We start from the raw sequence: 202197 nt of genomic DNA on the forward strand, positions 1-202197 counted from the left end.
TGTATCTGTTGCTCAAATCCGCTCTGCGGCGGGTGGTCAACTTCGCGGGGGGCTTTAATCTTACCGATCAGTTTGCTGATAAGGCTCATGGGCCGGTTTACCCTCCCACCAGTGGAACCAGTTTGACGAAGCTGACGCGGGTGTGGGGCGTGATCTCCACGATCTGCTCCAGCGTCTCGACCTGCTGATCGTCAACCAGGATAAAGAAACCGTTGCCAGAAAAGGCTTGGATAGCGATGTCGATCTGCTTTTGCGTGTCGATGGGCCGCCTCTTGCCCTTGGTCGCCCGATTGAGCATGGCTTCGGTATCCGATGGCTCAACCAGGGCGTGCCGGTATTCCGAGGCCTTGCGGTTATACAGGGCCACTTCCTGAATGACCCGTTCCGTGATGATGTCCTTCACGGTTACCCGGCTTTTTTCGAAGCTGAGTTGCAGCTCATGGTAGACACTGCCCAGTCCACTCTCGTCCCGGATATTGAGGATGTTTTCGTGCAACATGGTCGTCAGGCTCCACGTTTCTGTGTATGGGTGTTGGTACGCCAACGATGCGGTCGAGTCTGGCTGGGAAAACCGCGCACAGCCGCCGGATTCATCCGAGTGCAGGAGGGGTGTGTGCATCCTTTCGGAAGTGTGTTCCCTGGTGCCCTGAGAGACTAACAAACAATACTTTGATTGAGAAGTTGGCGGGTTTGCGCTGGGTGGGTATTGTGATGGAGTTATCTGGATAGATGAGGTACGGAAGCTGTTACTTCATGGACATCACCCGTTCGGATCGGTGTGGCGGGTGCGGTGATGGAGTGTATGAAAGCAGAGGGTAGATCGACATGAACGGCTGTATCATCGGCATCGACTGCGCCACCGACCCGAAGCGGGTGGGGTTGGCGCGGGGTTGGGCGACCGCCAACGGCCCGGTGGTGGATCGGCTGGGCAAGGTGGCGAAAGGCGAGTCGGTAGCGGATCGGGTGATCGACTGGATGGCCGATGCACCGCGGGTGTTACTGGCGATGGACGCGCCGCTGGGCTGGCCCGCCGCCCTGGGCGATGCCCTGGCTGTGCATCGGGCCGGCGGTTTTCTTCCGGTGGTGCCCAATCGCCTGTTCCGCCGTGACACCGACCGTTTTACCCATCGGCAGTTGGGCAAGCTACCGTTGGACGTGGGAGCGGATCGCATCGCCCGTACCGCCCATGCGGCGTTGTCGCTGCTGCACGAGATCGGTGAACGACAGCCGTGTGCTGTTCCGCTCGCCTGGTCGCCCGGATTCAGCGAGCCTGCAGCGGCCATCGAAGTCTACCCGGCGGCGGTGCTGAAAACCTCGGGGATGCGGTTTCAGGGTTACAAGGGTGCCGCCAATGCGGCGCAGCGGACGGGGATGGTTTCGTGGCTGCAGGAGCAGCTGGTGTTTGAAGTGGATACGGCCATCCTGCAGGAAGATGACGATGTGCTGGATGCGGCAATCTGCGTGCTGGCGGGTTATCATTTCCTGCAGGGTCTGTGCATGCCACCGACGGATGCGGATCTGGCCCGGCGCGAGGGGTGGATCTGGTTTCGGGGCGGTTGACGAGCGGGTATGCATTCCCATGCTCTGCGTGGGAACGTCTACTATCAGTGGAGCTATTCCAGCGAGCGGATTTATGCCCGGTTAGCCGGTATGGTGGTGGAGAAGGTTTGGTGATGTTCGGGTATGCATTCCCACGCGGAGCGTGGGAACGAGGGGGGCGAGGAACGTGGGAACGTCTGTGGAGTTATTTCTAAATTCGTGGGCTGGTGGCGTCTTTGGGCGCCGCTCATCCCCAATAAGGATACGGCTGTGCTGAAAGCGATTTTTCTCGATCTGGATGAAACCCTCTGCGATACCCGCAAGGCCACGGACTTGGCCAAGGCGCGGTTGGCCGAGACGGTGCATGCGCAGTTCGGTGTGGATGGCGTACTGTTTGCCAATCGCTATGAAGACGGTTTCTTTCGCCGCTGGAGCGATGCGCAGCGGGAACGTTATACGCCGATTATCAAACAACAGGGCGAGGATGCCTTTCGCATACAGTTGATCGAGGATCTGCTGGTTGAACTAGGCGCGCAGCGGGTGAACCAATCGGTCGCGCAGGCGCTGCAGCGTCAGTTCGACCGCGACCGCCTGGCGGCCCTGGAGTTCTTTCCGGGCATCGAGGAGTTTCTGGCCGAGGCCCGCCAACTGTTCACCACCGTGGTGATCACCAACGGCCCGGTGTTTTCCCAGATCCCGAAGATCGAGGCGGTCAACCTGGCGGCCCATGTGGACCACATCATCATCGGCGGCCAGGAACCGGAGGAGAAGCCGGCGCGCTCCATCTTCGAAAAGGCCCTCAAGCTGGCTGATTGCGAAGCCCACGAGGCGATCCACGTGGGCGACAGCCTGGCGGCGGATATCGCCGGTGCCCACGGCAGTTGTATCACTTCGGTCTGGGTGCAGCATCAACAGCCGCTGGATGCCGAACTCGGCATCACCCCCCACCATACGGTGCTGCACCCGAGTGAGATCCCGGCCCTGATTCGTCAATTGCACCAGGATTAATTCGGTCGCCACGCCTTAACGTGGTACCTTTCCCGCCTTTCAACCCGCCCCTCAAGCGTACGCAATCGTAACGAAAGACCATTGCTGTCCCAAAAAACCTTGTGCTGGTTTTTATGACTCATTAATTATTAGTGGTATTAAAAACAACAACGAAGCACGAAGATATGAAGTGTAATTTAGCGCGTCCCTTCTCCCTTTGGGAGAAGGACAGGATGAGGGGGTATGATAGTTAATAAGTTACCCTATTCAATCCCCTCACCCCAACGCCCTCTCTGAGGGCGAGGGCGTTTACGGGACAGCCGTGAAGAAGGATAAGAGATGGCCCTGAAGCCGACCATTTACAAATTCAACATCAGCCTGTCGGATATCAACCGCCACTATTACGACACCCTGAACCTGACGGTGGCGCAACACCCGTCGGAGAACCCGGAACGGATGATGGCGCGGGTACTGGCTTATTGCCTGAATGCCCAGGAGTCACTGGCCTTTACCAAGGGGTTGTCGGAACCCGACGTGCCGGATATCTGGTTGCGTACACTGGATGATCAAATCGCGCTATGGATCGATGTCGGCGAACCGGCCGTCGAGCGGATCAAAAAAGCCACGCGGTTGGCGCAAACGGTCAAGGTCTACAGCTTCAATGCCAAATCCGATGTCTGGTGGGAACAGTCCAAAGGCAAATTCGCCCTGCTGCCGGTTTCGGTATTTCGTTTCGACGCCAACGCCATCGACAAGCTGGCCGGACTGGTGCAAAGGACCATGACACTGTCCGTCACCATCACCGGCGATTCCGCCTACGTGGCGACAGATGCCGGGGAGTGCGAAGTGGAGTGGTCGCCGCTGCAGACTGTTTAACCCTGCCGGTTGGCGTCGCACGAAAGGTTTCCAGGCGATTTTTGTAGCAGTAGTTAGCGGAGTGTTCTTGCTCAATGCTTCGTTTAAAGCTATTCTTTATTCGCGATTCACGAATAGCGAATAAAGGATGAATCTAAAGCCGCAAGATGTTTTGGTATTGCTCAAGCTGGTTGCCATGGGGCACCAGGCTTGGGCCTATCATCGCCTGGCCCTGGAGCTAGGCATGAGTCCGTCCGAGGTCCACGCGGCGATAAAGCGGGCATTGGCGGCCAATCTCGCGCTGCAGGAAGGGGATCGTGTTGTTCCGAATACGCGAAACCTGGAGGAGTTTTTGGTGCATGGATTGCGCTATGTGTTTGTTCCGGAACGCGGTCAGATGTGCCGGGGTATGTTGACCGCGCATGCAGCGCCACCGCTGGCCACGCACTTTGTCCCGGATGCGGAACCGCCCCCGGTGTGGCCATCGGTTGACGGTGAAGTAAGGGGGATGCAATTTTCGCCGCTCTATAAGTCGGCCCCTGAGGCCGCCGGCCGTGACCGGCAATTGTATGAGCTATTGGCGCTGGTTGATGCAATACGCGGCGGCAGGGCAAGAGAGCGTGAATGGGCGATCAGGGAGATACGTGAGCGGATGGAACGCTATGAGAAGAGTGCAGAATCCTAACCTAGAAATTATCGAATTGGCAGTTACTCGCTTGGGTGCCTTGGCCGAAGAGATGGTTTTTGTCGGCGGCTGTGCCACCGGTTTGTTGATCACCGATGTAGCGGCGCCACCCATACGCGTCACGCGCGATGTCGATACGATCGTCCAGGTGGCTACTTTGGCCGAATATCTCCAACTGTCGGACAGATTGCGCCAACTTGGTTTCAGGGAAGACACGAGTGAAGGCGCGCCATTGTGCCGCTGGATCACGCAAGGTGTAATTCTGGACGTAATGCCAACCGATGGCTCTATCCTGGGATTCAGTAATCGTTGGTATGCCCAAGCTGTAGAGCATGCGGTGCGCATGGCTTTGCCGTCGGGTAAGTCGATTCGGATGGTGTCGGCACCCTATTTTCTGATTAGCAAGCTGGAAGCCTTCGACGGACGTGGCCAAGGTGATTACCTGATGAGTCATGATATCGAAGATGTTGTTGCCGTATTGGATGGCCGGTCGGAGCTTATAGACGAAGTAGCCGCTGTTGATCCGCTGTTGATCCGCTATTGGTTCAGGTGCTGGCGGAACGATTTGATGGCTTGCTACAGGCGCGTCGTTTTGTTGAATCCATTCCAGGTCACATGCCAAACGACCCGATAAGTCAGGGGCGCGTCCCGTTAGTTGTGAACAGGATAAAATCGCTGGTAAAAATGCCCTCGCTTATTGGTCAGTAAGGCTGAGTTTCCGGCTTAACGCGGCGGATCAATCTGCCGGTTGATCTAGCCGTTGATGCGGAACCAGCCGGCCACGCTGTAGCGGTCGCGGTCGGCGGCCAGCACTTCATGAGGAAACGCTTCGCTGAGAAAGATCACCAAGGCGCTGAAACTGGATGGCACCTTGGTGATCTTATTGCCGTTGTTGAGGATCTACCTATCCAATGTCCCCATCACCGCTTCCGGGTAGCGCGTGCCCCAGGCGATATCATTGGGCAAGGCATTGGATATCTGTTCCAACTCTTCCTGGGTCAGGACGATATCCACCGCCGCCGCATTCTCTTTGAGTCGATCGGGATGGCGGGTGCCGGGTATCGGCACATAGTGTTCGTTCTGGTGAAGAATCCATGCCAGTGCCAGCTGCGCGGGGGTGCAGTGCTTGCCGGCGGCCAGCTCCTTGATGCGTTCCACCAACGTCAGGTTATGGTGAAAGTTCTCTTCCGAGAAGCGCGGGTTGTTCAACCGCCAATCGTCCGGATCCAGATCGGCGCGGCTTTGGATGGCCCCGGTCAGGAAGCCTCGCCCGAGGGGACTGTAAGGAACCAGACCGATGCCCAGCTCCTGGCAGGCGGGCAGGATGGCCGCTTCCAGATGACGGCTCCATAGCGAGTATTCGCTCTGCAAGGCGGCGATGGGGTGAACGCTCACGGCACGTTTCAGGGTGTCGACGCCGGCCTCTGACAGGCCCAGGTAAAGGATCTTGCCGGCCTTGACCAAGTCGCTCATGGCGCCGACGGTCTCTTCGATGGGGACGTTGGGGTCCATCCGGTGTTGGTAGTAGAGATCGATATGCTCGACGCCCAGGCGTTGCAGGCTCGCATCGCAGGCCTGTTTGACATAGTCGGGGTGGCCGTTGACGCCGAGGAAATCACCCTGGTCGTTACGCAGTACTCCGAACTTGGTGGCCAGTACGATCTGCTCCCGTTGTTCCGGGTGTTGTTTGAAGTATTTACCCAATAGCACTTCATTGGTTTTGGGGCCATAAATGTCCGACGTGTCCCAGAATCGCACGCCGAATTCGTAAGCGGTGGAGAGGGTGTCGAGTGAGTCGGCCTCGTTGCGGCTGCCATAGAAATCTGACATGCCCATGCAGCCAAGTCCGACGCCGGAGACGGTCAACCCTTCTGTTCCCAGTTTTCGTTTGTTCATGCGTACTCCTGTCGTTTGCATTGATGGTTTGCGATGTTGTTGATGGGTTGGGAATGGATGGATCGAATTCCCAATCGCTCATGGTGCAAACAGTCTAGGGGCCGGCGAGGGCGGTGGATTAGATGGATACTCTAAAGTTCTTGCCTATTCCTACAATTGTTGGCGTTCGGCGCTGAATTTTCCAGGTTTGCCATGCCATAATCCGTCACAGTCGATCGAAAGGATAATGCGGAATATGACGCAAGAAAATTCATTGGCCGCGCAGCTATTGGCGCTCATGCCGGAGCCAGGCGTATGGGTCACCGATGTGCCTCACATGAGCCTGGTAAGAAGTGATGAGGCGATGACTGAGCGAGCCCCGGTGATGTACGAACCCTGTATCTACATCGTTGTGCAGGGTCGAAAGGTGGCGCATTTGGGGGACGAGAGTTTTGTCTACGACGCCCTCAACTATTTGGTGTTGTCGGTGCCGCTGCCGCTGGATTGCCAGGTGCTGGATGCCAGCCGCGAAACTCCCTACCTGGCGGTTAAGATCGGCATCGATACCCAACTGCTCGATGAGCTCTCCCAGGAGATCGACGCGTTTTCAAGCACGGCCGCTTCGGCGGCGCAGCGGGGGATATTTGTCTCCTCTTTGGGCGAGGATATCAAATCGACATTGGGTCGACTGCTCTCCTATGTGGGCCAACCGTCCAGTGCCCGGGTGTTGGGCAGTCTGGCTATCAAGGAGTTGCTGTTCCATGTGTTACACGGTGCGCAAGGGGATCTGCTGCGGGCGTTTGCCTATCGGGATAGACACAACTTTCAAATCGCTCGGGTGATCAATTACATTCAAAGTAACTATTCAGCGAGTCTGGAGGTGGCGGCGTTGGCGGACAGGGCCAATATGAGCCCCTCTTCGTTTCACAGCTATTTTAAGGCGGTGACCAGTTCGACGCCGATCCAGTACATCAAGGCGATTCGTCTGCACGAAGCGCGGCGGCGGATGCTTTATGACAATCAGTCCGCCAGTGATGCGGCCTATCATGTCGGCTACGCCAGCCCTTCCCAATTCAGCCGGGAATATCGCCGTATGTTTGGTGTGCCACCCAGTGAGGATCGGCCGGTTAGCGAAGCCGAGCGCTGATGTCCGGGTCTCTTTAACGCGGCGGATCAATCTGCCGGTTGATCGAGCCGTTGATGCGGAACCAGCCGGCCACGCTGTAGCGGTCGCGGTCGGCGGTCAGCACTTCATGAGGAAACGCTTCGCTGAGAAAGATCACCATGGTGCCGAAGGCGGGCACCACCTTGGTGATCTCATCGCCGTCGTCCGGGGCGTACAGTACCAGTTCGCCGCCCTGTCCCGGTTCCCAGCCCATGTTCAGATAAGTGACCAGTGTCAGCACCCGATTGGATTCGCCGCGAAAGGCGTCCAGATGTTTTTTGTAGAAGTCACCGGGGTGGTAGAGGGCGAAGTGGCTCTCAAATGAAAACAGGCCGAGGAACAGGCGCCGGTTGAGGTAGCGTTTCAGGCGTGAGGCCCAGTCGAATCAGAGGGCGGCGTTGGGATGTGCGTCGTCCATCCAGAAAATCTTGTCTCGACGGATAAACGGGTTTTGGTCTTGCTCCAGACCGCGACCGATGCGTGCCTGATGAAAGCGCTCCTCCTCCAGCAGGCTCAGGTACTGTACCAAGCTGTTGGAGATGTGGGTCGGCAGTCCCGCAGGGAGAATGATATAGCCCTGGGATTCGATACCAACGGCGATGCGCTCGAACAGGCTGTCGTCCTCGGGTGGAATCTCGGTGGGGAAATCATCGATGTGTTGAATCAAGCGGGCGGCGCTCAAAAGAGGGGATCGGTTCCCGGCGTCTGCTGCCGGGCGGTGTTTAGAGTGGCTTATTCTAGGGCCGAATGCCGCTTTGCGCTAGCAATTTAAAATGCATTAATAACAATGTCTTATGTGTTCGTTGTAGCTGAATGGGAACACGCGTGGGACGGTGTGGCAGGATGGGGATGAATCGGGGGAGGCAGGACCTCCCCGTCAAGCATAGATCAGGAGCAGGAACCACAGCAGAAGCCGGGGCGTTCCGCCTCTTTTTTCTCTTCGGCAGTCTCTACCTGGATATTTACGTTGATTGCAGTAGCTTGCGTCGGTTGGTCGTCACCGGCGCTGGCTTCGGGGGTTGTCTGTTGGCTATCTTCACTCATTTTGTGCTCCATCTTTATCTCTGGTGATAAACTTGGCGGCTAGCATAGGGGCTCGGGGCAGGCGGCTCCTTGTCCTGGCTCAATTTTGCCGTAGCCGGGTAAAGCTATTAACACGCTGGGGGGCGTCCACATGATGGAAAAACAGTTTCAGGCATTCGTTCTGCTTGGTTTGGTTTCAGGTCTGATCTGCAGTTTCGGCGGGCCCTACCTGCCGGATATCAAGTGGCTGGGCGATGCCTGGCCGGGCGTGGTGTTGGGACTGTTTTTGTTCTATGCCGGTCGCTATATCGCCAACCGGGATGCGCGCAAGGCGCTCTCGGCGCTACTGGTGACGGTATCGGTCGGGGTTATCGGCTGGCGTCTGGCGGTCAAGGTGGGTACCGATTCGGGGCTGGATGAACACTACCTGTATGCCGTTTGCGGTGTGGTGGGGGCCGGCTGCGTGGCCCTGGGTCTGCTCTACGCCTGGCGTATTCGTTCCGGCATCCTGCCGTTTGTCCTGATCATCACATCGGCCGGTGCGCTGGGTGGGTTCCTGTTCTATCTACTGGAGCTGGCCAGCGGGATCAGCCAGGTCCGCAGTGATCATTTGTGGACCACCCTGCTGTTCGGTACCTGGCAGACCGTGTTGTTTGCCGGGGCTTCTTACGGTCTGCGCTTTGCAACCGCCAAGTAATCATTTTTAGCTGATTGACGGGACGGCATCGCCCGGATGCCGTCCCGGATCACTTAGCCGTGCATGCCCACCTTATAACGCCCCGGCGCCATGCCGAAGGTTTTACCCAGGCGGTTCCAACTGTTGGTCTGGGCGATCGCCAGGGTCAGGTTGGCGATCTCCTTCTGGCTGAAGTGTTGCTGCATCTGTGCCATGAGTTCGTCCGATATTTCATTGTCGGCGAGCAGGGTCACCTTCTCGGTCCAGGCTAATAGGGCCCGCTCCTTGTCACTGAAAAACGGCGTCTCTTTCCAGACGCAAAGCGCATACAGTCGCTGCTCGGATTCGCCGGCGGCCGCCGCCTCCAGGTGGTGCATCTCGACACAATAGGCGCAGCCGTTGAGCTGGGCCGCCCGCAGTCGCACCAGTTCCAGGAGCCCGGGATCGAATGGCAGGGTTTTTAGGTAGGCTTCCACATCGCCCATGGCGCTATATAGGCCCTGGGGGATATCGGCGGGTCGGATTCGTTCAGTCATTGGGGGTTTTCCTCTGGTGTTGTTGAACTGTGCCCCGATGTTAAATATGCTGCTTAAACGCGTATTGGAAATTTGCGACACCCCTTTCAATGGATCTGCCAACCGGATGACTCTTCCATGCCGTCACACGCCGAACCCGATTCACTGAGGCACTTGGGCTTTCGTATGTATGCCCCCTCACCAACCCTTGCGTCGGTGGTGCAGTGCTATTGGCAGGTGCGGTGTGCGCTGAAGGGCGAGGAAGCCGCGGTCGAGTACCTCTACGCCAAAGGGGGGATGGGCATGGTGTTCAATTTTGCCGATACGCCTCACTTTGACGGTTCCCCGATGTCTGCCCCGGCGCTGTTTGATGGTACCAACAGCGGTGCCAAGCGTTTCTCCGCCACCGGTACGGTGCATATTCTGGGGGTACGGTTTCACCCCGGCGGCGCCTACCCGGTAACCGGTATTCCGTTGCATGAGCTTGCCCATGCGCCGTTGGCGCTGGATGAGCTCGTGTTGGATGTGGGTGGGAATCTGTACGCAACGTTGTGTGACTGTCTCGATACCGAACAGCGTATTGGCCTATTGGAGCAGTGGTTGTGGGGGCGAATCGAAGCGCGCCAGGGGTTGCATGCCACCACCCGGGAGGCGTTGGGGCAATTGCAAGCGCAACAGGGCCGTATCGAAATCGGCACGCTCTGTGATCAGTTGGCTATCGGTCGCCGCCGCTTGGAGCGGCGATTTAAGCGCGAGATCGGGATCAGCCCGAAATATTACGCCCGGCTGTTGCGTGTCGAGCAGGCGCGCCAGTTACTGAAACAGCCCGTTCTGTCAAACCTGGCGGATGTCGGGTACGGCGCCGGCTTTTACGACCAATCCCACTTCAACCATGAATTCAAAACCTTGGTGGGGTTGACGCCCTATGCGTACCGGGAGCGCAAGCGACTGGTGCCCGCGGCGTCGTTTCAGGCGGCTGCGAACTGAGTGCGTAACCACTCCCGCGGGGATTGCCCCAGGTGTGCCCGGAAGCTGCGCGACAGGGCGCTGGCACTGCCGTAACCCACCACGTCCGCGACATACTGCACCGGCTTGCCCTGGCGTAGTAGGGATTGGGCGACAGTGAGTCGCCACTCACTCAGGTAGGCCCCCGGCGTAGTGCCCACCACCTCCCGGAAACGATTGGCGAAACGGGCGCGAGACAGATTGGCGCGCTCGGCCAGCGTCTCCAGTGACCACTCTTTTGCCGGTTCGGCATGCATGGCGTTGATCGCCTTGGCCAGTCGCTCATCGGCCAGTCCGGCCAGCAGGCCCACCTGCAAGCGGTGTTGATCCATCAAGTCCCGCAGTACCAATACAATAATGACCTCCATCATACGGTCCAGGATCGCTTGCTGGCCGCAATGGTGTTCCGCCGCCTCGATAAACAGCAGCGACAGGGCCCGTTCCAGCGCCGGGATATCTGTCAGGCGGATCACCACCACCTCCGGCAGGGCACGGGCCAGCGGGTTGTTCAATCCCATGCCGAATTCGAACGAGGCACACACCGTCTCGACCTGGTCGTCCTGCGGCATCAGGTGATGCGCGGTGGGATTCATGTAGAGAAACAGGGTGGGCTCATCGAACTGGAGGGTGGGGTGGGTATCGGATTGCACCTGCAGACGGCCCCGTTGCAACAGGTGGATATAACCGACGCCGGCCTCCCGGTCGAAGCCGGCGGAGTGACACAGGGGGCCGGTTTGAAATACCCGGGCCTTGAGTGAAAAACACTTCAGCAGGTCTACCAGTCGATCGCTCATAATGATACTCAAAGTATAAAAATTGATATGAATTGATACCTATCGTAGTCGTTTCGCTGTCAATATCAAGCCGTGCCCCAAGGGCGCGGTTTATTTTTTTCATCGACCATAGAGAGGATTCATCATGCCACGCATAGCACCGATCCAACTGGATAAGACCGATTCCACCACCGCTGCCACCCTGCAGGCGGTCCGGGCCAAATTGGGTGTGTTGCCCAATATGTTCACCACTATTGCCCATGCTCCCGCCGCCCTGAACGGTTATCTGCAACTCGCCGAGGCGCTTGGCGCGGGGCGTCTGGATGCCCGGCAGCGGGAGTTGGTGGCGATAGCCGTCGCCCAGGAGAACAGCTGTGAATACTGCCTCAGTGCCCATGCGGCGCTGGGCAAGGGGGCCGGGCTTCAGCCGCATGAGATCCAGCAGGCGCGACAAGGCCAGGCCGAAAAGGGTGCCGATGCGGCCCTGCTTGAGTTAGCGCTTACTGTCGTGCGCCACCAGGGCGGCATCAGTGACGATCATCTGGCGGCGGCGCGAAACGCTGGTTTGGATGAGGGCCAGATCGTCGAGGTGGTGGCCCATGTGGCACTCAACGTACTGACCAATTACCTCAATCGGGTAGCCGGGACGGTGGTCGATTTTCCCCGGGTTGAACTGTCGGCGGCAGCGTGAAGGTTGGGCTCGCCGCTAAATCACAACAGGAGAAGCGCGATGAATACAGGCTATAAATGGATGCTCACGTCAGCCCTTATCTGTGCCGGCTTGATTGCCGCCCCAGTTTCGGCGGCGGATAAGGGACAAAATATCGGTGCCGCCGTGTTTGATGCCAAGGGAAACCTGGTGCAACCGGAAGGTTTTCGCGAATGGGTGTTTATCGGGGCGCCGCTGACACCGAATGGCTTGAATAACGGGGCGGCCGGGTTTCCCGAGTTTCACCACGTCTATGTCAACCCCGATGCCTTTGCGGTGTACCAGCGTACCGGTACTTTTCCCGATGGCACGGTGGTGGCCAAGGAGCTGGTGCTGCTTAAACCGGGCTCACATCAGGACGGCTCTTTGGACGCGCCATCGGGACGCGGCTTCTTTGCCGGCCAGTACAACGGTATGGATGTGATGGTGAAAGACAGCAAACGTTTCAGCCAGACCAATGGCTGGGGCTTCTTTAACTTCGGCCATCATGCCCCGCCCTATAGCAAAACCTCGACAGCGGCGCCGCCCGCCAGTTGTGCGGCCTGCCACCAGGCCAATGCCGAGAAAGATATGATGTTTACCCAGTTCTACCCGATATTGCAGTAACGCGTCGCGGGGGAGGGCGGCCGTTTGGCCGCTCGCCCATCGGCAGCCCGGGTGGTTGGGCTGGTAGGTGGACCGGCAGGTTTAAAGCCAGCCATTCAACCGCACGGTATGGGCCACCAACAGTACCAGTGCACTGTAGATAGCGGTGTTCTGTACAAAGGTCAGGGCCAAGTCGCGATGGATATGTTTTTCCAGCGCCTTGCTGGCCTCTGCCCGCTCTTTTTCCGGCAGCGCTTCCAGCGCCGCCCACTTCTCTTTGCGCAGGCGAACCTGATCCACCGCCTGGGTCATGCAGACTGCCAGGATCGCGATGCCGATCCGCTCGGGCGTCAACAGAAAAAAATGGGCGCCCAGCCACCCCATCAGGGTGTGCATCATGATATTCCACAGCATAATCGTTTCCCGGTAAGCGTTGGGTGGGGCGCAGTCTGCATGCCGACTGCGGGTTCGTCAACGCAGGTACTCGTCGCGGCCGGCAAAGCGGAAGGCTTGCCGGTTCTCATGCAACAGCGCACGGGCGTGGCGTGGCAGGGGGATGTCCATGGTCTGGCCCAACACTTCGGCCGCCTGGATAAACCGCTTGGCGCTCAGTCGCGGTATACCGCCGTCAAAGGCAAAGGCGACGCAGTTGCCGTCCGGTATGCTGAGCGTCACCACCTGCCGGTCAAACACCGTTTGCAGGGACTCATTCAGCGCGTGGTGGGTCAGGCTGCTCTTCAACCAGTAGTTGCAGACCAGTATGCCGCCTGGTTTCAGCGCGCGGCGGCAGGCGGCCAGGAAGTGCTGGCGCGCCTGCAGTTCATTCATCCCTTCACTCATATAGAGGTCGGTCAAGAGTAGGTCGGTCGGCGTTGGGGCGCGGTTCAGGTATTCCCAGGCGTCGGCGCTATGCAGACGCAGTCGTCGGTCGTCGGGCAGGCCAAACCAGGTTTGAGCCAGTTCAATCACCTTGGGGCGCAGCTCCACCGCCTCGATACGGCAACCGGGCTGGTGGGCCAAAAGCGCCTGGGCCACGGCCCCGGCACCGAGCCCCAGCAAGGTGCAGTAGCGGATCTCTTTGGTCAACAACAGACCGAGCATCATCACTTGGGAGTAGCCGTGGCAGAGGCGTGCCGGGTCGCGCAGATCAATGCAGCTTTGCTCCACCTCGTTACCGAAACAGAGCATGCGCCGCTCGGCATCTTCATGCACGGTCAGGCTGCCCCATGCGTCGCGGCATTGGTGAAGTGGTGGTCCGGTCTGGGGCATGGGCAATCACAGTGGTGTGGGGAGCTGGAATAGTAGCAGCAGTTGGTGAGTGTCGAAATGGATCTTGTACCTTACTGCCGGCAATGAGCGCGGAGAGATCAGTTTGAAGGTTCATAAATTATGAACTATAGTTCACTAATTATGAACTATTGATGGGTGGCCTCATGAGTTTGCTCGGAGATGCACTGTTCACCACCACGCAGCAGAGAGTGTTGGGGTTGCTCTATGTACAGCCGGGGAAAAGTTTTTATACCAAAGAGATTTTACGCCTAACCGGAATGGGTGTAGCCACTATCAAGCGAGAGCTGGACCGTATGGTGACAGCCGGTATTCTGACGCTTACGAAACGCGGCAATCAACATCATTACCAGGCCAACCCTGACTGTCCTATTTACAACGAACTGCGCGGTGTGGTGAATAAAACATTCGGTATGGCGGATGTGGTCAAGTCCGTGTTGACGCCATTGGCAGATTCGATAGAGTGGTCATTCATCTTCGGTTCGGTCGCCAGCGGCACGGAGCGAGTTGGAAGCGATATCGATCTGCTGGTCGTCGGCGATGTGGGCTTTGCCGACCTGGCCGGCGCACTGTACTCGTCCCAGGGATCTTTAGGTCGCGAAATCAATCCCAAAATCTACCGCCGTGAGGAATGGATTCAAATGCTAACGGACAAGGATGCTTTTGTAAGAGAGATATTGGCCAAACCAAGGATAGATATCTTGGGAGATGGGCATGGGCTTAGATAATCTGCTGGATATCTCACTGGAAAAGGTTGTCCCGGATGCGGCAGTGGTTCGTCGCCTATTGTCGGCGGCAGCACGCAATCTGTCCGATGCACAGGTTATTGAAATTAGCATAGAGAATCGTTTTGATGCGGCTTATAAGGCAATTATGCAGATCGCCAATGCCGCTTTGCAGGCAAACGGTTACCGTACGCTGACCAGTAAGCCGGGACATCATATGACGATGATTCAGACCCTGAGCCAGACGATGGGAGTGAGTAAGGAGACGGTGATTGTGTTGGACGCGTTAAGAAAACAGCGCAATGTTGCCGACTATTCCGGTGATACGGTGACGGAGAGTGCCCTGGCTGAGTGTCTGGTTCAGGCTGATCTTCTGCAGCAGCGGGCCATAGACTGGATGAAGGTCAATATGCCGGAATGTTTGCGATGACGCGGTATGCGACGATTCACTCGTTAGGCGCTGCGGCTGTTGGGTGGCGCATGGCAACCGCATGAGCATCTGGGAAAAAAGCCTGCTGCTGATTTTGCTGCGCCAGCAGTTGGAGAGCGAGCGCACGACCGATTGGCAAGTCCTGCATCGACGGGATCGCGGCTGGGCGTTGGCGCAGCCCGGGCAACCCCCCTGGCAACTGTTGCGTGGCTGGTTGCAGCAGCAGGGGGTATCGCCAGCTTCAGGTGCCACCCTGTTCATCTATGGCATCGGCGTGGCGGCCTTTATGTTGGGTTTTGCCCTGATGGCGGGGTTGCTGGCCTATCAACCGTTCCAGCGCATCAACCTGCTCTGGTTTCTGCTGATTGCGTTGTTCCTGCCGTTTGTCTGGTGGCTGTTGGCGCTCTTTTTTACCGGCGCCCAGGTACCGTTTCCCCTGCGTACCCTGTACGAGCATCGATTGCCCCAGGGCCGTTTCCTGATTCCACTCAGCGCGTTGTTGAGGCAGACCGTGGTGGCATTGGGGCAGCATCTGTCGCTGCTGTTTGCCGGCGGTATGCTGATCGCCTTCCTGCTCTATCTGCTGCTAACCGATCTCGCCTTCGGCTGGTCGTCCACCCTGGATCTGGGCAACGACCTGATTCACCAGATTACCGCCACGCTGGCCTGGCCCTGGCAAAACCTTTGGCCGGACGCGGTTCCCTCGATGGCGTTGATTGAGCAGACCCACTATTTTCGCGCGGCGCCGTTGGCGGTTGAGCAACCGGTGTTGTACGGCCAGTGGTGGCGTTTTCTGCTGATGTCACTGCTGGTTTATCTGCTGCTGCCCCGGCTGGCGACCGCGGCTTGGGCGCGCTATCGGTTGTCCCGGATGCAGGAGCGGGTACGGCAGAACGATGCCCTGATCAGCGGTCTGTGGCAGCGTCTCACCAGCGAGCTGATCGACCAGGAGGCGGAGCCGGTGGAGCAGCGTGAGCCGTCCGGCCAGGCGGTTGAGCCGGCTACCCACCCGGACCGTTACGCACAGATTATCTGCTGGGGGGTGTGGCCGGATACGTTGCTTGGTGCGTTACGTGAACAGTTACTGCGCGATGGCACCGAGACCCGGTGGATCGCGGTCGATAGTGCCACCACCCAGGATGCGTCGTTGGCCGCGTTGGACGGCTTGCCGGACCAACCCCTGTTGTTGTTGTGTAAAGGTTGGGAACCCCCTACCGGCGAGCTCGCTGATCTCTGCCAGGGGTTGGCGGGGCAACGCAGCCGGCTGTTCCTCTGGCCGGTGCCACTGCCCGGGATGAGTGAGGCGCGACAGCGTAACCTGATCCAGTCCTGGCAATCCTTCATGCGCCAGTTGCCCGATTCTGTGCACTTGACCAGCGGTCATTTACCGCAAGCGGTGATGCATGGCTGAGCATCCGGTGCTGGCGGTGGTGGGACACCCCAACAAGGGCAAGTCGTCGGTGGTGGCGGCGCTCACGCAAAACGATCAGGTGAAGATATCGCCGCTCTCCGGTACCACCCGGGTGGCACAGCGCTTCTCCCTCAAGCTGGATAACCAGGTGGTCTTTGAATTGGTGGATACGCCCGGGTTTCAGCGTGCCGGCAAATGCTTGGGCTGGTTGAACGAGCAATCGGTGGCGGCCGACCAGCGGCCGGCGCGGGTGGCTGAATTCGTTAGCCGCTTTACGGGTTCGGGGCAGTTCGTCGATGAGGTGGAACTGCTCACGCCGATTATCGAGGGCGCCGGCATCATCTATGTGGTGGATGGCTCTCTGCCCTACAGCCCGGAATACGAAACCGAGATGGAGATACTGCGTTGGACCGGGCGGCCGCGCCTGGCGCTGATCAATCCGATCGGCGGCGACCGGTATGTGGAGCAGTGGCAACAGGCACTGAATCAATATTTCAGTCTGGTGCGGCTGTTCGATCCGCTGCACGCCACCTTCGATCAACACCTGCAGCTGCTGCGCACCTTCGGTGAACTGGAACATCACACTAGTCCCTTGTTTGAGCGGGCGATAGAACAGTTGGAGCGCTATCGACAGTTGAAGCTGCAGCAGGCGGCACGGATCCTGGTGGAGAATCTCTATCAACTGCTCAGTTATCAGCAGTCAAGCAGTCGCCTGGAGCAGGCGGCGCGCGATCAGTTGGAGGCGTTGTTGCCGGATGAACTGGCCCGTTTTAACCAGCAACTCAACCGCCTGGAACGGGAAGGCCAGCAGCAGTTGCAGGCGCTGTTCCTCTATCACCAGTTGGAGTCGGATATCCACCGGTTGGAGGTGCACCAGAGCGAATTGATGGACACTACCCAGTGGTCGCTTTGGGGGTTGCAGAAAAACCAGTTGGTACTGGTCAGTGCCGGCGCCGGTGCCGCGATCGGTTTGTTGGCGGATGCCGGATTGGGTGGCGCCTCGCTATTGGCCGGTGCCATTGGCGGCGGTGTGGTGGGCGGTCTCTCCGGCTGGTTCGGATTGGATTGGCTTAAGCAGCGTTTGCCATCCTGGCTGCAGTTCAGTGCCGAAAAGCACCTGCTGGGTCCGGTCAAAGATCCCAACTTCGCCTTTGTGATCCTGGGGCGCGCATTGAGTCACGCGCGGGCGATGCTCGCCCGTAGCCATGCCGACCGTGACCGCCTGGCCATCCGGGAGGATGGGTTAAACCATATGCAGTCGCTGGAGTTAAAGACCCAGGTGCGACTGTTGAAACAGTGCCGGCTACTGGTCAGGCAGGGGCCGCAGGGCCAGGCCGCCGACCAGTTGCGCGACTGGCTCTACCACCAGTTGGCGGGGGGGTGACTCCCTAAGTCTCGCTATCGCTGATGCTCACCCTACGGTCACTCCAACCTACACAGGCTTGGCACGCTGTCGTGTTTGTAGGGGCAGGCCCCTGTGCCTGCCCGGGTTAGGCAACATACCGCCCCAAGGGCAACCACGGGGGGTTGCCCCTAGGGCTATTTTAAATGACCTCAGGCGGCGGCCTTTGAGCTGACGGTGGTCAACCCGGCGTTGACCCAATCCTCCTTGCCTTCCGCATACTCCCTGACATGGGTATAACCCAAGGTGGTCAGTTTGAAGGCCGCCTTGGTTGAGTTCTGGCAAGGGGTATTGGCGCAGTAGACCACGATCAGCGCTTCCTTGTCCGGTAACACCTTGGGTGCCAGCTGTTCGATCTCATCAAAGTTGATATTGATGGCCCCCGGTAGATGCTGGTCCTCAAAATATTGCAGTGGTAACGCCTCAACCAGCGTCATCGGCCGGTTGTTGTCCAGGTTTTCCAGTATCTCTTCACGACTGATTTTCTGAATCATCTTGCTGCTCCTCGTTTTTGAAAAGTGGTTGCAATTACAACCAGTGATTAAAGTGAAGCATAAACAGGTTGTAATTGCAACCAGATAAATCCATACTTGCCTCTATGAGTACACAACCCACTGCATCAACCGTGTTGGCCTGGGCACGTCTTTTCCGGGCTTACAAGGTGCTCCTGGAACAGGCTGAACGGGATCTGAAAAAGGCCGGACTGCCGCCGCTGAGCTGGTATGACGTTTTGCTGGAGGTGCACGATGCCCCGGCGCAAAGGATTCGCCAGTTTGAACTGGGGCAGAAGGTACTGTTGCCCAAGTACAACCTGTCACGTTTGCTGGATCGCCTGCAGAATGAAGCGCTATTGAACCGGGAAGCCTGCGCCGAGGATAAACGCGGTGCGGTGATTACCCTGACGGCGAAGGGACGTCGATTGTTAAAACAGATGTGGTCTTGTTACGGCGCTACCATCCATGATCGGTTTGAGATGCGCCTGGACGCCAAGGAGCGGGACCAACTGGCGCGGGTTTTGCTGAAGCTATTGCCCGAATAGTTGTCGGATATTTGCTGACCAGAGTTTCCGCTCAGGGTCTGAAAATCTCGTGCATTCGGGTGGTGGATTACCAGGTATGAGACGTTTGGGATAATGTGTACGTCACGAAAGCCACAACGATGGGTCCCTTCTCCCCGAGGGAGAAGGATAGGATGAGGGGATTAATATCGGGACGGCATTACGCTTTCTACTTTTTTTAACTTAATCCTCCTCGTTAGGGGTCGGGGCATTGGCCGAATAGCCGATCGCCCCAGCTTTCAGCCGTTGGCGTGCTCACATGGAATGGAGCAGAACCGGTCGTTCGACCGGTCCTGCCTGTCGGGGTGAAAGGGACGGGTTAACGGTGATAGGAGGCCAGTTCGACCGGTTTGTGGCGTTGGATGATTTCGGTCACTTCGCGTTCAATGTCGTCCGGAATCATCACCATCAGTTCGGTGTGTTCGCTGTCGGCAAACATCTTTTCCCGGTCAATACCGCTGGCAATCAGATCGTCCATGGTGTTGCGGATGGTATCCATAGAGGTGAATGCACCGGTAATTGTCGTGGTCATGGTTTTACTCCTTCTCGGGTGAAGGGTTACATCATCGTGTTCCATCAGCAGGTGATGTGCGCCTATTGTCTGAACAGACAAGGGTCATACCAATAAGCCTAGGTCAGGTTGTGCAGAGCGGCAAGATTCGCCCTCTATTACTACCTGTTTTTCCAGGAATAAAATGTTCCTTGTCGGTGGCGGCCGATTTCAGCTTGATTTCATCTGTCCGGCCTATGCTGATCGTCAAGTGGTTTGGGTCGATCGGCCGGCGTTGCCGAATCCCCGGATGATGATTGTTTTGAGCCTGCACAGCGTGCAGGATAGAGGGTGTCATGATGAAGCGTCTGTTATTTATTACCGTGCTGTTGCTGCCGCTGTGGTCGGCGGCGGAGAGCGATCACGAGCGGGCCAAGGCGTTGCGTGAGTCGGGGGAAATCATGCCGCTGGAACAGATATTGGCCAATATCCGCGGTGAGTACCCCGGGCGCCTGCTGGAGGTGAGCCTTGAGCAGGAGGGCAAGGCGCTGATCTATGAGATCGAACTGCTCGATAATGAAGGCAAGGTGTGGGAGCTTGAACTGGACGCGGTGACCGGCAAGTTGATCAAACGCAAGCAGGACGACTGAGATGCGGCTGTTGTTGGTAGAGGATGACGGTGAACTGGTTGCCCGGCTGAAACCGGCTCTGAAACGGGCCGGTTTTGCTGTCGATGTGGCCGATAACGGTATCGACGGCGAATTTATGGGTGATGAAGAGCCCTATGATGCGGTGGTGCTGGATCTGGGCTTGCCGCAGCGGCCCGGTCTGGAGGTGTTGGCCCACTGGCGAGCCCGGGAGAACCCGGTGCCTGTGCTGGTGCTGACCGCGCGCGATGCCTGGCATGAGCGGGTGGATGGGTTCAAGGCGGGGGCTGATGATTATCTGGGCAAGCCCTTCCATGTGGAAGAGCTGGTGGCGCGGCTGCTGGCTCTGGTGAGGCGCAGTGCCGGCCAACCGGCACATGATTTAAAACAGGGTGGACTGCAGTTGGATGAGGCGCATCAACAGGTGATCCTGAGCGACGGCCAGGCGGTGGATCTGACCGGCACCGAGTTTCGTCTGCTGCGATACTTTATGCTCCACCCGGGCCAGATCCTCTCCAAGACGCGGCTGACGGAGCATGTCTATGATCAGGATTTCGATCGCGACAGCAACCTGATCGAAGTGTATATCCGCCGTCTGCGCGAACGCATCGGCAAGCAGTGTATCGAGACCCGCCGGGGCCAGGGTTATCTGTTCAAGGGTGACTTAGGGTGAGGTCGCTCGGTGCTCAGCTACGGCTCGGTCTGGCTTCCGGGCTGGTGCTGTTGTTCGGGCTGATGTGGTGGGGGGGCATCCAGGCGATACACAGCTTGACCGACCATTTTGTTGCCTCCCGTCTGCAACATGATGCCGAGGCTGTGCTGGCGGCGATGCGGCTGGACGGCAGCGGCCGCCCCCTGGTGCGCTGGCGACGCATCGATCACATCTACGACCAGCCGCTTTCCGGCCACTACTATCAGATCAATTTCCCCGACGGTAAAAAGGTCAGCTCCCGCTCACTGTGGGACCAGCAACTGGATATCCCTCAATTTGCCCCGGGTAGCCAGGGGCAGTGGCGTATGCCGGGACCGGCCGGCCAGGAGCTGTTGGTGCGGGTCGCCGGTTACAACAAACAGGGACAGATCTTCTCCATTGCCGTGGCGGAAGATATGACGCCGCTTAACCAACGCCTGGGGCGTTTCGAGTGGCTGTTTGTGGCGTTGTCGTTGGGTATAACGTTGTTACTGTTTGCCGGTCAGCAGTGGATTGTGCGCAGCGCCCTGGGCCGTCTGGAGCGGGTCCGCGAAGACATGGCTCGGCTGGAGCGGGGCGAAGTGACGGCGCTGACCACCGAAGTGCCGGCGGAGGTGGCGCCCTTGGTGGGCGAGTTTAATCATCTGCTGGTGCTATTCCAGCAGCGGCTGGAGCATTCGCGCAACGGTCTGGGCAATCTCTCCCACGCCTTTAAGGGGCCGATCAACTTGTTGCTGCAACAGTTGGAGAGTGACGAAATGGCCGCTTATCCGGCGCTTAAAGCGGAGATGAAGTGGCAGATCGAGCGTATCCAGCAGTTGATGGAGCGGGAGATGAAGCGGGCACGACTGGCCGGTTCCGGCATCTCGGGCGGCCGCTTTAACGCGGCTCAGGAGATGCCGGCACTGGTGGGGGTACTACAGCAGATCTATCAGGACAAGCAGCTCGCCATCGATGTCGACCTGCCGGAGACGGACGTGTTGGCGGTGGATCGGGAGGATATGCTGGAGCTGTTGGGTAACCTGCTGGATAACGCCTGTAAATGGGCGGCCCATCGGGTGCGTTGCGTGATCGATCGCCAGGAGTCCCTGCTCATCGATGTGCAAGACGATGGGCCGGGTGTCTCCCCCGAGGCGTTGGCCCAACTGGCCGAGCGCGGGGTACGGATCGATGAGTCGGTGGATGGGCACGGATTGGGACTGGCCATCGCCAAGGATATGGTGAAACGCTATGGCGGCGATATGGCGTTCATGATTTCGCCTGAACTGGGCGGCCTACAGGTACGGGTCCGTTTGCCGCTTTGATGAAGAACCAGTCGGTGGCCCTCTAACGGTCACCGGTTGAACCGTAAGTGTCAACTGCCCGCTTCGCGTGGGGCACCTTCGCGAAACACCACCCGATAGCCCCGTCGCAACTGCATGTCCCGTCGTTTGATCAGGGTGCGCTCCGCCTCTTCACGCTCGTCGAAATGCTCCTTGGTCACTTGGCCGCGGGTTCCCTGAATGCCGGATTCACGCACCAGGCTCCAGCCGCCCAGCAAGTCTGGCTGCAGGTGCAGATGGTAATAGCGGAGCGGCTGCTCGGGCGAGTGCAGGGTCTGCATGTAGATGCGCATGGTGGCTGTGTATGGCGGTTGTGGGTTGTGTAATGGAATGTGTGGGCTCTTTTGTAGAGCATTTGGCCGAAAAATTACAGTTTTTTCAAGGGCCGCTGTATTTTTCAGCCTGGTTTCAGCTGTCAGGATTAGCTTATTAATCAGGGAAAGGCAGTAGATTAAAGGAGAACGATCATGAAAACCAACACACGCCTTATTACACTCGCCATGGCCATTACCGCCCTGTTGGGGAGCGGCACATTGATGGCCGTAACGCCGGCGCCGATGCCGGGGCCGATTGCTTTTGCTACCTACGATACCAATAGCGACGGCAAAGTGAGTGTCGAAGAGTTTTACGCCGCCCGCAATGCCCGGATTGGTGAACGCGCCAAGCAGGGTAGGATGATGAAGAACCTGGGCAATGCCCCGGCCTTTGAACAGTTCGACGCCGATGGTGACGGTTACCTGAGCGAAAACGAGCTGCTGAAGGGGCAGATGAACCATATGCTGCAGCAGAGGATGTCCCGGCCGATGGGACCGATGGCCGGCGCGGGAAGGGCGGCCCCGGGTCGAGCCAGCTTTGCCGATTTTGACCGCAACGGCGACGGCGTGGTGACGGCCGAGGAGTTCGCCGAGACCCGCGCCGCCCGGCAGGCGGATAAGGCCGCCCAGCGTTATCCGATGCGCAATGCCGGATCAGCGCCCAGCTTTGAGTCCTATGACCGAAATGGCGATGGTCGGTTGACGCCGGATGAGTTCGTGCCGGGTCAGCGTTTCTGACCCTTCGTTGCGGCCCCAGTGGTTGCTCTGATGTCCCTGGGTCTCGGAAATTGGGGTAGGCACGGGGGCCTACCCCTACGGGGCCATGCGGCGATTATTCCAGATCCGGTGTAGGGGCAACCCCCTGTGGTTGCCCGGATGGTTGGTGATCCGATTTGAAGCTCAATCGTCCATGACTGAGAGGTAAGCGAAGATATCGGTCAAGTCCTGGTCGCTGAAATCGTTCAGCAACTCCTCTTCAGGTTCGTCGGGATCGTGGATCCGCCTGTGGGTGCGCAGTTGTTCCACCTGGCGCCACAGGTAGCTGGTGTATTGTCCGGCCAACATCGGCACCGCCTTCTTGTGGTTCCCCCAACCCTCCTTACCGTGGCATGAGTCACACTCTTTGTTGTAGAGTTTGCTGCCGCGTTCAATATCGCCTTCCGCCTTGGGGATCTGCATGGTCATTTTCGATTCCAGCAGACGCGCGTATGCATCAAAGTCCGGGGCATTTTCGTCTATCGGCGAGAGCTGAGTCTTCAACTTGATCTCTGAAAGGTAACGGGCGATGTCGTAGATGTCCGATTCAGGCATCTGGCGATCGTCGATATACTCCACCATGGCCAGGTTCTTGCGCTTGCGGTCACGAAATAAACGCAACTGATTCATGGTGAATTCAATCGGTTGGGCCGCCAGGCGGGGGTACTCGCCATCCTTGCCGCCCTGGCCGAATTCGCCGTGGCAACCGGCACAGAGTTCATTGATCTCTTCGCCGTTGTCAGGATCGTAATCGTAGGGTTGTGCCTGCAGGGGGCTCGCCAGACAGAGTGCCAGTAATGCTGCAAATGAAATCAGGGCTCTTGGATGTAACATGGAAATTCACTTCTCAAAAACGGCCAGGAAACAAATGGGCGTCAATGCCGAATTCGGTTCCGGGTTGCCAAAACGATATCGGATATCCAATCTCCGCCGCACGGATTTGACACACTCCCAGATGCTTGGGTGCGGTTGCCCAAATAGTGCCGTATTGGAACAGAAAACCGGGTAAAGTTATTTTGACTCTAGTCAAATCCGTGCATATTTAACTATTTTAGCGCCCGTATATGATCCTAGATCCTCTCACTAAAGGTAAACCATGGTAACCCGCTTATCCTCTCCCGGCCGTTGGCTGGCCGTTAGAAGCGCGCAGACTCCCCGGGCTCCGGCGCTATCGGGTATCGGGTCCCTCGACTATGCGCAGCTTGCGAAGACGGCGGCCGGCCTGTCCACCCAGCTGGCCGAGCAAGGGGTCGTTCAGGGCCAGGTGGTGGCGGTTCAGTCAGGCCAGGCAGCGGTACTGGCCAGCATGCTTTACGCCGCCCTGTACCGGGGTTTTACCCTGTTACCGCTGGATCCGGGTTTATCGCCCGATCGCCGCGAAAAGCTACTGGCGGCTTGCGGATGCAATCTGCTGGTATCTCACCAGGCGCCGTCAGGGACAGCGCTGAAATGGCTGGCAGTGGATGTACTGTTTCCGTTGCAGGCAAAGGATGGCTTCAAGGCGGTTCAGGTCGCTTCTCCTGTGCCGGCTACTCCGCTACAGGGTGAGGCGGTGCAACTGATCATTGCCACCAGTGGCACTACCGGTGATCCGAAAGGGGTGATGCTCAGTGCCGCCAATCTTGCAGCCAGTGTCGCCGCCTCTGAGCAACGCCTGGGGTTGACCGCGGGAGACAGCTGGCTGGCCTGTCTGCCACTATCCCATATCGGCGGTCTGTCGATTCTGTTGCGCTGTCTGGCCGCCGGCGCCCGGGTGTTGTTGCCGGGCGGTTTCGATGCGGAACGGGTGTGGCGGCAGATCGCAGACGGATCGGTGACCCATCTCTCCCTGGTGCCGGCCATGTTGGATCGACTGTTGGCCCAGTCGGCAGGGCAGCCGCCGCCCGCCACGCTACGGGTGGTGCTGATCGGAGGCGGACCGCTCTCCGGGGCACTGGCCGAACGGGCCCATGCCGCCGGCTGGTCGCTCTGTGTCAGTTACGGCATGAGTGAAACCGCGTCCCAGTTTGCCACCGACTGTTCTCCCCGGGCTGGACTCGAATCGGGGCAGGTGGGGCGGCCGCTGGATGGCTATGAGGTGGCACTGGGTGAGTCAGGTCGTATCCGGGTGCGCGGCCCGGCAGTGATGCGCGGTTATGCCAATACACAGGGCGAGGCAGGCATAGGCCTGGAGCGGGGCTGGTTCGAGACCGGCGATCTGGGCCGTATCGATGAGCAGGGATGTCTGACGGTAATCGGCCGGGCTGATGACCTGTTGGTCAGCGGCGGCAAAACGATTCACCCGGCCGAGGTGGAAGAGCGGCTGCTACGGTGTCCCGGTGTAATCGGGGTTGGTGTCACCGGTCGCCAGGATCCGGTCTGGGGTGACACCCTGGTGGCGCTGTTTGTCGGCGACATCGAGGCCGAGGCGTTGGCCGAATGGTCCCGGCTGCACCTGCCCGGCGCCCTGCGCCCGCGCCAGTTTCTGGCGGTGGGCGAGTTGCCGCTCAACGCCATGGGCAAACTGTCACGTCCGGCATTGCGTGACCTGTTGTCCACTCTGGGGAATTCCTGAAACGCGCTCAGTCCGGTTGCAGGGTGAGGATTAGCACGCCTTCGGTCACGGTGTCGCCGATCTCGAGATGCAGGGCACTCACCACCCCCGAGCAGGGGGCGGGGATATCCAGGTTGGTTTTGTCGGTTTCCAGGGAGATCATCGGTTCATCGCAGCGCAGTCGATCACCTGGATTGACCAGGATATCGCTGACCAGCAGCTCCCCGTCACGGCAGGCCCCGCAACTGTCCCAACACTCCGGTAGGGCCGGCAGGCGGACTTCGATCGCGCCGCTCATGCCGGTTGTTTATGCGATCCCGCGGGTTGACCGTTGAGTCCCCAGTTTTCCAGCGCCGGTTCATGGATCAGAATCATGATGTCGCGGGCATCGATAGCGGCGGCCTGGAACAGGTTATCGGTAATCTGTTGGTAGAGCGCCGCTTTCTGTTCCCGGGAGCGACCGGGAAAGGAGGCGATCTCCACCGTCAACAGGTCTTCCGAGCGCCCCTCCGGGTAGAACAGATATTCGGGGGCAATCTCGATCAGACGTTGGTTACGGCTGGTATCGGGTACGCCCAAAGCGTTCACCGTGGCGGCGTGGATCGCATCCATGATGGCGTGAATTTCGGCGGTCGGGCGGCCGGCCCGTAGGGTAATGGTAACAATGGGCATAAGATTCTCAGTGTTGAGGTTCAATCAGTGATTCGGCATTGGGGAACAGTGCCGGGGCACCGCCGGTATGCCAGAACAGCAGGGTATCGTCCGGTTCGAAGCACCCCTCTTCGATCAGCTGTAACAGGCCGCCCATGGCGCGGCCGGTATAGACCGGGTCGAGCAGTATTCCCTCGGTGCGGGCCAACAGATTGATGGCGTGGCGCTCCCGTTCGCCGACCACACCATAACCGTCGCCGGTAAAGCGCGCTTCCAGTGTGATGTCGTCCGGACTGTAGCGGTGTTCGATGCCGAACAGGGCCGCGGTTTCATTGGTCAGGGTGAGGAGCTGCTCGGCATAGGCGTGGGAGGTCTCCTCCTTGTCTATGCGGATGCCGATCACCTGGCAATTGAGCTCGGCCTGGTGGGCGCCGACGATCAGGCCGGCCTGGGTGCCGCCGGAGCTGGAGGCGAACAGCATGTGGCTGATCTGCTGTTCCCGGTTGCTCAGCTGGGTCTTCAGTTCTGCGGCGGCATGCACGTAGCCCAGGGCGCCGGTGGCGCTGGAGCCGCCATAGGGGACGATATAAGGTTTCTTACCGTCGGCCCGCAGCTGTTCGGCGATGGCCGGAATCTGCTCACCCTTGCGCAACGCACCGCTCCAGTGGATGTGGGCGCCCAGTAGCTGGTCCAGCAGTAGATTGCCCTGTGGCGTGGCGGGCGCCTCGCCCCCTAGTACCAGATGACAGTCGAGACCGTTAGCGGCCGCCGCTGCTGCGGTCTGGCGGCAATGGTTGGACTGGGCGGCGCCGCCGGTGATCAGGGTGTCGCATTCCTGGTCCAGGGCCGCGCCGAGCAGGTACTCTAGTTTGCGTGTTTTATTGCCACCCAGCGCCAGGCCGCTCTGGTCGTCCCGCTTCATCAAAATACGCGGTCCCCCCAGGTACTCGCTGAGCCGTGGCAGGCTCGTCAACGGGGTGGGGAAAAAGCCCAGAGTGGTTCGTGGGTGCTGGTCCAGTAAGGTATGCATGGGTACGCTCTCCGCCGTGGTGACACTATTCCAGTATAAAACCTGTGCCCGGTTCCGTTCCAAGTACGGCATGTCCGGCGCTGATCGGCGGCGGATGGCCGATATCCCGGGCAAACCAGGCGGCGGTGGCCAGGCCGTGGATGGCGGGGGCAGTCAAGGCGTTGGCGGCGGCCGCCAGATCACACAGCGGCCAGAGGCCGGCGCTGCTCTCCAGGGTGCTGGTGATGACGCAATTGAGGCCCTGTCGGTAAGCCGCCTGAATCAGTTTGAGACTGGGCGTCAAACCGCCCAGGCAGGTCGGTTTGATGATCAGCCGATTGACCGGGATCGCCCATTGCGATGGTTGGCCAAGGTACGGCGGCAGGGATTCATCCAGCGCCAGATCGAAATCGGCCAGGGCTTGCAGTGTGCACAGGGTGTCCGGGTCGGGCTGTTGCAACGGCTCCTCCAGGGATTCGATCGGCAGCCGGTTAAGTTGCCGGATCAGTTCGCGGGCCGTGCCGGCCGGCCAGGCCCGGTTAGCGTCCAGGCGCAGGCGAATCCCGTCCGGCAACTGCCGGCAGAGTGCGCTGAGTTGAGCCAGTTCGGTCTCCGGCGGGGCGAGGCCGAGCTTCAGTTTCAGGATCGAAAAACCTGCATTGACGGCGGCCGTAGCCCGCTGGGTGACGCGGCTGTCCAGGCGGCCGATAGCGGCGTTGAGTGGCACCGGCTGCACCGTCGTGGCGCCCAGCAGTTGGTACAGCGCTACTCCGCGTTGCTTTGCCTGCAGGTCGAGCAGGGCTGTCTCCAGGCCGCAGCGGGCGGCCGGACAATCGGTTGCCTCGGGCAGTTTCCGCCAGGATTGATCGGCCGCTTCGCCGATGAGTCGGGCGTGCTGTCGGTCCAGCCAGCGCCGGGTTTGCTCCAGGGTTTCGGTCCCGGCTGACGGCAGGGGGGCGGCATCGCCGTAACCGCAACGGCCGGCACGGTCGGTTAGCCGGATCAACCAGCCTTGGCGTTCGTGCCAGCGGCCGGCGGCGCTCTGCCAGGGCGAAGCAAAGGGGAGCCGATAGGGGATCAGCTCGACGGCGGTGATCGGCATCAGAGCAGCAATCCGAGGCTCAATAGCCCGCCGTACAGCATTTGCAGTTTGGCGGTGTTGGCCAGGATGGCGTTGAAGCCGCGGCCCAACGGTTCCCGGGAGAACCGGTGCAGCAGCCAGAGGGCAAACGGCAGGCACAGCACCACCAGCCAACTCCCGTCGAAACGGTGATTGAAGATGATCGGCAGGGCGAAGGGTAGGATCAGCAGCAAGACGTAGAGCTGGCGTGCCCGCTCCCGGCCCAGGTAGTGGACCAGGGTCAGTTTGGCGGCGCGCTCATCGGTCTCCAGGTCGCGGTAATTATTCACCAACAACACGGCGGCGGCGAGCAGGCCGATGGCGGCGGCACAGAACAGGGTTTCAGGCGAAACGGCGTCGGCCTGCAGGTAATAGCTGCCGCTCACCGCCAACAGACCGAAAAAAATGAAGACAAACAGTTCGCCGCTGGCGCTATAGGCGATGGGCCTGGGCCCACCGGTATAGGCGTAGCCGGCCAGCAGGGAGAGCAGGCCGATCACGACGATCGGCCAGCCGCCGACCCAAGCCAAGTAGATACCGATGATGAAGGCTGCGCTGAAACTGATCAGGGCTGCCCGTTTCACCTGGACGGCGCTGAACCAGCCCTGGGCAGTGGCCCGTTCCGGACCCAGCCGGTCGGGTGTGTCGGCCCCGCGTTCGAAATCGGCGGCGTCGTTATACAGGTTGGTGCCGATCTGGATCAGCATCGCCGCCAGCAGTGCCGTCACGGCCGGCAGCCACTGCAGCCGGTGCAGTTCGGCCCAGGCCAGGGCACTGCCGACCAGCACCGGTACCACCGATATGCCGAGGGTTTTGGGGCGGATGGCCAGCAGCCATTGTTGTATCTGCATGTGGCGATAGACCGGTTCAGGGACGACGCGGGAATTTGTTGAAATCGACCTGACGCTTCTCCACAAAGGCGTCCCGCCCCTCCTGGGCTTCGGGGGTCAGGTAAAACAGCCCGGTGGCGTTACCGGCCAACTCCTGGATACCGGCCAAGCCATCGGTTTCGGCATTGAACGAAGCCTTGAGCATGCGCAACGCGGTGGGGGAGAGTTGCAACATCTCCCGGCACCACTGCACGGTTTCGTTTTCCAGCTCGGCCAGCGGTACCACGGTGTTGACCAGTCCCATCTCCAGCGCCTGTTGGGCATCGTACTGGCGGCACAGGAACCAGATCTCCTTGGCCTTTTTTATCCCCACCGTGCGGGCCAGCAAGCCGGCGCCGAAACCGCCATCGAAGCTGCCTACCCGGGGTCCGGTCTGGCCGAAGCGGGCATTGTCGGCGGCGATGCTCAGGTCGCAGATCAGATGCAGCACGTGGCCGCCCCCGATGGCGTACCCGGCCACCATGGCCACGACCGGTTTGGGCAGGGTGCGGATCTGGCGCTGCAGCTCCAGTACATTGAGATGCTCTACTCCCTGGCTGTCGCGGTAGCCGCCGTCACCGCGGATCGATTGGTCGCCGCCGGAACAGAAGGCACGGTTCCCGGCGCCGGTCAGGATGATGGCGCCGATTTGCGGGTCGAGGTGGGCATGGCGAAACGCCTGGATCAGCTCCATCACGGTTTCCGGACGGAAGGCATTGTGTACCTGCGGCCGGTTGATGGCGATCTTGGCGATCCCTTCGGCCTGGTGATAGAGGATGTCACTGAATTGGATTCCCTCTGGAACCTGCCAGTCGATGCTGCTGCCCATAGCTACTCCGGTGGTCTGGTCACATAAAGCGGGCATTTTAAACAAAAGCGGCCCGGCGGGGGGTAAAAAATGCGCCCGGGGCGCAGTGTGGAGACGGCTCGCGCTGGCCAAATGTCCGGTGTGGCGTGTCTCCGGTCGGTGCTAGCGCATCTCGCTTGCCAGGGCGGCGGCTACCTGGGCGCGATAATGGCGGTGGTGCGCAATACTGAATGCCCGGTCGATGATCACTTCGATCAGCTGTGGTCCGCCCAGTTGCAGTGCCTGGTCCAGGGCGGCAGGGAAGGCGGACTGCCGGGTGACCCGCTGGTAGCCCAAGCCGTACAGTGTCGCACTGTGTCGAAAATCCAGATGGGTGGCGGTGTTCCAGTAGGCGTCGTAGCCGGGCAGGCTGGCCTGTGGCAGGTAGCCGAAGATGCCGCCGCCGTTGTTATTGAGGAGCACGATTACCAGGTCGCGTCCGGCGGCGGCCAGCAATCCGTTCATGTCGTGATAGAAGGCCAGGTCCCCCAATAGCGCCACGGCTGCCGGATAACCCTGGTTGGCCATGCCGATGAAGGTGGAGAGGTTGCCGTCGATGCCGCTGACGCCTCGGTTGGCATGCAGATGCAACCGCTTTTCCAGTCGCCCGCTCCAGCTGTCGAGCTGGCGGATCGGCATGGAGTTGCCGCTGAACAACAGGCTGTTTTCCGGCAGGGCCGTCAGCAGGCTTTGGATCAGGCACCCCTCAAACGGTTGGTCATCCAGGGTGGTCGGTGACATCGCCTGCTGACTGATCTGCTCCCGTGTCTGAAAACGCTCGAGCCAGTCGGCCGGGGCTGGTGCGGGGGCCAGTGCCGCGATGGCGACACAGAGCCGGGTTGGGTCTGCGCTCAGGCGTATTTCGGTGTGGGGTGGATCGACCGGCCACTGCCGGTAGGGGTCGCACAGGATGACCGGGGCGGCGCTCTGCTCCATATAGTGCAACAACGTCTTGGCGACCGGCAGTGCGCCAAAGCGCAGGATCCAGTGCGGTTTCAGTTCAGCTTGGTCGCTGTGGAGAAAGGCGTCGTAGCGGCTGATCACCAACGCCTTATCCGGTGGGGCAAAGCGCAAGTTGCTGAGCGGATCGGCCAGTATCGGGCACTGTAATTGTGTCGCCAGACTGGTGACGGCGGCGGCGAAGGGTTCGCCCAGATCGGTGGCGCCACAGAGTATGATTCCCGGCTTTCCCGACAACTGCGCGCAGGTGGCACGTAATGCCTCGTTTTCAACCGCCGGAGTGGATACCGGGGGAGGCGAAAGCGCTGCGGGTGGCGGCAGCTCGGGTGGATGGGCGGGCACCAGCGGTTCGCGAAACTGCAGGTTGATCTGCACCGGTCCGGGGTGAGGCTGTAGCGCCTCGCGGGCGGCCTGGTTACCCAGTTGCCAGAGCCGTTGCCGGGATGCCGGATCGGGTTCTGCCGGTCCCGGATCGTGAAAGGTGCGTAGGTGACTGCCGAACAGCCGTTGTTGATCGGTGGTCTGGTTGGCGCCCCAGCCGTGCAGTTCTGGCGGGCGGTCGGCGCTGAGCAGGATCAGTGGCAGGTTGCTGTGGCTGGCCTCAATCACAGCCGGATACCAGTGGGCCGGGGCGCTGCCGGAGGTGGCGATCAGGAGCGTCGCGCGGCCGCTGGCCCGGGCCTGGCCGAGGGCAAAGAAGGCGGCGCATCGTTCGTCGACCTGGAGGGTGATGTTGATGGCAGGATGGGCGTCGCAGGCCAATACCAGTGGCGTGGAGCGGGATCCGGGGGAGATGACGGCGTCGGTAATGCCGCTACTGGCCAGTCCGTCGATCAGGGCATAGGCCCACAGCAGATTGCCCACGCCCGACGGCTGCTCAGGCATGCTCCAGCGCCTCCAGCATGGTGCCGAATTTCAGCTCGGTCTCCTGGAACTCGGCGATCGGACAGGATTCGCTGGTCACGCCGGCGCCGGCAAACAGTTCGGCGTTCTCGCCACTCAACAGGGCGCAGCGCAGCAGTACCGCCAGCTCACCGTCGCCTTGCCGGTCGAGCCAGCCGGCTGCGCCGGTGTACCAGCCGCGTGCCGCATTTTGATGATCACTCAACCAGCGTCCGGCGTTGGCGCTGGGGAAGCCGCTGACGGCGGCGGTGGGGTGCAGGGCGTCGGCAATCTTCAGCAGGGTCGCGTCGCCCTGCAGTTCACCGCTGATACCGGTCCACAGGTGCTGCAGTTTACGCAGCCGCTTCAGGGTTGGTTTGGCCGGGGCTGTCAGGTCGCCACAGTGTGCCGCGAGGCTGGCCAGGATACCCTGTACCACCAGGTCGTGTTCGTGACGTGACTTGGGGTCATTCATGAGTTGCCGGCCCAGCCGCCGGTCCTCTTGCCGTTCCGGCGAACGGTGAATGGTGCCGCCGATGGCGTCACAGCTGATGCGGTGGTGTTGGCGGGTGATCAGCCGTTCCGGTGTGGCCGCGGCGAAGGTGCTGCCATCCAGCCGGATCGCGAACAGCAGGCTGCTGGGATAGAGATCATCCAGCGAGGCCATCAGGCGGGATGGGTTCAGTGGATGGTCGGCGCGCACGCTGATACGTCGGAACGGCACCACTTTATCCAGGCTCCCCTGGCGGATCTGCTGGGTGGCTTCACGGACCTGAAGGATCCATTCTTCATAGGAGGGCATGGCGGCGGTCCGGGAGATCCGGTTCGGTCCCGGATTGAGCGGCGGTTCGTGCAGCAGGGCGGCGGTCAATTCTTGCAACAGGTGTCGGCTGCGCAGACGGACGCGTCGCCGTGAGCGGTGATTGAAACTGAAGGTGACGGCACAGCGCTCGGGCGTCTGGTGTAGCAGCAGTTCGGGAAAAAAGATGGCGGCATTCGGCAACCCCGACCAGCTTTGTTGCATCGGATCATCGGGATCGAAGGCGAATCCGGTGAAGGCGGTGGCGTGGAACCCGCTCGCATCCGGGTCCAGGTGGAGCCACCGGGTGCGCTGCTGTTCGAATTGATCGGACAGCCGGTCCAGCCGCTCACTGCCGCAAGTGCTGAGGCGTAGCGCCTCGCCGATACCGAGCAGATATCGCTGGCGGCTCGGCTCTCCCCAGTAAAACCAGCTGCCATCCAGTGGCGGCAATCGCTGCAGCCGCAACTCCGGGGTCACCAGGGTGATACTGGCGAGTCCGTCACTACCAGCCGGCAAGGTTGCCAGGAAGGTATCGAGGCGGTCCAGTATCGTCTCGATCGGGGATGGCCGATTGGGCATGTGGCTTTGCCACCTCTCGTGTGAAAAGACAGGGCTGATCATACTGCATTCTGCCGGGGTCACGCATTTCATCAGGTGATGATTCGGCTGCATATGATAATTATCAAGCCAGGCCTCAGTGTGTAAATCAGCGGGACGTGGGCGTCGGAACGGATCTGTGCAGAGGGTTTTTTATGGGCCTGGATAAGCCGGGTGAATTTGACCGGGAGCGGCGGCATCTGGTATACATGCACGGCTTTTTTCGGTCCCCGGGCGATTTTCAATCGATACCCGGGGTGTTTGATTTCCGGGGGGTAATCGAATATTGCCGGCCGGTGGGTTTTCTAACGACTGAGGTGAGTCAGTCGACACAGCAGGTTTGACCATGAATAAATGGCTAGTATCAGTTTCCGTCCTTTTGGCTATGGCCGTTGGCGTTGCTCAGGCAGCCGGCGATCCGGCAGCCGGTAAGACCAAATCCACCACCTGTCTCGCCTGTCATGGCGCGGATGGTAACAGCGCCAATGCTGTATGGCCGAAGCTGGCCGGACAGCACCCCAGCTATATCAAGAAGCAGCTACAGAATTTTAAGGCGGGCGTACGCAAAAATGACCTGATGTCGCCGATGGCAATGCCCCTCAGTGAGCAGGATATGGATGATCTGGCCGCTTACTTCAGCAGCCAAACCCAGGCCCCCGGCACGACCGCAGCGGATAAAGTGGAACTGGGGTCAAAGATCTATCGGGGCGGCAATGCCGAGACCGATGTGGCGGCTTGCATGGCTTGTCACGGCCCCGCCGGTGCCGGTAACCCGACCGCTAAATTTCCACGCATCGCCGGCCAACATGCCGCCTATGTGGAGAAAATGCTGAAAGACTTCCGTTCCGGCGCGCGCGCCAATGACAATGCCAAGATGATGCGCAATGTGGTGGCCCGCATGACCGACGCGGAGATCGCCGCCGTCGCACAGTATGTGCAGGGTCTGCACTGATCTGTTGAAGGCGTAGCGCCGCTAATCCAGGCTCTTCCCACTTCGGGGCAACCCCCTGCGGTTGCCCCATCCCCAGGGTGGCATCGATGACCGACTGCCGGGTATTTATCCTGGCTCGTGCCGGCTATCTTCATCTCATGGGTGCCGGGGTCGACACTAATCTTTCCTTTAAGGGATAGCTTTCCTGCGTGATGATGTGGACTGTGGCTAAGTCCTGTTGCCTCCCCTCAGCCACTCTCGTTGCCAGGCTATTGAACCCTGGCGCCGTTGGTCGGTCGGAGAGAGACAGCCTGTTGCTGTTTTTTGTTGGAATATTGCTCAATAATTGAATTGATTGGCCGCTCTATCCCCTCAGAGGTACTAATATGAAGAAACATACGCTTGTTTGGCTGCTGTCCCTGTTTGCCTGCCTGTTCCTGGCTTTTGATGTATCCGCTCAAACCACGTTTGAAGAGGAGGTGCATTACTTCTCAATCATCCCTGAGCAGCCCGGTGCAGAAGGGGATAAGGTACAGGTGTTGGAGTTTTTCTGGTATGCCTGCCCCCATTGTTACAAATTGGAGCCACACCTTAAAAAATGGCTGGAAAAGAAGCCGGACAATGTCGAGTTTGTTCGCATCCCGGCCATGTTCAAGCGGGCGGATGTGGTGTTACATGCCAGGACCTTCTATGCCTTGACCTTGATGGGTGTTGAAGATGAGCTGAATGCAGCGCTGTTTGATGAGATACATGTAAAGAAAAACCGCTTGACCAATGCTGCCGATATGGAGGCTTTTCTGGAGAAGAAAGGGGTCGATCTGGAAGCGTATCGAAAAGCCATGAAGTCTTTTGCGGTACAGACCCAGGCGCGCCGTGCCGAGGTATTGGCCAGCCGTTTCGATGTTCGTGGCGTCCCGACCTTTGTGGTGGATGGGAAATTCCGCACAAGTGGTTTGGAAGGCGACCAGCAGATGCAGGCGGTGGACTACCTTATTGACAAGGTGGTCGCTGAAAAACGACAGAAAACGCAGTAAACTGATATTGGTTTACCGGGGAGTTCCAATGGGCAACAGTGGTGATCTGCAGCGTCTAAAGCTTCTCAGCTATAACATACAGGCTGGCATAGACACGCAGCGCTATCGTCAGTATTTGACCCAGAGCTGGAAACAGGTTTTGCCGCACCGGGAACGGTTGGTCAACCTTAACCGCATTGCCACGGTTATCCGCCACTACGACATTGTTGGCCTGCAGGAGGTGGATTCCGGGAGCCTGCGGAGCGGCTTTGTCGATCAAACCGAATACCTGGCTAACCAGGCGGCATTCCCCTTCTGGTATAAACAGGTTAATCGCAGTCTGGGTAAGTTGGCCCAGAATAGCAATGGTCTGCTGTCGCGTATCCGCCCGTCGAAAATCTCCGAATATAAATTGCCCGGCTTGCCGGGAAGAGGCGTGATCGTTTGTAATTTTGGTGGTGATACCGGTCTTACCGTCTGTATCATGCATCTGGCGTTGGGGCGCCGTGCGCGCTTGCGTCAGGTGGCCTTTATTCGTGAGTTGGTCGCCGACCTGCCCCATGTGGTGGTGATGGGCGATCTCAACTTTGGCTGCGACTCACCGGAGATGCGCCTGCTCACCGGAACCAGCCGCCTTACCCAGCCGGCATGCGAGATGAACACTTTCCCCAGCTGGCGACCGATACGGAAGATCGATCACATATTGGTCTCCGATTCACTTCAGGTGGAGAATGCCAAAGTGGTGGAATACCCGCTTTCCGACCACCTACCCATTGGTATTGATGTTATTATTCCTTCAGGAATGCGTCTGGCGGCCTGATCTATGAGCGAACAAGAAACAACAGTAACCCCCCAGGACTGGAAGGTTCGCTATCTGGATTTGGCGCAACAGCAGTCGACGGAAAAGGCCGCGGCCGCCGAGACCGAAAAGCTGCTCTGTCGCATAATTATTCGCCTGACCCTGGCCACCAATGGATTGGATCCGGCGCTCGATCCTCATCTTGCCGCGCTTCGCAATGCGGTACGCAAAGGTGTTCAGGAAGACCTGAAAGATCGCCTGGCGGCCATTTCTGAAGCCCTGATCCGTGCCAATGATGAGCCTGCGGCTGCTGAAGCAGATGAGACCCATCTGCTCCCACGCCTAATCAGTCGCTCCGGTGCGACCGGTCGCAATGCCGGAAAACTGCGCAAGTTGACTGAACAGATGGTGGCGGAGGGTGATGCCGTCACGGATCAGCAGATAGATCGTTTTCTACGCCTGTTGACCCATGTGGAAAGCCAGCAATCCGGCCCCGGCTTTCTCCGGCGCTTCTTTCCCCTGTCCGGTGGTGACGCGGACGTGACTCCGGCTCCGACAGAAAGCCTATCCCCGAATCAACAACTGCTTAAACTGCTCGAAAAGCTGGATTGGCCGGCCCAGCTGAGTCTTGATATCCGTCGCCTGGAGATGGAACTGGCCGCGCAGAGCGATGGGGCCGTTTGGGTTGAAGTGATGTCGTCGCTGCTGTCACTGCTTTCCCGCTCGGTCGGTGAAGTGCATACGGAGATCCAGGATACCCGCGGCTTTCTTAAGGAGTTGACCCAGCGTCTGGTGGAGATCGATCAGCATGTCAGCAGCAGCAAGGAGCTGCGGCAAAAATCGATGGTCGAGGGAAGGGCGCTCGGTATGGCGATGCGCCAGCAGGTCGGCGGAATCCGCTCCAATATGGATGATGCCACCAGCCTCCAGCAACTGCGCAAGGAGATTGCGCACCGTCTGGATGCCATCGAGACACACATGGGCCGCTTCGTCGTCAATGAAGGAGAGCGCCATAAAGAAGCGGCTCAATTAGAAGACCAGTTACGCAAGCGCCTGGAAGAGGTGCAGGGTGAGAGTCGCGAACTGCGCGCCAAGATGATTGAGGCGCACCGCCAGGCTGCTACCGATACGGTGACCGGCTTACCCAACCGACTCGCCTATGAAGACCGGCTGGATCAGGAGTTCGCTCGCTGGAAACGCTTTGGCGAACCGCTGACGTTGCTGGTTTGGGATATTGATGACTTTAAGCGTATCAATGACCGTTATGGTCATCATGCCGGCGATAAGGCGTTACGCATTATCGGGCAGAGTCTGCTGCTGGGTCTGCGCGAAACCGATTTTGTCGCCCGCTTCGGCGGTGAAGAGTTCGTCATGCTGCTTACCGGCACCAACGCTGAAGATGCCAAGAACGTGGCCGAGACCGCCCGCCGGGAGGTGAAAGAGAGCGGTATCCATTCGGTGGGTACTCGGGTCGAGGTTACTATCTCCTGCGGACTGAGTGAGTTTACCCAAGGCGATACGCCGGAAGATGTCTTTGCCCGGGCAGATCGGGCGCTGTATGAAGCCAAACGGGCGGGCAAAGACCGCATTATTGCCCACTGACCCCCCCCTCTTTGTCACCGTCGGTGACGGCCTCTTCAATCCCCCTCAATGGCGGCTGGGCGTAAAAGTAATCCCACGGTTCCCCCGTCTGTTGCAGGGTCTCCATCAAACCGGCGGTCGGTACCGCTTCTCCCGGAAACACCTGGGAGATGGTGATAAATAGCCGCCCCGCTCCCGCCATCTGTCGCCAGTTCAGCTCATGCCAGGCACATCGGTGGCCGCACCGCGGACAGCACACCTCCTGTTCGATATCGGATAAGTGATCTCGCCAGTTGTCGTACGGATGCCGGCAATGATGGCAGCGGGGCGGGCGGCTGTTGCTGCCGCCGATCAATCGTGGTGTCGGGTAGGGTCCCAGTAACTGTACCGTGCAGACGGCATCATCCGCCGTGTCGTCGGATACCAGCGGCAGGTTGGGCGAGCAGCCGAGAAAGGTGAGGCGCTGCAGAAGATGTTCGCCGGCCAGGAAGTGGTTCGGTGCATCCTTCAGTGGTACGCCCGTGAGTCCGGTTTGCGCCAGCCGCGCCAGTAGGGCGGGTAGCGCCGGTAGTGGCATATCGAGGGTGGGATGAAAAATCAAATAGCCGGGATTCATGGTCAATCGGTTGCCTCTGCTCAACGGTTTGTCGCGGGCATAGTAGCGGATATTGCGCCGTAAGTGTCCCGATCGGTTTTGTTATGTGATAACATAACAATTTACTCTTAACCGTCGAAACTTAGCCCATGCGTTTTATCTTAAGAGGGGTGTTGCTGTGGTTGCTCTTTACGGCAACGGTCTCCGCCGAGCCATTGTCGATCTACGTCAGCATTCTGCCGCAGAAGTTTTTTGTTGAACGGCTGGGTGGCGAGCATGTGCATGTGGCGGTGCTGGTCGAGCCGGGCCAGAGCCCGGAGACCTTTGAGCCCTTGCCCAGACAGATGGCGGTACTCTCCCAGTCGGCGCTGTTTTATCGCATCGGCGTACCGTTCGAGGATGCCTGGATCGATACCCTTCAGCGGACCCACCCGGGTATCGCCTTGTTGGACGCCCGGCAGGGCGTGCGCCTGCGTGAAATGGAGCCGGCGGGCGGACACCCGCATGAGTCGGGGCATCGACACGAAGGGGTTGATCCCCATATCTGGCTGGATCCGGCCAACGTGCGGGTCATGATTGGCTATCTTCGGGATCGCTTGATTGCCCTGGATCCTGCCCATGCCGCGGATTACCGGGAGAATCATGCCCGTTTCTATCAGGAACTGGTCGCCCTCGAACAGGAGATCCGGGAACTGTTGCGGCCTCTGCATGGGCGTCCGTTTATGGTATTTCACCCCTCCTGGGGCTATTTTGCCGATGCGTTTGGTTTGCGGCAGTTGGCGATTGAGAGCGAAGGAAAAGAGCCGGGGGCGCGCAACCTGATGCGGCTGATCGATCAGGCGCGTGCGCAGCAGATTAAGGTGATCTTCATTCAGCAGCAGTTTGGTCAGCGCCAGGCCGCTGCGTTGGCCGATGCCATCGGCGGACGACTGGTGGCACTGGATCCGCTGGCTGAGTCCTATATCGAAAACATGCGTACGATTGCCCGGGCAATCGGTGGAGCTTACCCATGAGTGGCGCGCCGGTAGTATCGCTAGAGAATCTTTCATTCTCCTACGGCGGGCCTTGTGTGCTGGACCGTGTCAACCTAAAGGTAGTGGAACGGGAGTTTCTCGGCATTGTCGGGCCCAACGCGGGCGGCAAAAGCACGCTGCTGAAACTGATGTTGGGGCTGCTGGATCCGCTCAGGGGCAAGGTGCGGGTGTTGGGCGAACGCCCCCAGCGCAGCCGTACCCAGATCGGTTATGTGCCCCAGTATCCCCAGTTCAGCCGGGACTTCCCCATTACCGTTGAACAGACGGTGATGATGGGGCGGCTGGGTAAGTCCGGTATTTTTGGCCATTACCGGCGTCGCGACCGGGAAGTGGCCCGGCAGGCGATGCGCGAAACGGAGGTATTGGACCTCGCCGCCCGCCAGCTTTGCACGTTATCGGGCGGTCAGCTACAGCGGGTATTGATGGCTCGGGCACTGGCCTGTGAACCGCAGATTTTGATGCTGGATGAGCCGACTGCCAATATCGATATGCGAATTGAGACGGAGATTTTCGATCTGTTGAAACGATTCAACCGGCGTATGACTATCATCGTGGTTTCCCACGATGTCGGCTTTATCTCCGGTTACGTGAATCGGGTCGCCTGTCTCAATCGCACCCTGATTTGTCATCCCACGGCGGCTATCGACGGCGATACCATTCGTACCTTGTACGACGCCGACGTGAAGAGGGTGGAGCATCGGCATTGATGGAGACGGCAGGCAGATCATGATGGAATTTTTCAGCGCTCTCTGGCAACACCCGTTTCTGCAACAGGCTCTGATTGGCGGTCTGCTGGCGAGTATCGGCTGCGGTATCATCGGCAGCTACGTGGTGGTCAAGCGGATCGGCTTTCTGGCAGGGGGGATCTCCCACAGCGTTCTGGGCGGGATGGGGGTTGCCTTCTTTTTCGGTATGAGCCCGCTCGGCGGGGCATTGCTGGCGGCGGTTGGGGCGGCGTTGCTGCTCGGCTGGGTACGACTCACCTGGCGCGAGCAGGAAGATACCCTGATCGGCGCCCTGTGGGCGGTCGGCATGGCGATCGGTATCCTGTTTATCTCCAAGACGCCCGGTTACAGCGTCAGCCTGATGAGCTATCTTTTTGGTAATATCCTGATGGTGGACTCAGTCGATATCTGGATGATGGCGGGCATCGACCTGGTTATTCTGTTGACCATTTCGTTCTGTTACCAACAATTTCTCGCGGTCTCCTTCGATGAAGAGTTTGCCCGGCTGCGTGGCGTGCCGGTCACCTTTTTCTACCTGCTGCTGCTCTGCATGGTGGCAGTGACAGTGGTGCTGCTGATTCAGGTGGTGGGGCTGATCCTGGTGATTGCGCTGTTGACGCTGCCGGCGGCAATAGCGGCCCATTATGTGCATAGCCTGGGTAAGATGATGCTGTTGGCGACGTTGCTGGGTGCCCTGTTTACGGTGTCGGGGCTGGTGCTTTCTTATACGCCGGACCTGCCGGCCGGTGCGACGATTATCCTGGTGGCCGGGATCAGCTATCTGGTTTCGCTGCTGTTTACCACCGCCCGAAAGCGCCGGGCATTACGCAGACAACTGCAACAGGCGGTGTCATGAAGTCGGATTATTGCCAGGACAGCTGTCAACAGGTACTGCACAAGGCAGAGCGGTTGTGTGAGGGGCGGGGTGTGCGCTTGACCTCGCAACGGCGTCAGGTGCTGGAGATCCTCTGCGCCAGCCACAAACCGATGGGTGCCTACGATATTCTCGACCTGTTGAAGCGCGACGTACCGGCCGCCAAACCGCCGACGGTGTACCGTGCGTTGGAATTTTTGCTGCAACAGGGGTTGGTGCATCGTATCGAGTCCCTTAACGCCTATGTCGGTTGTATCCATCCGGATCATCCCCACGCCAGCCAATTCCTGATCTGTCGTGACTGCGGAGAAGTGCGGGAGTTGGAGAGCCAGACGGTGGACCGTACCTTGGGTAGCGCCATTCGGGAGTGTGGTTTCAAGGCTGACTCCCGGGTGATTGAAGTGACCGGACGTTGCCTGCGTTGTAGCAAGCAGGGGGTAGTATGAAGCGCTTGGTTCTGAAACTGCTTCAGGGATACAGTTACCTGATCAGTCCGCTACTCGGAAACAACTGCCGCTATTTTCCAAGCTGTTCCGCCTATACCCGTGAAGCGGTGGAGATCCACGGCGTGCTACGTGGCTTATGGATGGGTACGCGGCGCATCCTGCGTTGTCATCCGTTTCATGAGGGGGGCTACGATCCGGTACCGGGATCGCCCGAGTCGGAGTGCCGGCATAAGCATTGATGACGATACGGCGCCACAGTGATTGACTGTAGGGGCCGGCCCCTGTGTCTGCCCTTTTTCAACCGTATCACCACCTGCCGGGCAACCACGGGGTTGCCCCTACACCGAACCTGAAAACCACCCCCCCGGGTCCTGTAGGGGTGGGCCCCTGTGCCAGTCCTTTTTCAACCGTATCGCCATTGTCCGGGCAACCACGGGGGGTTGCCCCTACATCCATCCCTGTGCTCCGCGGCATAAGTCCATCCCTGGACAAAAAAAGCCGGCCACAAGGGCCGGCTCGGGGGGGGCCTGAAGCGGGGGATCAGGCGGGTAAATTGATCAGTTTGAGTCCGGTCATATTCTGCATGACGCGAATCACCTGATTGCTGTAGCCGGCTTCGTTGTCATACCAGACATAGAGTACGGCGCGGTTGTCTTCAACGATGGTGGCGGCCGAGTCGACGATGCCGGCCTGGGTGGAGCCGACCAGGTCGCTGGAGACCAGTTCGGTGGAGGTGGTGAAGCCGATCTGTTCACGCAGTGCCGAATTCAGCGACGCCTCCCGCAACAGTCCGTTCAGCTCTTCCACGCTGGTGTTCCGCCCCAGGTTCAGATTCATCAATGCCATGGAGACATTGGGCGTGGGGACGCGAATTGCATTGCCGGTCAGCTTTCCGGATAGTTCCGGCAGGGCCTTGGCCACAGCCTTGGCGGCGCCGGTTGAGGTGATGACCATATTGAGCGGCGCGCTGCGCCCGCGGCGCTCCGCCTTGTGGTAGTTGTCGATCAGGTTTTGGTCGTTGGTGTAGGCGTGGATGGTCTCGAGGTGACCGTTATTGATCCCCAGGGTGTCATTCAGCACCTTGAGTACCGGCACGATGGCGTTAGTGGTGCAGGAGGCGGCGCAGAGGATCTTGTCGTCCGCGCTGATCTCGTTGTGGTTCACGCCGTAAACGATATTTTTGATATCACCCTTGGCCGGGGCGGTGAGCAGCACTTTGGCCGTGCCCTTGGATTTCAGGTGCAGCCCAAGGCCTGCTTCGTCCTTCCAGATGCCTGTGTTATCCACAATCAGGGCATTGTTGATGCCATACTGGGTGTAATCGATGGAGTCTGGGGAGTCGGCGTAGATCACCTGGATGTAGTTGCCGTTGGCGATGATGGCATTGTTTGCTTCATCGATGACGATGGATCCATTAAACGGGCCGTGGACAGAATCCCTACGTAGCAGGCTGGCGCGTTTTTTCAGGTCACCCTCGCGGCCACCGCGAACCACGATAGCCCGCAGGCGCATTTTGTTGCCGGCACCGGTACGCTCGATCAGCAAGCGGGCAAGCAGGCGACCGATACGGCCGAAGCCGTAAAGCACCACATCCTGTGGTCCCGGCAGCGGGCTTTTTTTGCCGGTATTGATTTCAGCCAACTGCTGATCCAGGAATGCCTGCATGCTGAGTTGGTCTGCGACCTCCATATAGGCGTTGCAGAGTTTTCCCAGGTCCAGCCGAGCCGGGGCGAGGTCCATACCGGCGATCGCTTCCAGCATGGCAAAAGAGGTGGCGATATCCAGTTCGATACCGACCATCTGGCGGGCGTAACGGTGAGCTTTGAGAATATCGATAGTGGTGGCGTTCATCAGGCGCCGGCCGTACATCAGGATCACCAGCCCTCTGTCACGATATAGCTGTCCTACCAGTGGAATCATCTTTTCGGCTAGGTTTTGGCGATCCTTCCACTCGTTCAGGTACTGCTCACTTGCGCTCAAGCTCATATCTCAACCCCGTTCTAGCTTGCTGATTTTCAGATGTATGGAACGTTTACTGCCTATTGGACACCCGCGGTGTGCGTGGATCATACCAGAAAACAGCCATTTTGTGCGGTGCACGATAGAAAAAAGTTAAAAAATAATTGGATGATTGTACTAATGTGATTTTTTATCCGAGAAAAGCTTGATGGCGGCTAATTTATTGCTGCAAAAGTGAAAAATTCATCGATTGGGCTATGCTTTTCTAACCTGTGCCGGCTGAATGACTGGAGGGGAGATCGGGTTCAGGTACCGGCTTCTCTCGGGAGTGAAGACTATGGGTATGTTAGATAAGTGGTTTGGAAGCAAGCACGCCTATCCCCCCCTGGAGGCGGGTAGTGATGCGCAGCACTATCTGGATGATATCAGCGATGAACTGAAGGGCCTGGCGCGCCAAGTGCGGGGGCCGCTGGAGGTGATTCCCTCGGACCACGAGGCGTTCGTGTTTATTGGCAAACCGCCTCAACAGTTTGGTATCGCCTGGATACACGACGGTGAAGTGACCAGCTTCCAGAAGCTGGTGGAGGAGTGGCATCTGTCGAATGAACAGCGGAAAGCGTTTATTCATGAACTACAGGATGCCTATGAACATGCCGAGGGGGTGCGCCGTTACAGCGCCAGGATCGGTGGGCGAAAGATTACCGTTACACCCTCACCGCTGCTGGAAAGGGCGGTACATGAAGTGTTTGATCACATGCACTGAGGCGAGATGGATAACAGGCCACGGCCGAAAGCCGGCCGTGGCCGGGTCGTTAATACATATGTTGTCCGCCGTTGATGGAGAGGGTAGAGCCGGTGACGAAGCCGGCCTCATCCGACACCAGGAACAGCACTGCACGGGAGATGTCCTCGGGTTGGCCTAGGCGGCCGACCGGAATGGTACGGATAATCTTTTGCAGCACCTCGGCCGGCACGGCGCGGACCATATCGGTCTCGACGTAGCCCGGCGCAATGGCATTCACGGTAATACCCTTGGTCGCCCCTTCCAGGGCCAGTGCCTTGGTGAATCCGTGGATGCCCGATTTGGCGGCTGCATAGTTGACCTGTCCGTATTGACCGGCCTGGCCGTTTACCGAACCGATATTGACGATGCGTCCGAAATTGCGTTCGCGCATTCCTTCAATGACACATCGGCAGGTATTGAAACAGGAGGCAAGGTTGGTCTGAATGACCTTGTCCCACTGATCGAAAGTCATGCGGTGCATGGTGCCATCGCGGGTAATGCCCGCATTGTTGATCAAAACCTCGATCGGCCCCATGGATGATTCGATGGACTGTATGCCCGCGGCAACCTGGCCATAATCACTGACATCAAATTTGACCGCCTTGATGCCGGTGCGGTCGGTAAATTCGTTTGCCGCCTGATCATTGCCGCCGTAGTTGGCTACAACCTCATAGCCGCTATCCTTGAGTGCGACACAGATTGCCTCGCCAATGCCCCGTGTGCCGCCCGTTACTAGTGCTACTCGCCCCATGATCTACTCCTTCTGATACTTTTGGATTGTCAGATGTCGGTACGTCTGAGACATCGCGTTCCCTGTGGTCGGTGCTGTCATCGGAAGCACTTGCTAAGGAGCTATACACCGCTTCTGTTGCAGCAGAGTTAAGTCGCGTCAATGATAGGTGGGGTTCCGTTGATTGTTGTTTGACGCGGATTCCGCCTTCAGGGCTGATACCATACTACCGAAAAAAAGCGGCTTGTGAATGATAATCAATAAAACAGTGGGTGCTAATGTAGGCGGGGTGGCACAGGGAGTTGCCATTTGCCGTTAAATCACGTGAAATAGACCGTTTAGTCGGTCTATCCCGGATAGATCGCGCGGTTTCATAAGCGGCCGATGGTGAGTGGAAATCGGGTGCTGCTGAATGGTCGGGCCTGCTGGTTTGTCTGGCATGGCCAGATGGATGAGCCGGCGCGGTTGCTATGGATATAGCGGGTTCCAGATCGATGCCACCATCCGGACTACAAATATTAAATGAAATTTCTCGCCTTCTTTCATATCGCCTTAATCGTTATTTTTGCCGCGCTTAACGGCATCATGCTTTATCTATTCATGTTGCAACTTCCCTATGGCCTCGATCCCTTTCTGTACAGCCTAGCCTCATGGGACAAATTGAGTCCGCAGATCGTGTATGTGGCCGCGATCAGTGCGCTGCTGGCGGTGGTGGGTGCGATCCTGGTTCAGCGTCTGCCGGAGTTGTGGAAAAATCGTCTGCTGTACGCGCGGAATCAGTATCCGCATCCGGCCAGTGACGCCTTTTTAACCACCCGTAAACAGCCATTCGAATCGCTTCAATTACAGGCGAAATTCCCGATGGTGAAGGACTCCGGCTTCAGTCGCAAGGTACAGACGGAGGTGTGGCTGGATACCTATCGGCGGCACAGTGAAACACCGGTGGTTTTGAACACGAAACTGCATTGGGACATGTTGCGGGATATCTATCTGCTGAGTATCTATTTCCTCGGCTTCTTCCTGATCGGCTGGCTAATCAATATCGGGGTGCCGTTCCAGATTGTCGGTATCTATCTGTTTCTGTATGGCACCCAAACGCTGTTCCTGCTGTTTGCGGCGCGTCGGGTGGGGTATCGGATGGTGGACAATGTGCTGGCTCTGGAGCTGGGACTGGAAGAGGAGCGCAAACCGCTGGGAAGAAAGCGTAAATAGGCTATGCCGCGTTGTTTAACTGACCACGATCAGGTCCTTTAGCCGCAGCGACCGTTTGCTACTGCGGTAGGCGACCTGGGCCAGGAACAACTCGCCGGCCGCCAGCGCATCGGTCAGTGCGTTATGGGCCGGATAGCGTGGCAGCCCGTAGCGGGTGCGCGCCTTGGCCAGGCGCAGATCGCCGGAGCGGATTGCCTGGTCGCGCAAGCGGAATTGCCTTACCTCCAGTGCCAGGGTATCCACTACCGGGCAGAGAAATGGGTAACCGTAAAGGTTTTGGCAGGCGTGGTTGAGGAATTCGTACTCAATGGCGGCGTGGTGGGCCAACAATGCCTTGCCTTTCAGGGCTTGCAGTATTATCGGCAGTACTGTATCCAGCGGTTGTGCGCTAGCGGCCTCATCATCCAGGATCCCGTGTACCACCGCAGACGCTTCCGGAATGTTCACGGTCGGCCGAATCAATATGTGTGTGGCATCGTTTAACACCAGCCGATCGCCCCGGACGGTAGTAAAGCCGACGCTCAGGATCTGATCCTGGCTCGCCTCCAGTCCGGTGGTTTCAAAATCAATTGCCAGATAATCCACTTGGCGCCAATCGTTGTCCCGGTCCGGAAAGGGCGTGTCATAGTAATCGCGTAGCGGACCGTCCGGCATTTTGCGTGTCCACCAGTTGCGTCGCTCTTCCAGATTGAAGAGGTACTTCCAGATCGACACCGGCTACCTCAGGTAACGCTGGCTGAGGACATTTTGCATGGTGCGAACGACGGAGAAGGCATCCTTTAAGTGGCTACGCTCGAAATGGGACAGGTCATCCGGAGACATATAGTTGTTGGGGGCTTCTCCGGCCTTGATTTGCCGTGCCTGATGGCGGATGCGCAACGAACCTACAAACTCCAGGGCATCGCGAAGATCGTGTGCCCCGCCATGGGAGACTTCCCCGCCGGATGCCACTTCCTTAAGTCGGTCCTGCGTGTTGATGGCATGGCTGCCGGCGGCCAGGGCATAGACCCGGGCCAGATCGACGATAGGTACGATACCGGTGTGTTTCAGGTCAAAGGTGTGATCGTGCTCGCCACCGCTGATCAAGACGAAATTGCGGAAGAAGCCGAGCGGCGGTTTGAAGCTCAAGGCGTTGCCGGCCATGTAGGCGAGAAATATCTGGTTGCCGCGGGTTTTATCCAGCAGGTACTGGCGCAGCTCGCGGAACAGGTTCTTCTCGCCGTGAATACAGCGCAGGTCGAAGAAGACGCAGGTCAGCATCAGCGCCTTGGGTTCGGGTTGGTTGACCCAGTGGTTAAAGTAGCGCTTCCAGGCCGCCAGCGGTTGGCACCACTTGTCGGTGACTGCCATCATCTCACCGGGGCAGTAGACATAGCCGCAGGCATTGAGACCGTCACAAACAAACTGGGCGAGGTTCTTGAAATAGTCGCCGTGTGTTTTCGGATCATAACTGTCATCCAGCAGCAGACAGTTGTCCTGGTCCGATTTCGCGGTCTGTTCGCTGCGTGCCTGGGAGCCGGCTGCCACCCAGGCATAGGGCACCGGTGGTGGACCGAGGCGCGCTTCCGCCAGTTGCAGCAAGCGCACGGTGATGGAATCGACGACCGCTGTGATCACATGTCCGATGCTGTTGGCTGTGGCATCGGCGGCGGACAGATTGAGTAACAGTTGGGGGAGTTTGGCGCTGATGCCGGCCAAACCCTGCACCTCATTCTGTTTGTAGACTGAGCTGACCAGATAGACCGCCGATGTGGTGTGGCGTTGGGCAAAATCGGTGGCGGTCAGCATGCCGGCCACTTCCCCCTGGCGCAGGATCGGGAGGTGATGGATATTGGCCCGGGCCATGTGCAGCATCGCGTCAAAGGCGTAATCGCTGGCCTCCAGGGTTTGTGGCTCCTCGGTCATGATGTGGCTGATCGGCAGGTCGGTGTCCAGGCCCTTAGCCACGACCCGGCGGCGCAGATCGCGATCGGTGACAATGCCTTTCAGAACGCCGTTTTCGGTGATGAGAATGGAGGAGACACGCTCATCCGACATCACGCTGGCGGTTTCCCGTATGCTTGCCGTCGGCGGCATACTGATCGGTGCACGGCTGATCATGTCGCCGATCTGGGTGGTCATTAAGCCGAGTTGGGAGCTGCCATCTTCGCCGGTACTGCTGATGGCATCCCGCAGGCGGTCGCCCCCGGCGGGTTCAAAGAAGTAGGAGAACTGCGGATGTTCCCGGCAGAAATTATCCACGTCCGCGGCCGGCAGCAGGTAGACCAGACTATCTTCCATGGCCGTTCCCTGGAACTCTTCGTGGCCCTCCATATGTGAGGCGCGGTAGCCAAATAGGTCGCCTTCCCCGAGCCGTGCCAATAGCTCATCCTGGGTGCCGTGGATCTCTACCGCGCCGCTACGCACCAGATAGAGGTAGTCATCGATACTACCGGAGTCGGGAATGGTGGCATCGCGTCGGAAATAACGGATCTGCAACTTCTCCGGCATCTGGTCGAGGGCTTGCTCCGGCAATTGGTCGAAGGGGTGGTGGGCGGAGAGGAAGTCCCGTATCTCTATCAGTTCGATTTCCATGTTCTGTCCCGTTTCTTGTCACTGTTTGGTGGAGGTTGTTGTTCTGGAGGTCGGCCCTGCGCTTTCCTATCGGTAATCCGTTCTCCAGGGTAATCGCAGGGGGTTGCTCCTACGCCGAATCTGAAAAAACACCGCCCGGCCTGTAGGGGTGGGCCCCTGTGCCTACCCAAGCTTAAGATGCCCCTGAAACAGAGGGCAACCACAGGGGGTTGCCCCTACATCAATCCCTGGACAAAAAAAGGGCCTGCACGAGGCAGGCCCTATCTTACATCACATTAACTGACTGTGATTAGTGGCCGGTGGCACCACCTGCACCCTTCGGGATACGAATATCCTCGACGATGTGCTGGATATGCTCGGGTGGCTCTGCAGTCACCTTGGATACCAGAACAGCTGAAACGAAGTTCAGGATGGCACCGACAGCACCGAACGCCTCAGGAGAGATGCCCAGGATGTGGTTGGCCGGGATGTTGGCCGCCATCGCGGTACCCGGGATGAAGAACCAGCCCTTGAACCAGAAGATGTAGACCAGGGTGGAGGTAATACCCACCAACATACCAACGACTGCACCGGTGTTGTTCATGCGCTTGTTGAAGATACCCATCATCAACGCCGGGAAGATCGAGGAAGCGGCCAGACCGAAGGCCAACGCCACGGTTTGTGCGGCGAAGCCGGGTGGGTGCAGACCCAGGTAACCGGCTACGGCGATGGCACCAGCCATGGCGATACGCGCCGCCAGCAGCTCACCCTTCTCCGTGATGTCGGGCTTGAAGATGCCCTTCAACAGATCGTGCGAGATGGAGGAGGCGATAGCCAACAGCAGACCGGCCGCGGTAGAGAGTGCCGCTGCCAGACCACCGGCTGCCACCAGGGCAATCACCCAGTTCGGCAGTTTCGCGATCTCGGGGTTGGCCAGTACCATGATGTCGCGGTCAACCTTCAGCTCGTTAGTGTCACCGTTACGGTACTCAACACGGCCGTTCTTGTTTTTATCTTCGAACTTCAACAGACCGGTTTTTTCCCAGTTCTTGAACCACTGGGGACGTGCTTCGTATTCCAGGGCGCCGTCAGCCGCCGCCACAGGGCCGGGTTGTACGGTGTTGGCCAGGTTCAGCATCGCCATGGCAGCCACAGCCGGAGCGGTGGTGTAGAGGATGCTGATGAAGACCAGTGCCCAGCCGGCGGATGAACGGGCATCCTTGACTTTGGGTACGGTGAAGAAGCGGATGATCACGTGGGGCAGACCCGCGGTACCGATCATCAGCGAGAAGGTGTAGAGCACCATATTCAGGGTGCCACCTTTCTGCGCCGTGTATTGCGAGAAGCCGAGATCGACGACTGTCTGGTCCAGCTTGGTCAGCAGCGGCGTACCGTCGCTGACGTTGCCGAACAGACCCAGCTGTGGCAGTGGGTTGCCGGTGAGCTGCAGGGAGATGAAGATGGCCGGGATGGTGTAGGCCATGATCAACACGCAGTACTGGGCGATCTGGGTGTAGGTGATGCCCTTCATGCCACCGAGTACGGCGTAGAAGAACACGATTGCCATACCGATCAGCAGACCGGTAGTGAAGTCCACTTCCAGGAAGCGGGAGAAGGCGACACCGATACCCTTCATCTGACCGATTACGTAGGTGATGGAGGCTACGATCAGACAGATAACCGCCACGATACGGGCGGTCTGTGAGTAGAAGCGATCACCGATGAACTCCGGTACGGTGAACTTGCCAAACTTACGCAGGTAAGGGGCCAGCAGCATGGCCAGCAGTACATAACCACCGGTCCAGCCCATGAGGAACAGGGACGCATCGTAGCCCTTGAAAGCGATCAGGCCGGCCATGGAGATGAAAGAAGCCGCGGACATCCAGTCTGCAGCGGTGGCCATGCCGTTGGCGACCGGGTGTACGCCACGGCCGGCGGCATAGAACTCGCCAGTCGTGCTTGCACGGGCCCATACGGCGATGCCGATATAGAGCGCGAAGGTCAGACCGACGACGATAAAAGTTAATGTTTGCAGTTCCATTAATCGAACCCCTTATTAGTCTTCGTGAACGTCAAACTGACGATCCAACTGGTTCATCTTGTAGGCGTAGAAAAAGATCAACACCAGGAATACGATCATGGAACCCTGTTGTGCAAACCAGAATCCAAGGTCAGTGCCGCCGATCTTGATGCCGGCCAGTGCAGGGCGAAGGATGATGCCGAAACCGTAAGAACATACGGCCCAGATCACCAGACAAATTGAGATGAGTCTGACGTTGGCCTTCCAGTAGGCCATCCCAGACGTATTTTGTGTACTCATTATTTAAGTCCTCCGGATTATTAATAGTGCGCGCTCGTCTCGACCCCATGTTCCGGTCAACTACAGATGCATCATAACCGGAGCCATATCAGTCGAATTCCATCTGAAGTACGGATACGGGAATCCTCCCCAGGCGACCGCGCTTCATTCTGCATGATTTAGGCCAGAAAATACAATTCCTATTTCTATCAAATAGATACTGAATATAGGGGAATTTTAGGTGGGTCGCTGAGCCGATTTTTTGTTACCGCAAGTAGCGATAGGGCGTGGTGTCTGGGGTGTTACCTGTTACCTTATGTAACATCTACGGGTGGGGGTGCGTTAACCCTTCCCAGGGCTGGCAACTGGCTTATAATCCGTTGCCATGAATACCTTTTTTGATAACCTCCTGGCGCTGGCCCTGGAGTCCGCGCCCTGGCTGCTGTTCGGATTGATTGCCGCCGGGCTGATCCGGGCTTGGTTGCCGGTTCATCTGGCCGGCCAGATGCTGGGCGGCCGGGGCCTGAGGCCGGTGATGCGGGCCGCCTTGGTGGGGGCGCCCTTGCCTCTCTGCTCCTGCAGTACCCTGCCGGCGGCCATGTCTCTGCGTCGGGCCGGGGCATCCAAGGCCTCTACCACCGCCTTTCTTATTGCCACGCCGGAAACGGGGGTCGATTCGGTGGCGCTCTCCTGGGTGCTGCTCGGTCCCTTGATGGCCATTATCCGCCCCGTGGCGGCAGTTGTCTCGGCGCTGGTCGCCGGCCTGCTGGTCGGTCGCTTAGAAGACAATAAGAGTGTGCCAACGGTAGCAGCGCCGCTGAACGAGACGCCGGTGGCAGATACCTGCTGCGGTTGCAGTGCGACCTCGACGGCACCGGACAAGGTACTGAATGCCGAGTACGAGGACGGGTTTTGGCAACGTACGCTGGACGGGTTGCGTTATGCCTTTACCGATCTGCTGGATGACCTAGCCCTGTGGTTGTTCCTGGGGCTACTGGCGGCCGCGCTGGTGCTGACGCTGGTACCACCCAATCTGCTGAGTGATTGGGGCAGTGGTTTGTTTGCCATGTTATTGATGTTGGTGATCTCGGTGCCGATGTATGTCTGTGCTACCGCCAGCACGCCGCTGGCTCATGCCATGCTGTTCGCCGGTGTTTCACCCGGTACTGTACTGGTGTTCCTGTTGGCGGGGCCGGCCAGCAATATCGCCAGCCTGGTGATGGTGCGGCGTGAACTGGGGGGGCGGTCTCTGGCGGCTTACCTGTTTGGTGTCGGCGGCGTCAGTATCCTGCTGGGGTTGGTGTTGGATATGGCCGTGGCGGGTTTCTCTATCGACCTGATTGCCGATCTCGCTCAAGTGGGTGAGGGCGGTACCGAGTTACCGGTGGTGTTCTCCATGTTGACGTTGCTGATTTTGCTGGTGATGTCGATTAGGCCGCTACGGCGTTATCTTTCTCGCGGCAAGGTGCGCGATGATGGTAGCTGTTGTGGCTGAGTATCTATTCGGCGGTTATCTGCCTTCCTTTTGTTGATTGAGTGTGATGAGTACTTCTTTATTTGATTCGCAGCAAGCGTACCGGTCGGCATTTGGCCGCGGACTGAGGGAGATGCTGACTGGCTATGATGAGCTGGGAGTGTTTATCCTGGTGCTGGCCAACGCCATGATTGACCCGGAGATATGGGATGAGTTGTCCGTCCCGTTGCGGCAAAAATTCGAACGGTTGGCACGCTTGCACGGCGATTCCCGGCAAGGCGGCTCGTTGGACGATGCCCAGGATGATCGACGGGTATTTTCGCAGCTGATGGAGATGGGGTTCGACGCCATTACGCCGGTGCAGTGGCGCCAGGCAGGGCCTTGGGAGTTGCAGTTCAATTCACTGCGTGCGCTCAGGCCTCCGCGCATGATTGAGCGGCAGGTGGCCGGGCTCTCCGCCCCCTTTAACCCGGATGAGTTTCATTTTGCCAAACCGTTCCTGCGTAAGGAGATATGTTGGCGTGGTGAGTTGCAGGGGCGGGACGTCTCGCTGCTATACAATAAATTTCCCTTCGTTCGGTTGCTAGGGTTGCTGGTGCCAGAGGCGCGTGAAGGGCGGCCGCAGCTTCTGCATCAGGCTGACCACGACTATATTTGGCGGGTGATCGGGGCGCTGCAAGCGGCATTGCCGGGTGTGGGGATCGGCTATAACAGCTTTGGTGCCTGTGCTTCGGTCAATCATCTCCACGGTCATCTGTTTGTGCGCGACGAGCCGCTGCCGATCGCGGCGGATCACTGGTCGCACAACGGCGGCGACGTGGACTACCCGTCAGACTGTCTCCGTTTCGGTTCTGCGCAAGAGTCCTGGTCCTACATTCAGGATCTGCATGGTCGTCAGGTCCCCTATAACCTGATCGCTTTTCCCGACACCCTCTATTGCCTGCCGCGGCGGCCCCAGGGCAGTGGTCAGTTGCCCGGCTGGAGCAGCGGTTACGGGTGGTACGAGATGGCGGGTGGCTGTGTGCCGCAGGATGAGGCTCAGTATCGGCAGCTCACTGCCGAACCGCTGACCGATGCGTTGCAAGCGCTAAAATCTTAGTCTAGCCAGGAGCGAGTGCCAGTTCCGCTTGCGGTGCGGGCTGTGCGCGCTGACGGGTGAGCCGGTTGCTGCGGATCAGGTTGCGAATGGTCAGGGGTTGCGGCCGGCCGGGGTAATAGCCTTGAATAAAATCGACCCCGATCGACTTCAGGCGCTCAGCGGTATCCTGGCACTCGACAAATTCGGCGATGGTTTGCTTACCCATGATTTGACCGATCTGATTCATCGCCTTGACCATGGCGAAATCCTGCGGATCTTTGATCATGTCACGTACAAAAGAGCCGTCGATCTTCAGGTAATCAACCGGCAGCTGTTTTAAGTAGGCGAATGAGGAGAGGCCGCTGCCGAAATCGTCCAGGGCAAAGTGACAGCCCAGTTTTCGCAATGCCGAGATGAATTCACCGGCCCGGTCGATATTGGAGATGGCGGCGGTTTCCGTGATCTCGAAGCAGAGACACTTGGCCGGAAATTGTGCGTCGGCGAGCCGCTCGGTAATCAGTCGGAGCAACGCCGGGTCGCCGATAGAGTGACCGGACAGGTTGACCGATATCATGCCGAATTGGCTGTTAAAGCGGGCATGGTGGTTCATCCAGTCAAAGGTTCGATTGACCACCCAGCGATCCAGTGTCGTGATCAGGCCGAAGCGCTCGGCGGCCGGCAGGAAGGTGGCTGGTGAGATAATCCCGGCATGCTTGTCTTTCAGTCGTAGCAGTACTTCAAAGTGGCGGTTGTTCCCCTGCTCTCCGGCCAGCGAGGTGATGGGTTGGAAGTAGAGGCAGAGGCGCTCTTGTTCCAGCGCTTCGGTCAGTCGGTTGACCCAGCCCATCTCGCTGAATCGCTGTTCCAGTTCCCGATTGCTGGCATCGAAGATGTGGTATCGGTTGCGCCCGGTATCTTTGGCGGTATAGCAGGCGGTATCGGCGGCGCTGAGGGCGGTGGTGCTGTCCGCCGTGGTCGCGTCTATCGGATAGATGCCGATACTGGCACTGACGGTGAAAGCCTTGCTGCCCCAAACAAAGCGGAAATTACGGATCGCCTCCAGAAGCTGGTCCGCTACATGGGTAGAGGGGGCCAGGGTGCAGTTGTGCAGCAGGATGCCGAATTCGTCTCCACCCAGGCGCGCCAGTATATCGCCCTTGCGCAGGCAGAAATTGATCACCGCCGTGAGGTCGCGCAGCATGGCGTCCCCCGCTACATGGCCGCAGGTGTCGTTGATCACCTTGAACTGATCCAGATCGAGATAGAGCAGGGTGTGGCGTTGCTGTTGGTCGCGGCAATGGATGACGGCACTGTCGATCAGCCGTTCAAACTCCTGGCGATTGATCAGATGGGTCAAGGAGTCGTGGGTCGCCTGGTGAAAGATCTGGCGATTTCGGTCGGTGGTCTGACGGATGACCAGATACGCGATGCCGAGGCTGATCAGCAGCAACAGGGCGGTCAGCCAGAACAGGAACCGTTCGGTATTGTTGTAGTTGTCCCGGCTCGTGCCGATGGCGTGCCGGGTCTCCCGTTTCACCTGCTGGATCAGTTGATCGAGCAGGGGTAGCACGATACGTTGTCCGGTGCCGGCACGGCCGGTTAGGGATTCGAGCTGGTCAGCGGCAGGGTCCTCGAGCAGCGCCGCCATGATCGCCTCGGCTTCCGGATGGACCCGGAGGGCGGCTTGGCTGATCTGTTCCAGCCGCTCGTGCTCGGTGTTGCTCAAGGCCTGATTGGCGAAGCGGTCAAGGTCGCCCTGAAACTGCTGGAAATAGCGGATGAAGTCAAGCCGGTGATGGGGCCGGAGCCAGCGGTTGGGTTCATGGATGGCGTTGTAGAGGCTGTCAATATGGTGCTGCAGGGATGCCCGCATGGCGTAAACCAGTTCCAGTTTCTGGCTGCTCTGATCGATCAGGCGGTTGACCTTCTGGTTGGCGGAGCGCAACTGGTAGATGGTGATACTGACTGTGGCCAGGGTGAGCAGCAGGATGGCCAGGAAACCCAAGGTAACGATAAAGCGGCTGTCGTGCAGCGGTATCGGCACGCCTTCATCCCGATCGCGTGCCGGTTCCGGCGGGCGGAGGTGTGTGGTTCTCTCAGGTTCTTTTTGGGTAACGGGATGACTCAACGTCTTCTGCTCAGGGCATGGTTATATTCATTCCCTGAATCTATCTGGCCTGAACAATACCCGGTAACGTCTTCTTTTTCCAACAGAATTTAAAGCATGTTCCGGGCTGGGAAAACTATTTTTCCGGTACCTCAATGCCGTAGGCACGGATACGGGTGTTGAGAGTAGGGCGGGAGATATCCAGTATCTGTGCCGCGCGTTTTTTTTCGTAGCCGGTGAAGCGGAGGATATTTTCGATGTGCTCTTTCTCCATCTCCTGAATGCTTTTGATCAGCAGTGGCAGCCGCGTCTGCGGGGTGTCGCTCTCCAGCTGCAGGGTCTCGGGTAACAGCACATCACTCGGTGACAACAGCACCGCGCGACGCAGGGCGTTCTCCAGCTCGCGAACGTTGCCGGGCCAGGGGTAGGTTTTCAACTGCTCCATAGTCTCTTCCGGGATCAACTCTACGGAGCGGCCCATTTCGCGACGAATCTTCTCCAGGAAATACTGCACCAGAAGGGGGATGTCCTCCTGGCGTTCGCGCAGGGTCGGCAGCTCAATGGTGACTACCTTGAGGCGATAATAGAGATCCTGCCGAAAAGCGCCCTGGCTGACCAGGTTGGCCAAGTCCTTGTTGCTGGCGGTAATCACCCGCACATCACTCTTGATTGTTTCGTTTCCCCCTACCCGTTCGAATTCCCGCTCCTGCAGAAAACGCAGCAGCTTGAGTTGGATGTCGGGAGAGATTTCGGAGATCTCGTCCAGAAACAGGGTGCCGCCATGGGCCAGCTCGAACTTGCCCAGCTTCTGCTTGATGGCTCCGGTGAACGCGCCTTTTTCATGACCGAACAGCTCGCTCTCCAGCACGTTGGGCGCCAGCGAAGAGCAGACCAGCGGGATGAACGGATAATTACGGTACTGGCCGTTAAAGTGGATGGCCCGGGCCACCATCTCCTTTCCGGTGCCGCTTTCGCCATACAGCAGCACCGAGGCGCGGGTGTCGGCTACCGCACCGATGGTTTTGTAGACCGCCTTCATGCCTTTGCTGCGACCGACGATGACGTTGGGCTGAAAGGTACATTCCGAGGTGTCACAGAAGGGGATGCCGCTCTCCACCAGCGCGGCCATCTCACTGATCTTGGCGATCACCTCATCCAACTGGTCCAGGTCCAGTGGCTTGCCCAGGTGATCGATGGCACCGAGGCGGATCGCTTCGATAGCGGTATGCATGTCGTCGTAGGCGGTGATCATCACGACCGGCAGGGCCGGTTTTTTTTGCTTGATCTGTTGCAGGGCCTCAAATCCGTCCAGTTTTGGCAAACGCAGATCCAGCAGTACCATGTCTACCGGTTCCCCCAGTGCCAGCTCCACGCCCCGCAGACCGTCTTCTGCCGTCAGTACCTCATAGCCCTCTTCGATCAGGTGCAACTCCAGGGTGCGGCGGATGGCGCGGTCATCATCGACTATCAGGGCTTTTTTCATCAGCTCTCTTTCTCGGTTTGTTCAGTGGGTCCGTCCAGCGGCAGCAACAGGGTAAAGCAGGTCTTTTCTCCGGCGGCGCTGTCCACCGTGATGGTGCCCTGGTGACGTAAAACGATGCTCTGCAGGGTCGGCAGGCCGAGACCGCCACCGGAGACCTTGGTGGTATAGAAGGGATCGAAGATTTTGTCCAGGTCTTCGGCGGCAATCCCCTGGCCATTGTCGATCACCTGCAGTGACAGGTAGGGGCGGTGACGGCGCAGGATCAGGATTAGTTCACGGTAGCCGTCACGCTCTTCCAGCGCCTCGATGGCATTGGATATCAGATTCAGCACCACCTGTTCAATCTGCTCCGGGTCACAGGTCACTTCCAGGTCATCCCGCAGTTGTAATTCGGTATGGATGCCGGCTTCCTTGAAACGCTGGGCGAACAGCCGCATCACCCGGTGAATAATGGGGTTGAGGCTGGTCCGTTCCAGGCGCAGCGGGCGGGCGCGCGCAAAATCCATGACGTCATTCACCAGCCGGTTGAGGCGCAGTATCTCTTCCTCGACGATACTGAAGTGTTCCTGCAGCGGTCCAGCCGGTTGGGTGCGTTTGCGTATCATCTGGATATTCATGCGGATGGCCGACAGGGGATTGCGGATCTCGTGGGCCAGACCGAGGGCCAGATGACCGACCGCGGCCAGTTTCTTGGAGGCGAGCAGTTCGTCGAAGGTCGATTCCAGCCGGGCGCGTGCGTCGGCCAGGTCCTGGGTCCGGCGGTCCACCTGGATAGCCAGGATATGGTTCCAGGAGAGCAGGGCGCTGAGCAGAATGAAGGTGCCGGTGAAAATGATCACCACCAGAGTGCCGGAGTAGCGCTCCTGCTGCTGCATAAAGGAAGAGAGCAGGGCGTCCACCTCGCGGGTCGGGGTGGCGACGCCGAGGGTCCAGAGCCGGTCCTCAATGCGCACCGGCTGGTACCCCACCAGCTTGCTGACCGCCTTGTCCGGGTCAATCGGATCGACAAACTCATAGCTGCCGGTTCCCGGTTTGCCGTCCCGCATGGAGATCAGCAGGTTATACAGTTTCGGCCAGCGTGGCAGGAAGGTTTCCTCAAAGCCCCTGTCGGTGACCCGTCCCAGCGGATCCACCAGCACGGACTGCTGGTTGTTATCCACCAGCCAGGCGAAGCCGTGCTCGCCGATGGTGACCGACAATACCTGCCGTTTGGCCAGCTTGTCGAAGTTGAGGGTGAACATGGCGACGCCGTTGAAATCGCCCCGTTTGTTGTAGATTCCTTGCGCCACGATCAGCGCCTTGTCGCCTCGGTTTTGGCCACCCTCCAGGCGCATGAAGGGGGAGAGGTACATCTGCCCCGGCCGTCCTTCGTCCCGCGCCCAGCGGAAATAGTCACGCCAGGCGTAGTTGCGCCCCAGGGTGTACTCATCCGAGGGGCTGATGGCGACCACCGTACCGGCCTTGTCGAACACCACCAGATCGATGATGTCGGTCTCCATCAGGCTTTCGTACATACGTTGCAGACTGCCGCTCAGCAGCTGTGCCCGTTCGCGGCTGACCCCCTTCTCTTCAAACAGGCTGGCGACCAGACTGAGATTGCGTCGGAAGGTGGCAAAGGTCTCTTCGATGGAGTGGGCCGCCTGCTTGGCCAGGATCAGTTGTTGGCGGTTGTACTGTTCGAAGAAGCGTTTGCGCGCCTCCATTCGAACCGCGTCGGTGGTCTGCAGTATGCCCACCAGAGCCGCCGTGCTGACCCCGACCAGCATGCAGATAGCCACCCACAACCAGAACGGCTTGCGTAAGGTGATGGCGGAGAAGAGTCGGCTGATCGCGTGCATAGTGATCCCATCATTCTACACAGTTTCATTTTTGCCTCACCACTAACCGTTCCGGGTCGTTGCTTTGCCGTCACACTCCCAGGTATTGCTTGTGCAGTTCGGGATTTTCCAGCAGCTCACGAGAGCGTCCGTGATACACCACTTCACCCTTGTTGATGATGTAGTTGCGGTCACAGATCGGTAGCAGTGCATTGATGTCCTTGTCGACAATAATCGAGGCGATACCGGTGGACTTGATGTGGCGAATCACCACCCAGATCTCCAGCCGTATCAACGGTGCCAGTCCTTCGGTGGCCTCATCCAGGATGATCAGGTCAGGGTTGGTCATCAGCGCCCGGGCGATGGTTAGCATCTGTTGTTCGCCACCGGAGAGTTGATTGCCCATGTGGGTCAGCCGCTGACCCAGGCGCGGAAACAGCTCCAGCACCTTATCCAGGGTCCACTCGTCACGCCCGTCCGGACCGGTGCGGGCCGCCATGGTGAGATTTTCCAGCACGCTGAGGTTGGGGAAAATACCCCGGTCTTCAGGTACGAAGGCGATCCCCTGGCGGATGATCTGGTGGGTGCTCAATCGGGTGGCCTCTTTGCCGCGGATGGTGATGCGCCCGGAGCGCGGCGGCGTCAGGCCGATCAGGGAGCGTAGGGTGGTGGTTTTACCCATACCGTTGCGCCCCATCAGACTGACCGTCTCACCCGCGTCAATGGTGAGGTCGATGCCGCGCAGGATATGGCTGTCGCCATAATAGGTGTGCAAGCCCTCGGCCTGTAACAGCGGGGTGGCGGAAGGGGTGCTCATGCCGCATCCTCCGCATCGTCGTGGCCCAGGTAGGCGTCCTGTACCGCCTGGCTGTTGCGTATCTGCTCCACACTGCCAGTCTCCAATTCGGCGCCGTCCACCATGACGGTAATCCGGTCCGCCAGCGAAAAAACGGCGTCCATATCGTGTTCAATCAGGATCAGGGTCTGGGTCTTCGCCAGCTCTTTTAACAGTGCGGTCACCTGATGTGACTCTTCGCTACCCATGCCGGCCAGCGGTTCGTCCAATAGCAGCAATTCCGGTTCGGTGGCGAGCATCATGGCGATCTCCAACTGTCGCTGTTCGCCATAACTCATGGTGCCGGCGATCCAGTTGCGTTTTTCGGAGAGGCCGCACAGTTGTAGCGCGTGATCGGCGCGACGATGCACCATGCGTAAGTGTTTGGCGGGACGGAAAAAGCGCATCGAGGTGATCAGGCAGGATTGGGCGCCGACCCAGCAATTCTGGAAGCAGGTGAATCCTGGAAGGATATTGGTCTTCTGGAAGCTGCGGCCGATACCGATGCGGGAGACTTTCTCCGGGCGGGCATTGGTAATGTCGTAGCCCTTGAACAGGATGCGTCCGCTGCTCGGCATCAATTCACCGGATAACAGATTGATGAGGGTGGTTTTGCCGGCTCCGTTGGGTCCCAGGATGGCGTGTACCTTGCCCCGCTCAAATTCCAGCGAGACATCGTTGGTCGCCGTGAGACCGCCAAAATTCTTGCACAGATGTTCCGTGCGCAGGATCATCTCAGACATTATCCCTCCCTCCCGGTGGTCTGCTTGGCAAAGCGGTTGCTGACGCTGTGGATCAGGCCGGCGATTCCATTCGGCAGAAACAGCACCACAAAGATAATGATGGCACCCATGATCAGTTTCCAATGCTCGGTGAAGTTGGGCAGAAAATCTTGCAGCAGTACCACGATAAAGGTACCGATGACTGGCCCGAACAGTGTCCCCATGCCGCCCAGAATGACCATCATGATCGCCATGCCCGATTCATGCCAACCCAGGTAGGCGGGGGTGATGAAACTGGTGTGGGTCGCCTCCAGAAATCCGGCCAGGCCGGCGATAGTGCCGGCAATGATGAAGCTGACCAGTTTGTAGTGCGGGGTGGAATAGCCGAGCGCCCGCACCCGCTGCTCGTTCGCCTTGATGGCGATCAGCACATGACCAAAGGGGGCACGCAGGATCATACTCAGGAACAGGTAGACACCCACCAGCCAGGCCAGCACGAAGTAATAGAAGTGGTGTTCGTTGTCCAGATCCACCAGTTGCCGGGTGGCCAGGGTGATCTCCGGCTTGTTCATCATGAAGATGCCGTCGTCACCGCCGAAGTGGGGTGACTCGAAAAAGAAGTAGAAAAACATCTGGGCAAACGCCAGAGTCAGCATGATGAAATAGATGCCGGAGGTTCGGATGCAGAGCCAGCCCACCAGCAGCGCGGCCAGTCCGGTCAGCGACAGTGTCAGGGTCAGTGACCACCAGTAGTTGATGTGCTCCAGGTCGCCGAACAGGATCGCCAGCAGGTAGGCGCCGATGCCGAAAAAGGCGGCATGGCCGAAGCTGACCAGGCCGGTGAAGCCGATCAGCAGATCCAGACTGATGGTGAAGATCGAGAGGATCATGATCTTGGTCACCAGCCCGGTGTAGAACGAACTGCCCACCAGCGGAAACAGGAGCAGCAAGGCCAGGCAGACAAAGAGAAAGATAACAATGGGACGGGTAACGGTATGCATGGATTGCCTCGCCTAGACCTTGCCGAACAGCCCTTGCGGGCGCCAGAACAGAACTGCGGCCATGAGTGCATACACCACCATGCTCGCCATTTCAGGTAACAGGACCTTGCCGAAAGTGTCGGCCAGACCGATCAACAGGGCGCCGATGAAGGCCCCCTTGATGGAACCGATACCGCCGATCACCACCACCACGAAAGAGATGATCAGGATGTTGTCGCCGATACCCGGATAGACACTGCTCACCGGCGCCGCCAGCATACCGGCAAAGGCGGCCAGGGTGGCACCCAGGCTGAAGACGATGGCAAATAGCCAGTTGATGTTGATGCCCAGCGCTTGCACCATCTCCCGATTACTGGCACCAGCGCGGATAGTCATGCCCAGGCGGGTCTTCTGGATCACCCAATACATGGCCAGCGCCAGGAGGATGCAGACGCCGGAAATGAACAACCGGTAAACCGGGTAAGCCTGATTGGCGGTCAACTGGATCGAGCCTTTCAGCAGCGCCGGGACCGCCACGCTGTGTACGTCGTTGCCCCAGAGGATGCTCTGCAACTCGTTGGCGATCAGGATCAGGGCGTAGGTGAGCAACACCTGGTACAGATGGTCACGTCGGTACAGGTAAGAGATGGCCAGCCGCTCCACCGCGTAACCAAACAGGATACTCAGCGGGATGGCGAGCAGGATACCGGTGAACAGGTTGCCGGTAATGCCGGTCAACCAGTAACAGAGGTAGGCACCAATCATATAGAAGGCGCCATGGGCCAGGTTGATGATGCCCATGATGCCGAAAATCAGTGTCAGTCCGCTGGCCAGCAGGAACAGCAGGAAGCCGTACTGCAGTCCGTTCAGGAGCTGGATCAGGTAGAAGGAACTATGCATAACGCCTCAAGTGGCAAAAAGAGAGATCGGGGGTGCCTGACGGCCCGTGGCCGCCAGGCGAAAGGGCTCATCAGGCCCATGCCAGCGTTCAGCCGATCTTGCAGTCCAGGGCCGGATCCTCTACCGCGTCCTGAACCGTTCGAAGGACCCGGTTCTCGCCGTTTTGCACTTCTCGCAGATAGATGTTCTGGATCGGATTGTGCGATTTGGAGAAGGTGAATCCGCCTCGTGGGCTGTCAATGATGGACTTCTCCATTGATTTGATCATGTCGGCCCTTGCACCGGTGTCACCCTGTACCGCCTCCATGCCCTGTACCAGCAGGCTGCCGGCATCGTAGCCTTGTACCGCATAGACGTCGGCCTCGTTACCGGTGGCGACCCTGAACGCCGCACGGAAGGAGAGATTGTCCGGCACATCCAGGGTGTTGGCATAGTGCAGGACGGTCCGCACTCCTTCCGCCGCTTCGCCCTGGGCCGCGGTAACGCCTTCGGTGAGGAAACCGGCACCGTACAGCGGAATGCTCTTGTTGAGTCCGGCTGCCGCATAGTCCTTGACGAATTTCACCGCACCGCCACCGGCGTAGAAGGTGAAGACCGCATCCGGTTTGAGGGCGGCCAACTCGGTCAGGTAAGCCTGGAAGTCCACCTTGGGGAACGGGGTGGGGATCTCTTTCACGATATTGCCGCCACCGGCCAGGAACGACTCCTTGAATCCCGCTGAAACCTGCTTGCCAAAGCCGTAGTTCCAGTACATCAGGACCACATTCTTGTGGCCATCTTCCAGCATCGCTTTGCCGCCGGGGTAGCCGATCTGGTAGCTGGAGAAGGAGGTGCGGAAGATATTCGGTGCACAGAGCGAGCCGGTGAGCTGGTTGGCGCCGGCGTTGGGAATGATGGTGATCAGGCCGGCCTCGCGTGCCATCTTTACCATCGCCATGCCGACCACCGAATGGACCGGGCCGACCAGGAAATCCACCTGCTCTTTCTTGATCAGTTTATTGGTCAGCTCCGGTGCCTTGGGCGGTTTCGCCTCGCTGTCCACGTTGACGAACTCCACTTCACGACCACCCAGTTTGCCGCCGTTCTGTTGGATGCGCAGTTGCAGGGCATCGCGGATATTGGTGCCCAGCTTGGCGTAGGTGCCGGTGTAGGGCAGTAGAATGCCGACTTTTACCTTGGCCATACCACCGATAGCAAAACGGGTGGGGATCAGGCTGGATGCCGTCACCAGTCCGGCGGCGGCCGCGCCGCCTTTGATAATATCGCGCCGGCTGATGCCGGGTTTTTTCTGATCGCTCATCTGTTTCTCCTCTCTATGATTATGGTCAGCGCAAAAGCGTCTTTTGTGCCGATTGTCGGCGTCCCGGGTGGACCCGGTGACGCCTGTCACGCGGTGTTTTCAGTGCCTGTGTAACGTCTTATTCGGTGCTGTCCAACTTGCGCAGTTCAAAGCGTTTGATCTTGCCGGTGGCGGTCTTTGGCAGTTCGTCGATGAACTCGAGCCAGCGGGGATATTTATAGGGAGCCAGGGTGTTCTTGACGTACAGCTTGATCTCTTCGGCCAGTTCATCACTCGGTTGTTGCCCACCCTTGAGCACCACATAGGCCTTGGGTTTAACCAGGTCTTCCGCATCAGTGGCGGCGACCACGGCGCACTCCAGCACGGCCGGGTGGGAGATGATGCAGGCTTCCACTTCAATCGGGGACAGCCAGATGCCGCCCACCTTGAGCATGTCGTCGGTGCGGCCGGCATAGAAGTAGAGGCCATTCTCGTCCATGAAGAATTTGTCGCCGGTGTTGAGCCACGGGCCGAGCATGGTCTGGCGGGTCTTTTCCCGTTTATTCCAGTAGTAGGCAGCGGCGCTGCCGCTATTGACCAGCAGGGTGCCCACTTCGCCCTGGGGTACCTCTTGCATGTTTTCATCGACGATCTTCGCTTCGTGGCCGGGCACCAGACGGCCGGTACTGCCGGGAGTGATTTCGCCCGGATAGTTGGAGATGAAAATGTGCACCAGTTCGGTGGAACCGATGCCGTCCAGGATGTCGACGCCGAAGCGGTCACGCCAGCGCTTCAGGATATCGGCCGGCAGCGCCTCACCGGCGGAGACGCAGATGCGTACCCCGTCCAGCGAGCCTTCGGCTTCCAGCATCGAGGCGTAGAGGGTCGGTACGCCGTAAAAGATGGTGGGACGATGCTCACGGATGGTTTCGTAGACGGCTTCCGGCGTCGGCCGGGCAGACAGGTAGACGGCGGTGGCGCCGACGCTGAAGGGAAAATAGAGCCCATTACCCAAGCCGTAGGCGAAGAACAGTTTGGCGGCAGAGAAACAGACGTCCCCCTCCTTGACCCCCAGTACCTGCTTGCCGTAGGTTTCACAGGAGTAGACCATATCGCGATGCAGGTGGACGGTGCCCTTGGGTTGGCCGGTGGAGCCGGAGCTGTAGAGCCAGAAGCAGGCGTCATCCGGTGTGGTGGGTGCCGCCTCCAGCTGATCCGGCTGGTCTGCCCAGAGCGTCTCCAGGGCGAGATCGCCCTCCGGTGCTTCGCCGTTGACCACGATAATGTGCTGCACAAAACGCAATTTGGACCGGATCGGCTCCAGGCTTGGCAGTAGGTGGGCATCGATCACCAATACCCGGGCGCGGCTATCGTTGAGGAAGTATTCGTAATCCTTGGGACGCATCAGGGTGTTGAGGCAGACCGGAACGGCACCCAGCTTAATAGTGCCGAAAAAGGCTTGGGGATAGAGCCCGGTGTCGAGCATCAGCAGCGCGACCCGTTCCTCCATGCGTACCCCGAGATGCTGCAGGCTATTACCGAAGCGGTTTACCCCGGACTGGATATCGCTGTAGCTGAGACTGACGCTACCACAGCGAACGGCGATCTTGCCTCCTCGCCCCTCCCTGACGTTCCGATCCACAAAGTAGTCCGCGGCGTTAAAGGTCCCGGGTAAATCGAGTTCAAAGGGCATTGCATCTCTCCGTCACTGAATAGGTAGGCGTCCGATCATTGAGTGTAGGTCTTCTTCCGTCACCCGTAGGCGTCGTCGACCGGATTATCACCATACTGTTACAAGGGTTGTGCCAACTTCCATTGGTTGGGAAATATGTTCGTGATTGATTTGCAAGTGAATGATAGTCAAGGAAAAGAAATGGGATTGGCGGCGCGAGCTGGTGGGCTTGCGTTGGTGGTTTTCGGGTTTGGTGTAAAAAAAACAACTTGGATGTAAAAAACGGCACCGGGATACCGGGTGTTGCCGCTTTATCCGGGGGGATGGGGTTGTTTGTGCTGAAGGGTCAGTTGCGCAGGTAGCGGCTCATGATGCGCTGATAGGTGCCATCCTGCAGCATGGCCCGGTAGGTGCTTTGATAAGCGTCTTTGAGATCGTCCGGAAACGCTTTCGACAGCGCGATATAGACATGACCGCTGGTAATCGGATCACTGTAGCTAATGGGGCCGCTAACAAACTGCTCTTTCATGGAGTAAGCGGCCAGATCGCGTGCGGTGAACCAGGCTTGCACACGGCCGGCCCTCAGCATGCGGATGGGAATAGGGGCTGCACTGGTGGTCACCACCAGGTTGGTGAAGCCCTGTTGCCGCAGATACTGTTCAAACGGGGTGTCTTGCTGCACGGCGATGGCGCCCAATTGACGTGCCTGTTCAAGATCCAGTCGTCGACCGTTCAGTGTCACGAAGACCATATGGATCGGGGCCACTTCAATGGCCCAGTCAAAATAGGGTTCGCGCTCTTGCGTTCGGGTGAGGGGGAAAATGATGTGATTCGGCGATAGGCGGGTGTTGCGGATCGCCCTTGGCCAGGGCAGGAACCGTACGGGTCGGTTGGTTCCCAGTCTCCGCTCGATCTCCCGCACCAGCTCCACCATGAATCCCTGTTCTCTCCCCTCCTGGATGCTGTAGGGAAGCAGGTGGGCGGTGACCAGCGTGACGGTGGGAGGTGTCGCCGGATCTCGCTGGGTGGCGGATGTATCTGGGGTCCAGATGAGCAGGGACAGGAGACAGCCGGCCAGCGTCATGGCGTAGCGTCCTTTCTGTGCCCTTGCGCGTTGCCGTATGCTGATATTCATGTGGCAGTATGCGGTATCGCGGGCTGCAATGCGGATGCCGCAGCCGTTTTACAGGTGGCCCAAGTGTAACCTGTCAGGATTGAAGTTACTATAGGGTTGCGTGCCGATGGGCGATCACTCGTCCATCGGCAAAACCACCACGCCATCCTCATCGGCGTAGAGCCAGTCGCCGGGCCGGAAGGTGACCTGGGCGAACGTGACCGGAATATCCGCTTCGCCGACCCCTTTTTTGACACTCTTTTTCGGAATGGTGGCGAGTGCCTTGACGCCCAGCGGCATGCTGGAGATCTCTTTGGCATCGCGAATGCAGCCGTACATCAGCACGCCGGCCCAACCGTTGTCGACCCCTTTCTGTGCCAGGATATCTCCCAGCATGGCGCAGCGGAGCGAGCCGCCTGCATCCACCACCAGGACCCGGCCGTGGCCCGGTTTCCCCAGCAGCTCGCGCACCAGGGAGTTGTCTTCGAAGCATTTGATGGTGACGATTTCACCGCTGAAACGGGCGTGCCCGCCGTAGTCGCGGAACAGGGGTTCACAGACTTGTATGTCGGACTCATGCTCGTCGTAGATGTCAGCCGTTTTTTCCAGGGCGGTAGGCGCTTGAGTCATATTTTCTCCTTGGTAAGGACTCGCGAAAGATTAAGTTCTTGTATTCAGTCGCTCCTGGACCCCCACCAGCGTGACCCGGGAGCGCCTTCGGTACGACGAAATTACCCTTTCGCGAGCCCTAAGTAAAATCGGCCACACCCTTGCGGGCGTGGCCGATTGCGCAGTTATGAAAGTTGATTAACCTTCAAACTGTTCCTCTTCGGTGGAACCGGTCAGCGCGGTTACCGACGAAGCACCGCCCTGAATGGTGGTGGTGACGTCGTCGAAGTAGCCGACACCCACTTCTTGCTGGTGAGAAACGAAGGTGTAACCCTTCTCGCGTGCCGCGAACTCAGGCTCTTGTACCTTCTCGACATAGTGCTTCATGCCTTCGCCGCGAGCGTAGTCATAGGCCAGATCGAACATGTTGTACCACATGTTGTGAATACCGGCCAAGGTGATGAACTGGTACTTGTAGCCCATGTCGGACAGCTCGTCCTGGAATTTGGCGATGGTGGCGTCATCCAGGTTCTTCTTCCAGTTGAAAGAGGGGGAACAGTTGTAGGCCAGCAGTTTGCCGGGGTTGGCCTCCAGGACCGCCTGGGCGAACTCGCGGGCAAAACCGAGATCCGGGGTACCGGTCTCACACCATACCAGGTCGGCGTACGGAGCGTAGGCGATACCGCGTGAGATGGCTTGCTCCAGACCGTTCTTCACGTTGTAGAAGCCTTCCGGAGTACGTGCGCCGGTGACGAACGGTTTGTCGTTGGGATCGAAGTCGGAGGTCAGCAGGGTAGCTGCCTCGGCATCGGTACGTGCCAGCAGCAGGGTGGGCACGCCGCAGACGTCGGCCGCCAGACGGGCGGCAATCAGTTTTTGCACCGCTTCCTGGGTCGGAACCAATACCTTACCGCCCATGTGACCGCACTTCTTGACGGCAGCCAGCTGATCTTCAAAGTGTACGCCGGCAGCGCCGTTGGCGATCATGTTCTTCATCAGCTCGAAAGCGTTTAATACGCCGCCGAAACCGGCTTCCGCGTCCGCCACGATGGGCAGGAAGTAGTCGATATAGCCGGCGTCTTCCGGTCCGGTACCACGGGACCACTGGATCTCATCAGCCCGTTTAAAGGCGTTGTTGATGCGACGAACCATGGTCGGAACCGAGTCATAGGCGTACAGGGACTGGTCGGGGTACATGGTTTCGGAGGTGTTGCCGTCGGCGGCGACCTGCCAGCCGGAAAGGTAGATTGCTTCAATGCCCGCTTTGGCTTGCTGCATTGCCTGGCCACCGGTGATGGCGCCCATGCAGTTGACGTAGCCTTTCTTGGCGCTGCCGTGTACCAGATCCCATAGCTTGTCTGCACCACGCTTGGCATAGGTGTACTCGGGCTGGACTGAGCCACGCAGACGGACGACGTCCTCTGCCGAGTAGCCGCGTTTAACGGTTGCCCAACGGGGGTTTTCTGCCCAGTCTTTCTCCAAGGCTTCTATCTGTTGTTTACGGTTCATATAACAATCTCCTTCAGTATTGCTCTCATCAAACCTCCTCCGTTCAATCATCCGCCGGATGGCGGGGGACCCACGGTTTTGGTTAGTCGGTTATATCAGGCCAGCGTTTGATATGCGGGCAGTGTCAGGAACTCAACAAAGCGATCATTGGCGATAATCTCGCTGAACAGGTTTGCTGCCGTCAGGAAGTGACCGGCGGCAAAGGCGCTGGGTCCCACCTCCTGTCGGATCTGCTCCAGTTCTTGTGCAACGCCTTCGTGAAACAGTTCGAAGGTGATGTTGCGTCCATCTTCCAGGATCCCTTTGGGGTAGCGTATCCACTGCCAGATCTGGGCTCTGGCAATTTCGGCAGTGGCCGCATCTTCCATTAAATTTTCAATCGGGACGGCTCCCTGACCGCCCAGCCAGGCCGCCAGATAGCGCAGTCCGGCACGGATGTTGTGGCGGAGACCGGCGGCGGTAATCGGGCCGGTCGGCGGTGTCAGCAGTTCGGCCTCGTCGATGTCCCGCTCATCCTGCTGACGACTAAGTTGGTTCGCCTGCGGCATGATGCGATCGAAGACCGCTTTCGCCACCGGCACCAGTCCGGGATGGGCAACCCAGGTGCCGTCGTGGCCATCATTCGCTTCGCGTTCCTTGTCGAGACGAACCTTGTCCCGCGCCTTGGCATCGGCAACCGGGTCGTCCTTGATCGGGATCTGGGCGGCCATGCCGCCTATGGCGTGTGCACCGCGACGGTGGCAGGTCTTTATGAGCAGACGGGAATAGGCCCGCAAAAACCCCGATTCCATAGTGATCTGGTTGCGATCCGGTAGTACCCAGTCGGGATTGGCATGGAATCGTTTGATGAAACTGAAGACATAGTCCCAACGACCACAGTTTAGTCCAACAGCGTAGTCCCGCAAGGTGTAGAGGATCTCCTCCATCTCGAAGGCGGCCGGGAGGGTTTCGATCAGCACGGTACAGCAGATGCTGCCGTGATTCAGGCCCAGACTCTCCTCGGCGTAGGCGAACACATCGGCCCAAAGCTGGGCCTCGATATAGCTCTCCAGCTTGGGCAGATAGAAATAGGGGCCGCTACCCTGCTCCAACAGCTGCAGGCTGTTGTGGAACATGAACAGCCCGAAGTCGAACAGGCTGGCGGAGACCGGCTGTTCATCGACCTCCAGGTGTTTCTCCGGCAGGTGCCAACCGCGTGGGCGCACCATCAGGGTAGCCCGCTGCTCGGCCAACCGATAGGCTTGTCCCTCCGGGCTTTGGTATGTGAGGGTGCCGCGTACCGCCTCGAACAGGTTGCGTTGACCCTCAACGGTGGTGTGCCAAGTGGGGGAGTGGGCGTCTTCAAAATCGGCCATGAAACAGCTGGCGCCGGAGTTGAGGGCGTTGATGACCCTTTTTCGATCCACCGGCCCGGTGATCTCTACGCGGCGGTCCTGCAGATCGGCCGGCGCGCGTTTAACCTGCCAGTCGGCTGCCCGGATCTCCGCGGTCTCAATCCTGAAGCCGGGCTGTTCACCCTGGTTGAACCGCCGCTGCCGGTCTTCACGCAGTCCCAGCAGTTGTTTGCGCCGTTTACCGAAGCGTCGCTCAAGATCCGCCACAAACTGCAATGCCTCCGGAGTCAGGATCCGGTCATCGTCCTCAGCCAGCGGTGCGTTGACTCGGATGCGTTGGCCGGCGGTCTGGGAACTCAGCTGGAAAGCAGGCATGTTCGGTATCTCCCATAATGCTCATTAGGAAAATACCTGAAAGTTCAGGTAAAACCTTAGTAATAACAAGCAAATAGATGTAGCAACGGCATAGAGCATACTCAATTGCGAAGTATTAAGAACGATAAATACTTTAATCCTTTGTATTGAAATTCTTTATGCTGCATTGCGGAAGAAAATAGGGTAGTAATAAAACCGTCATAAGTCCACCAGCGTGTTTCAGCCGCTAAAATGGCGCATAACCGGGCTTCCCTAAGTACCGCAATGCGCTTTGTTCGATGCGGTCGATCAGATGGTGGACGAAATCATCGGTGTCGATGGCGTTTACGGGTGGATCGAAATGAGTGCATTGAGTCAAAAAACGGTAGTAAATCAATTTGATCCGGGCCCGTGTTTACAGGAGTATGGGTACATGACAGATCTCGCACAGCAGCTTGCCCGTACTATCTTTACCGGTTTTGAACGTCATTTCTCCTTTTTTCAGGAGATTACCCGACAGGTGCGGCAAAGCTTTGAACAAGCCGATTGGGAGGCCATCAGGCAGGCGTCGGTGGACCGGATCAGTTTTTATGACCGTCGCGTACAGGAGGCGATCAGTAAGGTACGCTCTACGTTCGACGTGTCCCAGGTGGATGACGCCCTGTGGCAGCAGGTCAAGGCCCAGTACCAGCAGTTTCTGGTCAATTATCGGCGCCCGGAGTTGGCCGAAACCTTCTATAACTCCGTTTTCTGCAAAATGTTCGATCGTCAGTATTTCGATAATGACAAGATCTTTATCGAATCCGGCGTGGATCGGGAGGAGCTGACCCGGCGGGACCGGGTTTATATGTCGTTCCACCTGAAAGACGGCGGCCTGGAAACCTGTCTGCGCGAAATCCTCTCCGGCTTCTACTTCAGGATTCCGTATCAGGATATGGAGCGCGATATCCGCCACATCGCCAACGCCTTCCGCACCCGCTCACCTTTCGGACAGCACCCGGACGACGGTTTGCGTATCGATGTGCTGGAGGCGCCGTTTTACCGCAACAAGGCGGCGTACCTGATCGGCCGGGTGGTGTGCGGTGAAACCGTGCAGCCGCTGGTGCTGCCGCTGCTCAATTACCAGGGAAGCATTTTTGTCGACAGCTTGCTCACCACCAACGAAGAGGTGGAGGCGCTGTTCAGTTTTGCCCGCGCCTATTTTATGGCCAATAACTCGATTCCGGCGGCCACCGTCAGTTTCCTGCAGACCATCATGCCCAATAAGCCGCTGGCCGAACTCTATATGAGTATCGGTTTTCACAAACAGGCCAAGAATGAATTTTACCGGGATTTATTGAGTCATCTGCAAAACAGCAATGACCGGTTTATCGTGGCGCCGGGTGTGCGGGGATTGGTGATGATGGTGTTCACGCTCCCCTCCTACCCGTTTGTGTTCAAAGTGATCCGGGACCGATTCGCGCCGCAAAAGAATATTACCCATGCCCAGGTGAAAGAGCGTTACCTGCAGGTGAAACTGCATGACCGGGTGGGACGCATGGCGGATACCCTGGAGTTCTCCAAGACCGCGTTTCCCCGGGATCGCATCGATCCGGCCCTCATGGCGGAGCTGGAAGAGTCGATTCCATCGCAACTGGAGATGGATGGCGACAATGTGATTATCAATCACCTCTATATCGAGCACCGCATGACGCCGCTGGATATCTGCCTGGCGGACGGCTCGCCGGAGACGACCCGGACCATGCTGGATGATTGGGGATTGGCGATCAAACAGCTGATGGCGGCAGATATCTTCCCCGGCGATCTGCTGTTCAAGAACTTCGGTGTGACCCACCAGGGCAAGGTTGTGTTTTACGATTATGACGAAATCTGCAAGATGACCGAGTGTAACTTCCGTCAGATTCCGGCGCCGCGTACCCCTGAGGATGAGATGAGCAGCGAACCCTGGTATTCCGTCGCCGAAGATGATGTCTTTCCGGAAGAGTTCCTCACCTTCCTCAGCGCCAGCCCGCTGATTCGCAAGACGTTATTGGAGCTGCATCCCGATCTGTTTGACGCCCAGTACTGGCGCGAACGCCAGTTGGAGATCGGTCGCGGAATCCATGTCGATGTATTCCCTTATCCGCAGGATATCCGCTTTATCAACCTGCACCGCGAAGCGTTTGAGAAAAACAGCGTGACCGCTTAGCAGCGGTGGTGGAGCAGTTCGCGCTCACCTCAGTTGCGAGAAGAGGTGAGCGCGAACCGTATCAACCGGTGTTTAATCCAGTGCCTGCTGCATGGCCGCCAGTGCCACGCCCTGATTGATGTCGGCCCCCATGTCGGCGAGCACCGCTTCCAGGGCGCCGATGCAGAGCAGGATGTTCTCGGAACGGCTGGCGTGTCCCATCAACCCGATACGCCACACTTTACCGGCCAGGGCACCGAGGCCGGCGCCGAGCTCCAGGTTGTATTCATTGAGCAGACGGCTGCGGACCGCGGCGTCGTCCACGCCGTCGGGGATCGAGACGGCGTTGAGCTGGGGCAAGCGATCGGCTTCCTTGACGATAAAGGTGAGCCCCATCGCTTCCAGGCCGGCCCGCAATGCCAAGTGGTTTTTCCGGTGACGCGCCCAGGCATTCTCCAGACCCTCTTCCTGTAGCATCAACAGCGCTTCATGCAGACCGTACAGGGCATTGATCGGTGCGGTGTGGTGGTAGGCGCGCTTGGCACCGCCACCCCAGTAACCCATCACCAAGTTGAGGTCCATGAACCAGCTCTGCACCTTCTGTTGGCGGTTGCGGATCTTTTCCAGGGCGCGCTCGCTGAAGCTGACCGGCGACAGGCCGGGCGTACAGGAGAGGCACTTCTGGGTGCCGGAGTAGATGGCGTCGATATCCCACTCGTCCACCTTGACCGGCGTGCCGCCCAGGGAGGTGACGGCATCCACAATGGTGAGGCAGTTGTACTGATGCGCCAGCTTGACCAGGGTTTCCGCATCGGACTGGGCGCCGGTAGAGGTTTCGGCGTGCACAAAGGCGACGATACGGGCATCCGGATTGGCCTTCAGGGCCGCCTCCAGTTTGTTGGCGTCGACCGCCTCACCCCAGGTGTCTTCCACCATGATGGCATTACCGCCGCAACGCTCTACGTTCTCTTTCATGCGGCCGCCGAATACGCCGTTCTGGCAGACGATCACGGTGTCACCCGGTTCCACCAGATTGGCGAAACAGGTTTCCATGCCGGCGGAACCGGGAGCGGAGACCGGCATGGTGAGTTCATTTTTGGTCTGGAAGGCGTACTGCAGCAGCGCTTTCACCTCCTCCATCATCTGGATGAAAGCCGGATCCAGATGGCCGATGGTGGGCCGGGACATGGCCTCCAGGATACGCGGGTGGACGTCGGACGGACCGGGGCCCATCAGGGTGCGGACAGGGGGATTGAACGGGCGAAATTGCATAACTGTAGTCCTGCTGATTATCAGATTTGAAGACGATATCCGGGGGGGTATCGTCCGAAATTTATGGGTTCACGAAAGCGCGACAAGGCTGCATTCTAACCGAAACTGCCGTCTCCGCTAGCCCCGGGCGGGAAAAGTACCCAGGTAGTTTATCGGGAATTGGTCGTCACGCCGACCTGGCAGAGCCACCAGTCAAATAGGTTATCCGTCATTTGCCGCATGGCCGTGAGCTTTTGCGGCAGTTCATCCAGAATATTGCTTCGGTCCTGGATGCAAAGGGTAGGGTTGTCGACACAGGCTTCATAGCGTCCCACCCACTCTGCAACAATCTCCTCTGTCACTTCCGGGTGAAACTGCACTGCCAGACAGCCCCGATGCAGAAATCCCTGATTGCCGACACAGCCGTCGTTGAACAGCGGGATGGCGCCGCTGGGCAGGGTAAAGGTCTCTTCGTGCCACTCGAAGGCGTTGAAGCTTTCCGGTATCGGATTGCCGTTAAACAGTTTCCGGGCCTGTTCCGTGATCGAGATCGGATGCCAGCCGATCTGCAGAGAGGGGGCGGTATATACCTCGCCACCGAACGCCTTGCTGATCAGCTGCCCGCCAAAGCAGATGCCGAATACCGGTATCTCCCGTTCGGTGCAATCGTGCACCAAGGCGATCTCCCGGTCGATCCAGTCCTGGTTGCTGTTGACGCTGATCGGGGCGCCCAACAGAACGACCCCGGACAATTCATTGGCGGACGGTAACGGCTCGTCCGATTCGATACTGAAACGCTGATAGCCCACACTCCGCTGGTCCAGGTAATCACACAGATAACCGGGGCGACTGCAGGCGACGTGACTGACGATGAGGAGCGGCTTCATGGCTTCGTTTGCTTGTAGGACGGTGAGTCGCCGATCGTGGCGGACCATTTCGATTCAGAGCTTGGATGACGGGTGGAATGATAACAACCTATAAACCTTGTGGGTATAGCGGTACCGGTTAAACTGACTGACGCTTAAGATCCGGTAAGCCGGATGAGATCAGTGCGGCCAGCAGGACAAACAGGGTGGAGCCCCAGAGACAGCCGGTCAAGCCATACTGTTGATAGAGCCAACCGGAGCCGATCGTGCCGACCAGACGCCCGCCCGCATTGGCCATGTAATAGAAGCCCACATTCATCGCCACCCGGTCGTGATCGGAGTAGGCGAGGATCAGATAAGAGTGCAGGGCCGAGTTGATGGCAAACAGGATACCGAACAGAATCAGACCGATGATCAGGATCGGTGCGGGTGTGCCGCCCCGCATTAGCGCAACCGCCATCAAGGCCGGTGACAGGGCCAGGGCAAAGGCCCAGAAACGGGCTAGCCCGCCGTTGCCCTGTTGTCGCAGCAGGCGGGGGGCGCTGGCTTGTACCACGCCATAGCCGATGACCCATAACGACATAAAGCTGCCGATCTGCATGAAGGACCAGGCCAGTGTCTCGTAAAGGAAGACCGGTAGCCCGACCACGAACCAGATGTCCCGTGAACCGAACAGAAAAAAACGTGCCGCCGATAACCGGTTGATGGCGGGGATGGTGGAAAACACCTGAGTGAATTTCGGTTTTGCCTTCATCTTGCCGACCCCGGTCGGCAGCAGTAGGGCAGTGATGAGCAATACCAGCGCCAGCAGGCCGGCCAGCGTGCCGAGGGCGCTACGGAAGCCTAACTGTTCCAGCAGCAGCGCGCCGAGGAAGAAGCCGCCACCCTTCAATGCATTCTTGGAGCCGGTGAGCAGCGCTACCCATCGGAACAACTGGGACTCCCGGTCGCTGCTTACCAGTGTCTTGACCGAGGCCTTGGCCGACATCTTGTTCAGGTCCTTGGCGATGCCGGAGAGGGCCTGGGCAGCCATAACATAGGCGACACTGAGCCAACTGTCCGGCGCCATCAGGGCGCTGAGAGCCAGCACCTGCAGTCCCATACCGATCTGCATGGTGAGATTGAGACCGATGCGCGCCCCTAGCCAGCCACCCACCAGATTGGTCACAATGCCGAAGAACTCGTAAAACAGGAACAGCATCGCCACTTCAAACGGCGAATAACCGAGTAGGTGGAAATGGAGCACAACCAGCATGCGGATAGCGCCGTCGGTGATCGTGAAGGCCCAATAGCCGGCGGTAACCACCAGGTAGTGGAAGTGTGAGGTGCGGGGTGTGAAGTTTGATGTGGGTGGCATCAGTTCATTCTTTGCGTTTTGGTTTGTCCATCAAAAATTAGCCGCGAATGAACGCAAATGAACACGAATAATGCTTTTTGTTAAAGCCGCTTCGTTTTTGATTCCAGCGACCACCACTCGTTTTTGGAGATAGACCTCCCCTTTGAATCGAGCACGATTCATCCTTATAACCCTTTGCGTGTATTCATGTTCATTCCATCCTCAGGTCCGTAAACGGTACGTCCCTGTATCGCTCCTCGCGGCTATTTTTTACCTCAAGCTTGCAGCGACCTTTGTCGCCAGATCAATCAGTCGGTTTACATAACCCCACTCATTGTCATACCAGGCGTAGACCTTTACCTGGGTGCCGTCGATAACCAGGGTGGATAGCGCGTCGACAATGGCGGAACGGGGATCGCCGCGGTAATCGCTGGAGACCAGCGGGCGCTCCTCGTAGCCGAGGATGCCGTTGAGCTCCCCTGCGGCGGCTTCACGAAAATACCCATTGACCTCGTCGACTTCGACCGGTCGTGCTGTCTCCACCACCAGATCGGTCAATGAGGCGTTGAGCAGCGGCACCCGTACCGCCAAACCATTCAGGCGTCCTTCCAGTTCCGGGAAGATCTTGCCAATCGCCTTGGCCGACCCGGTGCTGGTGGGAATCAGCGAACTGCCTCAGGCGCGGGCACGGCGCAGATCCTTGTGGCCTTTGTCGATGATGGTCTGGGTGTTGGTGATGTCGTGGATGGTAGTCATGCAACCGTGCAGGATGCCGATCCGTTCATGCAGCACCTTGATGACCGGTGCCAGGCAGTTGGTGGTGCAGGAAGCTGCGGTCAGCAGATGGTGCCGCTTGGGATCGTAAAGGTGGTCGTTGATGCCGTAGACCAGATTCAATGCCCCTTCGGTCGGCGCCGCAACGATGACCTTTTTCACCCCCTGTCGAAAATAGGCGTCGAGGCTGGCCGGTTGTTTATGGTGCCGTCCGGTCGCCTCGATCACGATGTCGCACCCGGACCAATCGACAGCGGCGATCTCCGGGTGGCGGCTGTAGGCGATCGGTTGGTCGTCCACGGACAGGTAATCGCCGTTTCCTTCACAGCGGGCGGCAAACTGACCATGGATAGAGTCGAATTTTAAAAGATGCGCCGAGCAGGCGGCATCGCCGGCGATCTCGTTAATTCGAACGAACTCCAATTTGTCATGGCCCCAGGCGACGCGTAATCCGAGCCTTCCCATGCGTCCAAACCCGTTGATACCGATACGTGCATTCATGGTTTGGTGTTCCGGAAGGTTGGATCAATGGATCGATGTGAGTGATCAACGTGATGTGCGCGTGCCATGGGGATAGTCCTGTCAGTTTTGTCGAACCGTTGTTTGTCGGGTATTTAAAGATTATCAGAAATATATGTTATTCCATATGTTATCGTTGTGATATTTCCCGGATATGACAGCGTGGCCGGTCAGTTGCAGCAGGTTGTGCCGGCTGTTTCAGCCAGGCGACGCCGGTCATCGGTATAGGGTTTTTTGGTTTCGCAGCCGTTCAGCAGATGGGTAATGGCCTGGCTGCTCCAGGTAGGCAGTTCCGGGTTCATTCGGTAATGCATCCAAGTTCCATCCCTTCTGGCATTGATCAAACCGGTGTCGCGCAGGGTCTTCAGGTGGCGGGATATCTTTGGCTGATGCGACTCCAGCGCACTGACCAGATCGCACACACAGAGTTCGCCCGCGTGGCTGAGCAAATTAACGACACGCAGTCTTGTCTGATCGGCAAGCGCGCTGAGGAGTTGGTTTGGGTCAAGTTTCATGCGCCAATTATATATGGATATAAATATATAAAAACAGATTTCAGATACACCCTGGTTGTCTTAATCCGTTATTTTCCCGCAGCGATGGCCTCTTGAGATGGAGTCGTTGCGGCATGTAAGCCGCGATTATTTGTGCCAATTAACCCATTCAGTGGGTTGTTTAACCCAGCGCGACATAAAGTAACCACAGGTGTTTTTTACTAAGTTAATGAATAGTAAGTAATAACTACCTGCGTTCGTAAAGTGGCCGGGAAAATCTCGCTGAACATCCCCTTCTCGGCCCCTTACAATTCAACCGTGAAATTTAAAGGGAATTATCGGTCACCGGCAGCGGAAGTTTCGTGTGCCAGCGGGTAATTGTATTGATCCGCTTGTGCCTCCCCTTGGTCATTCCGACAGGTTGCAAAGCAGTTATGCCTATCAATAAATATAACCATCTTCTCAAATCCACCTTAACCTTTTCCTTGTTAGTCGTCAGTCACGCCCTCTATGCCGTGGATACCCAGAGCGACGATACCGATGCGCTTGCGGATGATGCGGTGGACACCATTAGTGTGACGGCGTCGCGCATAGCGCGCGGAACCAAAGAGGTGCCGGCGGCAATCAATGTCGTGGATGCCAAGCGTATCGATGCCGAGAAGATGCAAAATATCAAAGATGCCGTCCGGGGCACTCCCGGCGTGCTGATCGATTCAAACAGCGGCGGTTACTCTTCACGTTTGATCATTCGCGGTGCCGGACAAAAGGCCAATTACGGTGTGCGTGAAATCATGGTGATTCGTGACGGTGTACCGATGACCGACCCGGATAGCTTCTCGCGCTTCGATTTTATCGATACCCAGGATATTGAGCGTATTGAGATTACCAAAGGGCCCGGTTCACTGTATGGCAGCGGTTCATCGGGCGGTACGATCCAGATTATCTCCAAGTCGGTCTTCGACGTGGATGGTAATCGGGTAAAAGTCGGGATCGGCGAAGAGGGGCAGGAGAACCTGCATTTTCGCTACAGTCAGGAGTTGAACGACAGCAACACCGTATTAGTGACCGGCTCGCACCGGGCGGCGGATAACGGGTGGCGGGAATGGAATGAGTTCGATACCCAGCAATTAAGTTTGAAGCATGGTTTGATGCTGGAAAACGGCGCCACGCTAGAGACGGAACTGAGCTACTCACAGGCAGACTTGCAGTTACCCGCGTCGTTGACCGAAAGTGAGTTTGAAGCGTATCGGTCAAGTGGTGAACAACGTAACACCAGTAGTCAATGGCAGAACAGTGGGCGTTACTCGACTATCTGGTTTTTTAACAGTCGCTACGAACAAGAGTTTGGCAACCTGGTTTTCAAACCCCGCGTCTACTTCAATAATTGGGATCACTATCACCCGGTGACGGGCGCAATCAATGACAACCCCGGCACCAACGTATTGGGCACAGATATTGAGTTTGCCTATAAACATAATCTGCTGGGTGTAAGCACCCTGGTCGGCGGTGTGACGGCGCGTCTGGATAAAACCGATGGTGCGGAAAAGTATCGGTATGCCGATATCGTCACCACACCGTATGACCCACCGGGTCCGGCGCCGGTGGTGGATCAAATCGTACGCACGTTATCAGATCGCAAGGGGAGCTTGTTATCCACGGAAGATGCGGCCAACACCCTGTTTGGTTTGTTCATGCAGGAGACGGTACGCCCCACCGACAGATTGACCATCGATGCCGGGTTTCGTTTTGACCGGATGAATTTCGATATCGAAGAGATAGCCTACGGCGAATATAGCTGGAGTACGAAAAGCTACAGTACTTTTGCCATGCCGGTTACGACCAAAACCGATGCCACCTTCGATCTCTTTTCTCCCAAACTGGGTGCTACGTATGCCTTGAATCGCACCTATAGCCTTTACGGCATGGTTGCGCAGTCCGGTCAAGTACCCTCCGAGTCTGAGATACAGAGCAATCCCAACCTGGACGCGGCGACGGCGACCAACATGGAGGTCGGTCTTAAAGCCAGAGCAAAGGATTGGTCGCTGGATCTGTCCGTTTACCGGACCACCGTCAGTGATGAAATTGTGTCCGTTCTACAGCCCAGCGGACAGAGCGAATTTCAGAATGCCGGTGAAACCTTGAAAAAGGGTTTGGAGTTGAGCGGCAAGGTGGCACTGGGCCGGTATTTTTGGCTGGGCGCCAACTACGCCTACAGTGATTACCGGTTTGAGGATTTCAAGGAACTGGTCAGAACCGGTGCAACGTTGAATGCCGTGGATCGCTCCGGGAATCAGACGCCCTTCGTGCCCAATCATCAATTCAGTCTGAGCCTGGATTACGATCATCCATCCGGCTTTAAGGCACGTCTCCAGACTGACAGTTGGGGCAGTTACTACATGGATAACGCTAATACGGAAAAGTATGACGGTTACGATTTTCTCACCAGTCTGATGGTCGGTTATGAAACGGGTCCCCACGCCATTTCGCTCAATGTGGATAACCTGTTCGACAAGCGTTACGCCACTGAAGTGAAGAAGGATACCAGTGGCAATAAGACCTACTATGCCGGTGCCCCCCGGGCCGCCATGCTGACCTATACCTACCGTTTTTAAGGGGATGCCCAATGATCTCCGTGAATTGTCGCTGGCTTGGTGTGGGGTTGATGCTACTGGCCGTCAACACAATCGATATCGCCTATGCACAGACCGCCCATAAGGAAGAGATAGCCGGGAAAAAACAGGCGATGCCGGCCATGTCGCATCAGCGCGGAGCAAAAAAACTGGTGTTGGTTAATGCGGAAGGAGCGGTAGTGACGTTATGGAAGCCGGACTTGAGTACCCGTCCTCTCACCGCAAAGATGGGCCGGGTGACGCTGCCACCAACCGGCATGGATAACTACCATGCGGTGGTGGTGGAGCGGGACTGGGGTCGTTCATTTGATGCTCTGGTTCGCTACGAGTATCTACGAGGCAAACCCAGCGGCGAAAGCCCGCGCAAACTCACGACAGCGGTAAAGACGCCACTGGAGATTGTGCCCGACCCGATACCCCGGGAGCATCACCGTTACTACTCAGGTGCCGAAGCGGGGTTTATTGTGCGTTATCGGCAACAGCCCTTGGCTAATCAAGCCGTCACGCTGCAGACCAGCCATGGCAGCCTGGTCACGGCGACCTCGGATGATGTGGGGCGCGTAGTACTGACCATACCAGACGACTTCCCGGATGTGATTGCTGGGCAGCGGGACCTACGCAGTGCGGAACTAAGTATCCAGACCGAATACCAGGCCGATGCGGTCCACTACACCAGCGCCTTGACGGCGGCGTATCGGCTGTCTCCCGAACATTGGCAGTCAAAACCTTGGGGTTTCGCCGTGGCCGGCGCCGGATTCATCTTTGGCGGCCTGGTAACCAGGCGGGTTGCCCGCAACAAGGGGAGGGGGACGCAATGAATCCGCTGAAAAACCTGTCACTCCTGCGCAAATTGGTTCAACTCAGTGCGTTTCTCCTGTTGGTGTATGGCAGTGGCCTGGGCGCCTATTATTTGGCAGACAAGATCAGCGGTGCACTGCCGGCGTTAAGTTGTGCCTACGATTTGAACGGGTCCGATATCTGCACACTGATTCCCTTTCAGCATCAGATGGATCACCGGCTTGGGCCGGTAATTAGCGAGGGTGGCGATGTGCTCAAGGCGTTGCTGCCAACACTGATTACACTGGGTACATTCCTGGTTTTTTTCGTCGTCCTGAATAAGGCGTTCTGTGGCTGGATCTGTCCCCTCGGTACTTTCCAGGAACTGATTAAGCTAATCGGTCAGAAGTTGGGATTGCAGCGGATCGAATCCGTGGATCCACGACTGGTGCAGAAGATGCGACCGGTAAAGTGGGCGGTTCTCGGTCTCCTGGTGTTCGGTTTTCCCCTGCTGACCGGTCTGGGTTATCTCAATCATGACCTGGGGGACCCGTTCTGCAAGATCTGTCCCAGCCGGATCCTAACCACTTTGGCCAACGGTGATGCCAGTGAATTGGTGGTGGATACGGCGAGTACCACGACGATCATCTTTTCGCTGATTGCCGATTTCCTGTTTGGTCTGATGCTGGCGCTGGCGCTGACGGTTCGCCAACCCTTCTGTCGTATCTGCCCCATGTTGGCGCTGCATGCCGTGTTCAGGAAGGTGGGCCTGCTGCGCTTGGTCAAACAGGCTTCTCCCCGCTGCGGTAAATGCGGGCTGTGCGCCAAGGCGTGTCCGATGGATATCAAAGAGATCCATACGGAGATGGTCAAGCAGGATGTGACTTTTGAAGACTGTACGCTTTGTGGGCGCTGTGTGGAGTTTTGTCCGGACAAGGATGTGCTGAAGCTGAAATATGCCACATTCCCGTTGTTCAGTGCCGATCCGCGCTATTTCAAAGTACGTAAAAAAGCCCAGACCGCTTGGGAAAAGAACACATTGCGTTCGCGACTTGCCAAGTCAAAACCGCACGGAGTGACGGAGCCATGATGCCGCTTGAACCGGTGGTACTCAGTTTCAGTGCTGTGTTTTTGCTGGGGTTGGGATTTGGTTCGGGACCCTGCAATATCGCCTGCCTGCCCTATCTGGGACCGGTGTTTGTGGCCACCGGAGATGGAGTCAGCAAGGCGTGGCATATTCTGTTGCCGTTCTCGGCAGGGCGACTGAGCGGTTATGCGCTGCTGGGTACCTTTTCCGGCTTGCTTGGCTTGATGGTTCAGGACTGGATCGCCGCTCCATGGGTGCGCTGGATATTGGGAGGCGCCACGCTGGCGGTAGCTTTTTCATTGATCTGGCGGAGGTATAAGCGGAACTCGGGTTGCCGCGCCGGTCATCGAAACGCCCGTTCGATGGCGGTGGCGCCACCCGTTCCCACGGAGTTAGCCGGTGCACTGCCCAGTGGTCTGTTTCTCATGGGGGCGGGCATGGCGCTGAATCCCTGCGCACCACTCAGTACGGTGATGCTGGCCGCGGCCACAACAGGTAGCGCCAAGGCGGGAATGCTGCTCGGAGTCGGTTTTGGTATCGGAGCGGTGTTTGTCCCTACGCTGATATTTACCTTGGGCGTGGCCCACTTTGGCCAGCAACTAAAACAGCATATGAGTCGCTGGGGGAGTGTTCTGGAAAACGCCAGTGTGGGATTGCTGCTATTGATGGGGACGGGCACGGCGTTGGGGTGGATAGCACCATGAACATGGCGGAGTTGATAACGAAAGGCGGTCCGGTAGTCTGGATTCTGATCGGCTATTCGGCGATCGGTTTGGCCATAGTCCTGGAGCGCTCCTTGCTGTTCCTAAGGCAGCGCAGATTGCCGCAATCATTGCAGGATCAGCTGGGGCGCCTGCTGGATCATCCGAGGGAGTTGGGCGAGTCGGGAGCCAGGTCAGGACCCGAGTACCGCATTGTAGCCGCGGTTATTTCAGCGGACAGCAAAGGGGTGGAAGATCTCCGTAGCGTGGGCAATCGTGTGAGAGGCCATGAGCTGCAGCGCATGGAGTACGGATTACGCACGCTGGGTATTCTAGGCAATACGGCGCCCCTACTGGGCTTGCTGGGGACCATCACCGGTATGATCAAGGCGTTCATGGTGATCGAACAGGCCGGAGGCAAGGTGGATGCGCAGGCATTGGCGGGCGGTATTTGGGAAGCGATGATCACTACCGGCGTGGGACTGGCGGTGGCTATTCCGCTGCTTATCTTACTGCATTTTCTCGAGGGTGCGGTTGAGCGCCGCAATCAGTCGATGGAAACCACTATAGCGCTACTACTGGAGCGTCGATGCAACGTACCGTCCTATCAAGACGCTTCGGAACAGCCCCATCAGTGGGAAGGGATTACCGATGGGGTGTGAACCACGGCGCCATTCCAATGTGGTGCTCAATTTGACGCCGCTGATCGATATTGTATTTCTGCTGCTGGTGTTTTTTATGTTAACCGCACATTTTATCGAGGAGGAGCGGATCGACATCCAACTGCCACAGGCCAGCAGCAGCGATCCGCTGGAGAATGATCAGTATGTAACAGTAGTGCTGACGCCGGATGGACAACTGCTGGTAGACGGAAACAAGACGTCGTTGAACGAATTGACAGAGGTGTTGCGTGGTGCGCTACATGCTCCCGGAAAGCAATATGTACGGTTGAAGGGAGACCGGCAGGCCAATTTTGGCAAGGCGGTACAGATTATCGATGCCGCCCGTCTGGCGGGTGCGGATGCCCTGGATATTCAAACAGAGAAGCCGTGATTTCACGGGACATTAATTGGCGCCTGTTTGCCCTGTTCGGCTCGGTCGTTATCCATATCCTGGTAATCATGGATCTGTGGCAAAACCGGGTGATGACGGCACCCGAAACGGCTGTGCCGCCCACACCCACCTCGGTACGGATCAGTTTTTCTGCACCGGAGCCGATGGCGGAACCCGCGCCGGAACCTAAACTCAAACCGGAACCGGAACCAAAACCGAAGCCGAAACCTGAGTCAAAGCCGGAACCGAAGCCGAAGCCGAAACCGAAGCTGGAACCCAAACCAAATCCGCCCATTAAACCGCTAGATCGAATGCGCGAGGAAGTGTCCGAAGAAAAGACGCCGCAGGTGGCAACGCAACCGATGGAGGCACCTGCGCTCCCGTTGGCGGAAATTCCACAACAGCTTGATCGGGCCGGTTTGAAAGATAGCTATATTGAGCAGTTACTACGCCATATCGAGCGGTATAAGCACTATCCGATGCCGGCGCGCAAACGGGGAATCGAAGGGTTAGTGAAGGTGAGTTTTGTACTGGCTGAAAACAGCCAGATTACCGATCTGCGAATCGAAGGGGGACATCGCTTGCTCAACAAAGCAACCCGAACGGCGTTGCAAAAGGCCTTGCCGTTGCCCCGCTCGCCGCAAGCGTTAGCTTTACCGATCAGGCTGGCCTTCAACTTAAGCTACTCGCTGTCCGGTGAATAGGGTCGCGATGACGGGATCAATCATCAGAATCATGGCAGGTATGGGATGGCTGCTGGCGGTGTTCCTGCATCAACCCATGGTGTGGGCGGGTGATCTGCCGCTCCGCGACTCGCAGGGTATCGTGCACAATTTCTCCGAGTTTCAGGGCAAATGGGTGTTGGTCAACTACTGGGCAACCTGGTGTACCCCCTGCCTGGAAGAGATTCCGGAACTGGTCCGCTTTCACGCCGAGCACAAAGAGACCGATGCCGTGGTCGTCGGTATCAATAGGGAAGATCTGGATTGGGAAGCGTTGATCTTCTTCATCAATGAGGTCGGCATCAATTATCCCGTCTGGACTTCGCCGCCGTCTGCGCAGACGGTGCTGGGGCCGGTTACCGGATTACCCACTTCGTTCCTGATCTCCCCGCAGGGAGAGGTGGTTGCCCGGCAGATGGGAAAGGTATCAAAGGCTATGCTCGAGCGCTTTATCGCCCGTCAGCGGGATATCCGCGCGGACGATTAGCCGAACAGGTCAGCGGGGTTGTCGCTTTTCAGGATTATGAACGTGGTGGGTTATTGATATGGCGTTGGGTCAGAACGATGGCAATGCCACCCAGTATGGCGACCGAGGCGATCAACAGTCGTAGGGTTACCGTTTCGGCCAGCAGCAAAACGCCGCCGAAGGCGGCAATGACCGGCACCGAGAGCTGCACGGTGGCGGCACTGGTCGCCTTCAATCCGCGCAAGGCAGCGTACCAGATGACATAGCCCAGTCCCGAAGCGATGGCCCCGGAGGTGATGGCCAGGAACAAGCCTTGACGGCTGATATGGAAGTCTCCGAGAAAGGCGATACTCAACAACAGCCCCAGCGGGACGGTAAGCAGAAAGTTGCGGGCCGTCGACTGCAGCGGGTTGGCCACACCACGTCCTCTTAACGAGTATATCCCCCAGCCGATACCCGCTACCGCCATCAGCAGGGCGCCGACCGGTTCCGGGGCAGTGACGCCCGGCAGCACTAGGTAGACCAGCCCGGCCAAGGCGACCACCAGACCGATCCAGGAGATGCCGGAGAACGCTTCACCACTGCGTAGGCCGGAGAAAAACATGGTCAGTTGCACCACACCGAACAGGATCAAGGCGCCGGTGCCGGCACTCAGCGTGATATAGGCGAAAGAGAAGCTGGCGGCATAGAGGAACAGCATCAAAGCCGCCAGCCAGTCGCTCGAGTACGGTGTTGCCTGACTCGGCTTGCGGGTACGCAGGATCAGCCACAACATGGCTGCGCCGGAAGCCAGGCGTAAGGTGGTAAAGCTTGCCGCATCGATGCTCTGCTCGCCCAGGGCCAGACGACACAGCAGGGAGTTGGCGGCAAAGGCGATCATGGTCAGCGCCGTGAGTGACAGGGTTTTAATATCGGATCTGTGGGGCATGCGTATTCCTGTCTTGGCTTGCCAGAACGGTTTGTTACCTTCGCCTACGGCATCGGCATCGGCACGGCTGAGGCCGATATACTGCAAATGACGGTCACTAAGGTCCGGCAGCTGACGGCGTTGCCGGGCACGCTGCTGCCAAGTGTCCAGGATAGACCAGATTGTGCGCAGACGATAGCGCGCCACCGGCAGGGGTTTGTTGAGGGTGTTTAGGGTCTTATGGGCTGTTAACGGCTGCATGTTGTTCTCCTATCAGGATGTGACGGATTGGTGGCGACCAACACCCCAGTGTGGGGTTCCGATCGCTACCTCCAGATCAGGCTGCCTCAGCTTGATCACCGGGTCCTGATGGATGATCAGCATGTTGACCACTTCGGTGATTTCGTTGTCCGGCAAACCCGTCCGCTGGATGTGTTTCTGGATGGTAGCGGCGCCCACGCCTTGATAGATGCAGACGATGCCGAGCGTGCCATCATCTTCGGCGACCATGTACGACCGGATCCAATGTGCGTTGTCCAGCATCGCGACCGGGTGGTGAGTAAGCTGGAGCTACTGGAGCGGCTCTGGCCTGATGCTATCGTCGTGGATGCCGAAACGGCCTATCGTCGAGCCCATGACTGGGGTGGGGTCCGCAGCCCGGCAATGCCCAGTTGCAGTTGACGCAGGGCCATATTGATGTGGCTTACCGCAGTCTGGAACGGTCGCTGCAAGGCACGGACTGGTCTTCGGCGCAACGCAAGGGGCTCTATTTGGCGCATCTGGTCAGGGTGGCGGCAGCGGTTGGTGACAGTCATCGGGTCCACGAGACGTTGGTTATGCTGGAGGCGGCTCCGGAACTATGGCCTGCCTCGGCACTGTCTGTCACCCTGGCCCGGGCGCGCGGTGAATTAGCGCTTTTTTGAGACGCGGTATGCGGCAGCTTGCGCTGTGTTTCGTGGAGGGGTGATGTTGTGGCGGGAGATTGGTGCGCCACTGCAAGTGGCGACGTTACGCCTGTGGTTGGCGCAATCCTTGTTGGCTGGCCATGAGAATTGTAGCTGACAGCAGCCGAATCCACCTTCAGTAAACTTAGAATTCTTCCCTTGCAGGCGCGTTGCGGGAAGCTGCGTTAAGAGTTGCTCCGGTGAATTGACGCGACATGTAAATGGGTTTGTTGCTTTGTAATAGGCAATTAGCAGTCGAGAGTATGTTGTGTCCAAGTGTCTTATGCAAAGAATATCATCTAGATAACACATGAAACCATGCGATTTATGGCTAAATGCTCTAAAAAGGAAGCCACTTCTAGTTTTCAGCCGTCACACGGATGTATTTGGTCATGGAAAGACAAAAGCCGGTTAATTCGCTACCGATAACTTTTCTTGGTATTCGGGGAATAATCGGTGGCGCAAATCCTAATCAAATACTTTCGATAAAGACCTGGAAATCGCCTCCTGGGATTGTTCGGGTTCTGAGTCGTTTTGTAAATCATGTCATCACTTCTGGTCTCGGCCAACCGGTCACTCCCCAAGGATTTGATGACAGGCAGTTGGATAGTTCTGTCAAGCCGATGCCCCGGGGTCTTTTAAAAAATAGCGCCGGAGTCGTTTCGGGAGTCAACTTGTTGTTGGTGCCACTAATCACCGAACATTGGGTTTCGGCAATATAGTCAATTGTTAAGTTCTCAATAATAAGAAGGAAGTTATAACCATGCGTATCCTGAAATCATTGGCCTATTTAATTTTACTGATTCCAACGACAGCATTTAGCTATGCCTATGTTGATATCGATACAGTGGTTGACATGGATAACGGTGCGTACCCATTTGCCGATGCATCCTATTGGGACTCCCCAGAGATTTACGGTGACTCAAGAGTGAATTGGCTTAGTGGTTCACAGGCATATTCGCGCTTTGATCTTTATGGGACGAGCGAATTTGATTTTCTTGGTGGGTCACTTGATGGAATCGTGCAAGCCCACAATGATGCGATAGCCAGTTTAAACGGAGGCACCATTGAATTCTCAATACTAACAAGAGACTCGTCTACGCTAAACATCAACTCAGGGACAATACGATTCGCAAGTTCGTTGGATTCATCTGAAATCATATTTAGTGGAGGCGTGATCGAGGTTGCCATAGCCCTCAAAGAGAACTCTACATTGACAGTTGTCGGCGACAACCTAAATTATAGTTACACAGGAAGGAATGATACTTTTGGGTACGACAGCTACTTATTGACTGGGTTATTTCAGACTGGGGAAGATATCAATACAGAGATTAGGCAGTACGATGGATTTATAGGTCTAATCAATTTTTCAGACACAACAAACATTTCAGAACCTGCGATTCTTCCATTATTCTTTTTGTTATTTATCCTTATGCTATATATGGTAAAGGGTGGTGCCGCCTTTTCTTTCATCCATACAAAATCGCCTGTCGCACCTTGTGATATTCAATATTCATGAAATCAGGATTGACTTGTTTTACCTAATTAACTGTCTATAACAACCGTTCCAATTGAAGTCGTGGTTACGTAATGAAAAGTTAATGCCTTACTATGAGTGAAAACAAGTAAAATATCTGTACTGAGGAGTTACAGTGAGAGGTGGTAAAGCGATCTGAAACTCCTAGCTCTTTGCCAGAGCAGTGTATTCCGTCCAGACCGGACCTATACCGGCATTATCGAAACAAGTTTGTCCGTTCAACGATTAAGCGGTAAGCACGGAATCAGTTTGTACAGGTCGGCAGTCTGCATGTTCGTATGGTTAAGTGAGCAGTCTCCGATTCAAATTCATGAGCTCAGTGTAACCCTGTGATCGGTTGTACCGCTACATCCTATAGCGCCCTACACCGTGGGTAATAAGGATTATGCCCGCTGCTCCGGCAGTCAGATTTCCATCTCCTTTATATCCGTCGCGGGAGTGAGTTCCGCTTCGGTAGCGGCAATCACATCGCTGACGGAGTAGCCGGGTGCTATCTCCCTTAACAGCAATCCTTCCTCGGTGACATCCATGACCGCACGGTCGGTGATGATACGGTTAACCGCATGGGCGGCCGAGAGCGGCAATTGACAGCGCCGGCGAATCTTTGACTGGCCGTCCTTGTCGGTGTGTTGTAACGCGACGATGACTCTCCGGGCCCCGGTGAGCAGATCCATGCCGCCGCCCATGCCGGGAACGTATTTGCCGGGTATCTGCCAGTTGGCGATATTACCCTCGCCATCGACCTCTAATGCCCCCAGCACGGTGGCGTCGACATGGCCGCCGCGAATGATACAAAACGAGGTCGAGAGATCAAACGCCGCGGCGCCGGGGAGCAGTGTGATCGGCTCGCCTCCCGCATTGGCGATATCCGGATCGGCCTGGTCGCGTGAAGGTTTGGGTCCAAACATCAGGCCACCGTTTTCCGTCTGCAGAATCACTTTGACTCCTGCCGGGATATAGTTGGCGGCACCCGTCGGGAGGCCGATGCCCAGATTGATGACCATTCCGTTGTCGAACTCCTTGGCGACACGTCTAGCGATGAATTCTCGAGTTTCCATTGTTGCTGCTCCTCATCTCAGTCGTCCGCTGCCGACCCAGAGGTCGGTATAGGTTTGCTTTCTGGTTTCAGGGCTGTTGCCGGTCACCAATGTATCGACAAATATTTGTGGCGTTCCGACCTGGTTGGGTGGGATAGACCCGACTTCGACAATTTCATCAACTTCGGCAATGACCCTTTCCGCTGCCATCGCCATCACCGGATTGGCGTTCAGCGCGGTACCGCGATATTGCAGGTTGCCGAGTGAATCGGCACGATGGGCCTTGATGAGGGCGAAGTCGGCCTTCAAGGGGGGGTAAAGCAGATACGTTTGTCCATCGACTTCGATGCGGCGTCGCCCCTCCGCGATTTCGGTACCCAGACCGGTGCGGGTCAGGACACCGCCCAAACCGCCGCCACCGCAACGGATACGCTCAATCCAGGTTCCCATCGGATTGAACTCTACGTCGATTTCCCCCCCGATGTACTGGCGTACCAGTTCCGGGTCGGTGCCGATATGGGAGGTAATGAGTCGGCTGATCTGCCGGCCTCGGGCCAATTTTCCTACCCCGAAACCGCTGCCGCCGGGATAGGCTCCGACACAGGCAATCAAGGTTAGATCACTTACGCCGCGATGGGCGAGTGCATCGATCAGCCCCAGGGGTTCGCCGATGCCCAGGAAGCCGCCGATCATTATCGTCATGCCGTCATGGATTTCATTAACGGCGCGCGTTGCAGAGACAACGTCAACCATATCACTACCTCCGCTTTCTCTGGTGTCGGTTTAATTGCTGAAAGCGAGTGTAATGCTGGGTTGTAAAGTGGTTTTGCCGTACGGGTATTATTTATTAATTCTTTGTAAAAAGTTGTAAAGGCGATCGCTACTGGGTCGTCACCTTGGTGGCAAACAGATAGCCTACGCCGTGAACCGTTTTAATGATTTCGGGGTGGCGGCGATCACGCTCTATCTTTTGGCGAAGATGGCCGATGTGCACATCGATGCTCCGATCAAAAGGGGTGCCGTCACGGCCCCGGGCATAATCCAGAATCTGGTCACGCGTAAGGACGCGATTGGGGTGGGTGGCCAATGCGATCAGTACATCGTATTGCGCGGTGGTCAATTCGACGCTGTAACCGGATTCCGATTGCAGTTTGCGGGTATTGATATCCAGCATCCAATCGGCGAAACAGAGCTGTCTTTTATTTGAGAGTGTGACGTTTTCACTGGTGGGTTTAATGCGACGCAATACCGTGCGTACCCGTGCCAGGAGTTCCCTCGGCTCGAAAGGCTTGGGCAGGTAGTCGTCGGCGCCCAACTCGAGGCCGACAACACGGTCAACCGGTTCACCGCGGGCGGTCAGGATAATGACCGGGATATCCATCTCCTGTCGCAGATTGCGCAGATAGAGCAAACCATCTTCGCCCTGGAGATTTAAGTCGAGCACGATCAAGTCGTAGAGCCGGTGGTCGATTCGTTGTTGCATCTCGCTACCGTTATACGCCGTATCCACTTCATAACCGCCGGGGGCGAGGCAGCGTGCCACCAGGGTGCAGACATCCGGTTCGTCATCGACGACCAGTATTCTTTCCGCTTCTTTCATCTTTCTACTCCATCCCCCGACGCGTCCCGGCTGTCCAGCGCGCCGCGTACCCGCTCTGCCAGCATGGTGTGATCAAAGGGTTTGCACAGCAACTCCTTATCGCGGAGTGGAAATGACTCATGCTCCATGATTTTATCCGGATAACCGGACATGAGCAGATACTTCAATTTTGGCATGTGTCGTCTGATTGTGCGCACCAGGTCGATACCGCTGACGCCGCCCGGCATCTCGATATCACTCAATAGCAGGTCGAAGTGCACGCCTTTCTCCACCAATTCCAGGGCGTGGCTTCCATCGGTCGCTTCGATGACGCGATACCCCAGCCGACATAACACTTTCGCCGTAAAGTCCCGTACCGCCGATTCATCCTCGACCAGGAGAATAGACTCACTGCCACCCGGTGTCGCGCCGGCATCCGTATGGTGGGCAATCGGTACCGTATCGATGCCCATAAAGCGGGGCAGATAGAGGCTGACCTGGGTCCCGCTGCCGGCTTCGCTTTCGATGATGATATGACCGTTTGAGCGGCGGATAAAGCCGTAGACCATGCTCAGTCCAAGTCCGGTTCCCTGTCCCGGTTTCTTGGTGGTAAAGAAAGGTTCAAAAACCCGTTCCTGGATATCTGGTGGGATGCCGCCGCCGGTATCTTTTACCTTAACGATGACATAGTCGCCCGGTGCGACCTGCTGCTGAACAGCGGTATCCTCGGGAGAGATTGTCCACCCGCCGATACTGACTTCCAGCTTACCGCCTCCCGGCATCGCGTCGCGACTGTTGATGACCAGGTTGAGGACTGCGCTCTCGAGTTCACTGGGATCGGTATGGACGCTCCAACAGGCGCCTTCGGTGCGGATGGCTACCTCAATGGTCGCACCCAGTGTGCGGTGCAGCAGTTCGCCCATGCCGAGGATGGTTTGGTGCGGTTTATAAACCATCGCACGCAACACCTTTTTACGTGAAAAAGCCAACAGGCGATTGACCAATGCCGCGCCGCGGCGCGCCGCATCCAGTGCCGGGGCAATCATGGGTTCAATGTCCCGGTCGCTCATCTCCCCCTCGTTTATCAGCGCCAGATTACCCACGATAATGGTTAACAGGTTATTGAAATCATGAGCGATACCGCCGGTCAATTGTCCGACGGCATCCATTTTCTGCGCTTGGCGGAGGAGTGTTTCGGTGCGCTTTAATTTAGTGATGTCTTGGCTAAGGATAAAGTAGCCCAGCGTTTCTCCGCTCTGTGCCTGGTGCGGGATATAGTTGACGAGGCAGTCAATGGTATGGCCATCGAGCAATTTTAACGAAAATTCGGCCGATTTCGTGACGCCGGACAGCGCTTCGTCCAGGTCTTGCCGGTGTCCCGGATAGAGCTCCCCTCCCAACACTTCCCAAACCGGTTTTCCGACTACCTGTTCAGGGTCTTGCCCAAACCACTCCTGATACCCCCGGTTGCAAAACCGATAAATCTTATCGGCATCGACATAGCCGATTAACGCGGGCACGGCGTCTGCGATACGGCGAATCCACTGTTCACTTTGACGCAAATTCTCTAACGCGCCACGTAGTTCGGCGGTGCGCTCGCGAACTCTTAGCTCAAGGGTATCGATACTCTCTTTTAAGGCTGCTTCCGCTCGGGCTTGCTCGGTGATGTCTTTGTAAACCGTGACAAAGCCGATACCGGGGATGGGATTGCCGCGTACCTCCAGTACCTTGCCGTCCGGTCGCCGGCGGATAACGCTGTGTGGCCGGAATTTTCTCGCCAGTTCGACACGCTCGGCGGCAAGCGTGTCGGGATCGCCGGGGCCATACTCGCCCCGTTTGGCGTTGTACAGCATGAAGTCTCCGAACGGAGTTCCTACCTTGGCCAGCGTCAGGGGAAATTCCAGTAGCGAGAAAAAGCGTTCATTCCACGCCAATAGATGGAGGTCGCGATCAAAAATCGTGAATCCCTCATCCATGTGTTCCACGGCAGTCTGAAAAATGGCCACCCACTGTTTATCCGGCAGTTCCCAAGGCGGTTCTTCGCTGCGGGATGCGGGATCATCAATAGGACTGGATTTGGCCATCAACAAGACTCAAACGGGTAATCGGTTCGGTTACTCCTAAGACAAGCTTAATTAAGTCGCCAAGGCAAGCACATTCACAAACATTTACATTAAATCAAAAAACTTTTCCGGCGCTACACATTCGTTTTACATCACCGTCGCAAGCTTTCCCCATGAGGCTGGCAGTAGCAATAATCGCTGGCTCTTCACGGCTGAGGAGGAATGTATTACATGGGCGACGGCATGTCAGTGCACGATGATCTGAGCGTTCTGCAAGCGGCGCTTGAGCAGCTTGAGCAGCTTGATCAGGGCGTCACCGTGTTTGATTCCGAACTGAGACTGGTTGGATGGAATCAGCGCTTTTTTGAACTGTTGGGTTTTCCCCTGATACTGGCAAAGCGGGGAACCCATTTCTCTGCCTTCATGCGCTACAACGCCGAACGCGGTGAATACGGCCAGGGAGAGGTCGAGGCGCTGGTTGAAGCGCGTGTTAACCGTGCCCGTGAATTCCAGGCGCATGTCATGGAGCGAATCCGTCCGAGTGGTGAAGTCATTGCCGTACGCGGCACGCCGCTTCCCCAGGGAGGGTTTGTTACCACCTACACCGATATCAGTGAACAGCGCCAATATATATTGGAAACCGATGGCTTAACCAAAGAGTTCAAAGGTTTTGTCGCGGTCAATAATGTCGGGTTAAAAGTGCGCGAAGGTACGATCCATGCGTTGATCGGCCCCAATGGGGCGGGTAAGACAACGGTATTTAATCTGCTTACCCGATTTCTTAGTGCGACCGACGGCGTGATCACATACAAGGGTCACGATATCACCCACACCCGGCCGGACACGATTGCACGTCGCGGAATTGTTCGTTCTTTCCAAATATCATCGGTCTTTCCTCACTTGACGGTGAGGGAAAATGTGCGGATCGCACTGCAACGCAAGCACGGTATCGACAAACAATTCTGGCGGCCTGCCCGCGAGTTGAATTTCCTTAACGAAGAGGCGGACGGGTTGCTTGCCGAAGTGGCCCTAGACGCTTTCGCCGATACGCTTGCCGTAGAACTCTCTTATGGGCGTAAGCGCGCCCTGGAGATCGCCACTACTCTGGCCCTGGATCCGGAACTGATGTTGCTGGATGAACCGACCCAAGGCATGGGGCATGAGGATGTTGGGCGTATTACCGATCTGATCAGAAAGGTGGCCACCAATCGCACCATTTTAATGGTGGAGCACAATCTGGGCGTGGTCGCCAACCTTTCGCATTGGATTACTGTATTGCAGCGTGGCGAGATTCTGGCCGAAGGCAACTACGGAGAGGTTTCCCGTAATCCCGATGTGATCCGCGCCTATATGGGGACCGCACATGCCTAACGTTACCCCGCTCAAATCAGGTAAAGAGGCGTCGGTACTGCAGATCGACGGATTGCATGCCTATTACGGTGAATCACACATTCTGCACGGAATAAATCTGGATGTCTGTGAAGGTGAATTGGTAACGCTGTTGGGTCGCAACGGTGCCGGAAAGACCACTACGTTGAAATCGATTATCGGCATGGTCGGCAAGCGTGAGGGGTCGATTCGTTATCGGGGGCAAGAGACGATCGGTCTCAAATCCAATCGCATCGCGCGAACCGGCATTGCATTGTGCCCGGAGGAGCGCGGTATCTTTTTCAGCCTCTCTGTTGAAGAGAATCTCTACCTGCCGCCGGTCATTGCACCGGGTGGACTCTCGGTTGAAGAGATCTACCAACTTTTTCCCAATCTCGAAGAGCGGCGTCATACGCGCCACGGCACACGTCTCTCCGGTGGAGAACAGCAGATGCTGGCATTCGCCAGGATATTGCGAACAGGCGCCAAACTGCTGCTGCTTGATGAACCCACCGAGGGTTTGGCTCCGGTCATCGTTGAGCAGATAGGTGATGTGATCCAAAAGTTGAAAGAACGCGGTTTCACTATTTTGCTGGTTGAGCAGAACTTCCATTTTGCTTCAGCGCTGGCCGATCGTAATTACGTGATGGAAGACGGCAGGATAGCCGCTGTCGTGCATCGAGATGAGTTGAGTGAGAAAGAAGCCTTACTCCAGGAATACCTGGGCGTATAAAAACACTACCCAAGCGAGAGGAGTTATCACCATGATAAAGAAAACATTACTGGCCTGCACGATCGCCGTATCCATGGCCACCATGCCGGTGTCCGCCGGCACCGTCTCGGACGATAAAGTCAAGATAGGCGTGCTGACCGATATGGCGGCCGTTTATGCGGATCTGTCCGGTAACGGCTCGGTGATCGCCGCCGAAATGGCCGTTCAGGACTTTGGCGGAAAGGTCCTCGGTAAACCTATTGAGGTGGTTTCCGCCGATCACCAGAACAAAGCGGATATTGCCGTTTCCAAGGCACGCGAATGGATCGACACCGGGGGTGTCGATATGATCACGGACTTGGTCACCTCGTCGGTTGCACTGGCCGTACAAGAGGTGGGCCATGAAAAAAACCGCATTACCATGGTAACCGGTGCCGCCAGTTCACGGCTGACCGGTAAGAGTTGTTCACCGAACGGTTTTCACTGGGCATACGATACCTATTCACTGGCCAACGGCACCGGCACCGCCGTGGTCAATAATGGTGGTGACAGCTGGTTTTTTATTACGGCGGATTACGCCTTTGGTCACTCGCTGGAAGGTGACGTGTCGAATATCGTCAAGACTAACGGCGGTACCGTGGTAGGTAGCGTACGTCACCCGTTCCCTTCGTCCGATTTCGCTTCGTTCCTGCTACAGGCGCAGGCATCGGGAGCCAAGATTATCGGTTTGGCCAATGCCGGATCTGACACCATCAATGCGATCAAGCAGGCTGCCGAGTTCGGCATCGTTGAGGGCGGTCAAAATCTGGCGGGCCTGCTGATGTTCATTACCGATATTAACACCCTCGGCCTGAAGGCCGCGCAGGGCCTCTACATGACTACCGGTTGGTATTGGGATCGCAATGACGAGACTCGCGCCTGGGCCGCTCGGTTTGAGGAAAAGGCGGGTAAGAAACCGACCATGGTGCAGGTCGGAACCTATTCGGCCGTACTGAGTTACCTCAAGGCCGTAGAGAAGGCGGGTACCGACGAGGCCGGTGCTGTCGCCAAGACATTGAGGTCAATGCCGGTTAACGATGTGTTCACCAAAGGCGGCATGGTGTATGCGAATGGTCGTATGGCGCATGACATGTATCTGGTCAAGGTAAAAACACCCGCCCAGTCCAAGGGGGCATGGGATTACCTGAACATCGTGCGCACCATTCCTGCCAAACAAGCTTTCAAGGATCCGGCCAAAAGTGGTTGTGACCTGACGAATTGACGACGCCAGCCTATCCGAATGTTTTTGTTATCTCCGTGGGTGAAGTGCGATGACGACACTATTTGATCTTCCTGTCTCCTATATTGGATTGCAGTTATTGATAGGCCTGCAAAACGGGGCCTTCTATGCACTGCTCAGTTTAGGTCTTGCGGTGATCTTCGGCATGTTGAACGTCATCAACTTCGCCCACGGTGCCCAATATATGATGGGGGCCTTTGTGGCCTGGATGCTACTGGATATCACCGGGCTATCTTACTGGTGGGCGCTTCTGCTGGTGCCCCTGGTGATGGGGATCGTGGGGATAATCATCGAGCGTGCCTTATTGCGCTGGCTCTATGAACTGGATCATCTCTACGGACTGTTACTCACCTTTGGGTTGGTACTCATTATTGAGGGGCTTTTCGTCAGCTTCTTTGGCTCTTCTGGGTTGTCCTACGAAAAGCCCGGATTATTGACGGGGGCGCAACGTATACCGCTGGAGATGATCACCGGGAATGTACGTGATGTGATGATGATCCCTCTGTATCGGCTGTGGATTGTCGGCGTATCGATTATCTGCTGCTTTGCTACCTGGTACGCCATCGAGCGCACTCGACTCGGAAGCAATCTGCGTGCGGCTACCGAAAATCCGGCATTGGTAAGAAGTTTTGGTATCAACGTCCCCGTCCTGATCACGCTGACCTACGCCTTTGGTGTGGCGCTGGCCGGGTTTGCCGGTGTACTTGCGGCGGGCCTGCAGGCGATTACTCCCCATATGGGTTCGAACCTGATCATCGTGGTGTTTGCGGTGGTGGTGATCGGGGGGATGGGTTCTATTCTCGGTTCCATTATCACCAGTTACAGCCTGGGTATTGTGGAAGCCCTGACCCGTGTCGTTTATCCGGAAGGTTCCAACGTGGTGATCTTCGTTATCATGATTCTGGTACTGCTGGTGCGTCCGGCGGGCCTGTTTGGAAGGGAGCGTTAAATCATGTGGGTATTCAGTCTCCAACGCCGTCAGGAACAAGTTGCCGCTTGGCAACCTAAGGGGTTTGTTGTCGCACTCGTCGTGCTGGGCATTCTCCTGGCGTTGCCCCAGTTTGTTTATCCGGTATTTCTCATGAAGGCGATGTGTTTTGCATTGTTCGCCTGTGCATTCAATCTTCTGTTGGGGTTCACCGGCCTGTTGTCATTCGGTCATGCGGCCTTCTTTGGTTCGGCATCCTATATCTCCGCCTATGCGCTGAAGGCTTGGGGATTGACGCCGGAGTTGGCCATTTTGCTCGCCACCCTGAACGCGTCCGTGATGGGGTTTCTATTTGCCTACGTGGCGATACGTCGCCAGGGTATCTACTTTGCCATGATCACGTTGGCGCTTTCGCAAATGGTTTTTTTTGCAGCGCTCCAGTTTCCCTTTACCGGGGGGGAAGATGGTATTCAGGGTGTCCCACGTGGCGTACTGTTGGGTCTCATCGAGCTTACCGACAACCAGTCTCTCTACTATTTTGTGCTGGCAATCTTTCTGCTTGGCCTCTACGTCGTGTGGCGTACCATCCATTCGCCTTTCGGACAAATCCTGAAGGCTATTCGGGAGAATGAACCCCGTGCGATGTCGCTGGGTTATCGGGTGGAATATTACAAAATGATTGCCTTCGTGATTTCGGCAACCCTGTCCGGATTGGCCGGCGGCACCAAAGCCTTGGTGGTGCAAGTGGCAAGCCTGACGGATATCACCTGGCAGATGTCGGGCGAGGTGGTGTTAATGACCCTATTGGGTGGTATGGGCACCATTTTTGGTCCGGCGGTAGGTGCCGTCATGGTGATGTCATTGCAGAATTATCTCAGCTGGCTGGGGTCCTGGGTGACCATCATCGTGGGTGCCATTTTTGTTATCTGTGTGCTGGCTTTCCGACGTGGCGTTGTGGGTGAAATCCTGGCGCGCTGGCCGCAACGCACCAGATAATGCGTTTGTGAATGGCATCAGCGACCCCTTAACTGACTTTTGGTCGGTAGCGCCCCGCGAAGTTCCCTGGCCGTCTCCTGATCCGGGAGCGACAATGCTAAGCCCTGCCTTAATGGCGTGTCTCCCGTCTAGTCCAGCTTGATCTTTTGCTCCATCGGCAGGGCGGGTTCCAGCGCCCACTCTGCGGTGGAGCCGTCATAGAGTCTTGCCTTGTCGTTGCCGAGCAGTTCATGGGAGACGAACCAGGCCAGTGAGGTGCGGTGGCCGGTGTGGCAGAAGGATATCTGCTCGCCCGTCAACGGCACCCCGGCCGCCTGGTAGATGCGGCGCAGATGCTCCAGACTTCGGAAGGTCGCGCCACCGTTCACGGTCAGCCACTGGAAGGGTAGGTTGATCGCTCCGGGCAGGGTGCCGGGGCGCTCCTTGTCGCCACCCTGCAACAGCCCCAGATACTCACCCGGACTGCGGTTGTCCACCAGACTGATGTTACCCAGTGTGGCCTTGAGTTCAGTGGCGCTGACTTGATACTCCTGCCGTGGCTGTGCCCTGAAGGTTTTTTTTACGGCCGGGTTGGAACCGTTTTCCAGGGGGTGGTCGCGGCTCTGGGCATAGGCGATGAGACCTCCATCAAGGATTGAAACCGCATCGTGCCCCAGGGACTTGAACGTCCAGTATACGCGTGTCGCCGAGGCCATCTCGCCGGCACTGCGTCCGGTAACCACCAGCACAACCCGGGTGCGGTTATCGATACCCAGTCCGCCGATCAACTGTTCCAGCGTCGCCACCGGCGGCCGCATCTTGGGGGTACCCTTGGTATCGGTTTTAACCCAGTCGGCGTATTCGCTGTGAACGGCGCCCGGGACATGGAATTTTTGGTAGGCGGGGCGGGGCTGCAGGTCCAGTACCCGCAAATCGGGTTTGTCCAGTTGATTTGCCAGCCAGGCGCCGTCTACCAGCGGTTGGCCGGCCAGCAGCGCGGGTGATACCAGAAGAGAGAGTAACAGGATAAGGAGGGTAAAGGGGTTCATTTTCATCGGATGAATTCCTGGTTATCCGAACTTGCCGGGTTCGGGGGAAGCTCTCCGCATTATAACGGTTCGCGGCGGGAGGTGATTTTATACCGACTGAAAAATAACCTGTTTTGTCATACATCAGCTGCAGACGGTCTCTCTGTACGCCCTGGCCGTGGCCGGGGTACCGCCGGGCCTCCGCTGATGCCGCAAGGTTACCTGTTGGTAACGCGTGAGCGCCATGCGCGCCGCCCCTACACCGGAGAAAACGAAGAATACAGCGTTCCGATGGGGGCGGTTACGGGTGGGTAACACCGAATTACATTTGGCGTCAATGGGATAAATTCCAGTAAAATCATGATCTTGCCGCTAATTTTTGGTTTTCCTGTTACCGTTGGGTAACGCCTTGGCGCCTACTCTGTATCCCCTCATTCTGTAGCTGTGCGTGAAATTTGGAGAAATATTCAATTTTTACAACAGGATATAAATCCCACTAAAGAACTGTGGTATAGGAAATGCTTTACGTCCGTGTGTTGGGGACGGGGCCGCACAGTACAAAACAATGGCGAACTGTTCCTGATGCCTGTCGGTGATTGACCGACTCACCAGTTGAATAGAGGAGGAATACCCATGCCCGTTGGTCTCCAGGCTGAACCATCCCTGGGCGTGCCCGGTAAAAAACGTTGGGCCATGGTGGTCGACTTGCGTCGATGCATCGGCTGTATGGCTTGCGTGTGTGCTGACAAAGCTGAATACGATGTGCCGCTTGGCGTATGGCGGACTATCGTTAAGGTCAAGGACACCGGCCACTTCCCCAATACCAAGCGTCATTTCATGCCGCGCTTGTGCAATCACTGCGACAACCCGCCCTGTGTTCGGAATTGCCCGACCGAGGCCACCTACAAGCACGAGGACGGCTTCGTGTTACAGCGCTATGAGCGCTGCATCGCCTGCCGCACCTGCGTCGCCGCCTGTCCCTACAACGCCCGCCACGTGCTGCCAAAAAATCGCGATCGCGTGAAGATCGGCGGCGTGGTGGACAAGTGTACTTTCTGCAACCACCGGGTCGAGAAGGGGTTGCAGCCCGCCTGTGTTCAGACCTGTCTGGGCCGTTCGCGTATCTTTGGCGATCTGAATGACCCCAACAGCGAGGTCTCCCGACTGGTGGCCCGGCACAAGACGGTGGTGCTGAAACCCGACAAAGGCACGCGTCCCCAGGTGTATTACATCAAACCGGACCGCGCCCAGACCGAGCAGGTGTTTAGCGCCCCGCACTCCTATGCCGCCCGTTCCGACGCCGAGGCTTTCTACCGGCGTAATCGGGGCAGCAAGTTCTTTTCCGGTGTCCTATAGGGGAATGCATCATGTTTGAATACATGGAATACAACATCGCCCCCTGGGGGCGTGAAATCGTTATCTACTTCTTCCTGATCGGTGTCGCCGCCATGACCTTTGTGTACGCCGCCGCGCCGTCGGTGTTCGGCAATGTGTTCGGTGGTGTGGCAAAGTCGATGGAGCCGTTCCAGAAGATCGGATTGCTGGTTTCACTGATCCTGCTAGCCATCTGTGGCCCGCTGCTGATCATGGATCTGGGACAGCCGAGTCGCTTCCTCTACCCGATCCTCTATTTCCACTGGACCTCGCCGCTCTCCTGGGGGTCGCTGTTCCTCCCCTTGTTTGGTTTGTGCATTATCGGGTTCTACTTCGGGTTGATGAAGGGGAATCAGGGGATGATGCGCCTGACCGGCATACTGGGCTCGCTGCTGGCGCTCTCCATGCCGCTCTATACCGGTCTCGATCTGATGGTACATCAGACACGCGAGTTGTGGAGTAATCCGACCATCCCACTGCTGTTCGTTATTCTCTCCATGAGCTCCGGCACCGCGGTGGTGGCGGTTATCCAGCTGCTGCGCGGTCAGCTCAATGAACTGTCCGTGGAGTTCCTGCACGCGTTTCTCTACCTGGCTCTGGCGGTTACCTTCGCGTTGTTCCTGGCGGAGTGGGTGGTGCTCAACTACGGCACCGGCGAGAAGCAACAGGCCTGGGAGATCATCAACCAGCAGTTCGGCTTCAAGTACTGGGGGATGACCTTCCTGATCGGCATTCTGGTACCGCTGGTGCTGGTTGCGCTGCCGAAGTTGGGCCGTGATCCCAGGGTTCTGACACTGGCGGCGGTGTTGAGCGCGGTGGGCGCCTACAGCTTCAGGGAAGTGCTGATCTATGCCGGTCAGCTCACCCAGATCAATTTCTGAGGAGACAAAGATGAGTGACTCTATCAAATTCACCCGCCGCGATTTCATGAAATTCGGCGGCGCGGTGGGAACCGCGGCCGGCGCCCTGGGCCTGGCCAGCAGTCGCCTGGTCGCCATGGAGCAGGATCTGGGGGGTAAGGACTACTCACCGACCACCGGCACGGAGCGCCAGGCGGTGCCCTATACCTGCATGGCCTGCAACATCGAGGATGGGGGTGTCGCCTATGTGGAGAACGGCCGTATCGTCAAGCTGGAAGGCAACATGGACCATCCGAACACCCGCGGCAAACTGTGTGCCAAGGGCAATTCCGGCTTCCTGCATGTCTATGATCCGGACCGCATCATGACGCCGCTGTTGCGTACCGGCAAGCGCGGCGAGGGAAAGTGGAAACGGATCTCTTATGGCGAGGCCACCACCCTGCTGGCGAAGAAGCTGCGCGAGGTGATCGATCGTGCCAATGCCGAGCACAAGCCGGAGATCCTCAACGAGATGGTGTTCAAGTGGGGGCGGGACCGTACCGGCGGCGCGGTTGGCCGCTTCATGCACGCGCTCGGCTCCAATGCCATGCTCAACCACACCAATATCTGCGAATCCTCCAAGAAGGTCGGGCTGGAGCCCACCTGGGGTCCGGATATCGAATCCTGTGACTGGGCCAACACCAAGTACATCCTCAACTTCGGCTCTAACGTGCTGGAGACCGCCTATTTCATGAATCCAAATGCCCAGCGGTTGGTGGATGGCGTGGTCGGCAACAAGGCTAAACTGGTGAGCTTCGATGTGCGCATGTCCAACACTTCGGGCTTTGCCGACGAGGCTTATTTCCCTTATCCGGGCACCGACGGTGCCATCGCCCTGGCCATGGCCCACGTGATCATGAACGAGGGGCTGTACGATGCCGACTTCATTGCGAACTGGACCAATGTCAGCGCCAGGCAGCTGATCGATCATCTGAAGCCCTATACGCCGGAGTTCGCCGAAGAGGAGTCCGGGATGTCGGCCAAGGATATTCGCCGTATCGCCCGCGAGTTCGCCACCACCAAACCCGCCACCACCTTCTCCTACCGGGGACCCTGTAAGCACGTCTGGGGCTCCTACCAGGAGGCGGCGATCAACATGCTCAACGTGATCACCGGCAACGTGGAGAAGAAGGGCGGCTACTGCCTGCCCCGCGGCATGGGCTGGCCGCAACCGCAGCCGGTGCCACCCAAGGGCAAGGCCGCAAGCCTGATCGCTGCGCCGCCGCACTATCCGCTGGCGTCGCACCATGTCTCTACCCACGCCCCTTACATGATCAAGAAGGGTGAGGCCAAGGTATCGGTGTGGATGACCTACTATGACAATCCGGTCTACACCTATCCGTCCAGCCACGTATGGAAGGAGATGCTGAGCGACGAAAAAACCGTCCCCTTCTACGTCTCCTTCAGTCCCTACATGTCAGAGAGCACCGAGCTGGCGGACCTGATCATTCCTGATGTCACCTACCTGGAGCGGCACGACCCCGAGTCGATGCCGGGTGGACTCTATCCCTGCCTCTCCATCCGCCAGCCGGTGGTCAAACCGCTGGGCGGTACCCAGGAGTTTCGTCAAACCCTGATCGATGTGATCCACAAGGTGGATCCGGACGGCTCCCTGGAGATCAAGAAGTACTTCGCCTTCAACAGCGTGGAGGATTGGATGCGCGCCCATTTCGACGCGATTCCCGGCCTCAAGGAGGACGGTGGCTGGGATTTCTTGAAGAAGAAGGGGGTCTGGCCCATCTATGGCGAGGTGGACAAGGTGACCGCCAAGATCGTGGACAAGAATGGCAACGAGGTAGAGCCCGATTACGGTCTCTATACCAAGGAGCTCTCCGCCGCCGACATGGCCGGGGCCGAGGTCGATGCCGACGGAACCATCAAGAAGGACGGCCAGGCGATCGGCGTGCAGGTTAACGGCCACAACATGGTCGGTTTCGGCACCCCCTCGCGGCGCATGGAGATCTTCAAGTCGAGCTATAAAAAATACGGTTTCAACCCATTACCCGTCTACAAGCGCCTGCCCTCCCGGGACAAGAAGGCGGATGAATTGGTGCTCACCACCTACAAGGTGAATGTGCACACCCAGAGCCGGACCGCGTCGCTGAAATACCTGGCCGAGCTGTATCACAAGAATCCGGCCTGGATCAATCCGAAGACGGCTGCGGCACGCGGGCTCAGTGACGGTGACCTGATCCGGGTTACCTCCTCGCTGGGTTACGTCGTCACTCGCGCCCACGTCACCGAGGGGATTCACCCGGACGTGGTGGCCATCTCCACCGCCTGCGGCCACAGCGCCTACGGCCGTCTGGCCCAACTCAAACAGCGCACGCAGGCGGCAGAGTACGCCCAGGGTGGTGAGGCGGATATCGCCAACAACGTCTGGTGGAACGACAAAGGGGTGCATCCCAATCCCATCATCCGCCTGGCGGTCGACCCCATCGGCGGTTCCCAGGGCTGGTTCGACACAGTGGTGACCGTCTCCAAGGCGCAGCCGGGGGATCGGTACGGAGACACCCACGCCAGTGTCGAGGCCTCGATGAAGGACTATGAGGAGACCCTGCGCTACGCCTACACCGGCGACATCCACCGAGCCAGGCACAAGGAGGTGGATATCGACTGGAACAGTCTCCCTGAACCGGAGCTTCACACCGGCGGTCATTGACCCATCACACCCCTGGCGTCCGTGACGCCGGGGGTGTCTTTTCGGACTGGGAGGAGAAGATATGCAGACAACAACGACTTTGGCATCGGAAGCAATAATGGATAACAGCCTTGAGCATGAGCGGGTGACGGAGACTCGGGCTGTGGCGGCGCTGTTCGGCTTCCTGGCTCGCTGTCTCGAAGAGGAGGTGGATGCGGCTCTGATTGATCTGATCCGCGGTGAACTGCGCGGACCGCTGGCCATGGCCGGCGTGGTATTCGACGAGGAGTTTCACCAGACCCCAACAGGGCCCCTGGTGGAGAGCCTGGCCGAGGAGTATACGGGGCTGTTTGTGGCACCCGGTTGTATCAGCCCCTACGCCTCTGTGGTCGAGACCGGCTGTATGTTCAATGAGCCGGCGGATCGCGCCATCGCGGCCTACAGCCAGGCGGGCTGGGACTATCGTAACCGCCTGAGCGGCGAATTCCCGGACCACATCGGCACCATGCTGGGCTTTTATGCCAAGCTGGCCAACGGCGAGGCGACGGCGCTGCTTGCCGGGGATGGCGTACGGGCTGAGCAGCTCAGTACGCAGCGTGAGGCGTTCCTGCTGGAACAGCTGGCCGAGTGGTCGCCAGGCTGGTGCCGCCGTGCCGCCGCCGCGGCGTTATTGCCATTTTATAAACGGTTGTTGGAAATGGCCGAACAGGCGCTCTGGTCGGAGCTGGAGCAACGGGTCGATCGCCGGCGCCTGCGCGAACTGGCGGAGCTGAACCGGCGTGAACCCAAGCGCCTCGACTACGACGCCGATTTCCGCAAGGCCTCGGGTCTATGAATGCGCCTGCTCCACGGGTGCTGCTGGTGGAGGGGTCCGGGCGCGGCTTCCTGAGCCACTACAGTCACGCCCTGGCGCTCGGGCTGCAGCGGGCCGGAATCGAGGCCCAGTTGCTGACCGGACGGCGTGACGAACTGGGCGATTGGACGGTGCCCTTTCACAAGCAGGCTTGCCTCGATGCCGGCCGCCGCGGCTGGTGCTGCGTGCGCCGGCAGATCATTGAAACGCGCCCCGACATTGTCCACCTGCAGTGGGTCGACAATCCCTTCCGGGCGCTGCGCTTCGTGCGCTGGGCGCACGGGCAGGGGGTGCGGGTGGTCTATACCCCGCACAATATATTGCCCCATGAAAAGCGCTGGCTGATGATGCCCGCCTACCGCCTGTTGTATCGCATGATCGACCGGGTGGTGGCACGCGACGCATATCTGGCCTGGGCGTTGGAGGAGTTGCTGGATACCCCGGGGGAACGGCTGACGTTGCTGCCAGGGAGTCCCAACTTTCTGGCACTGCAATCGCTGCAAGGCCGGGATGAACCGAGGGGCGATTCACCCGCACCGGCCAGGGATCCGGGTGAACATCGACTGCTGTTCTTCGGCCACGGCTGCCTGCGCAAGGGGCTGGATCGGCTGCTGGAAACCGTGGCCGGCAACCGCTGGCCCGGGACGATGCACCTGGTCGTGGCGGGTGAGGGGGTGCTGTACGGTATACCTGACGCGTTGCTGGAGACCGCCAGGCGTGCCATGCGCATCACCCTGATCGACCGTTACGTGGCGCCCCGGGAGGTCGCCGCACTGTTCCGGGACGCCGATCTGCTGCTGATGCCCTATGTCAAACAGTGCAAGAGTCCGCTGCTCGATCTAGCCGCCGCACTGCGTCTGCCGGTGTTGCGCTCCGACCGGGTGCAAGGCGCCGATTTTCGTGAAGGCGTGCACGGCCGTACTTTCTCCCACGACGATCATGCGGCCATGGAACAGCGCTTGAAGCAGACCCGTTGGCTGACCGGGGTGAGGGACAGTCTCGCGGCCATGGATGATCCCCTTGCCGCTATCGACCGCCTCGCACGGGGACACCGTCAGCTCTATCTGAAAGTCCTCGCGAATCGTATCCCGGGAGGCGATGTGCATCGCGTCCCAGACTTTCTCGCACCAATTTCCGAGGTTTGAATCCGTCATGCGCAACCGATTCAATGCAAGACTCCGGTACCCACTTGAGACAGGGATGTCTTACTTTTTTGGCCGCACACGTATGAAGCCGCGTTGGGTATCGCTGGCTCACCCGACGCAACTGTCGAGCGGTACAAGGATGTGTCGCACAGGGATTCAGTGCTTTTCCCCAGCCTTGAGGAGTACATGAGATGGCGGGCGCGGGACAGACAGTGATCCTGATTGCGCACGAGCGCAAGCTGCCAGAGCTGATCAAGCTGATGAAAAGCCGGCTGGCGGTGTTCCAGGAGTACCGCCTGCTGGCCACCAGCGAAACCGGCGAGGCGATCGAACGCGAACTGGCGCTCGAAGTGACGCATCTCTTTTCCGGCAAAAAGGGCGGCGAAATCCAGCTCTGCGGACTGGTTTGTACCAACACGGTCCGGGCGGTCTATTTCATCCGCGACCCGGAGACACCGGCCGCAGACGAACCGGATATCACGCCCTTTTACCGCGCCTGCGATCTGAACAACGTGCCGCTGGCGAGCAACATGGTCAGCGCTGTTGCCCTGACCCACTGGCTGGGGCGCAAGATCGCCGCGCCACTGGCGAAAATGGATATAGCCAGGGAGAACGCGGCATGCGAATGACCAGATCCGAACAGGCCGCGGGTTACCTGCGGCTATCCGAAATGATCGTCGAGGAGGAGCTGTGCATCAATCTGCGCGGCCGCCTGGAGCACTGCACGCGTTGCCGCGACGTCTGTCCCTCCGATGCGCTCCGCCTGTCGGTCGATGCGGTGGATCTGGACCGGCAGAAGTGCACCGGTTGTAACAGCTGTCTGCCGAGCTGTCCGGCCGGTGCCCTACGCTCCAGCGGATTTCTCCCGGAACGTTTTGTCGCCGCCCTGGCGGGCCGTGAGCGGATCGATCTGCATTGTCGCGCCAGCACCGGCTCGGGCGGCGGTGTGGTCATCCCCTGCCACAGCGTGCTCGATGCGCGCCTGATCAGCGCGGCCCGGGCCGAGGGCGTGGAGACACTGGCTCTGCATGGTTTGGATCAGTGTGCCCAATGCCGTTACGGCGATGCCCGCGACAGGCTGCGGCATCTGGCGGAAACCCTGGACGAATGGCTGGGCGAGGCGGCGCCGCGACTGGATCTGGAGCCCGTTGACGGGGCGCGCAAGGCAGCGCGCGAATACCAGGATCAACCCCACCTGAGTCGTCGTGCCTTTCTGCGATTCGGCGGCGCCCAGGCGGTGACCCAGGCGGCCGATTGGGTCGTACCGGGTCTCAGCCCGGATGAGGCGGATACGGAGGTGCTGCCTTTTTACCAGAGCCGCGTGTATCCGCAACGCACGGTCCAGTACCAGGCGGTGCTGGCAAGCCGGGTTGGCCGGGTGCCCTGGCGTGACGGAGCGCCACTGCCCTGGAAGCCACGCTCGGTCAACGCGTTGTGCAGTGGCTGTCTGGTCTGTGGGGAACGCTGTCCGACGGGTGCCCTGCAAGCCAGCGAGAGCGGTCAGGCACAGCAGCTGAGCTTCGACCCGCTGCTCTGCAGCGACTGTCTGCTGTGCGAGCGCATCTGTCCCGAAGGGGCGATGGCATCGCGTTCCGCGCTCACCCAGAATGAGCTGGAGATGGGTCGTTCGCTGTTGTTCCACCGCCGGCAACGGCCCTGCGGTCGTTGCGGTACCCCCTTCGTGCCGGAGGGGCCGACGGAGGAGAACTGCCGGGTTTGTGGTAACGAACAGGAGCTGGATGACGAGTGGCTCGACATGCTGTCCGGCTAGAGCCGCTTGGTTTCCCGGATAGTGTGAGTTGTTCCCCACCCATCACGTGGAGTAGGAGGCGGTTGGCGGGAGTAATTGCGGTGATGATTCTGTTTTTGGCTGTATTCGCCTGGTGGTCAATGTTGCCGCGAACACCTCGGGAGTTGTTTCTGGCGCGTTGCTCCAGTTGCCACGAATTGCGAATTGCGCGCCTATGCGAATTTGAACCGGCGTTGCGGCCAGCCATTGTTGAAGTGATGCGCCGTGAACACGGCGCCGACCAGGTAATCAGTGACGAGGAAGCGCTGGCTATCCGGGACTACCTGAAGGAAAGCCTTATATGTCCATGAATAATTCAAACCCATTGCTGCCAGATCCAGATATTGAGGAACGGGTGCTGGCGGCCTTGTGTCGGATCAGTATCAGTGACGGCGGTCCGGATGTGGTGACAGCCGGCCAGGTGTATGACGTGGTGGCCACGGGCGGCGCGGTACGGGTGCTGCTCGACCCGGCGCATCTTTCCGGGGATCTGCAGGAGGCGCTGGCCGAGGCGATCATGCCGCTGGTGGAGTCCCTGCCGGGGGTCGAGCGTGCCGTGGTCAAACCGCGTCCGCGCTCCATCGCACAACGCGACTCCCTGCCGGGCATTCGCCATGTGGTGGCGGTGCACAGTGGCAAGGGTGGGGTGGGCAAATCGACCCTCACGGTCAATCTGGCCGTGGCGCTGGCGCAGCAGGGTTATGCCGTGGGTTTGCTGGACGCGGATGTCTACGGCCCCTCGGCACCGACCCTGCTGGGGGTGAGCGGACGTGCCGAGACCACGGCCAAGGGTGACCGGATCGAGCCCCGGGAGGCGTTCGGCGTGCGCATGATGTCGCTCGGACTGCTGCTGCCCGCGGAGCAGGCGCTGATCTGGCGCGGTTCCCTGATCGATCAGGGGCTGCCGCAGCTGTTTCACGATGTTGCCTGGGGCGAGCTGGATATCCTGCTGGTGGATCTGCCGCCGGGGACCTCAGATGTGCATATCGCGGTGGCACAGAGCGTAGCGCTATCCGGAGTGATCACGGTGACCTCTCCCGGCCAGGTGGCGATCGACGACGTGCAACGCGGGCTGGAGATGTTCGCCGACCTGGCGGTCCCGTGCCTGGGGCTGGTGGAGAACATGGCAGGGGTCTCCTGTCGCAGTTGTGGCCATGTGGGCGCGCTGTTCGGGGCGGGCGGAGCGATGGAGCTCGCCGAGCTGACCGGTCTGCCACTGCTGGCCACTCTGCCGTTCATGCCGCGGGTGGCCGTGGGCTCGGACGACGGTGTGCCGGTAGCGCGGGAACAGGGCGGCGTAGGGGCGCCGTTTCATAAATTGGCCGGACAGATTGCCGCCGGCCTGAAACTGGAACAAACGCTGGAGGTAGTGGTATGAGCCGGTTGCCCGCATTCCCGATCCCGGTACGGATCAACCCGGCGCGGACCGGGCCGGCATCCGCCGAGGAAACCTCGGCCTGGTATGCCGAACCCCAGGTGGCGGTCGCCGGGATCGAGGATATTGTCCTGGTCGCCAGTGGCAAGGGCGGGGTGGGCAAATCCACCGTCACCGTCAACCTGGCCTGTGCTTTGGCCCGGGCTGGCAAGCGTGTCGGCATCCTCGACGCCGACCTCTACGGCCCGTCGATCACCCGTATGATGGGTACCGACCGGGCGCTTCCGGTCGATGACGAGGGGCGCACCCTGCCGGTGGAGAATCACGGCGTCTGGACGGTGTCGGTGGGCAATGTGCTGCCGCCCGAGGCGGCGCTGGTGTGGAAGGGGCCGCTGGTAACCCAGGCACTGACCCAGATGTTCCACGATATCGCCTGGCCAGAGCTGGACATCCTGCTGGTGGACCTGCCGCCGGGTACCGGCGATGTGCCGCTGACCATCCTGGAACAGATCCCCGTCAGCGGGGCGCTGCTGGTGACCACGCCGCAGAAACTCTCGATCGTCGATGCCGCCCGCGGCATCGCCCTGTTCCATGATCTCGATATCCCGGTGTTCGGCCTGGTGGAGAACATGAGCAGCTATATCTGCCCCTGCTGCGGCGAGGCGCAGGCGTTGTTTCCGGACGGCACGGCGGCGTCCCTGGCGCGGCGCAAATCGGTGAGGTTTCTCGGTGACATCCCGCTCGATCCGGAAGGACAGCTACTCGCCGACGGCGGCACACCGCTGGTGGTGAGCCGCCCGCAGGGGGCGGTTGCGCAACATTTTGTCGCTGTCGCGGCGGAGGTGGTGAGTGCGGTCGAGCGGGAGCGCGCCTTCCGGGCGCGGGACAGCGATGAGCAACTGCGCGCCGAGCACGAGGCCTTCTGGGAAAATTTGCTGGGTGATTGATCGAGGTGAGGTTATGAGCGAAGAGACCAAACTGTTTGTACAGTACCGGCCTGAAAACGCAGATTCGGAACCGGAGACGCCCGCCTGGTTGAGCGGTGCCGACGCGCTGGTGATGGACCCCTGTGGCTGCACTCCGGAGCGCTTTGCCGAACTGCCGGTGGAGACGGCCCTGTTACTGGGCGGCGATCCAGAACGGGACGCGGGCTGGTTGGAAGTCAGCCGCTGCTACTGGGTCTGCGCGGAGGGGCTGGAGGAGACCGCCCGCCGGCGCGAACGCTGGCCGGGGCTCAACTGGGTGCCGCAACTGACGGTGTACAAGGTGGCCACCAGCTACCGTTTCTCCGGCCCCGCGATCGGCGAGGGGTTCTCCTTCTACATGCCGGACACCGCGGCGATCCAGGGTTGGCGGGTGACCGACGCGGACCGTTCGCTGGCCGAGGCGATCACCCGCGCCACCGAACTGGGGTTCGCCAGCCTCTGGCTCCATTCCGAGCAGGCCGAGACCCGCGGCAAGGGACTGGACCTGGAGATGCTGGAGAAGGCCCGTGGCGGTCCGCTGGCGATCTGGATCTCCGGCGGCGCTGTGGAGCGGCGCCACCTGGGCAACCTGGCCAGGGCGGGCGGCGCGGCGGCGGTAGTGGTGGCCGATACGCTGGCGCGGGAGGCGGGCGTGGCGCGCCTCAGGCAGGCATTGATAGCGTCGGTTCCCCTGCGGGATTATCCGATTCATATTGCATCCAGGGAAGCCGAAGCAGGACATTTGTGAGACTGGAGCCTAGCGCCCGGACAAGAATCGTTCCGTGGTTCAGGGGCGGCAGAATGCGGGAACGTAAACTTGTGCGGGTCCTTACCCTGATCAGCATCCTGCTTGCGCTGCTGGGCTCGGGCGATGCGTCGGCGCGCTGGCCGAACGTGAGTGCACAACAGTTGCTGGCCTGGTTGAATGATGTCGACCCGCCGCTGATTCTGGATGTGCGCGGGCGTGCCGACTACCGCGCCGGTACCATCGCCGGGGCGCTGGATGGCGGCGTGGAGCCGCGTGGTTATCTGGCGGACGGCAGTGGCGGACGCCTGGTGCTGTTATTACCGGCGTGGGCTGACGAGCGGCTCATCGACGCCTGGTTTGCGCGGCTCACCGATGCCGGCCATCGGGTGTGGATACTGCAGGGTGGCCTGCCGGCCTGGATTGCGGCCGGCGGTGTGACGGAAGTACCGGACTTCAGCTATATCCGGCCCGGCAGCGTCCCGTTCCTGATTCCCCGGGGGCTGTGCGAGGGGGGCGAACCGTCCCAGATTTTCGAATGAAATGGTTGCTCGTCTGGCTGTGCATGCTGCCCCTGTCGGCCCAGGGTGGGCCGGCGTATCCGCACGACCCGGGGCAGCCCTGTGCCGATTGCCATGCCCGGCAGCAGCGCGAGTTTCAGCAGAGCCGTATGGCCGTGGCGGCCCACACTGCGACCTTCCTCGACGAATGGCGGCAACAAGGGGAGCCGGCGACCTGTCTCGACTGCCACGCGCCCACCGGTGCGGCGGGGGTGGCCTGCACCGATTGTCACGGCACGGCCGGGCACCCCTATGCGCGGGTGTCGGTACCGGCGGTCTGTGCCCGTTGCCACGATGCACCCGGCGAGATCACCCTGCGCAGCTACCGCAACGGGCCGGCGGCGCGGCGCGGCGAGGCCTGCCCGGACTGTCACCTGCCTGAAGCGGGCAGCCACGATTTTCGCGGACCGGCCCGGCCCGGTTTTCTTCGGGGCATCGCCACGCTGGGCGTCAGCATCCGGCGTGATATTGGGGGGGACACCGCGCTGTTGCGCATCCGCCATCGGGCCGGCCATGCCCTGCCGGGGGGGACCACCGGCCGTGCGGTCTGGCTTCTGGTGGATCAGCACGATGCGTCAGGCGGGGTGGTGGCCGAGCGTCAATACCGCTTCGGATGGCTGCACTCCCCAACGACCGGATGGCGGGAGAACAGCCTGCCGCCGGGCATTGGCAAAGTGGTCGAGGTGCCGCTGCATACGGCCGCCCGGCAGATTCGTGTTAAGCTGATTTATCGCTTCCGGGCGGGAGCGCTGGAGCTGGTCGATCCCGAGCAGGTGGTACTGGTTGAGCAGGCACGCTCAGTGTCATCCGGGTTGGAGTGGGCACAATGACGGATGGGTTGAGGGGTAACGACATGACTCATCAAACAGTCGGTGCGTCGCCTTGTGGGGGGCGCGACACCGGATTGCCGGACGGTGTCGTAACATGACCGTTCCGCGGACAACCGTCCAGGGGCTCCTGCTGATCGCCTGCCTGCTGCTGGCGGGAAACGCGATGGCCGAAGCGTCGAAAACCTACCGTATCGGCCTGACGGCGGTGATCCTCACCGACCAGACTTCATTCCTTAAAGCGTGGCGGGATTATCTCTCCGACCGGCTACAACGCCCGGTGCAGTTTGTGCAGCGCCAGACCTATCAGGAGGTGACGGACCTGCTGTTGAGCGGGGACCTGGATGCGGCCTGGACCTGTGGCTACCCCTATGTACGTCATCGGGATCAGCTGAAATTGCTCGGTGTCCCCCTGTTCGATGGACAGCCGTTGTATCGTGCTTATCTGATCGTTCCTGTCGGGGATACCTCGACCCGGGGAATGGGCGATCTCAAGCACAAGGTGTTCGCCTATTCCGACCCGGATTCCAATTCCGGTTATCTCTATCCGCAGGTCAATCTGATCGGGGAAGGGATCGATCCGCGCCACTTCTTCTCCAAGAGCTTCTTCACCTGGGCGCATCGGGATGTGGTCAAGGCGGTGGCCGATGGGGTGGCGCAAGGTGGCTCGGTGGACGGCTATGTGTGGGAGACGCTGTCCCTGCATGAACCGGCGTTGACAGCCGGCACCCGCGTGGTGACCCAGTCACCGCTGTTCGGTTTTCCTCCGCTGGTGGTGCGCAAGGATATCGATCCGCAACATTTTTACGCCCTGAGAAACGCCCTGCTGAACATGGCATCCGACAGCGAGGGGAGGCGGCTGTTGCGACAGCTGAATCTCGACGGCTTCAGCGAGGGTGAGGATGCCCTGTTCGACGGCGTCGCCGCGTCGGTGCGGATACTGGAGGGGGCGGAATGAAAATCGGCGATATTAGCTACCGACTGAAGGTGCCCCTGATGTTCACCCTGGTGATCCTCATCACCGCCAGTGTGGTGACACTGGCACTCACCTGGCGCGCCTACGAGGAGTTGCGCGAAGAGGTGTTCAACAACGCGGTGGAGATCGGCAGCGTGTTGTCCAATAGCCTGCCCAACGCCATGCTGCACGACGACCTGTGGGGGGCCTACCGGTTGGTCCAGGCGGCCGAGGGCTGGTCTGGGGAGACTTCCAGCCGGCTGCTGGTGGTGCTCGACCGGGATGGACGCATCTATGTCTCCAACAGTCCCAAGGAGCTGGCGGTGACCACACCGCTGCGGGTGCACAGCGCGGAGCTGGCGCGGGTCGAGGCGGAAGTGTTGCGGCTGACCGGCGATCTGAACCCGCGCCCCTACGAGTATCCCAATGACCGGCGCCTCTATGTGATTCTGCCGATGCTGAGTGATGGTGTCGCTATGGGTACCCTGGTGATCGGCTACGACCGGGCCTTGTTTTGGCCCCGATTTACCGCCATTGTCGAACGGGTGGTGATTTCCGCCCTGCTGGTGACGGTACTGCTGCTGCCGCTGGGTTGGTACCTGGGCAATCGAATGGTAAAGCCACTGGGTCACCTGGCCCGCTGCATGTCCAAGGTGGGACGTGGCAGTAGCGAGGAGATCGTCTGCGACCTGCGTCAGGGCAAGGACGAGATCGGTCAGCTGGGCATCAGTTTTCAGCAGATGCTCGGGGAACTGGACGAGAAGGAGCGCCTGGAGTCCGGTATGCTGGCCTCGGAACGGCTCGCCGCGGTGGGTCGTCTGGCTGCGGGCGTGGCCCACGAGATCAACAACCCGCTGGGGGGCATGCTCAATGCGCTTAACACCTTCCGGCGCTACAGCGAGACCGACGACCTCGGCCGGGAGACCTTCGATCTGGTAGAGCGCGGCCTGCAGCAGATCCGCGAAACCGTCTCCGCGCTGCTGGTGGAGGCCAATCCACGCAGCCACAGTCTGAGTCCCACGGATATCAATGATGTGCGCATGCTGCTATTGGCGGATGTCAGCCGCAAACAGATCAACCTGGTGTGGCATAATCGGTTGAATAACGAGATCGCGTTACCCTCGACACCGATTCGCCAAGTGCTGATCAATCTGTCGCTGAACGCGGTGCAGGCCTCGCCCGACGGCGGTTCGGTACACTGCTCGGTGGAGAGTCGGCAGGGACTGCTGCATATCCGCGTGATCAATGAGGGACCGAACATCTCCCGGGAGAGCCTGCTGAGCCTGTTCGAACCCTTCTCGGAGAACGCCACCGGCAACGGTCTGGGTCTTTGGGTGACCTATCAGTTGGTGCATCAACTGGAGGGCAATATTGAGGTAAAATCCCGGGATGGTAAGACGCAATTCGCCGTGGAACTGCCGATAAAGGAGCCGCAATGACCGAGTCTCCGCGCCTGTGCCTTGTTGAAGATGACGCCATCATGCGCGCCTCCCTGTGTCAGCGCTTCAAACTCGAGAGCATCGATTGTGACTGTTTTATTCATGCCGGCGAAGCCGTGGACGCGCTGGGGCGGCGCGATTACGCGGCGCTGATCAGCGATATCCGCCTTCCGGACTTGAGCGGCGAGGAGCTCTACGCCCGTCTTCTCGAATCCGGTCAGTTGCCGCCGCCGACCATTTTTATCACCGGCTACGGGACCATCGACCAGGCGGTACGCCTGCTCAAGCTGGGTGCCAGCGACTACATCACCAAGCCCTTTGACCTCGACGACCTGCTGCTCAAGCTGCGCGAGGTGTCGCCCTCGCTATTCGAGGATATGCATGAGGGGAGCGCCGAGTTGGGCGTATCCCCGATAATGCGCCAGCTCAAAAACACCCTGGACCGCCTGGCGGCGCACCGGGTCGATCTGCTGATCACCGGCGAATCCGGCGTCGGCAAGGAGTACGCGGCACGCTATTTTGCTGGGCGCTGCGACCAGGGCTCCGGGCAGCCGTTCATCGCCATCAACTGTGCCGCGCTGCCGGAGGATCTGCTGGAGGCCGAGCTGTTCGGCCACGTCAGAGGGGCCTTTACCGGCGCCACCAAGAGCCGCCGCGGGATGTTCGAGCAGGCCAGTGGCGGGGTGCTGTTTCTCGACGAGGTGGGAGAGACCTCGCCCCGCATGCAGGCCAAGTTGCTGCGAACCATACAGGAACGGGTGGTGCAGCCGATCGGCAGCGAGGAACATATCCCGGTAGATGTGCGCCTGGTGTATGCCACCAACCGGGATCTGAAGGCGATGGTGGATCGCGGGGAGTTTCGCGAGGATCTCTATTTCAGGATCAACGTGGCGCACGTGCACATCCCGCCCCTGCGCGAGCGCAAAGAGGACATCCTCTGGCTGACCCATCGGATCGTGGAGGACTATTTCCATGAACACAAGGTGCGGCGCCTGATCCTGCCGTTGACCGAGCGCTACCTGGAGGCTCAGCCCTGGCCCGGCAACCTGCGCGAATTGGCCAACGCGGTGGAACGTGCTTGCATCCTCTCGCCCCAGGAGGTACTCGGTCCCAGGGAGTTCGGCGCCTCCGGGGAGGAGCCGCTGCTTTCGGCCGGGCAGCTCTCGTTGAAGGAAGCCATGGAGCATTACGAGGCGCGACTGCTGCGGGAGACCCTGGAGCACCATGAATGGCGCATCGTCGAAACCGCGCAGAGTCTTGGCATCAGCCGCAAGAACCTATGGGAGAAGATGAAGCGCCACGGAATATCGCAAAAGGATTAGGGTGTCCCACTTGGCCATCGGGCAGAAACGGTTGTTCTAGGGCCAGATATGTTTGTTATGCATCCAAAACGCAATAGAGCCGCACGCCCTCCTCGATATTTCTGACCTTGAGCCGTGGCAACAGCACCGCCTGCACCGGAAAGCGGGTTTTGTGATGATTTGGGCGATAGCGCTCGCCATAGGCTATGCCGGTAATCTTCAGCTGCTTTTTACGGTGCCGTTCATCCAGGTCATCCACCTCCTCCAGCGAGTGGGTGACGAACCGTTTGAACACCCAGCCGTTGTCCATCTGGAACAGCAGTTCCGAGAGCAGGCCGACCACGGTGGTGGGGATATCGAAACCGTACCAGCTGATCGGGATCTCCTCGCGCTCCTCGACCGATTCCTGATCCCACATGAACAGGCAGAGGGCGGTGGCGGCCGCGTTGAACATCTCGTTGTGATCGCGGGCGATCACTTCCAGGCCCACACCGCCCCTGGGGTCCTCGCTGAAGTTGTAACTTGCCATGCCGTTCGCTCTGGTCGTGACCTGATAATCTCTCAGGCTTTCTTATATCAGGTCACGACCGTTGCATAAACGGCTTGTTCACCGTCCTAATGCCTCGATGATCGCTCGTGCCTGCGGGTAACCGTGCCGCGCGGCCTGTTGCCACCAGTAGCGAGCCCTGTCCGGGTCCTTTTCCAGATATTTGCCGGTGTCGTAGAAACGGCCCAGGTCGGCGCAGGCGGAGGCGTGCCCCTGGCTCGCCGCCCGTTCGATCCACTCGATGCCCTCGGCGATGTTGGGTTCCACCCCCCGCCCGGATAGCAGCATCTCGCCAAGGCTGTGCTGGGCATGCGCCTCGCCCTGACCGGAAGCTCCGACGCCTTGATCCAGTGGATCAAGGAAGTTGCTGAACGCCCCGAAGGGGCAGGAAATCCTGTGTTTGGCGTGGAATGAACGAAGTGAATGGCGCGCCCGACAGGATTCGAACCTGTGACCCCTGCCTTCGGAGGGCAGTACTCTATCCAACTGAGCTACGGGCGCTGAAGAGGGCGTATCTTACCCTTAGGTATCCCGCACGTCTATCCCACACCTCGGTTTCCCGGGCTGGTATCCCGGGTGGGCAGTCGATCTTTTTGGCGGTTGTCGCTATACTGCGCGCTGTTATTTCCGGGGCGGGCCGATGCATGACGCCAGACGCCCATCCCTATGATCCCGATGTATGAGGAGTGAGATTGTGAGCCCTAAAGCTGTTTCCCTTATTAAATGTATGACTCTGGCGGGTGTGACTGCGTTGGTGGTGAGCACTCCGTTGATGGCGCAAGAGCGTGCCGAGGTGATCGAGCGTATCAAGCCTGTGGGTCAAGTCACTGTCGAGGGGCAGGCGCCATCCATGGCCGCTTCTGCTGCCGCGCCAACATCAGCGTCGGTGGCACCTGCTCCTGCTGCAACACCTGCTCCGGCGGTTCCGGCTACACCAGCTCCGGCACCGGCAGCAGCACCGGCCGCCGACCCCGGTGCCGCACTGTTCGCGGCTAAGGGCTGTACCGGTTGTCATGGTGCCGGGGGCAAGGCGCCGATTATGCCCGCTTACCCCAAGGTGGCAGCGCTTCCCGAGCAGTACATCCTGAATCAGCTGAAGGATATCAAGAGCGGTGCCCGCGACAATGGGCAGTCGGCTGTGATGAAGGGGATAATGGCTGCGGTATCCGAGGAGGATATGAAGGTGCTTGCCGGCTGGCTGAGTAAACAGCCGCGTTGAGTAGTGCCGATTAAAGGATTGAATAGGGCGTGCCACGGCACGCCCTTTTTGATTGTATCGGGTGTTTAGCTTGTAGGTTTGGTTAGCGGCGCACTGGCACGGGACGTCCAGACCACAATAATGCCTGGGCGCTGAGTAACCCAACGCATCCGCCGTCAAACGCTGGGTATGCGTTCCCACGCAGAGCGTGGGAACGAGGCGGGAACCGAAATTGCGCCTGTGAACCCCAGCTAAATCCCTTTTGGTTGCGGTGAGGGGTTCGTTCCTTGCCCCACAACCCGCGAGTTCACGGGCACCTTACGGACGCCGGGTCCAACGGCCTGCTATCCACCCAGTAGGGAGCGCATGCTGGCCAGGTGGGCATTGCCTCGAACTTGCTTTTCCTCTTTGGATAGCGGCTCGCCCTGGCGCCCCTCCCATTTTAGGTCGGTTTCCGGTAGCTCGGCCAGAAAGCGGCTCGGCTCGCAGGCGATAATCTCGCCGAAGCGTTTGCGTTTCTCGGCAAAACTGATGGTCAGGGTGCGTTGGGCGCGGGTGATGCCGACGTAGGCCAGGCGCCGCTCCTCCTCGATGTTGTCCTCTTCGATGCTGCTCTTGTGCGGCAACAGCTCTTCCTCCATCCCCACCAGGAAGACATGGGGAAACTCCAATCCCTTGGAGGCATGCAGGGTCATCAGGTGTACTTGGTCGTTGCCGCTCTCGTCATCCTGGCGCTCCAGGATATCCTGAAGGGCCAGGTGGCTGACCATCTCGGCCAGGCTTTCACCCACCCGGTCGCCCTTGTGCAACTGGTCGAGCCATTGCACCAGCTCCAGGACATTTTCCCAGCGTCGCTCGGCCACCTTGTCACTGGATGCTTTTTCATACAGCCAATCTTCGTACTGCAGTTCCCGCAACATATCGCGTACCGTCTCAACCGGATGGTCGTTCTCTGCTCGTTGTTGGAATAGCCGGATCCAGCCGGCGAATTCCTGCAGCCGCTCAAGCGGCCGGGCCGACAGGTGCTGTTCCAACCCCAGTTCTTCGCAGGCGGCCAGCAGGCTGACATCACGTTCGGTGGCGTAGTTGCCAAGCCGCTCCAGGGTACTGGCGCCAATCTCGCGCCGCGGGGTGTTGACGATACGCAGGAAGGCAGCGTCGTCGTCCGGGTTGGCCAGCAACCGCAGGTAAGCCATTACGTCCTTGATCTCGGCGCGGCTGAAAAACGAGGTACCGCCACTGAGGAAATAGGGGATGTTGTGCTGGCGCAGAGCGGACTCGAACAGTTTCGCTTGATGGTTGCCGCGGTAAAGGATGGCGTAATCGCCGTGTGCGGCACCGGAGGTGAATTTGTGATGGATGATCTCCGACACCACTTTTTCCGCCTCGTGCAGTTCGTTCTTGCAACTCATGACGCGGATCGGCTCACCCGGTCCCAGGTCGCACCACAGTTTCTTCTCGAATACGTGTGGGTTGTTGGCGATCAGGGTGTTGGCCGCTTTGAGGATGCGGCCCGAGGAGCGGTAGTTTTGCTCCAGCTTGACCACCTTGAGGCGGGGGAAATCCTCTTTCAGGCGGATCAGGTTCTCCGGCCGGGCACCGCGCCAGGCGTAGATCGACTGGTCATCGTCGCCTACCACGGTGAGGGATTGGCGCACCCCCACCAGTTGCCGGACCAACTCGTATTGGCTCAGGTTGGTGTCCTGATATTCGTCCACCAGCAGGTGGCGAATGCGGTTTTGCCACTGCTCCAGTGCTTCGGGGGACTCCCGAAACAGGCGTACCGGCAGCAGAATCAAGTCATCGAAGTCGACAGCGTTGAAGGCGCGCAGCGAGCGCTGGTAGTGGGCATAGAGCAGCGCCGAACGCTGGTCCAGATCGTTCTCGGCCTGGGCCAGGGCTTGCTCCGGAGTGAGCATGTCATTCTTCCACTCGGAGATGCGCCACTGGTAGCTGTTAGCCACTTCGTCATCTCCCTTGTCTTTACGTAACAGCTCCTTGAGCAGGCTCTCGGCGTCCTGGGCATCGAAAATGCTGAAGCCGGATTTCAATCCCAGCAGCTTGTACTCGCGCCGAATGATATTCAGTCCCAGGGTGTGGAAGGTGGAGATGCTCAGTCCCTGGCTTTTTTTCCCCTTCAACAGCGCGGATACCCGCTCTTTCATCTCCCGTGCGGCCTTGTTGGTAAAGGTAACGGCCGTGATGTGACGCGGCTGCAGACCGATGGTTTCGATCAGGTAGGCGATTTTGCGGGTGATGACCCGCGTTTTTCCCGAGCCTGCGCCGGCCAGCACCAACAGCGGGCTATCGATATGTCGTGCAGCTTCTTGCTGACTGGGGTTGAGGTCAGACATCGTTCATTCTGGGTCCGCGAAAAAGTTACCGCCTGTATTCGATGCTACGGAATGGTTGATTCGCAGTCCCTAAACAGAAAACAGGTTAGAATCTAATAATTCGTGTGGAAGGCGCTGGCAGGTCACTGTCGGTATTATGCGGAAAAGATGAAGGATAGACCAGATGGCGAAGAATAAAGATTACTGCGAGCGGCCACAACAGAGCCAACTTCCTCGGGAATCCTGGAAGGTGTTCCAGATTATGGCGGAGTTCGTCGAGGGTTTTGAGAAGCTGTCGGGCATCTGGCCGGCGGTCAGTATTTTCGGTTCGGCGCGTGCCGACAGAGAGAGCGAGTCATACCGGAAGGCGGAGCAGATCGCCTACCTGCTGTCTGAGAGTGGCTTTGCCGTCGTCAGCGGGGGTGGTCCCGGCATAATGGAAGCCGCCAACAAAGGTGGACATCGGGGGCGGGCGCCCAGTGTAGGACTCAATATCGAATTGCCGAAGGAGCAGGTACCCAATCCCTACCAGGATCTCTCGCTCCATTTCAAACACTTCTTTTCCCGCAAGGTGATGTTTGTGAAATACGCCTCGGCCTACGTGGTGATGCCGGGCGGGTTCGGTACCCTGGATGAGTTTGCCGAGATCCTGACCCTGATTCAGACCGGCAAAACGCGACACATTCCGATTATTCTGGTCGATGGGCAGTTCTGGGGCGGGTTGCTGGACTGGATGCGCAATACCATGTGTGCGGTCGGCACCATTTCCCCCAAGGATCTGGAGCTGGTGCAGCTCTGTGAAGAGCCCCAGCAAGTGGTGGATGCAATCTTTGCACATTATGAAACGCGTGGTTTTGAACCCTCGTTTGCGGAGCAGGAAATCCTCCTGGAACTGTAATATGATTCCACTTCAGGTCGATTTGGCCGGCTGTTTCAGCAACGGTTTAAGCAAATTACGGCGGTGCCGCTAAAATTTATAGAGGGAACTATTCCCGTACGGACATCACCTAACGAATATCGATGAAAGGTAGGTGTTTGAACCCCGATCTCAGAAATGGTGGGCAGTTTTTGATATTTGTACGATAGGTAGCCCGGAATAAGGAAAAGAGAAGAAGATGAAGAACAGATTGCTGGCCCTATTGCTTCTGCTGACGGCACCGTTACCACTCTTCGCTGAGGAGTCGGCTGCACAGCCACAGCCGCCGGATCTTCCGCCCAAGGTGGAAAGCGGTGAGGTACTGGAACCGGATGTGACCATTGTCGAGAGCGATAAAGGTACCACTGAGGAGTACCGCATCAACGGTCGACTCTATATGGTGAAGATCACCCCGATTGCCGGCCCCGCCTATTACCTGCTGGATACCAACGGCGATGGTGTGCTGGATGTACGTGAAGAAGCGCGCCCGGGGAACAACTCCATCCCCCAGTGGGTGCTGTTTAGCTGGTGACCACTCGCTGACGGTTCGACGTTGGCCTATCAAGTTTCGCCCCGGATACTTGTCATCAAACTGTAATGTTGCGACAGTGTAATAATCACTTCACACATTAGGCTGATAGCCATCACAGAAGGCAGAGTGAGTTAAGTATGGCGACAAAGATCCTGGTCGTTGAAGACGAATCCGCAGTACGCGAGATGATCCAGTTCGTACTCGAACAATCCGGTTACGATGTGGTCGGGGCGGAGAGCGTGGATGAAGCCAAGGCGAGTATGGCCGATGCACCGCCCGACCTGATTCTCATGGACTGGATGTTGCCGGGTGTCAGCGGGGTGGAATACACCCGTGAACTGAAACAGGATCCGGTGACGCGCGACATCCCGATCATTATGCTCACCGCCCGGGGGGAAGAGGATGACAAGGTGCGCGGTCTGGAGTGTGGGGCCGAGGATTATGTCACCAAACCCTTTTCCCCCAAGGAGCTGGCCGCCCGCATCAAGGTGATTCTGCGCCGGGTGGCGCCGCATGCCACCGAAGAGGCGGTGCAGGCGGGCGAGATGCGGCTCGATCCGGTCTCCTACCGGGTCACCATGGGCGATCGTCCCATCGAACTGGGACCCACCGAGTTCAAACTGCTGCATTTCTTCATGACTCACCGGGAAAAAGTCTACAGCCGCTCCCGCCTGCTGGATAAGGTGTGGGGGACCAATGTTTACATCGAAGAGCGCACCGTGGACGTGCATATCCGTCGCCTGCGCCAAGCCCTGGAACCCTTTGAAATGGATGGCCTGATCCAGACCGTCCGTGGCGCCGGCTATCGATTCTCGGAGCAGGTCGCTGCTCGATGAGCCTGGACCAGGCGTGGCGGAGTGAGCTGGTCGGTGTCGGTTTTATCGCCCTGCTGCTCATCCCCCTCGGCCTGGGAACCGGTTACCTAATCCCCATCCTTTGGGCCGGTCTGACCCTCTATCTGGGTTGGCATCTCTATCAGCTTTATCGCTTTACCCGCTGGATCAGCAAGCCCAAGAGTCATCCGCGCCCCCATCCGTTCGGTATCTGGCGCCCCCTGATGTTACGGGTCGATGAACTGTCCGGGCGAGGACAGAAGCGCAAACGCAAGCTCAGTCGCATGCTTAGTGGATTTCTCGAATCCACCGGCGCCCTGCCCGATGCCACCGTGGTGTTGAACGATGAAGGTCGGCTTGATTGGTGGAACAGCGTGGCGGCCGATTTTCTGGGGCTGGACCGCAAGCGACACAAAGGGGCGCTGATCGATGACTTGATCTCCGATCCGGTGTTTTTGAGTTATCTGCATGCCGGTCATTACAGTCGTCCACTGCAGATGCCGGCTCCGGTGAATGCCAATATCAGTCTTGAGGTTCGCATTGTTCCCTATGGTAAAGGTAAGCGCTTACTTCAGGCACGAGACATTACCCGACTACACCAACTGGAGATCGTACGACGCGATTTCGTGGCCAATGTATCGCATGAGATACGTACGCCATTGACGGTGGTGCACGGCTATGTGGAGAGCATGCTGGAGAGTAGTGAAACGTTCCTGGGGCCCTGGAAGCGGATATTGGGACAGATGCAGGTCCAGACGTTGCGCATGCAACGCATAGTGGAAGATCTGCTGTTGCTGTCACGCTTAGAGACCCGGCGCAGCAGCGAGGGGGAGGGCGTGGTCGGGGTCAACGCTTTGTTACGCGGCATTGTGGATGGAGCGCGTCAGTTGAGTGGCGACAAGCAGCACCGGATCACCCTGGATGCCGATGAGCGGCTGCGGTTGGTGGGTAACGGTCATGAGCTGGAAAGCGCCTTTGCCAACCTGGTCTATAACGCCGTGCGCTATACCCCGGCGGGGGGAGATATCCGTATTCGCTGGTGGTTGTCTGGCGGTGGTCCCTGTTTTTCGGTGACCGACAGCGGTATCGGCATCGCTCCTGAGCACATTCCGCGCCTGACCGAGCGCTTCTACCGGGTAGACGTGGGGCGTTCCCGGGAGAGTGGGGGCACCGGCCTCGGTTTGGCGATCGTCAAACATGTGCTGTCGCGGCACGATGGAACACTGCGGGTGGAGAGCGAACCGGGAAAGGGGAGTGTTTTCACCTGCCGTTTCCCTCATGCCCGGGTCGCTTCCTGACATGCTTCGAGAGGGGGGCACCTATGATAGCGAAAGGTTCAATGTAGGGGCCTCTGTGGTTGCCCGGATGGTCGCCAAGATATGCTAAGCACAGCGAGCCGCGCCAACCGTGCTTTCCACCGACCCGTCGCACTGTCATAAATCTGTAACATTACACCAAGATTCCTGTAACAAAAGATCCCGATAATTTCTCCAGGTTGAAAACAGCAATTACTCAATGACCTGGAGGTCCTAGTGATCAACAATCGTATTATTCTGGCTGCTGCTCTGACTGCTGCGGCCGTTTCCAATGTTAACGCCGCTTCCCGCGACTATATCTCTATCGTCGGTTCCTCAACGGTTTATCCGTTTGCCACCGTGGTAGCAGAAACTTTCGGTAAAACCACCCACTTCAAAACCCCGAAGATTGAATCCACCGGTTCCGGCGGCGGTCTGAAACTGTTTTGCGCCGGTGTCGGCGTGGAGCACCCGGATATCACCAATGCCTCGCGTCGTATCAAGAGCTCCGAGATCGAGCGCTGCGCCAGTAACGGTGTGACCGATATCGTCGAAGTGAAGATTGGCTACGACGGTATTGTCATCGCCAACTCCAAGTCGGCTCCGCAGATGAATCTGACACGTCGCGACCTGTTTCTGGCACTGGCCAAGAAGGTGCCGAATGTGAAGGGTAGCGGTGAACTGATCGACAACCCCTATAAGAGCTGGAACGAGGTCAATGCGTCCCTGCCGAATACCGCCATTGAAGTCCTCGGTCCTCCCCCTACCTCCGGTACCCGTGATGCCTTCGTTGAGTTGGCCATGGAGGGGGGTTGTAAAACCTTCGACTTCATCAAGGCGATGAAGAAGAAAGACAAAAAAGCTTACAAGGGCATCTGTCACACCATCCGTGAAGATGGCGCCTATATCGAGGCGGGTGAGAACGATAACCTGATCGTACAAAAACTGGAGAGCAATCCGAAAGCGGTAGGTATCTTCGGTTTCAGCTTCCTGGATCAGAATGCCGATAAGATCCAGGGCTCCATCGTCGACAAGGTAGCCCCGACCTTTGAAGCCATTGCCGATGGCAGCTATCCGGTTTCCCGTCCGCTCTACTTCTACGTGAAGAAGGCGCACGTCGGCAAGATCCCCGGTATCGAAGAGTATCTGGCTGAATTTACCAGCGCCAAGGCGTGGGGTGAAGAGGGCTATCTGGTGGATAAGGGGATGATTCCGATGCCGAACCAGGAGCGCAGCAAGTTTGCCGCTGACGTGAAGGGGCTGACGGTACTCAGGCTGACTCAGTAATTTTACGTTGATGCAAATCGTTGTTCTTGAACGGAACAGCGCCTAGCAACCAGGCCCTCTCCCGGAATACGGGGGAGGGCATTGCCGTTCATGAGCCAGACCCCGTTGTTGTTGAAGTATTATGTCTAACACCCTACTCATTCTGATACTGCTGGTCCTGATGGCGTTAGCCTATCGGTTGGGCGTGCAACGCTCCCAGCGGCTGGTCGGTGGTCCGGGCGGTGTGCGTAATCTCCATTCGCTGCCCTCTTACTACGGTTTCTTTACCGCTCTTTGGTGTGGATTGCCGGCGCTATTGGTGCTGTTTCTCTGGGTTTCGCTGCAAACGGGGGTGATCCGGGATCTGGTGATTTCGGACCTGCCGGACGCGGTGCGTACACTGCCACCCGCGCAGTTGGGCCTGGTTATCAACGATATTCAGAATCTCGCCCAGGGCAATATCGTTTCGGCTGAGGTCAGTCCGGCGATGGAACAGGCGGCGGCCCATTACACACGCCTGCAGCAGACCAGTTACGCGGCTTCGGTGGTGGTGGTGTTGAGCCTGGCACTGGCTGGCTTGTCCCTGGGCTGGCGCTTGATCTCTCCCCAGTATCGAGCGCGCAACCGGGTGGAAACGGTTATCAAGTGGCTGTTGGTCGGTTGCTCAACCATCGCCATCTTTACCACCCTGGGCATTGTGCTCTCGGTGTTGTTCGAGGCGATCCGTTTTTTCGACACTGTTCCCCTCGCTGATTTTCTGTTCGGCCTGGAGTGGAGTCCGCAGATGGCAATCCGGGCGGATCAGGTCGGTTCGTCGGGCGCCTTCGGCGTCATCCCGCTGTTTGTCGGTACCCTGCTGATTGCTCTGATCGCCATGCTGGTGGCAGTGCCGATCGGCTTGATGTCTGCCATCTATCTATCCGAGTATGCCGGTCTCCATTTTCGTGCTTATGCCAAACCGTTGCTGGAGATCCTGGCCGGCATTCCGACCGTGGTGTATGGCTTTTTCGCGGCCCTCACCGTCGCCCCGTTTATCCGCGACAACGGCGCCTTGCTCGGCCTGGATGTCTCGTCCGAGAGTGCGCTGGCGGCCGGGTTGGTGATGGGCATCATGATTATCCCGTTTATCTCGTCCCTCTCCGACGACGTGATCAATGCCGTCCCCCAGACCATGCGGGATGCCTCCCTGGGGATCGGTGCCACCCATTCCGAAACCGTGCGTAAGGTGATCTTGCCGGCTGCGCTACCCGGTATTGTCGGCGGCATCCTGTTGGCGGTCTCCCGGGCGATCGGTGAAACCATGATCGTGGTGATGGCGGCCGGGTTGTCAGCCAATTTGACCGCCAATCCGTTGCAGAGCGTGACCACGGTGACGGTGCAGATTGTCACCCTGTTGGTGGGTGACCAGGAGTTTGACAGTCCCAAGACCCTGGCCGCATTCGCCCTGGGTCTGCTGCTGTTCCTGGTTACCCTGGTCCTGAATGTGGTTGCCCTTCATGTAGTAAGGAAGTATCGGGAAGCGTATGAATAAGCCTGTAGTCGATCAGACCCGCACCATTGATCGGGTCAATGCCACACTCAAACAGCGCTATAACCGGGAGCGGCGCTTCCGTCGTTTTGGATTGGGCGCCGTTGTCCTGGGTCTGCTATTCGTCTGTCTGATGTTCCTGAACATCGTTACCCACGGTTATAGCGCCTTTCTGCAGAGCCGTGTCTTGCTGGATATCGAATTCAGCCCCCAGGTCATCGATCCTTCCGCCGCACGCGATCCGGCCACCCTCTCTTCCGCCGACTATGCCGCACTGGTGAAAGCGTCGTTACGGGCGCGCTTTCCAGGCGTCAAGGGGCGAAGCGAAAAGCGTGAGCTGTACGGCATGATCAGTACCGGGGCGCCGTTGGCGTTGCGTGAACGGGTGTTGGCGAATCCGGATCTGATCGGTACCCGGCAGTCTATCTGGCTGCCGGCTGACGACGATATCGATATGTTGGTCAAAGGGCATATCGACCGAAAAGTGCCCGAGGCGCAGCGGCGTATCAAAAATCGCGTCCTCGCTTGGGTAGAACAGCTGGAAGCCGACGGTGCGATTGATACCTTTTTTAATTTGACCTTTCTGACCGGCGGCGACTCGCGGGAACCGGAGCTGGCCGGTATCGGCGGCGCCATCATGGGTTCGCTCTACACCTTGATCGTCACCTTGTTGCTGTCGTTCCCGATCGGCGTGGCGGCGGCGGTCTATCTGGAAGAGTTCGCCCCGCGTAATCGCTGGACCGATCTGGTTGAGGTCAATATCAATAATCTGGCCGCGGTGCCTTCCATTGTTTTCGGTCTGCTGGGCCTGGCGGTGTTCATCAATTTCTTCGGTTTGCCGCGTTCCGCCCCTCTGGTGGGCGGCATGGTGCTGACCTTGATGACCCTGCCCACCATCATTATCGCCAGCCGTGCCGCACTGAAAGCGGTACCGCCTTCGATCCGCGAAGCGGCTTTAGGGGTAGGGGCCTCGCGCATGCAGACGGTGTTCCATCACGTGTTACCGCTCTCCATGCCCGGCATGCTGACCGGCACCATCATCGGTATGGCTCAGGCGCTGGGTGAAACCGCGCCGTTGCTGATGATCGGCATGGTGGCCTTCATTGTGGACATTCCCGGCAGTGCGCTGGATCCGGCCACGGTACTACCGGTACAGATTTTCCTCTGGGCTGACAGTCCGGAGCGGGCATTCATGGAGAAGACGTCGGCGGCCATTATGGTGTTGTTGGGCTTTCTGATCCTGATGAATGTGATTGCCGTAATTCTTCGTAAACGTTTTGAACGCCGTTGGTAGCCGATGCGGCCGTTGGGATAACTATCCGTTGACCCGTTGAACAGACAGAGTAGATAGCTGAATGCAGAATAGGAGTGATCAAATGCTAAGTGTAACCTCAGATACCATGGGTGCCGTCACCGTCCCGGCGGGTGTGATTACCGCCGGATTCAGCCCGGTTGTCGATGATGCGCGGGCGATCCGTGGCACAGTGGGGGATATTAGCGCCGCCGACCCGCGTATGACCGCGCGCCATGTCAACGTCTATTACGGCGATAAGCTGGCGATCAATAACGTCAGCCTGGATATCGGCAAAAACGAAGTGATCGCCATGATCGGTCCGTCCGGTTGCGGCAAGTCGACCTTCCTGCGTTGCCTGAATCGGATGAACGATACCATCGATATCTGCCGGGTTGAGGGTGAAATCAAACTGGATGACCAGGACATCTATGACAGCAGTCTGGACGTGGTGCCCCTGCGTGCCCAGGTCGGCATGGTGTTTCAGAAGCCCAATCCATTTCCGAAATCGATCTATGACAACGTGGCCTACGGCCCGCGTATCCATGGATTGACCAGTAGCAAAAGTGAACTGGATGAGATTGTCGAGCAATCGCTGTTGAAAGCGGGACTATGGGATGAGGTGAAGGATCGCCTGGAAGAGGTCGGTACCGGTCTGTCAGGCGGCCAGCAGCAGCGTCTCTGTATCGCCCGCACCATCGCCGTGGCGCCGGAAGTCATCCTTATGGATGAGCCCTGCTCGGCGCTCGATCCCATTGCGACCGCGCGGGTGGAAGAGTTGATCGATGAATTGCGGGAGCAGTACACCATTGCCATCGTTACCCACTCCATGCAGCAGGCGGCACGTGTCTCGCAACGTACCGCGTATTTTCATCTGGGCGAATTGGTCGAGGTGGGCAAGACCGATGATATTTTCACCAATCCCCGTCATCGCCTGACGGAAGATTATATTACTGGAAGGTTCGGGTAAGGTATGAATGAGATGACCGACGGCCATATCGTCAGCAGTTATAACAAGGATCTCAACCATCTGCACCAGCTGGTGATCCAGATCAAAGATCTGGCCTGTAAGCAGGTGCAGGAAGCGGTACAGTCGCTGGAGGATGAAAACGTTGAGTTAGCCAGCGCGGTGATCGTCAGCGATCGTGAGATCGATGCCCTGGATATCAAAGCGGATGAAGAGATTATCCGTCTGATAGCGAAGCGACAGCCAATGGCCCGCGATCTGCGTGAGATCATGACGGTAGCGAAAATCGTGGGAGATCTGGAGCGCATCGGCGATCAGGCACGCCGCTTGGCGCGCCTGACCATCCGTTTTTATGACGGGGATGTGCCGCCTCCCAATAGTCACCTGCTGGATGATTTGAGTAAGATGGGGGCGTTCGTCAATCTGATGGTCGAGGATGCGGTGGCCGCTTTTGACGATCTGGATCTGAATTTGGCGCTGGATGTGATTCGTCGTGACGATGTGGTGTCGGATGATTTCCGTTCGGCGTTGCGGCGCCTTTCCACCTTTATTATGGAAGACTCACGCAGCGTCGGCCATATGGTGGATGTGGTGCTGGGGCTGCGCGCCCTGGAGCGTATCGGTGGGCACGCCAAGAATATTGGGCGTTATGTGGTCTTCCTGGTCAAGGGGAAAGATGTCCGCCACAAAACCATTGAAGCGGTAGAAGCTGAAATCACCTCCACACTGAAATAATCCTGCCTCGGCTTGGGGTATTACGATTTCCCCACTCTCCTCCGTCTGGCTCGGTCAGTTTTTACTGGCATAGCGGTTCAATGCCGTTACACTTGGGTTGAACAGTCCTATCCAGCGGAGGAGAGAACCTTGAACAACGCAATACGTATCCACCAATATGGCGGCCCCGAAGTCCTGAACCTGGAACCGGTCGAGATCGGTGCGCCAGCGGCCGGTGAAGTTCGGGTTCGGCATACTGCCATCGGCCTTAACTTCATCGATGTCTACCAACGCACCGGACTCTATCCGCTGGGCGATTTCCCCCAAACTTTGGGCATGGAAGCGGCGGGCGTGATTGAGACAGTCGGTTCTGACGTAGCCGATTTTGCGGTGGGCGATAGGGTGGCCTATGCCATGTCGTTGGGCGCTTACTGCAATGAGCGGCTGATGGGCGTGGAGAAACTGGTCAAGTTACCGGATGGGATCGAGGACCGGACGGCCGCCGCCATGATGCTGCAGGGCATGACTGCGCGCTATCTGCTGAAAAGTTCCTACCCGGTGCAGGCTGGCGACAGTATCCTGGTAATGGCCGCCGCGGGCGGTGTCGGCACCCTGCTGTGTCAATGGGCCCGACATCTGGGGGTGACGGTAATCGGCTGTGTGGGCAGCCCTGAGAAGGCACAGTTGGCGCAGCAGAACGGCTGCCATCACACCATTCTCTATAAAGAGGAGGATGTAGCGGCCCGGGTGCGTGAAATCACCGGTGGGGAAGGGGTCGCGGCGGCGTATGATTCGGTCGGGCAAGCGACCCTGATGGCGTCGCTGGATTCGCTGCGTCCCACCGGTACCTTCGTCAGCTATGGAAACGCCTCCGGTCCCATCAGCGATTTCAATGTCGGTGTGCTGGCGCAGAAAGGCTCGCTCTATCTGCAGCGCCCCACGTTGGCTACCTATATCCGCAATCGGGAATTGTTGAATCAGTGTGCCGGTGACTTGTTTGACGTGGTGCAGTCCGGAGCCGTTAAAGTGCGGATCGGCCAGACTTACCCGTTGGCAGAAGTTGCCCAGGCGCACCGAGATCTGGAAGCGAGAAAAACCACCGGTGCGACGGTACTATTGCCGTAGCGCCCATGCTTCCGCCGGATGGCGGATAGCTTGGCTCCTGTGCGGCGGTAGGGTCAGGATAGGCACAAGGGTCAGCCCCGACGGATAGGACGGTGGATTCAACGTCGGGACAACCCCCCTGTGGTTGCCCGGTTGGTGTACGCTGATGCCGGCGCCCATCCTCATGATTTCGGTAGGCTACGGCGCAGTATCAGGTATCCTAGCAAGCCGGACGCCAATGAGCCGACAATAATACCGAGACGGTCATCGAAGATGAGATTGATATCGGTCTCTTCAAACGCCAGCGAGCCGATAAACAGACTCATGGTGAAGCCGATGCCGCAGAGCGCCGCGGTCCCGTAAAGCGACAGCCAGGAGATCCCCTGAGGCAGGCGCGTCAGACTCATCTTGATCGCCAACCAGCAAAAGCCGAACACCCCCAACTGTTTGCCGATGAACAGACCCAGCGCGATACCGACCGGTACCGGATGTAGCATCTGTGCAAGGCCGATACCGGAGAAATTGATGCCGGCATTGGCGAAAGCGAAGATCGGTAGAATCCAGAATGCCACCACGGAATGCAGATCATGCTCCATCTCCTTAAGCGGAGAGTGTTGCGGATGACTTTTTGATTTCATGGGGATAAACATGGCGAGTATCACGCCGGCCAAGGTGGCGTGTACACCGGATTTCAACATCGCCGCCCACATAACCACGCCGACCAGCAGATACAAGCTCTTTGATTCCACCTGACGTCTGTTAAACAGCAGCAGTAGAGGAATGCAGCAGGCTACCACCAGCAGTGAAAACAGGGATATTTTAGCCGTATAGAAGAGGGCGATGATCAGGATGGCGCCGATGTCATCGAAGATCGCCAGTGACGTCAGAAAAATCTTGATCGAGTTGGGAACGCGTGATCCGAGCAGTGTCAGTACCCCCAGCGCAAAGGCGATATCGGTTGCGGCCGGTATCGCCCAGCCTGATCGGGTGACGTCGTCACCCAGGTTGAAGAAGGTGTAGATGGCCGCGGGTATGGCCATACCGCCGAGGGCGCCGATGCCCGGCAGGATAATGTTGCGCCGATCGGCCAGTTCGCCATCAATCAGCTCGCGCTTCAACTCCAGTCCCACAAGGAAAAAGAAGACCGCCATTAAGCCGTCGTTGATCCACAACAGTAGTGGTTTGGCGATTTCAAATGCGCCGATGCGGATGGCCACAGGCGTATCAAGGATGAGTGAATAATAGGTTTGCAGTGGGGTATTGGCGCAAAGCATCGCGAAAACGGCTGCACACATGAGGATGATGCCACTGGCAGATTCGAGTTTAAAGAATCCGGAGATGAAGGTTTCTTGTGGTTGACTCATACATTACCTGTTATTTGCTGCCAATCCTTGAAGGTCCATTGTTCAGTAAACTGTATCGCAATGACACCGGTTATTCAGCTTACGACAATTTTTTACACAATTCCGCATCGCCTTCATTCAGGAGCGGTGCCTGGCCTGTTGAGTGGGAGGGTGTGTCGATAGACACGGGTCACGGGGCTGTCAGAAACAGCGCTCGTGACCCGTTGTGAGTGGATAAGGGGTCGAGGTTATGCCGTTTTTCTGGAAAACAGCTTTTTGATCAGTACGCCGGCACCCACCAGAATAATGACGCCGAACTTCTTTAGAAATATCAATCCTGCTGCCAGCAAGCCTGTTTTGGCGATCACTTTCCCCGCGACCAGTGCGCCAATGCCGTAGGCGGCCACTTTATCCAGGCTGGGATCGAAATCGCTGTAACGGGAGCCGGTATCAAAATTGGCCATGGTCAGTACCGAACCCAGTTGGGATTCAATCATTTCCCGCTGGTCCATGCCGGCGATGAAGTTGAGTACCAGTACGCCCTTTCTACCGAGTATCCGTATGTTGTAATTTAGGGTGTGGAGCGCTTCGTCGCCGAATTTCAGTTCCTTTGCCCAGTGCAGCTTGTGTGATGATTTGTCATAGTAGGGTGTGGCGGCCCAGCCGATCAGCTCGATGGATTCATAGCCTTGTCTGATACGCGCCTTATTCTCTTCCCGGGTTGATTCCTGCATCTGTTGCAACAGTTCTTGGTAGTCGATATTGTCCGCATCCTCATCGGAGACATAGCCATCCTCTTCGTAGCTGATGGTTACGGCCCAGGAGTCGCCATCAAAGGGTGACGAAGCCGAGGGCAGGAGCATGCCGAGTGTCTCCTTGCCGGCGCCGGGTGGGTTGTTCCACACATCCACCAGAATTTTTTCTGCATCGTCGGGATTTAAATAATAGAAATCGTCAGGGACCTGTAGGCTAGCCACTTTGTTGGGGAGTTGGATATTTCCCTGCTTTCTGTCCAACGATTGCCAGAGATTCTTTGCCCAACTCAGATATTGTTCCTGCTCTGCCGACAGTGTCTCTTCCTTACTGAAAGCGGTACCGGTGAATAAAATCAACAGACAGGAAAGGGCGATGGTGATGGCTCGCATGGGTCACTCCTTGACGAGGTCGGGATTGATGGGATGGGGATAGATTCTGCTTTATTCTCTGTTACCCATCCAGATTGTTTAACTGTACGGTGGTATGGCCGCGGTAATGGCGGTTGCACCTACTTGTCTCAGGTTATCAAAGATCGCTTGTTTAAAATAGGGTATTTATCCGTCAGCTTTCCCGAGGGCGGCGCTTCTGTTTTCTTGCCGCACGTTTGGCGGCTTTTTCGGCTTGAATGCGAGCGGTCTCTGCGTATTCCCGCTCCATCATTTCCGGTGTCTCCAGCGTAATGCGGCCCAGGTGGCCGGCGCGCAGTTCGGTAAGCAGCAGCTTGCTGGCCTTTTCCATGTCAATCTGGCCACCGCCACGCAGGCAGCCGCGCTTTCTGCCAATCTGTTCCAGCAGCTCTTGTTCGGTCTCCGGAAGCGGCTCGAGTCGGTAGCGGTTTTTCAAGTTGTCGGGATAGGCGGCGAGCAGATATTCGGCGGCAAAATGGGCAACGTCATCATTTTGCATGGCGGTCTCCTTGATGGCGCCGGTAGCGGCAAGCCGATAGCCGCTGTTGCGATTCTCGATATTAGGCCAAAGTACCCCCGGGGTATCTGAAAGGGTGATGCCATCACCCAGGTTGATACGCTGCTGTGCCTTGGTGATGGCCGGTTCGTTGCCGGTCTTGGCGATGATACGGTTTGCCAGGATATTGATCAGGGTGGATTTTCCGACATTCGGGATGCCCACAATCATGGCATGAATCCCCTTCAGACTCTTTGCCTTGGCCGGAAACAGGCGTCGGCAGAGTTCCGGGATCTGCTTCAGGGTGGTTGGCTGTTGGCAACTGATGGCCAGGCTTTTCACACCCTGTTCCTGCTCCAGATAGTGTTGCCAGCGTTCCGTCTGAACCGGATCAGCCAGGTCGCTCTTGTTCAGTACCTTGATGCAGGGTTTATCGCCGCGCAGGGTGGAGAGCATCGGATTGGTGCTGCTGGATGGGATGCGTGCGTCCAGGACCTCGATGATGACATCGACATGGGGCAGCGTCTCTCTGATCTGCTTGCTGGCCTTGTGCATGTGGCCCGGATACCACTGAATCTGCATGTTGGTTACCTGTTGCCGTGAGTGCGAACTTTTTCAGACACGCTTTGGCGGGGCAGTATACCGGAGTTTGGCAGCGAAGGTGGATGGTCCATTGGCTGGGCGGGATTAAGCGGGGTGATGTGGGAGCGTCATTCGGGGCTAGGGCATCGACCGCCGCCACAGGCTCTAGCCCCACTTTGTGGGGCGATTGCTAACAAAACCTGACACTTCGATGCGCCGGTTTTCTCCGTCAATCAATCGCGCTCCAACAGTCGTTCCGGAGTGAAGCCGAGAATAAATGCACCCCAGTGCTTGCCGTTGATATAGAGCGGCAACGACAGGTCGTTCAAGACTTCGCCGGTGTCGCGAATATAGGTTTGTAGCAGGAACGGTTCGGTATTGGCCGCACGGCGGACTTCGGCACGGTTGTTGTTGTAGATCTTAAGGTGGCGGCTGTTAGGGTTATCGATTTCGAAGTTGCCGGTCATCGGTTTGGAAAGGTGGCTGTGATGTGCCGGCAGGTATCCGTTTTTATCTACCGGTACCGCATAAATGAATTCCGGTCGCGCCTTGATATAACTATCGATCATCGGCTGTATGATCTTTTCGTAAGCCGATACGTAAGGCACTGTATATTTCTGTGGGTTGGTATTTGGGACAGGTTGGTAGTTGGTGTCAAACAGGTTGACGCCGCTGCCGGCCAACTCATTGAGCGCCTGCTGGATCTGGTTGGCCCAGTCCCGGGCGGTCAGGATCATGTTCTCGAATCCGCCGCGACCGATGATGAAGCGTGACAGCAGCTCCTGGGTTTGCTCGGTAGCGACTTCCAGCTCATCGGAATAGGTCTGCGATTCATCCATGTCGGCCTTGATGCTCTTACTCAGCTCGGCGATTTCACTGACGTTGCGATGGGACTCCTTGTTGGTAATGGAGAGTTCTTCGATAGCGGCGCTGATCTCGATGAGCTGGGAGTTGACAGAATCGAAATCGCTGACCATCTTGCGGAATTGGGAAGCGGTGTCGCCGATCACCGTCTGGGTATTGCTGGTGTAGCTCTGGATCTCCTGGGTGCCCTTTTTGGTGCTCTCCACCAGTTGCGACATTTCACTGATATTTTTACTGATTTCGCCGGTAGCACTGTTGACCTTGTGTGACAGGTTACGGACTTCATCCGCCACCACGGCAAACCCGCGTCCATTTTCACCGGCCCGTGCCGCTTCGATGGCGGCGTTCAGCGCCAGCAGGTTGGTCTGGTCGGAGAACTCTTGCACCATGGTGAGTATGGTGCGGATATTTTCCGAATTTTTGCTTAGCAGGTTGACGGTGTCATTGAATCCGTCCAGCAATTTGCCGACAGCCGCTACTTGCTCCGTCACGGTATTCAGGCGCTCCGATGAGGCATTGGCCTCTTCGAGGTTGGCGCTATTCTGTTCTGAGATGGTGTTGGTGTGACGGGCTATTTCATCGATGGCACGGGTCGCTTCGCTGCTGGATTGGAAGACCTGGGTCGCGTTCACTTCCTGCTGATCCACCCGGGCATGGGCGGAGTGGATCATCTTGTCCAACTTGGTGGAGCCCAGTGCGACACTGACGGTACGACGTCGGGTTTTGTCGATAATATTGCGCAGATTTTCGGCAAACTGGTTGTAGCTGTTTGCCATCTCGGCAATTTCATCCTGTGTGGTGATCGGCAGGGTGGCCGATATATCGCCGTCCTTTTCAGTGATGCCGCGCAGGATATCGGTAATACCCTGTATCGGGTGCAGAAACAGGTGACGCATATAGAACATGATGCCGATGGAGGCGATCACACTCAGTAGGGTGACGGCGCCAATCATCATCAGGTGGTTATCGAGTTGCAACATGAGCTGTTTGGTGGTGGCGGCATCCGGCGTTCCACGCTCGAGCAGGGATCGGCTGCTTTGAATGTGGCTGTACACCAACCCGGCTGTGAGGAGTTGAAACAGCAGCAGGAACCCCACATTACCGACGATCTTACGGGTGAGTGTGAAGAAAAAACTCTTTTCGATCTGGGTATATAGGCTCATGGTTTGTCTCTGACTTGTTATAGTAATTCGGTTCTTTCCTAGTCCTGGCCCCGCATTGCTAAACAGCTTCCTTAACAAGAGGCCGTCCGTATACGCTTCCCGCTACCGACCCTCTGCGCCTCATGTTCATTGAGGTTGTCGGGCGCATGAACTAATACTTTAATTGATGCGACCATTAAACCAATCTTTCGGTTTGGGATCGACTGATGGAATTGTCCATGAGAGTGGTGCGCCTGCTAGGGAGATTTTAGCCGGTATATCCGGCTTGATTGACTATACTTTAGACCTAAGAGGTACAGTTCTGGGAAAAAAGAAGAATGGTGGTCATCTCGGTCCCCATTGATCCGCGTGACCCAGTTGCTTGTGCACGTTAAAAAGCCCGACACAATGGCACGGCATGGCATGAATGATCCTTTCCACAGTCTCCAGCTTGATCCGGGTTCCCGCGCCCTGGGTGTGGCGCTAGGCGAGCGGGATCGCTATACCCACTATCACTCCCGTCGGGTGGCCGGTATTTCACGGCTGATCGGCTTGGCCTGCGACCTGGGGCTGGCCGAGCTTGCCGCACTGGAACTGAGCGCGTTTTTTCACGATATCGGAAAAATAGGCATCCCGGATCATATCCTGCTAAAGCCGGATGGTTTTACTGAAGAGGAGATGGCGGTGATGAAGCATCATCCCGTCAAAGGAGAGGGGATTGTCAAGGAGCTTGGGCTGGAGGACGGTGATTTGGTGGCGCGTGTGGTGCGGCACCACCATGAGCATTTTGATGGAGGGGGTTATCCGGACGGGCTTCAGGGCGAGGCGATACCGGTACTCTCCCGTATCATTTCCGTGGCTGACAGTTATGACGCCATGACCAAGACCCGCCCGTATCATGATGCCCGCCCCAAGACGGAGGCGCTGGATATCATGTTTAGCGAAGCGGGATCAAAGTTGGATCCCTATCTGGTGCACAAGATTCAACATTTGGCTGAAGTTGGGTAGCGGTATTATTGATCGCGTAGGGCGATACGGTTGCGGCCGGCCGCCTTCGCCTCATAGAGCGCTTCATCGGCCAATCGCAGCAAGGTGGTGATGGTATCCGCGGGTAAACGCTTTTCATCCGTTGTGGCGACGCCGATGGTTACGCGTAGCTGAAAGGGTTTGCCCTGTTTCGGTATCGGGTTGGTACAAACTGCCTCCTTAAGGCGTGTCGCCGTGAGCAGTGCGGTTTCTGTGTCGCAGTCGGGCAGCAGAATAACAAACTCATCCCCGCCAAAACGCGCAATGATATCGGTACGACGCAGGCCCAACCGACACACAGAGACCAGATGGCAGAGTGCGGCGTCACCAGCAGAGTGACCGTGGCTGTCGTTGATCTCCTTGAAGTGGTCGACGTCTATCATCATCAGTGCGACCGGTGAACGGTTACGCTGGGCACGGGAGAGTTCCCGTTCGGCCAGTTGGAAGAAGTGACGCCGGTTGGCGACCCCGGTAAGGGCGTCTGTCGTGGCCATCTCCTCCATCTGCGCCAGTGATTCGTTGAGCCGGTCATCTGCCCAGATAAAACGCTTTCCGACCAGGAGTCGGGCGCGGAGCTCAGCCGGACTGGCCGGTTTGGTTAAGAAATCGTGGGCTCCCTGTTCAAGCGCGTAGACCAGGGAGGCTTCATCTGTTTTGCTGGTGAGCAGAATGGTGTAGATGAGCGGACCGTCTGTTCGATTTTGCAGGTCCTGACAGATTTCTACGCCGCTCATTTTAGGCATCACCCAATCGATAATGGCGATACGTGGTGGCTCAGGTTGGTTGAGAATTTCCCAGGCGCTATCGCCGCTGTCCGCCTCTACGGTTTCGTATTCCCATCCCTGCACCATCCGGGTTAGCAGAGTGCGTGGGATGCGCTCATCGTCGGCGATGAGTACCCGCATCGGTCTGACTGTTTCCGATAAGGATTCCACGCTCATGGTGTCTGTACCGTTTGTAGTGGGGTGCCTTGCCACACCTTGTTGCGTAACGTTTGGCAGAGTCGCTCCAGGGCCGATTTGACGGAATCATGGTACATCCGGGTCTCGGACAGATCGCCCTGGCGTGCGGCTTGTTCCATACGTTGAGTTAGTTGTCGCAGTTCGATGCCCCCCACGCTGGCGGCGATGCCGGTCAGGGCATGGATCCGTTCCGCCAGTTTGTCGATGTCGCCCCTCTCCAGCGCCTGGTTAATCTCCTGCATGCGTTGTGGGGCATCCGTCAGGGCCATGTCGATGATCTCTTCGATTAAGGTGATATCACCTCCAGTGGCGGAGCGTAGGTGATCGGCATCCAGTATGGAAGCGATCTCCTGTGGTAGGTCGGACAGTCCGTGACGGACGTCGGGAGCTTTATCCGCCGGGAGATAGCGTGTCATGAGGGTGGCGACTGCGTGCCGGGTGACCGGTTTCTGCAGGTAGTCGGTCATGCCGGCATTGAGGCAACGCGCCCGATCCCCCTCCATGGCGAGAGCGGTCATAGCGACGATCGGTGTCTGTTGGTTGACGCCTTCAACGGTACGTAGCAGGCGCGTGGTCTCTAAGCCGTCCAGAATCGGCATGGTAATGTCCATAAAGATAATGTCGTAGCGCTGCTTGTCTGCCAATTGCAGAGCGACTTGACCATTTTCCGCTAAATCCACTTCGCAGCCCAAACGTTCAAGCACGGTACGCGCCACCTTTTGGTTGACTCTGTTGTCCTCGACCAGCAGCACCTGCGCATGGAAGTGCCAGGTGTGGCGTGCGATTGCCGAGGTTTTCGGTGTGGGTGGTATCAGTTTTTCGTCCACCGTTTCCAGTGGCAGTGTCAATTTGAATTGCGAGCCGCGTCCCTCGCAGCTTTCCACTTCCAGTGAGCCGCCCATCAGATCGGCCAAATGTCGGCTGATGGCGAGACCGAGCCCGGTACCGCCAAAACGGCGGGTCACGGACGCATCGGCCTGGGTAAATTTCTCAAATACCCCTTTCAGGCGGTCGGCGGGTATACCGATGCCGGTATCTTGGATGGTGCAGGTCACCGGACCGGACGGATCTGGCTGGGCGACCCGCAAGCGGATAAACCCTCGCTCGGTAAATTTCACTGCGTTGCCGACCAGGTTGGTCAATATCTGGCGTATGCGCACCGGGTCACCGCGAAAGGCGCGCGGCATATCAGTGGCGTACTCCAGGTCCAGGGATAGATTTTTCGCCTCGGCTTGCTGGTGAAAGAGCATGACCACCTGTTCGGCGATGATCTCCAGGTTGAAGGGCTGCCACTGCAGGTCGAGCTTTCCCGCTTCGATTTTGGAAAAGTCCAGCACATCCCCCAGGATTGTCAGCAAGGCACCGGCGGAGCTGTCGATGGTTTCAAGGTAGGTGCGTTGCTGGTTGGAGAGTGGTGTGTCGCTGAGTAGGTCGACCATACCGATGACGCCGTTCATCGGCGTGCGAATTTCATGCGACATATTGGCCAGGAAGTCACTTTTCGCCTGTGCTGCCGCTTCGGCATCCTCTTTGGCCTTCAGCAGCTCCCGGGTGCGTGCTTTGATGCGGTCTTCCAGGTCGGTGTTGAAGGTTTCCAATTGATGCGCATGCTCCACGAGTTCACGCTGCTTGCGCGTCAGCTCTTCGGTCATGCTGTTAAAGGTATCGGCAATTTCGCCCAGCTCATCGCTGGATTTTACCTCCGCCCTGACGCTGAGATTACCCTGCTGGATCTGATCCATGGTGGTCCTCAGGCGTCCGATGGGGTGGAGCAGCACGCGTCGAATCACCAGCATGAGGATGACGATAATCAGGATATCGAGTACCACCACCTGAATCGCTATGCTACGAACCGAGTTACCGAGGCTGGTTTGCATCTCGCTGGTGGTGAGGTAGATGCCGACACGGCCGATCTCTTTGGGGCTGGTGGTACCGCCGATGCCGGACTTGATGATCCGGGCTTCGACATACAGGTTGTCTTGCGGCGGTGGGCCTTCCAGTCGCTCGACGATTTCACCCTGCGGGGTTTTCCACAGAGACAGCCAGGGGCGAGGGAGCTCTCCTTCGGCCAATGGCGGCTCGGTGATGCTTACCCCGATGATGGGTCTTTCCCGCATGCCGGCCAAGACGATGCTGCTGCCAGCGCTGCTGTCCATATCCCAAAGCGGTACGCTCAACGCGGCAGCCAGCACCTCAGCACTGCGTTGCCCCTTTTCCAGCAGTTGAGTCTTCATTTTCATCGTCGCCCGGTCTACCTGCAGAATGGCGAAAACGGCCAATGTACAGGTGGTAACCAACACTACGATGAGAATCAGCTTATAGGCCAGGCGGGCGCGAAACCCTTTGTGTTGCTGGAGATTCATTTTGTGGCCGGTTGGTTATGGTCCCAGTGGGGATGGGATATTGAGACCACTCCCTCTTCTATCAGGTTGTCCAGGGTTTGCTGCCACAGGGTCACGACCGCTTTCGGGGTGGTTCGGGAAAAAGCAATATAAAACGCCGTCTTACGCAGCGTCAGGACGGGCTTTACCTGGTCGAGCGAGTAACCGGCTTTTTGGATTACCTGGGGTGCGTATAATGAGCCGGCGGCCCATAGCTGGATGCGGCCTGCCATTAGATTACGCACAGCGGCGTCCGGGGCGCCATGACGATACAGATTGGTAAAACCCTGTTCGGTAAGGAACTGCTCATCGGCATCGTCCTTGTAGGTACCGATACTCTCCGCTTGCCGTGCATCATCGAGTCCGTTCAGCCTGTGCCCGAAATCCTGGCGGGCATAGAGCATGCTGTGGTTCCTGCCGACCGGGCCGGCCCACTGAAACAGCGGTTCGCGTTTTTCACTTCGAACCGTGGAAAAGAGCGCCATATTGGGCATCTCCAGGGTGAGCTTATAGGCCCGGGACCAGGGCATCACCTCAATGGCCTGCGTCATGCCCAGGCGCTGCTTGATCTTGCGTATGATCTCGACAGAGAGTCCCATCAGTTTGCCGTTATCACGGTAGTTCAGAGGGGGTAAATCTTCGGTCAAGAGGTGTAGCTGGTCGAGTGCCGTATGCGTGGTCGCCGACATGGGCGTCTCAGACGGTGGGGTTTGACCGGGTAACCATCGCTCAAAGATGCGTTGAAACGTCCCGTCTCGATGCATGGCGGTCAGCGCCTTTTGCCAACGTTCGACGACTGCGTCGTCGGTCTGCTTCGAGAAAGCGATATAGAGATAGTTGGTTTTTACCACCAATACCGGTTCGATCTTTCTCGGGTCCTCGCCACTTTGCTGCACGACTTGATAGGCGGTCAGGTTGGAGTCAAGCCAAAGATCGACACGCCCTTCCAGCAGCTTGCGGGCACAGCTTACCAGTTTGGGTGAGCTGTCCAGGTTGGTGAAACCCTGTTCTTCCAGAAACTGTTCGCGAGCATCGTCTCGGTAGGTGGCAATACTGCCAACCTGGCGGGCATCATCCAGCGTCTTGAGGGTGATAGTTGAGCCGCGTTTTTTATAGAAAACGTAACTGAAGGGGGCCAGGGGGCCCACCCACTTGAATTGTGTCTCCCGCTCTTCGGTTCGGGTGGTAGAGAACAGGACGACGTTTGGTTCTTCCTGGGCGGCCCGATAGCCGCGTGCCCAGGGTAGGGACTGGATTTCATCCTGTTGCCCGGTGCGGCGCATGATTTCCCGCACCATTTCCACGGAGAGGCCAGTGAGCCGGCCATTTTCGGTGAAGTTCAGTGGTGGTAACTCTTCGGTCAGTACCCGCAGCGGTTGTGCCGGGGATTGGCCGGCTGTCAGCAACGGCAGCAGTACGGCTGTCCAGTAGAACCACTTTGGAAAACGCATAGCGCATCTCCTCGTGACGGTAACGGATGGCGTGGTGTTTGCCTGTGCCAGTGTTTCTGTACTGCAATAAAGAAATGTGACACGGTCCTCTAAGTGGGTAGCGGTTAAGTGGATCCATTCTTTAGATGATTTCTACACGGGTGGCTCGGGTTTGATGTCGATGGCCCCCACTCCGCCCGCCGTCCCGGCGGGCGGAGTGGGGGCCATCGTGAACGGAGCAGGCTTGGGATGGCACCGCTAATGGGGGTTCTGTGGTACCCTTACCACCTGCAGGATGCAGCCGGCATGCTTGGATGCTGCTTACTGTCATACCTAGCTGAATAAACTGATTATGATTGCATCGAACTTACTGGAACAGATCCCTCTTTTTTCTGATATGACCCGTCAGGAGCTGGAGCAGGTTGCCCGGCATACGGAAGAGCTGACGTGCAACAAAGGGAGTTATCTCTTTCATGAGGGCGACAAGGCGGACCATCTCTATGTGTTGTTGAGCGGGTTGGTGCAGATGACGGCCAAAGGGCCTGAAGGGCAACATACCGTGATAGAGATTCTCTATCCGGGCGATTCATTTATTCTGGCTGCGGTGATTACCCATAAACGGTTTCTGATGTCGGCGGAGGTGGTGAAAAACTCACGCGTGTTGAAGATTCCTGGCGAGGAGTTGATCGAACTGATCCGCCACGGCGGGGATTTCGGACTCACCATGATGGCCACGCTCTCTACCCAATTCCGTTCCATGGTCAGGCAGGTGAAGAATCAACGGTTGCGCACCACCGCGCAACGGGTGGCCGCATTCTTGCTGGATCTGGCCTATGACCAGGGGCGTGGGGAAAACTGCATTACGCTCCCGCATAGTAAAAAGATGTTGGCGGCCCTGCTGGGTATGTCCCAGGAGGGGCTTTCGCGTACTTTCACGGCGCTCCGGGAACAGGGAGTGGTGATCGATCATAAACAGGTCCAGATAGAATCGATGATAAAACTGCGTCGGTTTTGCGGGTTCAGCAACAAACTGGATGCATCGGACCGGGTCAGCCCCAAGGATTAATCATCGCGAATCAGTAAGTTGCCTGATTCGTGTCCGATACAAGCTTTCTTCAAGTCTTATTGTCACAAGCCGCTACCCTTTCAGTTACTGCGATTTCCAACTGTGTACGGTCATGGTCCGATCTCAGGCGGCGGCTTGAGCGATGGTAATTAAATGAATAGAAGTGGTGAACGGATTAGAAGGAGCGGTTTCCCGACACGCTTACAGGCGTTCCTACTGCTGTGTCTGCTTACCTTATCGACCCCGCTACTGGCGGCAGAAAAGTCCCATCAGATCCGCTTAACCGATGAAGAGCGGGCGTGGCTGGCAAATCACCCGGTTATTCGCGTCGGGCCGGATCCCGACTACAAGCCTATCGAATTTTTTACCCCCGATGGCGATTATCAGGGGTTGGCGGCCGACTACCTGAAACTGCTGTCAGAGCGGTTGAAGATTAAATTCCAGATAGTCAGGTCGGATAACTGGGATACCGTGGTTGAACAGGCGAAGCAACGCGATATCGATATGTGGAGTGCCGCCAGCCCTACCCAACAGCGTCTCGAATACATGGATTTTACCCGGCCGCTGGTAACGTTTCCCGCCGTGATCCTGGTGCGTAACGGGGTGGCGCAGGATTTGACGCCGGGTGATTTGCGGGGTCTGAAAGTGGCAGTGGTCTCCGGCTATGCGATCCACGACTATATGCTGGCGAAATATCCCGGTTTGCAGCTGGATCCGACACCGGACGTGCAGACCGCCCTGCGCAAGGTTTCATTCGGTATGGTGGATGCCATGGTCTCTGATCTGGCGACCTCCACTTACTACATGGAACAGGAAGGGATTACCAACCTGCGCATCGCTGGCAATGTCGACTATACCTATCAATTGGCCTTTGCGGTGCGTAATGACTGGTCGCCGTTGCGCGCTATCCTGGACAAGGGATTGGCGGCGCTTGAACCAGATATACATAAGGAGATATTCAGTCGCTGGATCCGCGTGACGCAACAGGGTTGGAAGCCCGACTTGCCGTTTTATCTCTGGTTGTTTCTGTTTTTACTGACCCTGAGCGTGGGCGGTGGCTTTATCTGGAATCGTACCTTAAAGCGGGTAGTCGTGCAGCGCACGCAGCAACTGAATCGGGAGTTGCAGGAGCGAAAAAAAACCGAGGCGGCGCTGGTTATTCGTGATCGCGCCATTGCCGCGGCAAGTAACGGCATTGCGATTGTCGATCCTTCCCGGCCTGACAACCCATTGGTCTATGTGAATGCCGCCTTTCAGCGCATCTCCGGCTATTCGCATGATGACTTGTTGGGACACGGCTGCCCCTTTTTGGATGATGCGCCGGAAAACCGGGAGGCGGTGGCGTTGATTCGCGACGCGATCAATCTGGGTCTGGAGTGTCGTGCCGAACTGTACAGCAAACGCCCGGATGGCAGTTGCTACTGGAATGAGGTTTTTCTCTCCCCGGTACATGACGGGGAAGGGAAACTAATTCATTTTGTCAGTATCAACAACGATATCACCCAGAATAAAAAGAGCCAGGAAGTGGTGAGCGATATCGCCATGGGTGTCTCCGCCGCCACCGGTGAGGATTTTTTCGAACAACTGGTTTCCCACCTCGGTGAAGCACTGGGGGTTAGCTACGTGCTGATTGGTCAACTGGCCAACGGCAGCGAGGAAGAGATTAATACCCTGGCGGTTTGGGCCTTGGGCGAGCGGGCGGAGAATTTTACCTATAGTCTGCATGACACGCCCTGTGGAGGCGCTATCCAGGGCGGCCCCTGTGCGTTCCAAGGGGACTTGCAGACACGCTTTCCGAAAGACCGCTTACTGCAACAAATGGCGGCGGAGAGCTATGTGGGATTACCACTGAAATCTTCCGACGGGCGCGCATTGGGCTTGCTGGCCGCGCTGGATGTAAAGCCGCTGGAAAATACCGGTTACATCATGTCGATGTTGACCATATTTGCCGCACGTGTGTCAGCGGAACTGGAACGACAGCATGCCGATCAGGCGCTTAGAACCAGCGAAGAGCACTACCGGGTACTGTTTGAATCTGCCAACGACGGCATCCTCACCATGGAGGACGGTCTGTTCACCAGTTGCAACCATAAAGTGGAAGAGATCTTCGGTTGCCCAAAGAGTGAAATTATCGGATATAGCCCGATGAAGTTTTCTCCCCCCATGCAACCGAGCGGGGCGGATTCAAGTCGGCTGGCCCAAACCCACATTGCCACCGCCCTGGCGGGTACGCCGCAACTGTTTGAGTGGCTGCATCAACGGCTGGATGGGACCCCGGTTTACACCGAAGTCAGCCTGAACCGGATCTATCACGAAGGATCGATGGTGTTGACGGCCCGGGTTCGTGACATTTCCGAGCGCAAGCTCCGGGAAGAGGAAGTCCGACTGGCCGCCAGTGTGTTCAATGGTACAACCGAAGCGATAGTGATTACGGATGCACGGGGCGTCATTCTCCAGGTGAACAGAGCCTTCAGTGATATCACCGGTTTCACGCCGGAGGAGGCAATAGGCAAAACTCCCCGTATACTGCGATCCAACTACCACAACGATGCCTTCTATCAAACTTTCTGGGATAACTTAACCCGGGCTGGCGGCTGGCAGGGCGAGATTTGGAATCGGCGCAAGAATGGAGAGGCGCACCCTGTCTGGCAAAACATTTCGGCCATTCGCGATGCGGCCGGCGATATCGTTCAGTACATCAGCATCTTTTCCGATATAACCGATAAAAAGCTATCCGAGCAGCGAATCGAACATTTGGCGCATTATGATGTGCTGACCGATTTGCCCAATCGGGTACTGTTTACCGAACGCTGCGAACATGCACTGAGCCGGGCACGGCGGGAAGGACATCAGTTGGTGGTAATGTTTCTGGATCTGGATCGCTTTAAACATATCAATGACAGCTTGGGTCACCCGGTAGGGGATCGACTGTTGCAACAGGTCGCGGACCGTCTGATTAAGCTAATCCGTGAAGAGGATACCGTCGCCAGATTGGGCGGTGATGAGTTTGTGGTGGTGCTGGAAGATGTGACCGATACCCACGTTGTAGCGCCCATCGCCGAAAAATTACTCAAAGCCTTCAATGAACCGTTCAATCTGGATGAGAACCAGCTGCATATCTCTTCCAGCATCGGCATCGCTATCTTCCCGACCGATGGTCAAGATGTGACGACACTGGTACGGAATGCCGATGCAGCGATGTATCGGGCCAAGGAGAGTGGCCGTAACAACTACCAGTTCTATACCCGTGAAATGACGGTATCCGCAAACGAACGGGTGTTACTGGAGAACAGCTTACGCCAGGCCGTCGAACAGCAGCAATTGGTACTGCACTACCACCCGCAGTATGTACTGGACGGCGGTCAACTGGTCGGCTACGAGACATTGGTCAGGTGGCAGCATCCTGAAATGGGGTTGGTTGCACCGGATCGGTTTATCCCGTTGGCGGAAGAGACCGGTGTCATTCTGGCACTTGGAGAATGGGTGCTGAGAAAGGCCTGTTTCCAGGCCAAGGCTTGGTTGGATGCGGGCTACCAATTTGGCAGCGTGGCGGTAAATGTCTCGGGTAGTCAGATTGAACGGGGAAATATTGTCGATCTGGTGAAACAGGTGCTGTGGGAGACCCATTTGCCGGCACATTTACTGGAGCTGGAGATTACGGAGAATTTTATTATTCAGCATGCAGAGCAGGCGATCAGCACTCTGGACGGCTTACGTGATATCGGCGTCTCTCTGGCTATCGACGACTTTGGAACCGGTTATTCTTCACTGAGTTATCTCAAGCGTCTACCCATCAACAAATTGAAGATCGACCGTTCGTTTGTCCATGACATTCCCGACGGGAAGTTTGACACGGCTATTACCCGAGCGGTGATTGCGCTGGGTAAGGGACTGTCGCTACGGGTGATCGCCGAAGGAGTGGAAACTCCGTCGCAAAGAGACTTCCTGTTGGCGGAAGGCTGCCACGAAGCGCAGGGCTTTCTCTATACCGAGCCGCTGCCTGCCGAAGAGTTTGTCGTTAAAATGCGGGCGTCCAGCTCAGCCGGCGCCACTCAAAACGGATAGAGCTCCGGCTCTAGGATATCAGTCGTTACCGAGAATCGGCAGGGCGATACGGAAGGTGGTACCTTGCCCCGCCTCGGTGACATAATTGAGGTCGCCGCCGTGTTTTTTAACGACGATATTGCGCGTGATGGAGAGGCCCTGGCCGGTACCTTTACCCACCTCCTTGGTGGTGAAGAAGGGCTCAAAAATCTTGTCCTGGATTGACGCTGGAATACCGCTGCCGTTGTCGCCGATACGGATGATTACCTGATTCTCCCACTGTTGTGTCTGGATAGTGATGACGCCGGGAGTACCCGGGCCGCGCGCCTCAATGGCATGGGCCGCGTTGACCAGCAGGTTGAGGAACACTTGGTTCAACTCGCCGGGGTTGCATTTAACGTAGGGTAGCGAGTTATCCAGATCGAGCTCGACCTTGGCCAGGTGTTTCCACTCATTGCGTGCGATGGTCAGGGTGTTTTCCAGCATGTGGTTGATATCGACAGTCGCCTTTCCGTTGTCTCCGCCTGGGTGGGTGAACTCTTTCATGGCCAGTACAATACGGGATATTTCGGAGATCCCTTTGATCGACTGGTCGATGGCTGCCGGCACCTCTTCCAGCAAATAATCCAGATCGATTTCCGCTTTATAGCGATCGATCTGCTCACACGCGGCCTGTTGCGCCGGGCTGTCGGTCATCTGCTCAATCTGAGTCAAACAGAGATCCAACAATCCGCGAAAATCCTTTTGTGCGTCATGGAGAAATTTGAGATTGTCCCAGACATATTGGGACGGGGTGTTGATCTCGTGGGCGATACCGCCGGCAAGCTGACCGATCGCTTCCAGTTTTTGTGCCTGATTGAGTTCCCGCTCCAGTGCCGACTGTTGCTCCTGGGCCTGTTTCAGGTTGCTGATGTCGTAGAGCCAGGCAAACAGTGAGGGTTCGTTTTGGTAGGTGGTCGGATTAAGTGAGATCAGCGCCGGAAAGTTGCTGCCGTCACGACGTTTGAATTGGGCTTCAAAATCGTTGACCTGTCCCTCTTGCTGGATCTTCCCAAGTATCTCATTACGCGTTTCGGGATGGGTATAGAGTGTACGGGCCTGTAATCCGATCATTTCACGTACCGGAATCTGGAACATCTCGGCCAGCCGGGTATTGAGAAACGAAAGTTTTCCATCGCTCTGACGGGAGATGCCAAACCCGGCCGGACTGGCTTCGATAACACTTTTGAGGAACGCTTCGTACTGCTCTTTTTCCGTTATATCGGTGTAGGTGGTGACAAATCCACCGCTGGAGAGCGGGCTGCCGTCGATCTGCAGGATGGTGCCGTTGGGTCGCTGGCGTTGGAAACTGTGTGGCTGGAACTGCTTGGCCAAGATTACCCGTTCCTGAACTTGGGTGCCGATATCGCCGGGACCATACTCTCCCCGTTCCGCATTATAACGAAACAGCTCGTCCAGGTTGGTACCCACCTTGATCAAGCCTTTGGGAAAGTCGAGTAATTCGGAAAACCGGTCATTGAAAAATACCAGTGACAGGTTTTCGTCGAATACACTGATGCCCTGAACCAGATGACCGAATGCATCGCGTGCAATTTCGACTAGGTAACTCACATCATCCTGTTTATATTGATCAATTGACGGTGTAGCCACTTGCCTGCTCCAATCAAGTCCTGTTTTGATAATCGGGCACCCTGACCTATGGATTCGCTGTCTATTCGACCGCCGCCTGTTTTTTATGACGGTCTGTTTTAGTGTAGACGGCTACTGTCTGTCTATGGCGGTTATTCGGCATTCCCCTTTAATAAAACAATCTCCCGGGAGTATTCTGTGGACCGATATATCGAGACCAATGGCATCAATTTGCACTATCTTGACCATACCGGAACAGGACCGACCCTGTTGCTGATGCCGGGGTTGACCGCCAATGGCCATGTCTTTGACGGCTTGGTGAGTGCCGGGCTGGTACCGGCGGTCAGGCTGTTGGCGCTGGACTTGCGTGGCCGAGGTTTATCGGACAAACCCGTATCCGGTTATTCGCTGGCGGAGCATGCGGCCGATGTGATTGGGCTACTGGACAAGCTCGGGCTGGATAGTGTCATCCTGGGCGGTCACTCATACGGTGGCTTGCTGGGATTCTATCTGGCGGCACACTATCCTCAGCGGGTAAAGAAATTGGTCGTGATAGATGCGGCCGCCGAGATGCATCCGGATACTCGGCGCCTGATTCAACCGGCTATCGATCGACTGGGTAAACCGATGCCGTCCTGGGAGAGTTACTTGGCGGCGGTGAAGGTGATGCCGTTTTTCTATCACTGGTGGGATCCGGCTATTGAGAGTTATTTTCGCGCTGATGTCCGGACCTTGCCGAATGGAGAGGTGATCTCCCACTCCACCGCAGGTGCTATCACCGAAGCGGTGGAGCATGTGTTGGCCGAGCCCTGGCGCGAGTTGTTGCCGCGGATCAGCCAGCCGACGCTGCTGCTAAACGCCACCGGGGCATACGGTTTGCCGGCTGCGCCTCCGCTGCTGCCTCGCGAGCAGGCGGAAGCGACCGTGGCGGCACTCCAGCAGGGAGTTTATAGGGCGGTGCCCGGGAACCATATCACCATGTTGTATGGCGATGGAGCGGCGCAGATTACCAAAGAAATAGTCAAGTTCGTGGTGAATTAGTCGATAAGCTTCCCAATCCACATCAGATCAGCACCGGAAGCCGCAGCGAGTGTGCCCGTCAGTTTAGGTGGCAGAACCGGGCAAATGGGATTTAACTACCTTTTTTGTGGGTGTTATTTTGATATAAACAGTAGGTTGGCCTGGTCCGATATGAGGGGGATGGGGATAAGCATGAAAGCCAAAAACAATGCGTTAAAAATAGTCTGTCTGATCGCGCTGCTCAGTCTGCCGCTGGCGATATCTCAAGCCTTGGCGGCGGATATGGCATCGCTGGTCAATACCGCCGGTATGCAACGGATGCTGTCACAACGGGTGACCAAGGATTACCTGTTTCTGGGAAGCCAGATCCGTGCTGGAAAAGCTACTCGGCAGTTAAAGGGTAGTGTCGCCCTGATGGTGAATAATCATGAGGTGCTGAAAAAAGAGGTAACCGATTCGCGGGTCCAGGATTTGTTGAAAGAGATCGACCCCTTGATGGAAAAGATGGTCAAGATCACCAAGTCACCCTATGTGAAGTTCAATGGGGCGACGATGCTTGAATTGAGTGGAACTCTGCTGGAGTTGAACCAGGCAGTTGTGAAGGAGCTGGAAGGGAAGCAGGCTGAAAAAGCCGTTGAGGCGGTCAATGTGGCGGGACGCCAGCGCATGTTGTCACAACGTATCGCTATGTTTTATGCCGCCCACCAGGCCGGGTTCAAGAGCGACTCGACCGTGGCGGAGATGAAGCAGGCGGTGGAAGAGTTCGAGGCGGCGCATGCCAGACTGGAAAAGAACAGCCTGAACTCGGATAAGATCAACCGCGAGCTGAAGGGCGTTGAGAACTTGTGGAAGACCATTCGGCACTATTTCACCGAGAGTAGTGAGGCCGGTTTCCCGGTGACCATTTTCGTCACTACCGATGACATCATGAAACGGATGAACACCATTACACTCCTGTACGTCAAAGCCTATTGGGCATCCAAGAAGCAGTAGCCAAACCATTCCCTCCAATGTTCTAGGGAACCTCTGGTTAAGTCAGAGGTTCCCCAGCCATCCCGTTATGTGGCGCGCCAGGCTTACCTCGGTGATCCGCCGTTAGCGCTAATCGTTTCAAATCAACCCACAGCCGATTGCTGACCGCTGTTACAGTAGGTTTTTTGCCCCCGTTTGATAGGTTATGCTTGCCCGGTGGTAAGGATTGGTAAGGATTGGTAAGGGGGATCCGGATGAGATTGGCAGTATATGGCAGTGGTGGGGTCGGCGGATATTTCGGCGGCCGGGTGGCTGACCGCGGCCACCCTGTTGCGTTTATCGCTCGTGGGGCACATCTGCAGGCGATACGGCAGCAGGGTTTGTCCGTTGAAAGCATCAAGGGTGATTTTACCGTCCCCGCGCCGATGGCGACCGATGATCCGGCGGAGATAGGCCCAGTTGATGTGGTACTGGTCTGTGTCAAGAGTTGGCAGGTGCCCGAAGTGGCCCGGGCGATGCGTCCGCTGATCGGGCCGGACACGTTTGTGGTCTCACTGCTAAACGGAGTAGAGGCCCCTGATCAACTCAGTGAGGTGCTTGGCAGGGAGCGCGTGCTAGGCGGTGTAGCAAAAATTTTCAGTTTTATCGAGCGCCCCGGGCTGATTCGCCATATCGGGCATGAGCCGACCCTGATGCTGGGGGAGTTGGACGGCACGATGAGCGAACGGTTGCAACAGTTGGCGGCGATCTTAACCGAGTCGGGAATTACCGTGGAGTTACCGGATTCGATCTTGCTGGAGATCTGGAGAAAGTTTCTGTTTACCACCGGCTGGGGCGGGCTGGGAGCGATCAGCCGTGCGCCCATCGGTATTTTGAGGGAAGAGCCGGCTACCCGCGCCATTATTGATGCTTGCATGCGCGAAACCGTCGCCGTGGCCAGAGCGGCCGGTATTGCGTTCCCGGAAGATATCATCGAGCGGACCTGGGATTTTACCCAGCACCTGGAACCCAGCGGCACCAGCTCCCTACAGCGGGATATCGCAGCGGGCAGGCCATCGGAGATCGATGCCTGGAATGGTGCCGTAGTACGCCTGGGAAGGCGTTTTGGCGTGGATACTCCGACCCACCAGTTGATCACCGATGCCTTGGTGCCGCTGGAGCGCCGGGCGCGCGGGGAGATCACCTTTTAACCTTACACTGCGACCAAAAAGGGGCGCTTTTCCCCCTATGGTCAGTGGCGCTGTTTCGGTTAATATTGAGCCTGTTATTTTACGGCCAACTTTAGAGCAAAGAGATGGGATTCTCAGGTATCTATCAATTCTTCCAACGCCGCCGTTCGCCGGTCGCCAAAGATCGCCGGGTCAATCGTAGGGTGATACCGTCGGAAGGCACCACGGTATTGATTGTGGACGATTCGAAAACCGTACGCCGGGTGATGCGCGGTATGCTGCAACAGTCCGGGTATCGCACACTGGAGGCAGAGGACGGGGCGCAGGGTATCGAACTGGCGCGCAATCATAAGCCGAATCTGATTTTTATGGATGTGATGATGCCGGGTATGGACGGTTTCCAGGCAACCCGAAAGCTGCAGACCAATGTGGATACTCAGGATATCCCGGTCATCATCATCAGCGGCAACCGGCAAGCCACCGTTCAGACCTGGGTGCAGAAAATCGGAGCCAAAGACTTCATGGCTAAACCCTTCGAACGGGGCGAGCTGTTCCAGCGGCTGGAAAGTGCGATTTACTGATCGGCCTCTGTTGTAAGCGGCCTGTTTTAACCCCCTACAAGGTGATTCGCGCCGCTATTCAAGAATAATCCTCGGTATCGGTTCCCGCATGCGGGGACAATGCGATAGCGCCCAATATTACAGCTAGCCCGGATAATTCCCGAATAGGACAAATTGTACGTCTGCTGAACGTAAAATATGGGTATAACAGGCTGATATTTAACATTTTACTCACAAAGGCTGTCCGTCTTTGTGAACTATCCGGGCTAGAGGAGCGGGAGTCGTCATGGGACCACTGAAGGGGATCAAGGTACTGGATCTAAGCCGCATACTGGCCGGTCCCTGGGCTACGCAACTGCTGGCCGATTACGGCGCCACCGTCTGGAAGATTGAGCGACCCCAGGTGGGTGATGATACCCGCCACTGGGGCCCTCCCTTCCTTAAGGACCCTGACGGCATCGATACCTCGGAATCCGCCTATTACCTCTCCACCAATCGCGGCAAGCAGTCGATTGCCGTGGATATCACCCGTGAATCGGGCCAGGCGATTGTACGGCGTTTGCTGGCCCGGGCCGACATCGTGGTGGAGAATTTCAAGGTGGGTGGGTTGGCGAAGTACGGTCTGGATTATGCCTCCCTGTCGGCCGAGTATCCGCGCCTGATCTACTGCTCGATCACCGGATTCGGCCAGACCGGACCGGATGCCGGACTGGCTGGCTACGACGCCATGGTGCAGGCCCGCGGCGGATTGATGAGTATCACCGGGGAGCGCGACGGGCTTCCCGGCGCCGGCCCGCAGAAGGTCGGGGTGGCGGTGGCGGATCTGATGGCCGGGATGTATGCCGTCAGCGCTATCCTGGCGGCGTTGCATCACCGGGAAAAAAGCGGCGAAGGGCAGCAGATCGACCTGGGGTTGCTAGATACCCAGGTGGCTTGGCTGGCCAACCAGAATATGAACTACCTGATAGGCGGTGAAGTGCCGGTCCGCCAAGGTACTGCCCACCCCAATATTGTGCCCTATCAAGCGTTGCCCACGGCGGACGGTTTTCTCATGTTGGCGGTGGGCAATGACCGGCAATTTGCTTCCTGTTGTGAGGTGTTGGGCCTGGCGCCTCTGGCCCAGGATGGGCGATTCGCCACGAATCGCCAGCGGGTTAAACACCGGGAGCAGTTGATCCCTCTGTTGGAAGAGTCGTTTCGACGCAAAACCACCGCCGACTGGATCCGCCTGTTGGGAGCCGAACAGGTACCCTGTGGACCGATCAATAGCATCGCCGAGGTTTTCAATGATCCCCAGGTGTTGGCCCGGGGTATGCGGTTCGATCTGGATCATCCGCTGGCCGGTCGCGTGCCGCAGGTGGCCAATCCGGTGCATTTTTCGCGCACGCCAATAGAGTATAAGGGGGCGCCACCCCTGCTGGGGGCCGATACCGAAGCGGTGTTGCAGGCGTTATTGGAAGAGTGACGGCTGGCGGGTGGCGATCCGTTCCGGCGTCGGGCGCGCTGTCGAGTGGAAGCTGAACGGGAGCTCGTTGCGTGCGGCGGCATAGAGTTTATGCTGGGTCTGCTTGAACAGGATACCGATCTCGTGCGGCGTGGTATGGGTGATGACGGCCTTGATCAACCAGGGTGAGCGGCCGAGCGTGACAGACAGTTCCACTTCCATACCGACGGGCAAGGTCAGGGCATGGGTCTCCAGGAGTGCTCCCTCCGCCGTCAGGCTGCCCAAGCTGGCGGAGAAGATACGCCCGTGGTAGTTGATCTGGGCCGGAATCAGCAGGTTGATGTGGTTGTGCGGAAAAGATTGAGCAGGATTCATGATGGTTCTCTTCTGTTAGTCCTTGATTTCTGGGCAGAAGATTATCTGAGAATCATGTCACCTCTGTTTCAGTTGGGTTAAGGTTCTATTGCAGCGCGACAGGCGACAGACCTCAGCACTTCAGGAGAGCGCAGCGAGCAGTTGGCGCAGGGCCTGGCCGCGGTGGCTCAAGGCGTTTTTCTGTTCCGGCGGCAGTTCGGCGGAGCTGCAGCCGAATTCCGGTACCAGGAACAGCGGGTCATAGCCAAAGCCGTTGGCTCCTTGGGGGGCATGCAGGATGCGTCCTTCCCAGGTACCCTGACAGATGATCGGTGTCGGGTCGTCCGCATGACGCAGGTAGACCAGGAGACACTGGAAACGGGCGGTGCGCTGCTCGTCCTCAACGCCCTGCAGATCCGCCAGCAGTTTCTCGTTGTTGGCTTGATCATCACAAGCGGGGCCGGCAAAGCGTGCCGAGTAGATGCCCGGAGCCCCCTTGAGTGCATCCACCTCGATGCCGGAATCATCGGCGATAGCCGGCAGGCCGCTGTGCCGGGCGGCATTGCGTGCCTTGAGGATGGCGTTTTCCACAAAGGTGAGGCCGGTCTCCTCCGCTTCCGGGGTATCGAACTCACTCTGGGGAATGACCTGGATGGACTGTTGTGCCAATAGCTGATTGATCTCGCGTACTTTGCCGGCGTTACTGCTGGCCAGAACAATCTTTTCCCCACGGTGACTCAGTGACATGACGCGGTTTCCTGCTGCGAATAGTTAAAGTAGCAATTCTACCCTGGATCGCGGCTCAGGGCTCGCGAAAGAGCCATTCCGTCGTGCCGAATAGAGGAACTTATTCTTTCGAGAGCCCTTTTATGGGAAAGCGGGGTCAGGCTGTGTACAATCGGGCGGTTTTTTGCTGTTTAAGGGTACTTTCATGCTCGAAGTGGCGGGGTTGGCCTGTGTACGGGGAGACCGCAAACTGTTTTCTGATCTCAGCTTTAGCCTGGGCGCGGGTGAACTGTTGCATCTGCATGGACATAACGGCAGCGGTAAAACCACCTTGATGCGCACTTTGTGCGGCTTGATCAAAGAGAGTGCCGGCGAAATCCGCTGGAACGGCGAGTCGATCCACCGGCTGGGTGAAGAGTTTACCCGGGAAGTGGTTTACATCGGTCATAAGAACGGCATTAAGGATGACTTGACCGGGGTGGAGAATCTCCGGGTAAGTAGCGCACTGGACGGTTACCCGATCTCGGAGCGGCAGGCCTGGGACGCCTTGGAGCAGATGGGCTTGATGGGGCATGAGGACTTACCCAGTCGGGTGTTGTCACAAGGCCAGAAGCGACGCGTTGCACTGGCGCGGCTCCTGTTGAACCAATCGCGCCTCTGGGTCCTGGATGAACCCTTCACTGCGCTGGATGTGGCCGCGGTGGAGTTCCTGCAATCGATTATCCGCAACCATATTAATGGTGGCGGCATGGTGATCCTGACTACCCATCAGGAGGTCAAGATTACCCGGGAACAGGTCAAGGAGCTGCAGCTGGGCTGGAAGGAGGCGGGGCATGTTTAACGCCTTCAAGACGCTGGTGGGACGTGATCTGCTGTTGGCGATGCGCCGACGTTCCGATCTGTTCACGACGCTGTTCTTTTTTGTCATTGTGGTGAGCCTGTTTCCCCTCGGCATCGGTCCGGAGATGAATACGTTGCGCTTGATCGCACCAGGTGTCTTTTGGGTGGCGGCGCTGCTCGCCTCCATGCTGGCGCTGGAACGCCTGTTCGCTGTGGATTATGAGGATGGCGCCCTGGAACAGATGCTGCTCGCGCCGCAACCGCTGTTTGTGTTGGTGTTGGCCAAGGTGACGGCCCACTGGCTGGTGACCGGTCTGCCACTGGTATTGATGGCGCCGCTGCTGGGACTGCAGTACGACCTCTCCAGCCAAGCCCTGGGGGTGATGGTGGTATCGTTGCTGATGGGCACCCCGGCGCTGAGTTTGATCGGATCGATCGGTGCTGCCCTGACGCTGGGTCTGCGCGGAGGCGGTGTGCTGGTCTCCCTGCTGGTGCTACCGCTCTACATTCCGGTACTGATCTTCGGTTCCGGGGCGGTGGAGGCCACCGCATCCGGCCTGGGTGGTCAGGGGCATATCTCCATGCTGGGCGCCATTCTGGTATTATCCCTGCTGTTTGCACCGTTGGCGGCTTCGGCGGCGCTACGGATTTCAGCGGAGTAGCGGGAATGAAAAGCGCCACTTTCGGTCGAGGTTTTGCCCTCGGTCAATGCTCCGGTGCGGTACAGTTGGGTATAAATGCCTCCCGTCGCAAAAAATCAGGTGCTACGGGAACCAAACCCTGTTTGTAACATCAAACCACGGAACAGCTGGTCCTACACATATCTAATGAATGCTCGACTCATCAACTGGTTCAAATTCTCCTCACCCGCCACTTTCTACCCCTTGGCCGGTCGTCTGGTCCCAATTTTTAGCCTGCTTGCCGTAATATTGATTGGCGTCGGGCTCTATATGAGCTTTTTCGTTGCGCCGACCGATTATAAGCAGGGTGAGGGGTACCGTATTATCTTTGTCCACGTTCCGGCGGCCTGGATGTCCATGTTTATCTACCTGGTGATGGCCTTCTGGGCCGGTCTTGGTCTGGTATTCAATACCCGTCTGTCCGGGATGATGACCCGAGCCCTGGCGCCGACCGGCGCCATCTTCGCCTTCCTGGCGCTGTGGACCGGCGCCTTCTGGGGCAAGCCGATGTGGGGCACCTGGTGGGTGTGGGATGCCCGGCTGACTTCGGAGCTGATCCTGCTGTTTCTCTATCTCGGTTATCTGGCCCTGCAGGGGGCCATTGATGATACCCGGCGCGCCGATCGTGCCGGCGCCCTGCTGGTGCTGGTGGGGGTGGTCAATATCCCGATCATCTACTACTCGGTGCAGTGGTGGAATACCCTGCATCAAGGGGCCAGTATCAGCATGGATAATGGTTCGAAAATGGGTGTTACCATGCTCTGGACCATGCTGATCATGGCCCTCGGCTTCTGGGCCTATACCATCGCGGTGGCTCTGGCCCGCGTGCGTTCGATCATCCTGGAGCGCGAGGCCGATACCACCTGGGTCAGTGAACTGGCGGAGGTGCGGCGATGAGTGTCGCGGAATTTTTTGATATGGGCGGTTACGCCCTCTATGTGTGGGGTTCGTTTGGCGTCTCCGCGCTGTTGCTGGTGATTGAGCCGATCATGCTGCGCAATCACCGGCGTGCCACACTGCAACGTATTGGCCGAATCATCCGGATTAAGGCAGGAGAGAAGTATGAAGGCAAGACATAAGCGGCTTGGATTCCTGGTAGCCGGCTTGGTGGGCCTCGGCCTGGCGGCCTGGTTGGTATTCAATGCCTTGGACAGTAATCTCTCCTATTTCTTTTCTCCTTCCGATGTGGCGCAGAACAAGGCCCCTAAGGACCATGTTTATCGCTTGGGCGGCATGGTGGAAAAAGGCAGTCTAGAGCGGGGTAAGGAGTTGACGGTACGGTTTCTGGTGACCGATATGGCCAATACCGTGAAGGTGGCCTATACCGGCATCCTGCCGGATCTGTTTGCCGAGGGGCAAGGTGTGATCGCACAGGGCCGGATGGGGCCGGACGGGGTGTTTATTGCCGATGAAGTACTGGCTAAACACGATGAAAATTATATGCCGCCAGAAGTTGCGGATGCCCTGGATAAGGCGCATCCAGGCTCACCTACCGGAGTGGCCAGTCAATGATCCCCGAACTTGGACATATCGCGCTGATACTGGCGCTCTCTCTGGCGCTGATCCAGGCAACGTTGCCGATTATCGGCGCCCACCGGCGTATCGGCAGTTGGGTCGCCGTCGCCAAACCGGCCGCACTGGGACAACTGCTGTTTATGCTGATTGCCTATGGCTGCCTGACCTACGCCTTCCTGGTGCACGATTTCTCCGTTGCCTACGTGGCGCAAAATTCCAACACCGCGCTGCCCACTCTTTACCTGATCTCCGGCGTGTGGGGGGCTCATGAGGGGTCGCTGCTGCTCTGGGCGGTGATTCTCTCGGTCTGGACCGGCGCCGTGGTACTGTTCAGCCGTAGTATGCCGGAAACCATGCTGGCGCGGGTGGTGGGTGTTATGGGCATGGTGAGCGTCGGCTTCCTGCTGTTCATGCTGCTGACCTCCAATCCCTTCGACCGGTTGGTCAATCCGCCGATCGAGGGACGTGATCTGAATCCCTTGTTGCAAGACCCGGGGCTGGCGATTCACCCGCCGATGCTCTATATGGGCTATGTCGGTTTTTCAGTGGCCTTCGCTTTTGCCATTGCCGCCATGTTAGGTGGCCGGTTGGATGCCGCCTGGGCGCGCTGGTCACGTCCCTGGACCAATGTCGCCTGGATGTTCCTGACGCTGGGCATCGTGCTGGGAAGCTGGTGGGCCTACTACGAACTGGGCTGGGGCGGCTGGTGGTTCTGGGATCCGGTGGAAAACGCCTCGTTCATGCCATGGCTGGTCGGCACGGCGCTGATCCATTCATTGGCCGTCACGGAGAAACGAGGGGCATTCAAGGCCTGGACGGTACTGTTGGCGATATTCGCCTTCTCACTCAGTTTGCTGGGCACCTTCCTGGTGCGCTCCGGTGTGCTGACATCGGTACACGCCTTTGCGACCGATCCCGCCCGGGGTATCTTCATTCTGGTGTTCCTGGTGGTGGTGATCGGTGGCTCGCTGCTGCTCTATTCATGGCGGGCTTCGCAGATACGCAGCAGCGTCAGTTTCAAACTGATTTCCAAGGAGACCGGCCTGTTATTGAATAATGTGATATTGGTGGTCGCCGCCTGTAGCGTGCTCCTCGGAACCCTCTATCCGCTGGCCATCGATGCATTGGGACTGGGCAAGATATCGGTAGGCCCTCCCTACTTTAACGCTGTCTTTATTCCGTTGACTGCCCCATTGGCGGCTCTGGTCGGGGTCGGCGCCCTGGCGCGCTGGCGCCAGGACAGCGGTCAGCGGTTGTTTGTGCAGTTGCGTCTTTCGCTGTTGTTCAGTCTGATTGCCGGCTTCGGCTTGATGTGGCTGGCCCCCCACTACTCTTGGGGCGGGGCGTTGGCGCTGGTGCTGGCGATCTGGGTGGTGCTGAGTACCCTGCAGTGGCTGTTTGACCGGCATAGTGCGGGCCGTTCCTTCACCCGGACCCTGGCCAATACCCCGCGTTCCGGTTGGGGCATGATGCTGGGCCATCTCGGCGTGGCCGTGTTTGTGGTGGGCGTGGCGCTGACCAGCCTCTACAGCGAAGAGAAAGATGTGCGTATCGAGCCGGACCAGACCTATAGCCTGGGCGGCTATGATTTCCGCTTTCTGGGTGTGAAACGCTCCCAGGGACCCAACTATCAGGCGTTCCGTGGTGAGGTGGATATCTATTTGGGAGATCAGAAGATCACGCATCTCAGTCCGGAAAAGCGTAACTACAAAACCGGTATGCCGATGACCGAAGCGGGCATTGATGCCGGGCTGTTCCGGGATCTGTTTGTCGCCTTGGGCGAACCGCTGGGTGATCAGGGTGCCTGGAGTGTGCGGATTTATCATAAGCCGTTTGTGCGCTGGATCTGGCTGGGCGGTCTGCTGATGGCGTTGGGTGGTTTATTGGCGGCAACGGACCGCCGTTATTATCGACTTAAGAGCAAGGCCAGCGTCGGCGTCGACCAGGCTACGGTGGGTACGGCATGAAGGCGCGTTTTCTTATCCCGTTCGGGATCTTTCTGGCATTGGCACTGTTGCTGGGCATCGGCTTGACGTTGAATCCGCGGGATGTGCCGTCGGTATTGATCAACGAGCCGGCCCCGACATTTAGTTTGCCGGATCTGTTTGATCCGGATAAGCGTGTCAACTCGGAAACCATGCAGGGCAAGGTGTGGTTGCTGAATGTCTGGGGCACCTGGTGTCCGGAGTGCTGGCGGGAACATGACTTTCTGAAACAGATCGCAAAAAAAGAAGGGGTGACCCTGATCGGTATCGATTGGCGTGATGAACGGTCGGAAGCGCTCTCTTTCCTCTCTAAGAAAGGCAATCCCTTTACGGCAGTTGGATTTGATCCAGATAGTGAAGCGATCATGGATTGGGGTGTCTACGGGGCGCCTGAGACCTTTGTGATCGATAAAAAGGGGATGATCCGAAAAAAACACACCGGCCCACTTTTTCGTGAGATCTGGGAGAGTGAGTTCAAGCCGCTACTGAAGCAGTTGGAGGCCGAGTCATGAGGTGGGCTTGGCTACTGATGTTGCTGATTATGCCGTTATTTTCCCAGGCGGCGATTGAGGCCAACCAGTTCGATGATCCGGTAAAAGAAGCCCGCTACAAAAAGTTGGTAGCGGAGTTGCGCTGCCTGGTTTGCCAGAACCAGAATTTGGCAGACTCCAACGCCGAACTGGCCCAAGATATGCGGCGCAAGACCTACGAGATGGTACAAAGCGGTGCGTCCAGTGATGATGTAGTCCAGTACATGGTCAAACGTTATGGCGACTTTGTGTTGTACCGTCCGCCATTCCGCTTTGGGACCCTGATCCTCTGGCTGGGCCCGTTTGTCATCCTCGCAGGAGGAGTGGTCATGCTGTTGCTATTTATTCGGAGAAGGGGAAAACAGACTGACAATAAGATCAGTGACAATGACTTGCAACGAGCCAGGGCATTGCTCGGCGAAGAAGACACGAACTCATGACGATATTCTGGTTAATCACGGCGGCCATGATCCTGGTCGCACTGGCGTTTATCGCCCCTGCCCTGTTGCGTAAATCCGAGCTGAAGATCTCAGATCGGGATAAGCAGAATGTGGTGATCGCCCGCGAACGGCTTTTGGAGCTGAAGAGCGAACACGCCGCCGGCACCCTCTCGGATGAAGAGTATGAACAGACCAAGCTGGAACTGGAGCAGGCGCTGTTGATCGATCTCGACAGCGCGGGCGAAATAGATCCGGCCGTCGGTTCGCGAAAAGGCAGCCCCGTCACGCTTATCGTCGCGATGCTGTTTATTGTTGGCGTCACCTTGTCGGTTTACCTCTATCTGGGTACGCCGCAGCTGGTCGATCCGGCTACGATGGCACAGCAGGACGATAAGAAGATGCCCTCCATCGAAGAGATGGTGAGTGCGTTGGTGGAGCGCCTTAAAGAGAACCCCGAGGATGCCGAAGGCTGGTATCTGCTGGGACGTACCTACATGGCGATGAAGGATTATCAGAAGGCGTCCTTTGCCTTTGAAAAGGTCAACCAGTTGGTAAGTGACCAGCCGCCACTGATGCTGGCGTGGGCGGATGCGTTGGCCATGTCTTCCGGTGGCGATATGCAGGGTCGTCCGGCGGAGTTGATCCGTAAGGCGATCAGCCTGGCGCCGGAAGACCAGACGGCACTCTGGCTGGCCGGTATGGTGGAAGATCAATCGGGCAATTATGCCCGGGCGCTGGAACATTGGCGTCACCTCAAACCGATGCTGACGGAAGACGCTGGGGCGGTGGAGCAGGTCGACCGTCTGATTGCTGCGGCAGAGCGTAAAATGGCCGCTTCCGGCCCCGGTGCGGCGGTGGAGAAGCCCAGCGTGGCGGCTGCGACCGGTCAGGCCATTACAGCACGAATCACTTTGTCGGCTGAACTGACCTCACAAGTGAAGCCGGAAGAGAGCCTGTTCGTCTATGCCCGCGCCCTGGAGGGGCCGAAAATGCCGCTGGCCGCAGTGCGGCTGAAGGTGAGCGATCTGCCGGCGACGATCGAATTGAATGACGGCCAGGCGATGGTGCCGGGTATGAATCTATCCAGTTTTCAACAGGTTGTTGTAGGTGCGCGGATCTCCCGCACCGGCAATGCCATTGCCGCCAGTGGCGATCTGTTGGGAGAGGTGTCGCCTGTGTCGGTGAGTGGCGATGCGGTAGTGGAGTTGGTGATCGATTCAGTAATCCCCTAACGTTTTTTGGCGACTCGTAAATAAAGGCCTTACCCCAGCGGGTAAGGCCTTTTTAATGGATACTGAAAATGGCTACTTACACTCGCCTATCGAACCGACGGCGCAGACCCGGCCATCCGTCCAGGTGGCGTTATCCAGCTTGGCGGCGATAAAAATAGTGTTTTCGAGATTGGCTCCCCGCAGATTGGCGCCGCTGAGATCGGCATCAAGCAGGTTGGCGCCTTTAAGATTGGCCAGCATCAGATTGGCGTTTTGCAGATTGACCGCGTGCAGGGCTGCATGCTGCAGATTGCTGAGCATCAGATTGGCCCCCTCGAGGTCGGCCAGGTGGAGGATAGCACCCGATAGATTGGCGCCCTGCAGGTTGGCGTGGTCCAGGCGCATGGAAGCCATGGAGGCATCGTGCATATCGACCCCGGGGATTTGTGCCCCGATCCGCACCGCCCATGAACACTGTGCCTCCGGTTCGAACTTGCAGGTGGTGCTCTTGATATGATCCGAGTTCTCGATATCCTTTTGCCAGGCATTGGTTTCGATGGCATAAGTGGAGAGGTATGCCAGCGTGACTCCAATGGCGGTGGCTCTAAGATTGTGCGAAATCATGATCTGTTCCCCTGTTTTCCTGCCCGGCTCGGGGCATTGCTAAATAGATGGGTTTCTCTGGGTGAATGAGTGAAGGCACTCTATTCATCAAGACAACTTATGTTACCCAAATAATAATCTATCAGACTTGACCCAGATCTATACTGGCGACAACTAGTCAGGTGGCCAGGCTGGCTATCGGCCGCCTTATCTCGGTTTCGTCAGGTATCTCATTGATCTAAAAGGTCGTTTATCACTCGATTGACTAAAGATGACTGCCGCTTGGCCGATAGCCAAATTATCCATGCACGCAGAATAGCTGATTAATCTCATGAACATACTCAACAAAACAACATTTCTGGTACTACTGGCCGCGGTAGTGGCTGGGTTCGTTACGGGATTACTTCTACTCTACGTCGGCGCCAGTGGGTTGGTCTCCGTGCTGGTTGTCGCCGTGGTGGCGGTTTTGTTTGCACTGTTACTGGTTTATCGCATTCAGCTGCAGCCACTGGTCGGTCACCTGGGCTTGATGCATCGACTGGTGGAGGCTAAGGGGCAGCTGAATGAGGATGAAGGCCAAAGGCTGTCGCAGTTATTGCAGGGTGATGCAGGAGACGAGATCGCCGTCGTGGCGGGGTTGTTGCAGGAACATTACAGCTGCAGTGTCGGTGTGGTGGGGCGCAGTGGCAAGATTGCGATAGCGGGTGCCGAGGTCTCCTATGCGGCGGATGTGTTGAAACGGCGTATCGATGACCAGATTGAGCATATTCAGAAGATCACCGAAGCCACCGGTAATATCTCCAACAATATCGAACAGGCGGTGACCAATTCCGAGACGCTGAAAGAGCTGTCACGACAGACACGTCGCGCCAGCTATATCGGCCAGGAGGCGATTGGTGAGGCGGCTGAACAGATGCGTAGCACCGGCAGCCACGCCCAGGAGGCGGCTGATCTGATCGCCAAGCTGGAAGATCGTGCCAGCCAGATATCCCAGATCACCAAGGTGATCAGTGAGATTGCCGACCAGACCAATCTACTGGCGCTGAATGCCGCTATCGAGGCGGCCAGGGCGGGCGAACAGGGGCGCGGTTTCGCCGTGGTGGCGGAAGAGGTAAGAAATCTCGCCACCCGTACCTCTACCGCCACCACCGAAATTGGTCAGATGGTCCAGCGCATCAACGAAGAGACGGGGAACGCCGGCAACACCATGCGTTCACTGGTGGATGAGGTGCAGGAGAGTCGCCAGCGTACCGAAAAAGTGGATACACAGTTGGTAGAGATACTGGAGCACGCCCGGGAAGTGGAGCAGCGAGTGATCTCCGCCGCCGAGCGTTCTGAACAGAATCGTGAGCACCAGTCGCAGATCAACCACTCCCTGGAGGAGTTTACTCAGAGCCTCAACAGCTCCTCGGAAAAGGTGGAGTCGGTGGCGAGTCAGTCGCTGGCGCTTTCAGAGATGGCGGAATCGATCTACGAACTGCTGGGCGATACCGGTCTTCAGGGCGAACATGGTATCGCCTATGAGGAGGGGCGTGCGGCCGTGGTGGCCATCCAGCAACTGTTCGAGCAAGCAGTGGATCAGGGGAAATTGTCCCTTAACCAGATTTTTGATCGGAACTACCAGCCAATTGCCGGTACCCATCCGCAAAAATTCAAAACCCAGTTCGACGACTTTACCGACGCTAATTTCCCGGCAATCCAGGAACCGATCCTCTCTCGGCATGCCTTTATGGCGTATGCCGGTGCGGTGGATAACAACGGCTACTTCCCCACCCATAACAACCGTTACGCCAAACCGCTTACCGGCGACTATGAAAAGGATCTGCTGACCAACCGGACCAAACGGATCTTTGATGATCGCACCGGTGCCCGCTGTGGATCGTCGACCAAGCCGTTCCTGCTGCAGACCTATAAACGGGATACTGGGGAGGTGATGCACGATCTGACCATCCCGATCTTTGTCGATGGCAGGCATTGGGGCGGTTTCCGTATCGGCTATCAGTCGTCCGAATAGCCGCACCGGATGGCGCCAGGGGTAGGCGATCGTGCCTGCCCCGGCCGGTAAACAGGTTAGTGGCCGGCTGACTCTTCCTGCTTCAATTCACTCAGATAGGTTTGCAAGATCAGATTGTCGGGCGCGCCGCGGCGGGTAATGGCGGAGTAGTGGGTTACGTAGTGCATCTGCTCTCTCAGCAGTGGACGCATTTTTCCCTGTGAAACCCAGCGGTCGGCGAAATGGGTGGGGAGGAAACCGATATAGCAGCCGGTCATGATCAGGAAGGCGATCCCCTCCCGGTCGGTTGCCGTGGCGCTGGCTTTGAGCGGCTGATATTGCGCCTTGATGGCCGCGGTCTGGGCGTAGGCGGGCACCACCGCATCCTGCTGTAGAATCTGTGCGGATGAGACCGAGTTGGCATCGAACAGCGGGTGGGTGTGGCTACAGTAGAGCTGGGAGGTTTCACCATAGAGGGGGAGGTACTCCAGACCGGCCAGGGTGCGGAGGTCGGGGACGACACCGATATGCAGGCGTCCATCCAGCACCCGCAACTCGATCTCATTGGGCGGCAGCATGCTGATATTGATACCCACATCCGGGCCGCGCTGTTTGAGGCGGGCCAGGGAGTCGGTGATCCGCATGTGCTGCATGGTGACCAGGTTGTCGGTGATACCGATATTCAATTCACCCTTGAGACGGGCGTGTATCGCATTGACCCGGGTTCTGAAACCCTCCAGTGAAGTAAGTAGTTGCAGCGTGGCGGCGTGTACCTGTGCCCCCTCCGCAGTCAGCGAAAAGCCGGCCCGGCCTCGCTGGCACAGGCGCAGACCCAGACGTTGTTCCAGATCTGCCATACTGATGCTGATGGCTGAGCGGCTGATATTGAGTTGCACCTCGGCGGCGGAAAATCCTCCACACTCCACCACGGCCTTGAATATACGCAGTTGGCGTATATCGCTGTCACTGATCTGTCCACTGAGTGCGAGGGGGAGGGATTTCATGGGATGGCCGGGACCTGTTTAAAGTTAAATAATATTGAAACTAAAAATAAATTAATTCAAATTTATTTAACCTTAACTGCCGTTCAAACTCACTCACTCCACCTAGACATGGATTAAGGATCACCTATGCCCGAATTTGACACCCGACTCACCGCCGGACTGACACGCGAGGAACTGGAGGCGCACTGGATGCCCTTCACCGGTAACCGGGATTTCAAACAAAATCCCCGCCTGATTGTTGCCGCCGAAGGCAATTACTATCAAAGTGCCGACGGCCGGCAGATTCTGGACGGGGTGTCCGGGCTTTGGTGCTGCGGTGCCGGGCACAACCGGCGGGAGATCAGTGAAGCCGTCACCGCCCAGTTGGACCGCCTGGACTATTCCCCGGGCTTCCAGTTTGCCCATCCGCTCTCGTTCGAGCTGGCCAATCAGCTGACCCAGATGACGCCTTCAGGGCTGGATTATGTGTTTTTCTCCAACTCCGGATCGGAAGCGGTGGAGACGGCTTTAAAGATGGCGCGTGCCTATTGGCGACAGAAGGGGCAGCCGGGTAAGACAAAACTGATCGGCCGCGCCAAGGGGTACCACGGCGTCAATTTTGGCGGTATCAGCCTGGGCGGTATCGGCCCCAACCGCAAGCTGTTCGGCACCTTGTTGGACGCCGATCACCTGCCCCATACCCTGTTGCCGGAGAATGCCTTCCAGCGCGGCATGCCGGAGCAGGGTGCGGCACTGGCGGAGCAGTTGGAAGAGTTGGTGGCGTTGCACGATGCCTCCAATATCGCCGCGGTGATTGTTGAGCCGATAGCCGGTTCGGCCGGCGTGATTGTACCGCCCAAAGGCTATCTGCAGCTGCTGCGTGAAATTTGCGACAAGCACCAGATCCTACTGATTTTTGACGAAGTGATCACCGGCTTTGGGCGTACCGGCCAAGCCTTTGCGGCGGATACCTTTGGTGTGGTGCCGGATATCATGACATTGGCCAAGGGGTTGACCAACGGCGTGGTCCCGATGGGGGCTACGGTGGTGCAGCGTGACATTTACCAAACCTTTATGGATCAGGGTGGGCCGGCGTATATGGTGGAGTTTCCGCACGGATACACCTATTCGGCCCATCCGCTGGCCTGCGCGGCCGGCATCGCGGCTTTGCAACTGTTTGAGACGGAGAGGCTGGCGGAGCGCGCTCGAGAGCTGGCACCCTACTTTGAAGCGGGTCTGCACAGCCTGAAGGGATTGCCCCATGTCACCGATATCCGGAATTTTGGTTTGGCGGGTGCCCTGCAGATTACCCCGTACCCCGGCGAGCCCGCGCGACGCCCTTGGGAGATCGCCATGCGTTGTTGGGAGCGTGGCGTTTACGTGCGCTACGGCGGCGATACGATTCAGTTCGGTCCGGCCATGACCATTGAAAAAGAGGAGATTGACCGTCTGGTCAATGTGGTGGGAGATAGTCTTAATGCCGTCTGAGACAAGGGCCCTTGGGGTTTGAAACACTATGTTTTCGGATGACTATTCGGCCGGTCTGTCCAGCGAGTGAAACAAGGAGCCGTCGGCGGCTCGATTAACCAGGAGCAGTTATGCATACCATCGGTCACTTTATCAACGGCGAGCAGGTTCAAGAGAGCAAGCGGACCCAGCCGGTCTACAACCCGGCTACAGGCGAAATAACACACCGGGTGGAACTGGCTTCCCGGGACACGGTCGAGCGGGCGATTGCCGCTGCCGAGGCGGCTTTCCCGGCGTGGCGGGCGACACCGCCCCTGAAACGTGCCCAGGTGATGTTCCGTTACAAGCAGTTGCTGGAGCAGCATGCCGAAGAGATCTGCGGTTTGATCACCGATGAACACGGCAAGGTACTGGATGATGCGATGGGCGAACTGGTGCGCGGCATTGAGGTGGTGGAGTATGCCTGCGGTGCGCCGGAATTGCTGAAGGGCGAGTTTTCCAAGAGTGTGGGGCCGGGCATCGATTCATGGTCGGAATTCCAACCCCTGGGTGTGGTGGCCGGTATTACCCCCTTCAATTTTCCCGTGATGGTCCCCATGTGGATGTTCCCCGTGGCTCTGGTCTGCGGCAACACCTTTATCCTGAAACCGTCCGAGCGGGACCCGTCCGCCGCCCTGCGTATCGCCGAGCTGCTGCAACAGGCGGGCTTGCCGGATGGCGTATTCAATCTGGTCAACGGCGATAAAGAGGCGGTAGATACCCTGCTTGGCGATCCCCGTGTGCAGGCGGTCAGTTTTGTCGGGTCGACCCCGGTCGCCGAATATATCTACCGTACCGGTACCGCCGCCGGCAAGCGGGTGCAGGCCCTGGGCGGGGCCAAGAATCATGCCGTCGTAATGCCGGATGCCGATCTCGGCAACGCGGTGAATGCCCTGATGGGGGCCGCCTACGGCTCTTGCGGTGAGCGCTGCATGGCCATCTCAATCGTGGTCTGCGTCGGTGATGACGTGGCCGATGCGGTGGTCGGACGTCTGGCGGAAAAACTGGCTCATTTGAAAGTGGGCGCTGGCCGGGACGTGGGGTGTGAAATGGGACCCTTGGTAACCGAGCAGCACCTGCAGAAGGTGCGCCGCTATGTAGACCGTGGTGTGGACGAAGGGGCCGAACTGGTGGTGGACGGACGCGCGCTGCAGCTGGATGACACGACTCAGGGCTTTTTCCTGGGGGGCTGCCTGTTTGACCGGGTGACCCCGGATATGACGATCTATCGGGATGAAATATTTGGTCCGGTGCTCGGGGTGGTGCGCGTGGCCAGCCTGCGGGAAGCGATGGCTCTGATCGATAATCATGAATACGGAAACGGCACCTGTATCTTTACCCGGGATGGCGAAGTGGCGCGCTATTTCAGCGACCATATTCGCGTCGGTATGGTGGGGGTCAACGTACCCCTGCCGGTGCCGGTGGCCTACCATAGCTTTGGCGGTTGGAAGCGCTCGCTGTTCGGCGACCTCTATGCGTATGGCCCGGATGCCGTGCGCTTCTACACTCGTCGCAAGACCATCACCCAGCGTTGGCCCTCGTCCGCTGTGCGGGAAGGCAGTTCATTCTCCTTTCCGACCCTGTAAGAGGGGGAGGATTGCAATAAACCGTAAAAAAATCGCGCTTTCTTGTTTAAGTATTCGCTAATGTGACCGATACAAAAGAGTGATCCGGTTCACAAAACCTAGCGGTGCGAAGAAGGGCGAAATGCAGTTGTTTGTTGTTAATCACATAGTTCGGGCAACGCAATCCGGTAGCCATCCGGGAATGACGCTGCCGATTGATGTGCGATGAAAAAAATCCAGTGGGATGAGGGGCTTAGTATTGGCGACCCGGATCTGGATGGGGAGCACAGACAGCTTATTGCACTGCTTAACCGATTGATCGACTTGATTGACGAAGACCCCGATGCCGAACAGGTGCACCGGGTTCTGGATGAATTGGAACTGCTGGCGGCCGCGCATAGCCGCAATGAAGAGCGCCTCAGTTTTTCCGCCAGTGAGGATTTCAAAGAGGAGCAGCGCCGCGAACACAATGATTTTCGGGCGGCCATCATTGAGGCGCGCGGCCAGTTGCGCCCGGATGATCTGGGTGGTTCGCTGATCGACGTGACCGAATCCCTGGTCAAGTTACTGATAAACCATATTATTGATCAAGACTTGGACTTGGCTGCCTTGCTGGATGAGCAGGAGGCCAAAAGTCACTCCTTGGCTGAATATCTGGTCCACCGTTTCCAGAAGATATCCCTGGTGCGTGGTCTGGAGATGCTGGTAATCATCTCGCTGCTGCCGATGCTTATCTTTGCCGGCATGATCATGTATCAATCCTGGCAGGGGGCGTCTGAGGCGGGTGACGTGGTACGGCTGGCTGCCTTCAGCCGGCGTATCGGCAATCTTGCCCATGAACTGCAGAAAGAGCGTGGACTCAGCGCCGGTTTTCTGACCAGTGAGGACCGGGCGTTCAAGACCGCACTGAAACTGCAGCGCAAAAACAGCAACCGGGAGTTGGCGCAGTTCAAGGCGAATATCGAGGGGCAAAAACTGGAAGGCCGATTGGGCCGTATCGGTGACCGGGCGGCGCGTGTGGTGGTGCGTATGGAGGCCCTGGAGGGCTACCGTGATAAGGTCGACCGGCGACTGGTCACGCCCCAGGAGAGTTTTGACAGATTTACCGGTTTGATAACCGAATTGACCGCCTTAACCAACCAGATTGCCATCCACTCCCGCCGCCAGGGCGGTTCAGAGCTGTTTCAGGCCAACGCCATATTGATTCAGTTTGCCGAAATGGGCGGTCGTGAGCGCGCAGTGGTCTCCGCGGCGTTTGGCCGGGGCTACTTTACCCGTCCGGAGTACCGCCAGCTGGTTTCGCTGACTTCAGAGCAGGACACCCTGGCGCGGCAGTTTCGATCCTTTTTGTCCGAACCGCAGTGGTTGCGCTGGCGTGAACATTATTCAGTCGAGGCGGTAGTCGCCTATAAGCGTCTTAGCGATTATGCCCTGGAGCTGGGCAGTGGTGATGGGAAAGTCTCGGTGGACAGCTTTACCTGGTTCAAAGTTGCCACCCAGCGTATCAATTTGATCAATACCTTTCAGCAGCAACTCATCAGCCAACTGCAGGATGAAATGCGGCGTAAGCGCAGCCTCTCCACCGCGATATTTATGACCACGGTGTTTGGCGGCGGCGCCATGGTATTTCTGATCGGTTTCGTTGCGTTGCAGTTGGCCCGATCGATTCGCCTACCCATTCTCAGCTTGACCGAAGGTATGCGCTCGTTAACCGCCGACGATAAGTCATTCCGTATCCCCTTTGCCAATCGCAAGGATGAGTTGGGGGATATGGTCAAGGCGTACGAGACATTCCGGCGCAAACTGATCCGTGCGGATATGCTGACCTTGGGCGAGCAGTTGGGACCCTTGGCCATCAACCGGCACGCCTTGGCATTGAAGCGCAGTGCGGCGGAGGGTCAGGAGTACAAGCGCCTGGCCAGCATCGACTCACTGACCGGAGTAATCAATCGTCGCGAGTTTATGAAACGGGCCAAGATGGAGGTGGCCAGGCTGCTGCGGCACCAGGGCGACTTGACGGTACTGCTGCTGGATGTGGATTACTTCAAGCAGGTGAATGACACCTACGGGCATCCCGCGGGTGACCGGGTATTGAAGTTTGTGTCGCAGTCGATTGTTTCCGCGTTACGGGAAGAGGATATATTGGGCCGGATCGGTGGTGAAGAGTTTGCGGCCCTCTTGCCGGCAACCGATCAGACCTCCGCCGGGGCGACGGCGGAACGGATTCGGACCGCTATCGAAAACCTGCGTATTCAAGTGGGCGAGGATGAAATCAAGGTGACCATCAGTATCGGAATCAGTCAGCTGGTTCCGGGCGAGAACGCAATAGAACCGGCCATGGAGCGGGCCGATCGTGCACTCTATCGGGCCAAGGATCAGGGGCGCAACCAGGTTTGCGTCTTGTCGGGTATCGAGTCGATGGCAGGCTAGCCTGAGTTGCCTGTGGGTAGTACAGGGCCCGCTATCCATCCGCGGGCCCCGGAGCGGGCCGGTCAATCCGCCATGGCTTGCTGCTGTACTCCCATGATCTCGCGGATTCCGCTATCCGCCAAGGCCAGCATGGCGTTCAATTCCTGCAGGTGGAAAGCGTGACCTTCTGCCGTACCCTGTACCTCGATAAAGGCTCCGGCATCGTTCATGACCACGTTCATGTCGGTTTCCGCCTGGGAGTCCTCGGCGTAATCGAGATCCAGTATCGGCACACCCTGATAGATGCCGACCGAAACGGAAGCGAGTTGTCCGTGAATCGGATCGCTAGTCAGCTTACCGGATTTTTGCAGATTGCCGACGGCATCGCACAGTGCCACATAGGCGCCGGAGATGGAGGCGGTGCGGGTACCGCCATCCGCCTGGATGACATCGCAATCCAGGGTGATGGTGCGTTCTCCCAGTGCCTGGAGATCGGTCACGGCACGCAGGCTGCGGCCGATCAGGCGTTGTATCTCCAAGGTGCGTCCTCCCTGTTTGCCCCGGCTCGCCTCCCGCGCCATGCGACTGTCGGTGGAGCGCGGCAGCATGCCGTACTCGGCCGTTACCCAGCCTTTTCCGCTGCCCTTGAGAAAGGGCGGGACCCGCTCCTCAACCGAGGCGGTGCAGATTACCTGGGTGTCGCCGAAAGCGATCAGGACCGATCCCTCCGCATGTTTGGTGAAGTGTCGGGTAATGCGGACACGGCGCATCTGATCGGGGGTACGGCCACTGGGTCTCATTCTTTTTCCTGCTTGGTTTCAGATTCAAAATTACTGATGGCGTTCTGCAGTTCGGCAATGGCCTGGGCCAGATTGCTCTCTTCAGTCTGCGCTTCCGTTTTGTCCTCAGTGACACGGGTATGCGTGTTGTCCGCCTGCTGCATCCTGAGTGCAATCAGGGTGATGTTATCACTATCCGGAAAGGCTTTGTGGGCTGCCTGTTCGGCCAAGCTCTGAATCGCCTCCGACAGGGGCAGGTTACTGAACAGTGTGTTCAGCATCTCTTCCTCACCGATACTGCCCCAGAAGCCGTCACTGCAGAGCAGCAGTATGTCTCCGGATGCCAGTTTATGTTTGCCCAGCGTGATGTCCGGTGAGACCAGGGCGCCACCCAGGCAGCGGGTGACATAGTTGCGTTGCGGATGGGTTTTCTGCTGCCTGGCGGTGATCACGCCCTGCTGTTTCAGCCGCTCGACATAGGAGTGGTCAATGGTCTTGGCAAGTACCCGGCGCTCTCGCAACAGATAGAGTCGGCTATCGCCGGCATGTGCCCAGTGGGCGACGTTTTTCTGTATCAGACAGGCGACCGCGGTGGTTCTGGGGTCGATGGCCGGATGCTGATCATAGCCGAAGGCGACGATATTTTCGTGCGCTTTATGTAACAGGCGGGTCAGAAAACTGCTTGGGTTGAGGATCGGATGGGGGGTTCGATTGAAGTAGCTTTGGCAGGTATCGATCAGTACCTGGGCCGCCGCCTCGCCGCGTGGATGTCCGCCCATGCCGTCACCCAGGCCCAGCAGTACGGCACTGTTTCCATCGACCCTGATACAGCGGTCCTGGTTGATCTTGCGGTCGCCTATCAAACTGCAGGAGGCAAATTCACCGGGTTGTATGCTCATTCAGCGTCTCTCTGTTTAAAGAGGTTGTCCGTCGACTCAAGCTGTGGCTGACGGTTGTTTGCCGGTCGTCCCCGCTCTTGGGTGAGCGCCTCCAGCATGATGCCGGCATTCTGCGGCCGCAGCAGGGGGTCCACCTCCATTGCCCAATCGATGATATCGAGCAGATAGGCGGGGTACTGTTTCTTGTACAGACTTGCGATTGGTTTCATTGAATCTTTAGCATGCCGTTCGATGGCCGAAGGTGGCGGTTTGCCCTCGATGCAGGAGCGCATGGTGGCGCCTATGGCATACACATCGCTCCAGGGCCCGACATAGCCGGAGGAGTAATACTGTTCGACCGGTGCAAATCCGGGTGTAACCACTTGAGACGACTGCCGACTGCGTGTGGTGGCAAACTGGTGTACGGCGCCAAAGTCGAGCAGCAGGGGGTTGCCGCCTGGACGCAGGTGGATGTTGCTCGGCTTGATATCCAGGTGCAACTGCCCCTCGGAGTGAATCAGGTTCAGTGCGTCAAGCACGGCCGGGAAAACCGTCAGCAGAAAGGTGGTGCTCAATCCGCCATTGCGCTTCTTGACGTAGCTGCCGAGATTTTTGCCGTGCTCGTAGTCCATCACCAGATAGGCCGTATTGTTGGCAAGGAAAAAGGTGCGGACGTTCACAATGTTGGGATGGCGCAGGGTCGCCAGTGCCTTGGCTTCCTGGTAAAACAGCTTGCGTCCGTTGTGAAAGGCGTCGCTCTGTTTTTCACCGCTAACCTGTACCCGCCCGTTCTGGTCGCGTACCGCGATTTTTTTCGGCAGGTACTCCTTGATCACCACATGATCCTGGGTGTCCTCGTCTTCGGCCAGGTAAATCAGGCTGAATCCGCCGCTCCCGATCAGCTTGATGATCGAGTAACAGTCGATGACGGTGCCGGACGGTAGGCTGTCCCTGTTCTGTTCCGTGGGTGAAGAAATAGTCAGCTCCGGATGCACTCTGCTCGAATGCGCATTATGATACACCTAACCACGTCTAGGGCCTTAGCCGCCCGGTTAAGCGGCGGTTACTCAATATCTGCGTTTTACAGATAATACGCAGTACTCTTCCAAGTATAAATAACAGGTGCGCACATGATCTGCAGTATGACCTCATTTTCGAGAAGAGAGAGCCGGGACGAGCTGGGTGAACTGGTCTGCGAGATACGGTCGGTCAACCACCGTTATCTGGAATTGTTTGTACGCTTGCCGGAAGAGTTACGAGCCCTGGAGCCGCTGGTCAGGGAACGGGTGGCCGCCCGGCTTGGGCGTGGCAAGGTTGATTGCCTGTTCCGCTTCGTACCGTCAAAAAGCGCCACCGCCGGCGTGGTGGTAAATGAACGCTTCGCCCAGCAGATTATCGACGCCGCCGGAGAAGTGGGGCGCTTGCTGCATGAGTCGGTACCGCCCCGGGCGATGGATATCCTGCGTTGGCCCGGTGTATTGGAAACGGAAGAGCTGGATTTGACGCCTATCCATAAACGCGCGGCTGAACTGTTGGAAGAGACGCTGGACGGCTTGGTCGAGTCGCGCCAGCGGGAAGGCTCCCGTCTGGCTGAGCTGATACAGCAGCGTTGTGGCGCGATGCGCGAGGAAGTGGCGAAGGTCAAGCAGTTGATGCCGCAGCTGTTGGTCTCCCTGCGTGACCGGCTGCGTGCCCGTCTGGCGGAGTTGACCGCAGAGCTGGACGAAGGGCGTATCGAACAGGAGATGGTACTGCTCACGCAACGGCTGGATGTGGACGAGGAGATGGATCGCTTGCAGACGCATCTGGATGAGGTGGAGGCCGTGCTCGGCAGAGACGAACCGGTGGGGCGTCGTCTCGACTTCCTGATGCAGGAGTTGAATCGGGAAGCCAATACCTTGGGTTCCAAATCCAACGACGTTGAGATGACCCGGGTATCGGTTGAACTGAAGGTGTTGATCGAGCAGATGCGCGAGCAGATCCAGAATATCGAATAGAGTGATGGCGCCCGGTAATACCGAGGTTGCCGAAGAGCAGAAGGAAAAGTGAAAAGAGCATGACTACAGGTACCCTGTTTATAGTGTCCGCCCCCTCCGGGGCCGGAAAGACCAGCCTATTGAAGGCGTTGGTGGAAACCGAAGAGCAGGTGCGGGTTTCCATCTCGCACACCACTCGCCCAAAAAGGCCGGGTGAAACGCCCGGCGTGGATTACCATTTTGTCGATACCGATGCGTTCACCCGGATGATCGAGGCGGGCGCGTTTCTGGAGCATGCCGAAGTGTTTGGTAACTATTACGGGACTTCAGAAGAGGGTATCCGCGAGCAGATAGATCAGGGCAACGATGTGATCCTGGAGATCGATTGGCAGGGCGCACAGCAAGTGCGTCTGCGTATCCCGGACACGGTATCGGTATTCATCCTGCCGCCCACGCCGGAAGCGCTACGGCAGCGCCTGGGCAACCGAGGTCAGGATAGCGAAACCGTGATCCAGCGGCGACTGGGTGAAGCCCGGGAAGAGATGTCTCACTACCCCGAATACGACTACATCGTGGTCAATGACCTGTTCGATCAGGCGCTGGGTGAACTGCGGGCGATTATCACTGCGCAGCGGTTGCGTCAGTCTGTCCAGGCGCAACGTCTGCACGAGCGGTTACAGTCTTTACTGGCGTAGCGCATCGAGGCAAAAGCGCAGGGCCGACTCAATTATCCTGCCGGTAGAGTGCGTGTGTTCCCGAAATAGACGGCACTGTTATCTGGTATGCAGGCGTGCATTGTTATACTATTTAATGTTCCGGTCGTGATGTCCGGAGTGGCGTTATTATTTTTATTCCCAGTAGGCTGCTGTCTGGCTGGGGATTGGACTTCGGAGTGTATTGAACATGGCCCGCGTTACAGTTGAAGATTGCCTTGAGCATGTGGATAACCGTTTTGATCTGGTGCTGTTGGCAACCAAACGGGCACGTCAGTTGAGTAACGGCGTGGCACCCCTGTTGGCTTGGGAAAATGACAAGGCGACGGTAGTGGCCCTGCGTGAGATCGCGGCCGGCTTGGTGGACGACAAGGTGGTGGCCCCCAAGGCCGAGTCAGAAGTGGATATGGGTGCTCTGGAAGAGAACTTCGGCACAGATGATCTAGTGGACGATCGGGCATTTGCCAGATAAGGAATGTGTAACGGAAGCTTCCCAAGAGAAATTTCCAGCCTACCTATCGCCGAGGCTGCGCCTGTCTATGGCGCAGCCGTTAACCGGATCATCCTATGAGCAGTCCGGCCGGCGCCCAGCCCTCAGAATTCGATAATAAGCCGCGCTTTTTAATCAGCGACCTCTGCGCTTATCTGGAGTCTTACCTGAGTGTGGACCAGATACGCGAGGTGTATCGTGCCTATGTCTTCAGTGCCGAGGCACACGAGGGACAGAAGCGCCTGAGTGGCGAACCCTATATCTACCATCCCCTGGCCGTTGCCCGGATCCTGGCCGATATCCGACTCGATTACCGTTGCCTCATGGCGGCCATCATGCACGATGTGCTGGAAGATACGCCGGTCACCAAGGCACAGCTGGAAGAGGAGTTTGGTGAAGAGGTGGCGACCCTGGTGGATGGCGTCAGCAAACTGAACCAGATCAACTTCCCCTCCAAAGCCGAGGCCCAGGCCGCCAGTTTCCGCAAGATGTTACTGGCCATGACCCAGGATATCCGCATCATCCTGATCAAACTGGCTGATCGACTGCACAATATGCGCACCCTGGAGGTGATGCGGCCGGAGAAGTGTCGGCGCATCGCCCGGGAAACCCTGGAAATCTATGCGCCGATCGCCCATCGACTCGGCATCTACCGCCTGCGCACCGAGCTTGAAGAGCTTTGCTTTGCGGCCTATTGGCCAATGCGTTACCGTGCCCTGAAGGAGGCGGTCCGTTCCGCGCGGGGAAACCGCAAAGAGGTGATGGCGAATATCGATGCGGCGTTGGTGGGGCGCCTGGAACAGGAAGGGATCGTCGGGGTGGTGCGGGGCCGGGAGAAGCATCTCTACAGTATCTACACCAAGATGCGGGACAAGAAACTCTCCTTCTCCGAGGTGGTGGATGTCTATGCTTTCCGCATTATTGTCGATCGCCTAGACACCTGTTATCGGGCGCTGGGGGTGGTACACAATCTCTACAAGCCGGTGCCGGGGCGTTTTAAGGACTATATTGCCATCCCCAAGGCAAACGGCTATCAATCCCTGCACACACTGCTGTTCGGCCCCCACGGCCTGCCGATCGAGATACAGATCCGTACGGTAGAGATGGACCGGATGGCGGAATCGGGCATCGCGGCGCACTGGCTCTATAAGTCGAGTGAAAACCAGAGCGGCAAGGCCCATGCCGATGCCTCCAACTGGCTGAAAAACCTGCTGGAGTTGCAGAAGGATGCCGGTGACTCGATGGAGTTCCTGGAACATGTGAAGGTGGACCTGTTCCCGGATGAGGTCTATGTCTTCACCCCGCGCGGAAAGATTATGGTGCTGGCCAAGGGGGCCACGGTGATCGACTTTGCCTATGCGGTGCATTCCGACGTGGGTAACCATACGGTGGCGGCACGGGTCGACCGGCATATGGTGCCGCTACGTACCCGGCTCTATAGTGGTCAGACAGTAGAGATTATTACCTCCGACTCGGCTAACCCCAGTGCCGCCTGGCTCAACTTCGTGGTGACGGGTAAGGCGCGAGCCAATATCCGCGGTTACCTGAAGAATCTGCGTCATCAGGAAGCGGTCACCCTGGGACGGCGGTTGTTGAATAAGGATCTGGCCCAGCACGATCTGACGATTGATCAGATTGATGATTCCCGATTGGCTCCTCTGCTGGAGGACTTCCATCTAGCCAGCAAGGAGGCGCTGCTGGAGGAGATCGGGTTGGGGAACCGAATGCCGTTACTGGTGGCGCGCCGCTTGACCGATTCCGATACTGAATTGCCCAGAGAAGAGATGCCGCCACAGGCCGGTGCCGCCCCGCTGGCGATTACCGGCACCGAAGGGATGGTGGTGCGGTTTGCCAAGTGTTGCCGGCCGCTGCCGGGTGACGAGATCGTGGCCATCTTTAACCCCGGAAAGGGTATCGTGGTGCACCGGAATGAGTGTCGTAATCTCGGCGATTTTCGCAAGAGTGACAGCTGGCTGGATGTCAGCTGGGAGAAAGAGCCGGTGGGCGATTTTACTACCGAGATCAAGGTGGACGTGGGCAACAAGCGCGGTGCGCTGGCGTCGGTGGCCTCGGCCATCTCGGAAATGGGTTCCAATATCAAGAATGTCATTATGGAGGAGCGGGACGGCCTCACCTCCACGCTCCATTTTGTGGTGGCGGTGGACAGCCGTATCCACCTGGCCAATATCATGCGTCGCCTGCGTCAATTGAATACCGTGCTGCGCATCCACCGGGTCGGTTAATTTTAGAGACAGAGAGCGACAGAAATGGAAAAAGAGATTATTCGCACAGACCTGGCGCCGCAGGCGATCGGTACCTATTCCCAGGCTGTCAAAGTGGGGAACACGGTCTATCTCTCCGGACAGATCCCGCTGGTGCCGGAGACCATGGAGATGGTCGACGGGGATATGGAGGCACAAATCCGGCGCGTATTCGAGAATCTGCAGGCGGTGGCCCGGGCTGCCGGCGGTGAACTCCGTGACGTGGTAAAGCTGAACATTTTTCTTACCGATCTAGTGCATTTCCCGTTGGTGAATAGTGTGATGGCGGAGTATTTTTCCCAACCCTACCCCGCGCGGGCGGCGATTGGTGTTGCGCAACTGCCGAAAGACGCGGGGGTGGAGATGGACGCGGTGATGGTGCTGTAGGCGGCGCCATGCCGGGCGTGAAGATTCACTGCGCCGGACGGTAACCGCCCCAGTACGATTCTATTCTCCTTGCACGGTGACCGTGATTTGGCGTCGATGCGGCGCCGTGCGGTGTTCCCATAAGTAGATCCCTTGCCAGGTACCGCGGGCGCAATGACCGGCAGTGACTGGTAGCGTCAAGTCCATGTTGGTCAAGATGGAGCGGATATGGGCCGGCATATCATCCGGTCCCTCCATGCTGTGTTCATAGCTGACGTCTCCATCCGGCACCAGCCTCGCCATGAACTGTTCCAGGTCCCGGCGTACTGCCGGATCGGCATTTTCACACAGGGTCAGCGAGGCGCTGGTATGGTGGCAGAAGACGTGGCATAGGCCGGTACGGATACCCGACGCGACAATAACTTGCTCGACTTCCCGGGTGATGTTGTAGGTGCCACGGCCATGGCACTGGATCTGTAATATCGCCTGATGAATCATCACTTTCCCCGCTGGTGACAGCTTAGCTGTTAACCGCGCCGATCTTTTCCCGCACCGATTCCACCTTTCCCCGCATGCGGTCCCCTTTGCCCTTGCGGATGTCCAGCTTCAGCGAGGAGTAAACCCGATCGCAACCGGCTTGATCCAGGATCCGGTAGGCCGCCTCCACCAGCGACAGCGCCTGTGGCAGGGTATCTGTTTCGACAATGGTACCCATGGGTGTGAGTTGGTAATCGCTGCCGCTGTCGCGGATCATCTGGATTACCTGACTGACATAGGCGCTCACGCTCTCTCCTTTATCGGTAGGGAACATGGCAAATTCCAACAGTACGGACATGGCGTTCTCCGTTGTTTGTTCTCTATAGGTTTTCCATTCGAATTATTCTGGTAATATTATCACGCATTAATTGCGAAGCGGTTTTAGTCGGGCTTGAGGCTAGCGTGGCGAAGGGACGGGCCGCCGGCCATGATTACCATATTCATCGAGAGGGATAGCAGATATGCCAGAGGGTAGGCGCCTGAACAGTCACGGCAAGGTGGCAGGATTGGATGAGCTGCCGGTCACCACCCTCAAGGGCGTGGGGACGCGCAACAGCGAAAAGCTGGCGAAAATCGGCGTCAGGACCGTTCAGGATATCCTCTTTCACCTACCCTTTCGTTACCAGGATCGTACCCGGGTGGTACCTATCGGTTCGCTTCGCCCCGGTGACAGTGTGGTGGTAGAGGGGGAGGTGGAACTGGCCGATATCCGTTTTGGACGTCGCCGCTCGCTGTTGGTCAGGCTGGCTGACGGCAGTGGTGCGCTGACCCTGCGCTTTTTTCATTTTTCCGCTGCCCAGAAGGCGGCATTGAGACGGGGCAGCCGGCTGCGCTGCTATGGCGAAGTGCGGCCGGGACCGGCCAGTTATGAGATGGTTCATCCTGAGTATCAGTCGCTGAGTGAAGGGGAGAGCCCGGCGGTGGAGGAGTGTCTGACGCCGGTTTATCCCACCACCGAGGGGATGCACCAACTCAGTTGGCGAGCCATGGCGGGACGGGCCCTGGCACTGCTGCAGGCCAATCCGGCGGCACTGCCGGAGTGGTTGCCCGAGTCGTTGCTACAACGTTTCCGATTGCCCGATCTGGCTGCTGCCCTCGGTTACCTGCATCGACCGCCGCCGGATGCGCCCCAAGATCGGCTGATAAGCGGCAGTCATCCGGCCCAGCAACGCCTCGCCTTTGAGGAGTTGATGGCCCATCAGCTCAGCCTGCGTGAGACCCGTCTGCGGCAGAAACGGCTGGATGCCCCCGTCCTGCTCGCTCAAGGTAACTTATCCCGACCGTTTTTTGCCCGCTTGGGTTTTACCCTGACCGGCGCCCAGCGGCGGGTATTGCAGGAGATTGCCCAGGATCTGGCGCAGGCCCACCCGATGATGCGTTTGGTTCAGGGGGATGTGGGGTCGGGCAAGACCGTGGTAGCGGCGCTGGCGGCGTTACAGGCGCTGGAAGCGGGCCATCAGGTGGCCCTGATGGCGCCGACCGAACTGTTGGCTGAGCAGCACCTGCGGGTATTCCGGCAGTGGCTGGAGCCTTTGGGATTGGAGGTGGCCTGGCTTACCGGGCGGCACAAGGGCAAGCAGCGGGGACAACTGCTGGAGGATCTGGCCGGCGGCCGGATACGTATCGTCGTGGGCACCCATGCCCTGTTTCAGAGTGATGTCGCTTTCCACGCCCTGGGCCTGGTGATTATCGATGAACAGCACCGCTTCGGCGTACATCAGCGTATGGCGTTGCGTGAGAAAGGGGGTGGCAGTGCCGTGCCGCATCAGTTGATTATGACGGCGACGCCCATTCCCCGCACCCTGGCGATGACCGCCTACGCCGACCTGGACCTGTCGATTATCGATGAATTACCGCCCGGGCGTACGCCGGTGGCAACGGTGGTGATCCCGGACAGCCGTCGCAGTGAAGTGGTGGAGCGGGTGCGTAGTGCCTGTGTGGCAGGGCGCCAGACCTATTGGGTCTGCACCCTGATTGAAGAGTCGGAGGCGCTGCAGTGCCAGGCGGCGGAGGAGGCGACCCGTATGCTTCAGGAGCAGTTGCCGGAGTTGCGTATCGGACTGGTACACGGTCGGCTCAAGGCGGCGGAGAAAGAGGCGGTCATGGCCGCTTTCAAAGCGGCGGAGCTGGATCTGTTGGTGGCGACGACGGTGATTGAGGTCGGGGTTGATGTGCCGAATGCCAGCCTGATGATTATCGAAAATCCGGAGCGTCTGGGGTTGGCTCAACTGCACCAGTTGCGCGGCCGGGTGGGGCGTGGATCGGTGGAGAGTCACTGTGTGCTGATGTATCACCCGCCACTGTCCCAGAATGCCCAGCAACGGCTTGGGGTGATGCGTGAAACCAATGACGGCTTCCTGATTGCTCAGAAAGATCTGGAGCTGAGAGGCCCGGGCGAAGTGCTGGGTACCCGGCAAACCGGCGAAATGCAGTTTCGGATTGCCGATCTGGTCCGCGATCAGCCCTTATTGGATGAGGTACAGGACGCCGCCCAACTGTTGCTGGAACAGTTCCCGGAACGGGTGGCGCCACTGGTGCGGCGCTGGGTGGGAGACAGGCAGCACTACATCAACGCCTGAGGTCGGCGTGATCGGTATTTATAGGGGAAACGGCGGAAAAAATCGGCGATAATGGCAGTTTTGCAGTCATCGGAAGTCGTTCTTGAAGCGTTATTACAGCAGGCGTGAACCCAACTGGACCTCCTGGTGCCGGTATCGGCATCATCAGGTGCTGCCGGGGATCGAACAGTGGTTGCGGGATCGCGGCTCTTTAACGGCCCGCCTGAAGAGCGCTTCTCGGGGCGATTTTCGCGTCAATGTGCTGCGTCAAGAGTGGGCGTGTCCGCTGGATAGCGAGCGCCGGTTACTGGGTATGCGCCGTGGCGGGATCGCTATTTTGCGTGAAGTGGAGCTGCTGTGCGGAGGCGTCCCCTGGGTGTTTGCCCGGACGCTGATTCCGGTGCGCAGTCTGCAGGGGCCGGCCAGGCGTCTGGCGCTGTTGGGTGAGCGTCCGCTGGGAGAGGTGCTGTTTGCCGATCCCTCAATGCGACGTGGCATCACACAAATGGCCCGATTGCTGCCCCGGCATGCACTGTTTGCTGCGGCCACGGTTCACCTGCAACAGGTGGAGGAGATATGGGGGCGGCGGACCCTGTTCCACCTGGCCGGGAAACCGCTATTGGTGAATGAGATATTTTTACCGGATATTCCCACGAGTCAGTCATGAGTCAATCGGAATTTGAAGTCAAAGCCGGCACCTTGCCGCGTACCCGGCAACAGCAGTGGGAGGGTTATATCCGCCTAGTGAGGTTGGACAAGCCGATCGGTATTCTGCTGCTGCTGTGGCCGGCGTTGTGGGCCCTGTGGTTGGCCGGCGCTGGACAACCGCGTTGGGGTGTGGTGTTGATTTTCATCATGGGGGTGGCGCTGATGCGCTCAGCCGGTTGCGCTATCAACGATTATGCCGACCGGCATATCGACGGTCAGGTAAAGCGTACCTGCGGCCGGCCGATCGCCACCGGTGTAGTGTCGCCGCGCGAGGCACTCTGGGTGTTTACCGTTCTCAGTCTGGTCGCTTTTGGCCTGGTGTTGTTGCTGAACCGGGAAACGGTGCTGATGTCGGTTGTGGCGGTAGTGCTGGCTGCGCTCTACCCGTTTATGAAGCGCTATACCCATCTGCCCCAGCTGGTGTTGGGGATGGCCTTCGGTTGGGCGGTGCCGATGGCCTATATGGCCCTGCTGGGAGAAGTCCCGGCCGTTGCCTGGCTACTCTATGTGGCAACCATTCTCTGGGCGTTGATCTACGACACGGAATACGCCATGGTGGATCGGGACGATGATCTGCGTATCGGGGTTAAGTCCACTGCCATCCTGTTTGGCCGACAGGATCGCCTGATCATCGGACTGCTGCAGTTGTTGATGTTGCTGCTGTTGGTGTGGATCGGGTGGCAACAGGCATTGGGTCTTGCCTACTATCTGGGCCTGGGTGTGGCGGCGACACTGTTTGTGCGGCAACAGCGCTTGATCAGGGCGCGTGAACCGGCGGCCTGTTTTACCGCGTTCCTGAACAATAACTGCGTCGGTATGGCGATCTTTTTTGGACTGCTGGTCGATTACCTGCTGGCGTAATGGCCAGACAAGGAAGAAGGGGGACGGGTGAGCGTCATCCAGGATCTATACCATATTTTTGATAAAGAGTACGCCAGACATCTCGCCAGCCGTGCGACAAAAAACGGTCTGGTGCTGGAGCTGCGGCGCAATCTCGCTTATCTGCGTGAAGGGTTGGCGGAACAGTTACCGGCGGCGGTGATTCTCGCCGGCCTGGAAGAGGCGCAGTTCAATAACGCCAGTCAAGCCGGCGCCCACTTCAACGCGATCCAGAAGAAGAGCCTAGCCCGCCACACCTATGGAGGCGTGCGCGAGTTTGACAAATATCGTGGTTGGTCGACCGAGCAGTTGATCAATAAGGCTTATGAGCGCATTGCTACGCTAAAAAAACTCACGCAGAGCGCCGATGGACTGGACCTGTCCGCCCGTCTGCAATACCTGTTCAAATTTCTCATGGTGTTGATGGCCCATATCGATGGGGTAAAGCTGAAGCTTAAGTCGGGAAACCGCACCTAACCCGGTTTGGGTGTAGCGCTGAGTGACGTCGATATGCCGGAAGCCGGTCCCGGTTGCAGAACCGGGACCGGTGCTAGGGTTTAGACAGTGCCTGCTTTGCGCTCTTTCCATTTTGCCGCTTGCTCATCCCAGTCGTCGGTGCGCACATAGGGATTGGTGCGGGGTTGGGAGATCATCTCCGGTTCGATTTCCAGGCCAAGGCCCTCCAGGAAGTTGATCAAGCCGATTCGCTCGATCATTTCACCGGTCCGCTCGTGTTCCAGGGCATTTTCGGCGAAGAAGTCGAGAATGCTGGTGCTCAGCTCCTCCAGCCACTCGAAGTCTTCGTCGGTTTCCAGCTTATGGAACGGCACCACCACCGTGCCCATCAGGTCGCCGATCTTCAGGGTACGCTTGCCACCCACCAGGATGCTGACCCCTTTGTCGTCACCCGGTGAAAGTGCCTTGGTCATGACATTGATACAGTGCATACAGCGCACGCAGTTGTGGTTATCCACCGCCAGGGTATCATCATCGTTTAGCGACAATGCCTGGGTCGGGCAACGGGTAATCACGTTGTCGATCACATACTTGCGTCCCTTCTTGGCCACGAAGGCTTGCACTTCGGGCTGATCGACCTTCATATCATCGCGCCAGGTACCGATCATGGCGACGTCGGCCCGCTGGATCGAATTCATGCAATCGTTGGCGCAGCCGGAGGCCTTGAACTTCAGTTTGTAGGGCAGGGCCGGACGGTGCATGTCATCCAGGTTGGCGTTGACGCAGGTACGCATGGCGCGTGCCTCGTCATAGCAGGATTGCTCGCAACGCGCCGCGCCCACACAGGACATGCCGGTACGCACTGCCGGGCCGGCGCCACCCAGGTCGAAGCCCGCTTTGTTGATCTCGTCAAACGCTTTCTGCACGTTTTCCGTGGTGCAGCCCTGAAACATGATGTCGCCGGACTGACCGTGGAAGGCGATCAGGCCGGAGCCGTATTTTTCCCAGATGTCGCACAGGTGGCGGATGGTCTTGGTGTCGTAGTGCATGCCCGGGGGCGGGATCACACGCAGGGTGTGAAATTCAGCCGCGGCGGGGAACAGCGGTTTGTTGTTTTCATCTTTCAGTTCGGTAAAACGCGGAATAATACCGCCACCGTAGCCAATCACGCCGACGGTGCCGCCTTTCCAGTAGCCCTTGCGGGTCTCATATGAGGTTTCCAACTGGCCCAACAGGTCGACCATCATGTCGCTGTTCTGTGCCAGACGCTTCAGACCGGTCACAAAGCTCGGCCAGGGCCCTCCCTCCAGCTGATCCAGCATGGGGGTATCGTGCATTGGTTTTGTCATACTGCTCCTCCCGGAATTACCCGTCGCGTCATATCTTGAATAGACCGTTCGGGACTGCTTTTAGAGTGTGACCCACCTATGTTTGGGGGCTTGTGCTGCCTATCAGGTAGCTTGCAGATGATGATAGATCAAAGTAATACCAAGTAAACCACTGGGTAATTGGGGTATGGAGGGGTGGGCGCCGTCACAACGCTCCCGGCCAGCCGCCGCTGGAAACGGCTAAAGCGGCTTGATGCGATTCGTTTTACTCACCGCATCCTACGATTTTGGGTGGACCGTGGGCCTCGCGGATTCGGGCCAAACAGGCGGGACCTAGGGTGCCGGTGAGCTTGCGAACCGCACCAACCCCGCCAATCGGGCAACCACGCGGCGTGCCCGTACTCCAATCCCCGGACAAAAAAAAGCCCGGCGGGGGGCCGGGCGAAAATCTCTCTATGCACTGTTCAGAGAGAGGAGGATCTCTGCCCGGGTGTTGTGGTCAACCCCCGGGACTTGCGGTATCCGCGAGGCGGCGGATACCCGGTATATTACGGTTTCAGGGCCTCTTCAGCCGCTGCGGTAACTTTGCTGTTGAACGTGTCGATACCGTTTTCCAGCCAGCTGCGATACTCGCTACCGGCCTGGGTGGCCAGGTTGACGGCGTCGCGGCCTTTGTTGGCCAGTTTTTCGCTGAGCGTCTTGCTCAAAGCGATCTGGCTGTTGAACAGCTCCTTCGGATCGCTGGACTGGCCGCTGATGGACAACTGCTCAATGCCGGCGTCGACAAAGATGCTGAAGGCGTCCATCTGCCGTTCAACCATTTGCTCCCAGGTGCGCAGATTGATTTCCGCCAAAGAACGGATATTTTCATAACCGTTAATACCGAATTCTTTGATCAGTTCCAGGTTTGCCTTTGGGTCTTTCATTGCGCTCTCCGGTATTTGTGCGTTGCAACAATATTGCAATGCAGCATAAAAGGTCGTCGGTGCGATGTCAATAGGGCTCCGAAAAAAAAATTGTGCGACGCACAATTCGTATCGGATTTGCCGCTCTAAAGCAGGGGGGGCTCCGTGGCGGAGAGAGTGGGTAGAGTGACTATTGCAGGTATCGGAGGGGGATTATTCTTCTTTCTTTCGGTTGCCGGCACTGGCTAGCCCGGCGGCTTTGAAGAAGTTTTTCTGCATGTCGGCCCACATGCGCATATTCTGTTCAGCCATATTGGTAATGGCCTTCACCGGGTCGCTGCCGACCGTGTTGTTGAGTTGTTCCTGTTGCTGTACGAACATGGAGAGGCTCTCTTCCAGATAGCGGGCCAGGATGCCCTGCACCGTGCCGCCATAAAAACGGATAATCTGGGACAGCATCTTGGCGCTGAACAGCGGCTCGCCGCCTGATTCTTCGTCCAGCATGATCTGAAGCAGGATGGAACGGGTCAGATCTTCGTTGGTATTGGTATCAACAACCTGGAAATCCATTCCTTTCATGACCAACTCGCGGATATCACTCAGCGTGATATAGCGACTGAGTTCCGTATCGTAGAGGCGACGATTGGGGTACTTTTTTATAATTCTGGTGTTAGACATGAAGCCGGATCCTCGATATGAAATTCCATCTGCACCCACAGTTTACCCGGGAATATTGGCAAAGGGAAAACTCTTTGGTCTATATGTCGGATCGAAATGATTTTACGTCGCTTTTTTATCGCTGCCGTTGCCGCCGGTTAGAAAGGAAAAGGATAAAAAACGGGACTGACCGGTCTGTTCCGGATCAGTCCCGTCTGGGAGGATTGCGGTTAGTCGCGCTCGACGGCCAGCGCTACACCCATACCACCACCAATACAGAGCGTTGCCAGCCCCTTCTTGGCGTCGCGTTTTTCCATCTCGTGGAGCAGGGAGACTAGAATACGGGCACCGGATGCGCCGATCGGATGGCCCAGCGCGATGGCACCGCCGTTAACGTTGATCTTTTCCATATCCCAGCCCAACTCCTTGTTGACCGACATAGCCTGGGCGGCAAAGGCTTCATTCGCTTCCACCAGATCCAGGTCGCTGACGGACCACCCGGCTTTCTCCAGGCACTTGGTCGAGGCGGGAATCGGACCGGTGCCCATGATGGCGGGATCGACGCCGCTGGCGGCGAATGCCTTGATGCGGGCCATCGGGGTCAAACCCAGTTCCAGCGCCTTGCTCTCTTTCATAACGATAACGGCGGCGGCGCCGTCGTTCAGACCGGAGGCGTTACCGGCCGTAACCGTACCTTCGCGGTTGAAGGCCGGGCGCAGTTTGCCCAGGGTTTCTGCCGTGGTGCCGTGACGCGGGAATTCGTCCTCGCTGAAGATGACCGGATCGCCCTTGCGCTGGGGGATCTCTACCGGAATGATTTCATCTTGAAAACGGTTGGTTTTTTGCGCAGCTTCCGCTTTTTGCTGGGAGGCGGCGGCAAACTGGTCCTGCTCTTCGCGGCTGAATTCAAATTTGCTGGCGATATTCTCTGCGGTAACGCCCATATGGTATTGGTTGAAGGCATCCCAGAGCCCGTCGACAATCATACTGTCTTTCAGTTTCCAGTCGCCCATCGTCTGACCCTTGCGGGAGCCCGGGACCACATGCGGGGAGAGGCTCATATTCTCCTGGCCGCCGGCGATGACGATTTCGGCATCGTCGCAGGCTACCGCTTGCATCGCCAGATGGACGGCTTTCAGTCCGCTGCCACACACCTTGTTGATGGTCATGGCGGGGACCTCTTGCGGCAGACCGGCACCCAGGGTGGCCTGGCGGGCGGGATTTTGGCCGCAGCCAGCAGTCAATACTTGGCCCAGTATGACTTCGCTGATCTGCTCAGGGGCGAGTTTGGTGCGTTCCAGGAGGCCGGCAATGACCTTGGCGCCCAGCTCACTGGCGGGGATTCCGGCGAGGGATCCGGTGAAACTGCCGATGGCGGTTCTGCCTGCCGCGACGATTACAATATTATCACTCATACGCATTACCTTTTGCTGTCATGGGCAGGGGGACCGCGAAATCCAGGTACTGCCAGCACCCCCCCTTTCTGTTTTGCGCCGGATGGCGCCCGGTGTTTCCATTGCTACTGAAAAGATCAGTGTAAAGCAAATTGCTGCAGCGCACCATACCGCTTTGCATGCTAGTATGCAACGGTCTGATAGTAGCAAGGTTGGCAACCGATGGGGGAACAAGGCTTCTTGAACGATGATTGGTTGGAGGCTCAGCGCAAGTACTGGGCTGACTGGTCGGCGCGTGTCGGACAGGTTGACGCGGCGTCGGGAGCCAGCGACAACCCGTGGGAGCAGGCCCTCACTCAGTGGTGGCAGACGCTGGCACCCGCCACCACGCCGATGATACAGGAACTGCTGGAGAAGATGCTGGCCCAGAGCCGGCAACTGTTCCAGTTGGCGGAGCAGTTCGTCGAAACGCAGCAACAAACGGGCGGCAATCAGGATTGGCAGGCGGTGATTCAGCAGACGTTCGGCGATTTGCGGGGTATCATCGCCGGCATCACCGGTACCATGAACCCACTGTCGGACGAGATGCTCGCGGAGGCGACCGCCGACAGTTCCCGAGACTATCTAGAAAGGCTCTTCGCGTTGCCGGGGCTGGGTCTGGGACACCGTAGCCAGGCACAGCAGCGCGAGATGATTGTCCGTTTACTCCGTTACCAGCAGGCCCGCCAGGCTTATGAGCTGTTTTTTATCGATCTGGGTAACCGCTCCATTGAGCGGTTGCAGGCTGAGATCGCCAAACTGGAGGGGGAAGAACGAACGATCGATTCGGCCAGGGAGTTGTACGATCTCTGGGTATCGGTTTGCGAAGGGGTGTATGCGGAACAGGCGATGACCCCTGAATATGTCAAACTCTATGGTGAATTGATCAATAGCCAGATGGCGGTCAAACAGCAGATGCGCGACATGCTGGATGAAACTTTTACCGCCCTCGGTATGCCCACTACCCGTGCCATACGCGCACTGGAACAGCGTGCACATGATGACCGCCAGGCTATCAAAGCGCTACGTGCGGAGCTGGCGACCCTACGACAGGCGCCCGAGGTAAAGCGTGCTCCCCGCCGTCGCAAGAAGACGGTTGCAACGGGCAAATAGCATGGCACCCATAGAGTTAAAACCGGAAAAACTGATCGAAGAGGTAGTGGATTACAGCCGCAAACTGCAGTCCGGTGTCGAGCGACTCTGTGCGGCCGATACCGTGACCGCCGGCGTATCCCCCCGTGAAGCGATCTATCGGGAAGACAAGCTGACCCTCTACCATTATCTGCCCGATGCGTCCGCCACTCCGTCATCCGATGCGGTGCCGCTGCTGATCGTCTACGCGCTGGTCAATCGGCCCTATATGGCCGATCTTCAGGCGGACCGGTCAACCATCAAAAACCTGCTGGCCACCGGTCAACCGGTTTATCTGATCGACTGGGGTTATCCGGACAGTGCGGACCGGTTCGTGACCCTGGACGACTATATCAACGGTTATCTGGATCGCTGCGTCGATCGGTTGCGGGAGCGGCATGGGGTCGAGCAGATCAATCTGTTGGGTATCTGTCAGGGCGGGGCGATGAGCCTCTGTTATACCGCCCTACACCAACCGAAGGTCCGTAATCTGGTGACCATGGTGACGCCGGTCGATTTTCACACCCCGGATAATATGCTTAGCGCCTGGGTACAGCATCTGGATGTGGATCTATTGGTGGATGTGCAGGGCAATATTCCGGGCGATTTCCTCAATTGGACTTTTTTGGCGCTCAAGCCCTTCGTCCTGGCCGGGCAAAAGTATGTCCATCTGGTGGATATTCTGGATGAGGCCGAGCGGGTGGATAATTTTCTGCGCATGGAGAAGTGGATCTTCGATAGCCCCGACCAGGCAGGCGAGACCTTCCGTCAGTTCATCAAGCAGTTTTATCAACAGAATGGGTTGATCAAAGGGACGGTTATCCTAGGGGATCAGCGGGTGAATCTGAACAAGATCACCTGTCCGCTGTTTAATATCTACGGTGAGCAGGATCACCTGGTTCCCCCCGCAGCGTCCCGGGCGTTGCAGGGGCGCACCGGCAGTAAAGATTATACCGAGCTGGCGTTTCCCGGTGGTCATATCGGGATCTACGTCAGTGGCAAAGCCCAGGCGTTGATTCCTTCGACCATCGGTCAGTGGCTGGATGCGCGCTGATCCGGGTAGTGTGTGTTAGGTCGTTTAGGTACTGGAGTAGGCATCAGTGGGCAAGGGGCCTGTTTAGCGCACCCGATCGGATAATAGTGGGGTACGGCGTCCGTGCCTTACCGATACAAAGTCAGAGCATCTTGCGTAGTTCGTACTCCAGAATCCCCTCGGCGCCGGCGGCCTTGAGGCGCGGGATCAGGTCGCGCACCTCACCGCTGTTGACCACGGTCTCCACCGCCAGCCACTCCTGATCGTACAGATGGCTGACGGTGGGCGCATGCAGGCTGGGTAGGATGCCGACCACCAGCTCCAGTTGATCGGCCGGTACGTTCATCTTCAGCGCCACTTTCTGGCGCGCCGTCAGCGCCGCGCGCAGCAGGGTCGCGATCTGCTCGATCTTTTCCCGCTTCCAGGGATCCTGCATCGCTTGCTTGTTGGCGATCAAGCGGGTTTCGGTATGCAGAATGTCACAGACGATGCGCAGTCCGTGGGCCTTGATGGTGCTGCCGGTTTCGGTGATCTCCACCACCGCATCCACCAACCCCTCTACCACCTTCGCCTCGGTGGCGCCCCAGGAGAACTCGACATGGGCGTCGATACCCTGCTCTGCCAGGTAGCGTTTGGTAAAGGAGACCAGTTCGGTGGAGATCTTTTTCCCCTGCAGATCCGCAATGGATTGAATCGGTGAATCCTTGGGTACCACCAAAACCCAGCGGCAGGGCTGGTCGGAGCTCTTGGAATAGACCAGCTCGCAGATCTCCTCCACTTGGTCTTCCGATTCGGTTTCGAGAATCCAGTCGTGTCCGGTCAATCCCAGATCGAGGGTGCCGTTGGCGACGTAGGGTGCCATCTCCTGAGAGCGTACCAGGGCACAACTGATATCGGCATCGTTAATGGAGGGGAAGTAGTTGCGCGACCGGGGGGTAATATTCCAACCGGCTTGTTTGAACAATGAGAGGGTGGCGCTCTCCAGACTGCCTTTGGGGATACCGAGCTTCAGTTGTGACATAGGACTCTTTCTTGGTCAGGGGTGAAAACTGCGGGGGATGATTTTACCCGGTTAACGGGGTGAAGATCCATTCGGCCGGCGGTTCCTGTAGCGGGAGCGCCTGCGGGGACTGGGATGAGGGGCTGGATACGGCCGTAAATGAACGAAAATGGCCGCCAAATACGGCTTATCTCAGCAGCGCACCGCCCCTGACTCGGGGGCGTTTTGGTCAACGCTGGCCGCCGGGTCTCTGGATCGTTCATTCGGGGCCGCTGGTTTTTATCGAATGTGCGGCCTTGAACGCCCGCTTAGTTAACTGTTTTGTCGCAGGTATTGGTAAATCTGGTCTTTCAAAAGCGCCCGGGTCTTTTTCATCTCTTCCATGTCGAAATCATCGATCGGTTGGTTGAGCTCTTCCAGGTTGCGGATTTCGCTGTCCAGCGTGTCGTGTTCTTCCATCAGGCTGGCGAACTGGGGATCTTTGTCGTGAAGGGTATTGATGGTCTCCTCCAGATTGGGAAATTCGTGGAGGATGTCATGGGTTTCTCCAAGCATGGCACGGTTCCTTCTATCAGTGGTTGACTAGGTACGGTGGTGTCACTGAATCGGGGCACACAACCCCAATTATAGGGAACAGTTTCGACCTGAACATGATGCAAGGCAATTGATCGGGCCGGGTGTTGGCGCCGCTTGTTGCGACGGCTCAAGGTGTGCGTGCCACCGCCCAGACATCCACCCGCGCGACACCGCGCTGTTTCAGGCATTTCGCCAGCTCATTTACCGTGCTACCGGTGGTGACCACATCGTCCACCAGGGCGACATGGTTGACCGCCGGTGTGCGGGTGACCTGGAAGGCGCCGCGGATATTCCGTTTGCGCTGGTGCTTTTTCAATTCGTGTTGCGGAGGGGTCGGCTGGATCCGGCGGCAGCTTTGGTGATCGAGCGCTAAACCCAATTGCCGGGCGAGCGGTTTGGCCAACTCCAGGGCTTGGTTGTAACCGCGCTGGCGTAATCGCTGCGGATGAAGCGGCACCGGGATCAGCAGGTCGGGCATCTCCGCCCGCTGTCGCAGGTGATCGGCCAGCAGTCGGCTAAGCAGCCGCCCCTGAGCCAGCTGACCGGAAAATTTAAATCGGCCGATAAGCTGGTCAATCGGCGCCGCATAAAGATAGGGGATGAAGCTGCGGTCAACTGCCGGGGGGTGCGCCAGGCAATGCCCGCAGGTGGCTTCGTCAGCGAGGGTAAGAGGCAGGCCGCAGCACCGGCAACTGTGTCGGTTATGTGGCAAATCCGCCTGGCAGTCGGGGCAGATAGCGTCCTGTGCCGGTGTGTCGCAGAGTAGGCAGGGGGCGGGATAGAGAAGGGTTAGTATATTATTTATACAGTTGTAAACCATAAAAATTCATTTTGGTTGACGAGCAATCCTGCTCCGGTATCATAGCGGGCTGGCGAGGTATCCCCACTCATTTTGTGCATTATCCACCTTTCCTGTCACCATCAACAGAGTCAGAGGCCCTCCTGAGTATGAACCAATCCGTAGTGCGACACGACTGGAGCCTGGATGAGATCGCATCCTTGCTTAATCTCCCGTTCAACGACCTGATGTTTCAGGCCCAGACGGTTCATCGTCAGCGTTTCGACCCGAATAAGGTACAGGTCAGTACTCTGTTGAGTGTCAAGACCGGTGCCTGTTCCGAGGATTGCGGTTACTGCTCGCAAAGCGCCAAGCACGCCACCGATCTGGAGAAAGAGAAGCTGTTACCGCTGGATGAGGTGAAGCGTGCCGCCCAGGAAGCCAAGGAGAAAGGGGCGACCCGCTTCTGCATGGGCGCCGCCTGGCGCAACCCCACTGACAAGAACCTGCAGCGGGTGGTGGAGATGATCCGTGCGGTGCACGACATGGGCATGGAGACCTGCGTCACCCTGGGAATGTTGACCGAGAGTCAGGCCCAGAGCCTGAAAGAGGCGGGGCTCGACTATTACAATCACAATCTGGACACCTCGCCGGAGTTCTACGGCAATGTGGTGACCACCCGTACCTACCAGGATCGGCTGGATACTCTGGCGCGGGTACGCGACCTGGGGATCAATGTCTGTAGCGGCGGCATCCTCGGCATGGGCGAGTCACGCCGCGACCGCGCCTCCATGCTGCGCGAACTGGCCAACCTGCCGAAACACCCGGAGTCGGTGCCCATCAACATGCTGGTACAGGTGGAGGGTACCCCCCTGTACGGTACCGCCGCGCTGGATCCGTTTGAGTTTATCCGCACTATTGCCGTGACCCGCATTCTGATGCCGGAATCCTATGTGCGCCTGTCGGCCGGCCGTACTGAAATGAGCGATGAGATGCAGGCCCTCTGTTTCATGGCCGGCGCCAACTCCATGTTCTACGGGGAGCGCCTGTTAACCACCGACAATCCCGATGCCGATGCCGACCGACAACTGTTTGATCGCCTTGGGCTGCACTTCGAGGAGACCCGCGAACTGCAGGCGACCGAGAAGGAGTGCGACAGCAAGCGCAAGGTTCGTTTGGCGGCTGAATTCTCCTGAACACGGCTGTGTCCGGCTGCCCGGCACCGGCTATCGCAAAGACCATATTGATGAGATCACTGGAACCGGAACTGGAGCGGCGTCGAGCCGCACACCTCTACCGCAGGCGGCGTGTGCTGGGCGGCGCCCAGTCCCCCCTGCTGCAGGTGGATGGCAAACCCCTGCTCAGTTTCTGCAGTAACGACTACCTGGGTCTGGCCAATCACCCCCAGGTGATCCAGGCCCTGCAGCGTGGTGCGGAACGCTACGGCGCCGGGAGTGGCTCGGCCCACCTGGTTTCCGGACATAGTGCCGCCCATCACGCGCTGGAAGAGGAGTTGGCCGCCTTTACCGGCCGACCCCGTGCGCTGCTTTACTCCACCGGCTACATGGCCAACCAGGGGGTGATTACCGCCCTCATGGGGCGTGGCGATACGGTCTTTGAGGATCGGCTTAACCATGCCTCGCTTATCGATGGCGGCCTGCTTAGCCGGGCCGATCTGAAACGCTATCCGCATAATAATATAGCCGCCCTGGCCGACCAGATGACGCGCCGCCTTGACGGTGAAGCGCTGGTGGCGGTGGATGGGGTGTTCAGCATGGACGGCGACCTGGCGCCGCTACCGGAGTTGGCCCGGCTGTGCCAGGCACAGGACGCCTGGTTGATGGTGGACGATGCCCACGGCATCGGCGTATTGGGGCGTGACGGCCGTGGCAGCGTCGACCATTTCGGCCTCGACCCGCAGGCGGTGCCGATCCTGATGGGTACGCTGGGCAAGGCGTTCGGCACATTCGGTGCCTTTGTCGCCGGTTCCGAGGCCTTGATCGAAACCCTGATCCAGCAGTCGCGCAGCTATATCTATACCACCGCCCTGCCGCCGGCTGTGGCGGAAGCCACCCGTGCCAGCCTACGGCTGGTGCAGGAAGAGTCGTGGCGGCGGGAACATCTGCAGCAGTTGATCGCCCGCTTTCGAGCCGGTGCCAGCCAGTTGGGCCTGGAACTGATGCCGTCAGAGACGCCCATCCAGCCGATCCTGGCCGGCAGTGCGGAGCGGGCAGTCGGCTGGAGTCAGGCACTGGAGAGCGAAGGGATGCTGGTGACCGCGATCCGCCCGCCGACCGTACCGACCGGTAGTGCGCGCCTGCGGGTCACGCTCTCCGCCAGCCACAGCTTTGAGCAACTGGATCGGCTACTGGATGCGCTTGGACGGCTGGACCGGGAGGAGGCGGTTTGAAACTCTCTGTCGAGACAACCGGTAACGGCCCCGATCTGGTGCTGCTGCACGGGTGGGGGATGAATGGGGCGGTCTGGTCGCCGGTGCTGGATTCCCTCTCCCGGGATTTTCGGATCAGCGTGATCGAGTTGCCGGGCCACGGGCTGAGCGGCTATGACCCGAACTGGACGGATCTGGATAGCTGGGTGGAGGCTTGCCTGCGGGCCGCTCCGGCCAAGGCGACCTGGATCGGCTGGTCCCTCGGTGGCCAATTGGCCCAGCGGGCCGCGCTGATGGCGCCGGACAGGATTGAAGGATTGGTGTTGGTAACCGCCAGTCCTCGATTTGTGGCTGGGGAGGGTTGGCCCCATGCCATGGCGTTGAATACCCTGATGCAGTTTGCCCGGGCGCTCAGTCGGGATCATCACCAGACGCTGGAACGTTTTCTCTCGTTGCAGGTGCAGGGGGATGAGGCGGCCCGTGAGACCTTGCGCCTGTTGCGCCAGGATATCGCGCTGCGCCCCGAAGCCGACCCGCTGGCGCTGGAACAGGGGTTGGAGCTGCTGCGCACGGTGGATTTGCGGCCCGGTCTCGGGGATATCCGTTGTCCCACGCTGTGGCTCTTCGGCGAACGCGACACCCTGGTGCCGGCCGATGTCTGTGACGAACTGGAGCGGTTGATGCCGGCCGCGGAAATCCTGATCCTGCAGGGCTGCGCCCACGCACCGTTTTTATCTCACCCGCGGCCCTGTCTGCGGGCCTTAAAACACTTCCTTGGATCGGACCATGCCTGATCGACAGCACACGATTGATAAACAACAGGCGCGCCTCGCTTTCTCCCGGGCGGCACCCCGGTACGACCAGGTGGCGGTACTGCAGCGGGAGATCGGCCAGCGCATGCTGGATCGGTTGGAACTGGTGCGGTTACAACCCGAGGTGATCCTGGATATCGGCGCCGGCACCGGGGTGGCCACCGCCGCCCTGGCCGATCGCTATCGTAAATCCCGGGTGCTGGCGCTCGATTTTGCCTTCCCCATGCTGTTGCAGACGCGCAAGCGGGGCAACTGGCTGCGCAAGCCGCGCTGTATCTGCGGTGATCTGGAGCAGCTGCCGTTGGCGGATCAGAGTGTCGATCTGATCTACTCAAACGCCGCTATCCAGTGGAGCAATGATCTGGATAGCGCCTTTGGCGAATTCCGCCGCGTCCTGCGCCCAGGCGGTCTGCTGATGTTTACAACCTTCGGTCCGGACACGTTGAAGGAGCTGCGTGCCGCCTGGGCGGCGGTCGACAGCGGCTCCCATGTCAGCACCTTTATCGATATGCATGATGTGGGCGATGCGCTGCTACGCGCCGGCTTGGCGGACCCGGTGATGGATGTGGACCGCATGACCCTGACCTATGAGCGGGTCACCGGCCTGATGCGGGACCTGAAAATTCTCGGTGCGCACAATGTGAACAGTGACCGGCAACGCGGACTGACCGGCAAGGGGCGACTACAGGCGATGCAGGAGGCTTACGAAACGTTTCGGCGTGACCGTAAGCTTCCAGCCAGTTATGAAGTGGTGTACGGCCATGCCTGGGCACCGGAGGCGGGTTACCGTTCCAATGCGCCCTCCGTTTCCATCGATCGGATTGGCCTCGATCTCAACCGCGCCGGCCGCGGCGCCTGAAACACCATGCCCCAGGGATATTTCATTACCGGTACCGATACCGATAGCGGCAAGACGGTTGTCACCCTGGGCTTGATGCAGCGCCTGCAATCCCAGGGTTACCGCGTGGTGGGCATGAAGCCGGTAGCGGCCGGTGCCGACCAGACACCGGATGGGTGGCGCAACCAGGACGCCTTGCAGTTGCAGGCCCAGGCATCACGACCCGTGGACTACCATCTGCTCAACCCCTACTGCTTCGAACCGCCGATCGCCCCGCACCGGGCGGCCGAACTCGCGGGCCGGGTAATCGATTTCACCGAGATCAAGCGCTGCTTCGATCAGTTGGCGGGCACGAGTGACCGGATACTGGTCGAAGGGGCCGGTGGTTGGCGGGTGCCGCTGGGTCCAAATCAAAGTATGGCTGACTTGGCGTGCGCGCTGGATCTGCCGGTTATCCTGGTGGTGGGTTTGCGGCTGGGCTGTATTAATCATGCGTTGTTGAGTGTCGACTCGATCCGTGCTTCCGGCGCCAGACTGGCCGGTTGGATCGGCAACCAGATCGATCCGGCAATGCAGCAGCGTGAGGCCAATATCGATACTTTGAACGCGTGGCTCGATCTGCCCTGTCTGGGTATCGTCCCCTGGTTGAGCTCTCCCACCCCGACAACCGTTTCCCGCTACCTAACATCATCCCCAAATGAGGGAGGTTTGCGCTGAGAACGATCGCGCCTTTGGTCCCTCAATATTCATGCCCGTGGCTAGAGGGATTGCAGGACCCGAATAATTTCCTCTGGCTCCATCCGTTGTGTGTAATCGGCGTTCACAAACCCATAGGCGATTTGCCCATCCTGTCGGATGACATAGGTCGCCGGTAAAGGTAATTCAAAGCGATCATCCCCGTTGTAGGCCGGCAGGTCGACACCAAAGCCGGCATAGATGGTGCGGAGTGATTCCGGCAGCGAAAACACCAACCCGAACTGACGCGATACCCGATTGCCCACATCGCTAAGGATCTCGAAACCGGGCTCGTGGCGCGCCTCCATCTCGGCTACCTTGTCCGGTACCTCCGGCGCGATGGCGACCAGTGTGGCGCCCAGCTCTTCGATCTGCGGCAGGACCGCCTTTAGGGCGCGCATCTCAAGATTGCAGTAGGGGCACCAGCCTCCGCGGTAAATATTCAGTACTACAGGCCCCCGTTCGAGTAGATCGGTTAATCGGATCTCCCGACCGTGGGCGTCAGGCAGGGTGAAATCCGGTACCGGGTCGCCCTGTTTCAGGGCCCGGTTCTCTATTCCCGATGCCTTCAGGTCCGCCGTGGCCTGGGCCATGATCGCCAGGATCTCCGGTGTGGCCTTGTTGATGGTGCTGCGTTTCTGCTCATCGAGCTGTTGTTGAAGTCCCATGTGCGGCTCCTTTAGAGGTGCTTTGGATATAGATATTGAATGATCGTTCAATAATTGGTATTTGAATGATCACTCAATATCCTGATAAAGTAAAGCCCATGGCACGTCCCCTCGAATTTGATCGCGAAACGGCACTGGAAGAGTCCATGCGGATTTTCTGGCGCTACGGTTACGCCAGTACCTCCATCCAGCGTCTCAGCAAACAGATGTGCCTGCATCCGGGCAGCCTGTATGGCGCCTTCAAGAGTAAACGCCACCTGTTCATTGAGGCCCTGGAACTCTATTTCCAGCGCAGCAGCCAGGCGATCAGGGAGGCGTTGCAAGAGGCCGATAGCCCGCTGGAGGGAATTCGACGGTTCTTTTATCACTTGCTGGATCAAATTGAGGATGAGCGGGCGATCAAAGGTTGCCTGATGATCAATACCGCCACAGAGCTGGCGGAAGAGGCGGGAGATGAGGCATTGGCAAGGCGTCTGGACGAGATGTTTCGCAGTCATGAAAAACAGTTTGAACAGGCATTGATTACCGCCCAGGCCAACGGCGAGTTGGCCAAAGATAAGGATCCGGCGGCACTGGCGCGCTATCTGCTGGTGGGGGTCAGGGGATTGCGTATCTACGGCAAGGCCAGGCCGTCCCGGGCGGAGCTCGAGGGTGTGGTGGACAATCTGCTCGCCGTGTTACGCTGCTGACTGGCCGCTGCAACCATGAACTATCTCGCCCATCTGTTGCTCTCTTCGGAAGACCCGGATGAGCGGCTGGGCAGCCTGATTGCCGATTTTACCCGCGGTCGTCTAGAGACCCTGGCCAAGCACTATTCGCCGGGCGTCATGCGGGGTATCGCCCTGCATCGCCAGGTGGATCGCTTCACCGATGACCATCCTCGAGTGCAAAGGAGCCGGCGACGCATTGCCCAGCCCTACCGGCGCTACAGCGGGATCATGCTGGATATACTGTATGACCATTTTCTCAGTTGTTACTGGGGGGAGTTCAGCCGTTATGACCGGCGCCATTTTATCCAGGATGTATATCGGCTGCTGGAGCAGCGGCGGGACGAGCTGCCGGGCCCGTTGAAGGAGCTGGCGCCGCGTATGCAGCGGGAAGACTGGCTCGGCTCCTATCGGGACCTGGCCGTCATCGAACGGGTCTATCAGCGGATGTCCAGCCGCATGCGGCAACCGAATCATCTGGGTGGGTCGATGGTTGAAGTGCATCGGCACTATTCGGAGTTGACAGAGGATTTTAAGGCATTTTTTCCTGAATTGGTCGGTTTTGTGGCCAGTAAAAGCAGTTGATGAGTGAGTGATGATACCTGACAGAGTCAAAGCAATATTAAAGACCCATGGTTTGACGGCGCTGGAGTTTGAACCCGGCAGCACCCCTACCTCAGAATTGGCGGCGGCACGCATCGGTGTAGCGGTGGGACAGATCGCCAAATCGATGCTGTTCAAAGGCAAGAACGGTAACTTTTACCTGGCCGTGTGTCCGGGCGACCGGCGGGTCTGCAGCAAAAAGATGAAGAGTGAGACCGGTACCAAGGTGCGCATGGCGCGTGGCGAAGAAACCGAGGTGATGACCGGTTTCCGCCCCGGCGGCGTTTGTCCATTTGGCGTCGAAGGGGTGGAGTTGCTGATCGATATCGGGCTGGCCGATTACCCGCTGATCTATCCCGCAGCGGGTAACGATGCTTCGGGGGTACCGGTTACCTTCGATCATCTGAAACAGATTACCGGTGGCCGGGTGGTGGATGTGATGGAAACCTGAGTTAAGCGCGAAAGCGGATTGACAGGGTATTTATGCCCGAGAATGACGGCCAATCTAACACTTTAGTACGGAATTCCTCTTTTTTTGCTGCATATGCAGCACTTTGTGTCGCCCAGAGGTGGCAAAAGGCCGGCGAATCTCCTATTCTTCAAGACCTTTTTTTGTACAACCGAGCACCGCCATGTTCCAAGATAGCCTGACCAATACCAACCTGCTCGCCGAGCGGGTGCTGATCTCTCCCGTGGATCTCAAACGCCATCTGCCGCTGTCAAGCGACGGGGAGCGCCACGTCATCCAGGCGAGGCAGACCATCAAACGGATCCTCAATAAGGAGGATCACCGCTTGCTGGTGGTGACCGGCCCCTGTTCCATCCACGATGTGGAGGCGGCCAAAGAGTACGCATTGCGCCTGAAAAAGCTGCATGATGAATTGGGAGATACCCTGTATATCGTTATGCGGATCTATTTTGAGAAACCCCGCACCACGGTGGGCTGGAAAGGGTTGATCAACGATCCCCGTATGGATGACAGCTTCCACATCGAAGAGGGGCTACACAAGGCGCGCGAGCTGTTGGTGTGGCTGGCGGAACTGGGCTTACCGGTGGCTACCGAGGCACTGGATCCGTTCAATCCCCAATATCTGGGAGACCTGTTCTCCTGGGCGGCGATCGGTGCGCGCACCACCGAATCCCAAACCCATCGCGAGATGGCTTCCGGCCTTTCCATGCCGGTCGGTTTCAAGAACGGCACCGATGGCGGATTGGCGGTGGCCATTAATGCCCTGGAGTCGGTGGCCAACCCCCACAGCTTCCTTGGTATCAATCAGAAGGGGCAGGTGACGGTGATCCAGACCAAGGGTAACGTCTGCGGACATGTGATTCTGCGCGGCGGTAACAGCGGGCCCAATTACGATTCGGTCAATGTGACGCTGTGTGAAGAGGCGCTGCGCAAGGCGGGGCTGCCGGAGAACATCATGATCGACTGCAGCCATGGTAACTCCAGCAAAAAACCGGAGTTGCAGCCGTTGGTGGCGGAAAACGTGGTTAACCAGATTATCGAGGGCAACCGGTCGATCACCGGCCTGATGCTGGAGAGCAACCTGGAGTTCGGCAACCAGTCGATCCCGGCAGATCTGAGCCAGCTCAAATACGGCGTCTCGGTGACGGATGCCTGTATCGACTGGGAGACCAACGAGAAACTGCTGGTGAGCATGGCGGAGAAGCTGAAAGAGGCGCTGCCGGCACGGATTACTGCCTGACCGCCCGCTGAGCAGGTTGTACGAAAAAAAAGGCCGCAAGGAGATTGCGGCCTAAATCCAAAAGGAGGAGTCGGTCAGCGGAGGGACGCTACTTCGATACTGCCTTGGCCATCCCCTGACCTTGGAACCGATTTGACCACAGAATGAAAGCTCGCCGCATTGCGAATTCGCAACGCGGCGTTTTTTTTGTCCAGGGATGGACTTATGCCGCGGAGCACAAGGATGTGCGGGAGCGGCTTTGGGAAGGGATGGACTTATGCCGCGGAGCACAAGGATGTGCGGGAGCGGCGTTGGGAAGGGATGGACTTATGCCGCGGAGCAGAAGGATTGATGTAGGGGCAACCCCCGTTGTTGCTCTGTGTTCCGGGAAGTCGGGGAAACGGGTAGGCACAGAGGCCTACCCCTACTGGCCATGCGGTGGTTGTTTCCAATGACGCGTAGGGGCAACCCCCCGTGGTTGCCCGCTGTTTTCGGGCGTCGGGAAAACGGGCAGGCACAGGGGCCTACCCCTTGTATGTTTAGAGCCAACGAACTGATAGTGTTCTTCACCAGTTGCCGGGGAGGCCGTTTGCCCCTGGAGGCAGTTCCGACTGACCTCGTGCGTAGAGTGGCCCCCCGCCTCATTGCCAATCCCGAAGAGTATCAGGAAGCCAGTCAAGCTGGACTTCGCATCACAAGGTTGGGACAGCATCAAGTGCGAGGTCGGGGAACCGGTGACTATTGTGACCTGAAGCCAGCCGGGAGTGAAAGTCCATGAGTGTATTTGTTGGGGTGGATATTGCCGCGAAAACCTTTGATCTGGTCGTCAGAAAGGCGGGCAAGTCCTCAAAAGTAGAGCCGTTCAATCAGACGCCCCCGGGACACGCCCAAGCCATTAAGCGGCTGAAGGCACTCAAGCCCTCGCTGATCGTCATGGAGGCCACCGGGATCTACTATCTGGACTTGGCCGTGGCGCTGACTGCGGCAGGCCTTCCGGTGTCAGTGATCAATCCGAAAAGCTTCCGCCACTTTGCAGAGTTGAAGCTGACAGGAAGCAAGACCGATGGTATCGATGCGGCGCTGCTGGCAGAGTA

General features: G+C 58.0%; 199 protein-coding genes, 1 tRNA gene and 1 pseudogene. 119 read left to right on the plus strand and 82 right to left on the minus strand.

Going from position 1 to position 202197, the window contains the following annotated elements; genetic code table 11:
* Positions 1–97: 97 nt before the first annotated feature.
* Complete coding sequence (locus tag ACQY5R_RS04390; protein WP_428604993.1) at positions 98–499, minus strand: hypothetical protein; 402 nt, start codon at positions 497–499, stop codon at positions 98–100.
* 326 nt (positions 500–825) lie between these two features.
* On the opposite strand from ACQY5R_RS04390, the gene ACQY5R_RS04395 reads away from it, so the two are divergent.
* From ACQY5R_RS04395 to ACQY5R_RS04415, 5 genes are all read left to right on the plus strand, one after another.
* The gene (locus ACQY5R_RS04395; protein WP_428604996.1) at positions 826–1560 is read left to right on the plus strand and encodes a DUF429 domain-containing protein; all 735 of its coding nucleotides are present in this window, start codon (positions 826–828) and stop codon (positions 1558–1560) included.
* Positions 1561–1809: 249 nt separating this feature from the next.
* Positions 1810–2547, plus strand: coding sequence for an HAD family hydrolase (locus ACQY5R_RS04400; protein WP_428604998.1), 738 nt, complete (start codon positions 1810–1812; stop codon positions 2545–2547).
* A gap of 318 nt (positions 2548–2865) precedes the next feature.
* Complete coding sequence (locus tag ACQY5R_RS04405) at positions 2866–3402, plus strand: YaeQ family protein (protein ID WP_428605000.1); 537 nt, start codon at positions 2866–2868, stop codon at positions 3400–3402.
* 127 nt (positions 3403–3529) lie between these two features.
* Complete coding sequence (locus tag ACQY5R_RS04410) at positions 3530–4066, plus strand: hypothetical protein (protein WP_428605002.1); 537 nt, start codon at positions 3530–3532, stop codon at positions 4064–4066.
* Positions 4044–4700 carry a hypothetical protein gene (locus ACQY5R_RS04415; protein ID WP_428605005.1) on the plus strand — a complete coding sequence of 219 codons (657 nt, stop codon included), beginning with the start codon at positions 4044–4046 and terminating at the stop codon, positions 4698–4700. The genes ACQY5R_RS04410 and ACQY5R_RS04415 overlap by 23 nt, the downstream gene beginning before the upstream one ends.
* Before the next feature lie 266 nt (positions 4701–4966).
* On the opposite strand, the gene ACQY5R_RS04420 is transcribed toward ACQY5R_RS04415, so the two are convergent.
* Positions 4967–5962 carry an aldo/keto reductase gene (locus ACQY5R_RS04420; protein ID WP_428605008.1) on the minus strand — a complete coding sequence of 332 codons (996 nt, stop codon included), beginning with the start codon at positions 5960–5962 and terminating at the stop codon, positions 4967–4969.
* 235 nt (positions 5963–6197) lie between these two features.
* Here ACQY5R_RS04420 and ACQY5R_RS04425 point away from each other — a divergent pair, with 235 nt between their 5' ends.
* Positions 6198–7088: an AraC family transcriptional regulator gene (locus ACQY5R_RS04425; RefSeq protein WP_428605011.1), complete on the plus strand. Its 891-nt coding sequence runs from the start codon at positions 6198–6200 to the stop codon at positions 7086–7088.
* Positions 7089–7101: 13 nt separating this feature from the next.
* Here ACQY5R_RS04425 and ACQY5R_RS04430 read toward each other — a convergent pair whose 3' ends face one another.
* From ACQY5R_RS04430 to ACQY5R_RS04440, 3 genes are all read right to left on the minus strand, one after another.
* Entirely contained in the window at positions 7102–7473 is a 372-nt protein-coding gene (locus ACQY5R_RS04430; RefSeq protein ID WP_428605480.1) for a 2OG-Fe(II) oxygenase, read from the minus strand.
* A gap of 18 nt (positions 7474–7491) precedes the next feature.
* Positions 7492–7773, minus strand: coding sequence for a hypothetical protein (locus ACQY5R_RS04435; protein WP_428605014.1), 282 nt, complete (start codon positions 7771–7773; stop codon positions 7492–7494).
* Between the two features lie 221 nt (positions 7774–7994).
* Positions 7995–8150 (minus strand): CCGSCS motif protein, encoded by a 156-nt coding sequence (locus ACQY5R_RS04440; protein WP_428605016.1) that lies wholly within the window; start codon positions 8148–8150, stop codon positions 7995–7997.
* Positions 8151–8280: 130 nt separating this feature from the next.
* On the opposite strand from ACQY5R_RS04440, the gene ACQY5R_RS04445 reads away from it, so the two are divergent.
* Positions 8281–8826 carry a hypothetical protein gene (locus ACQY5R_RS04445; RefSeq protein ID WP_428605019.1) on the plus strand — a complete coding sequence of 182 codons (546 nt, stop codon included), beginning with the start codon at positions 8281–8283 and terminating at the stop codon, positions 8824–8826.
* A gap of 53 nt (positions 8827–8879) precedes the next feature.
* Here the strand turns inward: ACQY5R_RS04445 and ACQY5R_RS04450 are convergent, their stop codons facing one another.
* Positions 8880–9341, minus strand: a complete 462-nt coding sequence (locus tag ACQY5R_RS04450; RefSeq protein ID WP_428605020.1) for a carboxymuconolactone decarboxylase family protein — start codon at positions 9339–9341, stop codon at positions 8880–8882.
* A 117-nt stretch (positions 9342–9458) separates the two neighbouring features.
* On the opposite strand from ACQY5R_RS04450, the gene ACQY5R_RS04455 reads away from it, so the two are divergent.
* Entirely contained in the window at positions 9459–10307 is an 849-nt protein-coding gene (locus ACQY5R_RS04455; RefSeq protein ID WP_428605021.1) for a helix-turn-helix domain-containing protein, read from the plus strand.
* Here ACQY5R_RS04455 and ACQY5R_RS04460 read toward each other — a convergent pair.
* On the minus strand, positions 10289–11119 hold the full coding sequence (locus ACQY5R_RS04460; RefSeq protein ID WP_428605024.1) for a cupin domain-containing protein: 831 nt from the start codon (positions 11117–11119) through the stop codon (positions 10289–10291). The genes ACQY5R_RS04455 and ACQY5R_RS04460 overlap by 19 nt on opposite strands.
* Positions 11120–11243: 124 nt before the next feature.
* On the opposite strand from ACQY5R_RS04460, the gene ACQY5R_RS04465 reads away from it, so the two are divergent.
* Both ACQY5R_RS04465 and ACQY5R_RS04470 read left to right on the plus strand, forming a co-directional pair.
* Positions 11244–11789: a carboxymuconolactone decarboxylase family protein gene (locus tag ACQY5R_RS04465; protein WP_428605026.1), complete on the plus strand. Its 546-nt coding sequence runs from the start codon at positions 11244–11246 to the stop codon at positions 11787–11789.
* A 39-nt stretch (positions 11790–11828) separates the two neighbouring features.
* Positions 11829–12413 (plus strand): cytochrome P460 family protein, encoded by a 585-nt coding sequence (locus ACQY5R_RS04470; protein ID WP_428605028.1) that lies wholly within the window; start codon positions 11829–11831, stop codon positions 12411–12413.
* Between the two features lie 81 nt (positions 12414–12494).
* On the opposite strand, the gene ACQY5R_RS04475 is transcribed toward ACQY5R_RS04470, so the two are convergent.
* Both ACQY5R_RS04475 and ACQY5R_RS04480 read right to left on the minus strand, forming a co-directional pair.
* Positions 12495–12806 carry a hypothetical protein gene (locus tag ACQY5R_RS04475; RefSeq protein ID WP_428605030.1) on the minus strand — a complete coding sequence of 104 codons (312 nt, stop codon included), beginning with the start codon at positions 12804–12806 and terminating at the stop codon, positions 12495–12497.
* Between the two features lie 57 nt (positions 12807–12863).
* Complete coding sequence (locus ACQY5R_RS04480) at positions 12864–13661, minus strand: spermidine synthase (protein ID WP_428605032.1); 798 nt, start codon at positions 13659–13661, stop codon at positions 12864–12866.
* 152 nt (positions 13662–13813) lie between these two features.
* Between ACQY5R_RS04480 and ACQY5R_RS04485 the strand changes: the two genes are divergently transcribed.
* The 4 genes from ACQY5R_RS04485 (at position 13814) to ACQY5R_RS04500 (ending at position 17629) form a co-directional block, all read left to right on the plus strand.
* Positions 13814–14407, plus strand: a complete 594-nt coding sequence (locus tag ACQY5R_RS04485) for a nucleotidyltransferase domain-containing protein (RefSeq protein ID WP_428605034.1) — start codon at positions 13814–13816, stop codon at positions 14405–14407.
* Positions 14394–14834: a DNA-binding protein gene (locus tag ACQY5R_RS04490; RefSeq protein WP_428605036.1), complete on the plus strand. Its 441-nt coding sequence runs from the start codon at positions 14394–14396 to the stop codon at positions 14832–14834. The genes ACQY5R_RS04485 and ACQY5R_RS04490 overlap by 14 nt, the downstream gene beginning before the upstream one ends.
* A gap of 61 nt (positions 14835–14895) precedes the next feature.
* On the plus strand, positions 14896–16245 hold the full coding sequence (locus tag ACQY5R_RS04495; protein WP_428605038.1) for a DUF2868 domain-containing protein: 1350 nt from the start codon (positions 14896–14898) through the stop codon (positions 16243–16245).
* Entirely contained in the window at positions 16238–17629 is a 1392-nt protein-coding gene (locus ACQY5R_RS04500) for a DUF3482 domain-containing protein (protein WP_428605041.1), read from the plus strand. The genes ACQY5R_RS04495 and ACQY5R_RS04500 overlap by 8 nt, the downstream gene beginning before the upstream one ends.
* Positions 17630–17799: 170 nt before the next feature.
* Here the strand turns inward: ACQY5R_RS04500 and ACQY5R_RS04505 are convergent, their stop codons facing one another.
* Positions 17800–18141, minus strand: a complete 342-nt coding sequence (locus ACQY5R_RS04505; RefSeq protein ID WP_428605044.1) for a rhodanese-like domain-containing protein — start codon at positions 18139–18141, stop codon at positions 17800–17802.
* 104 nt (positions 18142–18245) lie between these two features.
* On the opposite strand from ACQY5R_RS04505, the gene ACQY5R_RS04510 reads away from it, so the two are divergent.
* A complete protein-coding gene (locus tag ACQY5R_RS04510) occupies positions 18246–18686 on the plus strand; it encodes a MarR family winged helix-turn-helix transcriptional regulator (RefSeq protein WP_428605046.1) in 441 nt (146 codons plus the stop codon).
* A 337-nt stretch (positions 18687–19023) separates the two neighbouring features.
* Here the strand turns inward: ACQY5R_RS04510 and ACQY5R_RS04515 are convergent, their stop codons facing one another.
* Entirely contained in the window at positions 19024–19236 is a 213-nt protein-coding gene (locus tag ACQY5R_RS04515) for a hypothetical protein (RefSeq protein ID WP_428605048.1), read from the minus strand.
* A 314-nt stretch (positions 19237–19550) separates the two neighbouring features.
* On the opposite strand from ACQY5R_RS04515, the gene ACQY5R_RS04520 reads away from it, so the two are divergent.
* From ACQY5R_RS04520 to ACQY5R_RS04530, 3 genes are read left to right on the plus strand one after another with little or no spacing between them, the layout of a single operon-like run.
* The gene (locus tag ACQY5R_RS04520; protein WP_428605050.1) at positions 19551–19844 is read left to right on the plus strand and encodes a PepSY domain-containing protein; all 294 of its coding nucleotides are present in this window, start codon (positions 19551–19553) and stop codon (positions 19842–19844) included.
* 1 nt (position 19845) lies between these two features.
* Entirely contained in the window at positions 19846–20514 is a 669-nt protein-coding gene (locus ACQY5R_RS04525; protein ID WP_428605052.1) for a response regulator transcription factor, read from the plus strand.
* A complete protein-coding gene (locus tag ACQY5R_RS04530; protein WP_428605054.1) occupies positions 20511–21836 on the plus strand; it encodes a sensor histidine kinase in 1326 nt (441 codons plus the stop codon). The genes ACQY5R_RS04525 and ACQY5R_RS04530 overlap by 4 nt, the downstream gene beginning before the upstream one ends.
* A gap of 50 nt (positions 21837–21886) precedes the next feature.
* Here the strand turns inward: ACQY5R_RS04530 and ACQY5R_RS04535 are convergent, their stop codons facing one another.
* Positions 21887–22147 (minus strand): WGR domain-containing protein, encoded by a 261-nt coding sequence (locus tag ACQY5R_RS04535; protein ID WP_428605057.1) that lies wholly within the window; start codon positions 22145–22147, stop codon positions 21887–21889.
* A 174-nt stretch (positions 22148–22321) separates the two neighbouring features.
* On the opposite strand from ACQY5R_RS04535, the gene ACQY5R_RS04540 reads away from it, so the two are divergent.
* Positions 22322–22906, plus strand: coding sequence for an EF-hand domain-containing protein (locus ACQY5R_RS04540; RefSeq protein WP_428605060.1), 585 nt, complete (start codon positions 22322–22324; stop codon positions 22904–22906).
* A 162-nt stretch (positions 22907–23068) separates the two neighbouring features.
* Here ACQY5R_RS04540 and ACQY5R_RS04545 read toward each other — a convergent pair whose 3' ends face one another.
* Complete coding sequence (locus ACQY5R_RS04545; RefSeq protein ID WP_428605063.1) at positions 23069–23758, minus strand: c-type cytochrome; 690 nt, start codon at positions 23756–23758, stop codon at positions 23069–23071.
* Between the two features lie 262 nt (positions 23759–24020).
* Between ACQY5R_RS04545 and ACQY5R_RS04550 the strand changes: the two genes are divergently transcribed.
* Positions 24021–25478 carry a class I adenylate-forming enzyme family protein gene (locus ACQY5R_RS04550; protein ID WP_428605066.1) on the plus strand — a complete coding sequence of 486 codons (1458 nt, stop codon included), beginning with the start codon at positions 24021–24023 and terminating at the stop codon, positions 25476–25478.
* 7 nt (positions 25479–25485) lie between these two features.
* On the opposite strand, the gene ACQY5R_RS04555 is transcribed toward ACQY5R_RS04550, so the two are convergent.
* From ACQY5R_RS04555 to ACQY5R_RS04590, 8 genes are all read right to left on the minus strand, one after another.
* Entirely contained in the window at positions 25486–25755 is a 270-nt protein-coding gene (locus ACQY5R_RS04555; RefSeq protein ID WP_428605069.1) for a biotin/lipoyl-containing protein, read from the minus strand.
* The gene (locus tag ACQY5R_RS04560) at positions 25752–26129 is read right to left on the minus strand and encodes a tautomerase family protein (RefSeq protein WP_428605071.1); all 378 of its coding nucleotides are present in this window, start codon (positions 26127–26129) and stop codon (positions 25752–25754) included. Before ACQY5R_RS04560 ends, ACQY5R_RS04555 begins: the two co-directional genes overlap by 4 nt.
* Positions 26130–26136: 7 nt before the next feature.
* On the minus strand, positions 26137–27138 hold the full coding sequence (locus ACQY5R_RS04565) for a D-cysteine desulfhydrase family protein (RefSeq protein WP_428605074.1): 1002 nt from the start codon (positions 27136–27138) through the stop codon (positions 26137–26139).
* Between the two features lie 25 nt (positions 27139–27163).
* Positions 27164–28219, minus strand: coding sequence for an o-succinylbenzoate synthase (menC, locus tag ACQY5R_RS04570; protein WP_428605076.1), 1056 nt, complete (start codon positions 28217–28219; stop codon positions 27164–27166).
* Positions 28219–29088, minus strand: coding sequence for a 1,4-dihydroxy-2-naphthoate polyprenyltransferase (locus ACQY5R_RS04575; RefSeq protein ID WP_428605079.1), 870 nt, complete (start codon positions 29086–29088; stop codon positions 28219–28221). The genes menC and ACQY5R_RS04575 overlap by 1 nt, the downstream gene beginning before the upstream one ends.
* A 16-nt stretch (positions 29089–29104) precedes the next feature.
* The gene (gene menB / locus ACQY5R_RS04580) at positions 29105–29935 is read right to left on the minus strand and encodes a 1,4-dihydroxy-2-naphthoyl-CoA synthase (RefSeq protein ID WP_428605082.1); all 831 of its coding nucleotides are present in this window, start codon (positions 29933–29935) and stop codon (positions 29105–29107) included.
* A gap of 141 nt (positions 29936–30076) precedes the next feature.
* A complete protein-coding gene (gene menD / locus ACQY5R_RS04585) occupies positions 30077–31798 on the minus strand; it encodes a 2-succinyl-5-enolpyruvyl-6-hydroxy-3-cyclohexene-1-carboxylic-acid synthase (protein WP_428605084.1) in 1722 nt (573 codons plus the stop codon).
* On the minus strand, positions 31791–33176 hold the full coding sequence (locus tag ACQY5R_RS04590; RefSeq protein ID WP_428605087.1) for an isochorismate synthase: 1386 nt from the start codon (positions 33174–33176) through the stop codon (positions 31791–31793). The genes menD and ACQY5R_RS04590 overlap by 8 nt, the downstream gene beginning before the upstream one ends.
* A gap of 364 nt (positions 33177–33540) precedes the next feature.
* Between ACQY5R_RS04590 and ACQY5R_RS04595 the strand changes: the two genes are divergently transcribed.
* The 4 genes from ACQY5R_RS04595 to ACQY5R_RS04610 all read left to right on the plus strand — a co-directional run bounded on the left by ACQY5R_RS04595 (position 33541) and on the right by ACQY5R_RS04610 (position 37539).
* Entirely contained in the window at positions 33541–34146 is a 606-nt protein-coding gene (locus tag ACQY5R_RS04595) for a c-type cytochrome (protein ID WP_428605090.1), read from the plus strand.
* A gap of 365 nt (positions 34147–34511) precedes the next feature.
* A complete protein-coding gene (locus ACQY5R_RS04600) occupies positions 34512–35159 on the plus strand; it encodes a thiol:disulfide interchange protein DsbA/DsbL (protein WP_428605093.1) in 648 nt (215 codons plus the stop codon).
* A 28-nt stretch (positions 35160–35187) separates the two neighbouring features.
* The gene (locus ACQY5R_RS04605) at positions 35188–35958 is read left to right on the plus strand and encodes an endonuclease/exonuclease/phosphatase family protein (protein WP_428605096.1); all 771 of its coding nucleotides are present in this window, start codon (positions 35188–35190) and stop codon (positions 35956–35958) included.
* Between the two features lie 3 nt (positions 35959–35961).
* Positions 35962–37539 (plus strand): GGDEF domain-containing protein, encoded by a 1578-nt coding sequence (locus tag ACQY5R_RS04610; protein ID WP_428605099.1) that lies wholly within the window; start codon positions 35962–35964, stop codon positions 37537–37539.
* Here the strand turns inward: ACQY5R_RS04610 and ACQY5R_RS04615 are convergent.
* Positions 37526–38134 (minus strand): hypothetical protein, encoded by a 609-nt coding sequence (locus ACQY5R_RS04615; protein ID WP_428605102.1) that lies wholly within the window; start codon positions 38132–38134, stop codon positions 37526–37528. The genes ACQY5R_RS04610 and ACQY5R_RS04615 overlap by 14 nt on opposite strands.
* 128 nt (positions 38135–38262) lie before the next feature.
* Between ACQY5R_RS04615 and ACQY5R_RS04620 the strand changes: the two genes are divergently transcribed.
* Genes ACQY5R_RS04620 through yidD form a run of 5 tightly spaced genes read left to right on the plus strand, consistent with a single transcriptional unit; the run spans position 38263 to position 41431 of the window.
* The gene (locus ACQY5R_RS04620; protein WP_428605105.1) at positions 38263–39126 is read left to right on the plus strand and encodes a metal ABC transporter solute-binding protein, Zn/Mn family; all 864 of its coding nucleotides are present in this window, start codon (positions 38263–38265) and stop codon (positions 39124–39126) included.
* Positions 39123–39854, plus strand: coding sequence for a metal ABC transporter ATP-binding protein (locus tag ACQY5R_RS04625; protein WP_428605108.1), 732 nt, complete (start codon positions 39123–39125; stop codon positions 39852–39854). Before ACQY5R_RS04620 ends, ACQY5R_RS04625 begins: the two co-directional genes overlap by 4 nt.
* A gap of 19 nt (positions 39855–39873) precedes the next feature.
* The gene (locus tag ACQY5R_RS04630; protein ID WP_428605111.1) at positions 39874–40728 is read left to right on the plus strand and encodes a metal ABC transporter permease; all 855 of its coding nucleotides are present in this window, start codon (positions 39874–39876) and stop codon (positions 40726–40728) included.
* On the plus strand, positions 40725–41192 hold the full coding sequence (locus ACQY5R_RS04635; protein WP_428605114.1) for a transcriptional repressor: 468 nt from the start codon (positions 40725–40727) through the stop codon (positions 41190–41192). Before ACQY5R_RS04630 ends, ACQY5R_RS04635 begins: the two co-directional genes overlap by 4 nt.
* The gene (gene yidD, locus ACQY5R_RS04640) at positions 41189–41431 is read left to right on the plus strand and encodes a membrane protein insertion efficiency factor YidD (RefSeq protein ID WP_428605117.1); all 243 of its coding nucleotides are present in this window, start codon (positions 41189–41191) and stop codon (positions 41429–41431) included. The genes ACQY5R_RS04635 and yidD overlap by 4 nt, the downstream gene beginning before the upstream one ends.
* Positions 41432–41732: 301 nt before the next feature.
* Here yidD and ACQY5R_RS04645 read toward each other — a convergent pair whose 3' ends face one another.
* Entirely contained in the window at positions 41733–43178 is a 1446-nt protein-coding gene (locus ACQY5R_RS04645) for a glyceraldehyde-3-phosphate dehydrogenase (protein WP_428605120.1), read from the minus strand.
* 310 nt (positions 43179–43488) lie between these two features.
* Between ACQY5R_RS04645 and ACQY5R_RS04650 the strand changes: the two genes are divergently transcribed.
* Positions 43489–43914: a hypothetical protein gene (locus ACQY5R_RS04650; protein WP_428605123.1), complete on the plus strand. Its 426-nt coding sequence runs from the start codon at positions 43489–43491 to the stop codon at positions 43912–43914.
* Positions 43915–43963: 49 nt separating this feature from the next.
* Here ACQY5R_RS04650 and phbB read toward each other — a convergent pair whose 3' ends face one another.
* Positions 43964–44686, minus strand: a complete 723-nt coding sequence (gene phbB / locus ACQY5R_RS04655; protein ID WP_428605126.1) for an acetoacetyl-CoA reductase — start codon at positions 44684–44686, stop codon at positions 43964–43966.
* Positions 44687–45187: 501 nt separating this feature from the next.
* On the opposite strand from phbB, the gene ACQY5R_RS04660 reads away from it, so the two are divergent.
* Positions 45188–45877 carry a hypothetical protein gene (locus ACQY5R_RS04660; protein WP_428605129.1) on the plus strand — a complete coding sequence of 230 codons (690 nt, stop codon included), beginning with the start codon at positions 45188–45190 and terminating at the stop codon, positions 45875–45877.
* Positions 45878–45892: 15 nt separating this feature from the next.
* Here ACQY5R_RS04660 and ACQY5R_RS04665 read toward each other — a convergent pair whose 3' ends face one another.
* The 4 genes from ACQY5R_RS04665 to ACQY5R_RS04680 all read right to left on the minus strand — a co-directional run bounded on the left by ACQY5R_RS04665 (position 45893) and on the right by ACQY5R_RS04680 (position 50750).
* Positions 45893–46591 (minus strand): exonuclease domain-containing protein, encoded by a 699-nt coding sequence (locus ACQY5R_RS04665; protein ID WP_428605132.1) that lies wholly within the window; start codon positions 46589–46591, stop codon positions 45893–45895.
* Between the two features lie 3 nt (positions 46592–46594).
* On the minus strand, positions 46595–48451 hold the full coding sequence (locus ACQY5R_RS04670; RefSeq protein WP_428605135.1) for a putative nucleotidyltransferase substrate binding domain-containing protein: 1857 nt from the start codon (positions 48449–48451) through the stop codon (positions 46595–46597).
* A 289-nt stretch (positions 48452–48740) separates the two neighbouring features.
* Positions 48741–50471, minus strand: coding sequence for a sodium:solute symporter family protein (locus ACQY5R_RS04675; protein ID WP_428605138.1), 1731 nt, complete (start codon positions 50469–50471; stop codon positions 48741–48743).
* A gap of 15 nt (positions 50472–50486) precedes the next feature.
* On the minus strand, positions 50487–50750 hold the full coding sequence (locus ACQY5R_RS04680; protein ID WP_428605140.1) for a DUF4212 domain-containing protein: 264 nt from the start codon (positions 50748–50750) through the stop codon (positions 50487–50489).
* A 364-nt stretch (positions 50751–51114) separates the two neighbouring features.
* On the opposite strand from ACQY5R_RS04680, the gene ACQY5R_RS04685 reads away from it, so the two are divergent.
* Both ACQY5R_RS04685 and ACQY5R_RS04690 read left to right on the plus strand, forming a co-directional pair.
* A complete protein-coding gene (locus ACQY5R_RS04685; protein WP_428605143.1) occupies positions 51115–52224 on the plus strand; it encodes an SO_0444 family Cu/Zn efflux transporter in 1110 nt (369 codons plus the stop codon).
* A gap of 46 nt (positions 52225–52270) precedes the next feature.
* A complete protein-coding gene (locus ACQY5R_RS04690) occupies positions 52271–53302 on the plus strand; it encodes a hypothetical protein (protein WP_428605145.1) in 1032 nt (343 codons plus the stop codon).
* Position 53303: 1 nt separating this feature from the next.
* Here the strand turns inward: ACQY5R_RS04690 and ACQY5R_RS04695 are convergent, their stop codons facing one another.
* The 13 genes from ACQY5R_RS04695 to aceB all read right to left on the minus strand — a co-directional run bounded on the left by ACQY5R_RS04695 (position 53304) and on the right by aceB (position 70017).
* Positions 53304–55409 (minus strand): putative bifunctional diguanylate cyclase/phosphodiesterase, encoded by a 2106-nt coding sequence (locus ACQY5R_RS04695; protein WP_428605147.1) that lies wholly within the window; start codon positions 55407–55409, stop codon positions 53304–53306.
* 115 nt (positions 55410–55524) lie between these two features.
* The gene (locus ACQY5R_RS04700; protein WP_428605150.1) at positions 55525–56871 is read right to left on the minus strand and encodes a sigma-54-dependent transcriptional regulator; all 1347 of its coding nucleotides are present in this window, start codon (positions 56869–56871) and stop codon (positions 55525–55527) included.
* Positions 56871–58709 (minus strand): sensor histidine kinase, encoded by a 1839-nt coding sequence (locus ACQY5R_RS04705; protein WP_428605152.1) that lies wholly within the window; start codon positions 58707–58709, stop codon positions 56871–56873. Before ACQY5R_RS04705 ends, ACQY5R_RS04700 begins: the two co-directional genes overlap by 1 nt.
* A gap of 70 nt (positions 58710–58779) precedes the next feature.
* Entirely contained in the window at positions 58780–59505 is a 726-nt protein-coding gene (locus ACQY5R_RS04710; protein WP_428605155.1) for an ABC transporter ATP-binding protein, read from the minus strand.
* On the minus strand, positions 59502–60266 hold the full coding sequence (locus tag ACQY5R_RS04715; RefSeq protein WP_428605157.1) for an ABC transporter ATP-binding protein: 765 nt from the start codon (positions 60264–60266) through the stop codon (positions 59502–59504). The genes ACQY5R_RS04710 and ACQY5R_RS04715 overlap by 4 nt, the downstream gene beginning before the upstream one ends.
* The gene (locus ACQY5R_RS04720; protein WP_428605159.1) at positions 60266–61246 is read right to left on the minus strand and encodes a branched-chain amino acid ABC transporter permease; all 981 of its coding nucleotides are present in this window, start codon (positions 61244–61246) and stop codon (positions 60266–60268) included. Before ACQY5R_RS04720 ends, ACQY5R_RS04715 begins: the two co-directional genes overlap by 1 nt.
* A gap of 12 nt (positions 61247–61258) precedes the next feature.
* Positions 61259–62125: a branched-chain amino acid ABC transporter permease gene (locus ACQY5R_RS04725; protein WP_428605161.1), complete on the minus strand. Its 867-nt coding sequence runs from the start codon at positions 62123–62125 to the stop codon at positions 61259–61261.
* Positions 62126–62213: 88 nt separating this feature from the next.
* Positions 62214–63425 (minus strand): ABC transporter substrate-binding protein, encoded by a 1212-nt coding sequence (locus tag ACQY5R_RS04730; RefSeq protein ID WP_428605164.1) that lies wholly within the window; start codon positions 63423–63425, stop codon positions 62214–62216.
* Between the two features lie 118 nt (positions 63426–63543).
* Positions 63544–65097, minus strand: coding sequence for a benzoate-CoA ligase family protein (locus tag ACQY5R_RS04735; RefSeq protein WP_428605166.1), 1554 nt, complete (start codon positions 65095–65097; stop codon positions 63544–63546).
* A gap of 325 nt (positions 65098–65422) precedes the next feature.
* Positions 65423–66211, minus strand: a complete 789-nt coding sequence (locus tag ACQY5R_RS04740; protein ID WP_428605169.1) for a substrate-binding periplasmic protein — start codon at positions 66209–66211, stop codon at positions 65423–65425.
* Positions 66212–66325: 114 nt separating this feature from the next.
* On the minus strand, positions 66326–66820 hold the full coding sequence (gene rraA / locus ACQY5R_RS04745) for a ribonuclease E activity regulator RraA (protein ID WP_428605171.1): 495 nt from the start codon (positions 66818–66820) through the stop codon (positions 66326–66328).
* A gap of 177 nt (positions 66821–66997) precedes the next feature.
* Positions 66998–68308, minus strand: a complete 1311-nt coding sequence (aceA, locus tag ACQY5R_RS04750; protein ID WP_428605173.1) for an isocitrate lyase — start codon at positions 68306–68308, stop codon at positions 66998–67000.
* A 95-nt stretch (positions 68309–68403) separates the two neighbouring features.
* The gene (gene aceB, locus ACQY5R_RS04755; protein ID WP_428605176.1) at positions 68404–70017 is read right to left on the minus strand and encodes a malate synthase A; all 1614 of its coding nucleotides are present in this window, start codon (positions 70015–70017) and stop codon (positions 68404–68406) included.
* A 412-nt stretch (positions 70018–70429) separates the two neighbouring features.
* Between aceB and aceK the strand changes: the two genes are divergently transcribed.
* Positions 70430–72184: a bifunctional isocitrate dehydrogenase kinase/phosphatase gene (gene aceK, locus ACQY5R_RS04760; RefSeq protein WP_428605179.1), complete on the plus strand. Its 1755-nt coding sequence runs from the start codon at positions 70430–70432 to the stop codon at positions 72182–72184.
* A 72-nt stretch (positions 72185–72256) separates the two neighbouring features.
* Here the strand turns inward: aceK and ACQY5R_RS04765 are convergent, their stop codons facing one another.
* The 5 genes and pseudogenes from ACQY5R_RS04765 to ACQY5R_RS04785 all read right to left on the minus strand — a co-directional run bounded on the left by ACQY5R_RS04765 (position 72257) and on the right by ACQY5R_RS04785 (position 77424).
* A complete protein-coding gene (locus tag ACQY5R_RS04765; protein WP_428605181.1) occupies positions 72257–73435 on the minus strand; it encodes a pyridoxal-phosphate-dependent aminotransferase family protein in 1179 nt (392 codons plus the stop codon).
* A 149-nt stretch (positions 73436–73584) separates the two neighbouring features.
* Positions 73585–74301 (minus strand): type 1 glutamine amidotransferase, encoded by a 717-nt coding sequence (locus ACQY5R_RS04770; RefSeq protein ID WP_428605184.1) that lies wholly within the window; start codon positions 74299–74301, stop codon positions 73585–73587.
* 118 nt (positions 74302–74419) lie between these two features.
* Positions 74420–75637 (minus strand): organoarsenical effux MFS transporter ArsJ, encoded by a 1218-nt coding sequence (gene arsJ / locus ACQY5R_RS04775; RefSeq protein ID WP_428605186.1) that lies wholly within the window; start codon positions 75635–75637, stop codon positions 74420–74422.
* Positions 75638–75886: 249 nt separating this feature from the next.
* Positions 75887–76891: pseudogene (locus tag ACQY5R_RS04780) on the minus strand (ArsJ-associated glyceraldehyde-3-phosphate dehydrogenase).
* Positions 76892–77079: 188 nt separating this feature from the next.
* Positions 77080–77424 (minus strand): metalloregulator ArsR/SmtB family transcription factor, encoded by a 345-nt coding sequence (locus ACQY5R_RS04785; protein ID WP_428605188.1) that lies wholly within the window; start codon positions 77422–77424, stop codon positions 77080–77082.
* 413 nt (positions 77425–77837) lie between these two features.
* On the opposite strand from ACQY5R_RS04785, the gene ACQY5R_RS04790 reads away from it, so the two are divergent.
* From ACQY5R_RS04790 to ACQY5R_RS04825, 8 genes are read left to right on the plus strand one after another with little or no spacing between them, the layout of a single operon-like run.
* A complete protein-coding gene (locus ACQY5R_RS04790; RefSeq protein ID WP_428605190.1) occupies positions 77838–80015 on the plus strand; it encodes a TonB-dependent receptor in 2178 nt (725 codons plus the stop codon).
* 11 nt (positions 80016–80026) lie between these two features.
* Complete coding sequence (locus ACQY5R_RS04795) at positions 80027–80851, plus strand: hypothetical protein (protein WP_428605192.1); 825 nt, start codon at positions 80027–80029, stop codon at positions 80849–80851.
* Positions 80848–81900: a 4Fe-4S binding protein gene (locus ACQY5R_RS04800; RefSeq protein WP_428605194.1), complete on the plus strand. Its 1053-nt coding sequence runs from the start codon at positions 80848–80850 to the stop codon at positions 81898–81900. Before ACQY5R_RS04795 ends, ACQY5R_RS04800 begins: the two co-directional genes overlap by 4 nt.
* A complete protein-coding gene (locus ACQY5R_RS04805) occupies positions 81897–82601 on the plus strand; it encodes a sulfite exporter TauE/SafE family protein (RefSeq protein WP_428605196.1) in 705 nt (234 codons plus the stop codon). Before ACQY5R_RS04800 ends, ACQY5R_RS04805 begins: the two co-directional genes overlap by 4 nt.
* Positions 82598–83260: a MotA/TolQ/ExbB proton channel family protein gene (locus tag ACQY5R_RS04810; RefSeq protein ID WP_428605198.1), complete on the plus strand. Its 663-nt coding sequence runs from the start codon at positions 82598–82600 to the stop codon at positions 83258–83260. The genes ACQY5R_RS04805 and ACQY5R_RS04810 overlap by 4 nt, the downstream gene beginning before the upstream one ends.
* Positions 83250–83651, plus strand: a complete 402-nt coding sequence (locus tag ACQY5R_RS04815) for an ExbD/TolR family protein (RefSeq protein WP_428605200.1) — start codon at positions 83250–83252, stop codon at positions 83649–83651. The genes ACQY5R_RS04810 and ACQY5R_RS04815 overlap by 11 nt, the downstream gene beginning before the upstream one ends.
* Positions 83648–84355: an energy transducer TonB gene (locus tag ACQY5R_RS04820; protein ID WP_428605203.1), complete on the plus strand. Its 708-nt coding sequence runs from the start codon at positions 83648–83650 to the stop codon at positions 84353–84355. The genes ACQY5R_RS04815 and ACQY5R_RS04820 overlap by 4 nt, the downstream gene beginning before the upstream one ends.
* Positions 84356–84386: 31 nt before the next feature.
* Positions 84387–84860 carry a TlpA family protein disulfide reductase gene (locus ACQY5R_RS04825; RefSeq protein ID WP_428605206.1) on the plus strand — a complete coding sequence of 158 codons (474 nt, stop codon included), beginning with the start codon at positions 84387–84389 and terminating at the stop codon, positions 84858–84860.
* Positions 84861–84894: 34 nt separating this feature from the next.
* Here the strand turns inward: ACQY5R_RS04825 and ACQY5R_RS04830 are convergent, their stop codons facing one another.
* Positions 84895–86007 carry an EamA family transporter gene (locus tag ACQY5R_RS04830; RefSeq protein WP_428605208.1) on the minus strand — a complete coding sequence of 371 codons (1113 nt, stop codon included), beginning with the start codon at positions 86005–86007 and terminating at the stop codon, positions 84895–84897.
* A 12-nt stretch (positions 86008–86019) separates the two neighbouring features.
* Positions 86020–86289, minus strand: a complete 270-nt coding sequence (locus ACQY5R_RS04835) for a nickel-binding protein (protein ID WP_428605210.1) — start codon at positions 86287–86289, stop codon at positions 86020–86022.
* Here ACQY5R_RS04835 and ACQY5R_RS04840 point away from each other — a divergent pair.
* The 3 genes from ACQY5R_RS04840 (at position 86272) to ACQY5R_RS04850 (ending at position 88209) form a co-directional block, all read left to right on the plus strand.
* Positions 86272–86427 carry a hypothetical protein gene (locus tag ACQY5R_RS04840; RefSeq protein WP_428605212.1) on the plus strand — a complete coding sequence of 52 codons (156 nt, stop codon included), beginning with the start codon at positions 86272–86274 and terminating at the stop codon, positions 86425–86427. The genes ACQY5R_RS04835 and ACQY5R_RS04840 overlap by 18 nt on opposite strands.
* The gene (locus ACQY5R_RS04845) at positions 86418–86669 is read left to right on the plus strand and encodes a hypothetical protein (protein WP_428605214.1); all 252 of its coding nucleotides are present in this window, start codon (positions 86418–86420) and stop codon (positions 86667–86669) included. The genes ACQY5R_RS04840 and ACQY5R_RS04845 overlap by 10 nt, the downstream gene beginning before the upstream one ends.
* A 784-nt stretch (positions 86670–87453) precedes the next feature.
* Positions 87454–88209: a hypothetical protein gene (locus tag ACQY5R_RS04850; RefSeq protein WP_428605217.1), complete on the plus strand. Its 756-nt coding sequence runs from the start codon at positions 87454–87456 to the stop codon at positions 88207–88209.
* 422 nt (positions 88210–88631) lie between these two features.
* Here the strand turns inward: ACQY5R_RS04850 and ACQY5R_RS04855 are convergent, their stop codons facing one another.
* From ACQY5R_RS04855 to ACQY5R_RS04870, 4 genes are all read right to left on the minus strand, one after another.
* A complete protein-coding gene (locus ACQY5R_RS04855; protein ID WP_428605219.1) occupies positions 88632–89285 on the minus strand; it encodes a 3-oxoacid CoA-transferase subunit B in 654 nt (217 codons plus the stop codon).
* A 12-nt stretch (positions 89286–89297) separates the two neighbouring features.
* Positions 89298–90017, minus strand: coding sequence for a CoA transferase subunit A (locus tag ACQY5R_RS04860; RefSeq protein ID WP_428605221.1), 720 nt, complete (start codon positions 90015–90017; stop codon positions 89298–89300).
* A 127-nt stretch (positions 90018–90144) separates the two neighbouring features.
* A complete protein-coding gene (locus tag ACQY5R_RS04865; RefSeq protein ID WP_428605224.1) occupies positions 90145–90864 on the minus strand; it encodes a response regulator in 720 nt (239 codons plus the stop codon).
* Positions 90861–92927: a PAS-domain containing protein gene (locus ACQY5R_RS04870; RefSeq protein ID WP_428605226.1), complete on the minus strand. Its 2067-nt coding sequence runs from the start codon at positions 92925–92927 to the stop codon at positions 90861–90863. Before ACQY5R_RS04870 ends, ACQY5R_RS04865 begins: the two co-directional genes overlap by 4 nt.
* Positions 92928–93137: 210 nt before the next feature.
* Here ACQY5R_RS04870 and ACQY5R_RS04875 point away from each other — a divergent pair, with 210 nt between their 5' ends.
* The 5 genes from ACQY5R_RS04875 to ACQY5R_RS04895 are packed head-to-tail and all read left to right on the plus strand — an operon-like array spanning position 93138 to position 98189.
* A complete protein-coding gene (locus tag ACQY5R_RS04875) occupies positions 93138–94277 on the plus strand; it encodes a PAS-domain containing protein (protein ID WP_428605229.1) in 1140 nt (379 codons plus the stop codon).
* Positions 94270–95007 carry an ABC transporter ATP-binding protein gene (locus tag ACQY5R_RS04880; RefSeq protein WP_428605232.1) on the plus strand — a complete coding sequence of 246 codons (738 nt, stop codon included), beginning with the start codon at positions 94270–94272 and terminating at the stop codon, positions 95005–95007. Before ACQY5R_RS04875 ends, ACQY5R_RS04880 begins: the two co-directional genes overlap by 8 nt.
* Before the next feature lie 31 nt (positions 95008–95038).
* Complete coding sequence (locus tag ACQY5R_RS04885) at positions 95039–96247, plus strand: ABC transporter substrate-binding protein (protein ID WP_428605235.1); 1209 nt, start codon at positions 95039–95041, stop codon at positions 96245–96247.
* Between the two features lie 49 nt (positions 96248–96296).
* Positions 96297–97214 (plus strand): branched-chain amino acid ABC transporter permease, encoded by a 918-nt coding sequence (locus tag ACQY5R_RS04890; protein ID WP_428605238.1) that lies wholly within the window; start codon positions 96297–96299, stop codon positions 97212–97214.
* A 3-nt stretch (positions 97215–97217) separates the two neighbouring features.
* The gene (locus ACQY5R_RS04895; protein ID WP_428605241.1) at positions 97218–98189 is read left to right on the plus strand and encodes a branched-chain amino acid ABC transporter permease; all 972 of its coding nucleotides are present in this window, start codon (positions 97218–97220) and stop codon (positions 98187–98189) included.
* A gap of 128 nt (positions 98190–98317) precedes the next feature.
* Here the strand turns inward: ACQY5R_RS04895 and ACQY5R_RS04900 are convergent, their stop codons facing one another.
* Positions 98318–99223, minus strand: coding sequence for a sulfurtransferase (locus tag ACQY5R_RS04900; protein WP_428605244.1), 906 nt, complete (start codon positions 99221–99223; stop codon positions 98318–98320).
* Positions 99224–99829: 606 nt separating this feature from the next.
* Here ACQY5R_RS04900 and dsrO point away from each other — a divergent pair.
* From dsrO to ACQY5R_RS04980, 16 genes are all read left to right on the plus strand, one after another.
* Positions 99830–100552 (plus strand): sulfate reduction electron transfer complex DsrMKJOP subunit DsrO, encoded by a 723-nt coding sequence (gene dsrO / locus ACQY5R_RS04905; protein WP_428605246.1) that lies wholly within the window; start codon positions 99830–99832, stop codon positions 100550–100552.
* A gap of 11 nt (positions 100553–100563) precedes the next feature.
* Entirely contained in the window at positions 100564–101451 is an 888-nt protein-coding gene (nrfD, locus tag ACQY5R_RS04910) for an NrfD/PsrC family molybdoenzyme membrane anchor subunit (protein WP_428605249.1), read from the plus strand.
* 10 nt (positions 101452–101461) lie between these two features.
* Complete coding sequence (locus ACQY5R_RS04915; RefSeq protein WP_428605251.1) at positions 101462–104131, plus strand: molybdopterin-containing oxidoreductase family protein; 2670 nt, start codon at positions 101462–101464, stop codon at positions 104129–104131.
* A 61-nt stretch (positions 104132–104192) separates the two neighbouring features.
* Entirely contained in the window at positions 104193–104945 is a 753-nt protein-coding gene (locus ACQY5R_RS04920) for a TorD/DmsD family molecular chaperone (protein ID WP_428605253.1), read from the plus strand.
* Positions 104942–106108 (plus strand): glycosyltransferase, encoded by a 1167-nt coding sequence (locus ACQY5R_RS04925; protein ID WP_428605256.1) that lies wholly within the window; start codon positions 104942–104944, stop codon positions 106106–106108. Before ACQY5R_RS04920 ends, ACQY5R_RS04925 begins: the two co-directional genes overlap by 4 nt.
* Positions 106109–106299: 191 nt before the next feature.
* The gene (locus ACQY5R_RS04930; protein ID WP_428605259.1) at positions 106300–106737 is read left to right on the plus strand and encodes a methylglyoxal synthase; all 438 of its coding nucleotides are present in this window, start codon (positions 106300–106302) and stop codon (positions 106735–106737) included.
* Positions 106728–107879, plus strand: a complete 1152-nt coding sequence (locus ACQY5R_RS04935) for a 4Fe-4S dicluster domain-containing protein (RefSeq protein ID WP_428605261.1) — start codon at positions 106728–106730, stop codon at positions 107877–107879. The genes ACQY5R_RS04930 and ACQY5R_RS04935 overlap by 10 nt, the downstream gene beginning before the upstream one ends.
* 80 nt (positions 107880–107959) lie before the next feature.
* Positions 107960–108208 carry a hypothetical protein gene (locus ACQY5R_RS04940; RefSeq protein ID WP_428605264.1) on the plus strand — a complete coding sequence of 83 codons (249 nt, stop codon included), beginning with the start codon at positions 107960–107962 and terminating at the stop codon, positions 108206–108208.
* Complete coding sequence (locus ACQY5R_RS04945; protein WP_428605267.1) at positions 108205–109275, plus strand: P-loop NTPase; 1071 nt, start codon at positions 108205–108207, stop codon at positions 109273–109275. Before ACQY5R_RS04940 ends, ACQY5R_RS04945 begins: the two co-directional genes overlap by 4 nt.
* Positions 109272–110219: an Mrp/NBP35 family ATP-binding protein gene (locus ACQY5R_RS04950; protein WP_428605270.1), complete on the plus strand. Its 948-nt coding sequence runs from the start codon at positions 109272–109274 to the stop codon at positions 110217–110219. Before ACQY5R_RS04945 ends, ACQY5R_RS04950 begins: the two co-directional genes overlap by 4 nt.
* Positions 110220–110232: 13 nt before the next feature.
* Positions 110233–110985 (plus strand): hypothetical protein, encoded by a 753-nt coding sequence (locus ACQY5R_RS04955; RefSeq protein ID WP_428605273.1) that lies wholly within the window; start codon positions 110233–110235, stop codon positions 110983–110985.
* 53 nt (positions 110986–111038) lie between these two features.
* Positions 111039–111524, plus strand: coding sequence for a rhodanese-like domain-containing protein (locus ACQY5R_RS04960; RefSeq protein ID WP_428605275.1), 486 nt, complete (start codon positions 111039–111041; stop codon positions 111522–111524).
* A gap of 230 nt (positions 111525–111754) precedes the next feature.
* The gene (locus ACQY5R_RS04965) at positions 111755–112372 is read left to right on the plus strand and encodes a hypothetical protein (protein ID WP_428605278.1); all 618 of its coding nucleotides are present in this window, start codon (positions 111755–111757) and stop codon (positions 112370–112372) included.
* Positions 112373–112466: 94 nt separating this feature from the next.
* Complete coding sequence (locus ACQY5R_RS04970; RefSeq protein ID WP_428605281.1) at positions 112467–113327, plus strand: PhnD/SsuA/transferrin family substrate-binding protein; 861 nt, start codon at positions 112467–112469, stop codon at positions 113325–113327.
* Positions 113324–114763, plus strand: a complete 1440-nt coding sequence (locus tag ACQY5R_RS04975; RefSeq protein ID WP_428605283.1) for an ATP-binding protein — start codon at positions 113324–113326, stop codon at positions 114761–114763. The genes ACQY5R_RS04970 and ACQY5R_RS04975 overlap by 4 nt, the downstream gene beginning before the upstream one ends.
* On the plus strand, positions 114760–116085 hold the full coding sequence (locus tag ACQY5R_RS04980; RefSeq protein WP_428605286.1) for a sigma-54-dependent transcriptional regulator: 1326 nt from the start codon (positions 114760–114762) through the stop codon (positions 116083–116085). Before ACQY5R_RS04975 ends, ACQY5R_RS04980 begins: the two co-directional genes overlap by 4 nt.
* Positions 116086–116140: 55 nt before the next feature.
* On the opposite strand, the gene ACQY5R_RS04985 is transcribed toward ACQY5R_RS04980, so the two are convergent.
* The 3 genes from ACQY5R_RS04985 to ACQY5R_RS04995 all read right to left on the minus strand — a co-directional run bounded on the left by ACQY5R_RS04985 (position 116141) and on the right by ACQY5R_RS04995 (position 117112).
* On the minus strand, positions 116141–116593 hold the full coding sequence (locus ACQY5R_RS04985; protein ID WP_428605289.1) for an archease: 453 nt from the start codon (positions 116591–116593) through the stop codon (positions 116141–116143).
* Positions 116594–116671: 78 nt separating this feature from the next.
* A complete protein-coding gene (locus ACQY5R_RS04990; RefSeq protein WP_428605483.1) occupies positions 116672–117085 on the minus strand; it encodes a tetratricopeptide repeat protein in 414 nt (137 codons plus the stop codon).
* Positions 117036–117112 (minus strand) — tRNA-Arg (locus ACQY5R_RS04995). Before ACQY5R_RS04995 ends, ACQY5R_RS04990 begins: the two co-directional genes overlap by 50 nt.
* A 193-nt stretch (positions 117113–117305) precedes the next feature.
* Between ACQY5R_RS04995 and ACQY5R_RS05000 the strand changes: the two genes are divergently transcribed.
* A complete protein-coding gene (locus ACQY5R_RS05000) occupies positions 117306–117830 on the plus strand; it encodes a c-type cytochrome (protein ID WP_428605292.1) in 525 nt (174 codons plus the stop codon).
* 323 nt (positions 117831–118153) lie between these two features.
* On the opposite strand, the gene rep is transcribed toward ACQY5R_RS05000, so the two are convergent.
* Complete coding sequence (gene rep, locus ACQY5R_RS05005; protein WP_428605294.1) at positions 118154–120163, minus strand: DNA helicase Rep; 2010 nt, start codon at positions 120161–120163, stop codon at positions 118154–118156.
* 163 nt (positions 120164–120326) lie between these two features.
* Between rep and ACQY5R_RS05010 the strand changes: the two genes are divergently transcribed.
* The 10 genes from ACQY5R_RS05010 to ACQY5R_RS05055 all read left to right on the plus strand — a co-directional run bounded on the left by ACQY5R_RS05010 (position 120327) and on the right by ACQY5R_RS05055 (position 130609).
* Positions 120327–121040, plus strand: a complete 714-nt coding sequence (locus ACQY5R_RS05010; RefSeq protein WP_428605297.1) for a TIGR00730 family Rossman fold protein — start codon at positions 120327–120329, stop codon at positions 121038–121040.
* A 217-nt stretch (positions 121041–121257) separates the two neighbouring features.
* Positions 121258–121590, plus strand: coding sequence for a DUF2782 domain-containing protein (locus ACQY5R_RS05015; protein WP_428605299.1), 333 nt, complete (start codon positions 121258–121260; stop codon positions 121588–121590).
* A gap of 137 nt (positions 121591–121727) precedes the next feature.
* Positions 121728–122426 (plus strand): phosphate regulon transcriptional regulator PhoB, encoded by a 699-nt coding sequence (phoB, locus tag ACQY5R_RS05020; RefSeq protein WP_428605302.1) that lies wholly within the window; start codon positions 121728–121730, stop codon positions 122424–122426.
* Positions 122423–123721, plus strand: a complete 1299-nt coding sequence (gene phoR, locus ACQY5R_RS05025) for a phosphate regulon sensor histidine kinase PhoR (protein ID WP_428605305.1) — start codon at positions 122423–122425, stop codon at positions 123719–123721. Before phoB ends, phoR begins: the two co-directional genes overlap by 4 nt.
* A gap of 237 nt (positions 123722–123958) precedes the next feature.
* Complete coding sequence (locus ACQY5R_RS05030) at positions 123959–125005, plus strand: PstS family phosphate ABC transporter substrate-binding protein (protein ID WP_428605485.1); 1047 nt, start codon at positions 123959–123961, stop codon at positions 125003–125005.
* Positions 125006–125126: 121 nt separating this feature from the next.
* Entirely contained in the window at positions 125127–126515 is a 1389-nt protein-coding gene (gene pstC / locus ACQY5R_RS05035) for a phosphate ABC transporter permease subunit PstC (RefSeq protein ID WP_428605307.1), read from the plus strand.
* Positions 126508–127806, plus strand: coding sequence for a phosphate ABC transporter permease PstA (pstA, locus tag ACQY5R_RS05040; RefSeq protein WP_428605309.1), 1299 nt, complete (start codon positions 126508–126510; stop codon positions 127804–127806). Before pstC ends, pstA begins: the two co-directional genes overlap by 8 nt.
* 106 nt (positions 127807–127912) lie before the next feature.
* A complete protein-coding gene (pstB, locus tag ACQY5R_RS05045) occupies positions 127913–128773 on the plus strand; it encodes a phosphate ABC transporter ATP-binding protein PstB (RefSeq protein WP_428605488.1) in 861 nt (286 codons plus the stop codon).
* Positions 128774–128776: 3 nt separating this feature from the next.
* The gene (phoU, locus tag ACQY5R_RS05050; protein ID WP_428605312.1) at positions 128777–129505 is read left to right on the plus strand and encodes a phosphate signaling complex protein PhoU; all 729 of its coding nucleotides are present in this window, start codon (positions 128777–128779) and stop codon (positions 129503–129505) included.
* A gap of 129 nt (positions 129506–129634) precedes the next feature.
* A complete protein-coding gene (locus tag ACQY5R_RS05055) occupies positions 129635–130609 on the plus strand; it encodes a quinone oxidoreductase family protein (protein WP_428605314.1) in 975 nt (324 codons plus the stop codon).
* Positions 130610–130770: 161 nt separating this feature from the next.
* On the opposite strand, the gene nhaA is transcribed toward ACQY5R_RS05055, so the two are convergent.
* From nhaA to ACQY5R_RS05075, 4 genes are all read right to left on the minus strand, one after another.
* Positions 130771–131952 carry a Na+/H+ antiporter NhaA gene (nhaA, locus tag ACQY5R_RS05060; protein WP_428605317.1) on the minus strand — a complete coding sequence of 394 codons (1182 nt, stop codon included), beginning with the start codon at positions 131950–131952 and terminating at the stop codon, positions 130771–130773.
* A 227-nt stretch (positions 131953–132179) separates the two neighbouring features.
* Positions 132180–133076, minus strand: a complete 897-nt coding sequence (locus tag ACQY5R_RS05065) for a DUF2167 domain-containing protein (RefSeq protein WP_428605319.1) — start codon at positions 133074–133076, stop codon at positions 132180–132182.
* 172 nt (positions 133077–133248) lie between these two features.
* Positions 133249–134172 carry a ribosome biogenesis GTPase YlqF gene (ylqF, locus tag ACQY5R_RS05070; protein WP_428605321.1) on the minus strand — a complete coding sequence of 308 codons (924 nt, stop codon included), beginning with the start codon at positions 134170–134172 and terminating at the stop codon, positions 133249–133251.
* A gap of 233 nt (positions 134173–134405) precedes the next feature.
* Positions 134406–136199: a methyl-accepting chemotaxis protein gene (locus tag ACQY5R_RS05075; RefSeq protein WP_428605323.1), complete on the minus strand. Its 1794-nt coding sequence runs from the start codon at positions 136197–136199 to the stop codon at positions 134406–134408.
* Positions 136200–136601: 402 nt separating this feature from the next.
* Here ACQY5R_RS05075 and ACQY5R_RS05080 point away from each other — a divergent pair, with 402 nt between their 5' ends.
* Positions 136602–137186: an HD-GYP domain-containing protein gene (locus ACQY5R_RS05080; protein ID WP_428605326.1), complete on the plus strand. Its 585-nt coding sequence runs from the start codon at positions 136602–136604 to the stop codon at positions 137184–137186.
* A gap of 5 nt (positions 137187–137191) precedes the next feature.
* Here the strand turns inward: ACQY5R_RS05080 and ACQY5R_RS05085 are convergent, their stop codons facing one another.
* From ACQY5R_RS05085 to ACQY5R_RS05095, 3 genes are read right to left on the minus strand one after another with little or no spacing between them, the layout of a single operon-like run.
* Positions 137192–138145: a GGDEF domain-containing response regulator gene (locus ACQY5R_RS05085; RefSeq protein ID WP_428605329.1), complete on the minus strand. Its 954-nt coding sequence runs from the start codon at positions 138143–138145 to the stop codon at positions 137192–137194.
* Positions 138142–140529 carry an ATP-binding protein gene (locus tag ACQY5R_RS05090; RefSeq protein ID WP_428605333.1) on the minus strand — a complete coding sequence of 796 codons (2388 nt, stop codon included), beginning with the start codon at positions 140527–140529 and terminating at the stop codon, positions 138142–138144. The genes ACQY5R_RS05085 and ACQY5R_RS05090 overlap by 4 nt, the downstream gene beginning before the upstream one ends.
* A complete protein-coding gene (locus tag ACQY5R_RS05095; RefSeq protein WP_428605336.1) occupies positions 140526–141998 on the minus strand; it encodes a substrate-binding periplasmic protein in 1473 nt (490 codons plus the stop codon). The genes ACQY5R_RS05090 and ACQY5R_RS05095 overlap by 4 nt, the downstream gene beginning before the upstream one ends.
* 331 nt (positions 141999–142329) lie before the next feature.
* On the opposite strand from ACQY5R_RS05095, the gene ACQY5R_RS05100 reads away from it, so the two are divergent.
* Entirely contained in the window at positions 142330–143043 is a 714-nt protein-coding gene (locus ACQY5R_RS05100; RefSeq protein ID WP_428605339.1) for a cyclic nucleotide-binding domain-containing protein, read from the plus strand.
* Positions 143044–143196: 153 nt separating this feature from the next.
* Positions 143197–147108, plus strand: coding sequence for an EAL domain-containing protein (locus ACQY5R_RS05105; protein ID WP_428605342.1), 3912 nt, complete (start codon positions 143197–143199; stop codon positions 147106–147108).
* Between the two features lie 18 nt (positions 147109–147126).
* Here ACQY5R_RS05105 and ACQY5R_RS05110 read toward each other — a convergent pair whose 3' ends face one another.
* Positions 147127–148737: a PAS-domain containing protein gene (locus ACQY5R_RS05110; protein WP_428605345.1), complete on the minus strand. Its 1611-nt coding sequence runs from the start codon at positions 148735–148737 to the stop codon at positions 147127–147129.
* A gap of 177 nt (positions 148738–148914) precedes the next feature.
* On the opposite strand from ACQY5R_RS05110, the gene ACQY5R_RS05115 reads away from it, so the two are divergent.
* From ACQY5R_RS05115 to ACQY5R_RS05135, 5 genes are all read left to right on the plus strand, one after another.
* On the plus strand, positions 148915–149757 hold the full coding sequence (locus ACQY5R_RS05115; protein WP_428605347.1) for an alpha/beta fold hydrolase: 843 nt from the start codon (positions 148915–148917) through the stop codon (positions 149755–149757).
* 171 nt (positions 149758–149928) lie between these two features.
* On the plus strand, positions 149929–150729 hold the full coding sequence (locus ACQY5R_RS05120; protein ID WP_428605349.1) for a type IV pili methyl-accepting chemotaxis transducer N-terminal domain-containing protein: 801 nt from the start codon (positions 149929–149931) through the stop codon (positions 150727–150729).
* A 233-nt stretch (positions 150730–150962) separates the two neighbouring features.
* Positions 150963–151898: a 2-dehydropantoate 2-reductase gene (locus ACQY5R_RS05125; protein WP_428605351.1), complete on the plus strand. Its 936-nt coding sequence runs from the start codon at positions 150963–150965 to the stop codon at positions 151896–151898.
* Positions 151899–152002: 104 nt separating this feature from the next.
* Positions 152003–152458: a response regulator gene (locus ACQY5R_RS05130; protein WP_428605353.1), complete on the plus strand. Its 456-nt coding sequence runs from the start codon at positions 152003–152005 to the stop codon at positions 152456–152458.
* Between the two features lie 265 nt (positions 152459–152723).
* Entirely contained in the window at positions 152724–153902 is a 1179-nt protein-coding gene (locus tag ACQY5R_RS05135) for a CaiB/BaiF CoA transferase family protein (RefSeq protein WP_428605355.1), read from the plus strand.
* On the opposite strand, the gene ACQY5R_RS05140 is transcribed toward ACQY5R_RS05135, so the two are convergent.
* Positions 153888–154256 (minus strand): hypothetical protein, encoded by a 369-nt coding sequence (locus ACQY5R_RS05140; protein ID WP_428605358.1) that lies wholly within the window; start codon positions 154254–154256, stop codon positions 153888–153890. The two genes, ACQY5R_RS05135 and ACQY5R_RS05140, sit on opposite strands and share 15 nt — an antisense overlap.
* Positions 154257–154376: 120 nt before the next feature.
* Positions 154377–154982 carry an XTP/dITP diphosphatase gene (locus ACQY5R_RS05145; RefSeq protein WP_428605360.1) on the minus strand — a complete coding sequence of 202 codons (606 nt, stop codon included), beginning with the start codon at positions 154980–154982 and terminating at the stop codon, positions 154377–154379.
* 184 nt (positions 154983–155166) lie between these two features.
* On the opposite strand from ACQY5R_RS05145, the gene ccmA reads away from it, so the two are divergent.
* The 9 genes from ccmA to ccmI all read left to right on the plus strand — a co-directional run bounded on the left by ccmA (position 155167) and on the right by ccmI (position 162183).
* Positions 155167–155802: a cytochrome c biogenesis heme-transporting ATPase CcmA gene (ccmA, locus tag ACQY5R_RS05150; protein ID WP_428605363.1), complete on the plus strand. Its 636-nt coding sequence runs from the start codon at positions 155167–155169 to the stop codon at positions 155800–155802.
* Entirely contained in the window at positions 155795–156463 is a 669-nt protein-coding gene (gene ccmB, locus ACQY5R_RS05155; protein WP_428605365.1) for a heme exporter protein CcmB, read from the plus strand. The genes ccmA and ccmB overlap by 8 nt, the downstream gene beginning before the upstream one ends.
* Before the next feature lie 165 nt (positions 156464–156628).
* Positions 156629–157378 (plus strand): heme ABC transporter permease, encoded by a 750-nt coding sequence (locus ACQY5R_RS05160; protein WP_428605367.1) that lies wholly within the window; start codon positions 156629–156631, stop codon positions 157376–157378.
* Positions 157375–157560: a heme exporter protein CcmD gene (gene ccmD, locus ACQY5R_RS05165; RefSeq protein ID WP_428605369.1), complete on the plus strand. Its 186-nt coding sequence runs from the start codon at positions 157375–157377 to the stop codon at positions 157558–157560. Before ACQY5R_RS05160 ends, ccmD begins: the two co-directional genes overlap by 4 nt.
* Positions 157544–157993 (plus strand): cytochrome c maturation protein CcmE, encoded by a 450-nt coding sequence (gene ccmE, locus ACQY5R_RS05170; RefSeq protein WP_428605371.1) that lies wholly within the window; start codon positions 157544–157546, stop codon positions 157991–157993. The genes ccmD and ccmE overlap by 17 nt, the downstream gene beginning before the upstream one ends.
* Entirely contained in the window at positions 157990–159963 is a 1974-nt protein-coding gene (locus tag ACQY5R_RS05175) for a heme lyase CcmF/NrfE family subunit (protein ID WP_428605373.1), read from the plus strand. Before ccmE ends, ACQY5R_RS05175 begins: the two co-directional genes overlap by 4 nt.
* Positions 159960–160493 carry a DsbE family thiol:disulfide interchange protein gene (locus ACQY5R_RS05180; protein WP_428605376.1) on the plus strand — a complete coding sequence of 178 codons (534 nt, stop codon included), beginning with the start codon at positions 159960–159962 and terminating at the stop codon, positions 160491–160493. Before ACQY5R_RS05175 ends, ACQY5R_RS05180 begins: the two co-directional genes overlap by 4 nt.
* A complete protein-coding gene (locus ACQY5R_RS05185) occupies positions 160490–160951 on the plus strand; it encodes a cytochrome c-type biogenesis protein (protein WP_428605378.1) in 462 nt (153 codons plus the stop codon). The genes ACQY5R_RS05180 and ACQY5R_RS05185 overlap by 4 nt, the downstream gene beginning before the upstream one ends.
* On the plus strand, positions 160948–162183 hold the full coding sequence (gene ccmI / locus ACQY5R_RS05190; RefSeq protein ID WP_428605381.1) for a c-type cytochrome biogenesis protein CcmI: 1236 nt from the start codon (positions 160948–160950) through the stop codon (positions 162181–162183). Before ACQY5R_RS05185 ends, ccmI begins: the two co-directional genes overlap by 4 nt.
* Before the next feature lie 72 nt (positions 162184–162255).
* Here the strand turns inward: ccmI and ACQY5R_RS05195 are convergent, their stop codons facing one another.
* Positions 162256–162786 carry a pentapeptide repeat-containing protein gene (locus tag ACQY5R_RS05195; RefSeq protein ID WP_428605383.1) on the minus strand — a complete coding sequence of 177 codons (531 nt, stop codon included), beginning with the start codon at positions 162784–162786 and terminating at the stop codon, positions 162256–162258.
* A gap of 310 nt (positions 162787–163096) precedes the next feature.
* Here ACQY5R_RS05195 and ACQY5R_RS05200 point away from each other — a divergent pair, with 310 nt between their 5' ends.
* Entirely contained in the window at positions 163097–164779 is a 1683-nt protein-coding gene (locus tag ACQY5R_RS05200) for a methyl-accepting chemotaxis protein (RefSeq protein WP_428605386.1), read from the plus strand.
* A gap of 56 nt (positions 164780–164835) precedes the next feature.
* Here the strand turns inward: ACQY5R_RS05200 and ACQY5R_RS05205 are convergent, their stop codons facing one another.
* Entirely contained in the window at positions 164836–165762 is a 927-nt protein-coding gene (locus ACQY5R_RS05205) for a LysR family transcriptional regulator (RefSeq protein WP_428605389.1), read from the minus strand.
* 126 nt (positions 165763–165888) lie between these two features.
* Here ACQY5R_RS05205 and ACQY5R_RS05210 point away from each other — a divergent pair, with 126 nt between their 5' ends.
* From ACQY5R_RS05210 to ACQY5R_RS05220, 3 genes are all read left to right on the plus strand, one after another.
* A complete protein-coding gene (locus tag ACQY5R_RS05210; protein WP_428605392.1) occupies positions 165889–167229 on the plus strand; it encodes an aspartate aminotransferase family protein in 1341 nt (446 codons plus the stop codon).
* Positions 167230–167339: 110 nt separating this feature from the next.
* Positions 167340–168833 (plus strand): CoA-acylating methylmalonate-semialdehyde dehydrogenase, encoded by a 1494-nt coding sequence (locus ACQY5R_RS05215; protein WP_428605394.1) that lies wholly within the window; start codon positions 167340–167342, stop codon positions 168831–168833.
* A gap of 204 nt (positions 168834–169037) precedes the next feature.
* Positions 169038–171242 (plus strand): diguanylate cyclase, encoded by a 2205-nt coding sequence (locus tag ACQY5R_RS05220; protein WP_428605397.1) that lies wholly within the window; start codon positions 169038–169040, stop codon positions 171240–171242.
* A 62-nt stretch (positions 171243–171304) separates the two neighbouring features.
* On the opposite strand, the gene rph is transcribed toward ACQY5R_RS05220, so the two are convergent.
* From rph to ACQY5R_RS05235, 3 genes are read right to left on the minus strand one after another with little or no spacing between them, the layout of a single operon-like run.
* Positions 171305–172021 carry a ribonuclease PH gene (gene rph / locus ACQY5R_RS05225; RefSeq protein ID WP_428605400.1) on the minus strand — a complete coding sequence of 239 codons (717 nt, stop codon included), beginning with the start codon at positions 172019–172021 and terminating at the stop codon, positions 171305–171307.
* Positions 172018–172899: a PP2C family protein-serine/threonine phosphatase gene (locus tag ACQY5R_RS05230; protein WP_428605403.1), complete on the minus strand. Its 882-nt coding sequence runs from the start codon at positions 172897–172899 to the stop codon at positions 172018–172020. Before ACQY5R_RS05230 ends, rph begins: the two co-directional genes overlap by 4 nt.
* Positions 172896–173873: a serine/threonine protein kinase gene (locus tag ACQY5R_RS05235; protein WP_428605406.1), complete on the minus strand. Its 978-nt coding sequence runs from the start codon at positions 173871–173873 to the stop codon at positions 172896–172898. The genes ACQY5R_RS05230 and ACQY5R_RS05235 overlap by 4 nt, the downstream gene beginning before the upstream one ends.
* Before the next feature lie 147 nt (positions 173874–174020).
* Here ACQY5R_RS05235 and ACQY5R_RS05240 point away from each other — a divergent pair, with 147 nt between their 5' ends.
* The 5 genes from ACQY5R_RS05240 to ACQY5R_RS05260 all read left to right on the plus strand — a co-directional run bounded on the left by ACQY5R_RS05240 (position 174021) and on the right by ACQY5R_RS05260 (position 178705).
* On the plus strand, positions 174021–174875 hold the full coding sequence (locus ACQY5R_RS05240; protein WP_428605408.1) for a YicC/YloC family endoribonuclease: 855 nt from the start codon (positions 174021–174023) through the stop codon (positions 174873–174875).
* Positions 174876–174934: 59 nt separating this feature from the next.
* Positions 174935–175549: a guanylate kinase gene (gene gmk, locus ACQY5R_RS05245; protein WP_428605410.1), complete on the plus strand. Its 615-nt coding sequence runs from the start codon at positions 174935–174937 to the stop codon at positions 175547–175549.
* A 208-nt stretch (positions 175550–175757) separates the two neighbouring features.
* The gene (gene rpoZ / locus ACQY5R_RS05250) at positions 175758–176039 is read left to right on the plus strand and encodes a DNA-directed RNA polymerase subunit omega (protein WP_428605412.1); all 282 of its coding nucleotides are present in this window, start codon (positions 175758–175760) and stop codon (positions 176037–176039) included.
* Positions 176040–176134: 95 nt separating this feature from the next.
* Positions 176135–178300 carry a bifunctional GTP diphosphokinase/guanosine-3',5'-bis pyrophosphate 3'-pyrophosphohydrolase gene (spoT, locus tag ACQY5R_RS05255; RefSeq protein ID WP_428605415.1) on the plus strand — a complete coding sequence of 722 codons (2166 nt, stop codon included), beginning with the start codon at positions 176135–176137 and terminating at the stop codon, positions 178298–178300.
* Between the two features lie 24 nt (positions 178301–178324).
* Positions 178325–178705 (plus strand): RidA family protein, encoded by a 381-nt coding sequence (locus ACQY5R_RS05260; RefSeq protein ID WP_428605417.1) that lies wholly within the window; start codon positions 178325–178327, stop codon positions 178703–178705.
* 60 nt (positions 178706–178765) lie between these two features.
* Here the strand turns inward: ACQY5R_RS05260 and ACQY5R_RS05265 are convergent, their stop codons facing one another.
* Together ACQY5R_RS05265 and ACQY5R_RS05270 are read right to left on the minus strand one after the other, a co-directional pair.
* A complete protein-coding gene (locus ACQY5R_RS05265; protein WP_428605418.1) occupies positions 178766–179182 on the minus strand; it encodes a secondary thiamine-phosphate synthase enzyme YjbQ in 417 nt (138 codons plus the stop codon).
* A gap of 22 nt (positions 179183–179204) precedes the next feature.
* Positions 179205–179519, minus strand: coding sequence for an MTH1187 family thiamine-binding protein (locus tag ACQY5R_RS05270; protein WP_428605421.1), 315 nt, complete (start codon positions 179517–179519; stop codon positions 179205–179207).
* Between the two features lie 163 nt (positions 179520–179682).
* Here ACQY5R_RS05270 and recG point away from each other — a divergent pair, with 163 nt between their 5' ends.
* From recG to ACQY5R_RS05290, 4 genes are all read left to right on the plus strand, one after another.
* Positions 179683–181800 (plus strand): ATP-dependent DNA helicase RecG, encoded by a 2118-nt coding sequence (gene recG, locus ACQY5R_RS05275; protein ID WP_428605423.1) that lies wholly within the window; start codon positions 179683–179685, stop codon positions 181798–181800.
* Between the two features lie 82 nt (positions 181801–181882).
* Entirely contained in the window at positions 181883–182446 is a 564-nt protein-coding gene (locus ACQY5R_RS05280) for a chorismate--pyruvate lyase family protein (protein ID WP_428605425.1), read from the plus strand.
* Positions 182443–183348 (plus strand): 4-hydroxybenzoate octaprenyltransferase, encoded by a 906-nt coding sequence (ubiA, locus tag ACQY5R_RS05285; RefSeq protein WP_428605427.1) that lies wholly within the window; start codon positions 182443–182445, stop codon positions 183346–183348. Before ACQY5R_RS05280 ends, ubiA begins: the two co-directional genes overlap by 4 nt.
* A 27-nt stretch (positions 183349–183375) precedes the next feature.
* Positions 183376–183843, plus strand: a complete 468-nt coding sequence (locus tag ACQY5R_RS05290) for a hypothetical protein (protein ID WP_428605429.1) — start codon at positions 183376–183378, stop codon at positions 183841–183843.
* An 80-nt stretch (positions 183844–183923) separates the two neighbouring features.
* Here the strand turns inward: ACQY5R_RS05290 and dsrA are convergent, their stop codons facing one another.
* From dsrA to ACQY5R_RS05310, 4 genes are all read right to left on the minus strand, one after another.
* The gene (gene dsrA / locus ACQY5R_RS05295; RefSeq protein ID WP_428605431.1) at positions 183924–185171 is read right to left on the minus strand and encodes a dissimilatory-type sulfite reductase subunit alpha; all 1248 of its coding nucleotides are present in this window, start codon (positions 185169–185171) and stop codon (positions 183924–183926) included.
* A 527-nt stretch (positions 185172–185698) separates the two neighbouring features.
* On the minus strand, positions 185699–186076 hold the full coding sequence (locus tag ACQY5R_RS05300; RefSeq protein WP_428605434.1) for a phasin family protein: 378 nt from the start codon (positions 186074–186076) through the stop codon (positions 185699–185701).
* 192 nt (positions 186077–186268) lie between these two features.
* On the minus strand, positions 186269–186733 hold the full coding sequence (gene phaR, locus ACQY5R_RS05305; protein WP_428605436.1) for a polyhydroxyalkanoate synthesis repressor PhaR: 465 nt from the start codon (positions 186731–186733) through the stop codon (positions 186269–186271).
* 209 nt (positions 186734–186942) lie between these two features.
* The gene (locus ACQY5R_RS05310; RefSeq protein ID WP_428605438.1) at positions 186943–188127 is read right to left on the minus strand and encodes an acetyl-CoA C-acetyltransferase; all 1185 of its coding nucleotides are present in this window, start codon (positions 188125–188127) and stop codon (positions 186943–186945) included.
* A 219-nt stretch (positions 188128–188346) separates the two neighbouring features.
* Here ACQY5R_RS05310 and ACQY5R_RS05315 point away from each other — a divergent pair, with 219 nt between their 5' ends.
* Together ACQY5R_RS05315 and ACQY5R_RS05320 are read left to right on the plus strand one after the other, a co-directional pair.
* Entirely contained in the window at positions 188347–189258 is a 912-nt protein-coding gene (locus ACQY5R_RS05315; protein ID WP_428605441.1) for a poly(R)-hydroxyalkanoic acid synthase subunit PhaE, read from the plus strand.
* A gap of 1 nt (position 189259) precedes the next feature.
* A complete protein-coding gene (locus ACQY5R_RS05320) occupies positions 189260–190330 on the plus strand; it encodes a class III poly(R)-hydroxyalkanoic acid synthase subunit PhaC (protein ID WP_428605443.1) in 1071 nt (356 codons plus the stop codon).
* A 121-nt stretch (positions 190331–190451) separates the two neighbouring features.
* On the opposite strand, the gene hisG is transcribed toward ACQY5R_RS05320, so the two are convergent.
* From hisG to ACQY5R_RS05335, 3 genes are all read right to left on the minus strand, one after another.
* Positions 190452–191330, minus strand: coding sequence for an ATP phosphoribosyltransferase (gene hisG / locus ACQY5R_RS05325; RefSeq protein WP_428605446.1), 879 nt, complete (start codon positions 191328–191330; stop codon positions 190452–190454).
* A 291-nt stretch (positions 191331–191621) separates the two neighbouring features.
* Entirely contained in the window at positions 191622–191864 is a 243-nt protein-coding gene (locus ACQY5R_RS05330; RefSeq protein WP_428605449.1) for a YdcH family protein, read from the minus strand.
* A gap of 148 nt (positions 191865–192012) precedes the next feature.
* Positions 192013–192705 carry a ComF family protein gene (locus tag ACQY5R_RS05335; RefSeq protein ID WP_428605451.1) on the minus strand — a complete coding sequence of 231 codons (693 nt, stop codon included), beginning with the start codon at positions 192703–192705 and terminating at the stop codon, positions 192013–192015.
* Positions 192706–192833: 128 nt separating this feature from the next.
* Here ACQY5R_RS05335 and bioB point away from each other — a divergent pair, with 128 nt between their 5' ends.
* Genes bioB through bioD form a run of 5 tightly spaced genes read left to right on the plus strand, consistent with a single transcriptional unit; the run spans position 192834 to position 197419 of the window.
* Positions 192834–193859, plus strand: coding sequence for a biotin synthase BioB (gene bioB / locus ACQY5R_RS05340; protein ID WP_428605452.1), 1026 nt, complete (start codon positions 192834–192836; stop codon positions 193857–193859).
* Between the two features lie 50 nt (positions 193860–193909).
* Positions 193910–195073, plus strand: a complete 1164-nt coding sequence (bioF, locus tag ACQY5R_RS05345; RefSeq protein ID WP_428605455.1) for an 8-amino-7-oxononanoate synthase — start codon at positions 193910–193912, stop codon at positions 195071–195073.
* Positions 195070–195846, plus strand: coding sequence for a pimeloyl-ACP methyl ester esterase BioH (bioH, locus tag ACQY5R_RS05350; RefSeq protein WP_428605457.1), 777 nt, complete (start codon positions 195070–195072; stop codon positions 195844–195846). Before bioF ends, bioH begins: the two co-directional genes overlap by 4 nt.
* Positions 195839–196723, plus strand: a complete 885-nt coding sequence (gene bioC, locus ACQY5R_RS05355) for a malonyl-ACP O-methyltransferase BioC (RefSeq protein ID WP_428605459.1) — start codon at positions 195839–195841, stop codon at positions 196721–196723. The genes bioH and bioC overlap by 8 nt, the downstream gene beginning before the upstream one ends.
* Before the next feature lie 6 nt (positions 196724–196729).
* Positions 196730–197419 (plus strand): dethiobiotin synthase, encoded by a 690-nt coding sequence (gene bioD, locus ACQY5R_RS05360; RefSeq protein ID WP_428605462.1) that lies wholly within the window; start codon positions 196730–196732, stop codon positions 197417–197419.
* 41 nt (positions 197420–197460) lie between these two features.
* Here the strand turns inward: bioD and ACQY5R_RS05365 are convergent, their stop codons facing one another.
* Positions 197461–198105 carry a peroxiredoxin-like family protein gene (locus ACQY5R_RS05365; RefSeq protein WP_428605464.1) on the minus strand — a complete coding sequence of 215 codons (645 nt, stop codon included), beginning with the start codon at positions 198103–198105 and terminating at the stop codon, positions 197461–197463.
* Positions 198106–198203: 98 nt separating this feature from the next.
* Between ACQY5R_RS05365 and ACQY5R_RS05370 the strand changes: the two genes are divergently transcribed.
* The 5 genes from ACQY5R_RS05370 to ACQY5R_RS05390 form a co-directional block, all read left to right on the plus strand.
* Positions 198204–198794 carry a TetR/AcrR family transcriptional regulator gene (locus ACQY5R_RS05370; protein WP_428605466.1) on the plus strand — a complete coding sequence of 197 codons (591 nt, stop codon included), beginning with the start codon at positions 198204–198206 and terminating at the stop codon, positions 198792–198794.
* Between the two features lie 15 nt (positions 198795–198809).
* Positions 198810–199397, plus strand: coding sequence for an ACP phosphodiesterase (locus ACQY5R_RS05375; RefSeq protein ID WP_428605468.1), 588 nt, complete (start codon positions 198810–198812; stop codon positions 199395–199397).
* A 10-nt stretch (positions 199398–199407) separates the two neighbouring features.
* The gene (locus tag ACQY5R_RS05380) at positions 199408–199866 is read left to right on the plus strand and encodes a YbaK/EbsC family protein (protein WP_428605471.1); all 459 of its coding nucleotides are present in this window, start codon (positions 199408–199410) and stop codon (positions 199864–199866) included.
* A gap of 181 nt (positions 199867–200047) precedes the next feature.
* A complete protein-coding gene (locus ACQY5R_RS05385; RefSeq protein WP_428605474.1) occupies positions 200048–201124 on the plus strand; it encodes a 3-deoxy-7-phosphoheptulonate synthase in 1077 nt (358 codons plus the stop codon).
* A gap of 753 nt (positions 201125–201877) precedes the next feature.
* A partial coding sequence (locus tag ACQY5R_RS05390) for an IS110 family transposase (RefSeq protein WP_428605477.1) occupies positions 201878–202197 on the plus strand: 320 nt, incomplete at its 3' end.

Source organism: Sedimenticola sp., assembly GCF_050289425.1.
In the GTDB taxonomy this organism is placed as follows: Bacteria; Pseudomonadota; Gammaproteobacteria; order Chromatiales; family Chromatiaceae; genus Sedimenticola.

Coding starts and splice junctions, on each gene's coding strand:
- ACQY5R_RS04875 (WP_428605229.1), top strand. CDS start 93,138: ATGGGCGACGGCATGTCAGTGCACGATGATCTGAGCGTTCTGCAAGCG.
- ACQY5R_RS04690 (WP_428605145.1), top strand. CDS start 52,271: ATGAGTACTTCTTTATTTGATTCGCAGCAAGCGTACCGGTCGGCATTT.
- menD (WP_428605084.1), bottom strand. CDS start 31,798: ATGCCTGAGCAGCCGTCGGGCGTGGGCAATCTGCTGTGGGCCTATGCC.
- ACQY5R_RS04465 (WP_428605026.1), top strand. CDS start 11,244: ATGCCACGCATAGCACCGATCCAACTGGATAAGACCGATTCCACCACC.
- dsrO (WP_428605246.1), top strand. CDS start 99,830: ATGCCCGTTGGTCTCCAGGCTGAACCATCCCTGGGCGTGCCCGGTAAA.
- ACQY5R_RS05370 (WP_428605466.1), top strand. CDS start 198,204: ATGGCACGTCCCCTCGAATTTGATCGCGAAACGGCACTGGAAGAGTCC.
- ACQY5R_RS04930 (WP_428605259.1), top strand. CDS start 106,300: ATGGCGGGCGCGGGACAGACAGTGATCCTGATTGCGCACGAGCGCAAG.
- ACQY5R_RS04395 (WP_428604996.1), top strand. CDS start 826: ATGAACGGCTGTATCATCGGCATCGACTGCGCCACCGACCCGAAGCGG.
- ACQY5R_RS05200 (WP_428605386.1), top strand. CDS start 163,097: ATGAACATACTCAACAAAACAACATTTCTGGTACTACTGGCCGCGGTA.
- ACQY5R_RS04410 (WP_428605002.1), top strand. CDS start 3,530: ATGAATCTAAAGCCGCAAGATGTTTTGGTATTGCTCAAGCTGGTTGCC.
- ACQY5R_RS05365 (WP_428605464.1), bottom strand. CDS start 198,105: ATGGGACTTCAACAACAGCTCGATGAGCAGAAACGCAGCACCATCAAC.
- ccmA (WP_428605363.1), top strand. CDS start 155,167: ATGCTCGAAGTGGCGGGGTTGGCCTGTGTACGGGGAGACCGCAAACTG.
- ACQY5R_RS04630 (WP_428605111.1), top strand. CDS start 39,874: ATGATGGAATTTTTCAGCGCTCTCTGGCAACACCCGTTTCTGCAACAG.
- spoT (WP_428605415.1), top strand. CDS start 176,135: ATGAGCAGTCCGGCCGGCGCCCAGCCCTCAGAATTCGATAATAAGCCG.
- ACQY5R_RS05130 (WP_428605353.1), top strand. CDS start 152,003: ATGGGATTCTCAGGTATCTATCAATTCTTCCAACGCCGCCGTTCGCCG.
- ACQY5R_RS04500 (WP_428605041.1), top strand. CDS start 16,238: ATGGCTGAGCATCCGGTGCTGGCGGTGGTGGGACACCCCAACAAGGGC.
- ACQY5R_RS05120 (WP_428605349.1), top strand. CDS start 149,929: ATGAAAGCCAAAAACAATGCGTTAAAAATAGTCTGTCTGATCGCGCTG.
- ACQY5R_RS05205 (WP_428605389.1), bottom strand. CDS start 165,762: ATGAAATCCCTCCCCCTCGCACTCAGTGGACAGATCAGTGACAGCGAT.
- ACQY5R_RS04710 (WP_428605155.1), bottom strand. CDS start 59,505: ATGAGCACCCCTTCCGCCACCCCGCTGTTACAGGCCGAGGGCTTGCAC.
- ACQY5R_RS04445 (WP_428605019.1), top strand. CDS start 8,281: ATGATGGAAAAACAGTTTCAGGCATTCGTTCTGCTTGGTTTGGTTTCA.
- ACQY5R_RS05080 (WP_428605326.1), top strand. CDS start 136,602: ATGAATGATCCTTTCCACAGTCTCCAGCTTGATCCGGGTTCCCGCGCC.
- ACQY5R_RS04680 (WP_428605140.1), bottom strand. CDS start 50,750: ATGAGTACACAAAATACGTCTGGGATGGCCTACTGGAAGGCCAACGTC.
- ACQY5R_RS04620 (WP_428605105.1), top strand. CDS start 38,263: ATGCGTTTTATCTTAAGAGGGGTGTTGCTGTGGTTGCTCTTTACGGCA.
- ACQY5R_RS04455 (WP_428605021.1), top strand. CDS start 9,459: ATGCCGTCACACGCCGAACCCGATTCACTGAGGCACTTGGGCTTTCGT.
- rep (WP_428605294.1), bottom strand. CDS start 120,163: ATGTCTGACCTCAACCCCAGTCAGCAAGAAGCTGCACGACATATCGAT.
- ACQY5R_RS04520 (WP_428605050.1), top strand. CDS start 19,551: ATGATGAAGCGTCTGTTATTTATTACCGTGCTGTTGCTGCCGCTGTGG.
- bioF (WP_428605455.1), top strand. CDS start 193,910: ATGAGATCACTGGAACCGGAACTGGAGCGGCGTCGAGCCGCACACCTC.
- ACQY5R_RS05195 (WP_428605383.1), bottom strand. CDS start 162,786: ATGATTTCGCACAATCTTAGAGCCACCGCCATTGGAGTCACGCTGGCA.
- phoU (WP_428605312.1), top strand. CDS start 128,777: ATGAATGAGATGACCGACGGCCATATCGTCAGCAGTTATAACAAGGAT.
- rph (WP_428605400.1), bottom strand. CDS start 172,021: ATGAGACCCAGTGGCCGTACCCCCGATCAGATGCGCCGTGTCCGCATT.
- ACQY5R_RS04955 (WP_428605273.1), top strand. CDS start 110,233: ATGAGCGAAGAGACCAAACTGTTTGTACAGTACCGGCCTGAAAACGCA.
- ACQY5R_RS05100 (WP_428605339.1), top strand. CDS start 142,330: ATGATTGCATCGAACTTACTGGAACAGATCCCTCTTTTTTCTGATATG.
- ACQY5R_RS05180 (WP_428605376.1), top strand. CDS start 159,960: ATGAAGGCGCGTTTTCTTATCCCGTTCGGGATCTTTCTGGCATTGGCA.
- yidD (WP_428605117.1), top strand. CDS start 41,189: ATGAAGCGCTTGGTTCTGAAACTGCTTCAGGGATACAGTTACCTGATC.
- ACQY5R_RS04935 (WP_428605261.1), top strand. CDS start 106,728: ATGCGAATGACCAGATCCGAACAGGCCGCGGGTTACCTGCGGCTATCC.
- ACQY5R_RS04645 (WP_428605120.1), bottom strand. CDS start 43,178: ATGAGCTTGAGCGCAAGTGAGCAGTACCTGAACGAGTGGAAGGATCGC.
- ACQY5R_RS05260 (WP_428605417.1), top strand. CDS start 178,325: ATGGAAAAAGAGATTATTCGCACAGACCTGGCGCCGCAGGCGATCGGT.
- ACQY5R_RS04860 (WP_428605221.1), bottom strand. CDS start 90,017: ATGGTTGACGTTGTCTCTGCAACGCGCGCCGTTAATGAAATCCATGAC.
- ACQY5R_RS04405 (WP_428605000.1), top strand. CDS start 2,866: ATGGCCCTGAAGCCGACCATTTACAAATTCAACATCAGCCTGTCGGAT.
- ACQY5R_RS04590 (WP_428605087.1), bottom strand. CDS start 33,176: ATGCCCAATCGGCCATCCCCGATCGAGACGATACTGGACCGCCTCGAT.
- ACQY5R_RS05335 (WP_428605451.1), bottom strand. CDS start 192,705: ATGGTTTACAACTGTATAAATAATATACTAACCCTTCTCTATCCCGCC.
- ACQY5R_RS04920 (WP_428605253.1), top strand. CDS start 104,193: ATGCAGACAACAACGACTTTGGCATCGGAAGCAATAATGGATAACAGC.
- ACQY5R_RS05085 (WP_428605329.1), bottom strand. CDS start 138,145: ATGAGCGTGGAATCCTTATCGGAAACAGTCAGACCGATGCGGGTACTC.
- ACQY5R_RS04510 (WP_428605046.1), top strand. CDS start 18,246: ATGAGTACACAACCCACTGCATCAACCGTGTTGGCCTGGGCACGTCTT.
- ubiA (WP_428605427.1), top strand. CDS start 182,443: ATGAGTCAATCGGAATTTGAAGTCAAAGCCGGCACCTTGCCGCGTACC.
- ACQY5R_RS04980 (WP_428605286.1), top strand. CDS start 114,760: ATGACCGAGTCTCCGCGCCTGTGCCTTGTTGAAGATGACGCCATCATG.
- ACQY5R_RS04720 (WP_428605159.1), bottom strand. CDS start 61,246: ATGCATACCGTTACCCGTCCCATTGTTATCTTTCTCTTTGTCTGCCTG.
- ACQY5R_RS04660 (WP_428605129.1), top strand. CDS start 45,188: ATGAAATTTCTCGCCTTCTTTCATATCGCCTTAATCGTTATTTTTGCC.
- ACQY5R_RS04895 (WP_428605241.1), top strand. CDS start 97,218: ATGTGGGTATTCAGTCTCCAACGCCGTCAGGAACAAGTTGCCGCTTGG.
- ACQY5R_RS04560 (WP_428605071.1), bottom strand. CDS start 26,129: ATGCCCATTGTTACCATTACCCTACGGGCCGGCCGCCCGACCGCCGAA.
- ACQY5R_RS05220 (WP_428605397.1), top strand. CDS start 169,038: ATGAAAAAAATCCAGTGGGATGAGGGGCTTAGTATTGGCGACCCGGAT.
- dsrA (WP_428605431.1), bottom strand. CDS start 185,171: ATGACAAAACCAATGCACGATACCCCCATGCTGGATCAGCTGGAGGGA.
- ylqF (WP_428605321.1), bottom strand. CDS start 134,172: ATGCAGATTCAGTGGTATCCGGGCCACATGCACAAGGCCAGCAAGCAG.
- ACQY5R_RS04670 (WP_428605135.1), bottom strand. CDS start 48,451: ATGGAAATCGAACTGATAGAGATACGGGACTTCCTCTCCGCCCACCAC.
- ACQY5R_RS04835 (WP_428605210.1), bottom strand. CDS start 86,289: ATGCTGGACAACGCACATTGGATCCGGTCGTACATGGTCGCCGAAGAT.
- ACQY5R_RS05010 (WP_428605297.1), top strand. CDS start 120,327: ATGGCGAAGAATAAAGATTACTGCGAGCGGCCACAACAGAGCCAACTT.
- ACQY5R_RS05380 (WP_428605471.1), top strand. CDS start 199,408: ATGATACCTGACAGAGTCAAAGCAATATTAAAGACCCATGGTTTGACG.
- phoR (WP_428605305.1), top strand. CDS start 122,423: ATGAGCCTGGACCAGGCGTGGCGGAGTGAGCTGGTCGGTGTCGGTTTT.
- ACQY5R_RS04415 (WP_428605005.1), top strand. CDS start 4,044: ATGAGAAGAGTGCAGAATCCTAACCTAGAAATTATCGAATTGGCAGTT.
- ACQY5R_RS05385 (WP_428605474.1), top strand. CDS start 200,048: ATGTTCCAAGATAGCCTGACCAATACCAACCTGCTCGCCGAGCGGGTG.
- ACQY5R_RS04885 (WP_428605235.1), top strand. CDS start 95,039: ATGATAAAGAAAACATTACTGGCCTGCACGATCGCCGTATCCATGGCC.
- ACQY5R_RS04840 (WP_428605212.1), top strand. CDS start 86,272: ATGTGCGTTGTCCAGCATCGCGACCGGGTGGTGAGTAAGCTGGAGCTA.
- ACQY5R_RS05095 (WP_428605336.1), bottom strand. CDS start 141,998: ATGCGTTTTCCAAAGTGGTTCTACTGGACAGCCGTACTGCTGCCGTTG.
- arsJ (WP_428605186.1), bottom strand. CDS start 75,637: ATGCCACCCACATCAAACTTCACACCCCGCACCTCACACTTCCACTAC.
- ACQY5R_RS04595 (WP_428605090.1), top strand. CDS start 33,541: ATGAATAAATGGCTAGTATCAGTTTCCGTCCTTTTGGCTATGGCCGTT.
- ACQY5R_RS04650 (WP_428605123.1), top strand. CDS start 43,489: ATGGGTATGTTAGATAAGTGGTTTGGAAGCAAGCACGCCTATCCCCCC.
- ACQY5R_RS04825 (WP_428605206.1), top strand. CDS start 84,387: ATGGCAGGTATGGGATGGCTGCTGGCGGTGTTCCTGCATCAACCCATG.
- ACQY5R_RS04810 (WP_428605198.1), top strand. CDS start 82,598: ATGAACATGGCGGAGTTGATAACGAAAGGCGGTCCGGTAGTCTGGATT.
- ACQY5R_RS04480 (WP_428605032.1), bottom strand. CDS start 13,661: ATGCCCCAGACCGGACCACCACTTCACCAATGCCGCGACGCATGGGGC.
- ccmI (WP_428605381.1), top strand. CDS start 160,948: ATGACGATATTCTGGTTAATCACGGCGGCCATGATCCTGGTCGCACTG.
- ACQY5R_RS05140 (WP_428605358.1), bottom strand. CDS start 154,256: ATGAATCCTGCTCAATCTTTTCCGCACAACCACATCAACCTGCTGATT.
- pstB (WP_428605488.1), top strand. CDS start 127,913: ATGGGTGCCGTCACCGTCCCGGCGGGTGTGATTACCGCCGGATTCAGC.
- ACQY5R_RS04785 (WP_428605188.1), bottom strand. CDS start 77,424: ATGAAACTTGACCCAAACCAACTCCTCAGCGCGCTTGCCGATCAGACA.
- ACQY5R_RS04460 (WP_428605024.1), bottom strand. CDS start 11,119: ATGAGCGATCGACTGGTAGACCTGCTGAAGTGTTTTTCACTCAAGGCC.
- ACQY5R_RS04890 (WP_428605238.1), top strand. CDS start 96,297: ATGACGACACTATTTGATCTTCCTGTCTCCTATATTGGATTGCAGTTA.
- gmk (WP_428605410.1), top strand. CDS start 174,935: ATGACTACAGGTACCCTGTTTATAGTGTCCGCCCCCTCCGGGGCCGGA.
- aceB (WP_428605176.1), bottom strand. CDS start 70,017: ATGCCTGCTTTCCAGCTGAGTTCCCAGACCGCCGGCCAACGCATCCGA.
- ACQY5R_RS04685 (WP_428605143.1), top strand. CDS start 51,115: ATGAATACCTTTTTTGATAACCTCCTGGCGCTGGCCCTGGAGTCCGCG.
- aceA (WP_428605173.1), bottom strand. CDS start 68,308: ATGAACCGTAAACAACAGATAGAAGCCTTGGAGAAAGACTGGGCAGAA.
- ACQY5R_RS05090 (WP_428605333.1), bottom strand. CDS start 140,529: ATGAATCTCCAGCAACACAAAGGGTTTCGCGCCCGCCTGGCCTATAAG.
- ACQY5R_RS05065 (WP_428605319.1), bottom strand. CDS start 133,076: ATGCGAGCCATCACCATCGCCCTTTCCTGTCTGTTGATTTTATTCACC.
- ACQY5R_RS05160 (WP_428605367.1), top strand. CDS start 156,629: ATGAATGCTCGACTCATCAACTGGTTCAAATTCTCCTCACCCGCCACT.
- ACQY5R_RS04535 (WP_428605057.1), bottom strand. CDS start 22,147: ATGCGCATCTACATGCAGACCCTGCACTCGCCCGAGCAGCCGCTCCGC.
- ACQY5R_RS04625 (WP_428605108.1), top strand. CDS start 39,123: ATGAGTGGCGCGCCGGTAGTATCGCTAGAGAATCTTTCATTCTCCTAC.
- aceK (WP_428605179.1), top strand. CDS start 70,430: ATGACAGATCTCGCACAGCAGCTTGCCCGTACTATCTTTACCGGTTTT.
- ACQY5R_RS04870 (WP_428605226.1), bottom strand. CDS start 92,927: ATGGCCAAATCCAGTCCTATTGATGATCCCGCATCCCGCAGCGAAGAA.
- ACQY5R_RS04725 (WP_428605161.1), bottom strand. CDS start 62,125: ATGCATAGTTCCTTCTACCTGATCCAGCTCCTGAACGGACTGCAGTAC.
- ACQY5R_RS04790 (WP_428605190.1), top strand. CDS start 77,838: ATGCCTATCAATAAATATAACCATCTTCTCAAATCCACCTTAACCTTT.
- ACQY5R_RS05265 (WP_428605418.1), bottom strand. CDS start 179,182: ATGATTCATCAGGCGATATTACAGATCCAGTGCCATGGCCGTGGCACC.
- ACQY5R_RS04485 (WP_428605034.1), top strand. CDS start 13,814: ATGGGTGGCCTCATGAGTTTGCTCGGAGATGCACTGTTCACCACCACG.
- nrfD (WP_428605249.1), top strand. CDS start 100,564: ATGTTTGAATACATGGAATACAACATCGCCCCCTGGGGGCGTGAAATC.
- ACQY5R_RS04915 (WP_428605251.1), top strand. CDS start 101,462: ATGAGTGACTCTATCAAATTCACCCGCCGCGATTTCATGAAATTCGGC.
- ACQY5R_RS04815 (WP_428605200.1), top strand. CDS start 83,250: ATGGGGTGTGAACCACGGCGCCATTCCAATGTGGTGCTCAATTTGACG.
- ACQY5R_RS04420 (WP_428605008.1), bottom strand. CDS start 5,962: ATGAACAAACGAAAACTGGGAACAGAAGGGTTGACCGTCTCCGGCGTC.
- ccmB (WP_428605365.1), top strand. CDS start 155,795: ATGTTTAACGCCTTCAAGACGCTGGTGGGACGTGATCTGCTGTTGGCG.
- ACQY5R_RS04795 (WP_428605192.1), top strand. CDS start 80,027: ATGATCTCCGTGAATTGTCGCTGGCTTGGTGTGGGGTTGATGCTACTG.
- pstC (WP_428605307.1), top strand. CDS start 125,127: ATGTCTAACACCCTACTCATTCTGATACTGCTGGTCCTGATGGCGTTA.
- rraA (WP_428605171.1), bottom strand. CDS start 66,820: ATGACTCAAGCGCCTACCGCCCTGGAAAAAACGGCTGACATCTACGAC.
- phbB (WP_428605126.1), bottom strand. CDS start 44,686: ATGGGGCGAGTAGCACTAGTAACGGGCGGCACACGGGGCATTGGCGAG.
- rpoZ (WP_428605412.1), top strand. CDS start 175,758: ATGGCCCGCGTTACAGTTGAAGATTGCCTTGAGCATGTGGATAACCGT.
- ACQY5R_RS04635 (WP_428605114.1), top strand. CDS start 40,725: ATGAAGTCGGATTATTGCCAGGACAGCTGTCAACAGGTACTGCACAAG.
- recG (WP_428605423.1), top strand. CDS start 179,683: ATGCCAGAGGGTAGGCGCCTGAACAGTCACGGCAAGGTGGCAGGATTG.
- ACQY5R_RS04600 (WP_428605093.1), top strand. CDS start 34,512: ATGAAGAAACATACGCTTGTTTGGCTGCTGTCCCTGTTTGCCTGCCTG.
- menC (WP_428605076.1), bottom strand. CDS start 28,219: ATGCCGATCACCGCCGTCGAGCTGATCCCCTATCGGCTCCCCTTTGCT.
- ACQY5R_RS05145 (WP_428605360.1), bottom strand. CDS start 154,982: ATGTCACTGAGTCACCGTGGGGAAAAGATTGTTCTGGCCAGCAGTAAC.
- ACQY5R_RS05310 (WP_428605438.1), bottom strand. CDS start 188,127: ATGAGTGATAATATTGTAATCGTCGCGGCAGGCAGAACCGCCATCGGC.
- ACQY5R_RS05185 (WP_428605378.1), top strand. CDS start 160,490: ATGAGGTGGGCTTGGCTACTGATGTTGCTGATTATGCCGTTATTTTCC.
- ACQY5R_RS04470 (WP_428605028.1), top strand. CDS start 11,829: ATGAATACAGGCTATAAATGGATGCTCACGTCAGCCCTTATCTGTGCC.
- ACQY5R_RS04675 (WP_428605138.1), bottom strand. CDS start 50,471: ATGGAACTGCAAACATTAACTTTTATCGTCGTCGGTCTGACCTTCGCG.
- menB (WP_428605082.1), bottom strand. CDS start 29,935: ATGGGCAGCAGCATCGACTGGCAGGTTCCAGAGGGAATCCAATTCAGT.
- ACQY5R_RS05270 (WP_428605421.1), bottom strand. CDS start 179,519: ATGTCCGTACTGTTGGAATTTGCCATGTTCCCTACCGATAAAGGAGAG.
- ACQY5R_RS04950 (WP_428605270.1), top strand. CDS start 109,272: ATGAGCCGGTTGCCCGCATTCCCGATCCCGGTACGGATCAACCCGGCG.
- pstA (WP_428605309.1), top strand. CDS start 126,508: ATGAATAAGCCTGTAGTCGATCAGACCCGCACCATTGATCGGGTCAAT.
- ACQY5R_RS04555 (WP_428605069.1), bottom strand. CDS start 25,755: ATGAGCGGCGCGATCGAAGTCCGCCTGCCGGCCCTACCGGAGTGTTGG.
- ACQY5R_RS04565 (WP_428605074.1), bottom strand. CDS start 27,138: ATGCATACCTTACTGGACCAGCACCCACGAACCACTCTGGGCTTTTTC.
- ACQY5R_RS04970 (WP_428605281.1), top strand. CDS start 112,467: ATGACCGTTCCGCGGACAACCGTCCAGGGGCTCCTGCTGATCGCCTGC.
- ACQY5R_RS04505 (WP_428605044.1), bottom strand. CDS start 18,141: ATGATTCAGAAAATCAGTCGTGAAGAGATACTGGAAAACCTGGACAAC.
- bioB (WP_428605452.1), top strand. CDS start 192,834: ATGAACCAATCCGTAGTGCGACACGACTGGAGCCTGGATGAGATCGCA.
- ACQY5R_RS04615 (WP_428605102.1), bottom strand. CDS start 38,134: ATGAATCCCGGCTATTTGATTTTTCATCCCACCCTCGATATGCCACTA.
- ACQY5R_RS04765 (WP_428605181.1), bottom strand. CDS start 73,435: ATGCAATTTCGCCCGTTCAATCCCCCTGTCCGCACCCTGATGGGCCCC.
- ACQY5R_RS04545 (WP_428605063.1), bottom strand. CDS start 23,758: ATGTTACATCCAAGAGCCCTGATTTCATTTGCAGCATTACTGGCACTC.
- ACQY5R_RS04390 (WP_428604993.1), bottom strand. CDS start 499: ATGTTGCACGAAAACATCCTCAATATCCGGGACGAGAGTGGACTGGGC.
- ACQY5R_RS04715 (WP_428605157.1), bottom strand. CDS start 60,266: ATGTCTGAGATGATCCTGCGCACGGAACATCTGTGCAAGAATTTTGGC.
- ACQY5R_RS04900 (WP_428605244.1), bottom strand. CDS start 99,223: ATGAAAATGAACCCCTTTACCCTCCTTATCCTGTTACTCTCTCTTCTG.
- phaR (WP_428605436.1), bottom strand. CDS start 186,733: ATGTCTAACACCAGAATTATAAAAAAGTACCCCAATCGTCGCCTCTAC.
- hisG (WP_428605446.1), bottom strand. CDS start 191,330: ATGTCACAACTGAAGCTCGGTATCCCCAAAGGCAGTCTGGAGAGCGCC.
- ACQY5R_RS04475 (WP_428605030.1), bottom strand. CDS start 12,806: ATGCTGTGGAATATCATGATGCACACCCTGATGGGGTGGCTGGGCGCC.
- ACQY5R_RS04605 (WP_428605096.1), top strand. CDS start 35,188: ATGGGCAACAGTGGTGATCTGCAGCGTCTAAAGCTTCTCAGCTATAAC.
- ACQY5R_RS04880 (WP_428605232.1), top strand. CDS start 94,270: ATGCCTAACGTTACCCCGCTCAAATCAGGTAAAGAGGCGTCGGTACTG.
- ACQY5R_RS04770 (WP_428605184.1), bottom strand. CDS start 74,301: ATGAAGCCGCTCCTCATCGTCAGTCACGTCGCCTGCAGTCGCCCCGGT.
- phoB (WP_428605302.1), top strand. CDS start 121,728: ATGGCGACAAAGATCCTGGTCGTTGAAGACGAATCCGCAGTACGCGAG.
- ACQY5R_RS05320 (WP_428605443.1), top strand. CDS start 189,260: ATGGCACCCATAGAGTTAAAACCGGAAAAACTGATCGAAGAGGTAGTG.
- ACQY5R_RS04440 (WP_428605016.1), bottom strand. CDS start 8,150: ATGAGTGAAGATAGCCAACAGACAACCCCCGAAGCCAGCGCCGGTGAC.
- ACQY5R_RS05210 (WP_428605392.1), top strand. CDS start 165,889: ATGCCCGAATTTGACACCCGACTCACCGCCGGACTGACACGCGAGGAA.
- ACQY5R_RS05075 (WP_428605323.1), bottom strand. CDS start 136,199: ATGAGCCTATATACCCAGATCGAAAAGAGTTTTTTCTTCACACTCACC.
- ACQY5R_RS05135 (WP_428605355.1), top strand. CDS start 152,724: ATGGGACCACTGAAGGGGATCAAGGTACTGGATCTAAGCCGCATACTG.
- ACQY5R_RS04945 (WP_428605267.1), top strand. CDS start 108,205: ATGAATAATTCAAACCCATTGCTGCCAGATCCAGATATTGAGGAACGG.
- ACQY5R_RS04730 (WP_428605164.1), bottom strand. CDS start 63,425: ATGAGCGATCAGAAAAAACCCGGCATCAGCCGGCGCGATATTATCAAA.
- ACQY5R_RS04805 (WP_428605196.1), top strand. CDS start 81,897: ATGATGCCGCTTGAACCGGTGGTACTCAGTTTCAGTGCTGTGTTTTTG.
- ACQY5R_RS05375 (WP_428605468.1), top strand. CDS start 198,810: ATGAACTATCTCGCCCATCTGTTGCTCTCTTCGGAAGACCCGGATGAG.
- ACQY5R_RS04740 (WP_428605169.1), bottom strand. CDS start 66,211: ATGAATATCAGCATACGGCAACGCGCAAGGGCACAGAAAGGACGCTAC.
- ACQY5R_RS04495 (WP_428605038.1), top strand. CDS start 14,896: ATGAGCATCTGGGAAAAAAGCCTGCTGCTGATTTTGCTGCGCCAGCAG.
- ACQY5R_RS04610 (WP_428605099.1), top strand. CDS start 35,962: ATGAGCGAACAAGAAACAACAGTAACCCCCCAGGACTGGAAGGTTCGC.
- ACQY5R_RS05240 (WP_428605408.1), top strand. CDS start 174,021: ATGACCTCATTTTCGAGAAGAGAGAGCCGGGACGAGCTGGGTGAACTG.
- bioD (WP_428605462.1), top strand. CDS start 196,730: ATGCCCCAGGGATATTTCATTACCGGTACCGATACCGATAGCGGCAAG.
- ACQY5R_RS04515 (WP_428605048.1), bottom strand. CDS start 19,236: ATGACCACGACAATTACCGGTGCATTCACCTCTATGGATACCATCCGC.
- ACQY5R_RS04925 (WP_428605256.1), top strand. CDS start 104,942: ATGAATGCGCCTGCTCCACGGGTGCTGCTGGTGGAGGGGTCCGGGCGC.
- ACQY5R_RS05215 (WP_428605394.1), top strand. CDS start 167,340: ATGCATACCATCGGTCACTTTATCAACGGCGAGCAGGTTCAAGAGAGC.
- ACQY5R_RS04525 (WP_428605052.1), top strand. CDS start 19,846: ATGCGGCTGTTGTTGGTAGAGGATGACGGTGAACTGGTTGCCCGGCTG.
- ACQY5R_RS04425 (WP_428605011.1), top strand. CDS start 6,198: ATGACGCAAGAAAATTCATTGGCCGCGCAGCTATTGGCGCTCATGCCG.
- ACQY5R_RS05175 (WP_428605373.1), top strand. CDS start 157,990: ATGATCCCCGAACTTGGACATATCGCGCTGATACTGGCGCTCTCTCTG.
- ACQY5R_RS04700 (WP_428605150.1), bottom strand. CDS start 56,871: ATGAAAAAAGCCCTGATAGTCGATGATGACCGCGCCATCCGCCGCACC.
- ACQY5R_RS04855 (WP_428605219.1), bottom strand. CDS start 89,285: ATGGAAACTCGAGAATTCATCGCTAGACGTGTCGCCAAGGAGTTCGAC.
- ACQY5R_RS04705 (WP_428605152.1), bottom strand. CDS start 58,709: ATGCACGCGATCAGCCGACTCTTCTCCGCCATCACCTTACGCAAGCCG.
- ACQY5R_RS04800 (WP_428605194.1), top strand. CDS start 80,848: ATGAATCCGCTGAAAAACCTGTCACTCCTGCGCAAATTGGTTCAACTC.
- ACQY5R_RS04735 (WP_428605166.1), bottom strand. CDS start 65,097: ATGCCCTTTGAACTCGATTTACCCGGGACCTTTAACGCCGCGGACTAC.
- bioC (WP_428605459.1), top strand. CDS start 195,839: ATGCCTGATCGACAGCACACGATTGATAAACAACAGGCGCGCCTCGCT.
- ACQY5R_RS04575 (WP_428605079.1), bottom strand. CDS start 29,088: ATGCAGATACAACAATGGCTGCTGGCCATCCGCCCCAAAACCCTCGGC.
- ACQY5R_RS05230 (WP_428605403.1), bottom strand. CDS start 172,899: ATGAGCATACAACCCGGTGAATTTGCCTCCTGCAGTTTGATAGGCGAC.
- ACQY5R_RS04975 (WP_428605283.1), top strand. CDS start 113,324: ATGAAAATCGGCGATATTAGCTACCGACTGAAGGTGCCCCTGATGTTC.
- ACQY5R_RS05105 (WP_428605342.1), top strand. CDS start 143,197: ATGAATAGAAGTGGTGAACGGATTAGAAGGAGCGGTTTCCCGACACGC.
- nhaA (WP_428605317.1), bottom strand. CDS start 131,952: ATGAGTCAACCACAAGAAACCTTCATCTCCGGATTCTTTAAACTCGAA.
- ACQY5R_RS04540 (WP_428605060.1), top strand. CDS start 22,322: ATGAAAACCAACACACGCCTTATTACACTCGCCATGGCCATTACCGCC.
- ACQY5R_RS04865 (WP_428605224.1), bottom strand. CDS start 90,864: ATGAAAGAAGCGGAAAGAATACTGGTCGTCGATGACGAACCGGATGTC.
- ACQY5R_RS04985 (WP_428605289.1), bottom strand. CDS start 116,593: ATGGCAAGTTACAACTTCAGCGAGGACCCCAGGGGCGGTGTGGGCCTG.
- ACQY5R_RS04830 (WP_428605208.1), bottom strand. CDS start 86,007: ATGCAGCCGTTAACAGCCCATAAGACCCTAAACACCCTCAACAAACCC.
- ccmE (WP_428605371.1), top strand. CDS start 157,544: ATGAAGGCAAGACATAAGCGGCTTGGATTCCTGGTAGCCGGCTTGGTG.
- ACQY5R_RS04550 (WP_428605066.1), top strand. CDS start 24,021: ATGGTAACCCGCTTATCCTCTCCCGGCCGTTGGCTGGCCGTTAGAAGC.
- ACQY5R_RS04450 (WP_428605020.1), bottom strand. CDS start 9,341: ATGACTGAACGAATCCGACCCGCCGATATCCCCCAGGGCCTATATAGC.
- ccmD (WP_428605369.1), top strand. CDS start 157,375: ATGAGTGTCGCGGAATTTTTTGATATGGGCGGTTACGCCCTCTATGTG.
- ACQY5R_RS04490 (WP_428605036.1), top strand. CDS start 14,394: ATGGGCTTAGATAATCTGCTGGATATCTCACTGGAAAAGGTTGTCCCG.
- ACQY5R_RS04960 (WP_428605275.1), top strand. CDS start 111,039: ATGCGGGAACGTAAACTTGTGCGGGTCCTTACCCTGATCAGCATCCTG.
- ACQY5R_RS04850 (WP_428605217.1), top strand. CDS start 87,454: ATGCGTATCCTGAAATCATTGGCCTATTTAATTTTACTGATTCCAACG.
- ACQY5R_RS05300 (WP_428605434.1), bottom strand. CDS start 186,076: ATGAAAGACCCAAAGGCAAACCTGGAACTGATCAAAGAATTCGGTATT.
- ACQY5R_RS05015 (WP_428605299.1), top strand. CDS start 121,258: ATGAAGAACAGATTGCTGGCCCTATTGCTTCTGCTGACGGCACCGTTA.
- ACQY5R_RS05330 (WP_428605449.1), bottom strand. CDS start 191,864: ATGCTTGGAGAAACCCATGACATCCTCCACGAATTTCCCAATCTGGAG.
- ACQY5R_RS05125 (WP_428605351.1), top strand. CDS start 150,963: ATGAGATTGGCAGTATATGGCAGTGGTGGGGTCGGCGGATATTTCGGC.